This window comes from Candidatus Sodalis endolongispinus (assembly GCF_018777395.1).
In the GTDB taxonomy this organism is placed as follows: domain Bacteria; phylum Pseudomonadota; class Gammaproteobacteria; order Enterobacterales; family Enterobacteriaceae; genus Sodalis_B; species Sodalis_B endolongispinus.
This window is the reverse complement of sequence record NZ_JAFJYC010000001.1, coordinates 2,362,441-2,593,126: the sequence shown is the minus strand read 5'-3', so window position 1 is coordinate 2,593,126 and position 230,686 is coordinate 2,362,441. Positions and strand designations below refer to the sequence as shown.

At 56.1% G+C, this 230,686-nt stretch carries 191 protein-coding genes, 1 tRNA gene, 51 pseudogenes and 2 riboswitches (1 of these 245 cut by a window edge); of the genes and pseudogenes, 102 read left to right on the top strand and 141 right to left on the bottom strand.

The genetic code is table 11. The features are described 5' to 3' along the window. Window positions 1-210 carry the end of a LysR family transcriptional regulator gene (locus tag JZM24_RS12595; RefSeq protein WP_215669868.1) on the top strand. It extends 681 nt beyond the left edge of the window, so 210 of the gene's 891 nt are visible here — the last part of the coding sequence; its start codon lies off the left edge, out of view; the stop codon is at window positions 208-210. A gap of 31 nt (window positions 211-241) precedes the next feature. On the opposite strand, the gene JZM24_RS12590 is transcribed toward JZM24_RS12595, so the two are convergent. Then, window positions 242-1,252, bottom strand: a complete 1,011-nt coding sequence (locus JZM24_RS12590) for a glutathione S-transferase family protein (protein WP_215669867.1) — start codon at window positions 1,250-1,252, stop codon at window positions 242-244. A gap of 122 nt (window positions 1,253-1,374) precedes the next feature. Beyond that, a complete protein-coding gene (locus tag JZM24_RS12585; protein WP_215669866.1) occupies window positions 1,375-1,812 on the bottom strand; it encodes a DoxX family protein in 438 nt (145 codons plus the stop codon). 286 nt (window positions 1,813-2,098) lie between these two features. On the opposite strand from JZM24_RS12585, the gene JZM24_RS12580 reads away from it, so the two are divergent. Further along, entirely contained in the window at window positions 2,099-2,704 is a 606-nt protein-coding gene (locus JZM24_RS12580) for a TetR/AcrR family transcriptional regulator (RefSeq protein WP_215669865.1), read from the top strand. 102 nt (window positions 2,705-2,806) lie between these two features. Then, window positions 2,807-3,499 (top strand): type 1 glutamine amidotransferase domain-containing protein, encoded by a 693-nt coding sequence (locus JZM24_RS12575; protein WP_215669864.1) that lies wholly within the window; start codon window positions 2,807-2,809, stop codon window positions 3,497-3,499. A gap of 235 nt (window positions 3,500-3,734) precedes the next feature. Here JZM24_RS12575 and JZM24_RS12570 read toward each other — a convergent pair whose 3' ends face one another. The 11 genes and pseudogenes from JZM24_RS12570 to JZM24_RS12520 form a co-directional block, all read right to left on the bottom strand. Further along, the gene (locus JZM24_RS12570; RefSeq protein ID WP_215669863.1) at window positions 3,735-4,022 is read right to left on the bottom strand and encodes a YqjK-like family protein; all 288 of its coding nucleotides are present in this window, start codon (window positions 4,020-4,022) and stop codon (window positions 3,735-3,737) included. After that, window positions 4,019-4,498 carry a phage holin family protein gene (locus tag JZM24_RS12565; RefSeq protein ID WP_215669862.1) on the bottom strand — a complete coding sequence of 160 codons (480 nt, stop codon included), beginning with the start codon at window positions 4,496-4,498 and terminating at the stop codon, window positions 4,019-4,021. Before JZM24_RS12565 ends, JZM24_RS12570 begins: the two co-directional genes overlap by 4 nt. 2 nt (window positions 4,499-4,500) lie before the next feature. Then, the gene (locus JZM24_RS12560) at window positions 4,501-4,806 is read right to left on the bottom strand and encodes an ElaB/YgaM/YqjD family protein (protein ID WP_215669861.1); all 306 of its coding nucleotides are present in this window, start codon (window positions 4,804-4,806) and stop codon (window positions 4,501-4,503) included. Window positions 4,807-5,239: 433 nt separating this feature from the next. Continuing rightward, window positions 5,240-5,626, bottom strand: coding sequence for an EnvZ/OmpR regulon moderator MzrA (gene mzrA / locus JZM24_RS12555; protein ID WP_215669860.1), 387 nt, complete (start codon window positions 5,624-5,626; stop codon window positions 5,240-5,242). After that, window positions 5,626-6,297 (bottom strand): DedA family protein, encoded by a 672-nt coding sequence (locus tag JZM24_RS12550; protein WP_215669859.1) that lies wholly within the window; start codon window positions 6,295-6,297, stop codon window positions 5,626-5,628. The genes mzrA and JZM24_RS12550 overlap by 1 nt, the downstream gene beginning before the upstream one ends. Before the next feature lie 328 nt (window positions 6,298-6,625). Further along, window positions 6,626-7,681, bottom strand: a pseudogene (locus tag JZM24_RS12545) (IS3 family transposase); the annotation flags it as partial. A 93-nt stretch (window positions 7,682-7,774) separates the two neighbouring features. Next, window positions 7,775-9,041: pseudogene (locus tag JZM24_RS12540) on the bottom strand (DHA2 family efflux MFS transporter permease subunit); the annotation flags it as partial. Window positions 9,042-9,053: 12 nt separating this feature from the next. Then, entirely contained in the window at window positions 9,054-10,193 is a 1,140-nt protein-coding gene (locus tag JZM24_RS12535; RefSeq protein WP_246580048.1) for an HlyD family secretion protein, read from the bottom strand. 117 nt (window positions 10,194-10,310) lie between these two features. After that, window positions 10,311-11,759 carry an efflux transporter outer membrane subunit gene (locus tag JZM24_RS12530; protein ID WP_215669857.1) on the bottom strand — a complete coding sequence of 483 codons (1,449 nt, stop codon included), beginning with the start codon at window positions 11,757-11,759 and terminating at the stop codon, window positions 10,311-10,313. 15 nt (window positions 11,760-11,774) lie between these two features. Beyond that, window positions 11,775-12,221 (bottom strand): MarR family winged helix-turn-helix transcriptional regulator, encoded by a 447-nt coding sequence (locus JZM24_RS12525; protein ID WP_215669856.1) that lies wholly within the window; start codon window positions 12,219-12,221, stop codon window positions 11,775-11,777. Between the two features lie 605 nt (window positions 12,222-12,826). Further along, window positions 12,827-13,285, bottom strand: a complete 459-nt coding sequence (locus JZM24_RS12520) for a hypothetical protein (RefSeq protein ID WP_215669855.1) — start codon at window positions 13,283-13,285, stop codon at window positions 12,827-12,829. Window positions 13,286-13,367: 82 nt separating this feature from the next. Here JZM24_RS12520 and JZM24_RS12515 point away from each other — a divergent pair, with 82 nt between their 5' ends. From JZM24_RS12515 to JZM24_RS12500, 5 genes are read left to right on the top strand one after another with little or no spacing between them, the layout of a single operon-like run. After that, on the top strand, window positions 13,368-14,393 hold the full coding sequence (locus tag JZM24_RS12515; RefSeq protein ID WP_215669854.1) for a putative B6 ABC transporter substrate-binding protein: 1,026 nt from the start codon (window positions 13,368-13,370) through the stop codon (window positions 14,391-14,393). A gap of 52 nt (window positions 14,394-14,445) precedes the next feature. Next, window positions 14,446-14,724, top strand: a complete 279-nt coding sequence (locus tag JZM24_RS18715) for an ATP-binding cassette domain-containing protein (protein WP_246579951.1) — start codon at window positions 14,446-14,448, stop codon at window positions 14,722-14,724. Next, window positions 14,678-16,162: an ATP-binding cassette domain-containing protein gene (locus JZM24_RS12510; RefSeq protein WP_376775550.1), complete on the top strand. Its 1,485-nt coding sequence runs from the start codon at window positions 14,678-14,680 to the stop codon at window positions 16,160-16,162. The genes JZM24_RS18715 and JZM24_RS12510 overlap by 47 nt, the downstream gene beginning before the upstream one ends. Beyond that, window positions 16,159-17,262 (top strand): putative B6 ABC transporter permease subunit 2, encoded by a 1,104-nt coding sequence (locus JZM24_RS12505; protein ID WP_215669852.1) that lies wholly within the window; start codon window positions 16,159-16,161, stop codon window positions 17,260-17,262. Before JZM24_RS12510 ends, JZM24_RS12505 begins: the two co-directional genes overlap by 4 nt. Before the next feature lie 19 nt (window positions 17,263-17,281). Continuing rightward, complete coding sequence (locus JZM24_RS12500) at window positions 17,282-18,205, top strand: ABC transporter permease (protein ID WP_215669851.1); 924 nt, start codon at window positions 17,282-17,284, stop codon at window positions 18,203-18,205. A gap of 161 nt (window positions 18,206-18,366) precedes the next feature. Here JZM24_RS12500 and JZM24_RS12495 read toward each other — a convergent pair whose 3' ends face one another. Further along, a complete protein-coding gene (locus tag JZM24_RS12495) occupies window positions 18,367-18,588 on the bottom strand; it encodes a DUF3820 family protein (protein ID WP_215669850.1) in 222 nt (73 codons plus the stop codon). A gap of 22 nt (window positions 18,589-18,610) precedes the next feature. Then, window positions 18,611-20,635 (bottom strand): NAD-dependent DNA ligase LigA, encoded by a 2,025-nt coding sequence (ligA, locus tag JZM24_RS12490; RefSeq protein ID WP_215669849.1) that lies wholly within the window; start codon window positions 20,633-20,635, stop codon window positions 18,611-18,613. Between ligA and JZM24_RS12485 the strand changes: the two genes are divergently transcribed. Further along, a complete protein-coding gene (locus tag JZM24_RS12485) occupies window positions 20,634-20,972 on the top strand; it encodes a hypothetical protein (RefSeq protein ID WP_215669848.1) in 339 nt (112 codons plus the stop codon). The genes ligA and JZM24_RS12485 overlap by 2 nt on opposite strands. 74 nt (window positions 20,973-21,046) lie before the next feature. Here the strand turns inward: JZM24_RS12485 and zipA are convergent, their stop codons facing one another. Together zipA and JZM24_RS12475 are read right to left on the bottom strand one after the other, a co-directional pair. Continuing rightward, entirely contained in the window at window positions 21,047-22,045 is a 999-nt protein-coding gene (zipA, locus tag JZM24_RS12480; RefSeq protein ID WP_215669847.1) for a cell division protein ZipA, read from the bottom strand. Window positions 22,046-22,183: 138 nt separating this feature from the next. Next, window positions 22,184-23,244: pseudogene (locus tag JZM24_RS12475) on the bottom strand (IS3 family transposase); the annotation flags it as partial. 280 nt (window positions 23,245-23,524) lie between these two features. Here JZM24_RS12475 and cysZ point away from each other — a divergent pair. The 5 genes and pseudogenes from cysZ to crr all read left to right on the top strand — a co-directional run bounded on the left by cysZ (window position 23,525) and on the right by crr (window position 28,343). Continuing rightward, window positions 23,525-24,269: pseudogene (cysZ, locus tag JZM24_RS12470) on the top strand (sulfate transporter CysZ). Between the two features lie 115 nt (window positions 24,270-24,384). Beyond that, window positions 24,385-25,352, top strand: a pseudogene (gene cysK, locus JZM24_RS12465) (cysteine synthase A). Window positions 25,353-25,756: 404 nt separating this feature from the next. Beyond that, window positions 25,757-26,014 carry a phosphocarrier protein Hpr gene (ptsH, locus tag JZM24_RS12460; protein ID WP_011411525.1) on the top strand — a complete coding sequence of 86 codons (258 nt, stop codon included), beginning with the start codon at window positions 25,757-25,759 and terminating at the stop codon, window positions 26,012-26,014. 50 nt (window positions 26,015-26,064) lie between these two features. Continuing rightward, entirely contained in the window at window positions 26,065-27,792 is a 1,728-nt protein-coding gene (gene ptsI / locus JZM24_RS12455; protein WP_215669846.1) for a phosphoenolpyruvate-protein phosphotransferase PtsI, read from the top strand. Between the two features lie 41 nt (window positions 27,793-27,833). After that, entirely contained in the window at window positions 27,834-28,343 is a 510-nt protein-coding gene (crr, locus tag JZM24_RS12450) for a PTS glucose transporter subunit IIA (RefSeq protein WP_215669845.1), read from the top strand. 381 nt (window positions 28,344-28,724) lie between these two features. Here crr and JZM24_RS12445 read toward each other — a convergent pair whose 3' ends face one another. From JZM24_RS12445 to JZM24_RS12405, 9 genes and pseudogenes are all read right to left on the bottom strand, one after another. Continuing rightward, window positions 28,725-30,008 carry an ATP-binding protein gene (locus tag JZM24_RS12445; RefSeq protein ID WP_376775549.1) on the bottom strand — a complete coding sequence of 428 codons (1,284 nt, stop codon included), beginning with the start codon at window positions 30,006-30,008 and terminating at the stop codon, window positions 28,725-28,727. A 155-nt stretch (window positions 30,009-30,163) separates the two neighbouring features. Further along, window positions 30,164-30,839, bottom strand: a pseudogene (locus tag JZM24_RS12440) (response regulator transcription factor). 148 nt (window positions 30,840-30,987) lie between these two features. Further along, a complete protein-coding gene (gene cysM / locus JZM24_RS12435; protein WP_215669843.1) occupies window positions 30,988-31,872 on the bottom strand; it encodes a cysteine synthase CysM in 885 nt (294 codons plus the stop codon). A 212-nt stretch (window positions 31,873-32,084) separates the two neighbouring features. Next, a complete protein-coding gene (locus JZM24_RS12430) occupies window positions 32,085-33,155 on the bottom strand; it encodes an alkene reductase (protein ID WP_215669842.1) in 1,071 nt (356 codons plus the stop codon). Window positions 33,156-33,395: 240 nt separating this feature from the next. After that, window positions 33,396-34,480 (bottom strand): annotated as a pseudogene (gene cysA, locus JZM24_RS12425) (sulfate/thiosulfate ABC transporter ATP-binding protein CysA). Next, window positions 34,477-35,328, bottom strand: a pseudogene (gene cysW, locus JZM24_RS12420) (sulfate/thiosulfate ABC transporter permease CysW). Before cysW ends, cysA begins: the two co-directional pseudogenes overlap by 4 nt. Continuing rightward, window positions 35,328-36,154, bottom strand: a pseudogene (gene cysT / locus JZM24_RS12415) (sulfate/thiosulfate ABC transporter permease CysT). Before cysT ends, cysW begins: the two co-directional pseudogenes overlap by 1 nt. Beyond that, a complete protein-coding gene (cysP, locus tag JZM24_RS12410) occupies window positions 36,154-37,179 on the bottom strand; it encodes a thiosulfate ABC transporter substrate-binding protein CysP (RefSeq protein ID WP_215669841.1) in 1,026 nt (341 codons plus the stop codon). Before cysP ends, cysT begins: the two are co-directional and overlap by 1 nt. A gap of 442 nt (window positions 37,180-37,621) precedes the next feature. Then, complete coding sequence (locus JZM24_RS12405) at window positions 37,622-38,215, bottom strand: RpoE-regulated lipoprotein (protein WP_312884982.1); 594 nt, start codon at window positions 38,213-38,215, stop codon at window positions 37,622-37,624. A 150-nt stretch (window positions 38,216-38,365) separates the two neighbouring features. Between JZM24_RS12405 and JZM24_RS12400 the strand changes: the two genes are divergently transcribed. Further along, window positions 38,366-38,761: a YgiW/YdeI family stress tolerance OB fold protein gene (locus JZM24_RS12400; protein ID WP_215669840.1), complete on the top strand. Its 396-nt coding sequence runs from the start codon at window positions 38,366-38,368 to the stop codon at window positions 38,759-38,761. 42 nt (window positions 38,762-38,803) lie between these two features. On the opposite strand, the gene JZM24_RS12395 is transcribed toward JZM24_RS12400, so the two are convergent. Continuing rightward, window positions 38,804-39,229, bottom strand: a complete 426-nt coding sequence (locus JZM24_RS12395) for a GNAT family acetyltransferase (RefSeq protein WP_215669839.1) — start codon at window positions 39,227-39,229, stop codon at window positions 38,804-38,806. 253 nt (window positions 39,230-39,482) lie between these two features. Here JZM24_RS12395 and hemF point away from each other — a divergent pair, with 253 nt between their 5' ends. From hemF to tkt, 4 genes are all read left to right on the top strand, one after another. Further along, window positions 39,483-40,397 carry an oxygen-dependent coproporphyrinogen oxidase gene (hemF, locus tag JZM24_RS12390; RefSeq protein WP_215669838.1) on the top strand — a complete coding sequence of 305 codons (915 nt, stop codon included), beginning with the start codon at window positions 39,483-39,485 and terminating at the stop codon, window positions 40,395-40,397. Between the two features lie 4 nt (window positions 40,398-40,401). After that, window positions 40,402-40,857, top strand: coding sequence for a YaiI/YqxD family protein (locus JZM24_RS12385; RefSeq protein ID WP_215669837.1), 456 nt, complete (start codon window positions 40,402-40,404; stop codon window positions 40,855-40,857). 224 nt (window positions 40,858-41,081) lie between these two features. Next, window positions 41,082-42,032 carry a transaldolase gene (tal, locus tag JZM24_RS12380; protein ID WP_215669836.1) on the top strand — a complete coding sequence of 317 codons (951 nt, stop codon included), beginning with the start codon at window positions 41,082-41,084 and terminating at the stop codon, window positions 42,030-42,032. Between the two features lie 15 nt (window positions 42,033-42,047). Further along, window positions 42,048-44,042: a transketolase gene (gene tkt / locus JZM24_RS12375; RefSeq protein ID WP_215669835.1), complete on the top strand. Its 1,995-nt coding sequence runs from the start codon at window positions 42,048-42,050 to the stop codon at window positions 44,040-44,042. A gap of 252 nt (window positions 44,043-44,294) precedes the next feature. Here tkt and JZM24_RS12370 read toward each other — a convergent pair whose 3' ends face one another. Then, on the bottom strand, window positions 44,295-45,602 hold the full coding sequence (locus JZM24_RS12370; RefSeq protein ID WP_215669834.1) for an ankyrin repeat domain-containing protein: 1,308 nt from the start codon (window positions 45,600-45,602) through the stop codon (window positions 44,295-44,297). 2,246 nt (window positions 45,603-47,848) lie between these two features. Between JZM24_RS12370 and JZM24_RS12365 the strand changes: the two genes are divergently transcribed. From JZM24_RS12365 to JZM24_RS12330, 8 genes are all read left to right on the top strand, one after another. Further along, window positions 47,849-48,799 carry a hypothetical protein gene (locus tag JZM24_RS12365; RefSeq protein WP_215669833.1) on the top strand — a complete coding sequence of 317 codons (951 nt, stop codon included), beginning with the start codon at window positions 47,849-47,851 and terminating at the stop codon, window positions 48,797-48,799. A 6-nt stretch (window positions 48,800-48,805) separates the two neighbouring features. After that, window positions 48,806-49,042, top strand: a complete 237-nt coding sequence (locus JZM24_RS12360; RefSeq protein ID WP_215669832.1) for a hypothetical protein — start codon at window positions 48,806-48,808, stop codon at window positions 49,040-49,042. Window positions 49,043-49,120: 78 nt separating this feature from the next. Next, complete coding sequence (locus JZM24_RS12355; protein WP_215669831.1) at window positions 49,121-49,558, top strand: hypothetical protein; 438 nt, start codon at window positions 49,121-49,123, stop codon at window positions 49,556-49,558. Window positions 49,559-49,610: 52 nt separating this feature from the next. Next, window positions 49,611-50,201, top strand: coding sequence for a hypothetical protein (locus JZM24_RS12350; protein ID WP_215669830.1), 591 nt, complete (start codon window positions 49,611-49,613; stop codon window positions 50,199-50,201). Next, window positions 50,161-50,595 (top strand): F-box protein, encoded by a 435-nt coding sequence (locus tag JZM24_RS12345; RefSeq protein ID WP_215669829.1) that lies wholly within the window; start codon window positions 50,161-50,163, stop codon window positions 50,593-50,595. The genes JZM24_RS12350 and JZM24_RS12345 overlap by 41 nt, the downstream gene beginning before the upstream one ends. Beyond that, on the top strand, window positions 50,507-51,793 hold the full coding sequence (locus tag JZM24_RS12340; protein ID WP_215669828.1) for an ankyrin repeat domain-containing protein: 1,287 nt from the start codon (window positions 50,507-50,509) through the stop codon (window positions 51,791-51,793). Before JZM24_RS12345 ends, JZM24_RS12340 begins: the two co-directional genes overlap by 89 nt. Then, on the top strand, window positions 51,769-52,911 hold the full coding sequence (locus JZM24_RS12335) for an ankyrin repeat domain-containing protein (RefSeq protein WP_312885008.1): 1,143 nt from the start codon (window positions 51,769-51,771) through the stop codon (window positions 52,909-52,911). The genes JZM24_RS12340 and JZM24_RS12335 overlap by 25 nt, the downstream gene beginning before the upstream one ends. Window positions 52,912-54,204: 1,293 nt before the next feature. After that, window positions 54,205-55,176 carry an ankyrin repeat domain-containing protein gene (locus tag JZM24_RS12330; RefSeq protein WP_215669826.1) on the top strand — a complete coding sequence of 324 codons (972 nt, stop codon included), beginning with the start codon at window positions 54,205-54,207 and terminating at the stop codon, window positions 55,174-55,176. A 445-nt stretch (window positions 55,177-55,621) separates the two neighbouring features. Here JZM24_RS12330 and nudK read toward each other — a convergent pair whose 3' ends face one another. Further along, window positions 55,622-56,206: a GDP-mannose pyrophosphatase NudK gene (gene nudK, locus JZM24_RS12325; protein WP_215669825.1), complete on the bottom strand. Its 585-nt coding sequence runs from the start codon at window positions 56,204-56,206 to the stop codon at window positions 55,622-55,624. A 215-nt stretch (window positions 56,207-56,421) separates the two neighbouring features. On the opposite strand from nudK, the pseudogene acrD reads away from it, so the two are divergent. From acrD to JZM24_RS12300, 5 genes and pseudogenes are all read left to right on the top strand, one after another. Then, window positions 56,422-59,576 (top strand): annotated as a pseudogene (gene acrD, locus JZM24_RS12320) (multidrug efflux RND transporter permease AcrD). 1,645 nt (window positions 59,577-61,221) lie between these two features. Then, complete coding sequence (locus JZM24_RS12315) at window positions 61,222-61,605, top strand: ArsC family reductase (protein ID WP_215669824.1); 384 nt, start codon at window positions 61,222-61,224, stop codon at window positions 61,603-61,605. Between the two features lies 1 nt (window position 61,606). After that, complete coding sequence (gene dapE, locus JZM24_RS12310) at window positions 61,607-62,734, top strand: succinyl-diaminopimelate desuccinylase (RefSeq protein WP_215669823.1); 1,128 nt, start codon at window positions 61,607-61,609, stop codon at window positions 62,732-62,734. After that, a pseudogene (locus JZM24_RS12305) lies at window positions 62,731-63,339 on the top strand (M15 family metallopeptidase); the annotation flags it as partial. The gene dapE and the pseudogene JZM24_RS12305, both read left to right, overlap by 4 nt. A 60-nt stretch (window positions 63,340-63,399) precedes the next feature. Beyond that, window positions 63,400-63,585, top strand: coding sequence for a YpfN family protein (locus JZM24_RS12300; RefSeq protein WP_011411544.1), 186 nt, complete (start codon window positions 63,400-63,402; stop codon window positions 63,583-63,585). 97 nt (window positions 63,586-63,682) lie between these two features. On the opposite strand, the gene JZM24_RS12295 is transcribed toward JZM24_RS12300, so the two are convergent. The 7 genes and pseudogenes from JZM24_RS12295 to dapA form a co-directional block, all read right to left on the bottom strand. After that, window positions 63,683-64,990 carry a GNAT family N-acetyltransferase gene (locus JZM24_RS12295; RefSeq protein ID WP_246580040.1) on the bottom strand — a complete coding sequence of 436 codons (1,308 nt, stop codon included), beginning with the start codon at window positions 64,988-64,990 and terminating at the stop codon, window positions 63,683-63,685. Further along, window positions 64,926-65,597, bottom strand: a pseudogene (locus JZM24_RS12290) (tRNA(Met) cytidine acetyltransferase TmcA domain-containing protein). Before JZM24_RS12290 ends, JZM24_RS12295 begins: the two are co-directional and overlap by 65 nt. A 1-nt stretch (window position 65,598) precedes the next feature. Continuing rightward, complete coding sequence (locus JZM24_RS12285; protein ID WP_215669820.1) at window positions 65,599-66,051, bottom strand: DUF441 domain-containing protein; 453 nt, start codon at window positions 66,049-66,051, stop codon at window positions 65,599-65,601. 21 nt (window positions 66,052-66,072) lie between these two features. Then, the gene (ypfJ, locus tag JZM24_RS12280) at window positions 66,073-66,930 is read right to left on the bottom strand and encodes a KPN_02809 family neutral zinc metallopeptidase (RefSeq protein ID WP_215669819.1); all 858 of its coding nucleotides are present in this window, start codon (window positions 66,928-66,930) and stop codon (window positions 66,073-66,075) included. 97 nt (window positions 66,931-67,027) lie between these two features. After that, window positions 67,028-67,741, bottom strand: a pseudogene (gene purC / locus JZM24_RS12275) (phosphoribosylaminoimidazolesuccinocarboxamide synthase). 69 nt (window positions 67,742-67,810) lie between these two features. Then, window positions 67,811-68,853, bottom strand: a pseudogene (bamC, locus tag JZM24_RS12270) (outer membrane protein assembly factor BamC). A gap of 16 nt (window positions 68,854-68,869) precedes the next feature. After that, window positions 68,870-69,748, bottom strand: coding sequence for a 4-hydroxy-tetrahydrodipicolinate synthase (gene dapA, locus JZM24_RS12265; RefSeq protein ID WP_215670158.1), 879 nt, complete (start codon window positions 69,746-69,748; stop codon window positions 68,870-68,872). A 145-nt stretch (window positions 69,749-69,893) separates the two neighbouring features. Here dapA and JZM24_RS12260 point away from each other — a divergent pair, with 145 nt between their 5' ends. From JZM24_RS12260 to bepA, 3 genes are all read left to right on the top strand, one after another. Then, on the top strand, window positions 69,894-70,469 hold the full coding sequence (locus JZM24_RS12260; protein WP_215669818.1) for a glycine cleavage system transcriptional repressor: 576 nt from the start codon (window positions 69,894-69,896) through the stop codon (window positions 70,467-70,469). Continuing rightward, window positions 70,466-70,933: a thioredoxin-dependent thiol peroxidase gene (gene bcp / locus JZM24_RS12255; RefSeq protein ID WP_215669817.1), complete on the top strand. Its 468-nt coding sequence runs from the start codon at window positions 70,466-70,468 to the stop codon at window positions 70,931-70,933. Before JZM24_RS12260 ends, bcp begins: the two co-directional genes overlap by 4 nt. A gap of 93 nt (window positions 70,934-71,026) precedes the next feature. Then, window positions 71,027-72,505, top strand: coding sequence for a beta-barrel assembly-enhancing protease (gene bepA / locus JZM24_RS12250; protein WP_215669816.1), 1,479 nt, complete (start codon window positions 71,027-71,029; stop codon window positions 72,503-72,505). A 374-nt stretch (window positions 72,506-72,879) separates the two neighbouring features. On the opposite strand, the gene hda is transcribed toward bepA, so the two are convergent. The 3 genes from hda to upp are packed head-to-tail and all read right to left on the bottom strand — an operon-like array spanning window position 72,880 to window position 75,630. Then, a complete protein-coding gene (gene hda, locus JZM24_RS12245; RefSeq protein ID WP_312885007.1) occupies window positions 72,880-73,608 on the bottom strand; it encodes a DnaA inactivator Hda in 729 nt (242 codons plus the stop codon). A 54-nt stretch (window positions 73,609-73,662) separates the two neighbouring features. Next, window positions 73,663-74,946 carry a uracil permease gene (gene uraA, locus JZM24_RS12240; RefSeq protein WP_215669815.1) on the bottom strand — a complete coding sequence of 428 codons (1,284 nt, stop codon included), beginning with the start codon at window positions 74,944-74,946 and terminating at the stop codon, window positions 73,663-73,665. Between the two features lie 57 nt (window positions 74,947-75,003). Next, the gene (gene upp / locus JZM24_RS12235) at window positions 75,004-75,630 is read right to left on the bottom strand and encodes a uracil phosphoribosyltransferase (protein WP_215669814.1); all 627 of its coding nucleotides are present in this window, start codon (window positions 75,628-75,630) and stop codon (window positions 75,004-75,006) included. A gap of 231 nt (window positions 75,631-75,861) precedes the next feature. Between upp and purM the strand changes: the two genes are divergently transcribed. The 3 genes from purM to JZM24_RS12220 all read left to right on the top strand — a co-directional run bounded on the left by purM (window position 75,862) and on the right by JZM24_RS12220 (window position 78,563). Beyond that, window positions 75,862-76,899 (top strand): phosphoribosylformylglycinamidine cyclo-ligase, encoded by a 1,038-nt coding sequence (purM, locus tag JZM24_RS12230; RefSeq protein ID WP_215669813.1) that lies wholly within the window; start codon window positions 75,862-75,864, stop codon window positions 76,897-76,899. Then, window positions 76,899-77,537, top strand: a complete 639-nt coding sequence (gene purN / locus JZM24_RS12225; RefSeq protein WP_215669812.1) for a phosphoribosylglycinamide formyltransferase — start codon at window positions 76,899-76,901, stop codon at window positions 77,535-77,537. The genes purM and purN overlap by 1 nt, the downstream gene beginning before the upstream one ends. 513 nt (window positions 77,538-78,050) lie before the next feature. After that, complete coding sequence (locus JZM24_RS12220; RefSeq protein WP_215669811.1) at window positions 78,051-78,563, top strand: hypothetical protein; 513 nt, start codon at window positions 78,051-78,053, stop codon at window positions 78,561-78,563. 721 nt (window positions 78,564-79,284) lie between these two features. Here JZM24_RS12220 and pstB read toward each other — a convergent pair. The 5 genes and pseudogenes from pstB to JZM24_RS12200 all read right to left on the bottom strand — a co-directional run bounded on the left by pstB (window position 79,285) and on the right by JZM24_RS12200 (window position 84,112). Further along, window positions 79,285-80,103: a phosphate ABC transporter ATP-binding protein PstB gene (gene pstB, locus JZM24_RS12215; RefSeq protein WP_215669810.1), complete on the bottom strand. Its 819-nt coding sequence runs from the start codon at window positions 80,101-80,103 to the stop codon at window positions 79,285-79,287. Between the two features lie 16 nt (window positions 80,104-80,119). Continuing rightward, a pseudogene (pstA, locus tag JZM24_RS12210) lies at window positions 80,120-81,704 on the bottom strand (phosphate ABC transporter permease PstA). Continuing rightward, window positions 81,701-81,898 (bottom strand): hypothetical protein, encoded by a 198-nt coding sequence (locus JZM24_RS18710; RefSeq protein WP_376775529.1) that lies wholly within the window; start codon window positions 81,896-81,898, stop codon window positions 81,701-81,703. Before JZM24_RS18710 ends, pstA begins: the two are co-directional and overlap by 4 nt. Continuing rightward, window positions 81,849-83,207: an ABC transporter permease family protein gene (locus tag JZM24_RS19750; protein WP_376775528.1), complete on the bottom strand. Its 1,359-nt coding sequence runs from the start codon at window positions 83,205-83,207 to the stop codon at window positions 81,849-81,851. The genes JZM24_RS18710 and JZM24_RS19750 overlap by 50 nt, the downstream gene beginning before the upstream one ends. Window positions 83,208-83,236: 29 nt before the next feature. Then, a complete protein-coding gene (locus tag JZM24_RS12200; protein WP_215669809.1) occupies window positions 83,237-84,112 on the bottom strand; it encodes a hypothetical protein in 876 nt (291 codons plus the stop codon). A gap of 223 nt (window positions 84,113-84,335) precedes the next feature. Between JZM24_RS12200 and ppk1 the strand changes: the two genes are divergently transcribed. The 6 genes and pseudogenes from ppk1 (at window position 84,336) to yegD (ending at window position 92,168) form a co-directional block, all read left to right on the top strand. Beyond that, window positions 84,336-86,417, top strand: coding sequence for a polyphosphate kinase 1 (gene ppk1 / locus JZM24_RS12195; RefSeq protein WP_215669808.1), 2,082 nt, complete (start codon window positions 84,336-84,338; stop codon window positions 86,415-86,417). Then, window positions 86,408-87,956: pseudogene (locus tag JZM24_RS12190) on the top strand (exopolyphosphatase). Before ppk1 ends, JZM24_RS12190 begins: the two are co-directional and overlap by 10 nt. 227 nt (window positions 87,957-88,183) lie before the next feature. Next, window positions 88,184-88,360 (top strand): YfgG family protein, encoded by a 177-nt coding sequence (locus JZM24_RS12185; protein WP_215669807.1) that lies wholly within the window; start codon window positions 88,184-88,186, stop codon window positions 88,358-88,360. A 117-nt stretch (window positions 88,361-88,477) separates the two neighbouring features. Next, window positions 88,478-89,913, top strand: a pseudogene (locus JZM24_RS12180) (magnesium transporter). 80 nt (window positions 89,914-89,993) lie between these two features. After that, complete coding sequence (locus tag JZM24_RS12175) at window positions 89,994-90,740, top strand: SDR family oxidoreductase (protein ID WP_215669806.1); 747 nt, start codon at window positions 89,994-89,996, stop codon at window positions 90,738-90,740. 65 nt (window positions 90,741-90,805) lie between these two features. Next, window positions 90,806-92,168: pseudogene (gene yegD, locus JZM24_RS12170) on the top strand (molecular chaperone). A gap of 394 nt (window positions 92,169-92,562) precedes the next feature. Here the strand turns inward: yegD and ureG are convergent. The 7 genes and pseudogenes from ureG to JZM24_RS12135 all read right to left on the bottom strand — a co-directional run bounded on the left by ureG (window position 92,563) and on the right by JZM24_RS12135 (window position 97,609). Beyond that, the gene (ureG, locus tag JZM24_RS12165) at window positions 92,563-93,174 is read right to left on the bottom strand and encodes an urease accessory protein UreG (RefSeq protein ID WP_215669805.1); all 612 of its coding nucleotides are present in this window, start codon (window positions 93,172-93,174) and stop codon (window positions 92,563-92,565) included. A 70-nt stretch (window positions 93,175-93,244) separates the two neighbouring features. Further along, the gene (locus JZM24_RS12160) at window positions 93,245-93,946 is read right to left on the bottom strand and encodes an urease accessory protein UreF (protein WP_215669804.1); all 702 of its coding nucleotides are present in this window, start codon (window positions 93,944-93,946) and stop codon (window positions 93,245-93,247) included. Beyond that, window positions 93,924-94,388: pseudogene (ureE, locus tag JZM24_RS12155) on the bottom strand (urease accessory protein UreE). Before ureE ends, JZM24_RS12160 begins: the two are co-directional and overlap by 23 nt. Window positions 94,389-94,405: 17 nt before the next feature. Continuing rightward, a complete protein-coding gene (ureC, locus tag JZM24_RS12150) occupies window positions 94,406-96,109 on the bottom strand; it encodes an urease subunit alpha (RefSeq protein ID WP_215669803.1) in 1,704 nt (567 codons plus the stop codon). After that, window positions 96,106-96,423: an urease subunit beta gene (locus tag JZM24_RS12145; RefSeq protein ID WP_215669802.1), complete on the bottom strand. Its 318-nt coding sequence runs from the start codon at window positions 96,421-96,423 to the stop codon at window positions 96,106-96,108. Before JZM24_RS12145 ends, ureC begins: the two co-directional genes overlap by 4 nt. A 15-nt stretch (window positions 96,424-96,438) precedes the next feature. Further along, window positions 96,439-96,741, bottom strand: a complete 303-nt coding sequence (locus JZM24_RS12140) for an urease subunit gamma (protein ID WP_025421390.1) — start codon at window positions 96,739-96,741, stop codon at window positions 96,439-96,441. A gap of 10 nt (window positions 96,742-96,751) precedes the next feature. Next, entirely contained in the window at window positions 96,752-97,609 is an 858-nt protein-coding gene (locus JZM24_RS12135) for an urease accessory protein UreD (protein ID WP_215669801.1), read from the bottom strand. 376 nt (window positions 97,610-97,985) lie between these two features. Here JZM24_RS12135 and JZM24_RS12130 point away from each other — a divergent pair, with 376 nt between their 5' ends. Beyond that, window positions 97,986-98,165 carry a hypothetical protein gene (locus tag JZM24_RS12130; RefSeq protein ID WP_215669800.1) on the top strand — a complete coding sequence of 60 codons (180 nt, stop codon included), beginning with the start codon at window positions 97,986-97,988 and terminating at the stop codon, window positions 98,163-98,165. Here the strand turns inward: JZM24_RS12130 and JZM24_RS12125 are convergent. Next, window positions 98,162-98,986 (bottom strand): aldo/keto reductase, encoded by an 825-nt coding sequence (locus JZM24_RS12125; RefSeq protein ID WP_215669799.1) that lies wholly within the window; start codon window positions 98,984-98,986, stop codon window positions 98,162-98,164. The genes JZM24_RS12130 and JZM24_RS12125 overlap by 4 nt on opposite strands. A gap of 769 nt (window positions 98,987-99,755) precedes the next feature. On the opposite strand from JZM24_RS12125, the gene mdtD reads away from it, so the two are divergent. The 7 genes and pseudogenes from mdtD (at window position 99,756) to JZM24_RS12090 (ending at window position 107,427) form a co-directional block, all read left to right on the top strand. Continuing rightward, window positions 99,756-101,111: a multidrug transporter subunit MdtD gene (gene mdtD / locus JZM24_RS12120; protein WP_246579949.1), complete on the top strand. Its 1,356-nt coding sequence runs from the start codon at window positions 99,756-99,758 to the stop codon at window positions 101,109-101,111. Further along, a pseudogene (baeS, locus tag JZM24_RS12115) lies at window positions 101,111-102,493 on the top strand (envelope stress sensor histidine kinase BaeS). Before mdtD ends, baeS begins: the two are co-directional and overlap by 1 nt. Next, window positions 102,486-103,189 (top strand): annotated as a pseudogene (baeR, locus tag JZM24_RS12110) (envelope stress response regulator BaeR). Before baeS ends, baeR begins: the two co-directional pseudogenes overlap by 8 nt. Window positions 103,190-103,271: 82 nt before the next feature. After that, on the top strand, window positions 103,272-103,604 hold the full coding sequence (locus tag JZM24_RS12105; RefSeq protein ID WP_215669797.1) for a YegP family protein: 333 nt from the start codon (window positions 103,272-103,274) through the stop codon (window positions 103,602-103,604). A gap of 190 nt (window positions 103,605-103,794) precedes the next feature. After that, window positions 103,795-105,168, top strand: coding sequence for a prephenate-dependent tRNA uridine(34) hydroxylase TrhP (trhP, locus tag JZM24_RS12100; protein ID WP_215669796.1), 1,374 nt, complete (start codon window positions 103,795-103,797; stop codon window positions 105,166-105,168). Window positions 105,169-105,469: 301 nt separating this feature from the next. Then, on the top strand, window positions 105,470-106,375 hold the full coding sequence (yegS, locus tag JZM24_RS12095; RefSeq protein ID WP_215669795.1) for a lipid kinase YegS: 906 nt from the start codon (window positions 105,470-105,472) through the stop codon (window positions 106,373-106,375). Between the two features lie 137 nt (window positions 106,376-106,512). Beyond that, window positions 106,513-107,427, top strand: coding sequence for a hypothetical protein (locus JZM24_RS12090; protein ID WP_215669794.1), 915 nt, complete (start codon window positions 106,513-106,515; stop codon window positions 107,425-107,427). Here JZM24_RS12090 and thiD read toward each other — a convergent pair. The 3 genes and pseudogenes from thiD to JZM24_RS12075 form a co-directional block, all read right to left on the bottom strand. After that, a pseudogene (thiD, locus tag JZM24_RS12085) lies at window positions 107,374-108,177 on the bottom strand (bifunctional hydroxymethylpyrimidine kinase/phosphomethylpyrimidine kinase). The gene JZM24_RS12090 and the pseudogene thiD sit on opposite strands and share 54 nt — an antisense overlap. Then, window positions 108,174-108,962: pseudogene (gene thiM / locus JZM24_RS12080) on the bottom strand (hydroxyethylthiazole kinase). The pseudogenes thiD and thiM overlap by 4 nt, the downstream one beginning before the upstream one ends. A gap of 45 nt (window positions 108,963-109,007) precedes the next feature. Further along, window positions 109,008-109,108, bottom strand: a riboswitch (TPP riboswitch). Between the two features lie 476 nt (window positions 109,109-109,584). Beyond that, window positions 109,585-110,307 (bottom strand): helix-turn-helix transcriptional regulator, encoded by a 723-nt coding sequence (locus JZM24_RS12075; protein ID WP_215669793.1) that lies wholly within the window; start codon window positions 110,305-110,307, stop codon window positions 109,585-109,587. A 273-nt stretch (window positions 110,308-110,580) separates the two neighbouring features. Between JZM24_RS12075 and JZM24_RS12070 the strand changes: the two genes are divergently transcribed. Beyond that, window positions 110,581-111,066 (top strand): GNAT family N-acetyltransferase, encoded by a 486-nt coding sequence (locus tag JZM24_RS12070; RefSeq protein WP_220098846.1) that lies wholly within the window; start codon window positions 110,581-110,583, stop codon window positions 111,064-111,066. A 21-nt stretch (window positions 111,067-111,087) separates the two neighbouring features. Here the strand turns inward: JZM24_RS12070 and JZM24_RS12065 are convergent. From JZM24_RS12065 to JZM24_RS12055, 3 pseudogenes are all read right to left on the bottom strand, one after another. Next, a pseudogene (locus tag JZM24_RS12065) lies at window positions 111,088-111,312 on the bottom strand (sulfurtransferase TusA family protein). Between the two features lie 21 nt (window positions 111,313-111,333). After that, window positions 111,334-112,200, bottom strand: a pseudogene (locus JZM24_RS12060) (YeeE/YedE thiosulfate transporter family protein); the annotation flags it as partial. 33 nt (window positions 112,201-112,233) lie between these two features. Next, window positions 112,234-113,076: pseudogene (locus JZM24_RS12055) on the bottom strand (integrase core domain-containing protein). A gap of 260 nt (window positions 113,077-113,336) precedes the next feature. Here JZM24_RS12055 and JZM24_RS12050 point away from each other — a divergent pair. Then, window positions 113,337-113,723: a PAS domain-containing protein gene (locus JZM24_RS12050; protein ID WP_215669792.1), complete on the top strand. Its 387-nt coding sequence runs from the start codon at window positions 113,337-113,339 to the stop codon at window positions 113,721-113,723. Between the two features lie 41 nt (window positions 113,724-113,764). Beyond that, window positions 113,765-114,049 (top strand): helix-turn-helix transcriptional regulator, encoded by a 285-nt coding sequence (locus JZM24_RS12045; protein WP_215669791.1) that lies wholly within the window; start codon window positions 113,765-113,767, stop codon window positions 114,047-114,049. Window positions 114,050-114,449: 400 nt separating this feature from the next. Here the strand turns inward: JZM24_RS12045 and dppF are convergent. The 7 genes and pseudogenes from dppF to JZM24_RS12010 form a co-directional block, all read right to left on the bottom strand. After that, window positions 114,450-115,457, bottom strand: a pseudogene (gene dppF, locus JZM24_RS12040) (dipeptide ABC transporter ATP-binding subunit DppF). Next, a complete protein-coding gene (dppD, locus tag JZM24_RS12035) occupies window positions 115,454-116,434 on the bottom strand; it encodes a dipeptide ABC transporter ATP-binding protein (RefSeq protein ID WP_215669790.1) in 981 nt (326 codons plus the stop codon). Before dppD ends, dppF begins: the two are co-directional and overlap by 4 nt. A gap of 10 nt (window positions 116,435-116,444) precedes the next feature. Continuing rightward, window positions 116,445-117,350, bottom strand: a complete 906-nt coding sequence (gene dppC / locus JZM24_RS12030; RefSeq protein ID WP_215669789.1) for a dipeptide ABC transporter permease DppC — start codon at window positions 117,348-117,350, stop codon at window positions 116,445-116,447. An 11-nt stretch (window positions 117,351-117,361) separates the two neighbouring features. Continuing rightward, a complete protein-coding gene (dppB, locus tag JZM24_RS12025; protein WP_215669788.1) occupies window positions 117,362-118,381 on the bottom strand; it encodes a dipeptide ABC transporter permease DppB in 1,020 nt (339 codons plus the stop codon). A gap of 200 nt (window positions 118,382-118,581) precedes the next feature. Further along, window positions 118,582-120,190, bottom strand: a pseudogene (dppA, locus tag JZM24_RS12020) (dipeptide ABC transporter periplasmic-binding protein DppA). A 590-nt stretch (window positions 120,191-120,780) separates the two neighbouring features. Continuing rightward, the gene (locus JZM24_RS12015; RefSeq protein WP_215670150.1) at window positions 120,781-121,506 is read right to left on the bottom strand and encodes an RNA polymerase sigma factor FliA; all 726 of its coding nucleotides are present in this window, start codon (window positions 121,504-121,506) and stop codon (window positions 120,781-120,783) included. 154 nt (window positions 121,507-121,660) lie between these two features. Next, a complete protein-coding gene (locus JZM24_RS12010; protein WP_215669787.1) occupies window positions 121,661-122,926 on the bottom strand; it encodes a FliC/FljB family flagellin in 1,266 nt (421 codons plus the stop codon). A gap of 360 nt (window positions 122,927-123,286) precedes the next feature. Here JZM24_RS12010 and JZM24_RS12005 point away from each other — a divergent pair, with 360 nt between their 5' ends. The 6 genes from JZM24_RS12005 to JZM24_RS20075 all read left to right on the top strand — a co-directional run bounded on the left by JZM24_RS12005 (window position 123,287) and on the right by JZM24_RS20075 (window position 125,891). Next, complete coding sequence (locus tag JZM24_RS12005; RefSeq protein WP_215669786.1) at window positions 123,287-123,454, top strand: hypothetical protein; 168 nt, start codon at window positions 123,287-123,289, stop codon at window positions 123,452-123,454. Between the two features lie 192 nt (window positions 123,455-123,646). Next, on the top strand, window positions 123,647-124,276 hold the full coding sequence (locus JZM24_RS12000) for a flagellar cap protein FliD N-terminal domain-containing protein (protein ID WP_215669785.1): 630 nt from the start codon (window positions 123,647-123,649) through the stop codon (window positions 124,274-124,276). A gap of 30 nt (window positions 124,277-124,306) precedes the next feature. After that, window positions 124,307-125,101 (top strand): flagellar filament capping protein FliD, encoded by a 795-nt coding sequence (gene fliD, locus JZM24_RS11995; RefSeq protein ID WP_215669784.1) that lies wholly within the window; start codon window positions 124,307-124,309, stop codon window positions 125,099-125,101. An 87-nt stretch (window positions 125,102-125,188) separates the two neighbouring features. Further along, complete coding sequence (gene fliS / locus JZM24_RS11990) at window positions 125,189-125,578, top strand: flagellar export chaperone FliS (protein WP_215669783.1); 390 nt, start codon at window positions 125,189-125,191, stop codon at window positions 125,576-125,578. 13 nt (window positions 125,579-125,591) lie between these two features. After that, on the top strand, window positions 125,592-125,729 hold the full coding sequence (locus JZM24_RS11985; RefSeq protein ID WP_215669782.1) for a hypothetical protein: 138 nt from the start codon (window positions 125,592-125,594) through the stop codon (window positions 125,727-125,729). 3 nt (window positions 125,730-125,732) lie between these two features. Continuing rightward, a complete protein-coding gene (locus JZM24_RS20075; RefSeq protein WP_512699072.1) occupies window positions 125,733-125,891 on the top strand; it encodes a hypothetical protein in 159 nt (52 codons plus the stop codon). Window positions 125,892-126,000: 109 nt separating this feature from the next. On the opposite strand, the gene fliE is transcribed toward JZM24_RS20075, so the two are convergent. Then, window positions 126,001-126,324, bottom strand: coding sequence for a flagellar hook-basal body complex protein FliE (fliE, locus tag JZM24_RS11980; RefSeq protein ID WP_215669781.1), 324 nt, complete (start codon window positions 126,322-126,324; stop codon window positions 126,001-126,003). Between the two features lie 242 nt (window positions 126,325-126,566). Between fliE and fliF the strand changes: the two are divergent. Further along, window positions 126,567-128,257, top strand: a pseudogene (gene fliF, locus JZM24_RS11975) (flagellar basal-body MS-ring/collar protein FliF). Further along, entirely contained in the window at window positions 128,254-129,243 is a 990-nt protein-coding gene (fliG, locus tag JZM24_RS11970; RefSeq protein ID WP_215670148.1) for a flagellar motor switch protein FliG, read from the top strand. The pseudogene fliF and the gene fliG overlap by 4 nt, the downstream one beginning before the upstream one ends. Before the next feature lie 127 nt (window positions 129,244-129,370). Here the strand turns inward: fliG and JZM24_RS11965 are convergent, their stop codons facing one another. Next, window positions 129,371-129,601 (bottom strand): hypothetical protein, encoded by a 231-nt coding sequence (locus tag JZM24_RS11965; protein WP_215669780.1) that lies wholly within the window; start codon window positions 129,599-129,601, stop codon window positions 129,371-129,373. Between the two features lie 29 nt (window positions 129,602-129,630). Here JZM24_RS11965 and JZM24_RS11960 point away from each other — a divergent pair, with 29 nt between their 5' ends. From JZM24_RS11960 to JZM24_RS11940, 5 genes and pseudogenes are all read left to right on the top strand, one after another. Then, window positions 129,631-129,951, top strand: a complete 321-nt coding sequence (locus tag JZM24_RS11960; RefSeq protein WP_215670146.1) for a FliH/SctL family protein — start codon at window positions 129,631-129,633, stop codon at window positions 129,949-129,951. Continuing rightward, window positions 129,923-131,299: pseudogene (gene fliI, locus JZM24_RS11955) on the top strand (flagellar protein export ATPase FliI). The gene JZM24_RS11960 and the pseudogene fliI overlap by 29 nt, the downstream one beginning before the upstream one ends. 10 nt (window positions 131,300-131,309) lie before the next feature. Beyond that, on the top strand, window positions 131,310-131,759 hold the full coding sequence (fliJ, locus tag JZM24_RS11950; RefSeq protein ID WP_215669779.1) for a flagellar export protein FliJ: 450 nt from the start codon (window positions 131,310-131,312) through the stop codon (window positions 131,757-131,759). Beyond that, window positions 131,756-132,391: a hypothetical protein gene (locus tag JZM24_RS11945; protein ID WP_215669778.1), complete on the top strand. Its 636-nt coding sequence runs from the start codon at window positions 131,756-131,758 to the stop codon at window positions 132,389-132,391. The genes fliJ and JZM24_RS11945 overlap by 4 nt, the downstream gene beginning before the upstream one ends. A 64-nt stretch (window positions 132,392-132,455) precedes the next feature. Further along, the gene (locus JZM24_RS11940) at window positions 132,456-132,746 is read left to right on the top strand and encodes a flagellar hook-length control protein FliK (RefSeq protein ID WP_215669777.1); all 291 of its coding nucleotides are present in this window, start codon (window positions 132,456-132,458) and stop codon (window positions 132,744-132,746) included. Window positions 132,747-132,770: 24 nt separating this feature from the next. Here JZM24_RS11940 and JZM24_RS11935 read toward each other — a convergent pair whose 3' ends face one another. Beyond that, window positions 132,771-133,049: a hypothetical protein gene (locus tag JZM24_RS11935; RefSeq protein ID WP_215669776.1), complete on the bottom strand. Its 279-nt coding sequence runs from the start codon at window positions 133,047-133,049 to the stop codon at window positions 132,771-132,773. Between the two features lie 65 nt (window positions 133,050-133,114). On the opposite strand from JZM24_RS11935, the gene JZM24_RS11930 reads away from it, so the two are divergent. The 7 genes and pseudogenes from JZM24_RS11930 (at window position 133,115) to fliR (ending at window position 137,284) form a co-directional block, all read left to right on the top strand. Then, window positions 133,115-133,603, top strand: coding sequence for a flagellar basal body-associated FliL family protein (locus tag JZM24_RS11930; protein WP_215669775.1), 489 nt, complete (start codon window positions 133,115-133,117; stop codon window positions 133,601-133,603). A 5-nt stretch (window positions 133,604-133,608) separates the two neighbouring features. Further along, entirely contained in the window at window positions 133,609-134,622 is a 1,014-nt protein-coding gene (gene fliM / locus JZM24_RS11925; protein ID WP_215669774.1) for a flagellar motor switch protein FliM, read from the top strand. Beyond that, a pseudogene (gene fliN, locus JZM24_RS11920) lies at window positions 134,615-135,023 on the top strand (flagellar motor switch protein FliN). Before fliM ends, fliN begins: the two are co-directional and overlap by 8 nt. Continuing rightward, entirely contained in the window at window positions 135,024-135,398 is a 375-nt protein-coding gene (gene fliO, locus JZM24_RS11915) for a flagellar biosynthetic protein FliO (protein ID WP_215669773.1), read from the top strand. It begins immediately after the preceding pseudogene. 87 nt (window positions 135,399-135,485) lie between these two features. After that, window positions 135,486-136,200 (top strand): annotated as a pseudogene (gene fliP, locus JZM24_RS11910) (flagellar type III secretion system pore protein FliP). A gap of 18 nt (window positions 136,201-136,218) precedes the next feature. Beyond that, entirely contained in the window at window positions 136,219-136,488 is a 270-nt protein-coding gene (gene fliQ / locus JZM24_RS11905; protein WP_215669772.1) for a flagellar biosynthesis protein FliQ, read from the top strand. A 7-nt stretch (window positions 136,489-136,495) separates the two neighbouring features. Beyond that, on the top strand, window positions 136,496-137,284 hold the full coding sequence (fliR, locus tag JZM24_RS11900; RefSeq protein WP_215669771.1) for a flagellar biosynthetic protein FliR: 789 nt from the start codon (window positions 136,496-136,498) through the stop codon (window positions 137,282-137,284). A 50-nt stretch (window positions 137,285-137,334) separates the two neighbouring features. Here the strand turns inward: fliR and JZM24_RS11895 are convergent, their stop codons facing one another. The 13 genes and pseudogenes from JZM24_RS11895 to flgB form a co-directional block, all read right to left on the bottom strand. Beyond that, window positions 137,335-138,288 (bottom strand): flagellin N-terminal helical domain-containing protein, encoded by a 954-nt coding sequence (locus JZM24_RS11895; protein WP_215669770.1) that lies wholly within the window; start codon window positions 138,286-138,288, stop codon window positions 137,335-137,337. Between the two features lie 53 nt (window positions 138,289-138,341). Further along, window positions 138,342-138,818, bottom strand: coding sequence for a flagellar basal body rod C-terminal domain-containing protein (locus JZM24_RS11890; protein ID WP_215669769.1), 477 nt, complete (start codon window positions 138,816-138,818; stop codon window positions 138,342-138,344). A gap of 18 nt (window positions 138,819-138,836) precedes the next feature. Continuing rightward, window positions 138,837-140,003 carry a flagellar hook-associated protein FlgK gene (gene flgK / locus JZM24_RS11885; protein WP_215669768.1) on the bottom strand — a complete coding sequence of 389 codons (1,167 nt, stop codon included), beginning with the start codon at window positions 140,001-140,003 and terminating at the stop codon, window positions 138,837-138,839. A 108-nt stretch (window positions 140,004-140,111) separates the two neighbouring features. After that, complete coding sequence (flgJ, locus tag JZM24_RS11880) at window positions 140,112-140,819, bottom strand: flagellar assembly peptidoglycan hydrolase FlgJ (protein WP_246579947.1); 708 nt, start codon at window positions 140,817-140,819, stop codon at window positions 140,112-140,114. After that, window positions 140,816-141,058, bottom strand: a complete 243-nt coding sequence (locus JZM24_RS18705) for a rod-binding protein (RefSeq protein WP_246579946.1) — start codon at window positions 141,056-141,058, stop codon at window positions 140,816-140,818. Before JZM24_RS18705 ends, flgJ begins: the two co-directional genes overlap by 4 nt. Next, on the bottom strand, window positions 141,058-142,155 hold the full coding sequence (locus tag JZM24_RS11875) for a flagellar basal body P-ring protein FlgI (protein ID WP_215670145.1): 1,098 nt from the start codon (window positions 142,153-142,155) through the stop codon (window positions 141,058-141,060). The genes JZM24_RS18705 and JZM24_RS11875 overlap by 1 nt, the downstream gene beginning before the upstream one ends. Window positions 142,156-142,185: 30 nt before the next feature. Next, window positions 142,186-142,948 (bottom strand): annotated as a pseudogene (locus JZM24_RS11870) (flagellar basal body L-ring protein FlgH). A 64-nt stretch (window positions 142,949-143,012) separates the two neighbouring features. Next, window positions 143,013-143,796: pseudogene (gene flgG / locus JZM24_RS11865) on the bottom strand (flagellar basal-body rod protein FlgG). Window positions 143,797-143,816: 20 nt separating this feature from the next. Further along, window positions 143,817-144,575 (bottom strand): flagellar basal-body rod protein FlgF, encoded by a 759-nt coding sequence (gene flgF, locus JZM24_RS11860; RefSeq protein ID WP_215669767.1) that lies wholly within the window; start codon window positions 144,573-144,575, stop codon window positions 143,817-143,819. Window positions 144,576-144,590: 15 nt separating this feature from the next. Further along, a pseudogene (locus JZM24_RS20070) lies at window positions 144,591-145,761 on the bottom strand (flagellar hook-basal body complex protein); the annotation flags it as partial. Window positions 145,762-145,866: 105 nt separating this feature from the next. Next, window positions 145,867-146,499, bottom strand: a complete 633-nt coding sequence (locus tag JZM24_RS11850) for a flagellar hook assembly protein FlgD (RefSeq protein ID WP_215669766.1) — start codon at window positions 146,497-146,499, stop codon at window positions 145,867-145,869. Between the two features lie 228 nt (window positions 146,500-146,727). Then, complete coding sequence (gene flgC / locus JZM24_RS11845; RefSeq protein ID WP_215669765.1) at window positions 146,728-147,132, bottom strand: flagellar basal body rod protein FlgC; 405 nt, start codon at window positions 147,130-147,132, stop codon at window positions 146,728-146,730. A gap of 6 nt (window positions 147,133-147,138) precedes the next feature. After that, window positions 147,139-147,552, bottom strand: coding sequence for a flagellar basal body rod protein FlgB (gene flgB, locus JZM24_RS11840; RefSeq protein ID WP_215669764.1), 414 nt, complete (start codon window positions 147,550-147,552; stop codon window positions 147,139-147,141). A gap of 279 nt (window positions 147,553-147,831) precedes the next feature. Here flgB and flgA point away from each other — a divergent pair, with 279 nt between their 5' ends. Genes flgA through JZM24_RS19190 form a run of 4 tightly spaced genes read left to right on the top strand, consistent with a single transcriptional unit; the run spans window position 147,832 to window position 149,200 of the window. Further along, window positions 147,832-148,398: a flagellar basal body P-ring formation chaperone FlgA gene (flgA, locus tag JZM24_RS11835; protein WP_215669763.1), complete on the top strand. Its 567-nt coding sequence runs from the start codon at window positions 147,832-147,834 to the stop codon at window positions 148,396-148,398. 45 nt (window positions 148,399-148,443) lie between these two features. Further along, window positions 148,444-148,716, top strand: a complete 273-nt coding sequence (locus JZM24_RS11830; protein WP_215669762.1) for a flagellar biosynthesis anti-sigma factor FlgM — start codon at window positions 148,444-148,446, stop codon at window positions 148,714-148,716. 36 nt (window positions 148,717-148,752) lie between these two features. After that, on the top strand, window positions 148,753-149,100 hold the full coding sequence (gene flgN / locus JZM24_RS11825; RefSeq protein ID WP_215669761.1) for a flagellar export chaperone FlgN: 348 nt from the start codon (window positions 148,753-148,755) through the stop codon (window positions 149,098-149,100). Continuing rightward, complete coding sequence (locus JZM24_RS19190) at window positions 149,078-149,200, top strand: hypothetical protein (RefSeq protein WP_281418192.1); 123 nt, start codon at window positions 149,078-149,080, stop codon at window positions 149,198-149,200. Before flgN ends, JZM24_RS19190 begins: the two co-directional genes overlap by 23 nt. A 104-nt stretch (window positions 149,201-149,304) precedes the next feature. Here the strand turns inward: JZM24_RS19190 and JZM24_RS11820 are convergent, their stop codons facing one another. From JZM24_RS11820 to eptB, 10 genes and pseudogenes are all read right to left on the bottom strand, one after another. Beyond that, complete coding sequence (locus tag JZM24_RS11820) at window positions 149,305-149,700, bottom strand: flagellar protein FlhE (RefSeq protein ID WP_215669760.1); 396 nt, start codon at window positions 149,698-149,700, stop codon at window positions 149,305-149,307. A gap of 257 nt (window positions 149,701-149,957) precedes the next feature. Then, window positions 149,958-152,051, bottom strand: a complete 2,094-nt coding sequence (flhA, locus tag JZM24_RS11815; protein WP_215669759.1) for a flagellar biosynthesis protein FlhA — start codon at window positions 152,049-152,051, stop codon at window positions 149,958-149,960. Then, window positions 152,032-153,183 (bottom strand): annotated as a pseudogene (locus tag JZM24_RS11810) (EscU/YscU/HrcU family type III secretion system export apparatus switch protein). The gene flhA and the pseudogene JZM24_RS11810 overlap by 20 nt, the downstream one beginning before the upstream one ends. A 260-nt stretch (window positions 153,184-153,443) precedes the next feature. Further along, a complete protein-coding gene (locus JZM24_RS18700; protein WP_246579945.1) occupies window positions 153,444-153,881 on the bottom strand; it encodes a flagellar motor protein MotB in 438 nt (145 codons plus the stop codon). Window positions 153,882-153,896: 15 nt separating this feature from the next. After that, a complete protein-coding gene (gene motB, locus JZM24_RS18695) occupies window positions 153,897-154,550 on the bottom strand; it encodes a flagellar motor protein MotB (protein ID WP_246579944.1) in 654 nt (217 codons plus the stop codon). Window positions 154,551-154,578: 28 nt separating this feature from the next. Beyond that, complete coding sequence (gene motA / locus JZM24_RS11800; RefSeq protein WP_215669758.1) at window positions 154,579-155,442, bottom strand: flagellar motor stator protein MotA; 864 nt, start codon at window positions 155,440-155,442, stop codon at window positions 154,579-154,581. Window positions 155,443-155,541: 99 nt separating this feature from the next. After that, a pseudogene (gene flhC / locus JZM24_RS11795) lies at window positions 155,542-156,132 on the bottom strand (flagellar transcriptional regulator FlhC). A 4-nt stretch (window positions 156,133-156,136) separates the two neighbouring features. After that, entirely contained in the window at window positions 156,137-156,481 is a 345-nt protein-coding gene (gene flhD / locus JZM24_RS11790) for a flagellar transcriptional regulator FlhD (protein ID WP_215669757.1), read from the bottom strand. A 1,022-nt stretch (window positions 156,482-157,503) separates the two neighbouring features. Then, window positions 157,504-157,580: transfer RNA gene (locus JZM24_RS11785), tRNA-Pro, on the bottom strand. Between the two features lie 81 nt (window positions 157,581-157,661). Continuing rightward, window positions 157,662-158,543, bottom strand: coding sequence for a kdo(2)-lipid A phosphoethanolamine 7''-transferase (gene eptB, locus JZM24_RS11780; protein ID WP_246579943.1), 882 nt, complete (start codon window positions 158,541-158,543; stop codon window positions 157,662-157,664). 268 nt (window positions 158,544-158,811) lie between these two features. On the opposite strand from eptB, the pseudogene JZM24_RS11775 reads away from it, so the two are divergent. Beyond that, window positions 158,812-160,008 (top strand): annotated as a pseudogene (locus tag JZM24_RS11775) (IS3 family transposase). 441 nt (window positions 160,009-160,449) lie between these two features. Here the strand turns inward: JZM24_RS11775 and JZM24_RS11770 are convergent. After that, window positions 160,450-160,741: pseudogene (locus JZM24_RS11770) on the bottom strand (Cox family DNA-binding protein). Window positions 160,742-160,907: 166 nt separating this feature from the next. Between JZM24_RS11770 and JZM24_RS11765 the strand changes: the two are divergent. Further along, window positions 160,908-161,294, top strand: coding sequence for a helix-turn-helix domain-containing protein (locus tag JZM24_RS11765; protein ID WP_246579942.1), 387 nt, complete (start codon window positions 160,908-160,910; stop codon window positions 161,292-161,294). A 171-nt stretch (window positions 161,295-161,465) separates the two neighbouring features. Here the strand turns inward: JZM24_RS11765 and JZM24_RS11760 are convergent. Then, window positions 161,466-162,347: pseudogene (locus JZM24_RS11760) on the bottom strand (Rpn family recombination-promoting nuclease/putative transposase); the annotation flags it as partial. 232 nt (window positions 162,348-162,579) lie between these two features. Here JZM24_RS11760 and JZM24_RS11755 point away from each other — a divergent pair. Beyond that, a complete protein-coding gene (locus tag JZM24_RS11755) occupies window positions 162,580-163,152 on the top strand; it encodes a metal-dependent hydrolase (protein WP_215669755.1) in 573 nt (190 codons plus the stop codon). Window positions 163,153-163,235: 83 nt separating this feature from the next. On the opposite strand, the gene JZM24_RS18690 is transcribed toward JZM24_RS11755, so the two are convergent. The 3 genes and pseudogenes from JZM24_RS18690 to JZM24_RS11745 form a co-directional block, all read right to left on the bottom strand. Continuing rightward, on the bottom strand, window positions 163,236-163,733 hold the full coding sequence (locus JZM24_RS18690; RefSeq protein WP_246579941.1) for an MFS transporter: 498 nt from the start codon (window positions 163,731-163,733) through the stop codon (window positions 163,236-163,238). 57 nt (window positions 163,734-163,790) lie between these two features. Continuing rightward, window positions 163,791-164,542: pseudogene (locus JZM24_RS18685) on the bottom strand (MFS transporter). Between the two features lie 71 nt (window positions 164,543-164,613). Further along, window positions 164,614-165,846, bottom strand: coding sequence for a tyrosine-type recombinase/integrase (locus JZM24_RS11745; RefSeq protein WP_246579940.1), 1,233 nt, complete (start codon window positions 165,844-165,846; stop codon window positions 164,614-164,616). A 1,427-nt stretch (window positions 165,847-167,273) separates the two neighbouring features. Here JZM24_RS11745 and JZM24_RS11740 point away from each other — a divergent pair. From JZM24_RS11740 to JZM24_RS11725, 4 genes are all read left to right on the top strand, one after another. Beyond that, window positions 167,274-167,714, top strand: coding sequence for a hypothetical protein (locus tag JZM24_RS11740; RefSeq protein ID WP_215669754.1), 441 nt, complete (start codon window positions 167,274-167,276; stop codon window positions 167,712-167,714). A gap of 295 nt (window positions 167,715-168,009) precedes the next feature. Then, the gene (locus JZM24_RS11735) at window positions 168,010-168,621 is read left to right on the top strand and encodes a lytic polysaccharide monooxygenase (protein WP_215669753.1); all 612 of its coding nucleotides are present in this window, start codon (window positions 168,010-168,012) and stop codon (window positions 168,619-168,621) included. Window positions 168,622-168,938: 317 nt separating this feature from the next. Further along, window positions 168,939-169,202 carry a hypothetical protein gene (locus JZM24_RS11730; RefSeq protein ID WP_215669752.1) on the top strand — a complete coding sequence of 88 codons (264 nt, stop codon included), beginning with the start codon at window positions 168,939-168,941 and terminating at the stop codon, window positions 169,200-169,202. A 447-nt stretch (window positions 169,203-169,649) separates the two neighbouring features. Further along, entirely contained in the window at window positions 169,650-170,117 is a 468-nt protein-coding gene (locus tag JZM24_RS11725) for a glycoside hydrolase family protein (protein WP_215669751.1), read from the top strand. A gap of 144 nt (window positions 170,118-170,261) precedes the next feature. On the opposite strand, the gene JZM24_RS11720 is transcribed toward JZM24_RS11725, so the two are convergent. The 10 genes and pseudogenes from JZM24_RS11720 to JZM24_RS19745 all read right to left on the bottom strand — a co-directional run bounded on the left by JZM24_RS11720 (window position 170,262) and on the right by JZM24_RS19745 (window position 180,889). Further along, window positions 170,262-171,329 (bottom strand): hydroxyacid dehydrogenase, encoded by a 1,068-nt coding sequence (locus JZM24_RS11720; RefSeq protein WP_215669750.1) that lies wholly within the window; start codon window positions 171,327-171,329, stop codon window positions 170,262-170,264. After that, window positions 171,329-172,225, bottom strand: a pseudogene (locus JZM24_RS11715) (PTS system mannose/fructose/sorbose family transporter subunit IID). The gene JZM24_RS11720 and the pseudogene JZM24_RS11715 overlap by 1 nt, the downstream one beginning before the upstream one ends. Further along, a pseudogene (locus JZM24_RS11710) lies at window positions 172,218-173,020 on the bottom strand (PTS mannose/fructose/sorbose/N-acetylgalactosamine transporter subunit IIC). The pseudogenes JZM24_RS11715 and JZM24_RS11710 overlap by 8 nt, the downstream one beginning before the upstream one ends. Window positions 173,021-173,039: 19 nt before the next feature. After that, window positions 173,040-173,531 (bottom strand): PTS sugar transporter subunit IIB, encoded by a 492-nt coding sequence (locus JZM24_RS11705; RefSeq protein ID WP_215669749.1) that lies wholly within the window; start codon window positions 173,529-173,531, stop codon window positions 173,040-173,042. Window positions 173,532-173,553: 22 nt separating this feature from the next. Then, window positions 173,554-174,732, bottom strand: a complete 1,179-nt coding sequence (locus JZM24_RS11700; RefSeq protein WP_215669748.1) for a glycoside hydrolase family 88 protein — start codon at window positions 174,730-174,732, stop codon at window positions 173,554-173,556. Continuing rightward, entirely contained in the window at window positions 174,729-175,211 is a 483-nt protein-coding gene (locus tag JZM24_RS11695) for a PTS sugar transporter subunit IIA (RefSeq protein ID WP_215669747.1), read from the bottom strand. The genes JZM24_RS11700 and JZM24_RS11695 overlap by 4 nt, the downstream gene beginning before the upstream one ends. A 274-nt stretch (window positions 175,212-175,485) precedes the next feature. Beyond that, the gene (locus JZM24_RS11690) at window positions 175,486-177,330 is read right to left on the bottom strand and encodes a PTS sugar transporter subunit IIA domain-containing protein (RefSeq protein WP_312885011.1); all 1,845 of its coding nucleotides are present in this window, start codon (window positions 177,328-177,330) and stop codon (window positions 175,486-175,488) included. Further along, window positions 177,242-178,090: pseudogene (locus JZM24_RS19455) on the bottom strand (sigma 54-interacting transcriptional regulator). Before JZM24_RS19455 ends, JZM24_RS11690 begins: the two are co-directional and overlap by 89 nt. Window positions 178,091-178,803: 713 nt before the next feature. Next, window positions 178,804-179,996, bottom strand: a pseudogene (locus tag JZM24_RS11685) (IS3 family transposase). Between the two features lie 83 nt (window positions 179,997-180,079). Next, window positions 180,080-180,889, bottom strand: a pseudogene (locus JZM24_RS19745) (acyltransferase). Window positions 180,890-182,208: 1,319 nt separating this feature from the next. On the opposite strand from JZM24_RS19745, the gene JZM24_RS11670 reads away from it, so the two are divergent. The 3 genes from JZM24_RS11670 (at window position 182,209) to JZM24_RS11660 (ending at window position 185,099) form a co-directional block, all read left to right on the top strand. Next, window positions 182,209-182,538 carry a hypothetical protein gene (locus tag JZM24_RS11670; RefSeq protein WP_215669744.1) on the top strand — a complete coding sequence of 110 codons (330 nt, stop codon included), beginning with the start codon at window positions 182,209-182,211 and terminating at the stop codon, window positions 182,536-182,538. Between the two features lie 691 nt (window positions 182,539-183,229). Then, window positions 183,230-184,063: an AraC family transcriptional regulator gene (locus JZM24_RS11665; protein WP_215669743.1), complete on the top strand. Its 834-nt coding sequence runs from the start codon at window positions 183,230-183,232 to the stop codon at window positions 184,061-184,063. 76 nt (window positions 184,064-184,139) lie between these two features. Next, window positions 184,140-185,099, top strand: a complete 960-nt coding sequence (locus tag JZM24_RS11660; RefSeq protein ID WP_215669742.1) for a DMT family transporter — start codon at window positions 184,140-184,142, stop codon at window positions 185,097-185,099. Window positions 185,100-185,349: 250 nt separating this feature from the next. Here JZM24_RS11660 and JZM24_RS11655 read toward each other — a convergent pair. Continuing rightward, window positions 185,350-185,598 (bottom strand): annotated as a pseudogene (locus tag JZM24_RS11655) (helix-turn-helix domain-containing protein); the annotation flags it as partial. A gap of 100 nt (window positions 185,599-185,698) precedes the next feature. Between JZM24_RS11655 and JZM24_RS11650 the strand changes: the two are divergent. Next, the gene (locus JZM24_RS11650) at window positions 185,699-186,025 is read left to right on the top strand and encodes a helix-turn-helix domain-containing protein (RefSeq protein ID WP_215669741.1); all 327 of its coding nucleotides are present in this window, start codon (window positions 185,699-185,701) and stop codon (window positions 186,023-186,025) included. Between the two features lie 101 nt (window positions 186,026-186,126). On the opposite strand, the gene azuC is transcribed toward JZM24_RS11650, so the two are convergent. Next, on the bottom strand, window positions 186,127-186,210 hold the full coding sequence (gene azuC / locus JZM24_RS19740; RefSeq protein WP_215670137.1) for a stress response protein AzuC: 84 nt from the start codon (window positions 186,208-186,210) through the stop codon (window positions 186,127-186,129). Window positions 186,211-186,540: 330 nt separating this feature from the next. On the opposite strand from azuC, the gene JZM24_RS20065 reads away from it, so the two are divergent. Next, window positions 186,541-187,101, top strand: a complete 561-nt coding sequence (locus tag JZM24_RS20065) for a DUF2644 domain-containing protein (RefSeq protein ID WP_291830169.1) — start codon at window positions 186,541-186,543, stop codon at window positions 187,099-187,101. Continuing rightward, on the top strand, window positions 187,016-187,219 hold the full coding sequence (locus JZM24_RS11635; protein WP_215670185.1) for a hypothetical protein: 204 nt from the start codon (window positions 187,016-187,018) through the stop codon (window positions 187,217-187,219). Before JZM24_RS20065 ends, JZM24_RS11635 begins: the two co-directional genes overlap by 86 nt. Window positions 187,220-187,425: 206 nt before the next feature. On the opposite strand, the gene JZM24_RS11630 is transcribed toward JZM24_RS11635, so the two are convergent. Genes JZM24_RS11630 through JZM24_RS11600 form a run of 7 tightly spaced genes read right to left on the bottom strand, consistent with a single transcriptional unit; the run spans window position 187,426 to window position 194,079 of the window. Next, complete coding sequence (locus tag JZM24_RS11630) at window positions 187,426-187,659, bottom strand: hypothetical protein (RefSeq protein WP_215669739.1); 234 nt, start codon at window positions 187,657-187,659, stop codon at window positions 187,426-187,428. A gap of 4 nt (window positions 187,660-187,663) precedes the next feature. Further along, window positions 187,664-188,467: an RHS repeat-associated core domain-containing protein gene (locus JZM24_RS11625; protein WP_215669738.1), complete on the bottom strand. Its 804-nt coding sequence runs from the start codon at window positions 188,465-188,467 to the stop codon at window positions 187,664-187,666. 32 nt (window positions 188,468-188,499) lie between these two features. Next, window positions 188,500-189,816, bottom strand: coding sequence for an RHS repeat domain-containing protein (locus JZM24_RS11620; RefSeq protein ID WP_215669737.1), 1,317 nt, complete (start codon window positions 189,814-189,816; stop codon window positions 188,500-188,502). Next, on the bottom strand, window positions 189,719-190,846 hold the full coding sequence (locus JZM24_RS11615) for an RHS repeat domain-containing protein (RefSeq protein ID WP_215669736.1): 1,128 nt from the start codon (window positions 190,844-190,846) through the stop codon (window positions 189,719-189,721). The genes JZM24_RS11620 and JZM24_RS11615 overlap by 98 nt, the downstream gene beginning before the upstream one ends. Then, window positions 190,830-191,801 (bottom strand): hypothetical protein, encoded by a 972-nt coding sequence (locus JZM24_RS11610; RefSeq protein ID WP_215669735.1) that lies wholly within the window; start codon window positions 191,799-191,801, stop codon window positions 190,830-190,832. Before JZM24_RS11610 ends, JZM24_RS11615 begins: the two co-directional genes overlap by 17 nt. After that, window positions 191,746-192,648 carry a hypothetical protein gene (locus JZM24_RS11605; protein ID WP_215669734.1) on the bottom strand — a complete coding sequence of 301 codons (903 nt, stop codon included), beginning with the start codon at window positions 192,646-192,648 and terminating at the stop codon, window positions 191,746-191,748. Before JZM24_RS11605 ends, JZM24_RS11610 begins: the two co-directional genes overlap by 56 nt. A gap of 18 nt (window positions 192,649-192,666) precedes the next feature. Then, on the bottom strand, window positions 192,667-194,079 hold the full coding sequence (locus JZM24_RS11600; protein WP_215669733.1) for a hypothetical protein: 1,413 nt from the start codon (window positions 194,077-194,079) through the stop codon (window positions 192,667-192,669). On the opposite strand from JZM24_RS11600, the gene JZM24_RS11595 reads away from it, so the two are divergent. Beyond that, window positions 194,071-194,283, top strand: a complete 213-nt coding sequence (locus tag JZM24_RS11595; RefSeq protein WP_215669732.1) for a hypothetical protein — start codon at window positions 194,071-194,073, stop codon at window positions 194,281-194,283. The two genes, JZM24_RS11600 and JZM24_RS11595, sit on opposite strands and share 9 nt — an antisense overlap. Here the strand turns inward: JZM24_RS11595 and JZM24_RS11590 are convergent. Beyond that, window positions 194,264-196,660: an RHS repeat domain-containing protein gene (locus tag JZM24_RS11590; RefSeq protein WP_215669731.1), complete on the bottom strand. Its 2,397-nt coding sequence runs from the start codon at window positions 196,658-196,660 to the stop codon at window positions 194,264-194,266. The genes JZM24_RS11595 and JZM24_RS11590 overlap by 20 nt on opposite strands. Window positions 196,661-196,787: 127 nt before the next feature. After that, the gene (locus JZM24_RS11585) at window positions 196,788-198,320 is read right to left on the bottom strand and encodes a hypothetical protein (RefSeq protein ID WP_215669730.1); all 1,533 of its coding nucleotides are present in this window, start codon (window positions 198,318-198,320) and stop codon (window positions 196,788-196,790) included. A 354-nt stretch (window positions 198,321-198,674) separates the two neighbouring features. Between JZM24_RS11585 and JZM24_RS11580 the strand changes: the two genes are divergently transcribed. From JZM24_RS11580 to cspE, 7 genes are all read left to right on the top strand, one after another. After that, complete coding sequence (locus JZM24_RS11580) at window positions 198,675-198,962, top strand: hypothetical protein (RefSeq protein ID WP_215669729.1); 288 nt, start codon at window positions 198,675-198,677, stop codon at window positions 198,960-198,962. A gap of 347 nt (window positions 198,963-199,309) precedes the next feature. Next, window positions 199,310-200,167: an N-acetylmuramoyl-L-alanine amidase gene (locus JZM24_RS11575; protein ID WP_215669728.1), complete on the top strand. Its 858-nt coding sequence runs from the start codon at window positions 199,310-199,312 to the stop codon at window positions 200,165-200,167. Window positions 200,168-200,460: 293 nt separating this feature from the next. Next, the gene (locus tag JZM24_RS18090; protein WP_312884977.1) at window positions 200,461-200,715 is read left to right on the top strand and encodes a hypothetical protein; all 255 of its coding nucleotides are present in this window, start codon (window positions 200,461-200,463) and stop codon (window positions 200,713-200,715) included. A 302-nt stretch (window positions 200,716-201,017) separates the two neighbouring features. Next, a complete protein-coding gene (gene yedD / locus JZM24_RS11565; RefSeq protein WP_215669727.1) occupies window positions 201,018-201,497 on the top strand; it encodes a lipoprotein YedD in 480 nt (159 codons plus the stop codon). 502 nt (window positions 201,498-201,999) lie between these two features. Beyond that, window positions 202,000-202,923, top strand: coding sequence for a kdo(2)-lipid IV(A) palmitoleoyltransferase (gene lpxP / locus JZM24_RS11560; RefSeq protein WP_215669726.1), 924 nt, complete (start codon window positions 202,000-202,002; stop codon window positions 202,921-202,923). Between the two features lie 343 nt (window positions 202,924-203,266). Further along, window positions 203,267-204,034 (top strand): DUF481 domain-containing protein, encoded by a 768-nt coding sequence (locus JZM24_RS11555; RefSeq protein WP_215669725.1) that lies wholly within the window; start codon window positions 203,267-203,269, stop codon window positions 204,032-204,034. Window positions 204,035-204,390: 356 nt separating this feature from the next. Beyond that, window positions 204,391-204,600: a transcription antiterminator/RNA stability regulator CspE gene (gene cspE / locus JZM24_RS11550; RefSeq protein WP_215669724.1), complete on the top strand. Its 210-nt coding sequence runs from the start codon at window positions 204,391-204,393 to the stop codon at window positions 204,598-204,600. Window positions 204,601-204,864: 264 nt separating this feature from the next. Here cspE and crcB read toward each other — a convergent pair. Beyond that, window positions 204,865-205,248, bottom strand: a pseudogene (gene crcB / locus JZM24_RS11545) (fluoride efflux transporter CrcB). A 74-nt stretch (window positions 205,249-205,322) separates the two neighbouring features. Continuing rightward, window positions 205,323-205,386: riboswitch (Fluoride riboswitch) on the bottom strand. Between the two features lie 169 nt (window positions 205,387-205,555). Between crcB and tatE the strand changes: the two are divergent. Beyond that, window positions 205,556-205,756, top strand: a complete 201-nt coding sequence (tatE, locus tag JZM24_RS11540) for a twin-arginine translocase subunit TatE (RefSeq protein WP_025422990.1) — start codon at window positions 205,556-205,558, stop codon at window positions 205,754-205,756. A 65-nt stretch (window positions 205,757-205,821) separates the two neighbouring features. On the opposite strand, the gene lipA is transcribed toward tatE, so the two are convergent. From lipA to leuS, 13 genes and pseudogenes are all read right to left on the bottom strand, one after another. Then, complete coding sequence (gene lipA, locus JZM24_RS11535; protein ID WP_215669723.1) at window positions 205,822-206,787, bottom strand: lipoyl synthase; 966 nt, start codon at window positions 206,785-206,787, stop codon at window positions 205,822-205,824. 176 nt (window positions 206,788-206,963) lie between these two features. Then, a complete protein-coding gene (gene lipB / locus JZM24_RS11530) occupies window positions 206,964-207,623 on the bottom strand; it encodes a lipoyl(octanoyl) transferase LipB (protein WP_376775526.1) in 660 nt (219 codons plus the stop codon). Between the two features lie 14 nt (window positions 207,624-207,637). After that, window positions 207,638-207,901, bottom strand: a complete 264-nt coding sequence (ybeD, locus tag JZM24_RS11525) for a DUF493 family protein YbeD (protein WP_074011984.1) — start codon at window positions 207,899-207,901, stop codon at window positions 207,638-207,640. 131 nt (window positions 207,902-208,032) lie between these two features. Continuing rightward, window positions 208,033-209,244, bottom strand: a complete 1,212-nt coding sequence (gene dacA, locus JZM24_RS11520) for a D-alanyl-D-alanine carboxypeptidase DacA (RefSeq protein ID WP_215669722.1) — start codon at window positions 209,242-209,244, stop codon at window positions 208,033-208,035. Between the two features lie 202 nt (window positions 209,245-209,446). Further along, window positions 209,447-210,616 carry an endolytic peptidoglycan transglycosylase RlpA gene (rlpA, locus tag JZM24_RS11515; RefSeq protein WP_215669721.1) on the bottom strand — a complete coding sequence of 390 codons (1,170 nt, stop codon included), beginning with the start codon at window positions 210,614-210,616 and terminating at the stop codon, window positions 209,447-209,449. Window positions 210,617-210,625: 9 nt separating this feature from the next. Then, window positions 210,626-211,738, bottom strand: a complete 1,113-nt coding sequence (mrdB, locus tag JZM24_RS11510; protein WP_215669720.1) for a peptidoglycan glycosyltransferase MrdB — start codon at window positions 211,736-211,738, stop codon at window positions 210,626-210,628. A gap of 6 nt (window positions 211,739-211,744) precedes the next feature. Next, a complete protein-coding gene (gene mrdA, locus JZM24_RS11505) occupies window positions 211,745-213,649 on the bottom strand; it encodes a peptidoglycan DD-transpeptidase MrdA (RefSeq protein ID WP_215669719.1) in 1,905 nt (634 codons plus the stop codon). A gap of 37 nt (window positions 213,650-213,686) precedes the next feature. Continuing rightward, window positions 213,687-214,157, bottom strand: coding sequence for a 23S rRNA (pseudouridine(1915)-N(3))-methyltransferase RlmH (rlmH, locus tag JZM24_RS11500; protein ID WP_215669718.1), 471 nt, complete (start codon window positions 214,155-214,157; stop codon window positions 213,687-213,689). Between the two features lie 3 nt (window positions 214,158-214,160). Further along, window positions 214,161-214,455 (bottom strand): annotated as a pseudogene (rsfS, locus tag JZM24_RS11495) (ribosome silencing factor). 173 nt (window positions 214,456-214,628) lie between these two features. After that, window positions 214,629-215,282 carry a nicotinate-nucleotide adenylyltransferase gene (gene nadD, locus JZM24_RS11490; protein WP_215669717.1) on the bottom strand — a complete coding sequence of 218 codons (654 nt, stop codon included), beginning with the start codon at window positions 215,280-215,282 and terminating at the stop codon, window positions 214,629-214,631. Further along, on the bottom strand, window positions 215,275-216,306 hold the full coding sequence (gene holA / locus JZM24_RS11485; protein ID WP_215669716.1) for a DNA polymerase III subunit delta: 1,032 nt from the start codon (window positions 216,304-216,306) through the stop codon (window positions 215,275-215,277). Before holA ends, nadD begins: the two co-directional genes overlap by 8 nt. Before the next feature lie 34 nt (window positions 216,307-216,340). Beyond that, complete coding sequence (lptE, locus tag JZM24_RS11480) at window positions 216,341-216,901, bottom strand: LPS assembly lipoprotein LptE (RefSeq protein WP_215669715.1); 561 nt, start codon at window positions 216,899-216,901, stop codon at window positions 216,341-216,343. A gap of 14 nt (window positions 216,902-216,915) precedes the next feature. Continuing rightward, window positions 216,916-219,498 carry a leucine--tRNA ligase gene (gene leuS, locus JZM24_RS11475; RefSeq protein WP_215669714.1) on the bottom strand — a complete coding sequence of 861 codons (2,583 nt, stop codon included), beginning with the start codon at window positions 219,496-219,498 and terminating at the stop codon, window positions 216,916-216,918. Between the two features lie 268 nt (window positions 219,499-219,766). Between leuS and JZM24_RS11470 the strand changes: the two are divergent. Continuing rightward, window positions 219,767-220,224 (top strand): annotated as a pseudogene (locus JZM24_RS11470) (zinc ribbon-containing protein). Between the two features lie 162 nt (window positions 220,225-220,386). On the opposite strand, the gene JZM24_RS11465 reads toward JZM24_RS11470, so the two are convergent. The 10 genes and pseudogenes from JZM24_RS11465 to miaB form a co-directional block, all read right to left on the bottom strand. Beyond that, window positions 220,387-221,112, bottom strand: coding sequence for an amino acid ABC transporter ATP-binding protein (locus JZM24_RS11465; protein WP_215669713.1), 726 nt, complete (start codon window positions 221,110-221,112; stop codon window positions 220,387-220,389). Continuing rightward, complete coding sequence (gltK, locus tag JZM24_RS11460; RefSeq protein WP_215669712.1) at window positions 221,109-221,786, bottom strand: glutamate/aspartate ABC transporter permease GltK; 678 nt, start codon at window positions 221,784-221,786, stop codon at window positions 221,109-221,111. The genes JZM24_RS11465 and gltK overlap by 4 nt, the downstream gene beginning before the upstream one ends. Continuing rightward, entirely contained in the window at window positions 221,786-222,526 is a 741-nt protein-coding gene (locus JZM24_RS11455; protein ID WP_215669711.1) for an amino acid ABC transporter permease, read from the bottom strand. The genes gltK and JZM24_RS11455 overlap by 1 nt, the downstream gene beginning before the upstream one ends. Before the next feature lie 157 nt (window positions 222,527-222,683). After that, window positions 222,684-223,580 (bottom strand): amino acid ABC transporter substrate-binding protein, encoded by an 897-nt coding sequence (locus JZM24_RS11450; protein WP_215669710.1) that lies wholly within the window; start codon window positions 223,578-223,580, stop codon window positions 222,684-222,686. Between the two features lie 715 nt (window positions 223,581-224,295). Continuing rightward, window positions 224,296-224,877 (bottom strand): MSMEG_1061 family FMN-dependent PPOX-type flavoprotein, encoded by a 582-nt coding sequence (locus JZM24_RS11445; RefSeq protein WP_215669709.1) that lies wholly within the window; start codon window positions 224,875-224,877, stop codon window positions 224,296-224,298. A 9-nt stretch (window positions 224,878-224,886) separates the two neighbouring features. Continuing rightward, window positions 224,887-226,416 (bottom strand): apolipoprotein N-acyltransferase, encoded by a 1,530-nt coding sequence (lnt, locus tag JZM24_RS11440; RefSeq protein ID WP_215669708.1) that lies wholly within the window; start codon window positions 226,414-226,416, stop codon window positions 224,887-224,889. Between the two features lie 7 nt (window positions 226,417-226,423). Beyond that, the gene (gene corC / locus JZM24_RS11435) at window positions 226,424-227,302 is read right to left on the bottom strand and encodes a CNNM family magnesium/cobalt transport protein CorC (RefSeq protein ID WP_215669707.1); all 879 of its coding nucleotides are present in this window, start codon (window positions 227,300-227,302) and stop codon (window positions 226,424-226,426) included. A gap of 51 nt (window positions 227,303-227,353) precedes the next feature. Continuing rightward, window positions 227,354-227,812, bottom strand: coding sequence for an rRNA maturation RNase YbeY (gene ybeY, locus JZM24_RS11430; protein WP_215669706.1), 459 nt, complete (start codon window positions 227,810-227,812; stop codon window positions 227,354-227,356). Continuing rightward, window positions 227,809-228,909 (bottom strand): annotated as a pseudogene (locus JZM24_RS11425) (PhoH family protein). Before JZM24_RS11425 ends, ybeY begins: the two are co-directional and overlap by 4 nt. Window positions 228,910-229,133: 224 nt before the next feature. Next, window positions 229,134-230,558 carry a tRNA (N6-isopentenyl adenosine(37)-C2)-methylthiotransferase MiaB gene (gene miaB / locus JZM24_RS11420; protein WP_215669705.1) on the bottom strand — a complete coding sequence of 475 codons (1,425 nt, stop codon included), beginning with the start codon at window positions 230,556-230,558 and terminating at the stop codon, window positions 229,134-229,136. Window positions 230,559-230,686 lie beyond the last annotated feature (128 nt).

The window sequence follows — 230,686 nt, the reverse complement described above, 5'->3', positions numbered from 1 at the left end:
ATGGCGGATAAACACAAGGCGCTGCTCGCCGGGCTGGGGGTGGCGACCATGCCTTATCCGCTGGTGGAGGCGGATATCGCCGCCGGGCGTTTAAGGGTCGTTAGCCCGGAGTACAGCGCCGGGAGCGATATTATTATGGCCTGGCGCCGCGACAGCATGGGTGAAGACAAATCCTGGTTTCTGCGTGAAATTCCCAAATTGTTTAACTAAACCCCCCACGACCGTCCTCGGCGGCAGGGGATCACTCCTCGTCGACGCCGAAACGCTGCGCGCGGCCGTGGGGTTCGTCAAGGCTCTGCTGTGGTCCGATGGAAATAATGCCGTGGGGATTGAGGGTCGGGTGGCTGCGAAAGTAGTGGTGGCGAATATGGGCAAAATCCACCGTTTCGGCCACGCCCGGCAGCTGATAAATGTCGCGTAGAAACCCTGATAGATTTAAATAGTCGCTTAGGCGCTGATTATCGCATTTGAAATGGGTGTGATAAACCGCATCGAAACGGATAAGCGTGGTCCACAGGCGTAAATCCGCTTCGGTCAGGCGGGGACCGGTCAGGTGGCGATGCCGGCCGAGGAGCGTCTCCAACCGTGCTAGTGCCGCGAAAACGCCCTCTACCGCCTCATCATAGGCCTCCTGACGGGTGGCAAAGCCGGCTTGGTAGACGCCATTATTTACCTGCGGATACACACAGTCGTTAATCACATCAGTGACGGGGCGCAGATTGGCGGGGTAATAGTCGCCGGCCAAGGCGCCCGCGCCGTCGAACGCGCTGTTGAACGCGCTGTTGAACATGCGCAGGATATCCGCCGATTCGTTGCTGACAATGGTGTGTTGTTGCTTATCCCACAGCACCGGTACCGTAACGCGGCCACTGTAGCCGGGGTCCGCCTGCAGGTAGAGTTGATACAAAAACGCGTGATCAAACAGGGCATCGCCGGTGGCGCCGGGGAAATCGCGGCTGAAGGTCCAGCCGTTCTCGAGCATGAGCGGATGGACCACCGAGACCGGGATCAAACGGTCCAAGCCCTTCAGCTGGCGCATCAATAGGGTTCGGTGCGCCCAGGGGCAGGCCAGCGATACGTAAAGGTGGTAGCGATTGGCTTCAGCACGAAAGCCGCCGCGTCCTTCCGGCCCGGCGCTCCCGGCGGCGGTGACCCAATTGCGGAACTGGGACGCCGAGCGTTGAAAACGTCCGCCGCTGGCGGCGGTATCGTACCACTTGTCCTGCCACTGCCCCTCTACCAGTAATCCCATCTTTTCACTCCTTTCCACGTCATGCCGTTCGACGGCGTAGACAGAGGGCTTATTCAGTGCCGGCCCGTTGCGCCGATGAATTGCCTCGACCGGCGCTGCGCCGCCTTACCGAACAAGCTCTCTTATCGCATCACGGAACCGGCGGAAGGCGCCGTTGCCCGGGGTGATCTTTTTTTCTTCAGCAGATAATCCAGGCTGAAAGCGCCGGGGCCGCTCACCGCCAACAGCAAATAGCCACCGGCGATGGTCAGGTTTTTCATAAAGTTGATCTGGTTGCCTGCCTGAGTAAAATCCGCATGGAAAATAAACGCCGTCAGCAGCGTAAATACCACGGTGACAAGCGCTACGCTGCGGGTGAGCAAACCGAACAGAACCGCCAGACCGCCGCCGACTTCCAGCAGAATGGTCAGCGGCAATAAAAAGCCCGGTACGCCCATCGTCGCCATGTATTGCTGGGTGCCGGCATAACCGGCGCCCAATTTGCCATAACCGGCCACAATAAACAGTATAGGCATCAATACACGTGCCACCAGCAGGGCAGTATCATCTAATTTTTTCATGGTTCTCTCTTGGGTCAGCTCAGCCGGCGCGACGCCCGGACAGGGTTGGGACAGGATGCTTTCCGGCCAATGGTTCGGCGGAAGGTCATCGAATGCAGGCAGTGTAAAGCGCGGCTATGGCCGGTGATAGCGAGTAAAACTGTCAGGTTTTATCAGAAAATTTGAATAACATCGATAAGAGACTTTTGCTCTCAAGACCAGAGTGAGACGACAACAGGGACAGGCAAGAACCAGCAGTGGATAAGCCTCACTAGACGACCGGTCCAATTGATGCTACTGTCATTGGATGAATAGCACGACAACCATCGAAACCAACCCTGTGCGGGATAGCATTCTGGCTCACGGCATGCGTATCATGGCCGGGAAGGGCTTTTCCGCCGTAGGGCTTAACGAGATTCTGACCGCCGCGGGCGTGCCGAAGGGGTCGTTTTACCATTATTTCGGTTCGAAAGAGGCCTTCGGCGAGGCGCTGCTTGAGCATTATTTTGCCGATTATCTGGCGGAGCTGGACGCCACGCTCTGCGCTCCCGGCCTGACCATGGCGCAGCGCCTGATGAATTATTGGCAGAATTGGCAGGACACCCAGTCTTTTCAACACTGCCAGGGTAAATGTCTTGCGGTCAAGCTGGGCGCCGAGGTTGCCGACCTGTCTGAAGCCATGCGCCATGCGCTCCAGCGCGGGACCTCAGGTATCACCGCTCGTCTGGCTCGAGCCATTGAGGGCGGTGGGGCGGAAGGGTCGTTATCCGTTAACGGTTCGCCCGTTGAGGTTGCACAAATCCTTTACCAGTTGTGGCTGGGCGCCAGCGTGATGGTTAAGATCGTCCGTCATACCCAGCCCTTTGCCACGGCTATGATAACCACGCGTCAAATGTTGCATCTTTGCCCATGACCTGGGGTAAAGGATAACCGCACTTCCGTCGAAGTGTTTTTTTATCTTTTGCTTCAAGACGACCGGTCTAATATAAGCGTATCTACACCCTGGAGAAGCACAATGAAAGTATTAATGGTCCTGACTTCGCATGACAGGCTGGGCGATACCGGCCGCAAAACCGGCTTCTGGTTGGAAGAATTAGCCGCACCCTATTATGTTTTTCAAGATGCCGGCGCCGAGATCGTGCTGGCCTCGCCCAAAGGCGGCCAGCCGCCGCTTGATCCCAAAAGCAATGAGACGGCTTTCCAAACCGATCTTACCCGCCGTTTCGAGGCCGACGCCCGGGCGACGGCGCAGTTGGCCGCCACCGTGCGTCTGGTCAGCGTCGCAGAGGCCGACTTCGACACGGTGTTTTATCCGGGCGGCCACGTTCCATTGTGGTACCTGCCTGTAGACACACACTCGCGCGCGCTTATCACGTCTTTCCTTGCCGCCGGCAAGCCAGTTGGGTTGGTTTGCCACGCGCCGGGCGTGCTGCGTCACGTCCAGACCCCGGTAGGGCGGCCGCTGGTCGAAGGCAAAAACGTCACGGGTTTTAGCAACACCGAGGAAGAAGGCGTCGGGCTGACTCACGTCGTGCCGTTCCTGGTGGAGAATGAGCTTAAGGCCCTGGGCGGTCTTTATAGTAAAGGGGAGGACTGGGCGCCTTATGTGGTGAGTGATGGCCTACTGATAACCGGCCAGAACCCTGCGTCATCCGCCTCGACGGCGGCCTTGTTGCTTGCGCAACTTAACGGGGGCAAACCCGGCTGAAGCCGGGACGTTAGTCATGCGTGTTACCCTGTGGCGCCCATCACTACGACGCACAATGCCGGTCGGCGGCGCGCGCAGGCGAAAAACCGGACCTGGTGGAAGGGGCCGGACTGGATTTAGCCATGCTTGCGAGACGCGCTGACTTTATCGACAGCCTGCGCTGCGGGGCAGGCCAGCGGCGGCACAATAAAAAAAGCGGCCGCGGGCCGCTTTTGACGATATTCTTCGCCCGAGGTCAGCGGCTTTCGAGCGATTTGCGCACCATTTTGACCGCGCCTAAAATGCCGATACCGCGTTTGGCCCAGCGCACCAGACGGCTGGGGTGGCGTCCGTTATACAATGCCAGTAGGCTGGTGCCGGCAATCAGGTAACGGCGAAGGCTTAACACACGTATCCAGCGTCGATCCCAGGGCGCGGTCGCGAGCAGCCACTGGCGACTTTGCGCACCCAGCGCCTGCCGCTGCTGCTGGATTTGACGTAACAGCAGCAGCTTCTTGGCGTGTTTCGAGTTGCCTTCGCTCATTTCGCCTCCGCAATCCTGTCACGCTGCTTACTTTTTACCTTTTCATCGTGCTTGCGTTCGGCTTCTTCGTTCTTGATTTCATCCTGCAGCTTTTCGAGGATATTGCGATCCACCTGCAGCTCCTCGCGCGTGGAGCCGAGCAACGAGGATTTTCGCGCTTTGGCCAAGGTCACCACCGCACCGACGATCGCCAACAATAGCAGGATGCCGGTGGTGGTGGCGATCGCCGTAAGGCGGTATTGCGGATCGATGACCAGGATCACCAATACCAGCAGGCTCATCAGACCGAATGCGGCAAACAGCAGGGTGATACCGGTCATCATCAGCATCTGAATGATATTGGATTTCTCTTCCTCCAGCTCCACGACGGCCAGGCGCAGGCGGGTCTCTACCATACCGACGACAATAGTAACGATTCGCTGGGCGATATTGAATAAGCCATTACCGGGGCCCTGGTTTTGCTGTTCGATCATCATGATTAACGCCGTGTGATAAGTGCACCGAGGATAAAGCCGACCACGGCGCCGACGCCAATGCCCGCCCAGGGATTTTCATGTACGTAGTCATCTGCTTTGGTCGCGACCACGCGGGTTTGCTCCGCCAAACGCTCGCCGCTATCGCCGAGACGGCTGCGGGTATCCTTCAGCGCGCTTTCCGCCTTGGTACGCAATTTTTCAAACTCTGCTTTGGGCTTTTGGGCCGAACCACGCAGTACCTCTTCTAAGGTGTCCGACAGTGATTTCAATTCCGCACGTAAATGTTCTGAAGTGGCATCTTTGACCATTTTTAAACTCCTTCGACGTTTTGGCATCGGGGGTTGGTGTAAAACTCCCTTGTCCCACCTTACCAATCATTAATTATTTTTAACCCTGCTACATCTGGCGCCGTCTTGCCCGAGGACGCTGCTAGCGCCGTTAGCGCCTCCCGGCGACAGGGTCTGGGCATGAAGCGCGGCCTACAGCGGCGTAGCGCGGGTTGATAGGTCACTGCACTGTGTGCGATAAGCCGGTCGTCATGCTAAAAGCCAGAAGGGCTTCTGATGTTTAGCGCTTAAGGTAAGCGTAGCCCCGGATCCGCCAAAGGGCAAAAAAGTGGTAACAATTTCTTAGGGTTAATTCGGTTAGGGACGCGGTCGCCGGGCAGGGCCGCCGCACCGGGGATAGAGCAGAGGCCCCCCGCCGCAGGGCGTGATGCCGAGGCAGGATAACGTGGGGTGCTCACCCCAGACGCTCCTCGTCGGTGGACGGGCGGTAAAGCCACTGCCAGCCGCTGTAGCGGAGGCTTTTGAGTATCGCATAACCTTCCGGCAGATGATGCTGCAACACCAGCTGCGCCGCCTGTGCTTGTTCCGGGGTATCCAAATGAATAATCATACTGTCTTTGGCGGGGGTAATGCTTTTCACCCGGATGCCGCGATCCTCAAGGAGCTGATAAAGAAAAAAGCCGTCCGGTAGCGAACCGCGTTCACGGGCAACGGTGATTTGTAGCGTGCTGTCGTTGTGGCACAGGGCCGGCAATAATAGCGTCAGCGACACCAGCACGGCGACGACCAGCAGACCGAGGCGGAAGCGCTTTATAAAGCCGATACAACCTGACTTTTTCATTATTCCTTATCCGAACCGGTAAGCCGTTTGCGGCGCCAGATGACCACCAGCGAACTCACCAATCCAATCGTCAGAAGCGCCAGCGGCAGCAACATCAAACATAGCATCAGCTCCTCTTCATAGCGCTGGAAGACGAGGGTTTTCCCGAGGATGAACCCCACCAGCGTCAAGATAAATACCCACAGAAAGGCGCTAATCCAATTGAAGAAATGGAAACGTGAACTGCCCAGACCGGACAAGCCGGCAATGGTCGGCAGCAGCGTGCGCACAAAAGCGATAAAGCGACCGATAAGCAAAGCAGACAGCCCGTGGCGGTGGAACATCCGGTGCGCCCGCTGGTGGTAATGCGCCGGCAGATGGGCCAACCAGCTTTTCACTACCCGATTATTTTCCAGCCATTTCCCCTGTAAATAGCTTATCCAACTGCCCAGGCTGGCGGCGACGGTGAGAAGCAACAGCACCAGGGGAAAATTCAGCGTCCCCTTGGCAATCAGCACACCGATCAAGATCAGTAAACTATCGCCGGGTAAAAAGGCAGCGGGCAGTAGCCCGTTTTCCAAAAAAAGGATGACAAACACCAGCACATAAATGGTCCAAACCAGACTCTGGTCGGAAAGTGTTTCAAAATCCTGTTGCCAGAGGGCGTGCAACAGTTCCTTAAAGATATCCATTGTGTATTCTCAACCAATGACGGCATGTCATGCTGCTGCCCGCCGCCAAGTCGAAAAAGAAGAAGCGGGCGTATGTGCGTTGGCGCTTCGGCGTTGCCGCTTATCAGCCGTGAACCTTGGGTTAACGCTTCTCTGCGCGCCGGCAAAACCCGTCCCTGCGTTTAAAACGAGGGCAAAACCGGCCGCGATGGGGCGGCTGGCGAACCGGCAAAAGTGTAAATAAATCATCCATACTGTAACAAAAGCATCTCCATTGATCTTGCCCCGCCATCTCCGTACAGCTTTTGTATCTTAAGTTAACGAAGCCGCTGCCGCCGGTATTCTCTCGGAGAGTGATATAGTCTTCCTTCATCGTCTTCACGAACCGTTCGGCCATTTCTCTGCGGGCTGCTCACCGCTGTTGTGCAGGGCTCCAGATCCAGTTCTCTGGCGAACCTCTGCGTTTCATGCGCGGTATACGCTGAACCGTTGTCCGTCAACCACTGCACCGCTGTATCGGGTAACCTGTCGCCGAAGCGCTTTTCTACCGACATCAGCATCACATCCTGCACGGTCGAACTGTCGTAGCCTACAGTGCTCGCAGCCCAGTCTATGGCCTCTCTGTCGCAGCAGTCCAGTGCGAACGTGACCCGCAGTTTTTCACCGTTGTCGCAGCCGAACTCGAAGCCATCTGAACACCAGCGCATATCGCTTTCTGCCACCGCGATCCTGCCCTTATGCTCACGCCTCGGCCGCTCTGGTTTTCAATGTAATAACAGCAGGTTATGCTCACACATGATCCTGTAAAGTCGTTTCGCATTTACCGGCGTCAGTCCCTCTGCGCGACGTTGTTTACGCAGGATGCCCCACACCCGCCGATAGCCGTAGCTGGGCATATCGCTGATGATGTCGAGGATGTCCGACAGTATTTCAGCGTCTGCTTCGTCATTACGCCGGTTACAGCGCCTGTCCTGCCAGTCGGCAGAACGCTTAATCCGCAGTGACAGCGGCGCACGCGACACGCTCATGGCGCGGCTGACCTGTGCTATTCCCCGGCCTTTGGCAACAAGGGCGCGTGCGCTATCCATTTTCGTGACTGGCCGTACTCCACGGCTTCTTTTAGGATCTCAACCTCCATCGTCTTCTTACCCAGAAGGCGCTGGAGCTCCCGGACCTGCTTCAATGCAGCTGCAAGCTCAGAGGCAGGAACAACGTCCTCCCCGGCGGTGAGGCTGCCTTCCTGATATTGCTTTTTCCACTTAAACAGCAGGCTGGGCTGGATACCGTGCAGTCGTGCGAGATGGGAGACATTCATGCCGGGCTCCATCCTCTGCTGAATAATGGCCATTTTTTCCTGAGGAGTTTTACGTTTACGGACTTCTTGACCTAACAGGATCCCGGTCATATCAAAATTGGCGTTAGTGTTAGACATATATTCAAGCCTATCTCTTATCTGGAGATACAGCTACTGTCTGGTGTTTCAGGGGGCTAAATCAGGGAAAAGCTCGCTCCGGTGCCAGATCCAGGTGGTCAACGAGGAGGCGAAACTGCCGCCCAGTACCCGCAAAAAAGTCGCCAGACCAGAACCTTCGGCGATATCCTTCGGCGGCAGGCTGGAAAGCAGAATACTGGTGGTGGGCATGAAAAACAACGCCACCCCAATCCCCATAAAACCCTGAATCATAGCGATATGATAGTAATCCACCTCGGTGGTGAAACTCGAACGCATAAAGCAGGAGATGCCTATCACCAAAAACGATCCCCCCGCCAGCAGCCTGAGATCGAATTTATGCGCGTAACGCCCGACCAACGGAGACAGAAACACCGGCAAAATACCGATAGGCGCCGCCGCCAGCCCAGCCCAGCGTATAGCCAAGCTGAGTCTGCAACCATTGCGGCAACAGCAGGTTAATGCCGAAGAAACCGGAATAGCCCAGCACCAGCGTGCCGAATGAAAAGTTACGGTACCTGAACAGCCGCAAATCGATAATGGGGTGCTTATCGGTCAATTCCCAAATCACCAACGCCACCAGCGAAATGACGGAAATCAGCGTGCCGACGATAATAAACACCGACTAGAACCAATCGAGATCGTTTCCCTTATCCAGCACCACCTGTAATAAGCCCACCCCCAGCACCAGCAGCGACAGTCCGACATAATCGATAGGCTGGCTTACCGTCGTTTCCGGCCGGTCCTTAAGCTGGGCCAAAACCAGCATAGCCGCGAAGACGCCGATGGGCACATTGATAAAAAATATCCACGGCCAGGTATAGTTGTCGGTTATCCAGCCGCCGGCCAGCGGCGGCCCGACGATGGGCGCCACCACGGTCACCATCGCCAGCAGCGAAAGCGCCATCCCCCGCTTGGCGGCGGGGTAAATGGACAACAGCAACGTCTGCGCCATGGGGTAAAGCGGCCCGGCAAAGAACCCTTGCAGCGCGCGGAAAATCACCAGCTGCGTCATATTTTGCGCGATGCCGCACAAAAATGAGGTAATGATAAATAGCAGCACCGAGGCCAAAAACAGCTTCGTTTGCCCGAAGCGCCGCGACATCCAGCCGGTCAGCGGCAGCGCGATGGCGTTGGAAACCGCGAACGAGGTGATAACCCAGGTCCCCTGCTCGGAACTGACCACCAGGTTGCCGGAAATAGTGGGCAACGCGACGTTGGCAATGGTGGTATCCAACACCTGCATAAAGGTCGCCAGCGACAGGCCGACGGTGGCCAGCACCAGGCTGGGCGGACGAAAGCCTTGCTCACTCATGGCAACCCCGCATCACTGTTGACCCTTGCCGGCATCCCGTGCCTGAACGCCATTTTGATGAATAATGCGCGCCACCAGGCTATCCGCTTCCCGTAGCTGATGTTCATAGACGTCAGTATTGTAGCGGGGCTTGTCCAGCGGTTGCGGCGCCAGCACCGGTCCGTCCAGGTTATGCATATCGACCGTTACATTGGTGGACAAACCGACCCGCAGCGGATGGCGATCCAAATTATCGGGATCCAGGCGGATACGCACCGGCAGGCGCTGTACGATTTTGATCCAGTTACCGCTGGCGTTTTGCGCCGGCAGCAGCGATAAGGCGCTGCCGGTACCGACGCCCAGACTTTCCACTTTGCCGCGATAGGTGATGTCGTCGCCGTACAGATCGGCATTAATTTCCACCGGCTGACCAATGCGCATCGACAGCAATTGCGTTTCTTTGAAGTTAGCGTCGATCCAGACATCGTCCAGCGGCACCACGGCCATCAAGGCGGCACCCGGTTGAACCCGGCTGCCCACCTGTACCGAGCGTTTGGCGACAAAGCCGCTGACCGGCGCCACCAAGGTACTGCGGACATGGTTGAGATAGGCGCTGCGCAGCGTGGCCGCGGCGTCTTTGACATCCGGGTGCGATGCGATGGTGGTATCGTCCACCAGCGCGAAGGTGGTATTCAACTGTTGCTGCGCCGACGTCAACGAGGTCTCCGCCGAGGTCAGAGCATCGCGCGCATGGGACAATTCCTCTTGCGAGATGGCACCGTCGCGCGCCAGATTGGCGCGCCGCTGATAATCGGCACGGGCGCCTTGAAGTTCCACCTTACGCGAGGCGACCATCGCTTTGTAATTGTCCACGTTGCTGTACATCCCGCGTACTTGCCGCACCACCCGGGCCAGATTGGCTTCGGCGCTCTCCTGCGCCACGATGGTATCGCTGGGATCAAGACGTACCAGCAGCTGCCACTGTTTCACGTAGTCGCCATCATCGTCGGCAATGGTGGTTACGGTGCCCGCCACCTGCGGGGTAATTTGCACCAGGTTGCCGGTGACATAAGCATCATAGGTGCTTTCGTAAAACCGGCCATGTAGCCAGTAATACAAGCCAAAAGCGATAAGACAGACGACAACGACCGCCAGCAGCAACAGCAGCATCATTTTGCGTTTGCCTTTGTTGCGCGCCGGCGCAGCGCCAGCGTTATCGGGCCTGGTGTTAGCCGCATTTTGTTGCGGTGTAGATTGCGATTCAGCCATAAAATGAGTTCTCAGTCTGTTTTAATTATTCTGCGCCACGACAGGCGCGGCCGGGAGAGACGCGGGCGTCTGGAAACCGCCGCCCAGGGCCTGCATGAGCACAATGGCCGTATCGGTGCGCTGGGCGTTGATACTGGCCAGATCGCGTTCGGCCTGGATCAGCTGTTGTTCCACGCTCAGCGCATCGAGATAGTTACCGATGCCGGCGCTGTAGCGCTGCATGGCGTTATCCCAGGACTCACGAGCAATATCCCGCGCGCGCGTTTGCTGCTGCACCTGGATCTCCAGCGACGACAGGCGGGTTATGGCATCGCCGATATCGCTGACCAGCGACTGGTTATATTGCGCCACCGCCAGATCGTAATCGGCATTGCTGCTCGCCAGGTCCGCACGCAGGCGGCCGCCGTCAAAGGTAGGCAGTGACAGCTCCGGGCCGATAGAGAAATAGCGGCTGGGGGCGCCGAAAAACGCGTCGCCCAGAATCGATTTGGTGCCGGCCGCGGCAGTGAGATTCAGGTTGGGATAAAATGCGGTGCGGCTGACCTTGATATCCTTGGTGGCGGCTTCAACCCGCCAGCGGGCGGCGATCAAGTCCGGGCGGCGGCCGAGCAGTTCCGCCGGCAACGTCGAAGGCAGGCTTACCGCGGTCTGCGCTATCAGTTGCGGCCGGGGTAACGCGCGGGCGGCGTCGTGGCCCTGTCCCAGCAGCACCGCCAGACGGATGCCGGCGGCGGTCACGTCTTGGCGCGCGGCGGTCAGCGTCGCCTGCGCCGCCGCTTCCAGACTTTCGGTCTGTTGATATTGAAACTTGCTGTCAAGACCGGCGGTAAACCGGCGCTGCGCCAAACCCAGCATGGTGTGGGTTCGTTTCAGATCCTGCTGTGCCAGATCGTACATCGCCTGGGCTTCGCCATAATCGTTATAGGCGCGCGCCACATTGGCCGCCAGCGTCAGCCGGGCCGCCTGCCGGTCCACTTCGCTGGCGTTGGCGCGGCCAATCGCCGCTTCCCAGGCTGCCCGCTGGCCGCCCCATAAATCGAAGGTGTAGTTGAAATTGGCGGACAAAGTTCTGACGGTACCATATTGTTTACCTTGGCCGTTATAGTCATCTACGCGGGCGTTGCGGGCGCTCGTGATGCCGGCGCTGGCGTCCAGCGTCGGCATGCGGTCAGCCTCCGCCGCCATCACCGATGCGCTGGCCTGACGCGCGCGGGCGTCGGCGACCCGCAGATCGGGGCTGTCCTTCAGCGCCCGGCGGATCAGGGCATCGAGATTACGGTCCCCCAAACTGTTCCACCTATCGGCCGCCGGCCAGCTGGCGCTGGATAGCCGGGCAGACGAGAGGGTATCGTGTCCAGCGAGGGTATTGGCGTCAAGCGCCCGGACTTCGGTATGTAAACCGTAAGGCAAGGCGCAGCCCGCCAGCATCATCGCGCTTAACAGCGGTAATAAACGAATGCGCAACGGCATAGTGTTAGTAACTCCTTAAAAACCGGCAGGACCCACCAGCTTGTTGAGCAGACGGGTAAATTCTTTCATCTCGGCGGGGGTAAGCGGCGCCATAAGATCGTTTAGGGTGTGGGTAATAATCGACGGCAATTGCCGACAAAAAGCGCGCCCGGTATCGGTCAAAGAAAGCCGCATCTGACGGCGATCGTCGGTGCAGCGCACGCGCGCAAGCATATTTTTATTTTCCAGACGATCCAGCATGCGCGAGGTGGCGCCGCTGTCCAGATTCATCCGGCGGCACAGATCTGCCGACGTTGCAATGCCTTCATGGCACATCAGCAGCATGACTTTGCACTGCGCCGCGGTAATGTCGTGGGGCAACAACCAGGTTTCCAATAGCCTATCTTTGTCGCTATTGAGCCGGTGTATGTTGCGGCCCAATTGGAAAACGGCTTCCAACTGTTCCGGCGCGAAGTGTTTCATCTTTATCTATGCCTAGGCAGCTATTCCGCGGGCGACTATAGCCTTATTAACTAAACGATACAATAGTGAGTTTTGTAACGAGATATTTACGAAAATACACAAAACTATGCATAACCTCCCTCATTTGGACTTTGGCGGCGCCTATTTATTCCTAAAAAAAGTGTCGATGTCCGGCGAGATCGGCTAAAGGATTGTCGGTGACCCGCACATCCCATGAGCGATTATTGGCTATCGGCGCGCCGCATGAGGGTTTAACGGCAACCGGTGCGGCTACAGCCTGACATCACCACGTCTGTACAGGCGCCGTGTTGAGCGTCGGAAAGCACGCCGGAGGCGATAATCTCTCCCGTCGAAGGTGAGCACAAAAAGGAAAGGGAAAGGTGCGTTAACGCTGGCGCCATTACAAAGGCTACAAAGGAAATGGATTTCCCTTGGTATCCCCTTCAGCATGATTCGTCTGAATACACCCGCAGTTTAAGTAAAAATACGGCCAGTAGTTGGTTCATTGACATTCAGCGTCAATCCCCCGCGTAGGGTTTCGCCGTGATCCAGAGCCGCCGGCCATAGGTTTGCCGTGCGCCGATACTTTAATGTTGACTACGCAATCAGGGGTGAGGATCGCGGGTATGCGGGGCATCGGCGGCGCGACAATCTATCTTGTCGACGCCGGCAACGCACCGCAACAGGATAGACGCCACACCCGGGCCGCGCCGTGTGGGTAGCGCGACGTCGGCGCGTGTGCGCCAGGCGTCGCCCGCAATGCCGCACCATACGCGCTGTAGCGGCAAGCGGTCCTGATGTTGGTTGAGAATAAAAACTTCGCCGGTGGCTGGATTTTTCCACAAGCGGGTGGACAATGTAGCGTCGGGTGCAAGAGTACCTAATTCCACCGAATACCAATGGGCGGTGGTCGCCTGGCACGCCAGAGTAAGGAGGCCCTGATTGTTAACGGTTACAGAAAAAGCCTTCAGCCCGGCGGTGCCGCGGTGGTATTTTACCGTAACGCCCGCGCTGGCGATGTGGGTTAACAACAAACCGGACAGCAGTAATCCCCGCGCGTTCATCGACATCTCCGTCATGTAATGACGATTGGCGCCGGCAATGCAGTTTATTAGGGCATTATCATACGCCTTTTGAGGACGAACAATGAAGTTTACCGGTTGGAGAACCGGCGTAAGCGCCCTGGCGCTGGCGTCGCTGCTGTGTCAGGCGTGTTACGCCGCCGAAATCAATACCATTGCCATTTTGACACCGGAGCCAGGCACCGATTACGGCTGGAACCAGCAGGGGATCACGGCTGCGCGCGCAGCGGGGAAAAGCGAAAGCGTCAGGGTGCTGGTGGCCGACAATCTCGGCTATGGCGATGTGCGCCCCACCCTGCGGGATCTCGCCGACGACGGCGCGCAGCTGTTTATTGCCCACGCCAGCGGCTATAACCAGGCGGCGCCGGAAATCGGCGCCCAGACCGGCATACCGGTAGCGATTACCGACAGCCCGTCGTCGTTGAAGGCCGGCCGCGTCGCCGATTATACCGTCAGCGGCCAGGAAGGCGCTTGGCTAGCGGGTACCCTGGCGGCCAAAATGTCGCGCAGCGGTACGCTCGGGATCGTGGTGTCAGGCGAACCGCCGGCCTGGAACGCGCAGGCCGCGGCCTTCGTGCTCGGCGCCCGGGCGGCGCGACCTTCGATTCAGATCCGCTACGCGGTCATCGGCCCCGCCGCCTACAGCGATGCGGCGGGCGGCAAACGCGTCACCGCCTCGGTGATCGCCGCCGGCGCCGACGTTATTTTCGGCGAGGGTAACGGTTCGAGCTTCGGCATGCTGCAAGCGGTGGAAACCACCCTCGCCCAGGATGGCGGCAAAGTCTGGTTTATCGATGTCATCGGCGATAAATCCCCTATCGACAAAGGACATCTGCTGAGTTCGGTGCTGTGGAATCTGACCCCGGTGTATACCGCTATGATCAGAGACCTTAAAAATAATCACTTTGGCAGCCACAACTACCAGACGTCACTGGCCAACGGCGCCATTAGTTTATTAAAAACACCCCATATTCCTAATGACGTCTGGGCGCAGGTCCAGGCGGTGCGCGATCGCATTATCAGCGGTGAAATCCACGTGCCGGCGGATTATGACGCCAGCACGCTGCACGCGCTGCTGGCCGGAAAATAGCGCCGTGTAGGTTGCTCTTCCCGCCGGTACGCCTCTGGTGCGGCTACACGCCGTGACCAAGACGTTTCCCGGCATCGTCGCTAACGCGGCTATCCATCTTGCGCTGTGGGCCGGCGAAGTGCATGTGCTGCTGGGGGAAAACGGCGCCGGCAAATCGACGCTGGTGGCGCTGCTGTCCGGCGTGCTGCAGCCTGACCGTGGTCACATCGAGGTGGCTGGCGCAGCGTATCGGCTCGCCGCGCCAGGCGCTGGCGCTGGGCATCGGCACGGTGTTTCAGCACCCGATGCTGGTGCCGACCTTAACGCTGGCGGAGAATCTGGCGTTGGGTGACCCCTGGTGGCGCCGCCCCGCCCGGCGGCATTATGCGGCGGAGGTCGCGCGCCTGGGCGCAAGACTCGGCGTGACGGTGGACGCAACCGTTGAGGTCAGTGCGTTATCGTTGGGAGAACGGCAGCAGGCGGAAATCCTGCGTGCGTTGCTGCGCGGCAGTCGGGTGCTACTCCTCGACGAGCCGACCGCACTGCTTACGCCACACGACGCTGAACGGCTTGGCCTGTTGATGCGTCGTCTGGTCGCGCAGGGGCTGGCGGTGGTGTTTATCACCCATAAGCTGAACGAAGCGTTAGCCTGGGGCGACCGCATCAGCGTGTTACGCCTCGGCCGCAAGGTGGGCGAAATCCCCCCGGCTCGCCTGCGGGCGCTTTCTCCGGCCGCGGCCAGACGGGATGTATTGGACTGGATGTTTCACCGTGCCGGCGAAGGGGAATCGCGTGCCGCGCAGGCGACAACCCTTTCAGACATCGGCACGCCACCGTCCGCGCAGGGAACGTCAGCGCCGAGCCCTGATAAGGATGGTTCACCGTCCACGCCGGCATCGCCAGAGTGGAACGCTGATAATGACCGTCCACCGTCCGGCCCGGGGGCACCAGCTCGGAGCCCTGATAATGACGGTTCATCGTCAGCGCCAGGGGCACCAGCTCGGAGCCCTGATAATGACCGTCCATCGCCAGGACGGTTCGGTTCAACTCCGTTGTTGGTGGCGCAACGGCTATCGGTGGCGGATGCGCGCGTTGCGTTGCGCGATATTGATTTTAGCGTCGCCGGCGGCGAAATCTTGGGCATCGCCGGTATCGACGGCAACGGTCAAACGCAGCTGGATGAAGCGCAGGCAGGACAGCGCAGGCTGAGCGCCGGGTGCATCTGGCTGGCCGGACAGGCATTGCAAAATTACAGCTTGCGCGAGCGACGCCGGCGCGGGTTGAGCTACGTCACCGACGACCGGCTTGGCGAAGGTACCGTTGCCACACTGACGGTAGCGGAAAATCTGTTGCTCAAGCAAATTGGCGCTCCGCCCTTCTGGCGCGGCGGGATACGCCGCCCGGTGCGCATCGACGCCTTTGCCCGCCGGCGTATTCGCGCGTTCGATATCCGCCCTCCCGAGGCGCAGACCCCTGTCGGTACCTTGTCAGGGGGGAATGTCCAGAAAATCCTGCTGGCACGCGAACTTAATCACCGCGCCCGCGCGGTGATTTTTGCCAAGCCCACCTATAGCCTCGATCTGCACAACAGCCTGGCCATTCGCGAACGCATTCGCCAGTCCGCGGCGCAGGGCGTGGCGGTGGTGCTTATTTCCACCGACCTTGACGAACTGTTGGCATTGTCTCATCGCGTGGCGGTACTGCGTCGAGGGCAAATAGCGGGCATGGTGGTCAACGATGCTCACGCCCGCCGGCGCATCGGCGCACTGATAAGCGGAGAAACGCCATGACAGGCCGGTCTAGGTGCCGTAACGTCGGCGCGAGGGTCAGACGCCTGTGCCTGGAAACGGGATTCACTCTGCTGGCTATCGGGCTGGCGCTTTTTATTGCCGGCCTGCTGCTGTGGCTTTCGGGTGTCGACCCCCTGGCCTACTATGGCTTTATCGTGCGTAAGGGGCTATTGGCGCCCGCCGGTTGGCAAGCATCGCTGACGCGCATGGGTCCGCTACTGCTGATCGCCGCCAGCCTGATGGTAGCGTTCAGCGCCGGTTTGTGGAACCTCGGCGGCGACGGGCAGTTTATGCCGGGTGCGGTAATGGCCTCTGCCATCGCGCCAGCGCTGTTATCCCGCGGCGTTCCCCTGTGGATCAAGTTGGCTCTGGCGCTGCTGGCCGGGGCGATCGGCGGAATGCTGTGGGGCCTGCTGCCGGCGATATTGAAGATCTGGCGTAATATCAACGAAATCATTACCAGCCTGATGATGTCTTTTCTTGGCGTATCGCTGGCCAATGTGTTGGTCAAGCTGCTATTGGCCGATCCGGCGACCACCGTGCCGCAAACTCGTAATCTGCCTTGGGAGCAACGATTGCCGATGCTGTTCGGCGGTCAGGTTTCCAGCGGGCTGTTGCTCGGTCTGCTGGCGGTGTTGCTGGTACATGGAATGATAAACCATACGGCGTTGGGCTTGCGTATGCGGGTGCTGGGTGCCAATCCGCGCGCGGCACGGCATGCAGGGCTGCCGGTCGGCGCCCTGACGCTTGCGGTATTTGCCCTTTCCGCCGCATTGGCGGGGTTGGCGGGCGCGGTTGAGATCATCGCTATACAAGGCAATGTTCGCGCCGATTGGAACCCGGCCTACAGTTTGGTTATTGTGCCGTTGGTGTTTCTGGCGCAGTTCAACGGGTTTGGCAGTCTCGCCCTCGTTTTCGTGTTTTCGGTGCTCTCCATCGGCAGCGAAAGCGCGGCGCGGCGGATAGGCGTCCCCAACCATTTCACCTTGCTGACCGTCGCGCTGCTATTAATTGTGCCGGGCTTGACCCGTCTGGCCGTTGCCCGACTACGGCAAGCTCTGCGTCAGCGGACTGTTAGCAACACGACGACGGTGGCTTAGCGCCGGCAATGGAGACACAATGGAATGGTTAACCAGCGGTTTCATCACCTCCCTCCTCATGGTGGCCATCGTCGCCGGCATACCGCTGCTGTTGGCGGGCCTGGGCGAACAACTGTCCGAAAAAGCCGGCGTGCTGAATATCGGGCTGGAAGGGATGATGCTGGCCGGTGCCTGGTTGGGCTTCCTGATGGCCTGGCGCCACGATTCCATGGCGCTGGGCTTATGGGCCGGGGCCGCTGGCGGAATGCTGGTGGCGGCGCTCATTGTGGCACTGTGGCTGCGGCTCAATCAGATAGTCATCGGTATCGCCCTGACCCTGGGCGCTGAAGGCGCCACCGCGCTGCTGCAGATGGCCTTTAGCCAGATTTATCCCCGCCTGGGCAGCATCGACAGCATCAGCCTGCCCTGGCTTGCTGAACTGCCGGTGGTGGGCAGAGCCCTGTTCGTGCAGCCGCTGGTGGTGTATTTGGCCGTCGCCTGCGTCCCGCTGCTGGCCTGGCTTTATCGCGCCAGCAATGCGGGTCTGGCGCTGCAGGCGGCCGGCGATCGACCCGCCGCGCTGGATGCGGCCGGTGTGAGCGTGCAAGGGACACGCACGCTGGCGGTGCTGGCTACCGGTGCGTTGGCGGGATTGGGCGGCGCTTATATGGCGCAGGTCGGCGCCGGGATTTTTGTGCCGTTTATGACGCAGGGCAATGGTTTTATCGCCATTGTGCTGGCGATGCTGGCGCGCGGGCGACCGCTGTGGGTTTTGGCGGGGGCGTTTTTGTTCGGCGCGTGCCTGTCGCTGACCACCGCGCTGCAGGTGCTGGGGATAAACTTGCCGACCGATGTGATCCAGATGCTGCCCTTCACCACCGTGATGCTGGTGCTCATTCTTTTCGGGCGCCGGGCTGCTCTGCCAGCCACGCTGGGCGCCCTGTGGCCGCGGGGCGCGCGATAACGGCACCCTCCAGCATCAGCGCGGGAGAATTATTGGCGCCGCACATCGGATCGGGAGCATAGACGCAGTGCCGCGCCGCTCGATGGTTAAGCGTTCACAGCAGACACAGAGCAGCACAAAACCATGGACGCGGCGCGGCGCATCAGCGCCCGGCGTGCACGTTAATGGCAACGCGCCTTCAGCGGCGTAATGAGGCCTTTCAGCCCTTCTATCTTTATCGCCAGCGCGAGGCTCATGAGCTGGCCCAGCCGCCCTTCCGGGAACTCGCCTTTACGGGCAAACCAGAGCAGGTAAGGTTCGGGCAGATCAATAAGCATCCGCCCCTGATATTTGCCAAACGGCATCGCGGTATTGGCAATGGCCACCAGATCCTCTTTTTCCATTTTTGCTCCCTTATGCGCCGGGTTAGTCATCCAGCAGACGCATCATCTCCGCCTCATCTATCACTGGAATATTCAACTGCTGTGCCTTAGACAGTTTGGATCCCGCCGCTTCCCCGGCGATAAGCAGGTCGGTTTTAGCGGAAACGCTGCCGCTGACCCGAGCGCCGAGCGCGACCAGCCGATCTTTGGCTTCATCCCGCGACAGTGTGCTGAGCGATCCGGTCAGGACAATAGTTTTCCCGGCGAAGGGATTATCGCTCGCCGCACTGGCCGCCGCCACGGGCTCAGGCCAACCAATACCGATGGTCGGGCTCAACAGCTCCTGGATCACTTCACGATTATGCGTTTCCTCAAAAAAGTGGCGCACATGGGTCGCGACAATGTTGCCAATATCCTGCACACCGGTAAGCGAATCGATATCGGCGGGAATCAGCGCGTCGAGCGTGCCGTAGGCGGCAGCCAGATTGGCGGCCGTGGCTTCGCCCACCTCGCGGATCCCAAGCGCGTACAAAAAGCGCGCGAAGGTAGTCTGCCGGGCTTTTTCCAGCGCCTCCAGCAAATTTTGCGCCGATTTCGTCCCCATCCGATCCAATCGTGACAGACTTTCTTTATTCAGCCGGAACAGATCGGCCGGGGTTTTCACCAGCTCACGTTCCACCAGCTGATCGATGATCTTATCGCCCATACCGTCGATGTCCATCGCCCGGCGGGAAACGAAATGCTTCAGCGCTTCCTTACGCTGTGCGGCGCAAACTAACCCCGCAGTGCAGCGCAACACCGCCTCGCCTTCCACCCGTTCGACGTCGGAGCCGCAAACCGGGCATTGTGGCGGAAACGCTACCGGCCGCGCATCCGCCGGACGTTCGGACGTGACGACCCCGACGATCTGCGGGATGACATCACCGGCGCGACGGACAATGACCGTATCGCCAATCATCAACCCCAGCCGATCCACCTCGTCGGCGTTGTGCAGGGTGGCGTTACTGACCATGGCGCCGGACACCAGTACCGGCTCAAGACGCGCGACCGGCGTGATTGCGCCGGTCCGTCCCACCTGAAACTCTACGTCGCGTACCCGGGTCAACCGCTCCTGAGCCGGAAATTTATAGGCGATAGCCCAGCGCGGCGCGCGGGCGACAAAGCCCAGACGTTGCTGTAGCGCCAGCGAGTCCACTTTAATCACCACGCCGTCAATATCGAACCCGAGCGATGACCGCGCCTCGTGCACCTGCCGATAGAAATCCAGCACCGCCGCGCTACCGGTGCAGCGGCGAACACGGTCACTGACCGGTACCCCCCAGGCTTTTAACTGCTGTAACCGCTCCCAATGACTCTCGGGCAATTCACCGTCTTCCAGCAGGCCGACGCCATAGCAATAAAACGTCAGCGGCCGCCTGGCGGTAATCGCGGGATCCAACTGGCGCAAAGAGCCGGCCGCGGCATTGCGCGGATTAGCGAATACCTTGCCCCCTTCCCGTTTGGCCGTCTCATTGAGCCGCAGAAAGCCCGCCTCCGACATAAACACTTCGCCGCGTATCTCCAGCAGGCGCGGCAGGTTGCCATTGTCTTGCAAACGCAGCGGAATGGTGCGGATGGTGCGCACGTTGGCGGTGATATCCTCACCGGTAGCGCCGTCGCCGCGGGTGGCGGCCCGTACCAACTCACCGTTTTCATACTGCAGGCTGACCGCCAGACCGTCCAGCTTCAGCTCGCAACAATAGGTCATGTCGTCGTCGCGCTTAAGCCTGTCGCGCCCACTCTTGTCAAACGCCAGAAAACCCGGCTCTTCAAAAACGTTATCCAGCGACAGCATCGGCACTTCATGGCGCACCTGGCCAAAACTGCTTTGCGCTTGTCCGCCGACGCGCTGACTGGGGGAATCGGCGGTGAGCAGGTCTGGCCGTTCGGTCTCCAGCGTGCACAGTTCCTCCATCACCCGGTCATATTCACTGTCGGGGACGTCAGGGGCGGCTTCCACGTAATAGAGGTATTCCCAGTGTCGCAGTTGCTTACGCAGCCGCAGGATATGTTGTTCAATCTGTTCCATGATGCACCATCAGCAGCAAAAACCCCCGCAAGAGGGGGCTGAGGATAAACGCTATTTTAGCAGCAACCGGTCGGTTCAGGTTAGCGTTGACCGGCAAGATAAGTATAACCGCCGCCGGTGGGATCCGGTAAACTCTCGTAAGCTGGGTAAGTTGGCCGCCACCGGCCACAGCGAAACAAATCGCCAGCGGCCGGGTCAATTTACCGCTACTGGCGAGAGTGAAAACCGTCGCTGGCAGGAGAGGTTAACCGCCACCGGCCACAGCGAAAAAAACCGCCGTCGGTCGGGTCAATTTACCGCTACCGCTCACATTGAAAAACCGTCGTTGGCTGGGTAAGTTTAATCGCGGCGGGTACGGTCAGACGCTAATAGGTGCCGATTAACCGCCGCCGGGGGTTTTACTCGCGCGAGTCAGGCACCGGCATTGGCATCCAGCACCTGGCGAATGCGCGCTTTGTAGCCATCCAGTTTCTGCGGGGTCATCATTCGCCGCTCATCGTCAAGCACCACGCCGCCGCAATCATCGGCGATACGCTGGGCGGACTGCAGCATGAGCTTAAAGTTCTGATGGGCATCGCCGTAAGAGGGCACCATCATGAACATAGAAATACCCGGCGTGGTGAAATCAGCCATATCGTCAGGATTGAACGAGCCGGGCTTGACCATATTGGCCAGACTAAACAGCACCGGCCCGCTGCCGGCGGGGTTGAGGTGACGATGGAAAATATTCATTTCGCCGAACTGAAAACCGGCCTGCAGCACGCTTTGCAGCAACTCTTCGCCGCCTAGCACCGTCCCGTTATGGGCGGCGACATGCAGCACCAGCACCGTTTCTTTTTCCTGCACCTGTGCCGAACCCTCTTGTGCCGGGGCGGAAGCCCCGCCGTCGGCGGCAGGCGTCGCAGACCGATAATCGTTTTGGGGCGCAGCAGCACGGCTGGCGGCAGGCAACAGCGGTTCAGCTTCATCGCGCGACGCATCGCCGGGAGCCACTTGCTCACGCGCGGGCATGGCAGGCTCGGCAGTGCGGATTTGCGGCGGCTCGCGGTAGGCGGCTGGCTGGCCGACACCCTCATCGAAAAGGGGATCGACCGCAGCATCGGCCTCATCCCGCTCGCCTTCGCTTGCGCGAGTGGCGGGGCGGGAGAATGGCGCGTCGTCATCGATACGGCCGATGTCTGCGTCGTGGTGGTGGCGCACGCGCGTGACGCGGACTTCCCCCACGCCCTCATCCCGCTCATATAGCGGCGGTTCGTACTGATCCTGACGTTGTTGTTTCAGTCGTTTGACCGGGCGGTCACGAAAAACCGCAGAGCGCTCTTTACGACTGGTCCAAAGACCATGTAACAGTAACGCTATAATCGCGATCGCACACACGACGATTAATATCAGACGCAAATCCTGCATCATTGCCATCTCAGCTGTTCTAATTCATTGCACATTGCCATAGCGGCAAACATTTACTCTCTTAACTGATCTTGCCCTGCCATCTCCGGACAGCTTTTGTATCTTAAGTTAACGAAGCCCGCTGCCGCCGGTATTCTCTCGGAGAGTGATATAGTCTTCCTTCATCGTCTTCACGAACCGTTCGGCCATGCCATTGCTCTGCGGGGTGCTCACCGCTGTTGTGCAGGGCTCCAGATCCAGTTCTCTGGCGAACCTCTGCGTTTCATGCGCGGTATACGCTGAACCGTTGTCCGTCAACCACTGCACCGCTGTATCGGGTAACCTGTCGCCGAAGCGCTTTTCTACCGACCTCAGCATCACATCCTGCACGGTCGAACTGTCGTAGCCTACAGTGCTCGCAGCCCAGTCTATGGCCTCTCTGTCGCAGCAGTCCAGTGCGAACGTGACCCGCAGTTTTTCACCGTTGTCGCAGCCGAACTCGAAGCCATCTGAACACCAGCGCATATCGCTTTCTGCCACCGCGATCCTGCCCTTATGCTCACGCCTCGGCCGCTCTGGTTTTCAATGTAATAACAGCAGGTTATGCTCACACATGATCCTGTAAAGTCGTTTCGCATTTACCGGCGGCAGTCCCTCTGCGCGACGTTGTTTACGCAGGATGCCCCACACCCGCCGATAGCCGTAGCTGGGCATATCGCTGATGATGTCGAGGATGTCCGACAGTATTTCAGCGTCTGCTTCGTCATTACGCCGGTTACAGCGCCTGTCCTGCCAGTCGGCAGAACGCTTAATCCGCAGTGACAGCGGCGCACGCGACCCGCTCATGGCGCGGCTGACCTGTGCTATTCCCCGGCCTTTGGCAACAAGGGCGCGTGCGCTATCCATTTTCGTGACTGGCCGTACTCCACGGCTTCTTTTAGGATCTCAACCTCCATCGTCTTCTTACCCAGAAGGCGCTGGAGCTCCCGGACCTGCTTCAATGCAGCTGCAAGCTCAGAGGCAGGAACAACGTCCTCCCCGGCGGTGAGGCTGCCTTCCTGATATTGCTTTTTCCACTTAAACAGCAGGCTGGGCTGGATACCGTGCAGTCGTGCGAGATGGGAGACATTCATGCCGGGCTCCATCGTCTGCTGAATAATGGCCATTTTTTCCTGAGGAGTTTTACGTTTACGGACTTCTTGACCTAACAGGATCCCGGTCATATCAAAATTGGCGTTAGTGTTAGACATATATTCAAGCCTATCTCTTATCTGGAGATACAGCTACTGTCTGGTGTTTCAGGGGGATAAATCACATTTACTCTCTTAACTGTATTTGCCTGCGTAGACAAGTGCAAGTCTACAGGGTACTTTCTGGCAAAAAGAGTTTGGCAAGTTATTTTTTTTGCTGCTTTTTCAGACAAAATGAACCAAACGGCGTTAATAAACGCCGAAAACTGTGATCACACCCTTATCTGTCAGGACCAAAATGGCGCAAAACGACATGCAAAAAGAGATAACTTCCCGCAGTGGCATACATTATTTTTTCGCCGGCTGGCGTTTAATCATGCTACCCGGCATTAAACGCTATGTCCTGCTGCCGCTATTGGTGAATATTGCGCTATTAGGCAGCGCTTTTTGGTGGCTGTATCGCCAGCTGAGCCAGTGGATCCCGCAATTAATGAGCTACGTTCCCGATTGGTTACACTGGTTGAATTATCTCCTCTGGCCATTGTGCGTGCTGGCGGTGTTGCTGGTATTCGGCTATTTCTTTAGTACCGTAGCCAATGTGATTGTCGCCCCCTTTAGCGGCCTGCTGGCCGAACGTCTGGAAACGCGCTTGACAGGCCATGCCGCGCCTGACAGCGGGCTGGTGTATCTGGTGCGTGATACACCGCGAATGGGTGAAGCTGTGTTACTACCTGCCACGGGCACTGATTTTACTGGCCCTGCATTTTATCCCGGCCATTGGCCAGACGCTGGTGCCGGTGCTGTGGTTTTTGTTCAGCGCCTGGATGCTGGCGATTCAATATTGCGATTATCCCTTTGATAACCATAAAATCCCGTTCTCAGCCATGCGCGCCACCCTCAGGCGTCATAAAGTGGCGAATATGCGGTTCGGTGCATTGGTAATCTTGTTTACCTTGATACCGATTGTGAATCTGGTGATCCTGCCGGTGGCGGTCTGCGGCGCCACGGCAATGTGGGTGGATAAATACCGCGCCGGCCATACGGTATCCGGTTCTTAAAAACTTATGTCTTAATAACATAACGATATACGATTCTGTCACTTCCACCCCTATGCTGAAAGGGTATGCTTGGCTGAAAACCCCTTCCTTTCGCACCTGAACTATAGGACTGGTCATGAGCAAAATTTATGAAGACAATTCACTGACTATCGGCCATACCCCGCTGGTCCGTTTAAACCGTATCGGCAATGGTCGCATCCTGGCGAAGGTGGAATCCCGCAATCCCAGCTTCAGCGTCAAATGCCGCATCGGCGCGAATATGATTTGGGATGCGGAAAAACGGGGCGTGCTTAAACCCGGCGTGGAACTGGTGGAGTCCACCAGCGGCAATACTGGTATCGCCTTGGCTTATGTGGCGGCGGGGCCCGCGGCTACAAACCGACGCTGACCATGCCGGAAACCATGAGCAGTGAGCGCCGTAAGCTGCTGAAAGCTTTGGGCGCCAATCTGGTGCTGACCGACGGCCCGAAAGGCATGAAAGGCGCCATCGCCAAGTCGGAGGAGATTGTTGCAACCGATCCCGCGCGTTTTTTGATGCTGCAGCAATTCAGTAACCCGGCCAACCCCGCCATTCACGAGCAGACCACCGGCCCGGAAATTTGGCATGATACCGACGGCGAGGTGGACGTGTTTATCGCGGGCGTGGGCACCGGCGGAACGATTACCGGCGTCAGTCGTTATCTGAAAAACACCCAGGGCAAGAATGTGTTTACCGTTGCGGTGGATCCGACCGACTCCCCCGTCATCACACAGGCGCTGGCCGGCGACGAAATCAAGCCCGGCCCGCATAAAATCCAGGGGATTGGCGCCGGTTTCATTCCCGATAATCTGGACCTGAAACTCATCGATCGGGTAGAAAAAATCACTAACGATGAAGCTATCAGCACCGCACGCCGTCTGATGGAAGAGGAAGGCATTCTGGCCGGCATCTCTTCCGGCGCCGCCGTAGCGGCAGCGCTGAAACTGCAGCAAGAAGGGGACTTCGCCAACAAGAACATCGTGGTTGTCCTGCCCTCATCCGGCGAGCGCTACCTTAGCACCGCTCTGTTTGCCGATCTGTTTACTTCACCTGAATTACAATAACGCCCGCTATAGCCGGTTTGTTTAAAAAAGCACCCGCCATGGTGCTTTTTTGTGGACTGGATCATACTTTCGACCCACCGCGAATTGATTTTGTTGGTCCTGTCTTGTATTTAAGCGGACAATTATTTCGGAGTATGAAATTAATCAGGCTATTTATTATACAGTCAACAGAAACGCTCGTCGGCCTATAGATTTTCGACGAAAAGCGGCATAATGATTAATGTCAAAAGCATTCATGCCTCCGATGGCGTGATTAAGCAATTAATGCTGTGACGCCCTGTCAGGACGATTATCGCCTACTATTGCGCCACAGACTCCACGACAACCATATAGGCTAAAGTGAACCTTTAGGCTAAACTTTAGCCCCATAACACTGATATCATCTAATAAGTTGGGGAAATAAAATGTACCAGCAAGAAGTTACGATTACTGCTCCTAATGGTCTGCATACCCGTCCCGCCGCCCAGTTTGTCAAGGAAGCTAAAGGCTTTAGTTCCGAAATCACCGTGACCTCCAATGGCAAAAGCGCGAGCGCGAAAAGCCTGTTCAAACTGCAAACCCTGGGCCTGACGCAGGGTACCGTCGTCACTATCGCCGCGGAAGGCGAAGACGAACAGAAGGCGGTAGAACATTTGGTTAAACTGATGGCAGAGCTTGAATAACATACGGCCCGGTCTTTTTAGTTAACATGTGTCATGAGTAAGGTAGGGTTATGATTTCAGGCATTTTAGCATCACCGGGCATCGTCTTTGGTAAAGCGCTGCTACTGAAGGAAGATGAGATTGTCATCAACCGGAAAAAGATCACCGCGGACCAGGTTGAGCAGGAAGTAGAACGTTTTCTTGCCGGACGTGCCAAAGCTTCCGCGCAATTGGAAGCGATCAAAACCAAAGCGGGTGAAACCTTCGGTGAAGAAAAGGAAGCCATCTTCGAAGGCCATATCATGTTATTGGAAGACGAAGAGCTTGAGCAGGACATCATAGCCCTTATCAAAGAAGACCTCGCCAGCGCGGACGCCGCGGTTTATTCCGTGATTGAGACGCAGGCGAAAGCGTTGGAAGAACTCGACGACGAATACCTTAAAGAACGCGCCACCGACGTGCGCGACATTGGTAAACGGTTACTGCGCAACATCCTCTCGATGCCGATTATCGACTTAAGCGCTATCAGCGAGGAAGCCGTGCTGGTGGCGGTGGATCTGACGCCCTCGGAAACCGCGCAGTTGAATCTGGATAAAGTGCTGGGTTTTGTCACCGATATCGGCGGCAGAACTTCCCATACGTCAATTATGGCACGCTCGCTGGAGCTGCCGGCTATCGTGGGCACCGGCAATATTACCAAGCAGGTCGCCAACGGCGATTATCTGATTCTGGACGCGATCAACAACCAAGTTTATATCAATCCCGAACCGGCGGTGATCGAAGAGCTGAAAGCGCTGCAAAGCCAGGACGCCGCCGAGAAGAGCGAGCTGGCCAAACTTAAAGATCTGCCCGCCGTTACGCTTGACGGCCACCAAGTGGAAGTCTGCGCCAATATCGGTACCGTGCGTGACGTCGTGGGTGCCGAACGTAATGGTGCGGAAGGGGTTGGTCTGTATCGCACCGAGTTTCTGTTTATGGACCGCGATTCCCTGCCCAGCGAAGACGAGCAATTCCAGGCTTACAAAGCGGTGGCGGAGTCCATGCCCACCGGTTCCATCATCGTACGCACTATGGATATCGGCGGCGATAAAGATTTGCCCTATATGAATTTGCCGAAAGAGGACAACCCGTTCCTTGGCTGGCGCGCCATCCGCATCGGGCTGGATCGTAAAGAGATGCTGCACGCTCAGCTGCGCGCCATTCTGCGCGCTTCAGCGTTCGGCAAACTGCGCATTATGTATCCGATGATTATTTCGGTGGAAGAAGTGCGCACCCTAAAGCAGGAGCTCTCGTTGTTGAAAGGGCAGCTGCGTGAAGAGGGAAAGGCCTTCGACGAGGATATCGCAGTCGGCGTGATGGTGGAAACGTCCGCCGCCGCGGTTATCGCGCGCCATCTGGCGCATGAAGTCGATTTCTTTAGTATTGGGACAAACGACCTTACCCAGTATACTCTTGCCGTGGATCGCGGTAATGAGCTGATTTCTCATCTGTATAATCCTATGTCTCCGGCAGTACTGACATTAATCAAGCAAGTCATTGACGCGTCTCACGCTGCGGGCAAATGGACCGGTATGTGCGGCGAGCTGGCGGGAGATGAACGTGCTACACTACTGTTATTAGGGATGGGACTGGATGAATTCAGCATGAGTGCTATCTCTATCCCGCGCATCAAGAAAATTATTCGCAATACCAATTTTGGCGATGCAAAGGCATTAGCAGAGGAAGCATTAGCTCAGCCAACAGCGGAAGAGTTGATGAATCTGGTCAACAAATTTATTGAAGAAAAAACGCTCTGCTGATTTCACGACGCTGACCCGATATAAATGCTTAGGAGAAGATTATGGGTTTGTTCGATAAACTGAAATCTCTGGTTTCCGATGACAAGAAAGACACGGGAAGCATTGAAATAGTTGCACCTCTTTCCGGGGAAATTGTAAACATTGAAGATGTTCCTGACGTGGTTTTCGCTGAAAAGATCGTGGGCGATGGGATCGCCATCAAGCCCAGCGGCAATAAAATGGTTGCCCCGGTAGATGGCACCATTGGCAAAATTTTCGAGACTAATCACGCTTTCTCCATCGAATCCGACAGCGGCATTGATCTGTTCGTCCATTTCGGTATCGACACCGTTGAGCTGAAAGGCGAAGGATTCCGCCGTATCGCTGAAGAAGGTCAACGCGTGAAAAAAGGTGACGTTGTGATCGAGTTCGATCTGCCGTTGCTGGAAGAAAAAGCGAAATCGACCCTGACACCGGTAGTTATTTCCAATATGGACGAAATCAAAGAACTGGTGAAATTGTCCGGCAGCGTCGTGGTCGGTGAAACCCCGATCATTCGTATCCGCAAGTAGCCCCTCGCTTTTCCGCCAACCGCATCGGCGGGCATGACAATAACGGCGCTCAATGAGCGCCGTTATTTTTTGGCAGCGTCGTCAGGGAACAGCGTGGTTGACGGCAAGGATGCTGGCCTAAGTCGCTTAGCCCCGCCAGACATTGACATGGCGCGGGCACCTGGCCTAAGCCAAAACACGAGGAGGGGATGGCCACGGCAGGGTCATCTTGCCCGCGCAGCAAGGTTATCGCATTAACCCCCGGCATGGTCCACTTGCCAATGAAGCAAGGTTATCGCCTCACGCCCCGGCGAGGTCCTCTTGCCCGCGCAGCAATCTGGTCGCGTCGCGGTCCAGGTGCCGAGCGCCACCCCTTCGGTACAGCGGCCAACTTGAAAGCGGTTACTGCCAGTGCGGTAGCCGCAACTGGATTTGCAGCCCGCCATCGCGGCCATTATGCGCGTCGACTGACCCGCCGTGGGCCAACAGCACCTTGCGGGTAATCGCCAGACCCAGGCCGTAGCCTTTACCGCTTTGCGGAGAGTTCACCAGCACGAAGGGATCGAAAATGCTGGAGAGTTTTTCACTAGGAATACCCGGCCCCTGATCCGTCACGCTGATCGTAAGCAGGCGATCTTCCGCCGCCATCGACACGGCGATTTCTTGCCCCGGCAAGGAGAAACGCAGCGCGTTACGTACAATATTCTCCACCGCACGTCGCATCATTTCTGCGTTGCCTTTGACGGTATAGTCCGCCGGCTGGCGGGCGGTCAGCGCGATAGTGACCTTGGTGAGCTGCGCCTCATAGCGAGCATCATTGACCACCGATTCCACCAGCCCCAGCAAGTCGAAGTATTCCTCCGCCAGCATGCCCTGGTGCTCCGCGCGCGAAAGCGCCAGCAGTTCCCCCACCATGCGGTCAAGGCGCTCGGCTTCCTGCTCAATACGCGCCAGATAGGTATCCACATTGGCCGGGTTCTGATGCGCCAGTCCGATTGCCAGCTGCAAACGGGCCAGCGGTGTGCGCAGTTCGTGAGAAATGTCATGCAACAGCGCCTCGCGCGCCGCGACCAGTACCTGCAGCCGCTCGGCCATGGCATCGAAGTCCTTCGCCACTTCGGTTATCTCATCGTGGCGTCGGCGCATAACGGGGAGCAAACGCACCGTTAAATCGCCCAGCGACACGCGCTCAAAGGCGCTGCGCAGTTGGCGCATCGGGCGGGTCAGGTTCCAGGCCAGAAGAAAACTGAACAACAGACCACCCGTCAAGCCCAGCCAGAACAGCGGGCTCGGCATATTGAGAATGTTGCTCCTGTGGCCGTTGTGATACAGCCTGCGTAAGTTTTCAACGTCATAATGCAGCAGATATTGCTGCCCATCGGCCGCCGTAACCTGCCGGTTAGCGATGAATTCCAGCCGCGCCAGCGCCGGGGATCCCGGCGGCCGACGCCTGGTCGCGCCGGGCGTGGCGCCGTGATCGATATCCCCTGCCCCGGTCCCCGCAAGCGGACTGGTGCCGTTGCCGGCCAAGGAAGAATTGTCCCCTGTTACCGGCCCGGGTTCATCGGCGGCAGCGCTTGGTGCCCTGACAGTCAGCAGGGCCTGTTCCCCGTCCGGCCAACTGGCCATCAACGCATGCAAGGCGGGCAGAACGCCCGCTTTCAGCGCCGACTCGGCCGATGTCATCTGCAAATTGATAAAACGCCGGGCGATTGATTCTTCCGGCGGTTCGTGGCGGTTGCCGTACAGGATGAAACCAACCCACAGTCCTTGGGTAATTAGCAGAAAAATCAACCATAATCCGAGCAAAATCTTCCAGAACAAACGCCCGCGTAATCTCATCAGCGGATCCGGTAACCAATACTGCGCACCGTTTCAATGCCCAGGCTGCTGCCGGGCAGCAACGTCAGTTTTTGCCGGATATTGCTGATATGCGCGTCGACGCTGCGATCATAGGCCTCGCGGCGCCGGCCCAGCCCCTTTTCCGACAGGTCGTCTTTGGATACCACCCGGTCGGGCGCGCGAATAAGCAATTCCAGCAGGTTAAATTCCGATGCGGTGAGATCAAACGGTTTCCCTTGCCAAAGACTGGTGCGGGTCGCGGGGTTCAGCAGCAAATCGCCAAAGCTCGCCACGCCCGCCTGTTCTGGACGTTCGTCGAAACAGCGCAGCACCGCGCGCAGTCGCGCGACCAGTTCGCGGGGATAACAGGGCTTGGGCATATAATCATTCGCGCCCATTTCCAGGCCGATGACGCGATCGATATTATCGCCTTTCGCGGTCAGCATAATAATCGGCATACGGATGCTCTTGCGCACCTGGCGCAAAACATCGGTGCCGCTCATATCCGGCAGCATGATATCCAGAATCATGGCGGTATAGTCGCCGGAAAGCGCGCCGTCCCCCCCTTCCTGACCGGTCAGTACCAAGGTGGTATCGAAGCCATCCCTCCGCAGTCAGGTATTCGCTCAGCATTTTGCCCAGTTCGCGATCGTCATCAACCAGCAAAATTTTCATTTTCTCTCTCCACATACCTTGCCATCGCTCTCCTGCGTTATCGCCAGACAGCCGTCCATAATTCACCAGGCCAGAGACCTGCCACTATTTGGCCCGCAAGAGGCGAAAAGGTGCTGCCGGATTGCCCCATTTAGGCAAAAGGGCTGACTCAGCTTTTGCCTAAATGGAAAACGCCGGTGGACAGGTAACGATCGCCGCAGACGGCGACCACCAGACTGACCGGCGCATCGGCGGCCACGCGCAATGCGCCGGCTACCGCGCCGCCGGAGCTGACGCCGCAGAAAATGCCTTCTTCTTTTGCCAACCGGCGCAGGGTATTTTCCGCTTCCTGCTGGTCGATATCCAGGGTCAAGTCCACCAGCGCAGGGTCAAAAATAGCCGGCAGGTATGCGGCCGGCCAGCGGCGGATGCCGGGAATATTGCTGCCCGGCGCCGGCTGTAGCCCAACGATGGTCACGTCCGGCCGCCGGGATTTAAGAAATCGGCCGACGCCCATGATGGTGCCGGTGGTGCCCATGCTGGAGACAAAATGACTGATACGCCCGTCGGTTTGAAGCCAGATTTCCGGGCCTGTGGTGGTAAAATGCGCCAGCGGATTATCGGGGTTATTAAATTGATCCATGACTTTCGCGCCCGTCGCCTGCGCAATGGCGCGTGCCCGATCGCGCGCGCCCTCCATGCCCAAGGCTTTTTCCACCAAAATCAATTCTGCCCCGTAGGCGCGCATCGCCGCCTGCCGCTCGCTACTCATATTGTCCGGCATCAGCAGCGTCAGGCGATAGCCTTTCAACGCGGCAATCATCGCCAGGGCGATGCCGGTATTGCCGCTGGTCGCCTCAATCAACCGATCACCAGGCGCAATCTCGCCGCGCCGTTCCGCCTGCTGGATCATGGATAACGCTGCGCGATCTTTGACAGATCCCGCCGGATTATTGCCTTCCATCTTCAGCCAGATCTCGCCGCCGCCTGCGGGAACCATACGCTGAAGCTTTATGAGCGGGGTATTGCCGATGCAATGTTCAAGCGTGGTCACGGTCTGGGGTTCCCAATAAAAAACAGGCAGCCGTGCGGCCGCCCTGTTGGTCAAAATCGTGCAGTGAGGTGACACGCCGCTGGCGCAGAGTCCCCTTCATCTTCACCAAATAGTATCAGATTCCCGCCATAAGAAAAGCGGGCGCGCCCGGCTCGCGCCTCGCGAGTTCCACACGCCGCCCGCTGCGAGCTTCTTTCCCGCCGGCTGCACCGCTAGCCGGTGATTTGATCCTCAATGGCCGGATGATCGGTATACCCCTCGGCACCGCGGGCATAGAGCGTCTGCGGATTGACTTCGTTCAGCGGCGCCTTATCACGCAGACGCGCCACCAAATCCGGGTTGGCGATGTACAGTCTGCCGAATGCCACCGCGTCAGTCGCACCCGCAGCTACTGCGGCGGCAGCGCTGGCGCCGGTAAAGCCTTCATTGACTATCAAGGCGCCATGGAAATGCTCCCGCAGCGTCGGCGCCAGCAGGTTGGGGAAATCCAGCGCTTCGCGTGCGAAAATAAAGGCCAGCCCGCGCGCATTCAGCTCCCGCGCCACATAGCTGAACATCGCTTTGGGATCGGAATCGCGCATGCTGTGGGTATCTGACATCAGGTTGAGATGCACTCCCAGGCGATCGGCGGGCCACACGGTTAAAAGCGCATCCACCGCCTCCAGTAAAAAGCGGGCGCGGTTGGCTATCGAACCGCCGTAGCGATCGGTGCGTTTATTGGATCCGTCATGCAGGAACTGGTCGAACAGATACCCATTGGCGGCATGCAGCTCGACGCCGTCAAAGCCGCTGCGCTTGGCATTCTCCGCCGCCCGCCGGTAATCCTCGACAATCCCGGCGATTTCATCAGTGGCCAGCGCCCGCGGCGTGACGTAGTTTTTTTGCGGACGGATCACCGAGACAAAGCCCTCCGGCGCAATCGCGCTGGGAGCGACCGGCAATTCCCCGTCAAGGTAAACCGGATCGGATATCCGCCCCACATGCCAAAGTTGGCAGACGATTTTGCCGCCGACCCGGTGCACCGCCGCCGTGACCTGTGTCCACCCTTCCGTCTGTTCGGGCGACCAAATCCCCGGGGTATTGGGGTAGCCGACCCCCTGAGGCGACACCGAGGTCGCCTCGGTGACGATAAGTCCCGCGCTGGCGCGCTGGGCATAATATTCCTGCGCCAGCGCCCCGGGCACGCGCTGGTCGTCGGTGCGCATCCGGGTCAGCGTGGCCATCACGATACGGTTAGCCAGCTCAATAGCGCCAATTTTCACCGGTTCAAACAGTTCAGCCATTACTCACCTCGATAGGATATTCAATTTCCAACCACAAATTCCACGGCCTTCGGCCAGCGTCCGCGATAGGTCAGCCCTTACAATTATTGTTTACCCTACTATTAAGCCGCAAATGCCGCTGATGACTTTAACTGCACGGGCTTTTTCTTCGGGCGCAACACGGGACGCGGTTCGTGGCCGGCAATGGGAGGCAACGACGGGCAGACCCGCGCATCAGGCGGGTCATGCAGTAAGAGGCGCTCAGGCGCTTGCGGCGAAGGCCACCGGCTGCAGGGCTTTATCCCCGGCATAAAGGCGGGCGTTCTGGCCACCCAGGTAGCGGCGTTCGCCGCGGACAGGGGTACCGGCCGTCTCCGTGGACGCCACCACCGTCAGCGGTTGCTGATGCCAGCCCAGCGGCTGTACTACCAGCTGCCAATAATGGCCGCGCGGACTGACATCGATGATTTGTACCGGCAGCGGGCGGTGGGCTCTGCGCTTAGCGCCATCTCCCACGGCCGTAAGAACAGTTCCACCGGCCCCTGATGAATCGGCGCATAATTCAGCGGCCAGTGGTACGGCCCGACAAACAGCTGGGCACCGCGAATGTCGCCGTCCAACCGGTTGACCTCGCCCAGAAACTCCAATACAAAGCGGCTGGCCGGTTCGCGCCAAACCTCCTGCGGCGTTCCCACCTGTTCGATATTGCCGTGGCTCATCACCACTACCCTGTCCGCGACTTCCATCGCCTCTTCCTGATCGTGGGTGACGAACACGCTGGTAAATTTGAGCTCTTCGTGCAGTTGGCGCAGCCAGCGGCGCAGCTCTTTGCGCACCTGCGCATCCAGAGCGCCAAACGGCTCGTCGAGCAATAGGATTTCCTGCTCCACCGCCAGGGCGCGCGCCAACGCCACACGCTGTTTCTGACCGCCGGAAAGCTGGGAAGGATAGCGCGCGGCCAGATGGCCTAATTGCACCATGTCCAGAAGACTGGCGACTTTTTGCTTGATGGCGGCACGACCGGGACGCTCGCGCCGTGGCAGGACCGTTAAGCCAAAAGCGATATTCTCGGCGACGGTCATATGGCGAAACAGGGCGTAGTGCTGGAACACAAATCCCACGTGACGATCGCGGGCGTGCACCCGGCTAACGTCTTTGCCGCCGAAGCGGAGATGGCCGCTGTTATGGTGCTCCAGCCCCGCGATGATGCGCAAAAGCGTCGTCTTGCCGGAACCGGACGGCCCCAGCAACGCGACCATTTCCCCGGAGGCGATATCCAGCGAAATATCATTCAATACTTTGCTGTTAGCAAAAAATTTGCTGACCTTATCGACTGCTATACTCATTGTGTGTCCCCCGGTTGAAGCTCAGCCTGATGACGCGCCAGGCGCCACTTCAGCCCGCTCTTCAAGCATAATGTCACAATCGCCATCAGGGTCAGCAGCGCAGCGGCGGTAAACGCGCCGACGGTGTTGTAATCCTGATGCAGTAATTCCACCTGCAGCGGCAGGGTATAGGTTTCGCCGCGGATAGACCCCGACACCACGCCGAACTCGCCGATGGCGCGGGCGTTGGTCAGGATAACGCCATACAGCAGCGCCCAGCGGATATTGGGCAGCGTGACGCGGCGAAACATCTGCCAGCCGGATGCGCCCAGCAATATCGCGGCCTCGTCCTCCTGGCTGCCATGACTGAGCATCACCGGCACCAGCTCGCGCACCACAAACGGACAGGTAACGAATATCGTCACCAGCGCCATCCCCGGCCATGAGAACATCAACTGCATATCATGTTCGTCCAGTCAGCCTCCGAGGGGGCCGTTCGTCCCGTAAAACAGCAGGTATAGCAGGCCAGCCACCACGGGCGATACCGCGAAAGGCACATCCATTAGGGTAAGCAACAGCTGGCGGCCGCGAAAATTGAAGCGCGTCACCAGCCAGGCCATTAAGGTGCCGAACACCACATTCACCGGTACGGTTATCAGCGCGATAAGCACCGTCAGCCAAATGGCGTGCAGCATGTCGCTATCGTTAAGATTGCGCCCTACCGCCGCCAGTCCTTCCGCCAGCGCGGTGGCGAAAATTGAAATCAGCGGCACCACCAGCAATACCACGGCGCCCAGGCCTATCAAAAGCCCTTTTCCCCACGGAAAAGGTGCGCGCGCGGCGCCGTTGAACACGGAGAGTTCGGTCATCATTGCCCTCCCAACCGACGGCCGAAGCGGTATTGCAGCACGTTAATGGCGAACAGCAGCAGCAACGACGCCGCCAGGATCACCGAGGCGATAGCGCTGGCCGCCGGGTAACCAAACTCCTGCAGGCGGATAAAAATCATTAAAGAGGTGACCTCGGTTTTCCAGGCGATATTGCCGGCGATAAAGATCACCGCGCCGAATTCGCCCAGGCTGCGGGTGAACGACAGCGCGGTCCCTGCCAGCAGCGCCGGGGCGACTTCCGGCAGGATAACGCGGAAAAACGTCTGCCAGTGCCCAGCGCCGAGGGTTTGCGCCGCTTCTTCGTATTCCGGCCCCAGCTCTTCCAGCACCGGCTGCACGGTACGCACGGGATGCTGGTGAAGGCTATCGCCACGGCGATGCCGAGCCAGGTGTAGGAGACTTTAATGCCAAACTGGGCCAGCCAGCCGCCGTACCAGCCGGTGGTGGAAAACAGCGTGGCCAGCGTCAAACCCGCCACCGCGGTAGGCAGGGCGAACGGCAAATCCATCAGGCCGTCCAGCAGCGCACGGCCGGGAAAGCGATAGCGTGTGAGGATCCAGGCCATCAGCATGCCGAATACCGCATTGAACAACGACGCCACCCCGGCACAGATCAGCGTGATTTTATAGGCCGCCAGCAGCTCCGGGCCGGTGATGACCTCCCAGTACTGTGACCAGCTCATCTGCGCTAACTGCATGACCAGCGCGCTTAACGGCAGCAGCAGGATTAGGCAGACGAACAGCACACTGCCGCCGAGGCTTAGGCCAAAACCGGGCAGGCCCAGTTTGGTGGTCAAGGCCAGCATCAGCGATGCCCCGCCGCCAATAATTGATCCAGCTCGCCGCCGCGCTCGAAATGTGTCGCCATAGCCGGCTGCCAGCCGCCGAATCTGTACTCAACCAGAAACAGCCGGGTCGGTGGAAATTTGCTTTTGTTTGCGTTCATCATTTGTGTATCGTTTACCAGATAGTAAAACCCGGCGATAATGGGCTGCGCCGCCGGGCTGTAGAGATAGTTGAGATAGGATTTCGCCGCCTGCGCGGTTCCGTTCTTTTCCACGTTTTTATCAACCCAGGCTACCGGAAACTCCGCCAGAATATCCGTGGCCGGCACGATGACCTGATAGTCGCCGGCGCCGGCCTGATCACGCAGCGTATTGACCTCTGATTCAAAACTTATCAGCACATCCCCCTGACCGCGCTCAATGAAGGTCGTCGTTGCGCCGCGCCCGCCGGTATTGAACACCTCGACGTTGGCCAAAAATTTCTGCATCCAGGCGCGGGTACGTGAGCGGTCGCCGTCAAACGCCTGCTCCATCGCGCCCCAGGCGGCTAAATAGGTATAGCGACCGTTTCCCGAGGTTTTCGGGTTGGGAAACACTAATTGCACGCCGTCACGGGCCAGATCGCGCCAGTCATGGATCCCTTTTGGATTTCCTTTGCGCACCAGAAACGCCATGGTTGAGTAGTAAGGCGGCGAACTCTGATTGGGTAAGCGATCACGCCAATCGGCGGCAATCAATCGGCCGCGATCGTGGAGAATCTGTACATCGGTGACCTGATTATAGGTCACCACATCCGCCGGAAATCCCTGCAGTATGGCCAGCGCCTGCCGGGAAGAGCCGGCGTGCGACTGGCGCAGGGTTAGCGTGTCGCCCGGATGTTCCTGCTGCCACTGTGCGATAAAACCGGGATTAAGGGCCGCGAAAAGTTCACGAGACACGTCATAGGAGCTGTTGAGCAATGTGGTGGCCTGTGCCTGTCCGCATGCCAGCATCGCCACTACGGCGCAAATGTGTCTTGCCCGGCCGGGAAAAAGCGTAAAGGTCATGTTGTGTCCTGATGGTGATGGACAAAAAGGCCGCCCCGAGAGTCTTATAGTTTATTTATAACGGAGGGATAACCCGTAACGCTTTTATATATCGATTTGTGATTTGCAAGTCACAAAAGGCATAAGGCTAAGGCTTGCGCGACAGCTAAGCGGCCAGCCAGACTGGCGGACCTAGGGAGGGTTACAGAGAGTCGCGCTGTGGGGCCAACGGAAGGAACATCAGCCGAAGGTCTAAGCTTGAGCATCCCGACGCCGATGAACAAGGGGCACTTTCAGCCGCGGCCAACGCTTGCCAACTCCGCCACGCGGTTAACAGGAGGAATTTTCAGCCGCGGCCGACGTTTGAAAACCCCGCTGCCCGGCATGAGGAGCATCAGCCTACGGCCGACGCTGGCGGGCGCCCAAGGCCGGACACATTCCGGGAAAACGGCTGCGCGGGCGCTTAGCGCGCGGCGGATGCACGCCAGATAATTTTGCTCACCTGCCAGGTCCGCAGTTGGTCATCGGCCGGCATCAGCGATTCGGGTCCGTGCCAGATACACTTAAATACGTAACTGACATGAGCGCTTTGCGGAGCTTGGCATACCACCGCGTCGCGATCTTCGCCGCTGCCCTTGCTGCAGGCGCCATAAGCTTTCTGGTCGAGCGCGCTGAACGGTGTGCCAATCTTGACACCCCAGGCGCTTTCGATGGCCTCATCGGTCACCACTACCTCGGCAACCCGGCCGGACGATGGCCCGTAAGCGGTAAGTTTGACCTGATCCTTGGCAAGCGCCTGGTAAACGCTGACAATCTCGCCGTTGCGGGTTTCCATACCGCCGCGCAAACGGTAATCGCCGTCCAGCGCCTTCTCCAGGGCGGGTTGCGTCATCGGCGTGGCGGCGGTGATAGAGCCAACGCCCTGATCGCTCACCTTGCGGCTTTCGGCGAACCAATGGAAAGGGGAAAAGCTTGACCAGGAAAGGCCGGATAGCGTCGAGCACCCGGCCAGCACAAGAGGCAGGCCAATGATTAATGGACGGAACAAATTCATCATTTCTCCTTGAATAACGCTACCGCGCCGGCTCGCAAATCGGCGGCGCTGTGCCATGCTTAAGGGGTATCGACATGGCCTCAATCTGGTGATGTTACTATCCCTGGCCGGCCACAGCCAGACAAATCAGGTTGATAGAAAAGGAGAGTTCGGATGAAGAAAAGTACTTTCACGCTGCTGATAGCATTGTTCAGCCCCTGCGTTTTGGCCGCCCCCGACGGCGGTTTCCACCCCGACAAAGCCCCGCCGCCGCCGCAAAAACAAGACAGCGGTATTCGCGGCGTGGAAGACCTGCGCCCTACCGCGATAAAGCAGGTAAAAACCCTGCGCGATGGCGCATGGGTGACCCTGATCGGCAATATTCACCGACAGTTGGGTAAGGACAGTTTTGAATTGCATGATAAAACCGGCTCGCTGGCGCTGCACATCGCCCCGGACGGCTGGCGCGGGGCTGATATCTCCCCCGACGATCTCATCATCGTAAGCGGTACGCTGCATAAAGACCCGCACGGGGAAACGGTCGACGTTCAGCAATTGCAAAAACAGTAAGCGTACCAGGCGACACCGCAGCCCCGCCGGCGTCGCCCCGCCTCAATACTCTTGATCTTCAATCAGCCGTTTGCCCAGCAGCACGCTGTCTTGCATTTCATATTCGAGTTTTTCGTACATGCTGATGACCGCATCATTATCGCCGCGGACCATCAGATTAATTTTGGGGCAACCGCGGGCTATCAGTTTCTTCTCCAGGCGGCTTATCAACGCATTGGCGATGCCGCGCCCGCGATAATCCGGGTGCACTCCCAGATAATAAGCGGCGCCGCGGTGGCCGTCATAGCCGCCCATGATCGACCCCACCACTTCTCCGGCCACTTCCGCCACCAGAAAAAGATCGGGATCATGGTTCAGCTTACGCTCGATATCCATTTCGGGATCGTTCCACGGCCGCAGCAAATCGCAGCGTTCCCATAGCGTAATCACCTCTTCAAAATCGTCGTGACGAAATACCCGAATTTCCATAATAGCCGCCGCCGGTGCAGAGTAATGAATGATTAAGCTGATTATCACGTTATTTACGATGAAGGCAAATAACTACGGGGCAGTTTATGACTCTTTCGCCCGAAATCTCATTGAGACAGCCGTGGTTCATCCCACCGGAGGCGTCCTCCCCGTTCAGGCGCCGTTTTGGCCCGCACGGTTAGTGTTACGGCCCCGCCGGCGTTATACTGGCGTAGCCTCACCTTTTCGCCGCTTACACACAGGGATTTTAGCGATGGAACAACCGGATATCGAACATATTAACGCCTTTTTTCTGACGCTGCAGGAGACCCTTTGCGCGGCGTTAACAGCCGCCGACGGCGGCGCCGTTTTCCATGAAGATCTCTGGCAGCGCGACGAAGGCGGCGGCGGACGGACGCGGGTGTTGCGCCTGGGCCGAGTCTTCGAGCAGGCCGGCGTCAATTTTTCACGGGTGTATGGCGGCGCCCTGCCGGCCTCCGCTACCGCTCATCGGCCAGAATTGGCCGGGCGTTCCTATCAGGCAATGGGCGTGTCGTTGGTGGTGCATCCAGAGAACCCTTACATTCCAACCAGCCATGCCAATGTGCGTTTTTTTATCGCCGAAAAACCGGGGGCGGAACCGATATGGTGGTTTGGCGGCGGGTTCGATCTCACGCCGTTTTACGGTTTTCACGAGGACGCAGTCCACTGGCACCGCACGGCGCAGGCCCTGTGCCAGCCGTTTGGCGACACGGTCTACCCTCGCTACAAGCGCTGGTGTGACGATTATTTTTTTCTCAAGCATCGCAACGAGGCACGCGGCATCGGCGGGCTGTTTTTCGATGACTTATCCACCCCGGACTTCAGCCAAGCTTTCGCCTTCAGCCGCGCCGTGGGTCAGGGCTATCTGGATGCGTATCTGCCCATCGTCGAGCGGCGCAAGTCCCATCCCTGGGGCGAGCGCGAGCGGCAGTTTCAGCTCTACCGCCGCGGCAGATATGTCGAATTCAATCTGGTCTGGGACCGCGGCACCTTATTCGGTCTGCAATCGGGTGGCCGAACCGAATCAGTCCTGATGTCGATGCCGCCGCTGGTCCGCTGGCAATATCACTACGATCCGGCACCCGACAGCCCAGAGTCCGCGTTGTACCGCGACTTTTTGCCGGCCCGCGATTGGCTTAAGGAGTAACAGCATGGAAATCTGGGTGGATGCCGATGCCTGTCCGCGGGTCATCAAAGAGATTTTGTTTCGCGCCGCAGTACGGCATGAAATACAGACCACGCTGGTCGCCAATCAATCGCTGCCGGCGCCGCCATCTCGCTTTATCCGCACGCTGCGCGTGGCCGCCGGTTTCGACGTGGCGGACAACGAAATCGTCAAACGCGCCGCCGCAGGCGATCTGGTGATTACCGCCGACATTCCGCTGGCGGCGGAAGTGCTGGCAAAAGGGGCGCTGGCGCTTAACCCGCGCGGCGAACTTTACCAGCAGGCCACGATTCGCGAGAAACTCACCCTGCGCGATTTTATGGATACCCTGCGCGGCAGCGGCATCCAAACAGGGGGTCCACCGCCGCTCGGGCAGCGCGAGCGCCAGGAATTTGCGCGCCAGCTGGATAAATGGCTGCACCAGGTTCAGGCGCGGCGTTAATATATAGCACTCTTTCACAATTATTTATGAGAAGATAAAGTAGATTGTTGACCTTACGCGACAGCGCCGACTTATCCGGTCGCTGCCTTCTGCGCGGCCATCGATTAGAGTCATCATAATAATCAGAAAAAGCGTATTTCATTCTACGTCTTGTTGATGCAGTGTTATCCTAAAGTTAACCGTCACTTATGCGGGTGATAGTATTCAATTCATGGAGTAGAGAAATGAACCAGTTGGAAGGTCTGAAACAATTTACCACCGTCGTGGCCGACAGCGGAGACATCGAGTCCATCCGCCATTATACGCCGCAAGATGCCACCACCAATCCGTCCCTGATCCTGAAAGCCGCCAGCCTCACCGCCTATCAACCGCTGTTTGACGATGCGCTGGCCTATGCCCGCAAACAGGGCGGCATCCGCGAAACCCAGATTATCAACGCCTCTGACAAATTGGCGGTCAATATCGGCGTGGAGATTCTCAAAAGCGTACCAGGACGTGTCTCTACCGAAGTGGATGCGCGCCTCTCCTTCGATCGCGGCATGTGTGTGGCCAAGGCCCGCAAACTGGTTGCCCTGTATCAGGAACAGGGGATCGATAAATCCCGTATTCTTATCAAGCTGGCCTCCACCTGGGAAGGGATCAAGGCCGCTGAAGAGCTGGAAAAAGAAGGGATTAACTGTAACTTGACGCTGCTATTCTCCTTCGCCCAGGCGCGCGCCTGCGCCGAAGCCGGCGTGTATCTGATTTCGCCGTTCGTCGGCCGCATTTATGACTGGTACAACCAACGTAAACCGCTCGATCCGTACGTGGTTGACGAGGATCCGGGTGTGGTCTCGGTGCGCAAAATATACGATTATTATAAACAGCACCGTTATCAAACCGTCATCATGGGCGCCAGCTTCCGTAAAGTGGAACAGATTCTGGCGCTGGCCGGCTGCGATCGCCTGACCATCTCCCCCGCCCTGCTGGAAGAGTTGCATAAAGCCGACGCGCGCGTTGAGCGTAAACTGTCCCCCTCCACCGAAGGTTTTCATCAGCCGGCGCCGCTGTCTGAACCGGAATTCCGTTGGGAACATAACCAGGATGCGATGGCCGTGGACAAACTGGCCGAAGGTATCCGCCAGTTCGCGGTTGACAAACAGAGCCTGGAAGATCTTCTGTCGGCAAAACTGTAACCTTTGGAGCATCTAATGACATCAAGAAAAGCGCTTGCCAACGCTATCCGTGCGTTAAGCATGGATGCCGTGCAAAAAGCCAATTCCGGCCACCCCGGCGCGCCGATGGGCATGGCGGATATCGCCGAAGTCCTGTGGCGCGATTACATGAACCACAATCCGTCCAACCCGAAATGGGCCGATCGCGACCGTTTTATTCTGTCCAACGGCCACGGCTCAATGCTGCTCTACAGCCTGTTGCATCTCACCGGTTACAATCTGCCGATGGAAGAATTGAAAAACTTCCGGCAGCTGCATTCCAAAACCCCGGGGCACCCTGAATACGGTTATACCGATGGCGTGGAAACCACCACCGGGCCGCTGGGCCAGGGGATTGCCAACGCCGTCGGTCTGGCGATCGGCGAGCGCACGCTGGCGGCGCAGTTTAACCGTCCCGGCCATGAGATTGTCGATCACCATACCTATGTTTTCCTCGGCGACGGCTGCATGATGGAAGGCATTTCCCATGAAGTCTGCTCGCTGGCCGGTACCATGAAGTTGGGCAAACTGCTGGCGTTTTACGACGATAACGGCATCTCTATCGACGGCGACGTTGAAGGCTGGTTCAACGATGACACCGCGGCCCGTTTTGAAGCCTATAGCTGGCATGTGGTACGCGGCGTGGACGGCCACGACAGCGATTCCGTCAAGGCGGCCATCGAAAACGCCCGCGCCGTCACCGATAAACCATCGCTGCTGATGTGTAAAAACGTCATCGCCTTCGGCGCGCCGACCAAAGCCGGCACCCACGGTGCCCACGGCGCACCTTTAGGAGACGACGAAATCGCCGCTACGCGCAAAGTGCTGGGCTGGAACGAGCCGCCTTTTGTCATCCCGGCGGAAATTTACCAAGGCTGGGACGCGAAAGAGGCGGGCAAGCAGAGAGAAGCGGCTTGGAATGATAAATTCGCCGCCTATGAAAAAGCGTTCCCCGAACTGGCGCGCGAGTTCAAACGCCGTATGAACGGTGAGCTGCCGGCGAATTGGCAGGCGGAAAGCCAGAAAATCATTGAACAGCTGCAGGCCAAGCCGGCGAAGATTGCCAGCCGTAAAGCCTCACAAAACGCACTGGAAGCCTTTGGCCCCATGCTGCCGGAATTCCTGGGCGGCTCGGCGGATCTGGCGCCCAGTAATTTGACCATCTGGTCGCAATCCGCCTCGATTGCCGACGATCCTGCCGGTAATTATATCCACTACGGCGTGCGCGAATTCGGCATGACGGCTATCGGTAACGGTATCGCCCACCACGGTGGTTTTGTGCCCTATACCGCCACCTTCCTGATGTTTGTCGAATACGCTCGTAATGCGGTGCGCATGGCGGCGCTTATGAAAGCGCGCCACATCATGGTTTATACCCATGATTCTATCGGCCTGGGTGAAGACGGCCCGACCCATCAGCCGGTCGAGCAGTTGGCCAGCCTGCGCATGACGCCGAACATGAGCAATTGGCGTCCCTGTGATCAGGTGGAAACGGCGGTTGCCTGGAAGAAAGCCATCGAGCGCCACGACGGTCCTACCGCGCTTATTTTGTCGCGTCAGAATCTCGCGCAGCAGGATCGCACGACGCAGCAGCTGACGGATATCGCCCGCGGCGGCTATGTGTTGAAAGATTGCGAAGGACAGCCGGAACTGATCTTCATCGCGACCGGTTCGGAAGTGGAGCTGGCGGTGGCCGCTTATCAGCAGTTGAAGGATGAAGGGCGCAAGGTGCGCGTGGTATCGCTCCCCTCCACCGACGTCTTCGATTTGCAGGACGAGGCCTATCGCGAGTCGGTATTGCCGAAAGCGGTTACGGCGCGTGTCGCTATAGAGGCCGGTATCGCCGACTATTGGTACAAGTATGTTGGTCTGAACGGGCAGATTGTCGGCATGACCACCTTCGGTGAATCGGCACCGGCAGAGGAATTGTTCAAGGTGTTCGGCTTCACCAAAGAGAACGTACTGAATAAAGCGCGTTCGCTGCTGAAATAAGTCCTCGCCACATCTTACGCCGGCGACCCTCGGGTTCCGGCGTTTTGTGTCTTATCCCCTTATTTAGTTGCGTCAAGTATCCACTACACCGTTACGCCTGCATTGCTAAGGTTCCGATTAAAAAGGCTTTCTCGCGCAGCCAAAACCGCATTCACTGGACAGGGTTTCCTTGGTTCGCGTCATTTGCCGGCACAACAGCACATCAGGGGCCGCTCTCGGTATGGCGCAGGTTGCCGGCACATGGCGGGCGCCTTACGTCAATGGCGCCGGGGTCGCCCCACGCCAATCTATGGCGATCTCATCGCCGGCCTCCCCGTCGTCGATGGAGCTGATATTATGTTTAATCATATAGTTGTCTATCACCAAAGTTGTGTTGATATGACCTCGAGAAACGGCGCAACGTTGGGCATCTTCCCCGTCACGGTTTTTAAGCGTGACGTTGATACCCTCTGCCGTAAGCAATTGCTCGACGATGGCCTGGTAGCCAGCACAGGCCGCCATATGCAGCGGGGTGTTGTCCTCATAATCCGTCGCGTTAATCTCGTCAGTGCTTTTGGCCATGAGTTTCTGAACGTAGCTTAAATTGCCCGATTTCACCGCCATATGCAGCGCCGTTTCGCCAGACCACCCCGGGAGGCTGGTGTCTTGCCCGTCAGCCGCAAGTAATGAATCAAACATCCGGGGCTTGTTCTTTTCAATCGCCAGCATTAGCGCAGTCTTGTGTTGATTATCTTGCCGGTTAATATTTATCCTTGTGTTGTTAAGAAGTTGGTTTAGGCGGTAATTTGTACCATTTCTGACCACCTCCATCAGCGGAGTATTGTCATAGATATCGGCAAGATTAACGTCAACCTCCTGGCATTGAAGCAGCCGATCAAAGACCTTTTTGCTGCCATGGGCGGTTGCTAACCACAGGGCGCTTTGATGATAAGTATTGGTGAGGTTGACATTGATTCCCTTCACCTCAAGCAGGGTTGAGCACAGTGTGGGGTCGGGCCACTGCGTGGCAATCATCAATGGGGTCCAACCACAGCTATCCTTCTGATTGATATAGTCCTTGGCAACATCGGCCAGCCGTGTCAACACCTCGGGGCACCCGGCGTGTGCGGCCAAATGCAGCACGGTGGCGTTCCTGTCCGCCGTGACAACCGAAAGGCTGGCGTTATGGTTCAGTAAGCGCTCCACCACGGCGAGGTGGCCATTTTTTATGGCCAACTGCAGCGGCGTATAATTATTTTCATCAGGTTGGTCGACGGCGCTACCCGCGCGTAAGCAGTCATCAACGCAATCGACATCCCCCTCCTTGGCGGCTTGCGCGCGCGAGAAAGGTAACCTCGCGGGGGAGGCCACTGCCGCGCCCAGGGGCCGGGGCCGACAACGCGACGCGGTGACGGGCCTGCATTGCGACGCGGGTAGGGTTAGATTTAGGCGTTCTGATAGAGGTTTACAACCAGGAAAATAGACCGACTCAGGGTGTTTTGATGAAAGGCGTTTTTTACGTGCAGCGGCGCGTGCCGGCGGCGCTTGCGCTTCGTCCGGGCGTGGGAGAATGGTAAGCACGTTATCTCCGTCTGACTGGCGGGGAAATACGGGTTGCCATGGCGTGCGTCCCGCGCCCGGGGCGTGAGCCGCCGGCGCGAAACTTTCGCTCGGGGGAGGTGCTGTGCATGTCTGTCTGACGGTGCGCAACGCGCCAGCACCGCGTGATGGCGTGCCATGCGGCCCCCGCGAAACGCCTAGAGGTACTGCAAGCGCTTGGGTTATTTGGCTGGTGAGTAGCAAGCCTGTTATAAATAGCGGCATATACCGCGATGGCACAGTGCGGGCATTATTTTGGTCATTTCTCGACAAGGGAGCGCGATACGCATTGTCCGGTTGTAATTGGCGGTTATGGTGGCTGCCAATCTGGCGACGGTAGGACGATAATTCTGCAATCATCACATCTCTTCTTTAATTTAAGGGTTCATCATAATCTTTAAACTATCGAATGGGCTAACAGTCAGGGACTATATCCCAAATATCTCTCATCGCAATGCATTAACATTTTTCCAAGAGAACCCCTGGTCGAAATCCGAGAAATAACGCAACACAAGAGACAATATACTGCGGTAATAATAGCGAGTAATTGAGGGCGAATTATAAAACACGGCGAGCAATAAAAGACATTAAAAGTTGAATACTGGCCCACTTTGATTTAACAAACTCATTGGCTTTAACATTTTAATCATTCCATCATGCTAAATTAGAAAAAACTTCTACAGCCTTCGTAACAGATCGACACCCGTATTGACAGCCATGGCAGGGCAGAGAGAAATAAACCCACAGAAAATGATATTTTCATTCTCAGCGGCTGGCGATAAGTCATACACAGCCTAAGTCCGCGGCGAGGCAACTTATGCGGCTGTAAATTATTTTGATGCAGCATTCGCCGTTCGATTTTGTCGGGGAGTGGCAGAGTCAGAACATCCTCCGTCAAGATATCGGTAACAGCCTGGCGGGCCGGGCGGGCGTCATGACCCAGAGACCACGGACGGCTTCTGCGCAATACGCATTGCCCTCTAGTCCAGCGCTACCTCTGCCTAGCCTTGCGCCCGCGTTTTAACTGAGCTTTAATAATGATCGCCTTTTTTATTCGCCCGCAGTTGCCACAGACTTAATGCTAAACGAATCGATTAATGCCATAAAAATTCGATTTATTATTGACAAAGCTCGTTATAACCACATTAATGTCAAAGGTATTTCGTTAATTTCGCTAATGCGTTTCAGGACGAAAAACCGTGTAAAAACATCCCTGCTGCACTTAATAACAAATCATTGTTAGCAACAATCAAAATAACCGATCAGGCGGCCCCTTGTCTTACCACACACTACCGCACGTTACGTTCGACAGCGTCTACACACCGGCACCATGCCACCGACAACGACAGTTGTTAGCAATGTACACAACACGTTTTTGGTCACCTTAAACGCGCACCGAGGCGTAATTAATGAATTTAACCGTTCCAGTTATAATGCTTAACGTTTTTTCTCCATAACAGTTAATATTCTGGAGATCGTATATGCCGACCGGTATTTACCGTCATCGTAAATGTATTGGACGATATTATAATGATTTGCAAACAAGTCCGTTGCCGAAAAACGTCAAACGCCAGCGCGGGCCACCATGGTCAACGGCAGGCAAAGCGGCTAACTACGATAAACACAGTGGCTATCATCAAGCCATGGCGAATATTTTTATTCTAGCGCTTCTCTCTGTGCAGCTACAACCGGTACCAGCTCTCGGTCGCCGCCCCGTGCCGCTGAAGGCGCCCAGACGGGATCCGCCGGCGAACACCGCAACCTTTAGCAAGGGGACGGTGCTTAACAGGGGATCGTCCCTCTGGCGGGTGAGATCGCTGACACCTGGCCCGCCCGGCGTAGCGCAGTTTCATCGCCCAGAAGCGACGACATCCACGACACGAGACATAGACACGCCTGTCACGAGACCACACGCGTTAGCCCATCCAGCCGGACCGCCTTCTCGTACGGCGTCGCCTTCCAGCGCTGCGTCTCCCTTAAGCCTAACGTCGCCTTCCGGCGCTGCGTCTCACTCAAGCGTAACGTCGCCTCCCGGCGCTGCGTCTCCCTCAAGCGTAACGTCGTCTTCCAGCGCTGCGTCTCCCTTAAGCGCGACGCTGCCCAATAGCGATGAATTCGCCTTATTGCCCCTATCGCCGGCGGCGCCTGAAAGGACGCCGTCCCAAGTCAGGCAAGCGGAGCCTCAGCCCCTGGCGGCGCCAAGAAACGGCGCGCAGGCGCTGTCGCTGGTGGTGGGCCCGCGCGATGAAGGTTCACTCACCGTCTTGCCGCCACTGGACAATATCGGTTCTGCGCCATCGCCCACCCCCCCGGCGCAAATCGGCTTTGCAGCGCAGTCCTTCGCTGGCCGTGGCCGGACGCCCGCCACCGTGGTCTCGCCATCCGCGACCGGCACGCTTGCATTGACTTCCACGCTGCGTGAGGCGCAAACACGTGCCATCTTCACCCTACTGCTGCAGCATCGCCGGCTTGAACCGCAGGACGAAGACGTGTTATCGCTTCGTCAACGGATTAATCATGTAGTAAAATTTGCCCGCCGACCGGCGCACCTGACGCAACTGGTGCAAGAGCTATTGCGCCCGGCTGGCCTCTACGGCGCCAATCCCGAGGAATGTCTCAGCCCCGAGACGCAACGACAGCTGTTCGACGGCTGGTTGACGGACGTACTTTTCAATCAGACCTTCGAGGCACTGCTGGCAGACCAGGTGGCGGACGCTGGACGCCGACCATCGCCGCACGCCATTCTGGTCTGGCAGTTGCGTCACCGGCTACATCAGTTGTTGCACCAACACGACACCCAGGGCGGCACGTTGAATTACCCGACGCGTAAATACTTGCTGGAGGGGGTAGCGGGCACGCTGGCGCCAGCGTTGGTAAGTTGGCCACGAGATCGCCGCTGGAGCGCTCTCTCCGTTCTGAATCTGCGTTGGGGCTATGCCCATGCGGGGTTACGCCTGGCAGCAGTGGCCGGTGTTACTCAAGGAGAGCACGTCCCCCTCCCCGCCCTGTCGGTAGATGAAGCCATCGATCTCGGTTTCTCGCTGGCGCTGGCGCTATCGACCCGCGCGCTATTGCCGGAATATCTTGAACTGTTTCAGCTTCCCGCACTGTTGCGTTATCGCTATCACTCTCCCGAGGCCGCTTACCCGGAAGAGGAACTGCGCTCGCGCGCCTTATAACGCTTTATGCTTGATGTGGATGCCGACATGCTGGCTAACGATCCCGTGCGTCAGTTCGGTCTGGCGTTGGACGCCTGGCGCAGCCGCCTCCGGCTGGCGCAAGAGGCGCTTATCGAGCGTTGCCCCGAGCTGGCTGGCGCCGACGCGGCGGCAGCGTTACAGGCCGACACCGAAAACTACCTCAACGCCCATGGCTCCTGGTCCGGTGCCTGTCTGTCGAGCGAGCGGCAAGATTTAGCCTAGCTGCCCGACATCGATGAGCGGTTTGAACGACAAAACGCCGCATTGGCTCGACAATACGCTACCGTTGAAATGCTCATATTGAGCGACACTTTCGCCCGAATGGACGAGGTTGAGCGCGATTTTATCCGCCAGGCGCAGGTCATTTTCGCGCGAGCGGAGCGCTCGCCGGTGGCCGCGTTTTCTGCCTTCGAGCTAAGCGGTCTGCATTTCAGCGGGCAATCGGTGCTGGACCTGGTGCTGGAGCTTCTTCCCGGGGTGGAATTGCTGGTCGCGCGCCAGCAGCAAGACGAGCGCATTTATGCGCTCCAGCTTCAGCAAGGCAAATATCTTTTGGCGCGAGTGGATCGCGACAACAGCCGTTACCAATCCCTGTTTCCCGCGCCACGGCATTACCCCGATAAGCGCTACGATTTGAAACTACATCTGCAGGAAGTGACTCTGAAGCACCCCGGCGCGCCGCTGGCAGCGTTGGCGATGTCCCTGGCCAGCCACCATCAGGCGCAGTTTCGCACTTAACTGTAGTCAGCAAGGTTATGACGTCACCTTTCGCGATAAGGCGCTGGACTTTTTGCTCTCGCTGGTACCCTTCTACGACTGCATACGCCTGCTGCGCCGCGGCGAGTCGGCTAACGCGCTGCAGCCCTGCGCCTTTGACGCCCTATCGTTAATCCCGGTCATCGGCGATAATCCTGCGTTTCGGCGCCGCGCTGGGCCGGGGAGGCTTGTTCGCCGTGCGGTCAAGGTCATGGCCTGCGAACAACTGCTTACGGCGGCGCTGAAACAGGGCGGCGCGGTATTCGTGCGCCACGGCATGTTGCCCGCGGCGCGGCAATTAACGCCGCGAGCGTTTGCTGCTCTAGGCATCGCGTCCCTGCGCAGCCTTGATCCCGGCTTTGAATTGGCCGGCTATATTGGTCGAGCCGGCGCAGCGCGGCTCATCGACTTCGCACGTTTCCTGCAGCCGGCTCTGCCATCGATTGGCAATGTGATACGCCGTTTTGACGCGCGGCTTTTGACGGCGATGCCGCCCGTCGCACCGGTCTACCGTACCGGACGGCTACCCGGGCTAGACCGCGAAGTTCCCCTGGTCACGCTGGGAGGGAACACCTACCATTTTTGTGCGCCTCAATCCCTACAGCGGCGATGTCAGCGGTATTAAATATACCCTCAGTCCCGAAGGCGTACTGCAAGAAGTCCCAAAAAAACTGGTCGTTCACCTGCGCAATATTCGTACCCAAGGGCTGGGGGGGAAAGGCTCCAAGGTGGCGGCACGCAAGTGGGCTGCAAATGCGGCAACGCAGACGCAATCCCTTGATGGTTTACCAGACGAGGTGGTCGAGAATATTCTTCGTCAGCTGGAATTGACCAGCCTGGCTGCCATCGCGCAGCTCAGCGATCGCTACCGGCAGGAAGCGGTGCGCATTTTGAAGCAATTCAGCGCCCAACGCCCAGGCGGCGCAACTGGTGGTGGCCGCCCGCGCCGGCAACGTCCCGGCCGTGCAATTTTTCAGCACCCATGCCGGCTCTATCGCCGGCTTCGAGGAAGCCGTTAGCCTGCCGCTGTTCGCGGTACAAGCCGGGCGTGCCGATCTGCTTGGCGCTCTGCTGACGGTCACCGGGGTCGATACCGGCGCGGTAGATTTCCACGGCAATACCGCCACGCTTATCGCTGCGGGACACCGCGACAGCGCTCTGCTCAGTGCGCGGGTGACGCAGCCCGGCATAAACGTTAATGCCCTTAATCATGAGGGGTGTTTCGCTTTGCTTAATGCGGTACAGCACGGCTTACCTGACCATGTCCGTCAGCTGCTGACGGTGCCGGATATCGACATCAATGCCGACGATCATCATGGGGTCTCAGCCTTACTCTTGGCCGTTAGCCAGGATCGGAGCGATATTGCCTCACTTCTGCTGCACTCCACCGGTATTGACGTCAACATCCGCGATCTGCGCGATGCCACTCCGCTTATCATGGCGGCGCAGACTGGCAATATGCCTATCGCCCGCGCCCTATTGGCCTTCGCCAATCTTGACATCAACGCCGCGGATAATTGCGGTATGACCGCGCTGATGCACGCAATAAACCATGAATACAGCGAGCTGGTCACCCTGCTGCTGGCCAAACCGGGCATTGATATCAACCTCAGAGATACCGAGGAAGCCAGCGCGCTGATCTGGGCCGCCGGCAAGGGGAATGTGGGCATTCTTCGAGCGTTAAATGCCATACCGAATCGCGAGATCAATACCGTCGACGAACATGGCGTGACACCATTAATTCAGGCCAGCATGCAAGGTCATCAACAGGCGGTACGCCTGCTGGTGAAGTTGAACGACGTCAATCTTAATGCCGCCGACGATCAAGGTCAAACAGCGCTGATGTATGCGCTGGAACTCAATCATGGCGAAATAACCCATGCTCTGCTGCGCCAGTCGCGGCTCGATGTCAATCTGCGCGATCTCTCCGGCAATACGGCCTTGGCGATTGCCGTTCGTAAAGGACGTACCGGCATGCTTCCCGGCCTGCTGCGTGCCCAGGGCATTGAGATAAATAGCGGCAATAATGAAGGGCTGACCCCGTTAATAATGGCGGTTATTCGCCATGATCACGAAGCGGTGCGGCTATTATTGGCTGCACGAAAAATTGATGTCAATCGGAGGGATTACAACGGCGCCAGTGCCCTGCTGTTGGCCACCAACGAGGATCACCCCGCGATTTTGCAAAGGGCATCAAAGTCAATCTCGCCGACCTGAACCTGCATACGCCGCTGATTCAGGCCGCACAGTACGGCCGCAGCGGGATGGTACGTCTGTTGCTGGCGCAGCCGCGCATCGCTATTAATGCTGCCGATCAACAAGGTATGTCAGCACTGATGATAGCCGCCGAGAACGGCGAGGCCAGTATCGTGCGCGCCATCGCTTCCGCACCTGGCTGCAATGTCAACGCACCCCGTCACAACGGTGACAGCGCGCTGCTATTGGCGGTACGCAATAATCATCGCCGCTGCGTAGAAGTTTTGCTGAAGATTCCCGGCATTGACTATAACCAGCGCAACCATGTGGGATTCAATGCCCTGTCGCTGGCGCTGTCGTGCGAACGGCGCGACCTCGCCTTACGCTTGTTGAAATTGCCGAATATTAACGTTAATGATGCCGAACTCACCGGCTTTACGCCGCTAATGCGAGCGGTAGATATCAACGATGCCGAATTGGTGGATCAGTTGCTTAAAAATCCGCTTTTGGACGTCAATGCTTCGCGCGACGGCGGCCAGAGTGCGCTTAGCCTGGCTGTCAGCCAGGACCGGTTGCTGTGTCTGCTACGGTTATTGAATGCGCCGGGCATTGCGCTGGATAACGCCGACGCGTTTGGCGAAACCACCTTAATGCGGGCGGTCGAAAGCGATATTCCCTTGAATGTGATCAGCCTGCTGCGTGTGCCGGGGGTTAACGTGAATCGCCGTGATCGGCGCGGCGCTACCGCCTTGGCCTACGCCGCGAAACGCGGCAATGCGATCATCGTGCAGATATTGCTGGGCCAGGGGGGAATAGAAATCAACAGCGCGGACCAGTTGGGCTTCACACCGTTAATGCGAGCGGCGCAGGGTAACCATCACTTGGCAATCGCCGAACTATTGACGCACCCCGCCACCGCGCTGAATCTGCGCAACATCAGCGGTATGAGCGCCCTGTCGCTGGCGGTGGAAAGAGGCCATACCGAGGCGGTGCAACAGCTGCTGTCGGTGCCGGGCGTCAACATCCAACAGAAGGACAACGCCGGCCGTACAGCCTTTACCCTGGCGCAGCAGGGGCAACATCCCACTATTGCAGTGCTGCTCGATCGCTACATCGCCGGCGCGGCATCGATGCGCTGACCTCTAACACTCTTCAGGCCAGGAACAGCGGTACGCCGCCGTGTTCCACTAAGGGGGGCTCGCGGATCAGTCACGTCAAGCACGTCAGTTACGTTGACTACGTCAACAGTAGAACAGCTATTCTGCCGCTAGCCAGCATATCGTTTCCGGCCGTTTTTTCTCAACAAAAACATCTCAGCCAGCCGAGGGAAATTTTCTGTTACGCTTACATTACCTTCAGACATTATTAAATGTAACTCTGTTGAAAAATAGAAATATAATAAGACTTCGTCTTATGCCTGCTTATTTTCACCGGAAAATCAGAAACTGCAGAGATATTTATCCACTGCCATCTAAAATTTTTATTGGCGATAATATTTTTAAAATGAGGCTTATTGCCGGCGTGGCTAGGGTTGCCCTCGCGGCGATGGCGGCCTACCCTGGCTAGAACAGGCCTGGCGCAGCAGGATGCGGGGTGCGGGTAATATAATTGTCTCCAGGTCGCAACCGAGCAGCGCCAATATAATGCATTAACTTTAATGGCAAGCGTTATTATCCTCCCCCCGCCAAGTACCAGGTCGCCATAAGAAAGAAGTTAATTCATCTGGTGGCATTAAAACTGGGATATAGTGCTCTGACTTTCACCGCCCCCCAATACGCACAACGCGAATAACATGGAATGTTAATAGGAGAATATATGTTAAATGGATTGTCTTCCTATCGCCGCCATATTGGAATACATCAGCTCCGTCCACCGCCCCCCGCTAAAAAAAACGTCGTCAAACGTTATTCCCTTATGAGTCACGGCGGGCAAATGCCCTCCCTTCGCTGCCGATACCCATAGTATTAATGAGTCTGCTTTTGCTGAACCAACTTTGCGCCGTGGCTGCCGCCCCCGACATCCGCGTGATGACCCAAACGGGCTATCCGCGGGGCTTGGGTGCCGTACGCGGCATGCGTACCGCGCCGGCGTCGTCTTCGTCGCCCACCCCTTCGGCGCTCGGGCCACTCTCCAGCAGAGCGCCGTGGGGCACCCTGCCGTCGTCGCCCCGGCAGCCGGCCTGCCTCAGTATGGGAGTACCGCTTTTGCAAGTGACCCCCCGGTCGGCCCCCGTTGAACAACAACTCCGGCGGACAGCAACGCACACCAAACGAACACTGCCCATGCGCCGGGATGAGGCATTATTGCGCCATCCACCGGTCACTCTCCCCCTGCACGAGGTATCACGCTGCCGCCAAGGGTACGCCGGCGTGCGGCATACCCCGCCGGCGCCTCTTCCGATTTCCCTGCCGGAAGCGGCGTAACGAGGGGACATGACCTGCGTTAACGCTTGGCTGCGCTATAACCAGGAGATCGACGCGCCAGATGCCAACGGCTTCACGGCGTTGCAGCATGCCGTGCGCAACGGGCGCGCTGAAATAGTTGATATTTTGCTCAGCCATAACGCCAATCTCTCGGTGGTCACGCCAAACCGGGAAACGCTGCTGCACCTTGCCGCCATGTCGGGCGATCTTGCCGTGCTGGAAACGATAGCCGCCTGCTGCAACAAGGCGGTCAATCAACCGGATAACGGTGGCTGGACGCCGCTGATGTATGCGGTACACCATATCGACGCCAGGCTATGCCAGACGCTGATGGGTGTGACGGGAATCGATGTCAACCGCAGCAATAATCAGAATCGGACCGCGCTGTGGCTGGCCGCCGATACCGGCCGGACGACTACGATGGCCGCACTGCTCTGCCGGGAGGATATCGAGGTTAATCGCGCCGATATCTACGGCGTCACTCCGCTGATGAGCACAACCGCTAACGGTAAGGTGGATCGGCAGGCGCTGCTGCTCAACGACTTGCGTAACGACGTGAATCGCCAAGATCAGAACGGTATGACGGCGCTGATGTTGGCAATAAAAAAGAAAAATCCGGCGCTGCATCTGAATATTCTGGCCCACCCGGCCGTCAACGCCGCGTTACAAGACGATCAGGGCAACACGGCGCTGCACCTGGCGGTACAGCATCGACGCTTGTCCTGCGTCAGGAGTCTGGTGGCACAAAGCGGTACGGCGGTAAACACGATGAATCAGGCGGGAAACACCGCCCTGCATGTGGCGGCCTGCAACGGCAGGACGGCGATGGCGCGGCGATTATTGCAGGCGGCGGATATCGATGTGGATGAGACAAATCATGCCGGCTTGACGCCTGCGATGTGCGCCTTATCGCAAGGGTATGATCAAATCGTTCGTTTGATCCTTGAGCACCGCGATCGGCGCTATCAGAAAATCCATTAAAACGCGGGCGGATCAGCAACGGGGGAGATACACAGAACGACCGTGCGCCTACCCCGGCGAGGGAAACGGCCGCTGGCGCGCCCTGTGGCGAAGCAGCCACCATGATGCTCCATCGCCGCGCCCCGCGACGCCCCGGCAGGCTGCCGCAAGCCCGGCACGAAACGGCATCTCCCGCGCGTTGGCTGTCGTTTTCCTCACGCCGCTGGTCGTCTCCCGCGCGGGATTTCGTTTTCCTCGCGCCGGTGGTCGTTAGTCCCGCCTAAGATGGCCCTTCCCACACACCCGACGACACCATACGCGCGCCGGGCGCGGATGCACTGCGTCAGGCGTCCTTGTCGTACGCCAGGCGCCGCTTGTGCCACGGCCGTGAGACCACTGCCCCGTTGGCACATTAGCCTATTAGCCCATTGACCCATCAGCCATCAGACATCAGCACATTAATCCATTAGTCTGCCGGCGACAACCAGCCGCGAAGCTGCGCCTGTTGCAGCAACATGATGGTTTTACCGTCGCAAATGCGGCCATCGCGCACCATCGTCAGTGCTTCCGGGAAAGATATTTCCAAGACGTCGATAACTTCGTACTCGACCCCACCGCCGGCGCCGCGGCGCGAAGTATCGTCATATTCGGCGGCGAAGAAATGAACCAGCTCGGTGACGCCGCCGGGGGACATATAAGCCGCAAAGAGTTTTTCCACTTTTCCGACTGCGAATCCGGTTTCTTCCATCGCTTCGCGCCTGATACAGTCTTCGGGAGAATCCTCATCCAGCAGCCCGGCACAGGTTTCTATCAGCATACCGTCGGCATTACCGTTGATGTAAGTCGGCATGCGGAACTGGCGGATTAACACCACACTGTTTTTCCCGCGGTGATAAAGCAATATTGTCGCACCGTTACCGCAGTCGTACACTTCTCGCATCTGACGCTGGCTGCCGCCATTTTTGTTTATCATATCGTAAACAATCTTACGCAGAACAAACCAGTGCTGCGATAACAACGTATTTTCAATGATCTTAATCTTAAAAGACATAATCTTTCCGATGGTTGTTTCAGGAGAATAGCGTAAAAATGATCATAACCTAATACGCCTCGCGGCGTCAGGCCAGTCTGAGGGATCAGTTTTTTACAATATCTCCTTTATTTCTCCACGTTTTATCCGTGGCAGACGGGTAAAGTACAGGGCACCGGCGCGACAGGGTTACGCAGCGTCGACCACATAAGCTATTGCCTTGAGGTTATGACTGGATGGCTAATTTTTTTGTTGATCGCCCGATTTTTGCCTGGGTACTGGCAATTATTGTCTGCCTGACTGGCGTGATGGCCATCATATCGCTGCCGATAGAGCAATATCCCCGTCTGGCGCCGCCGACGATTCGTATTTCCTCTAATTATCCCGGTGCCTCTGCACAAACGCTGGAAAACACCGTTACCCAAATTATCGAACAGAACATGACCGGCCTCGATAATCTTTTGTATATGGCGTCACAAAGCACCAACACCGGCCGAGCCACCACCACGCTGACTTTTCTCGCCGGGACCGATCCCAACGAAGCAATGCAGCAGGTGCAAAATCAACTGCAGGCCGCGCCGCGCCGCCTGCCGCAGGCGGTGCAAAGCCAGGGGGTGACCGTAAGCAAAACCGGCGACACCAATTTGATGATGGTGGCTTTTGTCTCTACCGACGGGTCCATGGATAAACAGGATATCGCCGACTATGTAGTCAGCCAAGTACAGTATCCGGTAAGCCGGGTAAGCGGCGTCGGCAGTATTGATGCCTATGGCTCACAGTATGCGATGCGCATCTGGCTCAACCCCGATCAAATGAATAACTACAGCCTGACGACCGATGACGTGGTTTCAGCCATTGAGGCGCAAAATAGCCAGGTGGCGGTGGGCCAGTTGGGCGGAACCCCTGCGGTGGATAATCAAGCCCTTAACGCCACTATCAATGCGTAGGCGCAGCTTGAAACGCCGGATCAATTCCGCGCCATTACACTGCGCGTCAATCCGGACGGTTCCTATATCACCCTCGGCGATGTCGCCACGGTGGAGCTGGGGTCGGAAAACTATGACTATTTGACGCGCTATAACGGCATGGCCGCATCAGGCATGGGTATTAAATTGGCCTCCGGCGCCAATGAATTGGAAACCAATCTGGCGGTGAAAAAGAAAATAGCGGAACTGGCGCCGTTCTTTCCCCACGGTCTGGAGGCGAAAATCGCCTACGAAACCGCCCCGTTCGTCAGCGCTTCGATCCGCGATGTGGTGAAAACCCTCTGCGAAGCGATCGTGCTGGTGTTTCTGGTAATGTACCTCTTTTTACAGAACTTCCGCGCCACGCTTATTTCCACTATCGCCGTGCCGGTGGTTCTATTGGGTACCTTCGCGGTGCTTTATTTAATTTCAGTATTAACACCCTCACTATGTTCGCGATGGTGCTGGCCATCGGTCTGCTGGTGGACGACGCCATCGTGGTGGTTGAAAACGTCGAACGGGTGATGAGTGAGGAAGGGCTTTCTCCGCGTGAGGCCACGCGCAAATCCATGGGCCAGATCCAAGGCGCATTGGTCGGCATCGCAATGGTGTTATCCGCGGTATTCGTGCCGATGGCGTTTTTCGGCGGCACCACCGGTGCGATATATCGCCAGTTTTCCGTAACAATCGTGGCGGCGATGGTGTTATCGGTATTAGTGGCGATGATACTGACCCCCGCGCTGTGCGCCACGCTGCTTAAACCCGTTCCCGCCGGACAACATCACGGCCGGCGCGGTTTTTTCGGCTGGTTTAACCGCTGTTTTAATCAAAGCGCGCTGCGCTACAAGCGCGGCGTCGCCGGCGTAATACAGCGCGCCAGCCGCTGGCTGTTGTTATATGCCTTGTTCGTCGGCGTGATGGCCTGGATGTTTATCCATCTACCGACTTCGTTCTTGCCCGATGAGGATCGCGGCGTGTTTGTTTATGGCGCAGGTGCAATTGCCGGTCGGATCCACGCAGCAACAGACGCTGAAAGTGGTAGAGAAGGTCGAGAAATACTTCATGACCCAAGAAAAAGATAATGTGCTGTCGGTGTTCTCCACGGTGGGTGCCGGTCCCGGCGGCAATGGTCAGAACGTCGCACGCCTGTTCATTCGGCTAAAAAATTGGGAAGATCGCACGAGCGCCGACCGCTCATCGTTTGCCATTATCGAACGCGCCACAAAAGCTTTCAACAAGATCCCCGAGGCGAAGGTGCTCGCCAATAACCCGGCGGCCATTTCGGGGCTGGGCAATGCCGCCGGATTCGATTTGATGCTGGAGGATCATAGCGGCATCGGTCACGATGCGCTCATGGCGGCGCGGGATCAGCTGTTATCCGCCGCGACGGATTCACCGTTGCTGACCCGCGTGCGGCATAACGGCCTTGATGACAGCCCGCAACTGCAGATCGATATCGATCAGCGCAAAGCCCAGGCGCTTGGGGTGTCAGTGGCTGATATTAACAGCACGCTGCAAACCGCCTGGGGTTCCAGCTACGTCAATGACTTCCTCGATCGCGGACGGGTTAAGCGTGTGTATGTCCAGGCAGCGGCCAAATACCGCATGCTGCCGCAGGATATCTATCATTGGTATGTCCGTAACAGCAGCGGCAGCATGGTTCCTTTTTCGGCCTTTTCCAGCTCGCGCTGGGAATATGGCGCACCGATATTGGAACGCTATAACGGCTATGCCTCGCTTGAGATTGTCGGCGAAGCGGCACCCGGCGTCAGTAGCGGCGCCGCGATGGACGAAATGGAAAAGCTGGTGCGCCAATTGCCGGGCGTGCGCGGGCTGGAATGGACCGCCATGTCTTATCAGGAGAGGCTGTCAGGCGCCCAGGCGCCGGCGCTCTATGCCATTTCGCTGCTGGTGGTGTTCCTTTGTCTGGCGGCGCTGTACGAGAGCTGGTCGATTCCTTTCTCAGTCATGCTGGTGGTTCCGCTTGGGGTGCTGGGGGCGCTGGGCGCTACCTGGTCCCGCGGTCTGGATAATGATGTTTATTTCCAGGTGGGGTTGTTAACGGTCATTGGCCTGTCGGCCAAAAATGCAATCCTTATCGTTGAATTCGCCAATGAGCTGCATCTGCGCGGCCTGGCGCTGATGGAGGCGACGCTTGAGGCGGCGCGAATGCGTTTACGGCCGATAGTGATGACATCGCTGGCGTTCGTCTTCGGCGTACTGCCGATGGCCAGCAGTCAAGGCGCCGGCTCTGCCAGCCAGCATGCGGTAGGCACCGGCGTCATCGGCGGGATGCTTAGCGCTACCCTTCCTGGCGATTTTTTTCATTCCGCTGTATCAGGCGACGTTTCCCGCTGACGCCCGGGACGCCGCCGGCGGTGCCGACTACCGACAGCGACGCGCATAAGGAAGAGCCCGAGGCGTGATGCCCGGGTCCGCGCCGGGGGCGTTTGCCGGCGCAAAACATCTCTTTGCATAGAGTGCCCATGCCGATAGCACGCCAACCGATGACGACGCGCGTGTCGCTTATTCAAGCCCGATCCCTGTCGGGTAAACAATAACGTTTCTCTGCCGATGCCACTCTCGCGACTGTCGATCTTCGGGGCTTCGGGCTTTGAGGCTGCCGGAACTTAAAGGGCTGTCTGGAACTCCTGAACTTAAAGAACCTAGGGAACTTAGAGGATAGACGTGGGAAGGACAATCAGGTAGCGGCAACGCCATGGCGTGATCGCAGCAGGGAATATGACGCAAAAAACGACCGTGCAACGCAGTATATCAGGGACAGCAAAACCGGGCAGAGCACCCGAAAAAAATGACCGGCGGCGCGATCGCTGTGCTTTATTCTGTCACGCGCAATTAAATCTCACCGTGGATCTTTATGCGTTTACCGTTACTGGTTGTTGCTGGTTGCGCAGCATGGCTTCAATGAAAGCTTTCTAATTGCCTAATTCTTTATCTAACATAACCACCTCATCTTAATCTTGATGGTATTATACCCAGCGCCCAATACCAATAATACCCTTGAGCGCACAAAATAGGACTCGTAATGAAGAAAACGAACTCATTAGGCACCGAAACCGGGCACCCAAGTCATTTATTCAGTAAAAATAAAATAGATTGCATATAATTTATAAGATATCTTTTAATTGAATTAACAATTATTACCCCGCCGCATTAACCTTTTACCTCCGCCGCTATCTGCAACGACGTGCGCTGTATTTCTCCCCTGCTTGCGCAGCTGGCAGCATAGCGTCCACATCGTCAATCCCCGTGCGATGCGCGCATCACCGGTGGGAAAGTGACGGTAAAGCGCCCCGCTCTCCTCTGCCTAACCCGCGATTTGCTCCAGGCTTATCCCTGCGCAGCACTCGTCAAAAAGGGATTTGGCTGCCTCAAGCAGCCTAGGACACCGGAGAACAGGGCCTACCCGATCCCGGCGTGGATAATAGTCGGCCCCTACGCGATGGCGGTTATTCATAAGCCAACCTCACCATTGTGCTTTTTCGTGAGACGTCTTTTGGCGACGCATTAGCCAATACCCTTGGCGCCGCCGCCGCCGCGTGCTCAAAATAATATCATTATATATTATAATGCATTAATAGTTCTCAAGGATAAACAATACTGGCGGCAGCCCTGGCAAGCCCAGTCACACTTTCCCGGCCCTGTATTATCGGCTGCAGGGTTTCTGGTCGTCTCCGGTATTATCGGCAGCGTGGGTCCAGGTGGTCCACGTATTATCGGCAATAGGGGGCCGGGTGGTCCACGTTTTATCGGCAGCGTGGGTCCCGGTCGTCTTTCGCATTTTGGCAACGGGGGGCCTGGCCTTAACCCGTATTATCGGCAACCGCACTCGCGCCATGCGAAGTTGAGACTACACTGTGCCACCGTGCCAACCTTCATTCCCCGCAGCCCAAAGGGCGCATCCACCGCTGCCCTTTGCGTCGCACAAGCTTGCCAAGGCGCTGGATCCCGCCGTCTTTTTCCCTCATCATGGAAGTGCGTCCACTTGGTCGGCCGGAAAACAGAGCCGGCAGGCGCTTTTCTTTCCGCTTAATTAAGGTAGCTTTTGGTATGTCCAACGATTTGCAGCACCCCATAGCCACACTCTACGGCATCAAAAATTGTGATACGGTCAAAAAGGCCCGCCGCTGGCTCGACGAGCAGCAGGTGCCTTACCGGTTTCATGATTACCGCAGCGATGGCCTCGACGCCGATCTTTTGCAGCGCTTTATCGACCGGATGGGGTGGCAGCCGCTGCTCAACACCCGTGGCACCACCTGGCGCAAACTCAGCGAATCCCAGCGCGCAAAAGCCGACAGCGCCGCCGGTGCGACGGCACTGATGCTCATCCAGCCGGCGATGATTAAGCGTCCCCTGCTTGAGGCCGCGGATGGCCGTCTGCTGCTGGGGTTTTCGCCGCAAGAGTATCAGCGGTTTACCGCCAGCGAGGTGTAAGATGTCTTGTCCCGTATTGGAACTTGCGCAACAGTTGATCAAACGGCCCTCCCTCAGCCCTGACGACGGCGGCTGCCAGGCCATCATTGCTGCTCGCCTGCAGGCGCTGGGTTTTACCATTGAACCGATGCCGTTCGGCGCTACGCTCAATTTTTGGGCCTGGCGTGGACAGGGCCGCACGCTGGCCTTTGCCGGCCATACCGATGTGGTGCCGGCCGGCGATGTGCAGCATTGGCATAACCCGCCGTTCGAGCCGACGTTGCGCGACGGCATGCTGTTTGGCCGCGGCGCGGCGGATATGAAAGGCTCGCTGGCCGCCATGGTGGTCGCCGCCGAACGCTTTGTCGCCCAGCATCCGCAGCATCATGGCCGGCTGGCGTTCCTGATTACCTCCGATGAGGAAGCCGACGCTCAGGACGGCACCGTCAAAGTGGTAGACGCGCTGATGGCGCGTCAGGAACGGCTGGATTATTGCCTGGTGGGCGAGCCGTCCAGCAGCCGTCAGGTTGGGGATATCGTTAAAAACGGTCGACGCGGCTCGCTGACCGCCAATCTGGTCGTACAGGGCGTACAGGGCCACGTCGCCTATCCGCATTTGGCGGACAACCCTGTCCATCGCGCGATGGCCGCCTTGAAAGAATTGGTAGAAACCCAATGGGATGAGGGCAAAGCCTTTTTTCCGCCCACTACGATGCAAATTGCCAATATCCATGCCGGGACCGGCAGCAACAATGTCATTCCCGGCGAGCTGCTGGTGCAATTTAATTTCCGTTTCAGCACCGATCTGACCGACGCCATTATCCGTCAGCGGGTAGAAGCGCTGTTGCAGCATCACGGGCTGCGCTGCCGCATTGATTGGTCGCTTTCCGGCCAGCCCTTCCTGACGGCGCGCGGTGAGCTGGTAGACGCAGCGGTGCGGGCGGTGGAGCATTATCAGGAACTAACGCCGCGACTGGCAACCACCGGCGGCACTTCCGATGGACGCTTTATCGCCCGTCTGGGCGCGCAGGTGGTGGAACTCGGCCCGGTGAACGCCACCATTCATAAAGTTAACGAATGCGTCAGCGCCGCCGATTTGCAACTGCTGAGCCGGATGTACCAGCGCATCATGGAACAGTTGATTCTATGATGGATGCCCTGACGGTTACCGGCCGCACCGACAGGCATGTTATTCCCCTGGAGCCGGGTCATCGGCTACAGCCGGAAGCGGCGGCGGCCTTTGGGCAACTCCAGCACGCGGCGGCCCTGGCGGGGTTTTCCCTGCGCCCTGCCAACAGTTTTCGTGATTTTGAGCGCCAAATGGGCATCTGGAATGGCAAATTTCACGGTCAGCGACCATTATTGGATCGACAAAGCCGGCCGCTTGATGCGCTTACTTTGGCGACAGGTGCACGCTGTGAGGCAATCCTGCACTGGTCGGCGCTGCCTGGCGCCAGCCGCCACCATTGGGGTACCGATCTGGATATTTACGATCCCGATTTGCTGCCTCCCGGCGCACGGTTGCAGTTGACGCCCGAAGAGTATTTGCCCGGCGGTTATTTCGCCCCTCTCACCCGCTGGCTGGATCGGCATTTGGGGGACTACAGCTTTTTTCGGCCTTACGCTTGCTATCGCGGCGGTGTGGCGGTGGAGCCCTGGCACATCAGCTATCGACCGCTGGCGGATCGCGCCGCGCAGGCGCTGAACCCCGTGGTGCTGCTGCAAGCCTGGCGCGGCCAGGAGGTGGCGGGTAGCGCGCGCAGTTGGCGTATCTCTTCCGGCGCTATATTGACAATATCGATAAGGAGTAGGTCTATGGGATGGTTAGCGGATTATTGGTGGGTGGTGCTGCTGGTTCTGGCGGGCATGCTGATTGGCGGTGTGAAAGCACTGCGCCGGGTGGATGCGACAAGCTATCTGAAAAATCGCCCCGAGTTGCCGCCGCATCGGGACAATAACGCGCAGTGGGATGAGGAAGACGACTGGCCGAAAAAGCCATAACGCCCTCGGTTTTAGCGCGCCTGCCGCTGACAGATCCGTTGCCAGCGCCGCCAGAGCGCTTTTTTCCCGCTGAGCGCCAACCGTGCCGCCAGGGTGGCTACGGCATCGGCTGCGTCAACCACAGGCGCAGTGCCGGTAGCGGCAGCGTGCTGCGGTGAATAAGCCGGATCAGCGCGCTGCGGCAGGCTTCCGGTGGCCGCTGAGCAAACGCAAAACCCGCCAGGCAGCGCCAGTCCTCCATCCTAAGATCCTGTTGCTCGCCGGCCGCCAGCCGGCAATCGCGCTCAAAACCGTCCGCCGCCCGCAGCGTCAGTCTACGCCCCGCGTCGCTCAGTGGCAGCAGCGCCATGGCGCTGTACAGGCCTCTGCTGGCCTCGATGTGTGTCCCCATTCGCACCAGTTGGAAGCCCGCCCGCTGCCAAAAACGCCACAGCGCGGCAGTATAACCAAAACTGACCGACAGAAAATCGCGCCCCTCACCGGCAGCCTGCTCTGCCGCCTTGGCAATCATCGCCAGCCCGATACCGCGACGACGCGCTGTAGGCACCACGGCGATACGGCTGATTCGCCGGGAGCGCAGCCGCGGCGCCCGCCAGGCGCTCCCGTGCGCCGCCAACGATTGCGCGACCAGACTGCCCGGCGGCCGGCGGTAGCCAGACCAGACGTCGTGGGCGAGGCGCGACGTCACCCCCCCTTCTTCTACCAGCCACAGGCCCGCCATAAGTTGGCGGTGATAGTGCGCGGTCGCGGTAAAGAATGACATACTGGGTGCATCCAGCAACCGGCGCAGATCGATAGGGGAAGTACGGTAATGAGCACGGGTCAATAATTGATAAAAAGCCTGCCGCGCCGCGGGCTGGCGCCGCCACGTCCGGGCGCCGACTTTTCCGATACGCCATCGCCCTGCGCCTGCGGCGCCCGCAGCCGTATTTTGCGGCGCGCCTGTGCCGGCAAGGGCCAGTACATCGGCGTCCTCCAGCAGGAGCGTCTCGGTCAGCCAGCGCTCCAGCGGATCATTCGCCGCCCAGCGCAACGGCTCATCCAGCCTGAGCGGGTGCCAACACGGTAGCGTTTCGCAAAACTTCAGCAGGAATCCGCGTCCGGTGCCCTCATACCCCGCGACGGTAGTGGTCAGCAGCACATGGGGAAAATACCCCATCAGTTGACGCAGCAGCGGTAAGGGCAGCGCGGCGGCTTCATCCACCAGCAGCCAGCGGTCGCTCATCCCCTCCCGGCAGCGGTCCAATAGCGCATCGGGGGCAAAAAAGGGCGCACCCGGGCCCGCGTAGCGGCGCAAGATGTCCACGGCGGTTTTGGCGGGCGCGGTAATACAGCAGGCATTATCGAGCGTCCGGGCGAACATGCCGGCCAGCGCCGATTTGCCGCGGCCGCGCGGCGCAATCATCACATAGATGCCGGGATTTGCCTGCGCCAACCGGCGCAACAGCCGGCCCTGATCGGCGGTGGGTCGGCCGGGGACGGGGGGATGCCACGGCTGGGGGGACGCCAGAGGCGTTATTTTGCGGCGCGCTGCCCTGGCGCAGCAGCGCCACCGCCGAGTCCGCCGACAGCGCAGCACGAAAATAGCGTGTGAAATGCGGCGTCGCGATCGGTTGTGGCTGTTCACTCCAGCGTAGCGAATCGCCATCCGGCAACTGCGGCCAACGCGACCAGGGCGGCACCAGCAGCACTAACCAGCTGCCCGCCACCAGCGTACCGGCCAGCGCCGCCAACGTATCCACCGCCAGCGATTGACGGGCATCTAACACCGCATGCAGGAACTCACGACCGAGCAGGGTTTTCAGCGCCGCCGGGCGGCTGCCGGTACCGCGTTCGCTTAGCTCTCACACCCATAGCCAGTCGCCGTCAAGGGCGTCGCCAAGCGCTGCCGCCTGTTGGCCGCACCAGTCAGACGCGCCGCTAATCACCAGTAAACGCCGTACGCCGGCTCGTTTCATTGCCGCCGTTTCTGCACGCAGGCAGGCCAGCCAGGGCGGCGGCAGGGAAGTCACCTCAGGTCTTGCCCACAAGCAGCGACAGCAGACCTGCGGCAATGAGCGGCCCCACCGGCACGCCGCGGAACAATGCCACCCCGAGCACCGTGCCTACCAACAGTCCGGCGACCACCGAGGTCTGTCTGGACATCAACGAAACGCCGCGGCCGCCCAGCCAGGAAACTGCCACGCCAATCACTATCGCCAGCAGCGATTTCCAGTGCAAAAAGGAGTGGAGGACGGTAGACGCCGACAGCGTACCGCTGGAGATGGGCGCCATCACGCCGATGGTCAGGATGATGATGCCAATGGTTAATCCCTGTTTTTCCACCCAGGGGAAGTACTGCTCCATCGGCGTAAGGCGAAGAATCAATAACACTAGGATCGCCACGGTCACGGTATTGTTGTGGCTAATAATACCGAGCGCCGCCATACCCAGCAGGATCAGCAGCGTCGGATCGGAAAAATTCATACACTGTCCCTGAAAAAAAGCTTAACCACCGGCAAAAGTATCACACTGATGAATATCACCACTGTCAAATCCGCGTTTAAACCAATGATAGCGCTGCTCTGAAGTGCTATGGGTAAAACTGTCCGGCACCACCCTGCCCTGTCCCCGCTGCTGTAACCGATCGTCGCCGATGGCCCGTGCGGCATTCAGCGCTTCCTGCGGATCCTGCTCGTCGAGGATTTGCTGCTGCTGCATGCTGTGGCCCCACACACCGGCGAAACAGTCCGCCTGCAGTTCCAGCTTCACCGACAGTGCGTTAGCCGTTTTTTCCGGCGCGCCCTGCTGCTGGCGAACCCGGCTTTCAATCCCGAGCAGTTTTTGCACGTGATGACCGACCTCGTGAGCGACCACATAGCCCTGGGCGAAATCGCCGCCTGCGCCGAGCTGATCTTTCATGTCGTCATAAAAAGATAAATCGATATAGACCGTACTGTCCGCAGGGCAATAAAACGGCCCCATGACCGATTGACCGGTACCGCAACCGGTTTGCGTCGCACCGCGATACATGACCAGCTTTGGCGGCTGATAGGTTTTGCCCATCTGCTGGAAAATCTGCTGCCAGGTATCTTCGGTATAACCGAGGATCACCGCGGTAAACTTGGCCGCCTCGTCGTCGTTGGGGCTGATGCGGGTTTGCTGGCTCACCTGCGAACCCGACTGGCCGCCGGTAAGCAGCGGCGTGAGATCGACGCCATAATAGCCCGCCACCACCACCACGATGAGCAGCACGATGCCGCCTTTACCGCGAATCGGCAGCCGGAAACCACCGCCCCCCGGCCCGGATGACTGTCCGCGCCTGTCTTCCACATTATTACTTTCGCGACCGCCTTGCCAACGCATCGTCATCCCCAGTTAAACGTTAATCATTTAATGATGAGGATAGCATATAACATCGGACAGACGGCAGGCGCCGCCGCCCAGGTAAACGATTGCGCGTTTAATCCAACGCGACGCCGATACGCTTGGCGACTTCTTCATAGGCTTCAATAACGCCACCGAGGCTCTGGCGGAACCGGTCTTTATCCATCTTATCGAGGGTGGTTTTATCCCACAGTCGGCTGCCATCCGGGGAGAATTCATCCCCCAGCACAATCTCGCCGTTAAACAGACCAAATTCCAGCTTGAAGTCCACCAGAATCAGCCAGGCATCGTCGAAAATCTTGCTGAGCACGTCATTAGTCTGATAGGTCAACTGCTTCATCCGCGCCAGATGGGGTTCACTGACCCAGCCGAAGGTGGTGCAGTAGGATTCGTTGATCATCGGATCGTGCATGGCGTCGTTTTTCAAAAACAGATCGAACAGGGGCGGATCCAGGACCAGGCCTTCCTCTACGCCTAGACGCTTTACCAGCGAGCCGGCCGCGCGGTTGCGCACCACGCATTACACGGGCACCATCGCCAGTTTTTTCACCAGCACTTCGTTATCGGAAAGCAGGAGCACGATCTGGGTTGGAATGCCGGCTTCGGCTAACTTGGTCATGATAAAGTAGTTAAACTTATTGTTAATCATGCCCTTGCGCTCGAACTGCTCGATACGCTGACCGTCCAGTGCTGACGTATCGTTGCGGAATGTCAGGATCAGCAAATCCGGATCCTCGGTGGCGTAGACCGTTTTTGCTTTTCCGCGATACAACTCAGCTAACTTTTGCATCTTTACATACTCCAGTGGCAAATAACGCTTTGATACAGGTAAAAAAGGGGGCCGAAGCCCCCTGTTGATTTAACGGGATGTTGACCGGCTGAATGCCGCCTGGAATACCGCCACCAGCGCGTCATTTTGCGATTGGGTCAAGGTATGCCCTTTCGGATCGGTGAACTGCAGCGTGCTGCGGTTGCCAAGATCGCCGACCTGCAGTTTATAGTCGCCATTGCGCAAATCAGGGTCTTTGGCGCCCAAATCGTCCCAGGTACCGCTGCCCGGCGCGTCATAGGTGACCGAAACGGTACCCAGCGGACGGCTGCTATCCTTCACCTTCATGCCGATGCGCGACAGCGCCGACGGCAGATGCGTCCATACGGCATTGTAAGACGAGCGCACCACCAGCAGCGGCAGTCCGCTTTCGTCAGCGCCGCTTTGTACGCTTAGATCGGCGGTTTCGCCCTGGGCGATACGGTTGGCGCGATCGTCGTTAAGCTGCTGCAGCCCGCTCGCGACACTGTTAAGCATCTCAACGGTGTAGCGCTGCACCAGCGCAGGATTGGTCACCGGTTTACCCTGCTGCTGCAGACCAAGGGACGTAACCTGGAGCGAGGTTTGATAGCCTTGGGTCGCCAGGCTTATCTGATAGCGGCCGCTGTACTGTTCATCTTCATCAGCACGGGTCCAGGCGATCCAATCCGTGTTCAGGCTCTGCTGCGCGTCCTGGCGTGAGGCAATCGGATAGCCTTTGCTTTGCACCACCGCTGCGACCACAGATCTCTACCCTGGGCGCTGTTTTCCAGCTGAATAACCGCGCTATTGCCGGAATATTGTGAACGGGAACCGTTCAGCAGCGCCAGCGGCTGCGCAGGGGGCAGAATGTCCAGCCCTTTGCCCACGGCGCCGTTGCGCGGGACAGTGGGGATCTCATAATCGCCGTTCTGCAGGGGCAAAATCATACCGGAAGGACTGCTAAGCGCGCGCAGCGGAGGCGCTTTCAGGTACTCTTCGTTTCCGTTTACCTGACGTTTATAGCGCTGATCGCTAGTACAGGCCGCGAGCAGCATGATAAGCGAGACGCCGACCACTTTCGCTACCTGCGACTTTTGCATTGAATAAGCCATTAAATCTCCCTAAGAGTTACAGCAAACCCGCATCCGTTAACGCCTGTCTTACCACGCGGCTACCCGCCTCGGTCAGGGGCGTCATCGGCAGGCGCAGGGTGTCGGTCGCCATTAATCCCAATGCTTTACAAGCCCATTTAACCGGTATGGGGCTGGGTTCAAAAAAGAGTTTCTGATGCAGCGGCATCAGGCGCTGATTAAGACGGCGCGCATCGGCATAATTGCCGCCGGCCGCCAGGGCGCAAAGCTGCGCCATCTCCTTTGCGGCAACGTTCGCCGTCACGGAAATTACCCCTTTGCCGCCTAGTTGCATGAAGTCCAATGCGCTGGCGTCATCGCCGCTCAGCAGCAGGAAATCGTCATTGACTAGCTCTTGGATCTGGCTGACACGGCTTAAGTTCCCCGTGGCTTCCTTAATACCGATAATGTTTTTGATTTCCGCCAGGCGGGCAACGGTCGGCGGCAGCATATCGCAGCCGGTGCGCGCCGGCACATTGTACAGGATCTGCGGCAAATCGCTGCTTTCGGCGATGGCCTTGAAATGCTGGAACAACCCTTCCTGACTCGGCCGGTTGTAATACGGCGTCACGCTGAGACACCCTACCACGCCGCTGTCGTTAAAGCGGCGGGTCAGTGACACGGCTTCGGAGGTGGAGTTGGCACCGGTGCCCGCGATAACGGGAACGCGCCCGTCGCTGAGCTCAAGGGTACACATCACCACATCGCCATGCTCTTCGTGGCTCAGGGTAGACGTTTCGCCGGTCGTTCCCACGGCCACGATCGCTGCGGTACCGCTGGCGACATGATAATCGATTAATTTTTTCAGACTGACCCGGTCGATGGCGCCCTTTTCGTCCATCGGAGTCACCAGTGCAACTATGCTTCCCGTAAACATTGACCATCCCTCCACAAACAGGTTATTCATGGTACTTTTGTCACCTATCCAAAAGCAAGCAAACATCGGCTCGGTAAGCCCTTGGCAGCAGGTTTTTTTTAGGGTTACCATGTAAATCACAACCCGCCGGACAGGAAGCGCCATTTTGCCACCGTTACAGCAACATTATCTGGTTATCACCGCGCTGGGCGCAAACCGGCCTGGTATTGTCAATACCATTACCCGTCACGTCAGCAGCTGCGACTGCAATATTGAAGATAGCCGCCTCGCCATGCTGGGCAAGGAATTTACCTTTATCATGCTGCTGTCCGGCGGCTGGAACGCTATCGCGCAAATAGAATCCACCCTGCCGCTGCAAGGCGCCGAACTGGATTTATTGATTGTGATGAAGCGCACCACGGCCCAGGAGCAGCCGGCCACCCCGACGACGGTGTGGGTGACGGTGGAGGTGGATGATTCCCCCCATCTTATCGAACGCTATACCGATTTGTTTGATAGCCATCAGATGACTTTGGCAGAGCTGGCGTCGAAAACGCAGCCGGCGGACGCGCAATCCCCGCCCCGGCTGACGCTTTCGATGACCGCGCACGGTCCGGCCGGGGGGGAGGTTCTGCTGATTGAACAGAGGTTCTATCAACTCTGTACAGAACTGCATGCGCAAGGCAGTATTAGAGTTATCAATCATCCACAGCATCAGGAAAGAGACGGAGTATTGCAATGACACCACTGAAAGCCGGTGATATAGCACCACAATTTAGCCTGCCCGATCAGGACGGTGAACTCATCAGCCTTACCGACTTCCAGGGACAAAGAGTATTGGTCTACTTTTATCCCAAAGCGATGATGCCAGGCTGTACCGTCCAAGCGTGCGGGTTGCGCGATAATATGGACGACCTGAATAAGGCCTGGGTGGAGGTGCTGGGCATCAGTACCGACAAACCCGAGAAGCTGTCCCGCTTCGACGAAAAGGAACTGTTGAATTTTACCTTGCTCTCCGACGAGGACCATCAGGTTGCCGGCCAGTTCGGCGTCTGGGGCGAGAAAAGTTTTATGGGCAAAACTTACGATGGCATTCACCGCATCAGTTTCCTGGTGGGTGTTGACGGCGCCATTGAGAAAGTGTTCGACGATTTCAAAATCAGCAATCACCACGATATCGTGCTGGCTTATCTGAAAAACGTCTGAACGCAGCCCGTGGCGCAGATTGACGTGCCTTCACGGCGGTGCGGGCGGCGACGCGGGATGACGGCCGGCCGCCGCCGGCAAAATGGGTCATCTATGGTTACTCGCTTGAAAAAAAGCCTTATCGCGCTGCTGCTGACCGCGTTGGCCGGCACGTTCCCGGCGCATGCCGACGAGATTCAGGACAATCTGCCGGATATGGGCACCACCGCCGGCAGTACTTTGAGCATTGGCGAAGAGATGCAAATGGGGGATTACTTCGTGCGCCAGCTGCGCGGCGGTGCCCCGATTATCAATGATCCACTGCTTGACCAATACATCAACCATCTGGGCGGCACGCTGGTGGCCCATGCCAACTCGGTGCGTACCCCCTTTCATTTTTTCCTGTTGCGCAGCGACGAGCTCAATGCGTTTGCCTTTTTCGGCGGCAACGTGGTGCTGCATTCGGCGCTGTTTAACTATACCGACAATGAAAGCGAGCTGGCGTCGGTCATGGCCCATGAACTGTCCCATGTCACCCAGCGTCATCTGGCGCGCGCCATGGAGGAAAAGCGTCGCAGCGCCCCGCTGACCTGGGTCGGCGCGCTGGGCTCTATTCTGCTCACCATGGCCAATCCGCAGCTGGGCATGGCCGCGCTGTCCGGCACCATCGCCGGCTCCGCGCAGGGCAACATCAGTTTCACCCAGGCCAACGAGCAAGAGGCGGATCGCATTGGTTTGCAGGTACTACAGCGGTCCGGTTTTGATCCGCAGGCGATGCCTAACTTCTTGCAGAAACTGGCGGATCAGAACCGATATTCCACCGCGCCGCCGGGAATGCTGCAAACCCACCCCTTGCCGCTAAGCCGGCTGGCGGATACCCGCAATCGCGCCAACCAGATGAAGCATATCGTTATCGACTCATCACAGGACTTTTATCTGGCGAAGGCGCGCATCTTGGGAATGTTCGGATCCAGCGACAATTTGCTGCGTAATGATGTGCTAGACGCCTGGAAAAAAGGCAACGTCCGCCGGCAGCTGGCCGCGCAGTACGGTCAGGCGATTTTGTTTTATCAGGCGAAAAAATACGACGACGCCAAACGTACGCTGCAGCCGTTGCTTAGTCGGCAACCGTCCAACATCTGGCTGGTGGATTTGATGACCGATGTCGATCTGGCGCTGCAACAGGCGCCGCAGGCCATCAGCCGCCTGGAGGCGCTGGTACGCGGCAATGAGCGCGATGCCAACCCGGTGCTGCTGCTCAACCTCGCCAACGCCTACGTTGAGGGGCACCGCTATAGCGATGCCGTGCGGATCCTTAACCGCTATACCTTTTCCCATCCCGACGATACCAATGGCTGGGATTTACTGGCCCAGGCGTGCGCCGGTCAGGGTCTGGGCGATCAAGAGCTGGCGGCGCGCGCCGAGCGGCTGGCGCTGACGGGACAGTTGGATCAGGCGGTGCGGGCGCTAACCGAAGCCAGTAGCCGGGTAAAACTGGGCAGTCTGCAGCAGGCGCGCTATGACGCCCGTATCGATCAGCTCAGGCAGTTGCAGTTGCGCTTCGCGCAGTATGACAAAGGCGCGCGCCGGTAGCCGCGCCATAGGCAGCCTGATAGAGTGACGCATTTTCGCGCGGCGCGGTATTTCGTGCCAAGCACTCAGACCGGCGCGGGAAAACGGACAGACATGCCGGCGCCAGACGCTACGGTGGTTCCCGCCTTCGGGGTAGGCTCGGACAACGTCATTGACACGCCATGCAGGATGCATGATGTGGAACGCAGAACATAGCATGCGGAACGCAGAACACGGAGCGCATGACCTAGAATGCGGAATGCATAACGCAGGTTGTGGAACGCAGAACAAGGAACGCAACCTGCATTAAGCGATTAGCGTCAACACCTTCACCAAAGAGATCAATAAAGCCGCGCGCAGGCTCATCCTGCCGATGCAGGGTAAAAACGCACGCCTTACAGATTTAAAATCGCTTTCACAAAAGGAATGGTCAGTTTGCGCTGGGCGCGGATAGAGGCATGGTCCAACTGATCAAGCGTCGCCGACAAGGTGCGCATATCCCTTTCCAATCTTTTCAGCAAGAAACGGATGACGTCCTCCGGAAATTCAAAGCCGCGCAGTTTCGCCCGCATTTGCAAGGCATAGCCCTTTTCCTCATCGGAAAGCGGCTGCAGGCGATAAATTTGCCCCCAATCCAGACGCGAGGCCAAATCCGGCAAGCTGAGATTCAATTGGCGGGGCGGGCAATTGCCGCTGATGATAAGCCGGGTGCGCCCGGTTTCCTGAATGCGGTTATAGAGGTTGAAAATAGCCATTTCCCACGGCGGGTCGCCGACGATACATTCAATATTATCGATCGTCACCAACGCCAGTTGCTCCATGCCCTCCAGCACCTCCGGTACAAACCAGGTGCGCTTATCCAGCGGCACATAACCTACGGCCTTTGCCCGCGCCGATAGCGCCGCGCAGGCGGCATGCAGCAAATGGCTGCGGCCACCGCCCTTACGCGACCAGAAATAAAGGTAGCTGCCGTGTTCGCGGTCCAGCATCACCTGCAACGCCGCCAGCAACGCGGCATTTTCGCCGGGATAAAAGCTGGCGAAAGTTTCGTCATCGGGTAAGTAGAGCGGTAAAGAAAGCTGCGCAGACGTGTTCAGAAGTACCTCTTGCGTTCTGGCAAAGATCCTTTCCAGTTTACCATAACTTTGCCGCGCCGCGAGGACGGCGCGGTGCGGCCCTCAGGAGGGCGTGCCTTCATCAGGTTCCAGAATTTTCTCTTCGCCGCGCAGCAACGTGATAACGCGGAATATCAGGCTCAGCGCGATACCCACTATGGTCGCCAGCGCCATGCCATTCAGTTCGACGGCGCCGAGATGAATTTTCGCGCCGCTGACGCCGATAATCAGAATCACCGAGGTCAGAATCAGGTTTTGCGCTTTGTTATAATCCACCTTCGACTCGATAAGCACCCGGATGCCGGACGCGGCTATCACGCCGTACAACAGCAGCGACACGCCGCCCATGACCGGTACCGGCACCGCTTGAATTGCCGCCGCGAGTTTGCCGACGCAGGACAGCTCAATCGCCAGGATCGCCGCGCCGCCGATAACCCAGGTGCTGTAAACGCGGGTTATCGCCATGACGCCGATATTTTCCCCGTAGGTGGTGTTCGGCGTCGAGCCGAAAAAACCGGATAACAGAGTTGATGCGCCGTTGGCGAACATCGAGCGGTGTAGGCCCGGATCGCGCAATAAATCCCGCTGCACGATATTGGCGGTCACCACCAGATGCCCGACATGCTCGGCTATCACCACCAGCGCCGCCGGCAGGATAGTCAGGATGGCCATCCACTCAAAGCGCGGATGGTAAAACGTCGGCAGGGCAAACCAGGGCGCGGCGGCTACCTGCGCGAAATCCACGATACCGAGCACGGCGGACAGCGCATAGCCCGCCAACACCCCGATAAGGATGGGGATGATGGCCAGGAAACCGCGAAACAGCACCGAGCCCAGCACCGTTACGCCGAGGGTAGCCATGGAAATGGCCACGGTGGTGCCGTCCACCGGCGCATCGGCGCTTGGCAGCAGGCCCGCCATATTCGCCGCGACGCCGGCCAGCTCCAGACCGATAACCGCCACAATAGCCCCCATGGCGGCGGGAGGAAAGATGACGTTGATCCAACCGATCCCGGCCTTCTTCACGATAAGCCCCACCACGCAGAACAGCGCACCGCAGGCGATGAATCCCCCCAGCGCCAGCTCATAGCCCAGCGGCAACAGCAGCAATACCGGAGAGATAAAAGCGAAGCTGGAACCGAGATAGGCGGGAATTTTGCCTTTGCAGATAAAAAGATACAGCAAGGTGCCGATGCCGTTAAACAGCAGGACGGTGCCGGGATTGATGTTAAATAAAATCGGCACCAGCACCGTGGCGCCAAACATGGCGAACAGGTGCTGCAGACTCAGCGGGATGGTTTTCAGCAGCGGCGGGCGTTCCGACACCCCGATGGCGCGACGGGTCATGGTAACTTTCCTCAGAATTCAGGGTCAAAAAAAACCGACTCAATGGCCGGTTCAGTGTTATTTGGTACCAAAGATTTTGTCACCCGCGTCACCCAGGCCCGGCATGATATAACCTTTCTCGTTAAGTCCCTTATCGATAGCCGCAGTATAGAGTTCCACGTCGGGATGCGCCTTTTCCAGCGCCGCGATGCCTTCAGGCGCCGCCACCAGCACCAATACCTTGATACAGGGGCAGCCGGCCTTTTTCAATAAATCGATAGTGGCGATCATCGAGCCGCCGGTCGCCAGCATCGGATCCACCACCAGCGCCATACGCTCATCGATGCTCGACACCAGCTTATGAAAATAAGGTACCGGCGTCAGGGTGTTTTCATCACGGTAAACGCCGACCACGCTGATACGCGCGCTGGGCAGATTTTCCAATACGCCGTCCATCATGCCAAGCCCGGCGCGCAGAATCGGGACAACGGTAATTTTTTTCCCTTTAATTTGATCAATTTTAACTGGCCCGCACCAACCTTCGATAGTGACCTTTTCGGTTTCCATATCGGCGGTCGCGACATAGGTCAACAAGCTACCCACTTCCGATGCCAGTTCGCGAAAGCGTTTGGTACTGATATCGTGAGCGCGCATCAACCCCAGCTTGTGTTTCACCAGCGGGTGTTTAACCTCAACGATCTTCATGTTATCTCTCCCCTAGGGCACTGAACGGTCAAAAAAAATCGCGAGATTATAACTCCTTTTCCCCGCAGCGCAATACGAATTTGCCTGATCCTGATCAAGGCTTTAATGGAATTACTATAGTCAACAAAAAGGCCGGCGCGAATGCAACACCTCTCGCAAACGATTGCTTACGCTGTTAGAATTGGCGGCGCCCCATTTCAAGCAACAGGTTATCTCCGTGGAGATCTTGCAGTGACCGACAAAACCTCTCTCAGTTACAAAGACGCAGGTGTGGATATCGATGCCGGCAACGCATTGGTAGACCGTATCAAAGGTGTTGTGAAACAGACCAAACGCCCGGAATTCATGGGCGGGCTGGGCGGTTTCGGCGCCCTGTGCGCGCTGCCGCAGAAGTATCGCGAGCCGATTCTGGTTTCAGGCACAGACGGCGTCGTGACCAAACTGCGTCTGGCCATGGATTTGAAACGCCACGATACTATCGGCATCGATTTGGTGGCAATGTGCGTAAACGACCTGGTGGTTCAGGGCGCCGAACCGCTATTTTTCCTCGACTATTATGCCACCGGGAAACTTGACGTCGATACCGCAGCCGCAGTGATAACCGGCATCGCCGAGGGCTGTAAGCAATCCGGCTGCGCGCTGGTCGGCGGCGAAACGGCGGAAATGCCCGGCATGTACCATGGCGAGGACTACGACGTCGCCGGCTTCTGCGTCGGCGTAGTGGAAAAAGCGGACATCATCGACGGCAGCAAGGTGCAGGCCGGCGATACCCTACTGGCGCTGGCCGCAAGCGGCCCTCATTCCAACGGTTACTCGCTGGTACGCAAGATTTTGTCCTTCAGCCAGACCGACCCCGAACAGACGCAGGTAGAAGGCAGATTGCTGACGGACCATCTACTGGCGCCGACGCGCATCTACGTCAAGGCGCTGCTGTCCCTTATCGCGCAGACCGAGGTACATGCTATTGCGCATTTGACCGGCGGCGGCTTCTGGGAAAACATCCCGCGCGTTCTGCCGGCGGGTACCCAGGCGGTGATTGAAGAAAGCAGTTGGCAATGGCCGGCGGTTTTCCGCTGGCTACAGCAGGCCGGCAATGTGAGTCGCCATGAAATGTACCGCACCTTCAACTGCGGCGTCGGCATGGTCATAGCCGTGCCCGCAGCCAGCGCCGGTAAAGCGCTGGCTATTCTAGCCGACTTAGGCGAAACCGCCTGGGCGCTCGGTCAAATTCAGCCCGCCGACGGCGAGCATCAGGTGATTATCCGCTGATGAAACACCTGGTGGTGCTGATTTCAGGAGAAGGCAGCAACCTGCAGGCGCTGATTGATGCCTGCCAGCAGGGCAAGATCGCGGCGCGGATCGCCGCAGTCATCAGTCATCGCGCCGACGCCTACGGGCTTACGCGCGCCGCAACCGCCGGGATCGAAACCAAGACGCTTAACCCGGTGGGTTTCGCCAGCCGTGAGGACTACGATCGGGCACTCGCCGCCCTTATCGACCGCTACCCACTGTCGGTTATCGTCCTCGCCGGCTTTATGCGCATTCTGACCTCGGCCTTTGTCGAGCGCTATGCCGGCCGCATGCTCAACGTACACCCCTCGCTGTTGCCGCGCTATCCCGGACTGCATACCCATCGTCAGGCGCTCGCCAACGGCGATGCCGAGCACGGCACCTCGGTGCATTTCGTCACCGACGAGCTGGATGGCGGCCCGGTGATTTTACAGGCGCGGGTGCCCATTTTTGCGCAAGATGATGAGCAGATACTGGCGCAACGGGTGAAAACCCAGGAACACGCCATTTATCCGCTGGTCATCAACTGGCTGCTAACGGGCCGGCTGTCGTTGCGTGATAACGTCGCCTGGCTGGACGGCGCGCCCCTGCCTGCCGCCGGCTACGCCGCCGATTAACTCTACTGAGCCCGTCTGCGGCGGAGCTGAGGCGCTGTTAATCTCATGGCATGATTAACAGCGCCTTAGTATCATTCACCCTAAGCCCACACCTCGCACCACAATACGCCCTTCCAGAGAGATGATGGCTGAAACAATCCTTTATCCAGGCACGTCCAGGGTGTATTGGAATGAACGAAACAGGCCAGTAAGCGGAAGGCCGCCCTTGAGTTCAACCCTAATGAGTTCAGAAAATACTGTCTTTCATCATCTAATAATTATAAATACTATTTAAATTACAATATTGTATAAGTAAAATAATCCGCGCCTAGGGATTTAACAATATCGCGCATTGAACCAAAATGTAATTAATGCCGGAAGTGCACGGTATAGACTGAGGACAATTACATTATTTCCTTTGAAAGTAAATAATGAAATTAGATAATATAAGCGTTAATTTCTCCCCGGTTCCGTTTTATTTTTTTAGCAAAAAAGCCGATATATTTTCATCTCCACATTAACCCAGAGGTGAGAATGAAAATATTAAACCATGCCTTCCATCATGTAAAAGCCCATTGTTTCAAAAGTACTAACTCAGCGGTAAAGTTAGCCCATAACATGTCTAAGGGAAAACTACGAGAAAAGGATATCACCTACGCCAAAAACCTGTTAAGCGTGAAACAAAGCTCATTGAAGCCTAATTCCCTTAAAAGTGAAAAAAGAAAGCTAAAGTACAACGCTTTAGCTGGCAGCCTTCCCATCAATCAACAAACGTGCGATTCTATTAAAAACCTATCGCATCTAAAATTTAAGATTGCTGCTGTAACAAACTCTAAGCCAAATAAAAAGCCCTTGCTGTCTGATGCTTTGAGAACAGCCTTAAAGGACTTTAAAGCAAATCCTGAAGAAGCCTATAAAAAACATTTAGGAAAATATTATCATTCTGAAAAACCAGAAAATGATCCTTCAATTGTTAAGTTCTTTACCATATACGGAAAAAGCAAAGGAGGTTCAATTAAATTCCATAATAGGGCAACCCTCTCTTAAGCGGTTTCCTTACCGCTTTAGGTGAAATTTACCTCGAATGGCTTAGCATTGTAAATAAACACTCTATACTTGAGCACTCCGATTAAGCTTATTTGCCAAAGCCAATACGAGATGAGTTTCACTCTTCACCTCAACCTACTGCATAAGAGAATAGTATTTTTATGCTGAGAAAATTCAATCCAGGGTAGATGCCTCTTGAGTCATAATACTCAACATGATCTCACCTGTAAGCAAAATGGTTATTTTGGCATAACCCGATCTTGCAAGCTCATTGCTGGTTTAGTCGCAGAGTATGACAGACAGACGCGCCATTGACGCAAGCAATGTGAGTTTAGCGGTGAGACTATTTTACCGACGACTCGTTGTCACTTGAAAATAGTAGTCAAGATCACTGTATCAGGAGCTATATTCGCTTGCAGGTTCGTCAATCCTGACTAAATCATATTGCCGTAAACAAAAAAGGTAAAGGTGAAATGGTGCTCCCCTCATCCATTGCGCTAAACCACCGCATCGACTGCGTGCAGCCACAGGTAGCGCTGGCGAGGGCGCAGGCACGGCGTTCGGTGATTTAGTCTCGCCGCCCATTGCCCCTGACGCTGGCCTTGGGTTCGCCATGGGCCACGTTACGCTTTATCCAGTCTTCCGCCACGATCGCCGCCTGGATAGGCGTCCTTTGCCCATACCGATAATGCAGCAATAAAACCCGACCGGCGGATAACCGTTAGCGCAGCCGGCCGGTAATATATTCCTCGGTTTTGCGCTGCGCCGTGGCGGTAAATAGCCGGTCGGTGACGGCATATTCCACCAGCTTGCCCTGATGCAAAAAGGCGGTATAGTCGGAAACCCGCGCCGCCTGCTGCATGTTATGCGTCACCAGAACCAGGGTGAAATGCGCTTTCAGCGAGATCATCAGCTCTTCGATGGTCAAGGTGGAAATGGGATCCAGCGCAGAGGTCGGCTCATCAAGCAGTAACACTTCCGGCTCGATGGCGATAGCGCGGGCGATCACCAGCCGCTGCTGCTGGCCGGTGGACAGTTTTAACGCATTTTCACGCAGGCGATCTTTAACTTCATGCCATAACGCCGCCGCGCGCAGCGCCCGCTCCGCGGCGTCGTCCAGCAGCCTGCGTTCGCTGATACCCAAAAGCCGCAGGCCGTAGACGACGTTGTCGTAAATGGATTTGGGAAACGGGTTGGACCGCTGGAAAACCATTCCCACCCGCCGGCGCAGCGCCACTACTTCCTGTCCGGCAGCATAGATGTCCTGTCCTTGCAAACGCACCGCGCCGCTAATCTGGCAATCGTCGCTCAGGTCATTCATACGGTTAAAGCAGCGAAGCAGCGTCGATTTACCGCACCCGGAAGGGCCGATAAGGGCGGTAATTTGCCCTTTGGCAATGGGCAGAGAGATGTCGTCAAGTACCAGACGACTGCCGTAACGCACCCGCAGGTGTTCGGTTTCCAGCGCCAGCGCCGATGGCGACACCCCGGCAGGCGCGGCGGTCGCACCGTTCGAGCTCAAAGGGGGGACTAGCGACATAGCAACCTGTTCTCCATCATAACGTTAACGCACGGTATTTCTCACGTAGCCGGTGGCGCAAACCCATTGCGGCCAGATTCAGCCCCACAACAATGACAATCAACAACAGCGCGGTGGCGAACGCCAGCGGCTGGACCGCATCACCGTCCTGGCTTTGAAACGCTAAATCGTAGATCTGATAACCGAGATGCATAAATTGCCTTTCGGGGTGCAGAAAAGGAAACTCGCCGTCCAGCGGCAGCTTGGGCGCCGATTTGATGACCCCCACCAACATCAGCGGTGCGGTTTCCCCCGCCGCACGCGCCAACGCCAGAATAAGGCCGGTCATGACAGCCGGCGCCGCGCCCGGCAACACCACCTGCCACAACGTTTCCGCCTGGGTTGCGCCGAGCGCCAGCGATCCCTGGCGCAGGGAAGGCGGAATACGCGCCAGCCCTTCTTTCAGTGGCGATAATCACCACCGGCAGGGTCAGTAGCGCCAGCGTCAGCGCGGCCCACAATAAGCCCGGCGTGCCGAAGGTCGGGGCCGGCAAAGCCTCGGCATAAAACAGTTTATCAAGCGAGCCGCCGAGCACATAGACGAAAAATCCCAGGCCGAAAATACCGTAAACAATCGACGGCACGCCGGCGAGGTTGCCCACCGCGATACGAATAAGCCGCGTTAACCCGTTTTGTCCAGCATATTCATTCAGATAAATGGCCGCCATCACCCCGAGCGGCATGACCAGCACCGACATCAGTATCACTAGCAACAGCGTGCCGACAATCGCCGGAAAAACGCCATTGCCCTCCCCTGTGGGGTCATCGAGGCTGATGAAACGCCAGGTTTGCGCCGCCAGATGGCGCAGTTTTTGCCCCAGGCTCATCGCGTTGGGATACCATAGACTGTCGATATCGCTTAGCGCAATGATCTGGCGCTGGCCTTGCGCATCAGCGAGGATCAACTGCACCCGGCCCCGCTCACGCTCAATACCGGCCAGTTGTTCGCTCAAATCGTCATAGGTTGCCTGCAGTTCGTTTAGCGCCGCACGCTGGGCGGCCTGTTGCTGCTCGGTTTGCCCCGCCGGATGACGCAGCATGCGTTGTTGCGCCTGCTGCAGCTGCTGCGCCCGTTTTACCCGTACCGCATTTCGCTGCCCTTCCACCTGCGCCGCCATACGGCGCTGCGTGGCGGTTAGCCGCAGCCGCTGATCCAGCGCAGCGGGCATCACGTCAGCGGTTAACGGCTGTCCGTCCTCGCGCATCCCGGCAAGATAGCCATAAAGCTGTGCGCCGCTACGGCGCTGCACCACCAGCGCATCGGCCGGTAATCGGTTGGCACGGACCTCCGCTGCCGGTACCCGATAACGATCCTGCGGCCGATTACCGGTATTGATAAACCACCATTCACCCGCCGGCGTTCTCTGTACTCCTACACGCTCTCCCAGCAGTACCGCGGGGGGATTTTGGAGTTCAAAGCGGTAAATCTGCTGCGGCCAGAGCAGTTGCAGCGACTGACTCAACAGTAGCGCCAGAAGCGCCACCATCGCCAGGAGACTTAGGCTTACCGCGCCGGCGGTCAACAATACCCACGGCCGGCCCGAGCGCCACCAGGCTTTCATAAGACACCTCCGTCGGGCTGGCGATAGCGGCATCGTAGACGCAAACGTAACAATTCCGCTACGCTATTGATGATGAAGGTAAAGACCAACAACAGCAGCGCACTGAGAAACAGTACCCGGTAATGCTCCGAACCGCGCAACGCTTCAGGGATCTCGATGGCGATATTGGCCGCCAGCGCGCGTAGCCCTTGCAACACGCTGCCATCGACGCGCGGCAGGTTGCCGCTGGCCATCAGCACGATCATCGTCTCGCCCATGGCCCGTCCGAGGGTCAGCATAAAGGCTGACACCAAACCAGCGCTGGCCGCCGGCAGCGTTACCCCTACCAGAGTCTGCCAGGGGGGGCGCGCCCAGCGCCAGCGACCCCTGGATAAGGCGCGTCGGTACGCCGAACAGGGCTTCTTCGGCGAGGGTGAACAACAGCGGGATCAGCGCGAAGCCCATCGCGATACCTACCACCAGCGCATTGAGCGGATTATAGTGCTCGCCCAAAGCCTGCGCGAGCGGCATACCGAACAGCAGACGCTCGAGCGGCGGCATGAGGGTAAAACAGCCCCACAAGACGAGCGCAATCAGCGGCAACAAGCACAGACATTCCAGCCCGGCAGGCCAACGGCGTCGCCAGCGCGGCGGTAAGCTGCCGGCCAGATAGGCCACGGCAAGAATGAACAGCGGCAGCAGCACCGGCAGCAGCACTAAGCCGCCGAGCGCAGTGGCCAAATGCGGCACGAGCCACAGGCCGGCTATCACACCGACGACCACGCTCGGAACCGCGCCCATTATCTCCATCGCCGGCTTAACCCAACGGCGCAGACCAGCGGACATGAACCAGGCGCTGTACATGGCGGCGGCCAACGCCAGAGGTGTGGCGAATAGCATGGCGCAGGCGGCGGCTTTCAGGGTGCCGACCGCCAGCGGCACCAGGCTGTATTTGCCTGCCGCAAAACTATCGCCGGCGGGCGTGGACTGCCACACCCACGCCGGTGCCGGATAGCCGGGATACCAGATCCGCTGGGTCAAGGTGCGCCAAATGAGCTCTGGCGAGCCGGGCGACAAGGCCCAGACGCGCCACACGTCAGAGCCGACGCTCACCAGTGCGTCCCCCTGTGGCGATAAGGCCGCCATCGGCGCCGAGGCGGCAGCCGGATTAGGCAAAATGCCGCCAGTAGCGGCCGGCGATGTCCCGCCGTTGGGGGTTAGGGCGCCGGCAAGCACACCGCCGCGTCCGTCGGCCTGCGATTGCTTGGCAAACGCCCCGGTGTCAGGCTGCGCAAACCACGGCAGCGTCAGGTGGCCGCGAGGATGCCCATCGCGCGTGCTTAACCAGGTTAATCTTCCCTCAGCGTCGAGTACGGCAAAACCCCCTCGGCGTGCCGGCGCCAGCAGCCGCGCGCCGGCATCCAGGGTGACGGCATAAGTGAGAATCGGGGTCAGTCGCAGTCCGGTGTCGCCGGTGGCGTCAAACCACAGCGACAAATGGCCGGCGCCGTCGCGCACAAGCAAAGCCCCTTCCACCGGCAGCATAAATAGCGCTAGCGGACCGGCCGCCAGAGACTGAGCTGGCTGCCGGAAAGCAGATAGAGCAGACGGCCGTCGGGGGACAATAGCAGGCGGTCTACCTCTTGGCCGGCTGAGGTCAGCGGCTGACGCTGGACCGTTTCGGTGCCGGCGGCCGTGCTGTAATGCAGCACCACAACCTGCCCATCAGCAAGCTGTGCCGCCGCTACCGCCCGCTCTGCGTATGGATAGGCCATCGCAGTGCGGCGCAGCGGGCGTCGTGCAGGATCAATGACCTGCACACCGCCAAACGGCCGCACCCAGAGCGGCGCGCCATCGGCCGCGCTATCGACACGCGCCAGTATCCCCTGCCCTGAAGCGTTGGTTAGCCAATACAGCGGTTGTCCGCCGCTGGCTCTGGCGACGTGCGTTGGTTGCGCCAGCAACGCTACCTGGTCGGCGGCATCAGCACCGTTCAGCGGACGGGCAAGCCCCCGGCCGGCGCAGTCAATCGCCCAGGTCCAGCCGGAAGTCGCATCAACGGCGAGAGTGAATAAGGCTCCGTTTGCCTGCAATTCATCATCCTGCGACGCCGGCGGGATGGAAGACCATGGCGGCACGACGCAAGACGATGCCGGCGTCGCTGCAGGCGATACCGACACGCTGGAAGACGATGTCGGCCCCGCTAGAGGCGATACCGATACGTTTGCAGCCGGTGCCGACATGTTAGAAGAGGATGCCGGCGGCGCTTGATAGCTTGCCAACGTCGTGGCGCCGCCGACGGCGGGGGCGCGAAATAACGGTAGCACCGCCCACAGCAGATAACAGAAAATCAGCAATAGGGCGAATAGCACCAGCAAACCGCCGCCGCTCACCACCACGCGCGTCAGCCTATCTGTTGCACGACGCAACGGGGCGGTGCGGAGGTGAGAAATCCGTTTTGGGCTCATAGTCCTCGGTTAGCCAGCGACCAGATGGATGGTCCAAACAATGGGAAAAGCCCATGTTGCCTGTAATAAAATAAGATAACAATGTTCGGCCGGCGTTTGTGGGTTATGTTGGACTTTGCCGTCCGGGAGACGATAATAGCTTAACGCAGGATTTTCCCTTCCTGAACAGATCAATGGAGTGGAAATGGTTCAGAAAAAGCTCTATATAGAGAAAGAATTAAGCTGGTTGTCTTTCAATGAACGGGTTTTGCAGGAAGCCGCCGACAAAAGCAACCCGCTCATTGAACGCATGCGATTTCTGGGCATTTATTCCAATAATCTGGATGAATTTTATAAGGTCCGTTTTGCCGAGCTGAAACGGCGTATTTTGATAAGCGAAGAACAGGGTACCCGAGGCGCCTCACGCCATCTGCTTAATCGTATCCAGGCCAAAGTGCTCAACGCCGAGCAGGAATTCGATAATCTTTACAACGACCTGTTGCTTGAGATGGCGCGCAACCAGATTTTCCTCATCAACGAACGGCAACTGTCTCCGCGCCAGCAGGATTGGCTGCGTCAATACTTTAAACAACAGCTGCGCCAGCATATTACCCCGATTCTGATACAGCACGATACCAATCTGGTGCGGTTCTTAAAAGATGATTACACCTATCTGGCGGTGGAAATTATCCAAGGGCAGACGCTGCGCTATGCCCTTCTGGAAATTCCTTCTGATAAGGTGCCGCGCTTTATCAATCTGCCGGCGGAATCCCCCCGCCGCCGTCGGCCAATGATTCTGCTGGACAACATCCTGCGCTATTGCCTGGATGATATTTTCACCGGTTTCTTCGATTATGACGTGCTCAACACCTATTCGATGAAAATGACGCGCGATGCAGAGTACGATCTGGTCACCGAAATGGAATCCAGTCTGCTGGAGCTGATGTCTTCCAGCCTGAAGCAGCGGCTGACCGCAGAGCCGGTCCGTTTCGTTTATCAGCGGGATATGCCTAATGCGATGGTGGAGCCGCTTAAAACTAAGCTCGGCATTTCATCCTATGATTCGGTTATCCCCGGCGGGCGCTATCATAATTTCAAGAACTTTATCAGCTTCCCCAATGTCGGCAAAGCCAATATGGTCAATCGCCCGCTGCCGCGATTACGCCATGTGTGGTTCGATAAATTCCGCAATGCGTTCGACGCTATTCGCCATCATGATGTTCTGCTCTACTTTCCTTACCACACTTTCAGCCACGTGCTGGAACTGCTGCGACAGGCGTCATTCGATCCCAATGTGCTGTCGGTCAAGATCAATATTTACCGCGTCGCCAAGGACTCGCATATTATCGACGCGATGATCCACGCGGCGCATAACGGAAAAAAAGTGACCGTGGTGGTGGAGCTGCAGGCCCGCTTTGACGAAGAGGCCAATATTCATTGGGCCAAGCGGCTTACCGAGGCCGGCGTTCACGTTATTTTCTCGGCGCCGGGGCTGAAAATACACGCCAAGCTGTTTCTGATTTCCCGCCGCGAGGGCGACGATATCGTGCGCTACGCGCATATCGGCACCGGCAACTTCAACGAGAAAACCGCCCGCCTGTATACCGATTATTCCTTGTTGACGTCCGATGCACGCATCACCAATGAAGTGCGGCGGGTGTTTAATTTTATTGAAAACCCATACCGCCCGGTCAGGTTCGATTACCTGATGGTGTCGCCGCAAAACTCGCGGCATATGCTGTATCAAATGATCGATCAGGAGATTGCGAATGCGCAGGCGTGCAAAACGGCAGAAATTACCCTCAAGGTGAACAATCTGGTGGATCAATGGTTAATTGATCGTCTCTATGCCGCTTCCGGCGTGGGGGTGAATATCCGCATCCTGGTGCGCGGTATGTGTTCGTTAACCCCGGATTTGCCGGGCATCAGCAATAATATCCAAGTGATCAGCATCGTCGACCGTTTCCTGGAGCAAGATCGGGTCTATGTGTTTGAGAACGGCGGTGATAAAAAGGTGTTTCTCTCTTCCGCCGACTGGATGACCCGCAACATTGATTACCGTATCGAGGTAGGGGTAGCGCTGCTGGATCCACGCTTAAAACAGCAGGTGATGGATATTCTGGCGCTGCTGTTCATCGATACCGTTAAAGCCCGATATATCGATGCCGACCTGAACAACTATTATGTCCCACGCGACAACCGCCGCAAAGTGCGCGCACAAATAGCCATTTATGATTACATTAAGCAACTGGAAAACGCCGGAGAGCAGGACTCATTATGCCCATAACATCGACGACCACTGCCAGGCCGGAAGAATTCGCCGCCATCGACCTTGGCTCTAACAGTTTCCATATGGTGGTTGCGCGCGTGGTCAACGGCGCCATGCAGGTACTGAGCCGCCTGAAGCAACGTGTACATCTGGCCGACGGCCTTGATGCAGATCACCGCCTGAGCGACGAGGCCATGGAACGCGGCCTGAGCTGCCTTGCCCTTTTCGCCGAGCGCCTGCAGGGCTTTTCGCCGCTGCGGGTGATGATCGTTGGCACCCATGCTCTACGGGAAGCGGTTAACGCGCAGACCTTTCTCGATCGGGCGGCGACGGTGATCCCCTACCCGATTGAAATTATTTCCGGTCATGAAGAGGCGCGCCTGATTTTTATGGGCGTCGAACACACCCAGGCAGAAAAGGGCCGCAAGCTGGTTATCGATATCGGCGGCGGCTCTACTGGGCTGGTTATCGGCGAAAACTTCGAGCCGCTGCTGGTGGAAAGCCGTCGTATGGGCTGCATCAGCTTTGGCCATTTGTTTTTCCCCGACGGTGAGATAAGTCCGGCCAATTTACGCCGGGCGCGGCTGGCGGCGGCGCAGAAACTTGAAACGCTGGCCTGGCAATACCGCATTATGGGCTGGCAGGTGGCGCTCGGCGCTTCCGGCACCTTTAAAGCGGCCTGCGAAGTCTTGACCAAAATGGGCGACAAAGACGGTTTAATCACGCCCGAGCGGCTGGATACGCTGCGTAAACAGGTGCTTCAATTCACTCACTTTACCGCCCTTAGCCTGCCGGGCTTGTCCGAGGAGCGCAAAGCGGTATTTGTGCGGCGTGATGGACGCACTGGCCATCAAGGAGCTTAAGCTTTCGGACTGCGCCCTGCGCGAAGGCGTGCTGTATGAAATGGAAGGCCGGTTTCGCCATCAGGATATCCGCATGCGCACCGCGAAAAGCCTGGAGGAGCACTATAACATCGACCGCGATCAGGCCCGGCGGGTATGGGACACCACCGGCGCCCTGTATCAGCAATGGCAGGCGCAAAACGCCGATCTCGAGCAGCCACAACTCGCGGAGATGCTGAAATGGGCCGCTCAGTTGCACGAGGTGGGACTGGGCATTAACCACAGCGGTATGCAGCGCCATTCGGCCTATATTTTGCAGCAGACCAATATGCCCGGTTTCAATCAAGAGCAGCAATTACTGCTGGCGACGCTGGTGCGCTATCATCGCAAAGCCATAAAAATAGACGATCTTCCCCGCTTTAACCTGTTCAGGAAAAAGCATTTCTTGCCTTGTTTGCAATTGCTGCGCCTGGGCGTGCTGCTTAATAATCAGCGTCAGGCGACGTCCCCGGTAGCGGTGCAGCTTACCACCGACGTCAATCACTGGACGTTGACGTTTCCCACCGGCTTTTTTGCGCAAAATAACCTGGTGCAGCTGGATTTGGAGCGCGAGCAGGCCTACTGGGCGGATATTCCCGGCTGGTGTTTACGGGTGCAAGAGGCCGAGCAAGAGGCCGAGCCCGCCGCCGTCGCTAACGCGGTTTCACCGTCGTGAGTCGGCGGACACAAAGGCGTGGGCGTTCCGGCAGGCCTTAACGTTTGCGCGTGGCTCGGCGCAACCGTCGTGGCAGGGGCCGGGCGTAGGCTCGTTACGCTGGCCCGATGGGGGTCGCCACGCGGTGGCGTCCTTGAAACGGCGCCGGCTTATGCTCTACAATCGGCCCATCGACCCGTTCCTGCCTCCGTCCGTTAGAGGCCCACCTTTTAAAAGCGGCATTGCGCATGCGAAGACGACCCACCACCGGGAGGATGACCCGCTGGATATTGCTTATCAGTTTTATCATTCTCTTGGGCCGTCTGCTCTATGCCACGGTGGGCGCCTGGCACCATCACCAAAATAAACGCGTCACACCGACGGAACAGACGGTCAAAACCACGCCGCCGCCTGATAAGCCCTGACTGCTCTGTAAGGGGTCAACCACGCCAAATTCACCGTCTTTTGACAGGCTTACGCTATCTTTAATCAGTGTGCGTCCATTTTTATCGTCCGGGTAGCCGGAAGGGAACAGTGAAATCATGCCAGCCGTAAAACATCAGGCCCCGCAACTCGCCGAACTGCGGCGCCAAACGTTAAGCGTTTTACTGGCTAACCGGCCGCTCATCGACAGTATCCTCAACCGTCCCACGCGCGATCCGGTCGGCGATAACCGTCCTCTACTAGATCAAACCGCCGAACTGGTGGCGATTGTGCGCCAGCTTCACGCCGCGGATCTTGCGGACTTGTTGGAAAGCCTGCCCCACGACGAGCGCCTGGCGCTGTGGCGGCTGGTAGACAACAATAAGCGCGGCAAAACTCTGGTGGAGGTGTCGGAGAACGTCTGGGAAAGCCTTATCGCCGAGATGTCCAACCGCGATATTCTTCACGCCATCAGCCCGCTGGATGTGGACGAACAGGCCTATCTGGCCCGTTACTTGCCGCGGGATCTGGTCGGACGGATGCTGACCGCTCTCGAACCGCAACGCCGCGCCCAGGTGCGTGAAATGATGCATTTCGATCGCGAAAGCGTCGGTCACCACATGGATTTCGAGTTGGCGACGGTGCGGCCCGACGTTACATTGACCACGGTTCAGCGCTGGCTGCGATGGCGCAAAAAGCTGCCTGAGAACAGCGATAAGCTCTTCGTTGTCGACCGTCATAACACGCTGGTCGGTGAATTGACGCTGTCCGCGCTGCTGCTTAATCCGCTGCACCGGCGGGTAAGTGAGGTGATGGACGCCCATCCGACCACGTTCCATCCTGATGATCGGGCGGAAGAAGCCGCCGGTGCCTTTGAACGCTACGATATGATAACCGCGCCGGTTATCGACAGCAAAGGCAAGCTGATGGGCCGGTTAAGCATTGAACACATGGTTGACGTCTATTTTGAAGAGAGCGATAGCAACCTGCGCGGTCTGGGGGGATAAGTCCGCAGGAGGACATTTTCGCGCCGGTACGTAAAGCGGTGCGCACCCGCTGGACCTGGCTGGCGTTAAATCTTTGCACCGCATTCATCGCCTCGCGCGTCATCGGCCTGTTTGACGGCACCATCGCCCAACTGGTGTCGCTGGCGGCGCTGATGCCCATCGTCGCCGGCATCGGCGGCAATACCGGTAATCAGACCATCACCATGATTGTCCGCGCGGCGGCACTGCATCAGTTGGAAAAGGGTAACGCCGGCTTTCTCATTCTGCGCGAGCTGTGGGTAGCGGTCATTAATGGCCTGGTCTGGGGCGGTATTATGGGCGTCGTCACCTGGCTTTTATATGGCGAAGCCGGCCTCGGCGGCGTGATGATGCTGGCGATGCTGCTAAATTTGCTGCTGGCGGCGCTGATGGGCGTCTTAATCCCGCTGTTGATGATCCGTATCGGCCGCGATCCGGCGGTAGGTTCGAGCGTCATGATTACCGCCATTACCGATACCGGCGGCTTCTTTATTTTTCTCGGTTTGGCAACGCTATTTCTGGTGCATTAAACCGCCGAGGCGCGCCGTGCTGGCCATAGAGACCATCCGCCGGCCGTAACCGTGGTCAGTCCCATTGAAAGGAATGTGGTATGGAAAAAGTGACGCTGATTACCGGCGGGTCGCGCGGCATCGGTCGCGCCACCGCCCTACAGCTGGCCGCCGAAGGCCATTGGGTTTGCCTGAGCTATTTGTCGCGCCGGGAGCAAGCCGAGCGGGTGGTGGAGGAAATCCAGCTGCAGGGCGGCAAGGCGCTGGCGCTACAGGTGGATATCGCCAATGAGTCAAGCGTGCAGGCGCTTTTCGCCGAGCTGGATAGCCGTCTGCCACCGATAAGCGGTTTGGTGAACAATGCCGGCATATTATTGCCGCAATCGGCTATCGAACAGATGGATGCCGCCCGGGTCAACCATATTCTCACGATCAATGTCACCGGTACGCTGCTGTGCGCGCGTGAAGCGGTGAAACGAATGGCGCGGCGCCACGGCGGTAACGGCGGTGCTATTGTCAATGTCTCCTCGGCCGCGGCGCGTCTTGGCGCCTCTCATGAATACATCGACTATGCCGCCTCTAAAGGTGCGGTGGATACGCTAACCGTGAGGCTGTCCCGTGAGGTGGCGAGTCAAGGGATCCGCGTGAAAGGCGTCCGCCCGGGGTTTATCGACACCGATATGCATGCCGCCGGCGGGGCGCCTGGGCGGATCGCCCGCGTGCAAGCGACGGTGCCACTGCGCCGCGGCGGAGAGCCGCGGGAGGTCGCCGAAGCCATCGCCTGGCTGCTATCGGAACGGGCCTCTTACGTGACCGGTAGTTTTATCGATTTAGCCGGCGGCATTTAGGCCGGGATTGTGGCGCCGGTCGCTTTGCGCTAAAGTCTCCCGCCTCATCGGCATGGGAGGCAGCAATGTTTATTGGCTTTGACTACGGCACCGCCAACTGTTCGGTAGCGGTCATGACGGAAGACACCCCGCGGCTGTTGCCGCTGGAGGGCGACTCGCCCTTTATGGCATCAATGCTTAGCGCCCCCCCGCGCGAAGCCGTCAGCGAATATCTGCATCGTTTCTGGCACCTCCCTACCGGCAGCGATGAGAACCAGTTGCTGCTTACGCGGGCGATACGCCACAACCGCGAAGAGGGTATCCCGCAGCAAGACGACAGCCTGCAGTTCGGCAGGCAGGCGCTGGCCAGCTATATCGCCGATCCCGAAGACAGCTATTTCGTTAAATCGCCAAAATCATTTCTCGGCGCCAATGGTCTCAAACCGCAGCAAATCGCCCTGTTCGAGGATTTGGTCTGCGCCATGATGTGCCATATCAAGCGCCAGGCGGAAGCGCAGATGCAGGTCACGATCACTCATGCGATGATCGGCCGGCCGATTAACTTCCAAGGCAGCGGGCCTGGAGGAAGCCAATCGCCAGGCGCAGGGCATCTTGCAGCGCGCGGCGCAGCGGGCCGGCTTTCAGGAGGTGGCCTTTCAATATGATGAGCCGGTCGCAGCAGTGCTGGATTTTGAAGCCGGCCTGACTGCGGAAAGCCGGGTGCTGGTGGTGGATATCGGCGGCGGCACCACCGACTGCTCACTGTTGCTGATGGGCCCGCGCTGGCGTGAACTGCGCGACCGGCAGCACAGCCTGCTGGGACACAGCGGGAGCCGGGTGGGCGGCAACGATCTGGATATTATGCTGGCGTTTAAGCAGTTGATGCCGCTGCTGGGGATGGGCGGCACCACGGAAAAAGGGCTGGCGCTCCCTGCCCTGCCGTTTTGGCAAGCGGTGGCCATTAACGATATTCCGGCGCAGAGCGAATTTTACAGCAGCGCCAATGGCGTGCTGCTGCGGGAATTGTTGCGCGATGCGGCCGAGCCATAGGTGTTCAGCGCGCTGCTGAAAGTCTACCATCAGCGCTTAAGATACCGGCTAGTAAAAAGCGCGGAGGAGAGCAAGATTGCGCTTTCCGCCGCGCCACAGGTCCGGGCGCCGTTGGATTTTATCCGCCAAGGGCTTAGCGCCGCTCTCAACCCGACGCAGTTGGCCCAGGCCATCGAGCAGCCCGTGCAGCGGATCCTGGATCAGGTCAGCGAAGTGCTGGCGCAAGACAGCTCTTCGCGGCCCGATGTGGTGTACTTGAGCGGCGGCAGCGCCCGTTCGCCGTTGCTGCGCCAGGCGATGGCGGATAGCCTGCCGGGGATCCCGCTTGTCGGCGACGACGATTTCGGCTTTGTCACCGCTGGTTTGGCGCGCTGGGCGCAGCGGCAGTTTCACCCATGAGGCCCACTGCCGCCGACCGTCGGCGGCGGGTTGAAGTTGCGGTCTGCCCATGGTAACCGGCATTGCGCGCCGTGCCCGCCGAGGGTGACCCGCTCGGCCCCGCAGGCGCGACAAAGGGTCATTGGCCGCCAAACGGCCCTGCGGCGCACAGACATCATGCTAGCGGCCGTAGCGCCAAGATCTCGGCCGCCAAACGGCCCGCGGCGCGCAGACATCATATCAGCGGCCGTAGCGCCAAGATCTCGGCCGCCAAACGGCCTGCGGCGCACAGACATCATACCAGCGGCCGTAGCGCCAAGATCTCGGCCGCCAAACGGCCTGCGGCGCACAGACATCATGCCCACAGGCGCGGCGAAAAGCACTTGGCCGTAGCATGGCCAGCGGCCTGCGGACGTTATACCGCCAACAACCCGTGTTTGACGATAAACCCGATTATCGCCTCCAGCACTTCGCCGGTTTTCAAATTGGTAAACGCCCAGGGGCGCTGGGGACGCATACGATCGGTGTCACTCGCCATCACCGCCAGCGAGGCGCCCACATAGGGCGCCAGGTCGATTTTATTGATCACCAGAAAATCGGAACGGGTGATGCCCGGCCCGCCTTTGCGCGGTATTTTCTCCCCCTCCGCCACATCGATAACATAAATAGTCAGGTCTGCCAGTTCGGGACTGAAGGTGGCGCTGAGATTGTCGCCGCCGCTTTCCACAAAGATAATATCCAGATTGCCGAACCGGCGCGCCAAAGAGTCCACCGCCGCCAGATTCATCGAGGCATCTTCGCGGATCGCGGTATGGGGACAGCCGCCGATTTCGACGCCGATAATACGCTCCGCCTCCAGCGCGCCGGCTTCGGTTAAAATACGCTGATCTTCTTTGGTATAAATATCGTTGGTCACCACCGCCAACTGATAGCGATCGCGCATTCCCTTACATAAAGCTTCCAATAACGCGGTTTTACCCGAGCCGACTGGACCGCCGACGCGCAGCGGTTGTTTGTAGTTCGTCATGATGACTCCCTGCTTCGAGTTAATCTGCCGTTCCTGTCTCGCGCCACTGCCGGCTTGTCGGCGTGGGCAGTCAGGAACGGAATAGGCGTGAGTATTGCGTTTCATGGCAGGCGGAGGAGATGGCCTGTAGCGGAAAACTGCCGCCCAGCTCCTCATCGTCCAGCGCCGTAGCGTGTTGCCAGGCCGCCGGCAGCGTTGCGGCAAGGGTCGCCAGCAGCCCCTGCGCCGTCTGTTGGCCGAAGGTCACCAGCTTCAGCCCCGCCATCACGCTACCTTCCAGCGTGCTATAACCATAGCCGAGCGCCAGCGGTTGCAGAGGGATCCGCCATTGCCACCCCAGCCAGGCCAGCGCCGCCAGCCCGCTTTGCTCCAGCGCCGGCCGTCGCTCCGCCGTCAGCGGCAGCGACGGCCACTGCGCCATCAACCTGACCAGCGCTTGCCCGCGCTGTTGCTCTTCCAGGCGCAGCTCGCGCGTCTCCCGACAGCTTACCGCCATCGCCGACCAGCGGGCAAAACCGGCGTCATCCTGCTGCCGCGCGCAAAGATATAACCGTTGCAAAAGCGGCAAGTCCAGGCAACTGAGCTGACAGTCGATAAGCTGCTGCTGCCAGCGGGCGAAAGCGTCGGGGGTAGCCACCCAGCCGCATTCCACCGCCCACTCCAGCCCCTGTGAATAGGTGACGCCTCCCACCGGTAAACTGGGGCTTATCAACTGCATCAGGCGCAGACGCGCGCCGGGATCGGCGAATTCAGTGGTGATGGGCGTGTCCATGTCCGTGGCCGTGTGGCGCACTCTGATAGGCGCCGGATTCCGGCTCAAACGGCGCTTGTTAGACGCTCACCTCTGCCCCTAAGCCACGCACCATGTCATCCAGCACATGATCGTGCTGATAGCGCGCCCAGCCGGGGGCTATCTGCAACGGCACATGGCGATTGCCGAGATGATAACAAACGCGCGCCAACAGCAGGCCATCGCAGGTCATCACGGTGGAAACGGTTTCGGGGGCGGCGATGATGCGCACGACTTCGCTGGCGTCATCGTTGGCGAGCAGGTCTCCCCCGCGCAGCAAATGGCCACGGGGCAGCAGTAGTCCCGCCTCCCGTCCGTCATCCAGACGGAATGGCCCACGGCTTTTTAACCGCGAGTCCAGTTCCAGTGTCGCGCTGGCGGTAACGGCGTGGGCATGGTCAAGGCGTTGGGTTAATACAATCATCCGTAGTTCCTATCGGCTTAAAAAAGAAAATAACGCTGCGCCATCGGCAGCAGCGCGGCCGGTTCACAGGTCAATAGTAGACCGTTGGCGCGCACCTGATAGGTTTGCGCATCCACATCGATAGTAGGCTGCCAATGGTTATTGATCACATCCTGCTTACGCACCGTCCGGCACTGGCGTACCTCGCCTATCAGGCTGGCAAGCCCGAGCCGCGCAGGTAAGCCGTCTGCGCGCGCCGCCGCCGACAAAAATGTCATCCGCGTCGCCGGTAGGGCACCTCCCAGCGCGCCGAACATCGGCCGATAATGCACCGGCTGCGGCGTGGGAATGGAGGCGTTAGGATCGCCCATCGGCGCCGTGGCAATCATGCCGCCTTTGATAACCAGAGCGGGCTTGACGCCAAAAAATGCCGGTGACCACACCACAAGATCCGCCAGTTTGCCCGGCGCGATAGAACCCACTTCATGGGCAATACCGTGGGTGATCGCCGGATTGATGGTGTATTTGGCGATATAACGTTTAACGCGAAAATTATCGTTATCGCCACGCTCCTCCGGCAGTGCACCGCGCTGCTGTTTCATTTTGTGCGCCGCCTGCCAGGTACGCAATATGACTTCACCGACCCGTCCCATCGCCTGGGAGTCGGAAGACAGCATCGAAAAGGCGCCCAAATCGTGCAGGATATCCTCGGCGGCGATGGTTTCACGACGAATACGCGATTCGGCAAACGCTACGTCCTCGGCGATGCCGGCATCTAAATGGTGGCAGACCATCAGCATGTCCAGATGCTCGTCGACAGTATTGACCGTATAAGGCATGGTGGGGTTGGTGGACGAAGGAAGGATATTGCTCGCGCCGCAGACGCGAATAATATCCGGCGCGTGGCCGCCGCCTGCCCCCTCCGTATGGTAGGTGTGGATCGTACGATCGCCTATCGCCGCCATCGTATCCTCGACAAAACCGGCTTCGTTTAGCGTATCGGTGTGGATAGCGACCTGCACATCATAGCGCTCCGCCACGCCAAGGCAGCAATCAATCGCCGCCGGGGTGGTCCCCCAGTCCTCATGCAGTTTCAGACCGATAGCGCCCGCCAATACCTGCTCTTCCAGCGCCGCCGGCAGCGACGCATTGCCTTTGCCGGTAAAACCGACGTTGATCGGCAGCGCTTCCGCCGCCTGCAGCATACGGGCCAGGTACCAGGGTCCTGGAGTACAGGTAGTGGCGTTGGTGCCGGCAGCGGGGCCGGTTCCGCCGCCGATGAGGGTCGTCACGCCGGAGCACAGCGCCTCTTGCGCCTGCTGCGGGCAGATAAAGTGGATATGGGCATCGATACCGCCGGCGGTGACGATTTTCCCCTCCGCCGCCACGACCTCGGTCACGGGGCCGATGGGCACCGTAACCCCCGGCTGGACATCCGGGTTACCGGCTTTGCCGATGCACAGGATACGGCCGTCCTTTACGCCGATATCCGCCTTCACAATCCCCCAATGATCGATAATCAGCGCGTTGGTGAGGACCAGATCGACGCAGTGCGCGGCGGTCATTTGCCCCTGCCCCATCCCGTCGCGGATCACCTTACCGCCGCCGAATTTGACCTCTTCGCCGTAACAGGTGAAATCTTGCTCGACTTCAACCCACAAATCGGTATCTGCCAGCCGTACGGCGTCACCGGTGGTGGGACCGAACATGTCCGCATAAGCACGCCGGGAAAGATGGCTCATGACTCTGCCTCCAGTTTGCCCATGATTTGCCCGCGAAAACCATACACCTCCCGTTTACCATCGTAGGCCACCAGCTGCACATCCCGCGACTGGCCTGGCTCAAAACGCACCGCGGTACCGGCGGCGATATCCAGCCGGAAACCCCGGGCCGCGGCGCGGTCAAATTTCAGCGCCGGGTTGACCTCGTAAAAATGGAAATGGGAGCCGACCTGGACCGGACGGTCACCGTGGTTGGCGACGGTGACCGTGACCCGCGGACGGCCGGCATTCAGTTCGATATCGCCCTGGGCGATACGCATTTCACCTGAGATCATTGCGCTGTTCTCATATCAGATTATCGGGTCATGTACCGTCACCAGTTTGGTGCCGTCAGGAAACGTCGCCTCTACCTGCACATCCGGGATCATGTCGGCGACGCCTTCCATCACCTCCTCGCGGGTCAATACCTCCCGACCCAGACTCATCAACTCGGCGACGGTGCGGCCATCGCGCGCGCCTTCAAGTATCGCGGCGCTAATAAGCGCCACCGCCTCGGGATAATTCAGCTTCAGACCGCGCGCGCGCCGGCGCTCCGCCAATAACGCGGCGGTAAATAGCAATAGCTTGTCTTTTTCTCGGGGTGTCAATTGCATGCCAAATTCCTCACGTCGACCAGATACGCGGCGCCACGGCGTCGCGTCCCATAATGCCGGGGCGTAATGCCGACCATATCCGGTGCAGCATTCCCTGTAACCGCTGATTGTCCTCCTCAAGCGCGCGCACCACAAGTAACTCATCCAGTAGCGTAGCCCCCGCCGCTGCCACTTCCGCCGCCGCAATGTGTGCCTGCGTTAGCGCCAGCATCGCCTCATTCGCCGGGGCGGCGAACAATGTCGCGCTCAAAGAGTAACCGCCAAGCTTATCAAGGACAGGCCCCGTCACGCGCAGCCGCTCGATAAGCCCCGCGGAAGCAGGCAAGCCAATGCGCAGTTGCGCATCGAGCTCACCCTCGCTAAAGCGCTCAGCCATGACCGGCCGGCCAAAACATAAGGTTTCAAAGCCGATAAGCCGTGCCCCCGGGGCCAGGTAAAAATCGGTTTGCATCTTCACCATGGCGCCGGGGAAGAAAATATTACCCTGCGGCAACCACTCCAGCGCGCTGTCGGCCCCCAGGGTAAAATGCTGGTTGAGCGGCGCCTGCGCCCCGGCGCTACGGTAAAACTTGGTGGCGCCGGGCATGGTGAGCAGCGCCCGGCTGCCGGCGCCCAAGGTGACATTTAATTGCAGCCTATCGCCCCCCACCACGCCACCCGGTGGATGCAGTAGATAGACATGGGGCAAATCGTCCTCGGGGTAAAACGGCCGTTGCACGGTAAACGGCCCGCGATGCCTGCGGCCGCTGAGCAGCGTGCGCCCGTCGCGCAGAGTGAAATCCAACGACAGCTCGCCCACCCAGCCTGCGGGTTCCGGCTCAGACAGGCTGGCGGTAAGCGACGCGGCGGCAGGTGACGTGGTGTACATGCGGTTTAACATCCTGAAAATGCGCTAATGACATGGCGATATGCAAATTCTGCGCCAGCAAAGCAAGAAGGGCGGCCCGGTCCGGGGTAAGCTCCGATGCACCAAGAAGTGGCGCCTGCCGTACGTAAAGCGAGCGCATTAGAAAATGACGCACCATAATAGTGAAACAAAGGAATATCGGATGGCCGGCAGAAGGGGCTTCCCGTGGCGTCATCAGCTTTAACGATTGAATCTATTCGTGTAAGCCATCCCATGCCGCCGCCGCTGCGTTATGATAGAGCCGTTTTCCTCTGCGGGTGATTATCCTGCCGCGGCCCGCCCGCGGCGATTGTGAGCGCCCGGTCCGTTTCTACCCAAATGTCGACAGGTGCGCGTTATGTATAGTTTTTCCCGTTATCAGGCAAAAGAATTGGCGCTGGCGTATATGGCCGGCCGTGGGGAACGGTTATCGCCGGCGGAATTCCTGCAGGCGCTTGTCAGAGCGGAAAAAGCGTTCGATCATTTGCTAAAGCATGGACGCGAACCCCCTGTCGACCTGGCGGTGCAATTGTTTTAGCCCGCGCTGGCTTCATCGATGAGTTGATAGTCCTCGTCGTTGAGCGTTACGCGGGTGGCCGGCGTCACCCGGTAGGCTTCGCTGATGGCGTCCAGCGCCTGCAGAATTTGCAGCCAGCGCGCCGTGAGATAGCGTTCGATAACCGTGGCACCGCGCGCACTTTTGCCGGCATCCTCCGGCGCGCGATATTTTCCGCTCAAGAAACCGCTGGCGAGCGCATAATAGTTGATGACCCCAATGCCATGAGCGCTCACCACCGGTTGTAGATCCTGTTCAAACCTGCGCCGATCGTAGAGGTTAAATTCCGGCTGCAGAGATTCATAGCTGGCGAGACCGTTTTGCTCACTGATCCGCAATGCCTCGGCCAGACGCACACCGCTGTAGTTGGAGGCGCCAATCACCCGTACCTTCCCTTCTCTTATCAGCGCATCGAAAGCGTTTAGCGTTTCCTCAAGACACACGGAAGCGTCATCCGTGTGCGCTTGGTAAAGATCGATATAATCGGTTCGCAACCGTCTAAGCGAATCGGTGACCGCCTGGCGAATGTAGGCCGCTGATAACCCCTTTTTACCCTCGCCCATCGGCATGCCGACCTTGGTAGCAAGGATGATCCGATCGCGCTTGCCGCTCTGTTTCAACCAATCACCAATCAGCGTTTCCGATTCACCGCCCCTATTGCCCGCCGCCCAGTGGGAGTATTCATCGGCTGTATCGATAAAATTCAGTCCATGATCCAACAGCGCATCAAGCATACTGAATGACGTAGGCCGATCAACGGGCCAGCCAAAGACATTTCCGCCGAAAGTCAGCTTATGTTCCATCGCAATCTCCTTATTGAGCGTTGACACCTACCTGGCGCGAACGGGTCGTCCGGCAAGCCCACTTTCGCCCCACTCAGGGCTTCGACCAGGCCCGGCGTGAGCATGTACTGCGCCCGAATGACGGATGAGGCCACGTGCTCTCCGGCCGGGGGTTAACTTATAATAGCCAATCACGGCGTCGGCGGCGGGCGGGAAACAACCTGTTAATAGCCAATAACCGCATCGGCTGAGAGCGTGAAACAACCTATGACCACCCCAGCCGCACGCAGCGCAAAAGTGCAATGCCGAGCGGAAAAGGCCAATCCCGCTATCGTGTCTGTTCGTGTGGCATCGCCGGCCAGGTCACCTGTGAGGCGGATAGGCGCGATGCTTGACGCTCCTGGAAAGACCTCCATATTTCCTCCATTTTTTCCCTATCGTCATTAGCTACACTTAACATCATTTTACAGCGCAATTAACCTGAACCGCGCAAACGGCCAGGTCTGCGACCCGGCATGAGGCCACCGGCACGGCGCGATGTTCTGATGCCGGCGCAATATGGCCTACGACACCAACGCGAGCGCGCTGGGCGGCACCCCTGCCGCCAAAGGCTATTTTTTTGATACACTCTGTGCGCAGCAGCGTCGCCGGCGTCCCGTCGCCCACGTCCTAAGAGGGGTAATCGCGTTTTATGTTCAGGCTTTTGTTTCGTCCCCGCACAGAACACTCCTCGCCCGTTCAATCCGCCACGGTGCGCTGGCAGCTTTGGACCGTGGCCTTTGGCTTTTTTATGCAAACGCTGGATACGACTATCGTCAATACCGCCCTGCCCTCCATGGCGCATAGCCTCAACGAAAGTCCGTTGCGCATGCATTCCGTCATCGTAAGCTATGTCCTGACGGTGGCGGTGATGTTACCCGCCAGCGGCTGGCTGGCCGACCGTTTCGGCGTGAAGAAAGTGTTTTTCAGCGCCATTGTGCTGTTCACCCTGGGCTCGCTGCTGTGCGCGCGCGCCACCAGCCTGCAAGAGCTGGTGATGTCCCGCGTCATGCAATGGGTCGGCGGCGCGATGATGGTGCCGGTCGGGCGACTAACGGTGATGAAGATCGTGCCGCGGGCGCAATATATGGCGGCGATGGCTTTTGTCACCCTGCCCGGCCAGATTGGCCCGCTGGTGGGACCGGCGCTGGGAGGATTTTTGGTGGAATACGCCAGCTGGCACTGGATATTCCTCATCAATCTGCCGGTGGGGATCATCGGCGCCATGGTTACCTGGTGGCTGATGCCGAATTACACCATGCAAACCCGCCGTCTCGATTTTGGCGGCTTCTTGCTGCTGGCGCTGGGAATGGCGACCATGACGCTGGCCATTGACGGGCATAAGAGCTTGGATCTCGCACTAGGTAACGTGACGGCACTAGTGGTGGTCGGCGTATTGGCGCTGCTGTGCTACTACCTGCATGCGCGCGGCAACGATAATGCGCTCTTTACCTTGCGCCTGTTCGATACGCCCACCTTTTCCCTCGGCCTGACCGGCAGCTTGCTGGGCCGCATCGGCAGCGGTATGCTGCAGTTTATGACACCGCTGTTTTTGCAATTGGGGCTCGGCTTCAGCCCATTTCACGCCGGGCTAATGATGATACCGATGGTCATCGGCAGCATGGGCACTAAACGGCTGATAGTGCAGATTGTTAACCGTTTCGGTTATCGGCATGTGCTCACCGGCGCTACGCTGGGGCTTGCCGTGATCAATCTGATTTTTCCGCTGGTGGCGCTGGCGGGCTGGCTGTACGAGATTCCGGTGGTATTGCTGCTACAGGGCGTGGTCAACGCGATGCGGTTTACCTCGATGAACACGCTGACCTTAAAAGATCTGCCGGACACGCTGGCCAGCGGCGGTAACAGTCTGTTATCGATGGTCATGCAGCTGTCGATGAGCCTCGTGGTCACCATTGCCGGCATCTTGCTCGGCCTGTTTGTACCGGCCCATACCCTGGACGGCAGCAGCAATATGCACGAAGTCTTTATCGCCACTTACCTGTGCATGGCGGTGGTCATCGCGCTGCCGGCGCTGGTTTTCGCCCGCGTGCCGGCGGATAGCGGACAAAACGCGACGCTCGCTGGGCGTAATGGCGAAGGATCATGATGCGCTCAGGTATCACCGCCAAGCTGTTCTTCGCCCTATTCGCGACCTGCATGCTGGTGGTCATCACTATGCAGTGGGGAGTCAGAGTCAGTTTCGAGCACGGTTTCATCCACTATATCAAACGCAGAACGTATCAGCCTGCTCGGCAACGCCCTGGCGGAGCAGTACGCCCTGCACGGCAACTGGGAATTTCTGCACAACAATCAGCGGCTGGTGTATCAATTGCTGCGCTCGTTTGAACAAAGTGCCGAAGAAAGCAGGGATTTACCGCCTCATGGCTGGCGTACCCAAATTTGGGTCCTGGACAGCCGCCAGCGCAAACTGGTCGGTCCCCCTGGCCCCACGCCAGCGGGAGGGGCCGCGCTACGCTATCCGCGCCGATGGCCAAATCGTGGGCTGGCTGGTGTCCACGCCGGTAGAGCGGCTGACCCGCAATGCCGATATCACCTTTGATACACAACAGCGGCGCACCAGCTGGCTTATCGTGGCCCTGGCCGAATTACTGGCGGCGGCGGTGGCCTGGTTCACCGCCCGCGGTCTGTTGGCCCCGGTCAAACGCCTGATTATGGCGACCCACCAGCTGGCCGCCGGCGATTTTTCAGCCCGGGTGCCGGAAAGCTCGCGCGATGAGCTGGGTCGGCCTGGCGCGAGATTCTAATCTATTGGCGATAACGCTCGAAAAAAACCAGGCCACACGCCGGGCGTTTATGGCCGATGTCTCCCATGAGCTGCGCACACCGCTGGCGGTGCTACGCGGCGAACTGGAAGCATTGCAGGACGGCGTGAGACGCGCCGGCCAGGAATCGCTGAACTCGCTTTTGGCTGAGGTGGCGCTGCTCACCAAACTGGTGGCGGATCTGCACCGGCTTTCTTTGTCGGATTCCGGCGCGTTGAGCTACCGCAAAGCCCGGCTGGATCTGGTAGCGCTGCTGGAACGGGCGCTGGAAGGGTTCGCCGACCGTTTCCAGCAAAAATGCATCGCGCTTAGCCAGCAGTTACCGCCGGCGGTGACGGTATTCGGCGACGCTGAACGCTTGAGCCAGCTGTTCCATAATGTGCTGGAAAATAGCCTGCGCTATACCGACCCAGGCGGTCAGTTGCACATTGTCGGCGACGTCGATGAGAACGTGCTTACCCTGCGCTTTTTCGACAGTGCCCCGGGGGTAGAGCCGCAACAGCTGCCGCACATATTTGAACGTTTTTACCGCACCGAGGCGTCGCGCAATCGCGCCAGTGGCGGATCGGGCCTGGGTCTGGCTATCTGCCACAACATCGTTGATGCCCATGGTGGGCGAATCAGCGCCGCAGATTCACCTTTAGGCGGTGTGCAAATCACGCTAGAATTACCGCTCGACTCCAGACCTGTAACTGCCTATGACTGAAGAAACCACCGCCGCGCCCATTATCCTTGTGGTGGAGGATGAGCCCAAACTGGGACAATTGCTGGTGGATTATCTTGAGGCGGCGGACTATCGCACCCGCTGGCTCACCCGGGTCGACGGCGTGATTGACTCTTTGCAAACGCAGCATGCAGATTTGGTGCTGCTGGACCTGATGCTGCCGGGACGCGACGGCTTAATCGTGTGCCGGGATCTGCGTCGCTTCTCCGATGTGCCGGTTATCATGATCACCGCTAAAACCGAGGAGATCGATCGCCTGCTCGGGCTGGAAATCGGCGCGGATGATTATATCTGCAAGCCCTACAGCCCGCGCGAAGTGGTCGCGCGGGTGAAAGCGATTTTACGGCGCAGCGGTAGCCGCCCGCCGGGCAGGCCGCCGCGCTCAACATTGATGAAAGCCGCTTTCAGGCCAGCTACCGCGGCGTGCCGCTGGACTTGACGCCGGCGGAACTGCGGCTACTGAAAATTTTGTCCAGCGCGCCGGGAAAAGTCTTTTCCCGTGAGGCATTGCTTAACCAGCTGTATGACGATTATCGAGTGGTTACCGATCGTACCATCGATAGCCATATCAAAAACTTGCGCCGAAAACTGGAAAACCTGGCTGAAGACGAGGCGTTCATTCGGGCGGTCTACGGCGTGGGTTACCGCTGGGAGGCGGACCCCTGTGAACTAAATTAACCGTTTCAGCCACGGTGAAATTCAGAATCCTCTCCTATACTGCCAAGAGCGCGAAAGCGCCGTACAGAAGAGGAGGGCTTGTATGTCAACCAGTCATTATGAACTACAAAAAGTGCGAAATGGACACTTCCTTTTTCATCTAAAAGGGAATAACGGTGAAACTATTCTCCACAGCGAAACGTTTTACAGCAAAGCCTCCGCCGAGAATGCTATCACCTTTGCCCGGTATATTGCGCCGGATGAAACCAACTATGAGTTAAAGCAAAGCAGCGATGATACTGCCTATTTTGTATTACGAGGGAAAAACCAGCAGGTCATAGGTCACAGCGATCCCTACAGCTCGCTTAAAGCGGCAAAACAGGGTATCAGGGCCGCCATGGCCATTACCTTGGAAATCAAGGATATGACCCACTAACCACACCAGGCCGGCGCCTGACGCCGGTCTGGCTGTGCGCGACAGCGTTTTTTGCCCGGGATCAAGCCATGGGCGAATATACCGCCTTTCGCCGCATTCCTTCCTGATTTTTTTCCCGCCAGGCGCTAAAATCGCCGCCGCTATACTGCCCATGCCGGGCAGCCTGACCTGACATCAGACGAGAAACCCCATGTTGACACCGGAATTACTTTCTCCCGCCGGCTCGCTAAAAAATATGCGCTACGCCTTTGCCTATGGCGCCGACGCGGTTTATGCCGGCCAGCCACGCTACAGCCTGCGGGTGCGCAATAACGAATTCAATCACCAGAATCTGGCGCTGGGCATCGCGCAGGCCCATGAGTTGGGCAAGAAATTCTATGTCGTGGTGAATATCGCCCCGCACAACGCCAAGCTGAAAACCTTTTTACGCGATCTTGAACCGGTCATCGCCATGGCGCCGGATGCCCTGATTATGTCAGACCATGGCCTGATTATGCTGGTGCGCGAAGCGTTTCCGGCCATGCCGATTCATTTGTCGGTACAGGCCAACGCGGTCAACTGGGCAACGGTCAAGTTTTGGCAGCAGGCCGGTCTGAGCCGGGTGATTTTGTCGCGCGAGCTATCGCTTGAGGAAATAGGCGAAATCCGTGCCCAAGTGTCGGAGATGGAAATTGAAGTGTTCGTTCACGGTGCACTTTGTATGGCCTACTCCGGACGCTGCCTGCTGTCGGGCTATATCAACAAGCGGGATCCGAATCAGGGCACCTGCACCAACGCCTGCCGCTGGGAATATCGGGTGCAAGAAGGCCAGCAAGACGAGGTGGGCAATATCGTCCACCGGCACATTCCGGTGACGGAAATTGACGCGCCTCTGGGGGAAGGAGCGCCGACGGATCGCGTGTTCATGCTTGAGGAAAGTCAACGTCCCGGCGAATATATGTCCGCCTTTGAGGATCAGCACGGCACCTATATCATGAACTCACGTGACCTGCGCGCGGTGCAACATGTGGAAAGGCTGGCAGGCATCGGCGTCCACTCGCTGAAAATCGAGGGACGCACCAAGTCGTTCTATTACTGCGCCCGTACTGCCCAGGTCTATCGCCGGGCGATTGACGACGCGGTCGCCGGCAAGCCCTTTGATTCCAGCCTGCTGGCCACGCTGGAAGGGCTGGCGCACCGCGGTTATACCGAAGGTTTCTTGCGTCGCCATACGCATCAGGAATTGCAAAACTATGACTATGGCTACTCGGTATCCGACCGGCAGCAATTCGTCGGCGAGTTCAGCGGCGAACGCCGCGGCAAGCGGGCGGAAGTGCGGGTAAAAAACAAGTTCTCCCGGGGCGACAGCGTTGAACTGATGACCCCGCAGGGCAACATCCGCTTTACCGTGGAAAATATGACCAATAGCCGGGACCAAGCCATTGATGTCGCCCCCGGTGACGGCCATACGGTTTACCTGCCGGTGCCATCGGAGTTCAATCTGCATTATGCGCTACTGTTGCGCAATCTTGACGGTACCACCACCCGTCAGCCACACGGCAGGCCGGACGCCGCTATCGTCTGATTTCACCCAGTAATTAGAATTGTGTCACAATCCCGTCCCCCGCAACGGGGTATAATCCATTTGCTAAAAAAATGGAAAACAACGACCAGTTACTCACCAGGACCACCTCTTTTGCCAGCTCATCCTCCCTTGAGCTGGCACTTTATTTTTCCCTTCCCGTCCCATATCCGGCCAGGTTGCGCATCGTGAAACTCATCTCGCCGGCGCTCGACTTTCCCATCACCCAAGATAGTATCTATGCTTAATAAATGCGGCCTCCGCAGGGGGCAAACCATCCTATTTCAGCAAGGAAACAGCCTCAATGGAAGCACAGGTGCCAAAACAGTCGGCGTCGCTCCTTATCCTCAACGGAAAAAGCGCCGGCAATGAAGAGCTGCGCCAGGCGGTCAAATATTATCGCCAGGAAGGCTACCCGCTCTTCGTGCGCGTTACCTGGGAACACGGCGACGCGCAGCGCTATGTGGCGGAAGCGGTTGAGCGCGGCGTCGCCACCGTCATCGGCGGCGATGGCACTATTAACGAAGTCGCCGGCGCGCTGACGCTACTGCCGGCGGCCCAACGCCCGTGTCTCGGCATTCTGCCGCTGGGTACCGCCAACGATTTTGCCACCGCTTGCACGATCCCGCTGGAGCTGGATAAAGCGCTGCTGCTGGCGATAGTCGGCAAACCGGTGCCGATCGATATCGCCCAGGTCAATAACGACCGTTTTTTTATCAACATGGCCACCGGCGGCTTTGGCACCCGCATCACCACCGAAACCCCGGAAAAACTGAAGTCGGCGTTGGGCGGCGCCTCCTATTTCATCCATGGCCTGCTGCGCATGGATACCCTTAAGGCCGACAGCTGCGAGATTCGCGGACCGGATTTCCACTGGCAGGGCGATGCGCTGGTCATCGGTATCGGTAACGGTCGCCTGGCGGGTGGTGGCCAGGCCCTTTGTCCAGGCGCGCTTATCAATGACGGTCGGCTGCAATTGCGCATTATCGCCTCGGAAGAGTGGCTACCGACGCTTATCAATAGCCTGGCCAACGGCGATGACCACCCGCAATCCCTCAGCGCCTCTTCGCCCTGGCTGCAGGTGGATGCGCCGAACGAGATCATCTTCAACCTAGACGGGGAACCATTACGCGGCCGCCAGTTCCACATCACCGTGATCCCCGCCGCGCTGACCTGCCGATTACCGCCACAATGCCCTCTACTGGCTTGAACTGCGTGCTAAAAAGCGCCCGCGCGGCGCTGATTTGATCTTACGCACAATAATCACAGTTTTCGGCGGTTCAAAGGGGAATCTGTATAACAACCTGAGTTAAGCTATATGCTATATTTTCAGTTCAGGATGCTATTATGCCGCTCTTTACGCCTGACTCCGTTTTGCCGCCGTCGCTCTATTACAGCGCGGCCGAGGCCCACCCCCTGGCGACGCTTAACGTCGAAACCATTGACCATATCGTTAGCGACCTGCGTATCAATGCCAGTGAACGGGAGCATTATGTCACCGGCTGGATGGGCGCCCACAGCGTGGTGATTATCCACCGTTATCAGGACAAACGCGGCACAGCGAGTGGTCTGGTGCTGACCAAAGAGGGCGAGTTGCGCCTGAGCGTGCAGTCGATTACTTTCCGTATCCCCAAATTTATCTTGTGGCTGTCGCTGCGCCGCAGGCCACGTACTATGGCCCTAATTACCTATGGTCTTTTGGGCGAGCGGCAAAGCCCGCTGGTGCAATTTTCCCAACTGACCGATAAAGCGCTGAAACAGCGGCTGGAGCTGGAATGGCAAGCGCTGAATGATTATGTCGGTATGGCGTGTTACCAGATGGAAAACGACACGCCGCTGTGGCGGACGCTGGCGGACGGCATCAGCGCCGACGCCATCGCGCACTGGGTCGCCTCCCCCCGTTTCGACGACAAACGACCGCAGCAAGACGGGGAATTCACCGGCTTCTGGGCGGGCAATGTTTTCATCAGCCGCCGGCAGGGCGAGGCGCCAGCGTTGCAGCTGCTCTGGCGCGATACGCAAAACCAGATCCAGCCGGGATACATTTACACCCTGGCCGCCAATACCGCCCGCGCGGAGCGTCGCCCCGCGCTGCTCCTCCGGCCGCAGCGCGCCGAGACCAGCTTCGTGCTCAACGCTTTCGATGCTCGCCATCTCCAGTTAGCGCACGACCTGCTGACCTACGCCATCGGCATTCTTGAGGGCGTGTCACCACCACTCATGGAAATGATGGACCGGCCCGATACCTTGCCCCACGCTTAGATCATCGGCATGCAGCAGCGCATGCTGCAACCAGGCTTTAGCCGCGCGCAGTGTTTGCGGCCAGTCATCATGGCGCGGACGCAGCGCGGCTAAGGCGGCTTACAGCGTGCAGCCGGTGCCGTGGGTGTGCCGGGTCGCAACCCGCGCGCCCTCAAACCGTAACTCATAGTCCGGGCATATCAGCCAGTCTGGACTTGCATCGCCGGCCAAATGGCCGCCTTTCATGACCACCGCCTGACAGCCCAGCGCCAACAGCGCGCGACCTTGCTGGCGCATTTGCTGCTCATTGACCGCAGGCGCGCAGCCGAGCAGAACCGCCGCCTCGGGCAGGTTGGGGGTGATAATGGACGCCAGGGGCAACAGGATATCCCGCAGGCTGGTCACCGCATCCTCATCCAACAGCGCATCGCCGCTCTTGGCGACCATGACCGTATCCAGCACCAGCCAGGGTATAGCGTGCTCCTTGAGCTTGGCCGCCACCGTGCGGATAACCGCAGCCTGGCCAAGCATACCAATTTTGGCGCTATCGATGCGCACGTCGCTAAGCACGGACTCCATTTGCGCCGCAACGAAATCGGCGTCGATAGGATAAACCGACTGTACGCCGCAGGTGTTCTGCGCCACTAGCGAGGTCACCACCGTGGTGCCATAAACGCCAAGCGCCGAAAAGGTTTTCAAATCGGCCTGAATGCCTGCCCCACCGCTGGGATCGGTGCCGGCGATGGATAACGTATGATAAATCTGACTCATTGCACATCCTCCGCGCACAGACGATACAACTCATCTAGCATGCCGCTGGAAGAGCTGCCCGGCCCTGCCGCCCACGCGGCGGTCAGACGACCGGCGCGCGCCATCAGCCGGCAGGCGCCGGCAACGTTATCCAGGCGCTCGCCAGGCAAGACGCAACACGCCGCCACCACCGCCGACAGGGCGCAACCGGTACCGGTCACGCGCGTCGTCAGCGGATGACCATAGTCGACCTGCCAGGGTGCGGTTGCCGTCGGTAATCAGATCCAGCGTGCCGGTTACCGCCATATTGCACCGCACTCTTTCGCCAAAGCTCGAGCGGCGGGCAGCGCCTGCAGGGAATCATCGCCGATATCAACGCCGCGGCCGGCAGGAGCAATACCGGCCAGCGCTAGGATTTCCGAGGCGTTGCCGCGCACCGCCGCGGGCTGCAGGGTCAGCAGACGCCGGGCGAAATCGGTACGGTAATGCAGCGCGCCGACGCCGACGGGATCCAGCACCCAGGGGGTGCCTACCGCGCGGGCGGCCGCGATTGCCGCCAGCATCGCGGCCGCCCGCTGCTGGCATAACGTACCAATATTGACCAATATCGCATCGGCGATGGCGCTGAATTGCGCGGCCTCTTCCGGCTCCACGACCATCGCGGGTGAGGCGCCCAATGCCAGCAAGGTATTGGCGGTGAGGGTTTGCACTACGTCGTTGGTGAGACAGTGGACCAGCGGCGCCTGCTGGCGCAGCTGCTGTAGGGTATGGGCGGCAATCGCGCCCGGCAGTTCGGAGGGTTGCATGGCTCTCATTCTCCCACCGGCGATCAAGAAGGCGGTTCCGAGGGTGAATGGATACCGTGACTTCCCTACGCTGGTATGATCCAGTTCAGGTAATACGGGTATTTCTCAGCCTTCACCTGGCGGTCATGGCACCCCGAGTCATTGATAAATCAGTCGTTTTATTGCTTGGCGTCTGTTTATTCCTCTGGGCATGATAGCGTAATGCCCAAACAAAATACAATCGGTTTACCCTTATGAGTCTGACAAAAATGTTCAGCAATGGAACTGCGGTGCTCCCGCCAAAAGCCGCGCGCCACCGTCTCGGTACACGGCCGCCTCAGGCGGCAGGCCGTGGTGCTGTGTGGCCGTTGGGCATAGACATAGACAGCCAACGATGCGCCAAGGCCGGCCGGCGCGTTAATCTATTTATGATAGTTTTCGCGAAACCGGGACAGTAAGATTATTTTCCCGGTGCCATCAAGGGTGCCCGACCGCCCATAGAGCAAAGTTCATCACTATTGTGGGAACTAATGGAATATGCACCTCACTCAGCAGCCTATTTTTCGCTGATTAAATAAATACAATGGATTAATTATCAGGACGCCAATGGCGCCGATGATTTGAGATGGAAATTTCTTGCCGGCTAACTTAACAATTTCAGTTCCATTGCCCTACTGATAGCATGTTTCGCGTTCGCCACGCCAAGTTTATTGATAATATTGCGAATATGAAATTTAACTGTTCCTTCGCGGATTGACAGGATCATGGAGATTTCATTATAGGTTTTACCTACGCTTGCCCAGAACAACACCTCTTTTTCCCGCGGCGAAAGCCGACAGGTCTCTTGATCGGGCTCGCCAACCTGTTGCTTGCGGGCGTCGAAAAAGCGGATAACCTTTTCATGGGTCGTAATGAGCAGCATCTGAAACTTATCTGTCTCTCTTTCTATTATATCATATAATTCATCATGTTGCTTCATCTGGCTTATCGTCAGCGTGGCCAGATTGTTGTCAGGATCGTGCAGAGTGAAAGTATAACCATTGTCAAGCGCGTAATCACTCGACATCTTATAAAAGTTTTGATCTGGCATATTGGGATTATTTTGCCAGCTAAAAGGCGAAAACTTACGGCAGGCGATCAGCATTACCGGGTCAATTTTTTGATAACCATAATTACGATATTGATTTAGCCAGCCCGCCGGGTAATCGGATATCATAAAGGCAGGGTGTCCTTCATCTTTATTCATCATGAAGTAGGCAAAAGAGAAAACATCGGAGTCGTTAAATATATGTGAAAGATAAAGTTTTATATTTTTCTTCATCTGGTTGATGAATAGCATATAATCCTTATCGCTTGGGTCACCCATTATCTCTACCTGTTATATTTATTTGAATGAACGGAATAATCGCACCGGTGATGGAAATCCGGCGCTGCAGTTATTTTACTTTATGATTATTGGATAGTATAAGAAGGCCACAATGGAAGCAACCACTAACAGAGTTGTTTATAATTATCCATCGTAGTATCGCGACGCATAATACCCTTCGCCGCGGCGCTTTGATTAGCCTAAACAATAAATAACATGTACTATAGTTAACCCTGAATCCCCTCTATTGCCACCCGGCCAGCAGGACATGCAATGAACAGGAACAGCGGCGAAATTACCGTCAGACAGTATCAGGAAGCCGATCGCCCTTTCTTGCGCACTCTGTTTCTGGCCTCCCGCAAAGCGAATTGGTTGTGGCTGGACGATCGCCATTGGCAGTTGGAATATTTTGACGCGGTCACGTTAGGGGAAAAAATTCTGGTGGCGGAAATCGACCAAACTATCGCCGGCTTTGCTTCGCTTTCGGTGCAGGATCGCTTTTTGCACAATCTGTTTATAGCGCCACAATGGCAGCGGCAAAAGGTCGGCACCGCCTTGCTAGACGTCTGCTATCCCTTATGCCGGGGCACGATGGCGCTGAAATGCTTGATACTAAATCAGCGCGCGTTGCGCTTTTATCTGAACAACGGCTGGCGGGTCATTACCACCGGCCTGGCGGAAAATGGTGAATACTATCTCATGCATCACCGCCAGCCATCCGCTTCTTCGCGGCGGCAGACCGCTTCTGGACGCCCTTGATGCGGCGTCAGTAACGCTTTCCTACGCTTTTTTGAGCGTGATGCTCCATTGTGCGGCACCGACCTGCTGATAGTCCGTCACGGTATGTCCCTGCTACGCTGCCCGGTGCGGCAGACTTTCCGTCGCCTGTGTGCAGTCGAAGTCTATAACCAGTTCATCGCCGGTCCGCAATGCCGCCATAGCGGACTGTGCTTCGATAAGCGGGAAAGGACAAACCTGACTGATGACATCCAGTTTTTTAATCATTTTGTTTCCTCATTACCGTTATCAGACTGATGCGGCGCCTAATGTCTTCTGACGCCGCGGGCGGACGAACAGATACCATGACGCTGTCCATACGCCGAGAATCATAAAGGCTAACCCCACCCACACTTGCCAGGTCAGCATGGCGGTCATTACCAGACCATTACCAATGGAGCAACCGCCGGCGGTCGTGGCGCCGAAACCCATCAGGATGCCGCCGGCGAAGCTGCGGACAGAGGTGACGTCATCGGCGGCGCGCAGACGGAATTCTCCGCTGCCCTTGGCGGCGATAAACGCGCCAAAGAAGATTCCCAGCACCAAAAACACGCCCCAATTGATGAATTTGTCATCCCCCATGACCAGATACTGCACAATATTGGCGCTCGGCGCGGTAATGCCCAGGCCGAAGTGGCGCCCGGAGGCGATGCTTAACGGCCAGGCGAGCGTGGCGATAAGGCCTATCAAAACGGCGGTGGCAAACGGATGCCAGCGTTTTTCAAACAGCAAATGGGCCAGGCCGGTTTTTTTCGCCGGTAAAGCGGCGACCGTCAACTTGGTTTTTTTCAGTTCCCTATGCGCCAGCCAAAGGGTCACCAGCACCAACAGTGCGACAAACGGCCAGGGAGACAGGCCAAAAGTGGCATCTATCGCATTGTGCGGAGTACTGTAAGTCGTCATCTGCTGGTTGAACGCGGCCAGATGCGGGGAGCGCATCACGGCGCTGGTTAACATGTAGGCGGCCAGGGCAATCCAGCTACCGATCAATCCTTCGCCGGCGCGATACCAGGTGACCGTCGCGCAGCCGCCGGCCATGACGATCCCTATGCCAAAGACATAACCGCCGACGATAGTGCCCAACCAGGGGAAAGCGCCGGCGTCGTAGCTGATGATCTTGCCCCGCCATCTCCGTACAGCTTTTGTATCTTAAGTTAACGAAGCCCGCTGCCGCCGGTATTCTCTCGGAGAGTGATATCCCAGCGCGCTGTGCGGATGGTTTTCATTGTAATGCGTGAACGCTGCTGCAAGGTTTCGCAGGGCTGTTCTCGCATCCGGTTTTGGCATGAACGCGATATAGTCTTCCTTCATCGTCTTCACGAACCGTTCGGCCATGCCATTGCTCTGCGGGCTGCTCACCGCTGTAGCAGGTTATGCTCACACATGATCCTGTAAAGTCGTTTCGCATTTACCGGCGGCAGTCCCTCTGCGCGACGTTGTTTACGCAGGATTCCCCACACCCGCCGATAGCCGTAGCTGGGCATATCGCTGATGATGTCGAGGATGTCCGACAGTATTTCAGCGTCTGCTTCGTCATTACGCCGGTTACAGCGCCTGTCCTGCCAGTCGGCAGAACGCTTAATCCGCAGTGACAGCGGCGCACGCGACACGCTCATGGCGCGGCTGACCTGTGCTATTCCCCGGCCTTTGGCAACAAGGGCGCGTGCGCTATCCATTTTCGTGACTGGCCGTACTCCACGGCTTCTTTTAGGATCTCAATCTCCATCGTCTTCTTACCCAGAAGGCGCTGGAGCTCCCGGACCTGCTTCAATGCAGCTGCAAGCTCAGAGGCAGGAACAACGTCCTCCCCGGCAGTGAGGCTGCCTTCCTGATATTGCTTTTCCACTTAAACAGCAGGCTGGGCTGGATACCGTGCAGTCGTGCGAGATGGGAGACATTCATGCCGGGCTCCATCCTCTGCTGAATAATGGCCATTTTTTCCTGAGGAGTTTTACGTTTACGGACTTCTTGACCTAACAGGATCCCGGTCATATCAAAATTGGCGTTAGTGTTAGACATATATTCAAGCCTATCTCTTATCTGGAGATACAGCTACTGTCTGGTGTTTCAGGGGGATAAATCAGATTACAAGCGGTTGCTCAGCCGACCGTATGCCTTGCACGTATATATAGGTACACCACTTGCATCATGCAGATTCAGGGATAATTTATTTTATCACCTTGCCAGATATTTTTTATTAGTGTCACTAATAATACCTTTTCTCTTTTAGTTTACATTAGGAGATAAATATCATGTGTAATCATAAAAATAATTTAAAATCATATCTAAAATCGCCGCAGTCATTGATATCATTCATAAAAAACAGTTCAGATCATTGGTTGATAAAGGATAGCGAGGCACGCTATGTTTTCGTCAATGAATCGGCATCAGATTTCTTTCGCTTTCCGAAAAAATTTAATGCAGAAGGAAAATCAGATAAGGACGTTCCTAATGACATCTGTCAAGAACTTTGGCCTGAATTTATTAAAAGTGATCAAAAAGCTATCAAGGAAAACAAAAAAATAATATCTATAGCAATTCATCACTATGGTATAGGCAACACCAGTATTTTAGTGCCACATTACACCGAAAGAGCGCCGCTTTATGATGATGAAAACAAGCTCAAATCGGCATTGTGAGTCATGGAAGACGTCTTGAAGTGCCGGAATTGTTATACTACATGAATCGACTTAATAGAAAAACGATTCAAATTGATGCAGATAACGATCTGTTCACCAAAAGAGAGCTCGAAGTTATTTTTTGGGTTCAACAGAGACTTAGCGCAAAAGAAATCGCCAAAAGACTCAATATCTCTTATAAAACTGTTGAAATCCATCTCATGAATATCTACAACAAGGACGGTGTTCATAGCTTGATTCAGCTTATTGAGTACTGCAAGCACACGGGGCTTGATAAATATATCCCCTTAGATTTTATACGCAAAGGCGTACAATTAATTGACTAGTAATAGGCTGATGAATTAATCACCCCTATGCTTTAACGTGTTATCTGCATGTCAATATGATATCTGCCGGCCAGCCTGGCTAATACTGCCAGAGGCTTAACAGATAGCGTTCAGTATCGGGAAGGCGGTGACGGTTTCCCCCTCTTCTGGTTGCGATTTGTCCGCATTAATTGGAAACAAAGGTTCGGCTGCGGCTGCGTGCAGTGGTTTTGCCGGCTAGGTAGAGCAAAATCGGTTGATGAAGGGCCACGCTAACTATGTCGTAGCTGTCGAGCTTACCCAGCCACAACAATCCTCCCTCCTCTTGTAACCGGCTGGAGGGCTCGTAACAAAGCAGGGAGCATATAAGGTGCTGGCGAGTACGGATACAGATCAGGGGGTAGCGCCCCCTGAGCCTAGGTTAATGGCCTGACTGCGCTTCATCCTGATCGACAGCAAAGCATACCACCAGCTGTTCGCCGTAGCCTTTCAGCTGCGGCTGTAGCACGGTGCAGGAGCCGAAACGAAGCCGGCAACGCGCATTAAACGCACAGCCCGGCGGCGGGTTTAACGGGCTAGGCAGCTCGCCGGTCAGCTTTATCCACTCGCGGCGCAGATCGGGATTGAGGCGCGGAGTTGCGGACAACAGCGCCTGCGTATAAGGATGACGCGGATTGTTAAAGATTGCCTCTTTACTGCCCTTCTCAACGCAGCGCCCCAAATACATCACCATCACATCGTCGGCAATGTGCTATACCACCGACAGATCGTGCGAGATGAACACACACGACAGGCCCATCTCCTGCTGCAAATCCATCATCAGATTCAAGACCTGCGCACCGAGACATCCAGCGCGGACACCGGTTCGTCGGCGATGACCACATCCGGGTCCAGCATCAGGCAACGGGCAATGGCGATACGCTGCCGCTGCCCGCCGGAAAACATATGGGGATAACGGTCATAGTGTTCGGTTTTCAACCCGACTTTGGCCATCATCGCCAGCGCTTTTTCCCGACGCTCCGCCCGGCTGAGATCGGTATTGATCTGCAGCGGCTCCTCCAGAATCTGGCCCACCTTATTTACGCGGATTCAGCGATCCATAGGGGTTCTGGAACACGATCTGGATCTTCTGACGGCGCAGGTGCTCGGCGGTACGGTCGGGCTTGAGCAGATCCTGCCCGAGGTAATACAGCTCGCCGCCGCTCAGCGTTTCGATCATGGTCAGCAATCGCCCGAGGGTCTATTTACCGCAGCCCGACTCGCCGACCACCGCCAGGGTTTTACCCCGCTCCAAAGTGAAAGAGACGCCATCGAGCGCTTTGACCCACTTCTCTTCGGAGAACAATCCTTTCTTCACCGGATAATATTTTTTCAGATCCACGGCATGCAGCAGCGAAGTGGATCGGTTATCGATAATGATCTCGCTCATCGGGTGGGCCTCCCGGCATCATCCAGCGGATAGTGGCATTTGGACTGGCGGTCCGGCAGCGTGCGCAGCGCCGGCTCCAACTGGCGACAATGGTCGGTGGCATAGGGACAGCGCGGGTTAAGCAGACAGTCCGACGGACGGTCATATTTGCCCGGTACGGTGCCCGGCAGCGACGCCAGACGCGCCTTATCGGCGGCAAACTCCGGCAGGGCGCGCAGCAGCGCCTGAGTGTAGGGATGACGCGGCGCGCGAAATATTTCCGTCGCCTTGCCGGTTTCTACCACCTGGCCGGCATACATCACGATGATATGGTGCGCAGCTTTCGCCACCAGCGCCAAATCGTGGGTAATAAGCACCAATGCCATATTCTCGCGCTGCTGCAGGTCGAGCAACAGCTCGATTATCTGCGCTTGAATGGTCACATCCAGCGCGGTGGTAGGCTCATCGGCAATCAGCAGCTTGGGCCGGCAGGCAATGGCCATGGCTATCATCACGCGCTGGCTCATACCTCCGGATAGCTGATGCGGATACACATCCAACCGGGAGGCCGGATCGGGGATCCCTACCAGCGTCAGCAGATCGATGGCGCGCTGGCGCCGGGTCCTGCGGTTGCCGCCCTGGTGCACCTTTATGGCTTCCATGATTTGGAAACCCACGGTGTAGCAGGGATTCAAACTGGTCATCGGATCCTGGAAAATCATCGCCATATCGGCGCCGATAAGCTGGCGGCGCTCGTTGTCGGAGATTTTCTTTAAATCGCGGCCGTTGAACACCAGATTGTCGGCCATCACTTTGCCGAGATAATCAATTAATCCCATCAGGGCCAGCGAACTGACCGATTTACCTGAGCCGGATTCGCCGACGATGCCTAGCACCTGGCCTTGTTCCACCTGGTAGCTGATTTGGTCTACGGCGCGGAACGGGGTGCCCTCATCGCCGAAATGGACCGAAAGTTTGTCTATGGTTAATAACGCCATTGCATCCTCATTACTGCTTGAGTTTGGGGTCGAGGGCGTCACGCAGGCCGTCCCCCATTAAATTGAACGCCAACACGGTGAGCAGAATGACGAAGCCCGGGAACGCCACTACCCACCAGGCACTCTGGGCGAATTGCAACACGTCCGCCAGCATCGTGCCCCATTCTGGCGTCGGCGGTTGCGCCCCCACGCCCAGGAAGCCGAGCGCCGCCATATCCAGAATGGCATTGGAAAACCCCAACGAGGCCTGCACGATAAGCGGCGCCAGGCAATTAGGCAGAATGTTAACGAACATCTGCCGCAGCGTGCCGGCACCGGCCACCCGCGAAGCGGTGACGTAATCGCGGTTGACTTCTCCCAGCACCGAGGCGCGGGTCAAACGCACATAGTGCGGCAGAGCGACAAAGGTGAGCGCCAGCGAGGCGTTAACGATAGACGGGCCAAAAATCGCCACCAGCACCAGGGCCAGTAGCAGGCTCGGCAGCGCCAGCATGATATCCACGACGCGCATGATGATGGTATCCACTATACCGCCCAGGTAACCAGCAAGCAGGCCAAAGATCACCCCCAGCAGCAGCGACAGCGCGACCACCAGACATCCCACCAGCAGCGACAGGCGGGCGCCGTACATCAGGCGGCTGAGAATATCGCGACCGACATCATCGGTGCCGAGCATAAACTGCCAGCTGCCGCCTTCCATCCAGACCGGGGGCCGCAGCAGCGCATCGCGAAACTGTTCCGCCGGACCGTGTGGTGCCGGTACGCCGGCGCCGGCGGCCACGATAAACATCAGCAAAATATAGGCCAGTCCAATGACCGCGCCTTTGTTGCGTTTGAAATAGTGCCAAAACTCCTGCAGCGGGGTCATCGGCTTCGGCGCGTCGGTCAGCGTCACCGGCTCAGTTACTTGAGTCATTTTCCGTTCCTTTATTTTTTATGCCGGATGCGCGGGTTTACTACCCCGTACAGAAGGTCGACCAGCAGATTGACCAAAATGATCAACGTCGCCACCAGCAATACGCCACCCTGCACCACCGGATAATCGCGGCGCTGCAGCGCCTCAATCAACCAGCGGCCAATGCCCGGCCAGGAAAAAATGGTTTCGGTCAGAATGGCTCCCGCCAGCAGTGTTCCCACCTGCAGGCCGATAACCGTCACAACCGACAGCAGCGCGTTACGCAGCGCATGGACGACAATCACCCGCAGACGGCTCAGCCCTTTGGCGCGCACGGTACGGATATAATCTTCGCTCAGTACCTCCAGCATCGCCGAGCGGGTCATACGCACGATGACCGCCAGCGGAATGGTGCCCAGCACGATGGCCGGCAGGATGATATGCATGACGGCGTCTTTAAAATCGCCCGGCTCGCCCCAAATCAGGGTGTCTATCAGCATGAAACCGGTCAGGGGCTGGCTGTCGTCGAGAAACAGTGTATCCCCCACCCTACCGGACACCGGCGTGAGGTTCAGATGCACCGAAACCAACATGATAAGCATCATGCCCCACCAAAAAATGGGCATGGAGTAGCCGGTTAATGAAATGCCCACCGCGGTATGATCGAAAATCGAGCCGCGCTTCACCGCTGCCAGCACCCCTACGGGAATGCCCACCAGCACCGCGAAAATCATGGCGCAAACACCCAGCTCCAGGGTCGCTTGGAAACGCGGGACAAATTCTTGCCACACGGGAAGACGGCTTTTCAGCGAGGTGCCCAGATCGCCCTGCAGCACTCCGGCGATATAGTGAAAGTATTGCTGAAACAGCGGCTTATCCAACCACATCTGCGCCATCAGCTCCGCGTGACGCTCCGGGGAAATACCGCGCTCGCCGGCCATGATCAGCACCGGATCCCCGGGGATCAGATGCACGAAGGCGAAGGTCAGCAAGGTAATACCAATAAACGTCGGGACAACCAGACCCAAACGTCGGAGTATGAACTGCAACATATTCCGTAATCTCTGTATCTGTAAAAAATTGACCCGGACGCAGTGGATAACGTCCGGGTAATTAACGCTCATGTCTTCAGGATTTCCCCCCATGGCCCCGCTGGCGCGCGGCCGTTCCCCGGTGCGGCACCGGGGAATACTCCCGCTTCCGCCTGGCTGGCGGAAGCTCCCTGCAGGGATAAAGGGGGGTTAGTAGATCATCAGTCTAAAGAAACGTTATCGAAATGGTGTTTGCCAAGCGGGTCAACCACATAGCCCTTCACCTCTTTACGCACCGGCTCATACACCGTCGAGTGGGCGATAATCAGCGCCGGCGCTTCGTCGTGCATCACCACCTGAGCCTGTTTGTACAGATCGATACGCTTGGCGTGATCAGACTCGCTGCGCGCCGGCTGAATCAAATCTTCAAACAGCTTGGAGCACCATTTAGAGTAGTTAGAGCCTTGTTTGGCCGCGTCACAGCTGAACAGCGTCGAGAAGAAGTTGTCCGGGTTCCCCATTGTCGCCGGTCCAGCCCATCATCACGGTCTGGTGTTCGCCGGCTTTGGCGCGTTTGAGGTATTCGCCCCATTCGTAGGTCACGATGTCGGCCTTCACGCCGATTTTGGCCCAATCGGCCTGGATCAGTTCGGCCATACGGCGCGCGTTGGGGTTATAAGGGCGCTGTACCGGCATTGCCCACAAATCGATGGAGAAACCGTCCGCCATACCCGCTTCTTTCAGCAGCTCTTTCGCCTTGGCGGGATCGTAAGGATAATCCTGCACCGCGTCGTTGTAACTCCACATCGTCGGCGGGATCAGATTCTTGGCGGCCTGACCGGCACCCTGATAAACGGCGTCGATGATGGCTTTTTTATTCACCGCCAGGGTTAACGCCTGACGCACTTTGACATTATCCAGCGGTTTCTTCTCGACGTTATAGGCCAGGTAGCCCACGTTCAACCCGGGCTGTTCCATCAAATTGATGGTGCTGTCCTGCTTCATGCGGGCGATATCGGCCGGATTGGGATACGGCATCACCTGACATTCGTTTTTCTGCATTTTGGCATAGCGCACGGAGGCGTCGGGTGTAATCGAGAACACCAACCGATCAATTTTTGGCTTGGTGCCCCAATAGCCGGGGAAGGCTTTATACAGAATGCGAGAATCTTTCTGATACTGCGGCAATTGGAACGGACCGGTGCCGATCTGGTTCAAATCCAGCGTCTCGGGCGTGCCGTCTTTCATCATCTTATCGGCATATTCTGCCGACAGGATGGAGGCGAAGTCCATGGCCAGATCGGCGACAAACGGCGCTTCCTCGCGGGTCAGCGTGAAGCTGACAGTGTAGTCGTCGACCTTCTCGATATTGGCGATCAGATCACCCATACCCATGCCGTCAAAGTACTCGTAGCTTCCGCCGGAGACTTTGTGATAAGGCGCATTGGAGTCTTTTTGGCGGGTAAATGAGAAGATGACATCGTCGGCGTTAAAATCACGGCTTGGTTTGAAATCTTTGCTGTCTTGCCATTTGACGCCGTGGCGCAAATGGAAGGTATAAACTTTGCCGTCGTCGCTCACATCCCATTTCTCCGCCAGGCTGGGAGTGACTTCCGTCGTGCCGAGCTTGAACTCAACCAGGCGGTTGTAAATCGGCACCGAACTGGCATCGAAGGTGGTCCCGGAGGTGAACAGCTGCGGGTTGAACCCTTCCGGTGAACCCTCGGAACAATACACCAAAGTTTTCGCTTGCACACTGGCCGCCACGGCTAACGCCGCCAGGCTGATACCGACTTTGAGGATCCCTGATTTCGTCAAGGAAATTGTCATTATTCTGCTCCAATATGTGATGTTGTGTGTTGCACGGCCAGACGCTGTTTTTTTATGGGACTGCGGTCTGTGCAGTATGCCCTGCGGAATTAATAGGAAATGGGAGGAGACAAACCGGATTGCCGTTGGAAAAGCACTAACCGGCGGGTTGAATGCGTAAAAACATTCAAACAATCCTTTGCCTCCCTGACTTCCGAGGCTCCCAATTTGGCAACAGTTTGCCAAGACGTCAATATAACCCGTGGGGATTTACATGTTTTTCGAGAGGCGGCAAACGAACATAAAAGTGAGGTGCTGGAGCGCAAATTAAGCACAATCGGCAGGCGAGAAAAGACTATAGTGCATCTTTACACTGTATAATAAGATTTTAATGGTAGGTTATACTGTTAAAATTCTAAAAAACTTTCTTTCCGAATGGCGAATATATGAACGGTAATGTGGCATTTTCGCCCGTTGAGCAGGGTAAAATGCTGCCAGACCCTAGGGCGGATAACCGTTCAACGCACGTTAAGCGCTTTTCACCTTACGCTATATGTCATGTAAAGAATAGTGATGCGCCCCGCCGCTGTCCTTATTCAGATTAACCCTAGTCAGGCGTTCTCTTGCAGCCGCGCGCGCAACCGTTTTATCGCCAGACTGTGTAATTGGCTTACCCTTGATTCGCCCACGCCCAAAACTTCACCGATTTCCTTAAGGTTCAGCTCTTGCTGGTAGTAAAGGTTAAGCAACAGCTGTTCGCGTTCTGGGAGGCGGCCTATTTCGTCCTTCACCCGCTTGCGCAGGCCGCCGGCCATCAACAGCTTAAAGGGATCTTGCCCCGTGTCGGCGGGGAGCGCCGGGCCGGTGCCCTGTGCTTCTTGCGCCATAAGTTCATCTAGCGAGAACAACTGGCTGCAGTTGGTTTCATGCAACATGGTCTGATATGCCGTCAAAGACACGCCAAGTTCGTCGGCAATTTGCTGCTCGCTGGCGCTGGCGCCCAGCCGCTGCTCCAGCCGCTGGATGGCCGCCGCAATTTCGCGCGCATTACGCCGCACGCTGCGCGGCACCCAATCCCGTTCGCGCAATTCGTCCAGCATGCCCCAGCGGATGCGCGAGCGGGCGTAAGTGGTGAAGCTGGCGCCCTGCGCGGCATCGAAGCTGTCGATCGCCGCCAGCAAACCTATCATCCCCGCCTGAATGAGATCTTCAAGCTCGACGCTCGCCGGCAGGCGGACCTGCAATCGAAGCGCCTCGTGGCGGATGATGGGCGCGTACTGCTGCCATAGGCCGCGATCGTCGGCCAGACTTCCCTGATGGTTGTATATGACGTCCACAATGTCATCGCGCGGGCCGGTCGGTGAATTGTCATTATCAGGCGCGCGACGGCGGATAAAGGCGGCAAAATAGGGTGAAAATGCGGTTATTTGTCGTGAATAAACGTAAAAAACCACGGCAAGCCGGGGTTGGCATAAACAGAGGATGTGACGATTAGCTTAGCAGCTTCAGGATACCCTGCGGTACCGCATTGGCCTGCGCCAGAACCGCAGTACCCGCCTGCTGCAGGATGTTGGCGCGGTTCATGTTGGAGACTTCGGTGGCGAAGTCCGCATCCTCGGTATTAGAGCGCGACTGGCTCAGGTTGGCCACGGTGGTGCTCAGGCTGTTGATAACCGAACCCAGGCGGTTCTGGGTCGCGCCCAGGGCGCCACGGGCGTTATCGACGATGGCAATGGCTTTGTCAATGGTTTTCAAAGGATCGGCTGTGGCTGGCTTTTCTTCGCCCGTAGATGGAATGAGATCCCCTTTAGTCACTTCGCCAGTTGCAGCAGCTAATGTCGCGTTGTGATAAACGTCTTTACCCTCTTCATCCTGGCTCTTGATTAAGTAAGATGAGTTACCTTTTTCGTCAATATAGTTATATAGCTTCTCACCCTCTTTTAAATTAGTTAACTCAAGAGTAACAGAAACTTTCTCAATCTTCTGTGCACCCTTTACCTCAACTGGGTTTGTAGTTGTATAGACCTTGAATTCAGCCTTATCATCGGATACGCGTGACACTTCATAATATTTTTCTTCATCCTTATCTTTGGTATAAAAATTACCATTAGCTTGATATAGTTTTCCATCAGTTTTGCTATCTTTATCGCCGATTATTGTGGCATCTACATCATTTTTAACGGACGTTATCTCAGCACCTATTTTCCCGGGAATGGCGGCGGCGTCATTAACGTTAAAATCCTTCATACCCAGCTTGTCGATACCCATATCAAACAGATCAATATCAATGGTCTGGCCATCATTGGCACCAACTTGAATAGCCAGTTTCTGATCTTCACTTAATATTCTTATACCGTTGAATTCCGTTTGTTCGGCGATACGGTCAATTTCCTCCAAACGCTTACCGATTTCATCCTGAATGGATTTTTTATCGGCGTCGGAAATTGAAGCGGTGGATTTTACCTGCACCGTCAGGCGGCGAATCGCCTGCAGGTTTTCATTCACTTCGTTGATGGCGCCTTCCGCGGTCTGCGCCACGGCAATACCGTCATTGGCATTACGTGACACCTGGGTTAAGCCGTTAATCAGCGAGGTAAAACGGTTGCTGATAGCCTGACCGGCGGCATCATCCTTGGCGCTGTTAATACGCAGCCCGGACGACAGCCGCTGAATGGCGGTACTTAACGAGTTCTGCGACTTATTAAGATTATTCTGCGCGGTGATGGAAAGGATATTTGTGTTAATGACCTGGGACATAGCAGTTTCCTTTACTTTGTTGTAGCTGTGGATAAGGTTGTGACATTAAAAGCATTAGCATTACTGCTGGCCTAACTGATATCGGCGCCGAAAACCAAAGCTTTAAAATTATCCGACTACTATGTATTAAGGTGCTGAAAAAACACTGACCTAATGAATTTGATTAGCCACAAACACTACTCAAAAAAAATAACAATGATAATTAAGTGCCAGTCTGCACAATCGTTGTACACACAAGATGAGTCTCACCCTTGTCACCTGATATAAGCGCCTGGATGCACGCTGGCATTTCACATGTTTATCATCCTGATGGCACTGGATTAACCTGCCAGTGCCGCTTTACCCGCTTGCGGTAAATGAATGACTGAGAACGTCTATGCCGTTCATCCGTCATTCAACGAAACGGTTGGCGATGACGAAATTGGCTGCATTTTTGTTGACGCTATCAATGCTATAGCCGGACGACAGACGCATAACCGCGATATCCCTGGCAGCGTGGTTGGTCAGGATAGTTTTTCGCGGTCATGAAGAAGGTATTATTGTGATATAGGATAGACTTGTGTCTCCTTATCATTTGCGCGTGCCTCCCTTGTTTCATCGCACGCGTTGCCGAAGGGCTGTTATTTCCCTATCTTCCTCCTCCCGGGTCAATTAAACTTTTCTTCTTCGCGGCCGATAGCAATGCATACAATCCACTGGATGAATAACGGGAGAGTAAGCATGGGTGGTATATCAGTAACAGGCATAAGCGATTCGCTCATGGAGATGCAGGCCAAAAAGAATACTTTGTTGCTGCAACCCTATCAATTACGGCAAAAAAACATCGAAAGTAAAATCAGCGCCTGGGGTAAAATCCGCTCAAGCCTGCAAACCCTGCTGGAGAAAAGCAACGCCCTGAAAAATGACGCCTTTTACGCCATGAAAATGAGCGAGAACAAGGCGTTTAGCGCTAGCGCCAGCAGCGGCGCGCTGGCGGGAGCCCATAATATCCGGGTTAATCAGTTGGCGCAAAATCACACCCTGTCATTAATGACGGGAAAAGGCATCGATACGCCATTGGGCAATAGCGCAGCAACCCGTACCTTGAAAATCAGTCAGAAGGGTGAAAACGGCCAGATAAAGGAAACCGTTATTTCTCTCGCGCAGGAGGAAACCAGTCTGGCCGGCATTGCCAAAGCCATCAACGACAAAAATGCCGGTATCCGCGCTGAAGTGAAAAGTGTGGACAATGAGGGTACGCAGCGTTTGATTTTGCGGGCGCAGGATTCTGGCTCTGCGGGCGAAATGTCCCTCTCCGTCGAAGGCGATACCACCCTGGCCGACATAATGAATTACACCACACCCTCGTAAGAACCGGGTGATTCGACCGACAGCGGGGAAGTGTCTGAGAAAATAAAGCAGGATCTGGCGGCAACCGATGCCATAATCTGGGTGGACGGAAATAAATACACCAGTTCAAGTAACACCATCAATGATATCCTGACCGGCGTCACCCTGACGCTGAAGCAAACATCCAAAGACAATGAATCTGATGCGCTGACCCTAAGTCCAGACGAAAGCGCGGTGCAAAAAGCGGTAGAGGAATTTGTCACTGCGTTCAACGACTTTATTACCCAGTCCGCCACCTTAAGTAAATTTACTACCGCCAACTATTCAAATTTGAAGACCGATACCGTTGCGCTGCCCAACGCGACTAACGGTCCCTTGGCCGGTGAAAGTTTGTTGACCGGCCTGCAGGCCCTATTGCGCCGCGATGCCGGGAGTAACTATGGCAATGACGACGTTTCGTCTATCGCCGATCTGGGCATTAAGGTGGATGCCAAGACCGGCAAGCTCGAACTGGATAGCACCAAGCTGAAGAATAAAATCCATACCAATCCCGAGGAGGTACAACGGCTGTTTCTGGGTACTGAAGAAAGACCCGGCCTGGCGGGCGTCATGTCCGACCATATTAAAGGGTATGTCGGTAGCGACGGCAAAGGCAATATCATCAAAGACGAGACCGAAAAGCTCGAAAAAGATAAGAAAGAAGCCAAAAAGCAGTTGGAACGCACTGAGGCGACCATTGAGGCAAGAATGCGGGCTTTTCAGAAACAATATCAACAGATGGAGGTCGCTATAGCGAAATTACAATCCCTCCAGGGGCCTCTTCTCCGCGATACAGACTTTAAGTAAAAATTAATTCAGTCGCCGGCTCGCCCGTTATCCTGCCGGTGACCCCACCGCCTTATAACCTTATGTCGCCACTCGGGAGAAAAAGCGATGTCTGTGGATCAGGGCATCAACGCCTACCAAAAAATCAGTTTGCAAACCGGTATCGCCGGAGCCACCCCACACCAGCTAATCGTTATGTTGTTTGACGGCGCCCATGGCGCGCTGGCCCGGGCGGGTATCTGGATGGCGCGCGGCAATATTGCCCGGCGCGGCGAGGAAATTTCCCGCGCTATCGCCATCATCGAAGGCGGCTTGCTGGCTTCGCTGGATTACGAGAAGGGCAAAACCCTGACGGAAGATCTGGCAAGTTTATACCGCTATATGATCCGTACCCTGCTGCAGGCTAATTTGCATAATGATCCAGAAGCGATAAAACATGTTGATGCATTGCTGAAAAACATCTCCAGCGCCTGGAAAGAAATTACGCCAGCACGATAGAAAGGATAATATAATGCAAACTATTTCCCAAACAGAGCATCCGTTCTCCCTGCCTTTGCAATTATCTTATCAGATAATTGCAAAGGCACGTCTCAAAGACTGGGACAGCGTGGCTGCACTAAATAATCGCTATGTTAATACTTTGCGGTAGTCAATAGAACATATTCAATCTGCCGGCATGACGACCTATGAAGAAGAAGGGAGAATGAATGACATTGAACAATTGCTTAAAAATGAAAAGGAAATCCGTGCGCTAATCGGCGCACAATCAGTAATCCTAGAACAGGATATGGGCCAATTACGCCGTAATTAACAGGGTAACAACGCTTATCATAGACAGCTTTTGCAATCCTGATTACGGCCTTTCACGGCGCCGCGTCCCGCCCCTGGCGTTAGCGGGACGGGACGTCGAAGGTTAGCAGCTATACCGCCATGTTCATCACTTCCTGATACGCATTAACTAACTTGTTATTGACCTGAATCCCCATATGCAGCGCCAGCGACGCTTTTTGCATGTCGACCATGACATCATTCATAGCGATCCCGGGTACGCCTAATTCAAATTTCTCTGCCTTGCGCCTGGCCTCTATTTGCATGCCGTTAATCTGTTTAATACTGCTATTCAATTCACTCATAAAACCGGCACCGGCGGTGGCCGGCGTGGAGAGCGTCATTGTCGTTCCTGCCGCTTGTTCAGCCGTTATGTTCATCATGGCCAAAACGGAATTGATGGCCTGGGTTGTCATATAACCTCCTCAAATACCTGACTTCAGCACATTAACATGCCGGGGCAGGGCTGAATGGCGAAATTAACAATAAAAGCGCAAGCTTATTTGCCTATCAGGCGGGTCACCCTGTGCCAAGATTGACACCGATTTGGAAATTACGTCGTTGGACGATGGAAAACTATTCCCTTGTGATGAGGACGTTTATTTCCTCACCCTACCACCATGACTCTTTGTTTTTAATTCTGCTTCAGGGATCCTGCATGAATGCCTCGGCCATGGATATCAATGCAAAACCGGCAATAAGCCTGACCAACCTAATAGCGCGTTTTCGCGGCCATCCGAAATATATGCTATTAGCGGCCGGCGCAGCGGGGATCGCGCTGGCTATTGTCTTGCTGCTGTGGGCCAGAACGCCGGATTATCGCATTCTGTACAGCAATATCAGCGATCAGGACGGCGGCGCCGTGGTGGCCGAACTGACCACGATGAATATTCCCTACCGCTTTGCCGGCAACAGCAGCGCGATTATGGTACCTGGCGACCGGGTGCAAGAAACACGGCTGCTGCTGGCGCAAAAGGGGGGGCCGAAAGGTGGAGCACTGGGTTTTGAACTGCTGGATCGCGAAAAATTCGGCATGAGCCAATTCAGTGAACAGATCAACTATCAACGGGCGCTGGAAGGTGAAATCGCCCGCACCATTGAAACGCTTAATCCGGTGAAATCGGCCCGGGTCCATACGCGATGCCGAAACCCTCGCTGTTCGTACGCGAGTACAAGCCGGCCACAGCTTCGGTGACCTTGGCGTTATATCCGGGGCGGGCGCTGGACGCCGGTCAAATTCAAGCCATCACCTGGTTGGTATCGGGGACCGTGCCCGATTTACCCGCCGGCAATATCACCCTGGTGGACAGCCAGGGTCAATTGCTCGCTCAACCCGGCAACAATGAACTCAACCTCAGTACCAGCCAATTGACCTACACCCGTGAGGTGGAAGGCGATTTGCAACGGCGCATCAGCGCGATACTGGCACCGGTGATAGGCGCGGCCAACGTACGCGCGGAAGTGACCGCCCAGTTGGACTTTACCGCGGTGGAACAAACGGCGGAGCAGCATAAGCCCAACGGACGCCCGGAGGAAATGGTGATCCGCAGCCAGCAGCTCAGCGCCAGCGATACGACCGGTGTGCAGGCGCCTGGTGGTGTACCGGGGGCGCTCAGCAATCAGCCCACGCCACCGGCCACGGCACCGATTGAATCCGCCGCCGCCGCCAACAAAAAGCCTCCCGCCAAAGGCAGTGCTCCCGAGCCCGCCCCTGTCGTGGCGCCGCCTCACAGCAGCCAGAGCGACAAAACCATCAATTATGAAGTCGACCGCACCCTGACCCACAGCCGGTTTCGCCCCGGCGTCATCAAACGCTTGTCGGTGGCGGTGGTGGTCAACGACCGTGAGGAAAGCAACGGCAATCGCGTGCATTTGACGCCGCAGGAAATGCAGGACGTGACGGCGTTGGTGCGCGAGGCTGTGGGCTTTTCCAGCGAACACGGCGATACGCTCAACATCGTTAATACCCGCTTCGGCGCCAATCAAGACATTCTGTTGCCGCTCCCGTTCTGGCAGAATCCGACCCTGCAGTCTATCGCATTCAGCCTCTTACGTTATGCGCTGGTGGCACTGCTGTTCTGGCTGGCATGGCGTAAAGGGCTTCGTCCACTCTGGCAGCGGCAACAGGAGATCGAGCGCGAACGTATCCGGGCGCAGTACGAAGCCAGCCAGCCGCGGGATGAACCGCGCCCCATTTCGCGCAGCGAGCTGGAGAAGGAAACACGCGAAAAAGCCCGACAGGCAATGGAGGACAGTATCCGACAGCTGCGTGATGTCGCCGCCGCCCGGCCACAGATGGTGGCAAGGATACTGCGTCAATGGATAACCCGCGAGCAACAACCATCATGAATGCCATCGAAAAAAGCGCCATCGTCATGCTGACGCTGGGGGAGGAGTCCGCCGCCGCCGTATTTAAACATCTGCACAAGCAGGAGGTGGAGGCAATAGGTAAGACGATGGCCTCGCTGGGCATCTACTCCCGGCAGCAATTGACCAGCGTGCTTGATGCCTTTCATAGCGACGCGGAGACGATGATAAGCCCGGAGAAGGACAGCTACGACTATCTGCGCGCGGCCATTATCAGCGCGCTGGGAGAGGACCGCGCTCTGCTGCTGTTGGAAGAATTGCACATCACCGGCGCGGACGATGACCGCGGCATTGACGCATTAAACGCAATGAAACCGCAGGCGGTAGCGGCGCTTATTCAGGCTGAACATCCCCAGGTGATCGCCGCCATTCTGGTGTTGCTCAAGCGTAGTCTGGCCGCCGAAGTTCTCTCCGGTCTGGAAGAAACGCTGCGTAACGACATCTTGGTGCGTATCGCCATGCTGGACGGCCTGCAGCCGGCCGCAGTGCAAGAGCTGACCCTGGCGTTAAATGATTTACTGCGCGGTCAACACAGCCGGCAAAGCAATAAGGGCGGTGTGCGTCCGGCGGCGGAGATCCTCAATTACATGCAAAGCCGGCAGGAAGAGGCGGCGATCGACGCCGTACGCGCCTTTGATGAAAGCCTGGCGGAGAAAATAGTCGATCAGATGTTTATGTTCGATGATTTGCAGGATCTGGACGATCGCAGTCTGCGCCGTATCCTGCAAGAGATCGACACCGATGTGCTCATCATTGCCCTGAAAGGCTGCGCGCCGCCGCTGGTGGAAAGGATCTTGGGCAATATGTCGCAGCGTCAGGCGGAGATTTTGCGTGATGATCTCGCTCTCAGCGCCCCGGTCAAATTGTCGCGGGTGGAAAGCGAGCGCAAGGCGATTCTGGCCGTGGTCCGCCGTCTGGCCGATGCCGATGAGATAGTCATTAATAAGGACGGGGAAAACTATGTCTGAGCACGCCGAACAACCGCGCTGGCAACGCTGGCTGCCGGCGGATTTGGCCTTGGCGTTCACCGACAGCCTTCCGGCACCGCTGGCGACAGCAAATCATGACGACAACGCCTGGCAGACGGAGCTGACGCTACTGCGCAGCCAGGCGGAACAACGCGGGTTTAAGCAAGGTCAGCAGGAAGGCAAGCAGCAGGGCTACCGGCAAGGTTTTGATAAGGGTCGCAGCGCCGGTTTTGACCAGGGGTTGCCGGATGCACAGGCCGAACAAGGGCAGATAACCGCCCAACTGGCGGATTTGCTGCGCGAAATGAAGGCTACCCTCACCGGACTGGATGCGGTGATGCCGGCGCGGCTGATGCAAATCGCGCTGACGGCGGGGCCGGCAAGGTTCTGGGCCAGTCGCCGGTATGCGACACCCGTGTCGTGCTGGAAACCATTCAACAGCTACTGCACGAACGACCGCTGTTCGACGGCTGTCTGCGGCTGTATGTGCACCCCGACGATCTGTCGTCGCTACAGCACCATTTGGGCAGCACGCTGGAAAACCAGGGCTGGCGCCTGCTGGCCGATGGACAGCTGCTGCGCGGCGGTTGCCGCATCATCGCCGAGGACGGCGAAGTGGATGCCACCCTGGAAACCCGCTGGCAGCAGCTATGCCAGATGCTCAAGGAGGGCTTGTCGCATGACCTTGCAGCTGGAACGCTGGCTTAAGGCAATGGCGCGCCAAGAGAGCCTGATAACCGCCGTACCGGATTGCCGCCACTACGGACGCCTGACGCGGGCAACCGGCATGGTGATGGAGGCAATAGGGTTGCAACTCCCTCTCGGCGCCACCTGTCTTATCGAACGCTATGACGTCAAGGCGGTAGGGCAGGTCGAAACCGAAGTCGTCGGGTTCAAAGGCCGGCAGTTGTTTCTGATGCCGCTGGAAAACGTAGAGGGCATCCTGCCTGGCGCCCGCGTCTATGCGCCGGGTTCAGCTAACGGCGAAGCCTCCGCCCGCTTACTTCCCCTGGGTCCGGCGCTGTTGGGCCGCATACTCTGCGGTAGCGGGCATCCCCTGGACAACCTGCCGCCGCCGGAAACCGGTTAGCGCGCCTCACTCTACAGCCCGCCGCTTAACCCTCTCGCGCGCAGTCCCATCACCGATGTACTCGATGTGGGCGTGCGCGCGATAAATGGCCTGCTGACGGTAGGCCGCGGGCAGCGCATGGGCTTGTTTGCCGGCTCCGGCGTGGGCAAGAGTATGCTGCTCGGCATGATGGCGCGCTATACCCAGGCCGATATGATCGTCGTCGGCCTGATAGGCGAGCGCGGGCGCGAGGTGAAGGATTTTATCGAAAATATCCTCGGCGAGGAGGGCATCGCTCGTGCGGTCATTATCGCCGCGCCGGCGGATGTTTCGCCGATGCTGCGTATGCAGGGGGCCGCTTACGCCACGCGTATCGCCGAATATTTTCGCGATCGCGGCCAGCATGTGCTGCTTATCATGGACTCCCTGACGCGCTATGCAATGGCGCAGCGCGAAATCGGCCCGGCCATCGGCGAGCCGCCGGCCACCAAAGGCTATCCGCCATCGGTATTTGCCAAATTGACCGCGCTGGTGGAACGCGCCGGCAACGGCGCGGACGGCGGCGGCTCAGTCACCGCCTTTTATACCGTACTAACGGAAGGGGACGACCAGCAAGATCCCATCACCGATGCCGCCCGGGCCATTCTGGATGGCCATGTGGTGTTGTCACGTCAGCTTGCCAAGTCGGGGCATTACCCCGCCATCGACATCGAGGCGTCCATCAGCCGGGCGATGACCGCGTTGGTGGATACGACCCATTTCCAGCAGGTCCAACAGGTGAAACAGTGGCTCGCCAGCTATCAGCGCAATCGCGATTTGCTGTCGGTAGGCGACTACGCCGCCGGCAGCGACCCGCTGCTCGATCAAGCGATTGCCCATTATCCCCAGTTGGAAAGCTATCTACGTCAGGATGTCTCGCAACCTTGTGATTACGCCCAATCCTGTCAGCAGCTGTCCGATCTTGTCCTCCCCCCTTCAACCGCATAAGGAATGCTTCATGACCAGTACATCGCCTATCGAAACCTTGAGGGAGCATGCTGAACGGGCGTTGGAAGAAGCCCTGATTCAGCTCGGCGCTTGCTGCAGCGCGCACGCCAGCGCCGTGGTGCAGCTAAATCAACTGATGTGGTACGAGCAGGAATATCGCAAACAGCTTAAGGAGAATATGACCGGCACCGGTCTGAATGTTGATAAATGGATTAATTATCAGTCATTTATTGCCTCACTGTATAAAATTGTTGCCCATCACAGTCAGCAAGTGTCGGTGTTTCAATCGCGGGTCGATCTGGCGGTGGCCCACTGGCAACAGAAAAAACAGCGGCTTAACGCATTTGAAATTCTCAAAACGCGTTCCGAGAGCGCGCGTCAACTGCGCGAATGCCGCCTCAATCAAAAACAAATGGATGAGTTCGCGCTGCGGGCGTCCTTAAGGAGAGTGGAATCATGATACCCACTGCGAGCAGGGTTATCGGCGACAGCGGGCAGACTTTCGCCACCGCCGCCGCCGAATTGCCCCAAAGCGAATTTGCCGATGCCTTACAACAGTATCTCGCCGGCACGCGGCGTCAGGACGCGGGCGCCGACAGCACGGTCGCGGACCCGAAGGCCTCCCTGACGCAGCGCTGCAAAGCTCTGGCTGCCCTTATCAACCAGCGTCTGGCAGAGGGAGATAACGCGTTGGACGATGACGAGTTGCAGCATTTGCAGGCGCTGCTGGCGCAGTTGGCATTGCAACAATGGCCCGCCGATGGCGATCCGGTACTGGCGAAATTGGGCATCGCCCCCGGCTCGGGGAGTCATTCGGGCGACGGCGTGGCGCTGGCGTTGAATGATCCCCGCGCCACGGCCGATGACCCGGCGCAACCTCAGCCCGGCGCCGACGGCCGACGCAAAGAAGCGACATATTCCCTCGCGGCAGCCGCGCCGGAAACCGCCGATGCACAGGGCCGGCAGGCGCGGCAGCCATTACTGATCCTGCCGTCGGACGCCAAGCGAAACGCAAAACACGCGGAAAATCCATTACCGCGTGTTGAGTCCGTCAACGGCCAGGCAGACGCCACGCGCGCGCGTTCGCGGTGATGCGCCGTTGCGGACAGCGCCGCAGACTGACCGTCTTGCCGCAACCGCGACGCCTGCGCCCACGGTGACAACATTGGCGGGGCTTGCCGCCGTTACCACCGATCCGGCCTCCCAGCCGGTCCAGACCCCGCCGCCGATGCCCACCGCACACCTGCGCCAGCCATTAGGTTCACCGGCCTGGCAACAGCATCTCGGCGAACAGATCATGCTGTTTAACCGTAACGGCATTTTTCACGCCCAGCTGCATCTCCATCCACAGGAGTTGGGCGCGGTAAAGGTCAATCTGCGCCTGAATCAGGAGCAGTTGCAGCTCCATTTTGCTGCCGACAATCAACAGGTGCGGGCGGTGTTGTAAACCGCCATGACCCAGTTGCGCACCTCACTGGCGGAACACGGCATCGCGGTTGGCGATACCAGCGTCGGCACCGAAGCGTCCGGCCATCAGACCGCCGGACAACAGCAGGGCCACGGTGAAAGGCCGCAGCACGGGCGGACGCCAAGTGAACCGCTGTGGGTGGCGCATCGCAACGGCAGCGTTCCAGTCGGTAGCGGCACGGGGTATCGCGGCGGTATAGATATCTATGCCTGAAGGGGCAAAGTAAAGGCGTTTAAGCCGTTTCTTTTCCCCTTTATTCGGGGTGATTAACGGGATACTCACTACGACGCCTGGCCGCAGGCGCGCGGTGACAAGGCAGAAGATTTTTGGCTACAGGTGCAAAAGACGTGTCAGGCATTAAGGCTTTTTTTATCAAATACCGTGCCGCCGCGGTCATCATTCTGGGAACAATTGCCGTGCTGGTGCTCGGCCTGCTCGTCTATCTGCAGCCAGGTATGAAAGAGGAACTGATTCCCCATGCGCAGACGGTGGACGGACTACCGGCGGAAAGCGCGTTACCGCCGGTATATTCCCCGCTGGACGCCTTTACCGTGAGTTTACAACCGGACGACGGAGATTACGGCGCCATGCTGTATATCGGTTTAACCCTGCGTTTGCAGGACGAGGAGACACGCGCACTAATGGAAATTCAATTACCCGAATTGCGCAATCATCTGATTTTGCTGCTATCACAGCGCTCCCCGGCCTCACTCTCGTCCGCAGCAGACAAACAGGCCTTACTTACGCAGATAAAGCAAGAGCTGAATCAGCAGCGTCCCAACGGTCAGCCGCCCTACGTGACTGACGTATTTTTCAATTCATTTATTGTGCGGTGAACGCTATGTCCGAGAAAGAATCCGCACGCACCGTCCCGCCAACGCGTAAACAGGCTAAAAAGGATTTGCGGCAGGCACAGGCGCGCGCCGCACAGCAGCCCTCGCCGAAAACCGATGCGGGCTCGCCCTTTGATGCGGCACAACGTCGACGCCATGGGGGCGAGCGCCTGAAAGGGCTGGAGATGATAAACCAGGATTTCGCCGGCCGCTTTCGCCGTGCGCTGTTCAGCCTAATGCAGCGCCGCACCGACATCAGTGCGGATGCGATAGTCACCCAACCGTACCGGGAATTCGCCGCTCAGCTGAGTTCTCCCGCCAGCCTGAATCTGGTCGGTCTGAAACCGTTGCGGGGCAACACGCTCTTCGCCTTCACGCCGGGTTTTATCTTTACCGCGCTCGACACGCTTTTCGGCGGCAGCGGGCGACTGCCCGAGGCGCAAGAACGGGAATTTACCCCGGCGGAACAGCGCGTCATAGACCGCTTGCTAGATCTGATGCTGATAGCCTATGGCGACGCCTGGCTGGGGTTGCATCCGCTGGAGACGGAATTGAACACCGCGGAAACGTCCTGCCGTTTTACCGGCTTTAGCGACGGCGAAATGGTGGTGGTATCGCCGTTTCGGGTCGCCATCGGCACCCTGCATGGCGAGTTCGCCATCGTTTTCTCGCAGGCCGCCCTGGAGCCGTTGCACGAGATCTTGAGTAAACCGCTGCCGGAACATCTTCGGCAGGATCAGGGTCACTGGCGCCAAAACCTGGCTAGACAGCTGCAGGGTACCGAACTGGAGCTTATCGCCCGTTTTGCCGATCTGCCTCTCTGCCTGTCGCGGGTGATGGCGCTGCGACGGGGCGATATCCTGCCGATCCCGCGCCCCGATAGGCTTACCGCCTGCGTTGATGGTGTCCCGGTCTTCCTCGGCAGCTACGGCAGCCTGAACGGGCGGTATGCATTGCGGGTAGAAAACGTTATTAATCAAGGTATTGAACAATTAAACACCAAGGACAGTCCTCATGAGTGATACCCACAACACGCCCGGCGACGAGGCGTTCTTGCACGAAACCAACGGGCAAAACCTTGGCGAAACGGCACGCCAGGCACCGACCGGGCCGGAATTCCCCCCTACTTCCGCCGCCGAAGAGGCGTCGCCGCTGGCGGAAGATCTCAGCCTGATCCTGGATATTCCAGTGAAAATGACCGTCGAGTTGGGACGGACCCGCATGACCATCCGCGAACTGCTGCATCTGAGCCAGGCAGGACGCGGTGGTGCCGCTGGAAGGACAGGCGGGCGAACCGCTGGATATTCTCATAAACGGTTACCTGATTGCCCGCGGCGAAGTGGTGGTGATGGGAGAACAATACGGCGTGCGCATTGCCGATATCGTGACGCCCGCCGAACGTATGCGCCGGTTGAGCCGATAAATGAAACAGACCACGTTACAGCCGCCGATTGCGCATGAAAGCGGCCACGGCACCGTGCTTTTCAACGTGGCCGGATCGCTGGGGGCGATATTGCTGCTGATCCTGGTGCTGCTCAAACTGGCGCGGCGCTTTGGCTTTTCTGCACCCCGACAGGGCGGCCAGCCGCTGCTCAAAGTCCGTGCCGGCTGTTCTCTCGGCAACCGCGAACGGGTGGTGGTGGTGGAGGCCGGCGAGCACTGGTTGGTACTCGGCGTCACGCCGGGGCGGATAACACACCTGCATACCATGCCCGCCGGCGATGATGCCTCCGACCCGCCGCCGACGACGTTCTCGGCGCTGCTGGCGCGCGGGCGCCAATCGCGGGAGACAACATGAGCAAACCGACTCAGTGTGCCCCGCGCTGCGTGCGATACAGGCCGGCGCGCGGCGTGTGGCCGTTTGTGTTGCTGGCCGCTGCCGCTTTTGCTAATATTACTGCCTCTTCAGGCCGCTCACGCCGCGCAGCAGGGGCTGATACAGATGCATCCCCTGCCCGACGGCGGCCAGCGCTGGTCGCTGCCGGTACAAACGTTGGTGCTGCTGACGTCGCTCACTTTCTTACCGGCGGCGCTGCTGCTGATGTCGGGATTTACCCGCATCATCATCGTGCTGGGCATCTTGCGCAATGCGCTGGGCACGCCCTCCGCCCCGCCCAACCAGGTTTTGCTCTGGCTGGCGTTATGTTTGACCTTTTTTGTCATGTCGCCGGTGCTGGACATTATTTACCGCGATGCCTACCTGCCGTTTTCCCAGGACCAAATTGATATGGACACGGCAATACAGCGGGCGGCGCAGCCGCTGCGCCAGTTTATGCTGACCCAAACGCGGGAAACGGATTTGTCGCTCTACGCCCGGCTGGGAAAACAGGCGGCGTTCGCCGGTCCTGAGCCAGGTGCCGATGCGCATCCTGCTGCCGGCGTTTGTCACCAGCGAACTCAAAACCGCCTTTCAGATCGGTTTCACGCTGTTTATTCCGTTTTTGATTATCGATTTGGTCATCGCCAGCGTCCTGATGGCGCTGGGCATGATGATGCTGCCCCCCACCACGGTATCGTTGCCGTTCAAACTAATGCTGTTCGTGATGGTGGACGGCTGGCAACTCTTGCTCGGGTCGCTGGCCCAAAGCTTTTTCAGTTAACCGATACGAGGCCGTGCCATGACGCCTGAAGCCGTAATGACGCTGGGTTTTGACGCAATGAAAGTCGGGCTGGCAATCTCCACGCCGCCGCTGCTGGCCGCGATGGTCACCGGACTTCTGGTGAGCCTGCTGCAGGCGTCCACACAAATCAACGAAATGACGCTGTCGTTTATACCCAAAATTCTGGCGGTCATCGCCGCCCTGGTTATCGCCGGCCCGTGGATGCTCAGCCTGCTGCTGGATTATATGCGTACGCTGTTCAGCCAATTGCCATATTCGATAGGGTAAGGGAACCATGCTGGACTTAACCGCCCTGCCGGGGGCCATCGGCCCGCACTTTTGGCCGCTGGCGCGTTTACTGGGGCTTTTCGTTAGCGCGCCGCTGATGAGCGAAAAAATCATCACTAAAAAGGTGAAAATCGGCCTGGCGGTGCTGATTACTCTGCTGATCGCCCCAGGGCTGGAGCCGGTAACCACCCCTTTCATCTCCGTGGAGGGGCTCTGGCTTATCATGGTACAACTGATCATTGGCGTGACGGTGGGGTTGACGCTGCAGCTCGGCTTTAGCGCGGTGCGCTTCGCCGGCGAAGTGATAGGCTTGCAGATGGGACTCTCATTCGCCACCTTTTTCGACCCCTTCAGCGGGCCGAACGCCCCGATAATCGCCCGCCTGTTCAATCTTCTTTTGCTGTTGCTGTTCGTCTCTTTCGACGTGCACCTGGTCATGATTGATGTCCTGGTCGACAGTTTTCGACTGCTCCCCATCACGCCGCGGCCGCTTAACGGCGAAAGTTTTCTGGCGCTGGCGCGCGCCGCCGGCCTGTTGTTTTCCTGCGGTCTAATGCTGGCGCTGCCGGCCGTGACGTTGCTGCTGTTACTCAATATTACACTGGGGGTGCTGAACCGTTTAACACCGCAATTTTCGGTGTTTGTCATCGGTTTTCCGCTGACCCTCGGCGGCGGTCTGTTGGCGCTGATGCTGGTGATGCCGCTAATGGCGACCTTTGCCGATGGATTGTTCAGCACGCTTTTACAACACCTTTCCGCCATCCTTACCGCGATGGCCGACAACCCGCAGGCATAAAAAAACCGGCGCGACAACTCGTCGACGCCGGCGGCTGGGGCAGCGCAGGTTCACTTCATCATGTTAAACAAAGACATATTTTGCATCATTTGAAATACCATCAGCGATGAATCCATCGACACTTTAGATAACTGCAACTCCGTCATCATGGCTATCTGTGAGCCCATATCCTGTCCCAGCCCCTGCTGCAGCCGATCGATAATCCCCTCGCGTTGACTGACGCCGGCGGCATCAAGATTGTCGAGCGTTTGCAGGTTGATACCGGAAGCCACCTGCGCATTACCCACTTGGTCTTCGGTCTTTCTCACTGCGCCGCGCGCCGCCTCCATCACCGATTTCAGCGCTTCACCCGGCCATGTCCCCCACGCTGTTTCGCCAGCCTCCGCTTTCGCGGCATCCTCCACCAGCGCGGTGATCAGTTTATCCAGCTGTGTGAAAACGGTCGTGTCGCCATCAATATTGAAAATATCGCTGCCGACGTGGCCAACTTTCATTTCCCGGCCTTCGGCAACCTGCTTGCCGATGGCGGTGCTGCCGCCCTGATAAATAATATCATCGCTGCCCTCCGCTTTCTTAAAGGGCTGTACACCGGCTTGATAGCCGGAAAATATATAATTGCCGCTGGTATCCCGCACGTTGGCGCTGGCGAGCAGATCGTCTCGCAGGCCCTTCAGTTCCTGAATTAACGGCGCGAGATCACCGGCCGGTTTTTGAAGCGCCATAATTTTGGCGTTGATGGCGGAAAGGGTGTTGGTGACCGTTTGCAGCGTATCCCCCTCTTGCGTCAGGACGGCGCGGGCATAACCGCGCGTGCCGCCGTAATAATCTATTTGCGCCAAAGCGTTACGGTAAGTGACCGCATCCACCGCCGCGGCGGGGTCGTCGGAAGGGCGCAATACCAGGGTATTGGCGCTTAAACGCATGGCAACATCGTTATAGCGCGATGTGGCGCCCATCACGAACTGGCTCTGTTGTTGATACATATAAATGGTGCTGAGATTCATTTCTTACCTCATCAAGGTGACCCGTGGTCGGTACCCGGGTTGATTGGGACTGTTCAGTGAATGCTTAACAGGGTGTCGAGCAGCGAATTCGCGGTTTGCAGCAACTGGGAGCTGGCATTGTAATATTGTCGGTACATTTCCAGCTGAACGTATTCCTGATTAAGATCGACGCCCGTTTTCTGGGTACGCTCCACATAGGCGTCCTGAAAGGCTTTTTCTTGCGAGTTTGCCGTTTCCATCAGGTTGCGGGTGGTGGTACCGACATAGCCAATCAGGCCGGCGTAGCTTTCACTAAGGGTGGCGCCATGGATCAATTTTTCATGCTGGATATTGCCAAGCGCGATGCTGTTACCATTGTTGCCTGTCCCGTTATCCTTACCTTGATCCTGCACCGCGGCGGCAATTTTATCGCCGCCGCTGATACTCACCGCCACACTACCGGCTATGCCGCCGAAGGGATTTAATTGGAAACTGTCGCCCTCTGCCGGCGCGCCGCCTTGCATATCGATAGTCACGCCCTCAAACGTCAATTGGCCATCGACAATTTCTTATGCTACCTCGCTGCCATCAGCGGTGCGCGTCACCCGCCATTGGCCGCCCTCAAAGCGCAGGGTATAATCCTGCGGTTTTGCCACCGTCCCGGCTTCAGCGTCGGTGTTGATGCCCGCCACCGAGAGTTCGGCCTTGCCGGTGTTATTTCTATTGGCGATGGCGCGCGGCAGCCGGTAGCTGAATATGTCGCCGCCCTGATCACTGTTAAGATCATATCCCTGACTATTGACCTCATTAAACCGGTCGCTTAAGTACAGCGCCAGTTCATTTAGCCGGTTACCGATCTCCGGCAGATCCTGATTGCGAAACGCCAGTAGTCCGCCCAGCCTGCCTTTATCGAGCGTGCGGTCATCCAGCGGGATGATAATATTATCGACGTTGCGATAGGCAACCCTCTGGCGCCCCGGGTTACTGTCGTCGGTGGTGACCTCCAGCGCGCTGGCCTGATCGCCGTTCACCAGCATATGACCGTTGCTCAAGGTCACGTCTACCGCCCCGGTGCGGCCATCAATCTGCGTGGCGATGCCGGTTTGCTGGCTCAACGCCTGTAACAGCGCATCACGCCTGTCCAACAGATCGAAGGCGCCACTGCCGTCGACAGACTGCCTATTAAGAATTTCACGGTTTAAATTCGCCAGCTGCCCGGTTAATTGATTGATATTATTTACCGACTCGCGGATGTCCTGGTTATTTTTCTGCTCTTGATGAATTAATTCGTCACTAAGCTTGTTGAAACGGCTGGTGAGTTCTTTAAGCGCCGTAAAAGCACTACTGCGATAGTTCCCATCTGTCGGCTGTTTACTAATGTCTTTCAGGGCGTTGAATAAGCTGTTTAGCTTGGCATCGATACCGTTGTAGGTTCTGCCAAATTCCAAATCAAGCGCGCTCATTTTGGCATAATGCGCCTCGGATGCCCGCAGCAGGGTATCCGTGCCGCGCACGCGCTCATTGGTATATTCATCAAAAGCGCGAACCACGCCCTCGACGCGGACACCGTTGCCGAAATAACCGGAGGACGTCATTCTCCCCCCCGTAGCGCCTAATATGATGTTTTGCCGGCTGTAATTAGGATTGGTGGCATTGGCGAGGTTGTTGCCGGTGACGATTAGCGCCTGCTGCCCGGTTTGCAAACCGCTACTGGCAAGATAATATAAATTTAGCATAAGGGTACCTGCTCCTGGTCAGATTGTGGCCGGCCAGCCAAGGCGTTAACGGCCGGCGAAGGCTTATCTTGCTTATCGGCCGGCGGAATAAAAACTCAAACGCGCCGTTTAAAAAAGCGTGGCAAGATCGTGCTGATAGGCCGCCTGCGCGCGCTGGCCAAATGATTTTAATTGCGCAATGATAGTAATGAGTTTGTCGGCATAATGCGGATCGGTGGCATAGACCGAGGATTTCAGCGAACGGGCCGCCTGTTCCGGCGTACGGGCCTGCATCACCCGCCGATAGCGGGGATTTTCCGTCAGCAACCGCGTATAGTCCCGCAGCGCGTCGCCGTAAGAGGCATAGAGGCGGAATTTGGCCTTTACCTTCTGCATGACCCCATCCATCCACTCCGTTGTGGTGATTTGCGTGCTCTCGCCCTGCCAGCCGGCATCGGCCTTAATGCCGAAAAGATTGTGGCTGGGCGCGCCGTGAGCGGTTTTAATCTCCCGCGCGCCCCAGCCAGATTCAAGCGCCGCCTGCGCCACAATGAGCTGATGGGGAAGCCCGCTATCGCGCGCCGCCTGCTGCGCCGGCGCGGAGATACGGGCAATGAACCCGCCGGTATCGGTGCCCCATTCCCACGGCGCGTCGGCATACGCCTCGGGAGGGAACGTCAGGCCATCGACGGCAAGCTGCCCCGTCGGTGGCCGCAACCGCGGGTCGGCACCTTGGTACACCGACATCGGTACCGGCCGGGCGGCAGGCGCCGGCGTGTCGCCCCCGCCGAGCTGCCCGCGCAGGGCTTGCGCCAGCCCGACCCCGCGCGCGGTCAAATCCTGCGCAGCTGTTGGTCGTAGAGCGAGGTATACAGCTGGGTTTGGGCGCTGGTTAGCAAGCCTTCTTGCGGAAGCGCCGCACGCATGCTCTTTAGAATCATGTCCACAAACAGCCCCTCCACCTGGCGGGCCGCGTCCGCTATCCCTTGGCGGGAGGACCGCGCGGCGCGGATCTTCATGGCTTCCAGCTGGGAGAAATCCAGCGTCGAGCCGAATAACGCGGTGCCGTCACTCATTAGTTGATTTCCAATTTGGCGTTTAAACAACCGGCGCTTTGCATCGACTGCAATATCGCCATCAGATCATTCGGCGTGGCGCCGATGCCGTTCAGGGCACTGACGACATCATTAAGATTCGCTCCGCCGTCGATTTGCTGCAGGGCGCCGCCTTCGTTACGCACGTTGATCGCGGTATCCGGTACCACCACCGTGCGTCCGCCGCCGAAAGGCGTCGTGGGCTGGCTGACCTTGTAGGTGCGGTTGACTTCGACCGTCAGTTCCCCGTGGGCCACGGCGCAGCTACCCAGCACGACGTTCCGGTTCATCACCACCGAGCCGGTGCGGGAGTTGATCACCACCACCGCATCGGTGGGCCCGAGCGTGATGGGGATATTCTGCAAACTAGCCAGGAAACGCACCTTGCCCGGCCCGTCGGGCGGTACGGCGACGTTGATAGTGCGGATATCCAGCGGCAGCGCGCTGCGGCGGCCGAAATGACCATTGATGGCATCGCTTATCTGCTGCGCCAGCGTAAAGTCGTCATTATTCAACTGCAGCATAATGACGTTGCCGCCGGCAAAATCTGCCGGTACGCTGCGCTCGACGATCGCGCCGCCGGTGATGCGTCCGCCGTTTAATTGGTTTACCTGCACCCGGCTGCCGCCGGCCTGGGCGCCGGAGCCAGAAACCAGAATATTGCCCTGCGCCAGCGCATACACCTGGTTATCCACGCCATTTAACGGCGTCATCAGCAAAGTCCCGCCGCGCAGACTTTTGGCGCTGCCCAGCGAAGAGACCACCACATCGATCTTCTGACCAGCGCGGGCGAAGGCGGGTAACTTGGCCGTCACCATGACCGCGGCGACGTTTTTCAACTGCATATTGGTCCCCGTCGGCACGGTAACGCCCAGCTGGGAAAGCATATTGCGCAGACTTTGCGTGGTAAACGGCGTCTGGGTGGTCTGGTCGCCGGTGCCGTCCAGGCCCACGACTAACCCGTACCCGATCAACGCATTCTCCCTCACGCCCAGTACCGTGGTGAGGTCGCGAATGCGTTCTGCCTGGAGTGGCGGCGCCAGCAGCAGCCCGTTCATCGCGCAGAGGATTATCATCATTCTCACAACCGATTTGTTCATTTCTTATCCTTAAAAGGGGAAGTAATTAAGGAAGAAACGCTGTAACCAACCCATCTGCTGCGCTTCAATGATATAGCCGTCGCCGACGTATTCGATACGGGCATCGGAAACCAGCGTCGACAACACCTGATTATTGCCGTCGGTGGTGCGCGGGTTGACGATGCCGGAAAAACGGATGTATTCCGTGCCCTGATTAATAGCTATCTGCTTTTCCCCCACGACGCGTAAATTACCGTTGGTCAGGACATCGCTTACGGTCACGGTAATAGTGCCACTAAAAGCGTTTTTTGCCGCGGCGCACCCTTTGCCGTTGAAACCGTTGCTACTCTCGATATCCGTCGCCAGACGATCGCCCCCCAACAACCCGTTGAGCATGCTGGGCAGGGCGTTAATGCCCAATTCGGTATTACCTTTGCGATCGGCGTTGGGGGAGGAGCTTTTACTGGCGCTGACGTTTTCTTGCATCAGAATCGTCAGCGTGTCGCCGATATTGCGCGGCCGGCGATCCTCAAACAGCGGTTGATAGCCGTAGTTCATCGCCTGTCCGGGCTGGGAACACCGAGCCATTGATGGCGATGGGCATAGGCGGCGCCGGCGTTGCGGTGGTGGCCCCGGCCACCAGCGGCCGGGGTGGCGGCGCGGCACAGCCGCCCAGCAGCAGAGTGGCTAGAGCAATACCGCCTCCCCTGACAAGGGCGCAACGCGTGACTCGCGCGCCGTAACGCCGACGCCCGGCGGGTCTTAGCGATGAGAGCTGATTCATATTTTCCATAAAGGTGAACAACGCAGGTGAGAAGAAAAAGCGGGGCCAAACACCGGCCCCCTGATGGTGCCCCTTAGAGCTGCGCCAGCCGCTGCAGCATCTGATCGGAGGTGGATATTGCTTTGCTGTTCAACTCATAAGCGCGCTAGGCCATAAATCATGGTAATCAGCTCCTGGGCGACGTTAACGTTGGAGTTTTCCAGAAATTGTTGCTTCAGCGCGCCGGCTCCGTTTAAACCGGGGGTATTTTCCATCGGTGCGCCCGAGGACGGCGTTTCGTAGTAGAGGTTTTCCCCCAGGCTCATCAGACCGGCATCGTTGATGAAGATGGCGAGGGTCAATTGCCCCACTTCCTGCGGCTCGGTCTGCCCGGGCAGAGTAACGCTGACCAAACCGTCCTTACTGATGGTCAGGTTGGAGGCCCCGTTAGGCACCGTCACCGCCGGTTGAATGGGATAGCCGCTGGAGGTGACCAGTTGACCGTACTGATCGCGCTGCAACGATCCATCGCGGGTATAGGCATTGGTGCCGTCCGGCATCAACACTTGGAGAAATCCCGACCCCTCGATGGCGACATCGGTGGGATTACCGGTATTGGTTAAGCCGCCCTGCAAATGGATGCGTTTGGTGGCGACAGGCCGTACGCCGGTACCTAACTGGAGACCAGAGGGTAGCGCGGTCTGTTCGGAGGATTTGGCGCCCGGCTGACGCAACGTTTGATACAGCAAGTCCTCAAATACCGCCTGTTGCCGCTTGAACCCCATGGTGGAGACGTTAGCAATATTGTTGGAAATCACGTCCATATTGGTCTGCTGCGCTTCGAGACCGGTTTTGGCAATCATTAAAGATCGCATCATGATCTTTTCTCCTTCCTGGCTTAACCGATAGCTAACAGCTGATTACCGGCACGGGCGTTATCATTGACGTTGCTGATGACCTTCATCTGCATTTCAAAGCTGCTGGCGTTGTCTATCATCGCCACCATGGTCTTTACCGGGCTGACGTTGCTGCCTTCAAAGGCGCCTGGTGTCAGGCGCAGCGCCGGATCCGGGGGCAATACGGCGCCGCGCTGCGCGCGCGCGGCGTCAGTGAGGGTAAACAGGCCGCTATCGTCGTGGCTCAGGCTGTCAGGCTCGGCCCTAACCAGCTTCAGTTGGCCAATCTGGGCGAGGGTTCGCGGCTCATCGCCGGCGCCCAGGACGGAAAGCGTCCCGTCCGGGCCGATGCTGACGGCGGCGCCGGGGGGCACCGTCAGTGGTTGGCCGTCGGCCACCAGCAAGGGATAATCCTGTACCCTGAGCCCTCCCTCGCTGTCAGTCTCGATCCGGCCATTGCGCGTATAGGCTTCGCCGCCGTCCGGCAATTGCACCGCGAGCCAGCCGTGCTGACTCAGCGCCACATCCAGATTGTTGACGCTGTAATTGATAGGACCTGGGGAGAAATCGTTGCCCGGCACTGATGGAACCACCAGCGTACGGGTGGCGAGCGTCGGCCCGTTGACCGGCGCGGCGCGAAAGGCCGCCAGCTGCGCCCGAAAACCGGTGGTTGCCGCATTGGCCAGGTTATTGGCGGCCACGCTCTGCTGAGTCAGCGCGGCGGAAGCCGCGCCCATGGCGGTATATATCGCGCGATCCATGGCATATTATCCTCAGCGCATAGTGACCAGCGTTTGCAGCAGCTGATCCTGGGTTTTGATGGTCTGGGCGTTGGACTGATAATTGCGCTGCTGGGTCATCATTTTGACCAGCTCATTGCTCATATCCACATTCGAGGCTTCCAACATCTTGTCCCTGATGTTGCCGAAACTACCGGTGCCGGAGGTGCCGATAAGCGCGACGCCGGACGCGCCGGTTTCCGTCCAGCAGTTATCGCCGGTGGGCTGCAGACCGCCAGGGTTGGTGAAACTGGCCATCACCACCTGCGCTATCAGTTGGGTCTGCTGATTACTGTACGTTGCGATAATCTGCCCGTTATCGCCGACGGCGTAGCCGTTGAATTTGCCTACCCCATAGCCGTTGGTCTGGGGTAAACTTTTCGTCCATTCGGTACCCTGCTGTTTCAGCCCGAAGAGCGTAATGTCAAACTTTAATTCATTCGCCCCATTGAGTTTTGCGCTTTCAAGAGAGAGCTTTGGCGTTGTTTTTTCATCAAGATTACCGTACGCATCAAAAGTGATGTCTTGGCTAAATATCTTAGGTTTTTCTTTATCATTGGGATCCAACAATACAGGCGCGGTTTCGTCATAGCATTTTACCGTCCACTGACCGGCCTCTTTGCCCTTAAACCTCGTTGTTGTGCGGGTTTCCCAAGCTGTCATAGGACGTAAACTGCGTGGAGTAGTTATAACTTTTATGCTCTTTAATATTGAATTCCGCGACTTCCGGCGGTTCAGCGTTGGAGGGAAGGTTGTCACCCAAACTGCCTTCTGTAGATACCGCTCTTGGCATTGGCGCATCGGGCACGGTGATATTTGTCAAGGGCGCGCCGCCTGTAATCGTTGGCGGCGTGCCGGTAGCTTTATAGCCGGTGAGATGTTTACATTGTTTATTAACAATTTCGCCATTTTCATTACGATCGAATTCACCGTTGCGGCTGTAGTATATTTTCCCCCCATCATCCGCAAGGCGAAAGAGACCACTTCCAGAGATAGCCATGTTGATATTGCCCATCCCCGAAATCAACGTACCATCATTAAAGTTTTGCTCCACCACCGCCAATTGCACTACCAGCCCTATAAGTGATCCCGAAAACATATCGGCAAATGAGGCGGAAGAGGATTTAAATCCTATGGTTTGCGCGTTAGCTATATTATTACCGATCACATCCAGCGCCTGCGCTGCGGCGTTTAGACCGCTGACTCCCTGAGCGAATCACATTTTGATATTCCTGTAATAGTGAAATGACGTGGTAATGAATGTAAAGAGAAGCTATTCAATCAATATGACATCCTTCAGATAAATAGAACCGTCCAACCAGAGTGCCAATTTCGCGCTGCCGCCGCTGAAAAATACATTTTCAACCTTGGCGGTCTTAAGGGCATTTATCGTCGGACGATTTTCATCTTTATTTTTGGCTTCAAAGCTGACTTCATATATCTTGGCTTTCTCTTCGCGGGAGGAAGGATGATCGAGCGGCGTCGTCGTTTGGGCCTTATTGATATCTAACTTATAGGCGCCGGCTTTCACATCCTTGTATTCTTGGGTGTAGGTCTTGCCCTCCTCATCGGTAAAGGTGACCCGTACTTCATCCGCGCCGCTGGGTAACTCAAAACCGTAGGCCGTTTGCCCATCGAACGACACCGACGGTTTGCCGGCGATCAGCACGGTACGGCCAACCCAGCTGGACAAATTGACGGCCTGCACGCTATTGACCATTTGCCCCATACCCAACACGGTGTTATTCAATTTCTCCACCCACATGGCAACGTGCATTTGCGCCATTTGCGAGGCGAGCTGATTATTGTCCATTGGATTGGTGGGATCCTGGTTTTTAATCTGCGCCAGCATCATTTGCAGAAAATTATCCATCAGCTCCTGGGTGCCTTCTGACTGAGCGTCCATGGGCGCCGTTGCGGCACGGCTATTGATGATATCGGCATCGTCGGTCGCGGCTATTATTGGCAGCGGTATCGTTATTGCCGGCTTTCAACGCTCCCCGCGCTTGCACCCTCTCCTGGGTTAAGGCGAAATGATTTCCCGTTGCCGGTTCATTTCGCGACGCAAGAAGAGTGGCAACCCCACCGCTATATTCCTGGGGCGTCAGGCCTGCTAATTCCATCGCATTGTCCTTTACTGGCCCATAGCCAGAGTTTTCATCATCATCGACCGGGCACTGTTGATGACCTCGACATTGGCCTGATAACTGCGTGACGCGGACAGCGTATTCACCATTTCCGCGACTCTGTTGACATTGGGCATTTTGATATAGCCTTTGTCGTCTGCCAGCGGATGACCGGGGTCATATACCAGCCGCCAGGGGGAAGGATCGTCAAGCACTTGACTTACCCGCACGCCGCCCACAGGCTGGCCCGGCGCGGCGTCGAGTTGAAACACCACCTGCTTGGCCCGATAAGGCTCGCCGTTGGGGCCGGTGACGCTGTCAGCGTTGGCCATATTGCTGGCGCTTACATTCAAACGCTGTGATTGCGCCGCCAGCGCCGAACCGGAAATATCAAATATGCTGAATAACGACATACCGATTTATCCTCTGGAAAGAACGGACATCATGCTTTTGATTTGTCCGTTGATGAAGGCCAGACTGGCCTGATATTTCATGCCGTTATCGGCAAAGTTAACCCGCTCACGATCCATATCCACCGTATTACCGTCCGCAGAAGGCTGATCGGGAATACGGTAAAGCAAACCATTATCGGGATGGACAATCCCTTCCGCCGGTATATGCTGTTGTGAGGTCAACGATAGACTTAGATTGGTATTATGCAGTTGTCCCTGTTCCATCGCGCGGCGTAATTCCCGCGTGAAGGGGATATCCCGCGCCTGATAGCCCGGTGTATCGGCGTTAGCGATATTGGCTGCCAATACGTCCTGGCGCCGATTCAATATATTCAGCGCGGCCTGTTGAAATTGAAAGTCTTCACTCAGTTTATCCAACATTATTTTATTACAGCCTGTTATTGAATTATTAATTAACTATGTTAATAGCTGCCCGCGCGGGCAATGTGCGAAATAGCGCCTCATTCGCCGTTTATTTAGCCTTATAATTCTTGCAAGCTGTTTCTATACTTACTCCCCATATTACGGCTGCCATTAACAATGGGACAACCTTAGGGAAAATACGATGAAAGGATTAACGTCTTCTTGGTGGAAACCATTAAGTCAGCTGTGCCTTTTTTATTTCCTTTATCCGCCGCGGCAGAAAGCGGCGACGCGTTAGTGACGCGGCTGGAATCGCTATTACGCCAGCAGCGCCCGGATCGTTCCCTGGTGCAGAAAGTCACGTTCATCACGCCGGCGCGGCTGTTGCCGGACTGCCCGTCGCCGCAACTGCAATTGGACAGCTATGGCCGGCTGAGCGGCAATATGAGCGTTACCGCCCGCTGCGGCGCACGGCGATATTTTTTGCAAATTAAGGTGCGCGCCCGCGGCGATTATTGGGTGTCGGCCCGCGGCATGCCCACGGGGACCGCTCTTGGCAGCAAGGATGTGGCACGGGAAAACGGGGAGCTGGCCGGTCAGTCGCTCGATGTGATCTTCGCGACGCAACCGGTGACCGGCTCGCTCACGACCCGTGCCATTCAAGCCGGTCAGCCGCTGGCGGCCAATATGCTGCGCGCACCCTGGAAAGTCCGCCAGGGCAATCCGGTGGCGGTCGTCACCCGCGGGCCAGGGTTTCGGGTTCGCCATTACGGTAAAGCCATGAGCGATGCCGCCGTCGATAATCAGGGCGTGGTGTTGCAAAATGCACGCCCTTTCTCAAGTTTTACCGCGCCGGGCCGATAAGCAGAACATAGGCCGTCCCCTTCAATCCCAGGCGAGGAGTGAACTATGAGCATAGAACACACATTACCCGCGCATGCCATCATGGCGGTGGTAAATGACCTGCGTCACGGTCAGTCCGAGCTACCGAGACGGCAGGCGGTACCACACCGCGATCGCGGCGCTCAGGCGGTGACGCCTAGCGATCGAATACCTCTGCGCAATCAGGATGTTGACCAGACCCGCGTCACGCAATTACGCCAGGCAGTCAATCACGGCAAATTGGCTATGGATTCCGGCCGCGTGGCGGATGCCCTGCTACTGAATGCCTGGCAAGGCTAACGCGGCTCGCTGCGCCAGGTTGGGAGACTCGATGAAATGGATAATCTGACGCTTGCGTTACGCCAGCTCGACCAGGCGCTTGATAAGCTCGGTCAGATACTGCAGGCGGAGTATCAGTTACTGATGACCCTGACCCTGCAGCCGGTGGCGCTACAGGGCATTACCCATGACAAAAGCCGTCAGCTCAGTACGTTGGCCCATTACGATGCGCTCCGCCAGCAGGCGGAAAACCACTGCGGATTGCGGGTCCCTTATACGGGACATCCTGATCTGGCGGCGCTGTGGTGGCAAATTCAGACCCGGAACCGGGAGGGAGCTGCACGAGCAGAATCGGCAGAACGGCGTGCGGCTCGAAGCGCAAATGGCCCAGGTCCGTACCCTTAGCGCCGCTATCAAGACGCTTATCCCCGAGCAGATGTATTACTGCGCCGACGGCGCTTCACATCACGGTATGCGGTTGCAAAACCTCGATACCAATGCCTGAGCGCATTCGGCCCGCGCGGCATTGGCGCGGGCGCTTTCCCTCCTTGCCGCCACACCGGCGCTGCCGCTCTTTACGAGCGGCGTTTCTTTGTCGCCGCCAGCACATCAGGTAAAATCGACCGTGAGCTGCTGCGAACCCTCGAGCGGCAATGATTTTCCATCCGGCGTATAGCGATAAACAAAATAAAAGGGTCCACGCGCGCGCTCGCCCAACAAGCCAGTACCTTGCCCAACAAGCGTGTGCAGCCGTACGCAGCGTTCCTTACCGCATAGCATCAGGCTAAATCCCGCTGAAGGGGGTACCCGTAATCGTATGTGCCAGCGGTAACTGATTACGCGGCTGCGTTCAGGGACCTCTGCCGGCGCCGTAAACGTCGGCGTCGCTATCGGCAGCGCGCCGGCCTCGACCGTGATGTCGTGTCGCTCGCTGCGCCAAACGCCCGAGTGGGACGCCTGCGCCAGCGGTACGCTCATTAACAACAACAGGAGAAAAAGAGGCATGGGGTTGTCCTACTAACAGGTAAGGAACAGATTTGCCGGCTACCGGACGCAGCTCTGGAACGCCTGCGTCAGTTTGCCGGACGCGAAAACATGGCCGCGGCTTGACTAAACCCGCCACAACAGCAAGACCGAAGACCGTATAAACAAGACCGCAGGCCGTATAAGCAAAGCCGCACACTCACCTCACCGGCCGTGAAAGCAAGGCGCCGCCCTTCTCCCGGAAGGGCGCACACCTGGTTCCGCCGGCAGCGGCGGGACTAGTCAAGCGGCGCACCAATCATCGTGTTGAAACGAACAGGCCGGTTGTCGGCGATTTCGGAACTGGCAAGCACGGTCAGCTGCGGTAGGGTGCGACGTAAAAAGCGTGCAAGCATGGCGCGCAGCACGGGATTGACCAACAGAACCGCAGGGGCCCCCAGGGCCAACTGACGCTGCAGCGCCCGGTCGGCCTGGGCCAGTAGCCTGTCCGCCATGCCCGGCTCTAGCGCGCCGCCGTTTTGCACCGCTTGGATCAGCGCCTGTTCAAAGGCCACCTCCAGGCCAATCACCTGAATATCGCCCGTTCCGGGAAACCAGCTTTGGGTAATGGCGCGAGCCAATTTATGGCGTACCAGACCGGTTAACATGTCCACATCGTTTTGCTGCGGCGCATGTTCCGCCAGACATTCCACGACTGAGCGCATGTCGCGGATCGAAATCTGTTCAGCCAGCAGATTCTGCAAGACTTTATGCAATGTCGTGAGCGAAAGCACATCCGGGATCAAATCTTCCGTGAGCTTAGGTATTTCGCGGCCCAAATGCTCCAGCAGTTGCTGCGTTTCCTGGCGGCCAAACAGATCCTCGGCATGCTGCATAAGCAACTGATTGAAGTGAGTCGCCACCACGGTACTGGCATCCACCACGGTATATCCCAACGTCTTGGCTTCGTCACACAACACTTGATCTATCCAAACAGACGGCAGGCCAAACGCGGGTTCCTGACAGGGGTCGCCGGGCAGCGTATCGCTGGCGCTGCCGGGGTTAATGGCTAACCAGCGCTCGGGATAGGTATCTCCGCAACCGATTTCCACGCCGTGCAACAAAATACGATAGTGGGTGGGGGGAATTTCCAGATTATCGCGGATATGTACCACCGGCGGCAGGTAGACCATTTCACGGGCAAATTTCTTGCGGATCCCCCGTATGCGATTTAACAGTTCAGCGCCCTGTGCGCTATCCACCATCGGAATCAGTCGATAGCCTACCTCCAGCCCGAGGGTGTCCTCGGTCTGCACATCGTCCCAGCTGGCCTCATCATTTTGCCGGTTTTCCTGCGCCGGATTATCCCCGGCCGTGCCAGCCGTCGCCCCCTCCCGCGCCACGTCATGATGTCGCAGCAGCCACGCCATGCCGAGCAGCAATAACGTAAACAACAGAAAGACCACATTAGGCATCCCCGGTACCAGCCCCAGCAACCCAATCACCGCGGCGGAGAGCATCATGACCCGGGGATTATTGAACAACTGGCTGACCATCTGCTCGCCCACGTCCTGATGGGTGGCCACGCGCGTGACAATAACGCCGGCGGCGGTCGAAATGACCAGCGCCGGTATTTGCGCCACCAGCCCATCGCCGATGGTCAACAGCGTATAAGTCTCTCCCGCGCGGCCGAGATCCATGCCGTGCTGCAAGACGCCGACCAACAAACCGCCAATCAAGTTGATGGCCATGATCAATAAACCGGCAATGGCATCACCACGGACGAATTTTCTGGCGCCGTCCATGGAGCCGTAAAAATCTGCTTCTTGCGTCACTTCCGCGCGCCGTTGTTTGGCTTCCTCTTCGCCGATAAGCCCGGCATTCAAATCAGCGTCGATAGCCATCTGTTTGCCCGGCATGCCGTCCAATACAAAGCGTGCGCCCACTTCGGCTATGCGGCCGGCCCCTTTGGTAATTACCATAAAATTGATAATCACCAGAATGGCAAACACCACGATGCCGATGGCGAAGTTGCCGCCCACCAGAAAATGACCGAATGCGTCGATGACCTGCCCGGCCGCCGCTTCCCCCCGGTGTCCGTGTAGCAGGATGACCCGCGCCGACGCCACATTGAGCGCCAGCCGCAACAGGGTGGAGAATAACAGCACGGTCGGAAACGCGGCAAAATCGAGCGTGCGCTGAGTAAACATCGCCACCAACAGGATCATTATCGATAGCACGATATTGAAGGTAAAAAACAGGTCCAGGGCGAAGGGAGGCAAGGGCAGGATCATCATTGATAAAATCATGATGATAACGATCGGGCCCGCAAAGATTTGCCACCTGGTCTGGCTGAAATCGTTTAAATGCAGTTTAGCTACCAGGTTTACCATCAAAAATACTCCCTTTTGCACAATCCATTGCTTTTGGAACGGTGAGTTTGCCCGGTTGGCGGGGTCGCAATCCCCCCTGCTTACGCCAGCGCCGCAAGCCATAGACCCAGGCCAGCACTTCCGCTACGGCGCCATAAAGGGCCACCGGAATGACGCCGCCTATTTCGCAGTGCCGGTGCCCGGGCCAGGGGCGGCGCTACCAGAATAGGGAGCCGATGCTGCTCAGCGCGCTGGCGGATATTCAACGCCACGACGCCGGCCCCTTTCGCCAAAAGCCGCGGCGCGGTCATGCGCATTTGTTCATATTTCAGCACCACCGCATAATGCGTCGGATTGAGGATCACGACATCGGCCTTCGCCACATCCTGCATCATCCGTCGCTGCGCCTGCTGGCGCTTACGAATCAGGCTTTTCAGTTGCGGATCGCCTTCCTGCTCTTTGTATTCTTCGCGAATATCATGGCGCGCCATGCGCAGTTTTTTCATATGACTGAATAACTGATACAGAATGTCGAACCCCACCACAGGGATAAGGGCCAGGATTATCACTAATACGCATTGGCTGATGAGCGACAGGCTTTCGGCCATGCCCCTGGGAGGTGCGCCCTGCGTCAGCCGCGGCCATACACACCACAACGCCGTCCCGCAGGCGCCGCCCACCAGGCAGACCTTGAACAGCGTCTTGATAAGCTCGGCGATCATTTGCATGGAAAACAGACGTTTCAGCCCGCTAAAAGGGTTCAAACGTTTGAGATCCAGGCTAACGGCTTTACTGCTGAACAATACGCCGCCTATTAACATCGGCGCACCGGCGGCGACCAGCGTCACGCCAAGGACTAACGGCGCACACGCCAGCAGAGCCTGACGCACCAGGCCGGAAAATTGGGCCAGCAGCCAGTGTCCGTCGCCATTGATCTGGAAATTGAACGTCAGTCCGCTTTACAGCATCAGCCCCATACCGTGGGCAAGATGTCCCCCCGCCAGCCACAACAAACAGGCTCCAGCCGGACAGCAACATCAGCCACGACAACAGTTCTTTGGAACGAGGCACCTGGCCTTCTTTGCGCGCTTTTTGTAGCCGGTGGGGGGGGGGTGGGCGCCTCGCTTTTTTCCAGATCGCTTTCATCTGCCACGGCAATCTGTCCCCACGTAGTCAGTAAGTCATTTCAGGGCTTTTAGCCTACTCGACGCAAGAGTATCTGATGAGGTGAAAAAACGCCGGATACGCGCGGCTTTTACCGGACGATGTGGCCAAATCACCACTCCCCAATGGCACGGCAGCGGTAAATGATAAGCGCCAGCGGCAAGCGGCCTAGGACCGCGCGCCGGTGTGAATAAGGCAGATGGAGGGTCAGACAGGGTGGACGCGCCGGGGTTGGCGCGACCAGCGACTTCAGGGTGCGTCGTGCGCAGCCTTGGTCGATTCTTCCTCACCGCGGCCATCATCACCCTTGACCGATGCTGCGTCAGCTTGCGCCACGGGTGAGACATCTGCCGCGGTCGGCGCGGTTGGTGTGGCTGGGGTGGTGGGTTTAGCGGATGTCGTCGGTGCCGCGGATGTGGTGGGTTTGGCGGATGTCATCGGAGTGGTGGGTGCAGATTCCTTGCCGGCCGGCGGTGACGCCAGTCGCCACAATTGCGCTGTCGCATCCTTGCCACCGTCAATTTCTTCGCTGGCGCTTTGCATATTCTCCTGGCGGATAGCTGCTTCCTGCTCACGGGTCAGAATGACGATACTAATGCGGCGCTGTGCGGCATTATCATCAACTTTTCCCGGCGGCGCCATCGTATTCGCCATGCCGATGACCCGGAGAATTTTATCACCCGCCAACCCGCCTTCCACCAGTTACCGGCGCGAAGCATTGGCTCGATCGGTCGACAACTCCCAGTTGCCATAACCGCGATCGCCATTGAGATAAGGCTGATTATCCGTGTGTCCAGCCAGGCTTATACGATTGGGCAAATCATTAAGCACCGGCGCAATAATACGCATTATGCTGCGCATATAGGGCGCAATTGCCGTGCCGCCGGTGGCGAACATCGGCCTTTTCTTGCTGTCGATGATTTCAATACGCAAACCCTCATGCACCAGCGTAATGCGCATATTCGGTTGCAATTCACGCAGCCGGGGATCGTTGCGCAACATTTGCTCCAGGCGATGGCGGGTATTCTTCAGCCGCTGGATATCCCGCTGATGTTCCAATTCACGCTGACGCAGACGCGCCGGCCGGGCGGCGTCATTGGTGTCAACCGGCAGCGGAATGTTACCCATGTTGAATTTGCCGTTGCGGGTGATCGCCTCTTTCAACGGCATCTTGAAATAGTCGGCTATCTGTTCGCGCTGCTGCTGCGTCGTTGCCCCCAACATCCACATGACCATAAAAAAAGCCATCATCGCGGTCATGAAATCGGCATAAGCTATCTTCCACGAGACGACATGATGATTGGCATGCTGCGCCCTGCGCCATTTGATCACAACCGGAGGTGAAGGCTTTTTCATGAATTGACCGTCATATCAGCAGATTCTGTCAGACCGGCTTTTTTATTCTGCGCAAGTGAGATTCTAATTCATCGAAGGAGGGGCGTTCGGAGGAGTAAAGAGTCTTACGGCCGAATTCTATCGCGATCGGCGGCGCATAACCGTTTAAACTGGAGAGCAATGTCACCCGGATGCACTGCAACATCTTAATGTGCTCATCACCTTTCTGTTTAAGCAACGCCCACAACGGCATGACGCAACCGTAGGCCAGGAGAATACCGAGCAGCGTTCCCACCATCGCATTAGCAATCAAAGCACCGAGTTCGCCGGCAGGTCGATCAGCAGAGGCCAGAGCATTCACAACACCCATTACCGCCGCAATGATACCGAAGGAGGGCAACGCATCGCCCACCTGCAGCAGACTATTTACCGGGATATCATTTTCCTGTTCATAGGTTTCTATCTCCTCATTCATCAGCGCTTCAATTTCATAAGCATTGAGATTACCGCTAACCATCAGACGCAGGTAATCCACCAGAAAGTCGATGACCGGTTTGTCGGCAAGTAGAGAATGATAGTGAGAAAAAATGACGCTGTTATACGGATCGTCAATTTCTTTCTCCAGTGTAATCAATCCTGATTGGCGGCTTTTGGACAGCAGGCGATACATCAGCGCCATGATATCCATATACATTGATTTATTATAACGTGATGAATGAAACAAGCGCAGAAGTGAATTTAAGGTAGCATATATATCCTTACCATTATTTCCTACAATAAAGGTACCTAATCCCGCACCCACAATAATCATAAACTCCGCAGGCTGAAACAAGGCACCGAGTTGTCCTTCAGCCAACAAAAATCCACCAAAAATTGACATAAACACAATGATATAACCAACGATAACTAGCACGGTGATCCCTTACAAGATGGTGACATCTGGAAAATGAACGTTGTAGCCAGTGATGGAATAATCCGTTTGTGTGAAATGGTATTCAGTGCATCACACTTTTCAGTATGGCTTTACATTGCACATATTCCGTTGTCTTAAGTTATATATGCGGTTATCGGCGGCGGCATGGGAAAGTTTACGCTTTTTAACCGCCCTCGAGGGCGGATGGCAAAAACTACAAACAAAGTTATGAGGTGGGTGAAAGGCATAAGTAATGAATGCTCCACCACATTGCTTGCAGCGCGTTTGACCTAGTAATTGGCTGTCGATAAAACGGAGTAATATCCAGGCGCGGGTCAACCCGAGTACCGGCCCGCCATCCTGGAGCTGTGGGCACAGTTAAAGATACAGCCGGTAAGCTTTTATCATTGCCTCAATGGTCGGGATATTTCCTACGCGAATCAGGCAAAGATAGGCGTTGTAAAAAGCGGAAGAGTGGATATTCTGCTCCCACGACAGAAACCAGTCAGCGGAGAATGGCAACAGTCCTTTAGGTGCCGGCGTCCCTTTGACTTCCTTATACAATCTCAGCAACCGACTGCGGCTCAAGCAGGTTTCATTTTCCAGAATGGGAAGCCGGGCGCCAAGCGCAATCAGCTCCATAGCAAGCTGTATATCCCTGGATTCCTGCATGATACTTTTCCTATACACGGGATCATTCCTTAAGCGAACGGGTAGGATCGGGAGTCGCTGAATTAAGCAACTGCGTAGACAGCACAATCCCTGTATGGACTTGCTGTAACTCATCGACACGGGACTCGCGCGTCAGGCAATTGATGATCTGCTCGTCGTCCAGGCGCAACAGGCAAATAAGCTGATTGATCTCGCCAAGCTTTATCAATTCAGACAGTGATAGTCCTGCCAGTTTATCGAGCGTGTCTTCGCCCACCCCCAGGCGTAATCCCGCTACCTTCTTATCTTTTTTGATAAGCTCCTGGGCCAGTAAGAGATAGGATAGATTTATTTCATGTATATTCCTGAGAAGGTTATCACTACTCATCGTCGATGCATCCTTGTTATTTTAATAGCGAAGGAAGGTTAAGCATTAATGACCGCAAAGCATTAAAGAGAGATATCGGTCACCAGGCACTTATTTAAACTTACACTTAGCATGTTGATAATTAAAGAACTTTGCAATTACTAACCCATAGCTCTATTTATAATGGCCTAACCGAAAGCATTATTATCTTAACCACGCCGCCCATGCAAACATATTTTTGCCATCCATCTCAGTCGACAATTAATGATAAGTAACAGTCATCCTACGCGCTAATTCGGCGTACAATAGCCTAACACTTTATTATTTAGCCACTGATCAAAAAAAGAAATTACATCACTGCCTCATTAGTAAATCCATAATCCGCTGATTTAATGTATCGACGGACATTTATGTTACATGGTCTGTGACGCTTCCGATTGACCACACAATATACATACTAGTTATATTGCAACACAAATAAAAAATCATATTTTTACGCGCTAATCCGTCATTAGTCACACTTGTAACTTACATTAAAAAACACGGCCTTAATCATCGCCTATTTTGCCAATTAAATATCGGTTCAGCCGGTTAAAATCGCCGGTCGTCATTTGCGACGATAATTAGCAACGCTAACCTTTTTACCTTATTTTTCCTCTGACGGACTAAATGAGCTGTCGTAATAACACGAGGACTTCACCGGTGGCGGGATATTAATCCCTGTACCACCGCCGCAATCCAGACCGGTGGCGAGAAGGATGGCGCCGCTGACGCGGCGATTTGCCGAGGTGGCCAATAGTAACGGCGACGACAACGAAGGAGAACGGTATCGTGGCCGGCAATGCCGCTTAGGTTAAGCAAGGGTAATCATTGTCGGCGCCGTGAAGTCCCTCTCTGCATCGCATCGGCAATTTTTACCGCCCGGGGCGTTTTGCCAAAGAGCCCGAGCCGGTCACGACAAGACAAAAAAACAGCGGACCTTTTCAGGTCCGCTGTCGATAGCAATAACGTTCGGCCTGTTGCATCACGCTACGGCTTGAATTTGGTCGGTGAGAGAGGATTCGAACCTCCGACCCATACGTCCCGAACGTATTGCGCTACCAGGCTGCGCCACTCACCGTAATGCGGGCGCATATTACTGCGCCGCGCTACAGGCGTCAATCCCTTTTTCAGTAAATGCCGTCAAATGTTTACAAACCCATCAGCCACGATTAAACGCGACGGCCGGCGGCAACGCAGAGGGTTTCTGACACCAGTTATTTTCCGCTTTGATCCCCCCGTTCGGCGACTGGTATCCCAGGCATCCCAGCAGAGTATCGAACAATTCTTCATGCCGATGAACCACCCCTGCGCGCTGCTGTGCCTGCAGACGTCCGAAGGCCTCATGATTCTCGGGGCTTGCCAGAAAAGCGTTGGATGCCCAAACCATCATCGGCACGCGGAACTGCTCCGGCGGCGCCATGTCGCGCGGCGTACCGTGCAGGTGATAATTCTCATCGATGGACTCGCCATGGTCGGCGGCATAAAACACCAATGCTTTTTTATCGCGGACCTGATCAATGACCTTATCGATAAAACTGTCGGTATACAGTACGCTGTTATCAAACGCATTAATCAGCTGCACTTTGCTGCAGGCCTGATCGACACCAATACACTCCGGCTGATAACGGGCAAAACTGCGCGGATAGCGCTGGGAGTACAGATAGTGCGAGCCTTTGGTGTGCAATATGACTAAATGCTTGCCCTGCGGATGGCGCGCCAACGATTCCTTCAGCTCGTCAACCAACAGCATGTCGTCCACGGATTTACCATCATTGCGCTTTTCGGACGCGGTCATTTCGCGAAAGGCATAATTATTGGCGTCGGTGTTGTTGTAAAACCACACTTCGCTTTGCATGGCGAACAACTCAGAGGTGAAGCCCAATTTTCGCATCACGGCAAACACATTTTGCTCTTTCAGCGTGCGCTGCGGATTATCGAGCGTTCCTCCTTCGCGCACAAACATACAGCGCAGGGAAAGAAAGTTTGGTGGAGGTGTCGCAAGAATGCCCGCGGAACGCCACCAGATTTTCTCGTGGGACAACTTCGGCGTGGTATCGCGCTCATAGCCCAGCAGGCCCTATGATCCCAGCGGGTTGTCTCACCGATAATAAACACCACATAGGTATTATCAATGCCCGCCGGCGGGATATAGGTAAACTGTTTAGCGTGATCGAACAGGCTTTCGTTATCCTGACTTTCATCAAGCCGCGTATAAGCGTGATTTATCCCCCTGAAACACCAGACAGTAGCTGTATCTCCAGATAAGAGATAGGCTTGAATATATGTCTAACACTAACGCCAATTTTGATATGACCGGGATCCCGTTAGGTCAAGAAGTCCGTAAACGTAAAACTCCTCAGGAAAAAATGGCCATTATTCAGCAGAGGATGGAGCCCGGCATGAATGTCTCCCATCTCGCACGACTGCACGGTATCCAGCCCAGCCTGCTGTTTAAGTGGAAAAAGCAATATCAGGAAGGCAGCCTCACTGCGGGGAGGACGTTGTTCCTGCCTCTGAGCTTGCAGCTGCATTGAAGCAGGTCCGGGAGCTCCAGCGCCTTCTGGGTAAGAAGACGATGGAGTTGAGATCCTAAAAGAAGCCGTGGAGTACGGCCAGTCACGAAAATGGATAGCGCACGCGCCCTTGTTGCCAAAGGCCGGGGAATAGCACAGGTCAGCCGCGCCATGAGCGGGTCGCGTGCGCCGCTGTCACTGCGGATTAAGCGTTCTGCCGACTGGCAGGACAGGCGCTGTAACCGGCGTAATGACGAAGCAGACGCTGAAATACTGTCGGACATCCTCGACATCATCAGCGATATGCCCAGCTACGGCTATCGGCGGGTGTGGGGCATCCTGTGTAAACAACGTCGCGCAGAGGGACTGCCGCCGGTAAATGCGAAACGACTTTACAGGATCATGTGTGAGCATAACCTGCTGTTATTACATTGAAAACCAGAGCGGCCGAGGCGTGAGCATAAGGGCAGGATCGCGGTGGCAGAAAGCGATATGCGCTGGTGTTCAGATGGCTTCGAGTTCGGCTGCGACAACGGTGAAAAACTGCGGGTCACGTTCGCACTGGACTGCTGCGACAGAGAGGCCATAGACTGGTCTGCGAGCACTGTAGGCTACGACAGTTCGACCGTGCAGGATGTGATGCTGATGTCGGTAGAAAAGCGCTTCGGCGACAGGTTACCCGATACAGCGGTGCAGTGGTTGACGGACAACGGTTCAGCGTATACCGCGCATGAAACGCAGAGGTTCGCCAGAGAACTGGATCTGGAGCCCTGCACAACAGCGGTGAGCAGCCCGCAGAGCAATGGCATGGCCGAACGGTTCGTGAAGACGATGAAGGAAGACTATATCGAGTTCATGCCAAAACCGGATGCGAGAACAGCCCTGCGAAACCTTGCAGCAGCGTTCACGCATTACAATGAAAACCATCCGCACAGCGCGCTGGGATATCACTCTCCGAGAGAATACCGGCGGCAGCGGGCTTCGTTAACTTAAGATACAAAAGCTGTACGGAGATGGCGGGGCAAGATCATCTCTTCGGTTGAACGTTGCTGTGCGTTAGCCGTACGAATAATATTCAATCTTATCTGTGGTATTCTGCACTGATCTCTATAGCGCATTTGCCGACGTTCACGACAACGTTGACGTGCATTCATTAATTAATTCATATCCTCCTACAAGAAGATTTATGCTAAGTACGAAAGAATACTTACTACAAATCCACCTATTGGTGATTTGTGTACACCTGTATCGGAATACGTCCGACCGGAAAGTCCCGATAAACATCGGCTTGACTCCGCTTCGCATAAACAACCTACGAAGCTATCAGCAAATTACAGGCGCAACTTACCTGCCATCCGTTTCATGGATTTTTTTGCTGATACCGTATTGTTAAAGAGCAGTTCACCGCACTAAACGCTGGCTATGAGCTTTTGTTCAAATTTCTTGCTTGGTTCGCAATCCAAGCCATTTTAAGCCAAGCATCACGTTCTTCTGCGGGACGGTTGTAATAAGCTTCAAGGACTCTGCGATTAAATTCTGAGATGACTACCCAGCGTTCACCAACACGCGCCGTAGCTGCCTCAGGATCGGTTAATTCAACGACAGGCAATTTGTTGTTGATTATCATCTTCCTGATAGCGCTTTCTGGCTTTCCGAGTAGCTCGGAAAACTTTTCAACGCTGACTGCGTCAAGCGGATATTTAACCTCGTAGTCATTCTTAATCATCCGATCCTCAATACTCCAAAGTGCTTCTAGGTACTTCTAAGTCTCCCTAAGTCCTTTAAGTCTCAAAACAGAGCTTGACATCTGTTATGCTTAACACTGAGTGCATTTGCTGCAACTTGCCCAGTTTTGGCTGGATGTGGTGACTTTTGCTTATTTTTAGATGTTTATGCAAACATCTAACAGAGAAGATAATGTTTATATGAACATCTTGTCAATAGATTATGGGAAAAAATTACGAGCTATCAGAAAGAGTGAAGATTTAACTCAGCGTCAATTTGCTGAATTGGCAGGATTATCACTTAACACAGTTAGAGCGTACGAAATCGGTCAACAACCGGCACGATCTGAAGTAATGGTAAGAGTAATACAGGTTAATATTTTTAAAAAATATACGATGTGGCTTATACATGATGAGATAGCTCCCACAGCCGGTCAAATAGCACCGGCTCTCACACATTGTGGAATCGATGGAGAGGAAGCACAAAAGCGGACAAGAAAAACGGTCGAGGATTCGGATGTGAAATCATCCCGCTACGACCAGAAAGCTGGATGACTATCCAAAATGAGTTTGATACTTGGTTAGCTAATCAAGATAGTTTATGGGAGTTCTTGCTGAAATTTATTGGATGCTGAAACGGATAAGAAAAGATGGTATAAAAATATTAGTAAGCTATTGTTTTATATTGAATTTACCTATAAGCTAGAGGCAAGCTAGCTTCTTGCCTCATAGTTTATCTAGTTCAGCATCTGAAAGGCCGGTATAGCGCTTAATATTTCTACGTTCTACACCATCGGCTAAAAGCTGCTTCGCTAGCTCTTTATTCGCATCCTGTCGGCCTAGCTGGTAGCCTTCATGCTTACCTTTTTCGCGGCCTTTAGCCTCAAGTTGTTCTGCAATCGTCATAAAATCCTCCCGGTAAGTCGGTGCTTTTTCCGCAAGGGTTCGGATAAATCCCTCGCCGTCAATCGTATTTCCTGCCTGAGCTATATAATATAATAAACTCCTGCATTGTTCTTTGGAATACTGCCATGTTTCTATTAGATTAGCTAACTCTACAGCAAGTTCCAACATATCGCGTGTTCTGATGTGCTTTTGTACGAGTTGCAGAAGAGCTACTCGGCGGTGCGTCAGGATCTCCTCATCCGGTATCGTGGTAATATCAACCAGCGGAAAGGCTTGCTGATACACTGTGGCCGCCAGTTCAGGGTCGGCAAAACAGTCAAGCCATTGGGTGCTATACGGGTAGGGTGATGTGGTGCCATGATAAAACAGGAGGGGGATTACGACAGGCAACGAGTCATTGCCTTGTTCAAGATGCCGCTGCATGGCTGCCACACTGTACCGTAGAAGCCTGAATGCCATTAGCTTTTCAGAGCGGCTCTGGTGCTCGACTACTGTGTATATATAACCTTTCCCCGAATTCGTCTGCACAGAGTAGAGCATATCTGGACACTGAGTGCGTAAGTCGTCTTCGATAAAGCTGCCGGATTCCATCGTCAAGGTGCTGAAATCGCAACGCTCCCGAAGATGAGGTGGCAAATGCACTTCCAAGAAATCCCTTGCTACAGCAATATCGCCTAGGAACTTTTTGAAGAGTGAATCATGTTGGGATAGTGATTATTTTGTCATGGGTGTAGTATACCGCGTTAAGTGGATAGTCTACCATTGAAATTACTGAACTTTTAATAAGCCGGATAGCTTCTGATGGATATCACTAACAGCTATCCAGCATGGACCGAGTTTTTTAACTTAGTAAACTGTTGATTGTTGAATTATTTTATCCGCATAATGAACATAAACAAATAATTATATCAAAATATAACTATATGTGGTTACTATGACTGCTGGCGGGCATTTCATCTTTGCTTTAGCAAGCACCATTTTTGCAAAGAAATTGGAGTTATCACCACCCTTAGCTCAAGGGAACTGGGGGCATATCATTATTGGTGGAATATTGACCTGCCTGCTACCAGACATTGATCACCCCAAGTCTTTATTAGGCCAGCGATTAAAATGGCTTTCAATACCCATTGCCAAGTTGTTCGGTCATAGAGGCATTACACACAGTTTTCTAGCTATCGCAGGGTGTAGCTTGTTGCTTTCTTCAGGATTATTGTCACGGACTATCATTCCGATAGAGTTTATTCATGCTATGATCGTTGGCTACATCAGTCATGTTGTTGCTGATATGTTAACACCAGCAGGAATACCGTTACTATGGCCATATCGTCGACGTTTTTGTATGCCAATACTGAACCCCAGTAAATATCCTAAATGGGAACGAATATTTTGTGTATTGGTACTTGTATGTGCTGTTCTGTATCCCTTTGACATATTAATAAGTAATAAATTATGGATCACTGATTCTATACAGAATATATGGCAATGGGCACGTAACGTTATGATTTGAAATCGATTTTTATATAAGATATGGCTTCTAAGTGATCAGGTTCATATCTATGAATACTAACGAATCTGAGTTATAGATTGATATCAATTACATAGCATCAAGCTGGATATTACGGGTTTCGCGAGCAAAAAGATAAACAATAGAACCAATAAAAAAATAAACGCAAATATGAGGAAAGGTACGAACACAATATTTTCAGAAAAATTTTTGCCATCGATGAGACCGCCGAGAAAAACAGGACCAATAATTTTAGCTGTAGAACCTACACCATAACCAAGTCCAAGACAGGTCGAGCGTACCTGATTAGAAAACATTTCTCCACCAAATGTATTAATAATTCCAAATGCCCCATCGCCAAACATCATAGCGATAAGAATGCCAAAAAAGAAAATCCAGCCTGAAGATATCATATTCAAATTTAAAAAATGCACGATTGTGCTGATCTGTATAGACAATGCTGCAATCATACATCCAAGCGCACCAATAAGACCGAATAAAAAGAGTGTTCGACGTCTTCCAAGATAATCGGAAAGCCATGCTGAAAATAATCGGCCAACTAAATCCCCTAAAGAAAGTATCATGAATAAATTTGCTACAACATTAATGCTAAAATGGAAAACATGATTCAATAATATCTGTCACCATGACTGAATAGCGAAACTTCCAAGTATAAAAGAGAATGAACCAATAGCGACAATAGTAAGTTGTTTTGGATAGTGTCTTATTATATTGAGATAAGACTTTTTGCTAATCGATATATCTTCAGGTAAATGCCCCACTTTAGTTACAGGGATATTCATCGCCCAGGCGTAAGCTTCACGGGCATCCTGAAAACGTCCTTTAGATACTAAATATCGTGGTGATTCTGGAATGAATTTTATCCATGCCAATAAAATAGCAGGAAGACAACCAATAATTAAAAGTCCTCTCCAACCAAGCGGTTCAGCCAGATAACGAGTGGCGAATGATCCAAGGAATATACACAATGGTACAAATGATGAAGTCAGACCAGTAAATAACCCTCTTTTTTAGATGGCACAAATTCTTGAACATAAGGCACAGAAGTCACATTAAGCCCGCCAACGGCTATACCTACGCAAACTTGCATGATTGACAAAAATAACCAATTATTTTCAGGCGTTAGCGCAGCCAGTCCGGTAAATATTACAAGAAATAAAATACATGAGAAAAATGATTTCTTACGGCCATATTTATCAGCAAGCCACCACCAAAAAATTGCGCCGATGACAGTTCCAAGTCCTGCTCCAGCGAGGATTAAACCTGACTGTATTGCGCTTAATGACCACTGTTGATCTTGCATAAGCAGGGTAATGACAAAACCGACTAGAAATAAATCGAAAAATTCGAGAATATTTCCAATAGTAAGCATACATATAAGGAATTTTTGATTTTTTGTTAAGGGAGATGAATTCAGTTGTTGTATAGCACTGAGACCTACTTTTACTGATTGCATACTTGCTCCTTTTGTATCCGCAAAAGAGTATTCCTCGCGGTATAAGGCCCTATACTTATAAATAGCTGTTCATATCTGATAGCTAATCTATGTAAGATTATATCGATCATAAAGCAAGTAATTTTTTCCCACTGTTCAATTATTTCTCGTTTTTCTCTTAGGTAATCATACCTATCGTAATGTTTCGCTGACACGCCTGGCCTTTTATGATTTTGAAGTCTATCACGCATTTCCGCACTAATGCCCATATCCCCTGCCAGGGTTTTAAAGGTACGGAGAATATCTCTGGTGGTGAATTTATTAAAATCGGTTAATTTACAGAATTTACGGAGTTGTTTACTGTACTCAGCGGACAGCAAATGCCCTTCTTTTGTATTGCCCGGAAAAATAAACATCGCGTCTGGATATTTTTCTCTCTGACGTTTCAGAATCTCAGTGGCCGTTTTATTCAGTGGAATAATGTGTAAATCACTATTTTTTGATATGTTAGGTGGTACTGTAAGGGTTTTATTTTTTTCATCCCATTGATCGCGAGTATTGGTCATTATTTCCCACGGGCGCTGTCCGGCGCTAAAGATACACAGCAGGGTCAATTGAGCGAAGTCTGGATGAATGGGGCAGGCTGATTCCGTTACCGCAAGTAATCGTAATAGCTGGCTGAGTTCGTCCCATGACAAAAAACTATCAAGCGCCTTATCTACCCGTTTTTGCGGTGGAATGACACTGACTGGGTTTCGGTCAAGCCCGTAAATGGTTTTACCGTTAATGTTGGCAGGATCGTTGTCCGCGAATAACCCAAAATTGAATACAGCATGAAGGTTAGCTCTAATCTTATTTGCTCCGGCGTTTGCCCCACGTTCTATAAACTCTGCAAGAACACGCTTAGTCTGAACGGGTGTTATTTCCTTAGCGGGTGTAGCAGGATCAATGTACTTACTGGTTAACACTTGGTTGAGTCTGTTTTTTGTTTTGTCATAAGAGCGATTACCTTGTTTTTTTTGAGTGGTAATGTAATCGTCAAACAATTGTTTTATAATGGCGTATTCAGCAATAGACGTTTCTGGCGCGGTGATATTGGCAGCGGCGGTGATGGCTTTTGCGGTTGCTTCTGCGAGGGTTACCGTGGGATAATCTCCCAGTGAAAGGAATTTTCGAGCACCCTCTTTATGGTACTTGTAAACAAAAATCTTTCTGCCGTAAGGGTAAACTTTCAGACCCAAGCGTCCTGTACCTCTGGTGGCTGATGCCTGCTACACGTAATATGCTTGCTCTTTGGGTTTGATGCCTTTTATCTTGCTGTCAGTGAGTAGTGTTCCGGCCATTACGGATGCTCTTACGGGTGTTGTTATGGTGAAATACTATGTTATAATATGAAATCAGGCAACATATAAAACCCCTTTTATTACAGTAAGTTGAAAGCGAATGAAATCATCTGTTATGACTTAAAATCAGAAGTTATCGCCCTTCTAAGCCGTAGGTCACTGGTTCGAGTCCAGTAGGGCGTACCATTTGAATTCAATGGGCTACAGGATTTCTCAATAGCCAATTATTCACAGTGGCACGGATTTGGGACACGATTGCTAACAACGACATCAATTTGCTGTGCATGCACTTCAAAATGGTTCGGGGCGTGGTGTGCTTGTATCTATACCCTGTTTTTACTTTCCTAGCCTTTCATTTCCTGCAATGCAGACCGGGGCACCCCCTTGCTAGACTGATCTGCTTGCCCATGGTAACGCAGACCATGAAACCGAACCTTTTCAATCCCTGCACGGCTTTCCAGGCCAAATTTCATCCAACACACCTCTTTCGTGCTGATACAGTTGTCGTGCCATGATTTCTTATTACTGCTGTCGCATGGACGAACACCAAATTATGATGATGTCCTATTTGCCGTCTTAGCACTGTACTGGCCAGATCATTCAACACAACTCACCTCGCTCGACCTGAATTACTATCTACCGGATGCACCAAAGGTCTCTACGCTGTGTCTTTATCTGCTGCCTATTTAGCTTAACAATGAAAAACTGGGTCGATCAGTGGATAGTGTGAAAACTACAATAGTTTTTAGAGGTCCGGGACATGCTTTTCAGCTTATGTAGGTTCGAGCCACCCTAGCCGCTTATTTCTCTCATGATGTCTCTGCAACCCGGTGATTTTTCGACTAACTTTCATTCACGCTCATCAGCTTGCATGATTGATTTCATCAATCTAAGGTGTTTGGCTTTTCATGAAGTAGAAACTGGCTCTGGCGTATAGTCACCGAAGTCACTCCCTTTATTACTCATCGCTGCCGCTATTTGAAGCCGGCGTGCCTCAGATTACCTGTCAAACATCTTAACTTACCACTGCGTTTATTTTCGCTTACGTCATGGGTTTGAGCAAAACGTGGAGAGGATCTTTTTTTGTGACAATGGTGCAAGAGAATTCCGTGGAATACTTATTACCCGCACATGAAGTTATGTGCCAAATGTGATATTTCATATTTTAATGCCGTTCATCATAAAGAAGATGGCACCTCTCTGAAAGCGGAATAATATGATTTATAGTTATCACGCTAATTAGCTGGGCTCGACAAGTCAGTACATTATTTATATAATAAGCTCATGATGGTGGGGCGGCGGAATAATATATTCATGATTGGTCTATGCGCTATGGCACAACGCCATTCACTACAAAAAAATTTGAAATGATTAATAATGAATTCTCTTTTAACCAACAGAGGAAATACCATGAAAAGGAATTCACTTTAGCGCTAAGACTTGTTGATAAGTTCTTTGATGAAGACGGCGCATTTACTCTTACCTTCAACACTTCGGCATTGGGTAATAAGAAAGAACAGTCTGTACAGGAACAAAACAAGACTTACTTTAAATTCGACCCATCTGAATACAGTCAGATTATCACCTGTGGTGTTTATGTCCGCGATAAAGCCACCTTTGAATATGTCATTAATGGATCAATGCACATTCAATATGATAGAAGGAGTGAAGAGGTCAAAATCGTCTCGCAAAACTTGCCAGAAGGCAAGAATAAATTAGAAGTCGTGCGCGTAGATAAAACCACGTTCGACTTAGTTCTGTCGTAAAATCTAATTTAGCCAGATGAGAAGGCACGTTTGGGCATTTTTATCTTAATTCTCCATACCCAGTTAGCCTCGGGTACTGGGGTAAAGATGAACGATGAACAAACGTGCCTTAACAGAGTTCACGTTACTAATGACGCTTTCTGAAAGTGGAGAACTTAACATAATTAACCCGACGCAAGTATTGTCAATACGCCTGGATTGAAACTTATCAGATATTTTCATTCTGTAATGTTAAGGTTGCCGGTACTTTACCCGGTAAATAAAATCAATTTTATAAATAATCAATCGAAAAACTATGAAAAAATTAATGATAGCATCATTACTGATGATTCCAAGTATCGCTGTAATGGCAGAAGATAACATTGTCACACCAAAACATGGCTATGTTTCCATTCCCGCCAGTAGAGCGTCCTTATGTCAACAAGGCATCAATACTGATTGCGGACCGGTGCAGTATGAACCTCAATCGGTAGAAGGTCCTAAGGGTTTCCCGGAAAAATGGCCGAAGGATATGCAAATAGCAAGTGGCCAAAACGCTAATTTCCAGCAATTAAATCAACAAACTTTAGACCGCTGGAAAAAAGTTGATGTGCATACGGGTGAGAACACGTTCACCTGGACTTTGACTGCGGCACATAAAACGACCTCATGGAAGTTTTTTATCACGAAACCGGATTGGAATGCCAATAAACCCTTGGTCAGGGCTGACTTTGATTTAACACCGTTTTGTGAGAGATATGATGATGGCGCAACGCCCAAAAATCAGGTTGAAATTGATTGTAATGTTCCTTCGCGTACTGGATATCACCTGATTCTAGGCACGTGGGATATCTTTAATACCGGTAATGCTTTCTACCAAGTGATTGACGCCAATATCATAGATGAAGCGGGATTGAAAAAGCAGTGATTGTGAATGTTCTCAATCTTGCCATAAGTATATATGACAGATATCGATGAGATTTGAACTGCCCCCATGGGAGTGTCATAAATTCTGTGTCATTCCGGCAATATACTCAGAAAAATGAATGACACCTGTCCCAATCCTTCGATGCCGGGCACCGCACTAATAGCACGCCAATTTGGTCAAATGCTATGCGGTGAAGACGGAAGTTTAACGCCACAAGATACAAATAACTAAAGGGCATTACCCGCCCACCTCAGTTTTCTCCTTGCATAGGAAACTGACGCTAGTCGGCACAATGGCACCCCCCCAAGAAAGCCTCAGTGCCCCGGTTGCTGATGTGGAGCTTGCGACGACTCGTGATTGCAATAGTAATTCGATCCGCAACGGGCTATAAATTCTTCAGCAAAGCGGGCCAGGCCGCTAAAACTGCTCACGATGATAAGATATCTTTGCCAAATGATTGGTGGGACTATTTCTTTGCAACCCGCCCAAGGCCTGCAGCAAATATTTCTGAGTTATTGCTTCTTATCCCCCACGGCAAACATGAATTTTCCATTGTGGCCAGCAATGGAATATCACAGTGAGAGGAAATAACGAAATATCCGTTGTCCATAATGTCAAGCTATGTCATCAGTTAATTGATAATTTCACATGGATGGGCAAGCGTCATTATCAAATTACTCTGGAAGCTTCAGGTGAAATTGTCGTTGCGAAATGCCAATGATGGATCCCGAGTATTACTGTTTACAATAGCAGATTGATAATGGCTAGATAATCGTATCGACTTGAGTGAAGCAGTGATAACTATTTTACGTTTTTCAAAAACAATCTATTTTAAGTTAGCGCTCGATATTGCCAGCGTCAGACATTAATCGAGCTTGAGTGCGTGTTTTTGTCAGCCCATGGCGAGCACAACGGATTGCTGTATGGGATTAAACGATTGATGGGGTAAAAATTAAACTTGCTAAGTTGCCTGAAATACGGTGAGCAAGCCCGATTAATCGTTGAACCATTAATGCAGGAGAACGAACGTGAGCCAGATAATCCCATTGCTTAATTATGAAGAGGGGTACCGAGAGGCGCCTTACTACGATAGTCTCGGTTTTCCAACGGCCGGGACAGGTATTCTCTTGGGACCAAAAGGCGCTCCTATTTCCCATTATACTTTCACCGTTCCTAAAGAGTTTTCAGACGTTTGGTTGCAAAACATAGTGAACAAGAAAATTGAGCAGATGCGCGACATGCCTGAGATCTGGGCGGCGATGACGGTATGCAACGGCCCCCGCCAAGACATCCTTATCAGTATGGCTTATCAAATGGGAGTGAAAGGACTGGCGAAATTCGTTAATACGTTGGCGCTTATCGCTGCGGGTAATTTTACCGGTGCGGCGGCGGGGATGTTAACAAGCACTTGGGCGCAGCAAACGCCTGCTCGAGCCAAACGGCACGCCGAGGTCATGCGCACGGGAACATTTACAGCTTATCAGGGAGCATTATGAGTTTGAGAGGTGCCAGTATGAACAACCGTCGGCGTTTTTTAACCGGCTGCTTGGCAAATAATAGGCATAGGGGCGTCAATGTAGGATGCTCGAGTGCTATGACAATCGCCAGGCTTGAAGGTTAGCGGCACAGAAGTAAAGGCATCAATCACCCTGCGTTAACAGCATATTTTCGGTGATTTGATACCTTAAGGGCTGACCGCTCAGCCACCGGTGAAAGTCCTCAATGACGTAATCTGCCAGCCGACGTGTTTCATCATTCATTGCGCCGGCAATATGGCTGCTAAGCCGAACATTGGCAAGGGTATAGAGCGGCGAGTTCGCCAACGGAGGCTCGGGCGAGGTGACATCAAGCAATGCGGTCAAATCCGGGCGAGCCCTGAGCACCTCTATCATTTCGGCCTCATTGATCTGTGCTCCCCGGCCGGTATTGATAAACACCGCGCCATTACGCATGCGCGCAAAATACTCTCCGCCAATAAGCCCGATGTTGTCGCGACGGTTAGGCAGATGATTACTGATAAAAAAAGCCCGTTCAAAGGCTGATTCCAGCGAAACGGCACGCCGTTCCGACCGGGAGGGAATGTTCAGCACTTGCAAACTGAATGCGCTCAGCAATGCCGTTAATTTCCCGGCAATCGCGCCGGCGCCTAAAAGCGCCACGGTATCGCCATAGGCGCCGGGTGCAAAGCGGTGTTGACTCAACGGTTTGAATGTTGACGGTGCGGTATAGGCTTGGTTAACGCGGTAATAGCCTTTAAGCGCCAGCAGGATCTGCGCTAAACAAAACTCCGCCACCGGAATAGCATTAGCTTGACAAGCGCTGATGACCACAATATCGCTTCGAAGGTAAGGCCGGCAAAAATTATCGGTGGCGCCGGCGGCGTAAAAAAGGGCGCGCACCTTTGCCATGCGGTCAATAGCCAATTCCAGCAGTGTCGGCATGCCCCAACTGGAGAAAATGACGTCTATATTCGCCAACGCGCCCTGATGGTGACGCCAATTTGCGCTGGAAATCACGGTAGGATAAACGTCGGCCAGCGCGGCTATCCGTTGCCAACGACCTGCGCCATAGACCTGGAGAAGCTTGTGTGGAAGATCGGAAAAAAAGCCGCGCGTAATGTCACGTTCTACCTCGCTTGGCACCGCCTGCGCCGATGTAGCGGCCGCTGGGGTTAACAACGCCTCGCGGGTGGCCGCCGCGATGGCCATTACAGCCGTCGCGGTGGTGCGCCCGCGCCTGATTCCATCAATACACCGTCGCCCTTTTGGATAATCCCTATTGCAGCCGCGGCGGAGCCGAGCACAATCAGCAGTATGAGAACCGTATTTGGGCTGATTTTTTTCTGCAGCAGATAAAAACATCCCAGCACCAGCAGTAACGGAATAAGTCCGACGCAAATCTTGTCCAAGATATCTTGTAAAATAAACGGCTGGCCGGCGATGGTGGTTTTATAAGTAGCGGCAAATTTGACCATAACGGCGCTCATTGCTCCTACCATCATCAAACCCATTATCGATGCGGCCTTGGTGATGCAGCCCAATAATCCAGATTCTGTCGCTTTGGCAATATATTTCGAGCCAAGGCGATAGCCCATTACGCCGCCGTAATAGCGCACCAGAAGATTCGGGATATTGTAGACCAGCAAATAGAGCAACGGTCATAAGAAATTGCCTTGCGCCGCTAAACCAATCGCAATACTGGTGGCGATAATTCGCAACACGCCATAGAAGAATGAGTCGCCAATCCCGGCCAAAGGCCCCATTAACGCGACTTTGATACCGTTGATGCTAGAAGTATCAAAAGCGGGGTTGGTCGCATTTTCTTTTTCCATCGACAGCGTTAAACCCATGATGAAGGGCGCTAATGCCTGATTGGTATTAAAAAACTGACTATTGCGCTTCAACGCTGCCAGGTACTGATGTGGTTGCGGGTAAATCTTTTTCAGCATCGGCGCCAGCGTCCAGCCATAGCTTAATCCTTCCATGCGGGTATAGTTCATCGAGCCGAGCAATTGAAATTGGCGGAAAAATAGCTGACGAAACAGTTTATGGGTTTCTTTGGTTTCCTGGCCTGAGGTTGCCTGGGCGAGTGTGTGGTCAGTCATTGAAAAATCCCTCTTTATCATCCGCAGTGGCGGGCGCGGTGGTGGCTTTCAGTTTATTAAACATTTTCAGCTGATTAAATTCGGTAAAGCATAAATAAACCGCTACCGCGCCGGCCAGCATCGCTATGCCCATAATGTGCAATTGTAAATAGGCCGCCAGCGCGAAGCCGATAAAGAATAATGCCGCTAGCTGTTTATTACAAAGTGATTTGAGCAAAATGGCAAACCCAGCGCCGGTAAAATCCCGCCGACCGCGGTCATGCCGCGCATCACGGTTGGCGGTATGCTATCTACCAGTGAGCGGATAACGTCAGTACCATATAAAATGCCAAAAAAAGCGATGATGGCGAAAGGGACACCGTAAAACAGCATCATGCCAAAGGTCATGCCTAATGCCGATTTATCGCGACCGGCATCCAGCAGTGCATCATATTTTTCCACCAGACCGGTATAAACGAGCTTTTCGACCTGATAGACAAATACCGCCAGCAGGCTAATAGGCAACGCCAACGCTACCGCCACCGCGGGTTCGGCCTTGGTTAATATAGTGAAAGCCGATGCCAATACTGAGCCCACTGCTAAGTCGGCGGGAACAGAGCCGCCAATGGTAATCGTGCCAAGGAAAATCAGCTCAAGAGAGGCGCCAATAATAATCCCCTGTTGAAAATCCCCAAGTACGGCACCTACCATCGCGCCACAGATCAAGTGGCGCTCCACCAGCGGTTGTCCCAGTCCGTGATCGCAGAATTTGGCGATATATAACACCAGTGCGACGAGTAAGGCTTGTGTGATCATAATCGTTCCCCAAAGATCATTAAGCGGATTTCAGCATCTCGATGAAGTTTTTGGCCGGATGTGACGGCAGTACCTGATATTCCACGCTGACGCCCCGTGCGGCAATCTCTTGAAAGTCAGTAATATCCTCCGGCGTGACGTAAACGGTATCGGAGACACGGAGTTTAGCCGCCAGGTTATCGGTGATACGGCCATAATTGGCGACATTGAGCGTTTTGATGGCGGGGACCTGTTCAATAATCCGCCGGGCATCGGATGGGTGATTGATAATGACAATGATCTTCATATCGACAGCCCGCGGATCATTGAGGACCGCTTTGGCATCGTCAACCGCCATGATGGCGCATTTGGCTGTGTCGGGCGCCGCCATGCGCAGCGACATTTTTTGTACATCATTATTAATGATGTGATCATTGGCCACCAGAATGCGGTTGACCCCCAAATATTTGGTCCATACCACGGCGACTTGACCATGAATGAGACGATCATCAAGTCGAATCAGCGAAATCATAATTGACACTCCTAAAACGTACTTACCAGTACGATGACCAGGGTTGAGATAGGCGGACTAACGCTTCAAAATAGAAATAATCGCCCCACAGATTGGCAACATTGATGCCCATATTGCGGCCATAGTTATAAACCCCTTCACGAAGTAACCCGTCTTCGTGCTGGGTGGTATAGCGCTGTTGCAATTGACGCATTATTGCCGTTACCGCATTGAAATAAGCAGAGCGGTGTTCGTCGGTCAGCGGTAATTGTTTTAGCCACTCAAGTAGGCCACACACGGCAATAGCGGCTGCGGACGTGTCGCGCTGGGCGTGGTCGTGTTCAGTAAAAATCAGATCCCAATAGCAAATGAAATCGTCCGGCAAGCGATTCAGAAAATAATGGGTTAATTTCCGGGTCAATACCGGCAACGCCGGATTAGCGGTGTGATTGAACCCCAGCGCAAAGCCGTATATTCCCCACGCCTGACCGCGCGCCCAGCAGGAATCATCACTAAAGCCCTGATGAGTGTCGCCCCGTAGCGCTTTACCGGTAAACACGTCCAAATAATACGTATGGAAGGTTGAGGAATCTTCACGGACTAAATAGCGCGCCGCCTGGCGTAAATGGGTCGCGGCTGCTGTGCGATAGGCGTTATTGCCGGTTTCGTTAGCTGCCCAAAACAATAGCGGCAGGTTAAGATTACAATCAATGATCATCCTTCCATGGCGGGCGGGATCGCGTAAATCTCCCCACGCCTGAATGACGCCGGCGGTCGCATTATAACGACGGTAAAGATGTTCCGCCGCGGTTAAGGCAATGGCACGCGCACGTGGATTTCCGGTTATTTTCCAGGCATTAACGCAAGAAAGGTGATAGAGAAAACCTAGATCGTGCGTATCTATTTTGATCCCTGCCTCAAGCCGTTGTTCAAAGTTATCCAGAAACCCCTCCGCCACACGGCGGTATTTCTCGTCGCCGGTTACCTGAAAAGCCAGCCACAGTTGCCCGGTCCAGAAACCTTCTGTCCAATCCACCTTGTCCACTGCCGGATAACGACCGTCAACGGCGCTGGCGGTGGGGAATGTCGCGCTAAACCGGGGGAGCTGCGCATCTATTTTCGCCAGCACCCGTTGTAAAGCCTGTTGCACTTCGCTCAGGTTTAGCGGGGGGATGGGGTGGTGAAAACGCGCCGCCAAAGGTTCTAATTTGACCGTGTTCATGAAGACGCCCCGCCAGTAAAGAAATCGTCAGGGTGGTCAGGCGCTCCAGGGGCGGCGGAACGGGCGGCCAGCACAATTTCCGGTAGCCGGTTGACGTAACACATGCCATCAGTGGCCATGGCGATAGCTGCTGTGATGCGCGAAGCCGTCGCCGGTTCTTCCGACAAACAAAATTCCATCAGCATGATAAGGTTTGCCCCGGCGATAACATGGAGCTGTGGGTGGCGCATCATGACCAGAATCGCGGTGTTATTGACGCTACCGCCAAGCATATCGGTAAATAAAAAGACCTCGTTGCCGCGGTGTGCGGCGAGCAATGCCACATTTTCCTGGTACTGCTCCAGTTCAGCGGTATTGCTGATATCGCCACAATACCCGCAAACGGGCGTAACACCGTGATCGTCGCCAATTAGCAAACTGAGGGCGGAAACAATGCCTTTGGCATATTCACCGTGGCTCGCCACATAGATCTCCTGCATAAATATTCTTAATGATTTTTGTCGCATACCAAGATAGAGCAGTTTTCGTGCCAGTTGTTTTTTATGTTTTATAACAGTCGGATATGATTGTTTTTAGACGCTTTCGCATAGTGTCGAAGCGATGTGTCTATACCGTCGTCGGGGCAGACAGCAGGGTAGTAACCTGACGCCATGGCAGGAAAGAAAACACCGGCCAAAAAAGGAATTACTCGTCAGGCGGCCGGGTCGGTGGGCTTTTTTGCTGCTGTTATCTGCCTGATAAGAAGGTTGCTGGTCAGGTGGTCGTGTCGGTGTCAATCCATGGCTTCATAATTTCATACACCATCAACATTTCCGTTAACGGTAGGGTGATGTGATATTTACGTATCAGCGCCTGATAAAAAGTCGGTTGTAACGCAACGAATTCATTCTGCGGCCCGGTGAGGGTAACATCGTTGCGGTTATCCATGCCGGCGTTCACCATCAAGCGTTCTATCATTAACGCAATGTGCATAAACAAATTCATTCGCAGGTAACTTTCAAAATGGCGTTTGTAGAAGTATTCATATTGCTTTATTACCGCTTCCACTTCATTAATAATCACCAACGGATTGAGGAAGTTGAGCCTGCTGGCGACGCCTTCGACGGTAAACAATTTTACCACTTCATCGATCATCGGCTCCAGCGCGGTCGGACTGACAAGCTCGGCAAAATACTTTTGCCGCAACACGGAAGATTTCTCTTTCACCCATTGATGGACGCTTAACGACAGGAGATATCCCGAATCAAGGTCGGTAGTAGTGATGATTAAACGTGTGCCGTTAAGCGCAGGATCGTCGTGGGCGATTTTCCATTTAAGATCATCATATTCCATGGTGATGATCTCGATGTTTTCACTAATTAAATAGCGTTGCACAATATCTTTGAGCTTCTTGGCTATTCCTTCTCCTGAGATACAGGAAATGATAATCTTGTTGCCCGGCAGCACGCCCTGATAATAACGGGTTTCGATCTCATAGGCGCCTTGTACCCCTTCGATAATGGCCTTCATCGGCACACGATGCTGAATTTTACCGGCAATATCCAGCGCAATGGCGGTGCTGACGTTATTGACCACTAGCAACTCACAATGCAGATGCAATTTGATCTCTTGATAGATTTCCTTCAGTGAGCCCATATCCACCAAAATGACAAGCCCACCCTGTGGATTAAAATCTTTTAGATGGGCAATCAAGAGGTCAATGATAGCGCGCGTCGAAACGGAATAAGGCATGTCGAATGCTTTAAGATAAAATCCACCGCTCAGCTTATTGGCGCTGTCGGCGATACTGGAAGCGGTTGCCATGCCGTGCGCGACGATAATTGCCTGAATAAGGTCGTCGTCGCCGACCTGGCTATTGAAAACCGTGCTCAGTAGCGGCGCTAATAAGGTAAGCGGCTGGTTCGATACATGCTGTTGCAGCAGTCTGATGGCTTCTTGCGCCAGCATGCGCGCTTTTTGCGCAACGTAATCGATAAAGTCGTTGAGCTGTCCTATCGCCGTCGCGTCGGCGTGCTGATGCAAAGCGTAATTGAGGCAAAGGTATACGGCCTTGCGCCCCTCCCGGCTGATTTCTTGGCCGCTCAATTCTTCCAGCTCATCCATTGCATGCGTGACCTGTTGCCAAAGGTAACCGGCGTAGCATTGCGGGTGGGGGAGAATGCCGCTGATGTCGGATAAACGTTGTTCCAGTTTGCGAATCAAAAGCACAACATTGCCGCTGTGGCAAAATTCCTGAAAGATAACCTCATCGGTCAGCGCTTTTGGCAATAGGGCCGATACCGACAAGCCGGCGCGCCGTTCGGGCTGCCAATACAAGGTTAACGTGTCGTCGCGCGACGTCTGGCCATACGAGGATGCGGTATTGACTATTAGCGTCTGCCCGGGCGCGCCTTCGCTCCAGGCGGTGGCGCAAAGTACTTTGATCTGATTTTTCAGCTCGCCAATGTTGCCGCGTACAGGAGATGTTACTAACTGATTCATGAGTGCCGTGCCAAGTGAAATATCTTGCTCAAGGCATTGGGCTTCGTGCAGAAAGAAATCCTCCACCAGCGCGACTTTTTCTGTCAATGGGCGGGAGGCGAAGTTGGGAAGTTCCACCTTGATCGGAATGCGACGTCGGAAGGTGTTTAATAATACGTGATCGGTATTTTCGGTGGTGGAGGAGATAAAGCGAATATGGGCCGGATGTTGGACGCGATTCCCCCCCCAAGCGATGGAAATACCCTTTATCCATAAACAAGAACAGTTTTTCCTGGTTCTCGGCAGACAAGCGGTGGACTTCGTCTAAAAAGAGGAAACCTTCGTTGGCTTCATCGAGTAAGCCCGTTTTTTCACGGTCGGCACCAGTAAATGCTCCTTTGATATAGCCAAATAACATGGCGGAAAGAAGCTCTGGATTATTTGCGTAATCCGCGCAGTTTAGCTACATCAGGGGTTTATCGTTTTTTATTACCCCGCGTTGCTGAGCATAGCGATGGATAACGCTTGCGAGAAAACTTTTGCCCACGCCGCTTTCGCCTACCAGTAGCAGCGGCAGTCCGCCGGAAGGGTAGTCCACGGCCGAGCGGCACATCCCCACTTGCTCTCGAAGACTGACTTCGGCCCCAATGAGATCGCTGAAAGCATCCTGACGACGTAAGGGCGGCGGCGCGATAGTGCCGACGGAAGTAACAAAAAAGCGTACCGGACGACCATTGTGTTTGCGCAATTTGCCATCTTCACATAGGCGGTTGAGATAGTGGCTGATGACGCTGCGCTTTATGACCAAAAATTGGGCGCAATCTTTAGCGGTGAAACCGGCGGGATGATGAGCATAACGCGCGACAATGTGATGATAGATATTCTCTTTAGCGGTCATAGCAATGGGTCAATGGGTTAAAATTACCCTTAAGGGCGGCCGATGCGCCGACGGCGTATTGAGCAGCGTCCTCCGCGTGGATTGGACACTATTTTCGACTATCACCGCTGGACACTGTCAGTGTCAGGCCGACACTAGGAAAATGAAACGGTATTTTGATAATTACATGAAACCGGTCACAATCTTATTCTGTTTTCTGGCTTCACGATGACATAACCACAGGATCACCAGGCCACAAGACCCTAAGATCATAAGGGCTCAAGGCCACAGGGGGACTGGGCGAAAGCGCGACAGGTTTATCAGGCTCTGCAACTACCCCCTTCACGAGGCAATGGGGTATTAGCACAATGGGTTTAGCTGACAACAGCGGCAGGAAAGGGAAAACGACTGTTGGCGTGGCGTCTGCAACCCGAGCCTTATAAGCTGATGAGCTTATTTAACCACCGATTCTGGCTTAGCAGGCAGCAGAGCAAATACGAAGCAATAAAGGCGAGCAATGAATAGCAAATAATATAGCCATAAGGTGACAAGAAACTGAAAGTCGGATATAGGGTGTCATGGATCCAACCGCCGTTGATTTCCATAATGAAAATATTATGCACCAAGTAAATGCCAAGGGTCTTGTTACCAACGTGGGAAAGCATTTTTTCCAGTCGCCCGACGCGGCTGCAGAGGATGATCTTGCCCCGCCATCTCCGTACAGCTTTTGTATCTTAAGTTAACGAAGCCCGCTGCCGCCGGTATTCTCTCGGAGAGTGATATCCCAGCGCGCTGTGCGGATGGTTTTCATTGTAATGCGTGAAAGCTGCTGCAAGGTTTCGCAGGGCTGTTCTCGCATCCGGTTTTGGCATGAACTCGATATAGTCTTCCTTCATCGTCTTCACGAACCGTTCGGCCATTCTCTGCGGGCTGCTCACCGCTGTTGTGCAGGGCTCCAGATCCAGTTCTCTGGCGAACCTCTGCGTTTCATGCGCGGTATACGCTGAACCGTTGTCCGTCAACCACTGCACCGCTGTATCGGGTAACCTGTCGCCGAAGCGCTTTTCTACCGACCTCAGCATCACATCCTGCACGGTCGAACTGTCGTAGCCTCCAGTGCTCGCAGCCCAGTCTATGGCCTCTCTGTCGCAGCAGTCCAGTGCGAACGTGACCCGCAGTTTTTCACCGTTGTCGCAGCCGAACTCGAAGCCATCTGAACACCAGCGCATATCGCTTTCTGCCACCGCGATCCTGCCCTTATGCTCACGCCTCGGCCGCTCTGGTTTTCAATGTAATAACAGCAGGTTATGCTCACACATGATCCTGTAAAGTCGTTTCGCATTTACCGGCGTCAGTCCCTCTGCGCGACGTTGTTTACGCAGGATTCCCCACACCCGCCGATAGCCGTAGCTGGGCATATCGCTGATGATGTCGAGGATGTCCGACAGTATTTCAGCGTCTGCTTCGTCATTACGCCGGTTACAGCGCCTGTCCTGCCAGTCGGCAGAACGCTTAATCCGCAGTGACAGCGGCGCACGCGACCCGCTCATGGCGCGGCTGACCTGTGCTATTCCCCGGCCTTTGGCAACAAGGGCGCGTGCGCTATCTATTTTCGTGACTGGCCGTACTCCACGGCTTCTTTTAGGATCTCAACCTCCATCGTCTTCTTACCCAGAAGGCGCTGGAGCTCCCGGACCTGCTTCAATGCAGCTGCAAGCTCAGAGGCAGGAACAACGTCCTCCCCGGCAGTGAGGCTGCCTTCCTGATATTGCTTTTTCCACTTAAACAGCAGGCTGGGCTGGATACCGTGCAGTCGTGCGAGATGGGAGACATTCATGCCGGGCTCCATCCTCTGCTGAATAATGGCCATTTTTTCCTGAGGAGTTTTACGTTTACGGACTTCTTGACCTAACGGGATCCCGGTCATATCAAAATTGGCGTTAGTGTTAGACATATATTCAAGCCTATCTCTTATCTGGAGATACAGCTACTGTCTGGTGTTTCAGGGGGCTAAATCACGCGGCTGCAGAGGAGCAACACAAAAGCGCTGATGGCGGCACTCTGGAGAAAAATATTGTATGTTTTACCGTAGAAGAAATTGATACCCCAGCGCTGGGTTAACCAGACCAGAAGCGTGAAACTTACTATCGCCAATAGGATCATCCAGGCGATCATCTTGTTTGGCAGTGGCCGGGGCTGGAAAAAGAGGCCGAGATAGCCACCCATTAAGAAACTGACCAGTCCCGTTAACTGGCTCGACGTAAAGATGACGGAGTCGATAATGTTGGCCATACCCAATTGAGCGGTAAGCGCGTTTTCTACTAATGATACGTTAGCGATAACAAACAGTGCGACGATGACATTGGTCAGCATTTTACGTTGCGTTTTGACAAAGGCAAATCTCAGTAGCGGTAATAGAAAATAAAGGTTGATGATGGAAAATAAAAACCATAAGTGGCTGGCGTCACTTATTCAGGTGTCAAGGTTGATAAACGCCAGGAAATTATGATGCTCAACCTCGGTAAACGATGCAATAATCATGTTATCATAAAAGTAATAAAATGTTAGCCAGAATATAAGCGCGATACCCACATGCTTGGCTTTATTGTATGCATAACTGAACTGATCGGTTCGCCGGTTGTTCAATAAGAAGTAGCCGCTGGCCATATAAAACATTACCACACCAAACTGTCCAGATTGCCGCGCGGCAAGCACGCCAAAATCCTCAGGCGATTGCAGGAGAAAATAGAGTGAGACGTGAGAGACGATGACCAGATATATCGACAAAATCTTGATAAAATCAATGCTGTAAATACGCAACGCGATAACCTCGGAAAGATAATATACTAAAAAATAGCATGATCATCGGTGAACGATTAAGTAACTATTGGATAATATGTTGTTTTGCATTCCGCCGCGAAAGAAACGTCTTGCGATACCGTAGTGCAACCCGACAGCGTGTCACAGTAATCGCGTAACAGCGCAGTAGCCTGACAGCCCGTCCTCGTATCAGCAGCTAAACATTTCCGCTATCAACCCCTTCATATAATGTCAAACCCTTTTTTTTGCCGCAGGTGCTATCGATGTGCGTCAGGCATGCCGGTTTACAGGATAAAAACTTCAGTAATAAACTAAGCCCTCTTTAAAGCATTTTTCCCTGCTTTGTAAGTGATCCCGCATAACCTCCGTCTTTTGCCCCCCAAATGACTCTCCGTCGTCTGCGCAGGGTCACCCCGTATAGAAAGGATGTTGGGGCTAATAGATTTAACGTAGTTACTCTTTACCGTTGCGGTATTTACGGGGGGGCTGGCTGCGACCGTCGTTTTATCAATACAAATGAAACGGAGTTGAATTTCTTCATTTGTCTAATGGGCCGGTAGTGCGTTTCTAAGTTAACTTAAGGGGAAATGATCCAGCGTGATAAAGGGGAATGATCTGGCGCGATCAATGGTCAGTTGTCTCAGGTTAAGGTCACGCCTTGTTGAATGAATTCGCTAATAAAAAGCGGATTAACAATGTATCAGTAATAGGTAACTGGCATATGTGCATGCAAGGCGTGTGTGAGCCGGCAACGTATAGGCAATTTCTCACTTAGCTGATTTGCCGAGATTTTTCGGCTGGAGACTGTCGGTGTCGCTCCTGTTGCGGCTAGAAAGAAATCACCGCCTTACCGGACGCCTGTCGATCGATCGCTGTCTCGCGGGTCGCCTTGTAGTTCACTAGGGGCCGGTGTTAACGGTTGCAAGGTAAGGCGTCTGAACGAAAAAATGCCCGCACGATGCGGGCGAGCTAAAGGACGTACAGCACTATCTGGTTATATGACGCCTGGGAAGTATGGAGCAGATAAGTGACGGCAGGATGACAGCCGGTGGAAAGGGAACCAGGGAGCAAAATCGGGTGCCAGCCGCATGGACTGCGCTGCCGGGCGATTTAGGTTTTGGCATTGTAAATGCCCTTTACCCCATACCTATCCTATGCCTACCCGCTTATGGAATATTAACAAACACTGTCGAAGCGTCCGCGGATGGCGGCCGGTAAGCGGTCATCACCGCTCCGGCGGGACTGATAATGAGTACCAGAAAAGGCATATCTCCTGTCATGAGGGAAAGATGTTTAAAGTGTGCGGAAGGAGTGTGATATTGATTGGATTGCTGTCGGGTTGTACGACGGTATGGATTAACGGCCGGGTCGACGCTTTGCCGCTCGCCGAGGCGAAGATGCATTGCGAGGGAGTAGCCCATCAGCGGTTTCCGGTGAAAAACGAAGTCGCGCAGCGCAGTGTGGTTTGGGATGAACAGGGGACTACCGTCTCGAGTGAGGGTAACGAACGCAAACATCATCCTTGGCACCTTCGGCGTGAGAAAATGGAAAGTTACATCATGGATGTCAATAAGCCCGACCGGGATGCCGTGTTTGAACAGTGTATGGCTGATGATGGCTGGATAAAGGAGCGCCGCTGGGGCCGTTAACGCTTGCCGTTAGGTGGATAACCGCCGCGCCGCGTTAGTGCTGTAGGGGTTCACTTGCGAAAGAAACGGTCTCCGGATGGCAGACGGTATCAGGATAAAAGCCAATGTGAGCCTCTACCGGCGCTCGGTCTGGTGATAACGCTTTAGGATTATTCCCTATGTAAATAATAACCCAATGTGATAGATTGTTTTTTAGCCACACTAGGGAGTTATAACAACATCTTTTTAGCTAGCTCGCTCTGACGGGCTTTTTTTTGTTTAGAGGCTGGCGAGGCCGGGGGCCGTTCAACGCCATGAGATAGCCTGCCCACGCCGCAAGTACGGTCAGCCGGTCTCAATGCCCACGTCGCAAGCCGAAAGTTTTATCAGCCGGCTTTGAGGCGCATGACGAAAGCCTAAAGTCTATCAGCCGATCTTAATGCACAAACCGACAGCCGAAAGTTCCCTTGGTCGACTTTTATTCCCATGCTGGTATTCCGGTGCCTTTTTTGTCTGCCCTGATAGGGGCATTATGCTTTCACTGGCACCGGTGTCGCTCTGCGCGTTATCTTTTGCGCCGACTGGGTCAGATGGCGATGGTTTTTCTACCGCCAGAATGGGACAAATCGCGGTAAGATATCCGCGCGGGCAACGGCCGTAGTGCGGCTATAAGTCCTTTGCCGCACAGCCAGGATGACCAGGGGAGAGCATGATGTCAGGCGTACCAGCCAACGTTCACTATGAAAAAAACCGTGCGCAGTTTCGCTTGCTGCCAGGTCTGGAGGGGGTGGAGCTCTACCGTGCGCATCTGTTGCACCATGCGTTCGAGCCCCACAGCCATGACGCTTTCGGTTTGGGCATTATCGATGCCGGCGCGGAACGGTTCCGCTATCGCGTGGCGCTGCATCTTGCCCCCCGTCACTCGCTGGTGATGATGAATCCCGACGAACTGCATACCGGCGAGGCGGTGACCGAAGAGGGTTGGCGCTATCGGATGATTTACATTGCGCCGCCCGCGCTATGTGCGCTGAGTGGCGAGATCGGCTGGTGTTTTGGCAATGTGGTGCGCCAGGATCCGGTGCGCGCTGCGGCGCTATCGCGGCTGCTGGAGGCGCTCTGGCAAAGCCAGGAAGCACTGTGCATCGCCGGTTTGGTGCTCGAGATAACCGACTTGCTGCGTCCCCATGCGTACCTGGCCAGACTACCGCGGGCGGAGGCGCCACACCGACTGGATATCGTCCGTAACTATATCGTGGCGTATTACGCCCGGGCCATTACGCTTGAGGAAATGGCGGGTTTAGTCTTTTTGAGTCCATATCATTTTTTGCGCCAGTTCAAAGCACGGTTCCATGCCACGCCCCATCAGGTGTTGATGTCCTGCCTGCTAAGCCAGGCCAAACGGATGCTTGCGCGCGGGATGCCGGCGGCGGATGTGGCCGCTGCCGCAGGGTTGACGGATCAGGCGCATCTTACCCGCGCATTCGCGTTACGTTACGGCACTACACCGGTTCGCTATCAAAAACAGGTGATACCGGCGGCACGCTGATCGCAATCTCGTACAATATTTCGCTGTTTGAATCGGGCACAATCAGGGATGATGCTAACAAACAACAGGAAACATGATGATAACAGGGATATTTTTCGCGCTTGGCTCGGGCTTATTATGGGGTATGATTTTCGTAGGACCCATGCTGGTGCCGGATTACCCCGTCGCTCTGCAGTCGGCGGGGCGCTATGTTGCTTTCGGGCTCATTGCTTTGCCTCTGGCCTGGTATGACCGGCACCGCCTAAAGCGGCTGCAGCGACAGGACTGGTTGGAGGCGGTGAAACTATCGCTGGTCGGCAATCTGATTTATTACACCTGTCTGAGCAGCGCCATACAGCGCACGGGGGCGCCGATTTCCACCATGATCATCGGTACGCTGCCGGTGGTGCTGGCGGTAAGCGCCAATGTCGCTTATGGACGTGACGAGGGTAAGTTGCCGTGTGGGCGTTTATCGCCGGCCTTGTTGTTAATCGCCGCCGGTCTGGTGTGCGTGAATGCGGCCGAATTGAGGCAGGGCGCGCAACCTTTCCATTTGTGGCGCTATTTAAGCGGCATTGTTTTGGCGTTAATCGCCGTGGTGTGCTGGACGTGGTATCCTCTGCGTAACGCGCGCTGGCTGCGGCGCCATGCGTGTCATAAAACTACCACCTGGGCCACGGCGCAGGGGCTTGCTACCCTGCCGCTGGCGGCAGTGGCCTATGGGTTAATTTGCCTGGTAATGGGGTTCACTCATCAGGCGTTTCCTTTGCCCTTCGGTCCGCGGCCAATGGTGTTCGTGCCGTTGATGATTGCCATCGGGCTGCTGTGCTCCTGGCTGGGGGCGTTTTGCTGGAACGAGGCAAGCCAGCGCTTGCCCACGGTGCTGGTGGGGCCGCTTATTGTTTTTGAAACCTTGGCCGGTCTGACCTATACCTTTTTGCTGCGTCAAGCGTGGCCGCCGCTGTTGTCCCTCACCGGTATTGCATGTCTGATTATCTGCGTCGCCTACGCGTTCAGTATCAAACCTGAGCCGGTGGAAAAAATCGTTTCACTCTAGGTGACAGGCGGCCGCCGCTGTCGTCCCTCACCGGAATTGCGTGTTTGATTATCGGCGTCGCCTATGCGGTCATTATCAGACCGAAGCCGGTGGAAAAAATCGTTTCACTTAGGTGACAGATGGCCGCCGCTGTTGTCCCTCACCGGTATTGCGTGTTTGATTATCGGCGTCGCCTATGCGGTCAATATCAGACCGCAGCCGGTGGAAAAATCGTTTCAGTCTAGGTGGCAGGTGGCTGCGGCCGCCGCACTCAGGCACCGGCGCCCTTGGCTTTTTCTTTTCTCGGCCGTAGCGCGCCGGTGTGATCATAATAGCGGCTAGGCCAAATCTCTGCCGACGGAACGCCAATAACTTCGGCAATCACAATCTCCCCCTTAGGCCACGGACGATGCAACGTGTTGGACAGCGTCGTGGAGCTTAAGCCAAAGGCGCGGGATAGGGCGGCCAGGGAAGTACCGCGTTTACGTAATGCAGCTATGATATCAGCCTTGTGCCAGTCTTACTTCATGCACACTTCTCCTGTGGGTTTTGAATCTCCTGCTACAATACTACGTTATTCGTAGTTCTAATGACAAGCCGAAACTACGATTATCGTAGCTATGATCACACGACCTTCTTATCTCGATGTCTTTTGCCGACGGTTAAAACAAGCGCGGCAGGCTAAGGGGCTTTCTCAGAAGCAATTGGGTATTGCGACGGGTATCGATGAGTTCGTTGCCAGTACGCGTATCAATCGTTATGAGAAAGGCGTCCATGAGGCCAATATTCAAATTGCCCAGCATTTGGCAACGGTGCTCGACGTGCCGCTTGCTTATCTGTATACCGAAGACGATGAGTCAGCGGAGTTGATGCTTATTTTTCTGGCGCTGGCGAAACCACGGCGTGGGGAAGTGATGAAATGTGCGCGCCGCGAGCGGGCTAAGTAAGGGGTGGTTGCAACGCGTGCGCGTCAGGCGAGTCTTTTATGACGGTCGAGAGACAAAAAAAGCTGCCGCGGCAGCTTTTTTTATTCGTCGCAACGACGGATTCACATCATGGCGCCGGGCGGTACATCTTTGACGGTGTTCAGGTAAGACGCCAGAATTTTCTTGATAAAGTTACGGAATTTCATCTTGTTCCTCGACCAGTTCAGTGTGTTGCCAATGTTTATTTCTGATGCACCTATAATGTGACCTTAGTCACAGTAATGCAAGTTTTTATGATTTACGTCACATAAAATTGACCTACTTCTCTCTTCTACGACACCGTTTCGATCCCCTTTAGCGCCCACACGCAACGTCATGACAACCTGCGCACGGTCATCTGCAGCACCCCTGAATCTTTGCGTTAAGGTTTGCTCTACGACTCCTACATTGAACGCTATTCCCCCGCCCAGCGGGGAAGGAGACCAAATGACTCACGATGAAACAGACATGCCGTCAGACGGCAGGGAAGGGGAGTAATGGGGATTGCAGGTATGCTCAAAAGCGTCGGTCATGGCCGCCATTCACTCAGTAAATGGACCCAGGCCATCGCCTTTTTAACCTGTACCGGCGTGATTTGCTGGTACTCATACCATTTGCGCCTTAGCGAATGGATGTTTGGCCTGTATTTCGGGGTGGCGGTCGGGGCTAACATGCTCAATAAAAAATCGCCATGGATAAGGCGCTGGGCGATAAACGCGTCGATGCCGCTGCCACCGATACCTGCCAGCCAGCGGGAGAAAATCAATGATGGCACTGTTTTCACACCCCGGCCTCATCGCCACGCTAGTGGGGGGGATAATGGGTTTGCTGATGGCGGTTGTGGCCGGGCGCGCGGGCGCGCCGCGGCGCAAAAACAGGCTACCGCGCAGCGCGAGGCGGCGCGGCAGCAAGCGGTGGCGCATATCGTCCAACGGCAACGTGAGGTGGCCAGAACGTCTGGGGAGATCAAGGATGAAATTAATCGTTTGTCTACTGGCGATGTCGATAAGCGGCTGCGGGAAAAGTGGCGCTATCCCGATGCTGCCAACGATCGTTGATACCGGCTGCAGTTGGGTGACACCGCTGTATCTTACCGACAAGGATATCGACCTGCTGGACGCGCGCACCAAGAAAGCGCTGCTGATGCATAATGAAACCGTACAGAAAAACTGCTAGTCGTCGAAGGCCGGAAATCTGCCCATCCCGCCGGGGGGGGAGGGGCGCGAATCGCGCTACCGCATCCCCGGATACGAGAACCTGGTCGATGCTAAACAAGGGGATGCCTATTGAACCCGCAGACGGAGGCCTGTAAACCCTACGCGGGGAAAACACAGCGAGGCTGGCGCTGTAGCCACGGGTTCGGTTGATACGGAGACATGCCATTAACCCGGCCCATAATAATGACGCTCGAAGTTACTGATGGCTGACTGTATCCCCTGCTGCATGGCGTCAAAACCGTCCGGGTAGACCATTTGGTAGCTGGCGGCTTGGAACATTGGCTGACCGCGAATGTGCAGCCACAAACGCCGTAGAGGGTTATGGGTCACCTGATAGCGCGGCATGACATCGCTGCCCATCCAGCCCTCGGCAAACATCGCCTTTACGGCGTACAGCACGTTATCATAGGCCGGGCCGGCCTAGCACATTGGCCACCTCGCGTGCAGCACCGCTGCGCGAGCCATAGCAGGCCAGGAGCAATAACGGCTCATTGGGAGAAAACACCTGCTGTTCGATTTCCATGGCAATATTCAGTAACGGCTGAATGTACTCGCGCGCGATGGTCGCGGCGGAAACCAGTTGACCGCCGGGATCCTGCAATAGCGCGCCTGCGGGCGCACCATGGGTTTGGAATGCCAGGATGTGCCGGTTAGCATAGTTAGTATATAACCCCATATCTGAGGCGTTGAGGTGATAAATAGGCAGGGAGGCAAAGCCCGCCCTTTCTACCGCCAACGCCTCAGAGGCCGCGGCCACTTCGCCGATACCGCTGGCGGCCAACGCAATGCCTAATGAACACAGCGACAACACGCCGGCCACGTGGGGATGCTGGCGGTCCAGCATCCCGGCGGCGATAGCGAAGAGGCCGCTGGTCAACTCGGTGGCGGATAAGGCGAGGGCGGTCGCGAAACCCGCCGGCCAGGCGGCCATAAATACCGCCTGGGCCAGCAGTGTGGCGCCAGCGCCATAGGCGTAATTCGCCCATGCGTTCCAGCTCAAGCGGCCATCGGGATCGTAACGGTTGATAGGGTCGCCGCGACCGTAGAGATAACGGTTAATGCCCGTCATACCGCCCGTTTGTAGCGTATCCAGGGTTGTAAAGCCCTGGAGACTGGGACGGTAAAGCCGATAGCCGTTACCGAGGAAATGACCGCCGCTTGACGCATCATACACCTCGCCCTGCCACTGCGGCAGATAAGCCGGCAAAGGGGTTATACTAGCCTCATCAGCCGGTGCCGTTACCGCACGGCCCCCCAGGCAAGGTAATGAAGGGGAGGCCGGCTGTCGTATTGAAGAAGACTACCGAGCAGGTCTGTAGCGGTAAGCGCCACCGTCAGCGTGGCAGCCGAACGGGTTTTTACCGCCGCCAGACCGGCGGCATGGACATAGCTGACACGGTCAATCCCCTCTTGGGGTTTGCCGGGGCCGGAGAAAAGCATATGCGCCAATCGGTGGCCATGATAAAAGCGCAGGGAGGTGGGTCCTTCGCCGCTTTGCCCCTGTAGCCGGTTAAGCGCATCGTAGCGATAAATCGTCTCGGGATGGCCGTCAGCCTTCACCGAGTGCAAGCGTCCCAGCGGATCGTACTTATAGTGCAGCCGATGACCGTCGAAGATAAGGCGACCATCCGGGTCATAGACCAACTCTACGCAGCGGGCGTCGGCGCCGCCGTACTGGATGCGGGTGCGGAGAGTAGGGTAGTCAGGATTATCGTAGTCATAGCGAATGGTTTGCTCGCTGGGATAACCGCTCAGTGTCGGTTGCGCATAACTTACGGTGGCTTCGGTGAGATTATTTAGTCCATCCCATGCGAACGTTTCGGCGATCACGTGCTCAAATCGGCCATCGACCGTGGCTAATAAGGGCTGATCGCCGGCGTAGCGGCAGGCGGTCAGGCAGCCGCGCGCGTTATAGACATAAGACTCGTTGCGGCGCAAGGTGCGTCCGTCCCTGCGATGTCGTAGCGTCCGTTTGACTATCTGATCGAGACTGTTGAACTGCTGGCTGATAATGAGTTCCATCGGCGCCTGCGCGACCCCTTGGCGGGTGATAATGAGATTGACTGGCCGGTTAAAACCATCATACAACCACTGGGTAGACAGATTTTCCTGGCCGGGAAGTCTCACCTGCCGACGCGCCAGTCGGTCGAAATGATCGTAGTCGAAGCGGATCTCCATATGATTATCCCGTACGTAGTCAAGGCGGACGGCGGCGTTATAGCGGTAGCGGAGATGCGCATCCTCGCTATCGCGTACGCTGAGCAACCGTCCGGCGATGCTATAGTGAAAATTGACTTCATACAGCTTCTTGTCCTGCGGGCCGAAAATCGACTCCTGCAGCCGCTGGCCCTGTGGATTGTAGCGAAGAGCGACACGGCTGACGGCGGTGCCCTTGCCGGCGTCAGGCCGCGTGCCGTCGGTACGGAATTCGACGCACTCCTGCAGATACCCGGTGGCGTTATCGTACTGACATACGCGATAGCCACCTTCCCAGCTTTGCCGGGTCCAACTGTGGCGGGTGGGATGAAAAAAATTGCGTAATATCGCCGTCGGCATCCTGATAATGGTTGGGCAGCGGGCTAAGAGAGGGATAACCAATGCTGACGGCCGCGGGGGATCCGCCCTCTCGCACCGCGGTCCGGCGACCCCAGTGATCGGTGTCGTAGCGATACAGCTTTTGTAGGGGCGCCGTTGACGCCGCGCTAAAATCGATAGACGTCGGTCCGTCGCCCGGCGACGGGTAACCATAATGGAGCAGGCTTCCGTCCTGCAGGGTCTGTTGTTCCACCCGATCGTCTTCATTGTAGCGCCAACGGATGGCCTGCCCGATTTGCCGTTCTTGTACCGCGTTCAGGCGGTATTGATGGTCATATTCCAAACGCAATTCGCTGATAATGAGTGCTTTGTCGTCCTCTGGCTGCGGCAGCAAGCGCAATTGCCGCCGCGGTTTGCCGCACCGGTAACGCTCGTACAGAATACCCGAGTAGTGGGGCACCGTGTTGGCACGCTGGCTGCGGTGGCGATAACTGCGCGATTGACGACGACTTTTTTGCTTGATGATATCCAGATGATGGTAATGGCAAACGCCTTGTTCACCGTCGTGGTCAACGCTTGCGTAGTGGCGCCCCCATTGATCCCAGGCGACATCGTGATAGCGCGTGGCCAGCGGGCGAAAGGCACCCTCTTCATCGGCATGATCATGGGTGATAAGGCGGGAAAGACGTCCTAGCGAGTCATACTTCCGCTGCTCGATGGGTAGTGAGAACAATGGGTGCTGTTGGCACTGATAGTCGCGGCGGTGCAGCCGGCCGAAACCGTCAACCTGGCTGATGATACGGTTACCTTGAATATCGGTAAGGGTTAGGGTTATCAATCGGTTTTGGCAAAAATCATCCTCCAGCCGCCGATGGCTGATCGTGGCGTCAGGCGTATCGGCATGGTATTGCGTCTTTTCGAGATAGCCTTCGGGCGCATAGTGATAGCGGGTAATGTTGCCGTAGGCATCGATATACGACAGCAAAGCGTAGTCGGCGTGACGCCATACCCGCGTAGTGGTAAGCGTTGTCGTCTCATCCAAATGACGCAACTGCGTTTCCCGCTGTAACAGCGCATCGGCCGCGGTGCAACCTGCGGGTATGATTTTGCGCCAGCGGTAAGTTTCGATAAAGGTGTTGGGGCGCTCCGCCAGATAGTGGGTGTAGGTTTTTTATTAACCGGCCGTTTTCATTATGGGCACCGTCGGGCGCCAGGTAGTAATCGAAGCGCTGCAGCAATTGGCGCGGTACCTCTAGCGCGACGCAGAGGATCATTGGCCGTCCCGCCAGTGGCGAGTCGGTACGGCCGGGAAAACCCCGGTAACGGTACATCAGAGTGCGTCCCGGCGTCGGGGCGCCCGCCTGGCAATAGGTTATTTTTTTGATGAAACGTATAAATCCTTGCGGCTCGGCAGGGCAGTGTTCTTCACCCGCCGGGGAGTAGTAGTCGATATTTTCGCTATTGCCGTCGGGCCAAACATGCCTGATAAAGTTGCCCGCGATATCATACTCATAGCGCGACACATCGCAGCGATAATGGGGGAGATAACGAGGCGCCGGCCCGTTTTCATCCCAGGTTATCCGCTTTTCCCGCGGCAACGCATAACGCGCAGGCTGATCGGCCAGCACCCGGGCGTCGTCACAGTCATAAGTCCATTGGGTGCTTATCCTTACTCGGCGCCGTTTACCGCACACCAGTGTCTCGCGGATCTCTTCTTTGGCCACCAACAAATGCAAACAATTAAAACGGTGGATAATCGTCTGCACTTCCGGTCCGCCGCCGGGGGGCTGCAGGACATTTTCCGCCGACATATCGAGCGTACGTGAGATAAGCGACTGGTAAGGGACCGCGGCTTTGGCGGCGTCGACAGGGTAATGGCTAGCGGCAGGGTCATGAGACTCCGCACCGCTGCGGCTGATACTGAAAGTGTTGGTCACGCTGTAGAGGATTTTATCGCCGTTGCTGACAGTGGTGGTATGGGATTGGATAAGGGGGGGATACCGCACCCGCCGCATAGCTGAACGATTCGCTTACGCCGCCGGACAAGTTAACCCGTTGTATCACCCCCAGACTCGGGTGATAGACGATACGGCACAAAATCCGCTTCCCGTCGGGCCCGCATGACAGTTGAACCAGTTTGCCACCGGCGAGAGTCAACACCGTGGTGACGGCGGCCTTTGATGCGGGAAAACAGGTGTACGACAGCTGTGCATTGCTATCGGCATCGTTAGGGATTTCCGCCTCTGACGTCCTGTAGCTAGGGACGCTTGTCTGCACTGCACACCTTGTCAGGGCATTAACCCCCATCCCTGAATTCTTCACCTCGGGTGGCGTTAAGCGCAGCGACGCGTGCATCAGTTCGCCGTCGTTATCGGCGACGGATGTCAACAGCGCCAGATTTTGCCGCCATTTCCAACGGAGAAACAGGGCGTTCCCGCCGGCAGACAGCCGGGTTTGCAGTCGCCATAGCGGATCGTCAGCGGGCTGTTGCGGCGAGCGTGCCATGATTTCCACTACGCCACTGCGATAATACAACCACAAACTGTCCTCGCGCGGCGCCAATTGGATGTTTAGCGGTGACGGTGGCAGAAAGACCCATTCCCCCTCTCGCTGATTTAGTCCGAAGTGCTCACCGTCGGCGGTTTGCAACTGCCGGGACTCGGGGTTGAAGTAGGAGAGCGTGTCGTTAAAACCCTGACCGTACAGACTGCGCTGGGTCTGGGGAGGGCAATAATGCAGCATAAGGCTGAGCGCCGGGCCCCTATGATCGTTACCGACCAGGTACAACAGCGGTAATTGAAACTGAATAAAGCCGGTGCGCGGATCAATGCGCGGTGAGGTAAAGGTAGTCATACATCCTCTGTCTTGAAGTCAAAACGCGCTGGGAAACGGGGGGATGAAGGCGGCCCCGGCGTCCGCTAACGGACGACCGCCAGCGAAATGGCTGTCGGGATGAAGCAGCATCTCGCCAGCAATGGTCACGGGCCGATGACCGATAAAAAAGTAATAGGTGTGCGCCGCACAGCCGTTCACTGCGGAAGAAGCAAACCCATAGCCTGTCATCAGCGGCGAGATAGTGCCGGTGGTGTCACCGTCTGAGGGGCGCAAAGCCATAGTGAATGGCGCCATTGGCCGGCTGATCAGGCAGGCGAGCTGCCGGGCGGATTGGGTACCGGCGGCATAATTGATGAGCATTAACAGCGGATGATCGACGCTGCCTGATTGTCCGTCCGCCGCCTGCCTGTGCAGAAGAGTTGGCTCGGCGCAGGCCGCGGGACATTGACTTGCGGGTAGCATAATACCGTGATGGCCTGGCTGAAGTCTCGTCTGCGAAGGGAGAGTGGATGCTCGCACCAGATCGTTTTGGAACCGATAGTCGCTAAAATAATTGACCTGGTTATTGCCATACTTTAGCGAAGCGGGGGATTGAGACTGAAAAGCGTCCAGCGGCGATGGCCGGCCGCGGCTTTCCCCGAGAACCGGTTCGCCGCAGCCGGCGGCCAGCGCCAGCGTTTTTGATGACCACAGCATGGCGCAACTCGCCAAAGGATCTTTGGACTCCAACGCCCCCGACGCAATGGTGCATGCCGCCCAGGTGAAGTCCGTCGCGGTTAACAGAATATAGAGCGGGTGCGTCGCGCTCAATAGGGTATCAAAGCGGGGTTGCGTCAGCGGCGCAGCCGCCTTGCCTAACGTTGGCGGCAGCCGCCCTGCAATCCAGTCTCGCGCGCCGTAAAACGCCTGATTTATGGGATCGTTCATCATAAAGGCGTGATGATCAAACCCTCCCACGCCTGGAAAATGACGGGTGGCGGGGGAGAGGAATCGACGACACCCGGGTTGATACCACCGTTGGTTCAGGCCCATGAAATAGCCGTTCACTGCGGTATCGAGCAGATAGCCGCGGTAACGGGGGATGTGTTCGTGGGGCGTTACGGCCGCGCCTGCATTGTCTGTCTGATGCGTCACGGCCTGTCCCCAAGGATAATAATCAATGCGGGCATTGACGCCGGACAGAACCGTGTTTCCTTGCTGATCGGCGGCCAGCAGCACCACAGACGGCCAACCCGATTGACGATCGGAGCGCGAAATAAGCGCATGGGTATTGCCGTAATGAAACAGCGTCGAGCGCGTTGAGCCGCTCTTTTTGATATCCAGGTCGATATTCGCCGTCAGCCCGTTAATGATGCCGGACACGGCAGGCATGTCGTCCTTGCTGATGGCCTCAAGGAGCACCTGCGGTGGAAATGGCGTGTCGCGCGCAGAGTGTTTGACATGGGTCAACTGATTCTGGCTGTACAGGTACACCGTTACGCCTTGCTCATCCTCGCTGGCGAGCAGGCGGCCGGTGGGATCATAGTGGTAGAGTTTATAGTCATGACCCGGGCGGGCGAGCAGAATCAGATTGCCAAAGTGATTGTAATAATAGCGATAGCCTTGCTGATCTTTGGTTATTCTGCCGATGTTGTCATAGAGGATGATGTTTGACGTCGTCGGTTCGCCGGGAAGCGTGATGCCGCCTCAGCCGGGTAGGCACCTCGCTGTCCTGATAAAGATAATTGACGGTGAATTCGGTTTCGTCGGCGGCATTAGCGGCCGCGGCACCGACAGGTTGGGTCCGGGTGATGACCTGGGTGATATTGGCAATATCGTCCCGCTTGAAAGTCAGGCAAAGCACTTGTCGGTCCGTTTGACCATCGCTGACCAGCAGCGGCAAATCTCCTTTAAATCTGCAGTCTGTCAGACAACCGCGGTGGTCATAGTCAAATGCTTCGTGCCGTGAACGGCTCATATTCGCGACGGTTTCGGTTATCGTTCTGCCGGTGATTCTGTCCGATTCGTTATACTGCAGCGATATCAGTATCGCCCTGGCATTGGGCATTTGTGGCCCGCAAGGCGTAATCGCTATCTGGGTTACCCGATTAAAAAAGCCATAGCGCAATTCGCGCCGCAGGCCTTTGCCCGTGCTGCGCTCGGTCACGGTATAGTGCGCCAGCCGGCCGAGCGCATCATAGCCCACGTGAAGCTCGGCTTCGCTTGCGGTAAGTGCCCTCAGCCGTCCGGCGCGGTTATAGCTGTAAAGCCGAGTCTGACCAAGGCTATCGCGGGATTGCAGCACGCGGCCGGACAGGCTGTAATCGTACTCGGTCCAAAAGCCCTCCTCATCGCGCGGTCCGTACACCGTTTCGCGGGCTAATTGCCCTGCGCTATTGTACTCATAGCGCAGACAAGGGCCTGGTGTATCGGGGAGGAAATGATCCTGAATTGAAATTAACCTCCCGACGCCATCATACGTGAAACGCCGTAGGCTAGTGTCATGCTTGATTTCAACTAACGCATGCTTGAAATGGTCATAGTAACGGTATTGGACGCTGTGATGACAGGCATCGGTATAGCCGGCCGGACGAGGATGTGCGCCCTGGTAACGCCAGACGTTGGCGCGTTGCCCGCCATGATTTTCGCTCAATATCCGCCCCCAGCGATCAAGGCTGCACTCGTAGAGCACATACTGGTCTATGGCGGGCTTTGACGAGGGTTGTTGCGTCCGAAACGGGGGAATAAAACGGACCCGGGTCGGCGGACCATCATGATGGTCATAGCTATAGCGGATATCGCCAGTGCCGCCAATATTCACCAGGCTTAAGCGGTCGTGGTAGCCGTAATGATAATTCACATACTGATTGGATAACGTCTCGGTGATTTTGACTATCCGCTGCATATCGTCGCGGTGTAACTCTACGGCGCTGATAAGTTTGCCGATGTAATTGAATTCGCACGCCTGTTCGCCGGTTGGCTGGAGTGAGTCAGGAGACTGCGTCGCCTCGTCCGGGCGTTCCGGGCTTTCAAAGTAGGATTGCAACCCGGCTAACGTCAAAGCGCTGCGCGCTTCACGCAGTAATTTTGCCGGTCTGCCGAAGAGGTCGTAATGCTCTTCAACGACACCCGATGCGCACGAGCGCAAATCGACCGAACGTGATGCGACATCATAGGGAAACTGCTCACGGGTTTGACTGTGGTTGGGAATGTCATTCTGGATCAGGTGATATTGCCCCTGCTCGCCGTCATGGTGCAAGATGACGCCAACTTGGCCCCATTCATCGTAGTAGTAGTCACAGAGATTTCGCGTGATTTGCGTGGGGGCGGGAGCCGTCATCTGCCAGTCATTTAGCGCAATCGACGTCAATCTACCGGCACCGTCATAGCGCCGTTCCTCAAGCGTTACCGGATTACCCGCCAGAGGGGCGTGAGTATAGGTCTTGTTGTGCAAGCGGCCGAAACCATCGTGATAACGATGCACCGTATTGCCCAGGCAGTCGGTTTCAGTGATGTGTCCCAGGGTGTTTTGCTGTAGATTATAGCGGATAGCGCGGTGCTGTTCGGCGGCGCATGGCATCTTTGCATAGCGTGTGACGGAAAAATACAGGCCGTTATTTTGATAGCGATAATCGGTCCGGTTCCCTTGCGCATCGATACAGGTGGTTGGATGATAATCGGGCAGGGACCAGCAGGTAGTGGTGGTAAGCCTTTGCTGCGCGTCGCCGTCACTCTGCGCGGACGTGGAACCTGCCGCGTCGAAGGTCTCATCGGGTGGTGTCCGCTTCGGGCGCTGCTGCTGTGCCCCTGCGTCTGTCGCCGGGTGAGTTTTGGCAAGCGTCTCGCCGGCGTTGAAATGGCAAGTGCACACCAGCTCATAGCCGGCGGAGATCTTATCCCTTACGGTGCGCTTTTCCCAAAGATAGTCTTTGCTAACCACCGTCTTCTCCTGCTCGGTGGTGTAAGTAATACACTGGGATTTCAGCCGGCCATGGCGCGAACCGAACGTGGCTTCCGGTTCGTTGTAATAGCTTATATCAAGCGTTTTCACGTCTACACGGTTCGGTACCTTTAGCGTATCCCTTCCAGCGGTGCCTTGTGTGGGTGTCTCGGCGGTGGTGAGCGACCGTGAGAAGTTAAAAATGGTATAGCTTGCCTGGCGGCAAAGCACCACTGTGTCATGCGGCAGCACCGTCGGGCGGTGACAGGGAAGTGCGCCATATTGATAGTATATCCGGCGAATCTGCGTCGTCCGGGTATCGCTGGGGGGGAATTTCAAAACTGACCTCGGCGGCAAAACGGCAAAAACCCAGCGGGTCAGCAGGGCACTCGGGGAGGTTGCCACCGGCGCTGAAATAAGTAAGCGTAAACAGGCTACCATCGGGGTAAATGCATAGGGTCAAATTGCCGTCGATGTCATAATTATAATTAGTGACCTCTCCTCTTTCCGGTTGCGGATCAGCGTGTTGCATGCTGCCGTCGAAAAAGGGACTGCGCCAGAGTTCCTCTTTTTTGGATGGCAAACAGTAAGTACGGGGTAATTGCGCCAGCGGCATGGTCGTCACGTCATTTACGGGATGTGGGTAGGTGAGCAAGATGCGGTGTTCACTACGTTTACGCTGATTGTTTAGCGTGATATCCGTAAGATGCTCCTCACTGACCAGTCGGTGATAGCTGTCATAGTGGCGCGTGACGTTTTCGCTGCCGGGGCTCGGCGCCTCATGCGTCAACGGGCTGCGGTGTTCGCGGATGATATGGATGTGCGATGAATAGCTTTGACCCGGGGAGAGCATGCCCGGCCGGCTGAGAGGATCGTCAGTGTTAAGAAAATCGATATCGGTAAAGTGAAACGTCTGCGTCTGCTGGTATAACGTTGTATGGTTATCCATGACACGGGTGGAATGGCTTTCAATGCAGGGCTGCGACCGCACAGCGCCGTCCGCACAATAGGTAAAACTTTCGTTGATACCGCCGGGCAAGCTCAGAGAGACCAGACGATCCTGGTGGTCGTAGCCTAGCTGGCAAACTGCGCCGGCACCACAGCGCGTGGTGTCGAAATTATCATACTTGCTCATCTGTGTAAGCTTGCTCTGCTCTTTTAGCAAAAACACACTATGATTTTGGGGCAGACCAGGCCAGACGACGAGCTGTATTTGATGCGAAGAAGGCGTCTGGCTGTCGACAGGGGATAAGGCCGTCCAATTTATTTCAACCAGACTTTGCTGCGCGTCTTTTATTTGTGCGAGACGCAGCCGGCCGTTCAGGGCGACATAGGTAAAAATTATTTCATAGCCGGTGGGGGAAAATACCCGATTGAGCAGATAATGCTTTTGTGCGACGCCTTTAGCCTGGGGAATAATAAGCTGCTCGACGACGCCGCTTTTGTAATAAACCCAGAGTGCTTCGTTAAATTTTTTGAGCCGGAGATGGAGCGGGGCAGGCGGGCTAAAGGCCGGATCGGACTCGTTGCCGTCGAGGCGATATTGCTCACCGTTGGAAAGCGTTAATAAGCGACTGACGGGATCGTAGCGGCTAAGATTAGCGCTAAAGCCTTTACCGTAGCTAACATCCTCAAGGTCCAACAGGGAATAATTCAACGATAGCGCAAATTCTGGCCCCAAATGGTCATTGCCGATAATGGTGACCAGAGGAAGGTGAAACTGTAGTAGGCCGGTCCGGGGGTCGACCTGTGCTGCAAAAGGGTGGTGCATAGCGATATCCTTATCGTGGGTACTAGGCATCACGGCAAAAGCGTTGGCTTTGCCTGAGCACATTGGGTTTCAAGGCCGTGCGCAAGCGTTATGGCTTACGGGCTGATGACGGCGGCGTATCAATGGGTCAAGTACGTGCGGAGCAGGATGCTGCGCGGCCCGGCCGGCGTTGGCCGGTGGTAACGGGCGCTGTAAACGGGCAGTACGCAACGCCGCCGGCCGGTCCGGCGACGGCTTTATTCTTCACAGTCGGGCTGTCAATTTTTATAGCATGGTCGGGTGGTGGGCACCACCCGACCCCTGCGGCGCGAGGTCGGCTAACAAGAGCGGAGCAAACCGACCGAATACGGCCGAGTGGTCGTCGGTTTCAAACAGGGCGTACGGCGGGTAAGCGGCGGCGGCCAGCGCGCCGGGGCGAAGTTAAACCAGGGTGGTCATGCCGTTTCCGCCACCGGCTGCCATCGTTTCGCAACCCTGTCCGACAGAGCGAATGGCTTACAGGGTGCGGCGTCATTATTTGGGCGGCGGGCGGACGATTGCCAATGTCAGAGCGTGGGCGGTCTGCACGGTGGTATCATTTGCCACCCCGGCCAAATCGACTATGACGGCGTCGCGTGCATCCGCGCGTGGTGGGAACGGTAATCATGCGAGCAGGACACAAAGGCACGTTTAGACGTGAGCGCATGTGATGCGGGACGACCGGTGGGCGGAAAAATGCTCACCGTCTCATTTCCGCCATGGCAGTAGAATCGCCAGCGGCTGATTACGCCCTCAGCGTCGGAACGTTTAGGGTTTTATTGGCCCGAGAGTGGAAAAATGATTTAATATAAATTAATTTCTACATGTAATAAATACCCAGAATAAAAATGAGCGCGGGCTGTTATATTCATCATAAAAGTCATGGAAATTATTATCTGCCGTGCATCTGTTGACCTTTTGTTATTTTTGTCGTTGCTAGGATGTTTCTCTTTACGCCAGGAAAAGTTCATATGAAAAGGATATTATTGCTTTTGAGCTTGCTGGGACTATCGGGGTGCGTTGGGCATCGCGTTGCCGAAAAACCGGTCACTAACGTGATTGATCATGGCGACTATGCGGTCTATACCTATTATTATCCCTCCCAAGAGCAGGATGAACGCGTCAGGTTTCTCATATTTCATTATACCGCCGCCGATGATAAAGAGTCGCTGCGGCTGCTTACGCACGGTAGCGTGAGCGCCCATTATCTGATCCCCTCTCTCCCCAAACAGATTAACGGCAAGCCGGTGGTATTACAGCTGGTGCCGGAAAATAAACGGGCATGGCACGCGGGCGTAAGCGGCTGGGCCGGTCGCAATAATATTAACGATACGTCTATTGGCATTGAAATTGTGAATGACGGTTTTCATGACAGCGCCGCCGGTAGACAGTGGATCCCTTATCATAAAGAACAGACGGTATTAGCGGCACGCCTGGCCCGGGATATCATCGCCCGCTACCAGATTAAGCCGCAAAACGTGTTGGCGCACAGCGATATCGCGCCGCTGCGAAAAACCGATCCCGGTCCGCAATTTCCGTGGCAGGAAATGGCACCGCAGGGCATAGGCGCATGGCCGGATGCGGCAACGGTGGCCAAATATTTGCACGGTTTGCATCGCTGGTCCGCCGGGAATGTCGCGACTATCCAGCAAGCGCTGGCCACTTACGGTTACACCATCCCGCAAACGGGCAAGATGGACCCAGAGACGTTGCGCGTCATTAGTACTTTTCAAATGCATTTTCGACCGAACAATATTACCGGTGTAGCGGACATGGAAACCGAGGCGATTGCCCTCGCGCTGGTGGAAAAATACTGCAGCCCGACCTGATATCGCATTGTGACGAAACGTCCGGTTACATATCATTCGGCATAAAATGCATCCATACCGGCGCGGCGATGGTGGCCGTCGTCGCGCCGTATGGTAGGGGTTACAAGGTTTTTTTTCGTCATTTCTTTGCACTGGACCCGGGTTTTTGGCTGTAATTTGCACAATTGTTCAGACGTCAGACGCACAATTTGATTAAAGTTGAGGTTCGTTACAGGCAAAAGAGAGAGACTAATGGAGGTTTTCCTGTCATGAACCCCGGTGCCACATCCCCTTCCGAAAACGCTGAACAGTCGGTGACAACGTTGTCAGGCGTGATAACCAAATCACCCAGCCGTATCAAAAATACCGCTGGCCGGACGATAGTGAAAGCGACCATTCTGGCGGAGAGCAAAAAACGCAGCGCTTACCCACTGACCTTAGTGGGTTTCGATATTATGGCGCTAGAGCTGATGGCGCATCTGCGTGGCGAACGTTTGATGGTGACCGGCCGTATGGAGTGGAATGGCGGCTACTCCCTGATAGCCGATCACATTGTCAGCATGTCATGACGTGCCCCTGGCGCGGTATGTTGGTCGTTGCTAACGCATTCCCCCGTCCCTAAACCTACTACTACCGTTGTTCCGGCGCGAAAGTGATTGCAGGTGATAGCCTGATCCGGGAGGGATGCTTCCGCTTCCCGGCGTCGGCTTAGCGCCTCTCGCCGGCAGAGCGTGTCGGGTTGCCTTAGCCCCACTCGCCGGCAGAGCGTAGGGTTGCCTTTGCGCCTCTCGCCGGCAGGGCAGCCAAAAGGGGCTAAACCTGCAACGCTATTAGTGATAACATTTCGGTTCTTTTTCACAAGGATCTGTTTATGAAGCGAACTCCCGTGATGATATTGCTGGCGGCGACCCTGTGCGGATGCGCCGGCGCCACGGAATATGCCAAGGTGGTGGCGGCCCCGGCCCCGCAAGGCTATGCCGGCATCTGGACCAGCACCACGCCGCAGAACGCGCTTGTAAGCCCTGATGCGGTGGCTAGATTGATAATCAGTCGTTCGGGGACCACGCTGGATTGCAGGAGTTGGCAACGAACGATCACCCGGTCGGGTAAACTGACCTCGCGCGATGCACGCCTGTATAATATCAACGAGAAAAACGAAGTCAGTGCGCTGCGCTTGGATCGTGGTGTTCTGCATTATGGCAATCTCACCTTGCAACGCAGTGCGTTACCCACCGCACAGTGCCAGCCGTTTATCTCCGGGCAAGGGGATAATTGGGTGTTTGGCGCCGCAGCGCCAGCGGCAAAGGCTCCCGGCACCGGAGCGCGTAAAAAGGCCGGGGTGGTCCGATAGCTGACAGGATGCCGGTGCCGCTCGCTGGCGTCGTTGACGCGCACGCAGGCCCGCGCAATCGCCTTGTCTTTTTTAGAGTAACAGGGTGGGGTCGGCAACGACACGGTAGGCAGCGGCAGGCTGCGCGCTCGTTGCTTTTGCCACGCGGGTGTTAAAAGATTAGTAAAAAAATTTACCTGTCTTTACGGGTATCCGCACCCGCATTCTGTTATGCTCCCTCGGTGCTTAGAGCTTTAGTTTCTCCCTTTTCCCGTCTCTCGCTGTCACCGCCTATCATGGCCTTGCGCGCCCTGTGATACGTGCATCGTGAAATCACGATCCTGAGGCTGGCGCTAGGCACAGAAGCCGTGTTTGATTCGTTATCTCGTGTAAAGAAATGAAAGATTACAACTTTTCGTCGAATATTGACCGACGGAGGGTGTCTGAGTTGTTACCTGTACCGCACTTAATAGTTTTTCCAATTGATGCGTTACGCATTGCAGCTCGTCACTAGGAAAAATTGATGCCGCAACCTCAGAAGTTTTCGCTTGCCTTGCTACATCCACGCTACTGGCTCACCTGGTTCGGTTTGGGGGTGCTTTGGCTGCTGGTGCAATTACCCTATCCATTATTGCGTCGCCTTGGCGGGCTCCTTGGCCGTATGTCGAAGCCATTTTTAAAACGGCGAGCGAGCATTGCCCGCCGCAATCTAGAGCTTTGCTTCCCGGGTATGGACAGGACGCGTCTGGAAGATACGGTCAACAGCAATTTCACCTCGTTGGGCATGGGACTCATGGAGACGGGCATGGCCTGGTTCTGGTCCGATGTGCGCGTCAAACGCTGGTTTGACGTTTCCGGCCTCCAGCATTTACAACAGGCCAACCGCCACGACAGAGGCGTTATGGTCATTGGTATCCATTTTATGTCGCTGGAACTGGGCGGCAGGGCGATGGGGCTATGCCAACCGATGATGGCCATGTACCGTCCCCATAACAATAAAGTGATGGAACTTATCCAGACTTGGGGGCGTATGCGTTCCAATAAAGCCATGCTGGATAGAAAAGATCTGCGCGGTATGGTGCATGCTTTGAAGCAGGGTGAAACAGTATGGTTCGCGCCGGACCAGGATTATGGCCCGCGGGGCAGCATTTTCGCGCCGTTTTTCGCCGTTCCCCAGGCAGCCACTACCCGCGGCACCTATACGCTGGTCCGTCTGGCGCAGCCGCAACTGGTGCCGGTGGTGCTGATTCGCAAGCAAGACGGTCGCGGCTACCAGCTGCTGATTCAGCCGGCGCTCAGCGACTATCCCCAGGACGACGAGATGGCGGCAACCTGTTACATGAATCGCATTGTGGAGCAGGAAATCTTGCGCGCGCCGGATCAATATCTTTGGCTGCATCGCCGTTTTAAAACCCGCCCCCTGGGGGAGCTCTCGCTGTACGTGTGATATTCTGCCGCCATCGCGCCGCGCGCGTCCCGGGCAGCCTGCCGAGGCGCAGGTAACTCAGCCGAAGGCGCTTCCAGAATTATCTGAAGGCCGGTGGGCTGTGGATAACTACTGCGGCGAGATAGGATGTGTATTTCGCTAAAGTATTAATTATTATAGAATTCCCTGATGCCTTGCTGTTGCGTTACCTGCCAAAACTATACCTTCTTCAACTTTTCGCCTTTTTTCTCAAATTTTGTTACCAATATTACAAAAAATTACCAGTACAGCGGCGCCGTCGTTTGGCTACACTGATGAACTTTAAATGCGCATCACCCTTTTCCGCCAATTTGACAGGTATCTTATGTTAAGCAATAAGCGCTTCCGGGCACTCTCTTTGTTGACCACCCTTGGCATGCCGCTGGCCAGTTTTAACACTTTCGCCGACACCGATATTTTTACCGCGCTGGATGATCCCTCCACCGCCAAGAAAAGTTTTGATGGCAATGCTCAGGCGAGTTACAACGCCCAGAGCGGTAATACCCGCAATTCCAATCTGGCCGCCAGCAGCACCATGACCTGGTTCCAGCAGTCAAATGCCTATAGTCTCTGGGGGGAAGCCGCTAACAATTCGTCCGACAATCAGCGCAGTTCAGAGAAATATCAGGTCGGCGCCCGTGCCCGACACAACCTGAGCGCGCAAAACTTTCTGTTTGCTCAGGGGAGTTGGTTAAGCGATCGCTATAACGGCTATCGCTCGCGCGATACGCTGGTGGCCGGTTACGGCCGTCAGGTTCTGACCGGGCCTATCCATACTCTACGTGTTGAAGCGGGTCCCGGCGTTCGTCACGATGAATATCAGGGCGGCGGCACGGCCACCAAAGCGCTGGGTTACGCAGCGGCCTCTTACAGCTATCAGTTGACCGACAATACCAAATTTATTCAGGGGTTATCGCTGCTCGCCAATGGTGACACCACGGTAAACTCCGAAACCGGGCTGAGTGTCGATATCAACGACCATTTCTCGCTGAAAGTCGCTTATAACGTTACCTGGAATCAGGATCCGCCGGATAGCGCGCCGAAGCATACCGATACCCGCACGTCGGTATCGTTGGTTTATAAACTGCAATAACCTCACGTCGGTAAGACGAGGGATATTCGCCCTCGGCCGTACGCAGTCATATCAAGGCGCCTTGGCGCCTTTTTGGTGCGATAACCGCCGCGGCCGGCGGCCTGTTTTCGCCGGCTGGCCACGTGGCGAGTGGCGCGCGTTGTGTGGTGTGCGCCGCTCTGGTTGGTCGTTATGGCGAGAAATCGGCAGCGCGTAGCGGCCTAAATGTATCCTCCCCGCGTGATCCGGGGGTTAAAAAGTTTTTTAGCAATATTTATCACGGATTACTGATCTAATGCTGGACAAAAAGCTTGCCAATTGCTGTACTACTCGGCGACACAGAGTTTGCGTCTATCATTTATTTAAAGGTAAGTTTGATGTCTAAGATTAAAGGTAACGTTAAGTGGTTTAATGAGTCCAAAGGATTCGGTTTCATTACTCCTGAAGATGGCAGCAAAGACGTGTTCGTACACTTCTCCGTCATCCAGAGCAATGGTTTCAAAACCCTGGCTGAAGGTCAGCGCGTAGAGTTTGAAATCACTAATGGCGCCAAAGGCCCTTCTGCTGCTGACGTTACTGCTATTTAATTAGCCAGTTTCCTGAAAAACCCGCCCTAAGGCGGGTTTTTTTTGCCTGCGCGATAAGACAAGCCAGGGCATGTTTAATAGTGAAGCCCGAGCAGGCGGTGGCGATGGGCGTGCGATGAGCGCTGGCGCGCGGACGGAAATCGCGCAACCCTGCGCGCCGCACAAGGGCAGGAGCCCAACGTCATCTGAAGACGGGCCGGGCCCGATTCTGCCTAGCCGTCTCAGGGGCGGGGGCGACATCGGCCGCAGCTAGAGTCCTCGAGGCTATAGGGGTAAGGGATGCGCCAGCCAGTTCACCAGGACAATCGCCACCGCCGTCATCAGCAGCGAACCCAAAAGATTCAGCAGGATATTACCTGCGGCCCAGAAGAACTCACCGCTGGCCATCAGGGCCACGGCTTCAGCGGAAAAGGTGGTCAAACCGCCGCAAAAGCCGGTGGTGAGCAGTAGCTTCCAGGCGGGATCCAGCTGCGGCATGCGGGGGAAAAGCGCAAGCGCCAAGCCGATGATAAACGCCCCGACCAGATTGACAAGCAGCGTGCCGGCAGGGAAGGGCAGAACCTAATGGGTTAATTTGACGCTGACATACCAGCGCAGAACACTACCAAAACCGCCACCGATAAAGACGGCCGTAAATAAGCCAAGCATAGTAACCTTTCACAATCAGAGTGGGTGAAACCCCGGAAAGGAAAACGTGACGCCACGTTCCCCAATACCTGCGGGTGAACGTAGACATCATCAGCCATAACGGCGGTTATAAGGAGGAATGTCATCTCCGAAAAGAAGTATAACGGATTTTCCGCCGCGGGATAGTGAATAGGAAAGAAGGCAACAGGCGTAACGGGTGGCAAACTGTTACACATATCGCTTGTATTGCGGCCGCAATAGCGGTAAAAAGCAGGTAACATTCATTTACCGCTGTAGTGAACAGTCAGCATTAACCCGGAAGGTGGTTATGGAAGGTTTAAGCATTACCAAATTGTTAGTCGTCGGCGCTCTGATTGTGCTGTTGTTCGGCACCAAAAAGCTGCGCTCGCTGGGCGGCGACCTGGGTGCGGCCATCAAAGGCTTCAAAAAGGCCATGAACGACGATTCGGCGCCGGCGCAGCAGACTCAGGCTGATGACGCGGCGCGTATTGCCGATCGCAAAGAATAACGCTTTGCGGCAAAAAAAGGGCGGCGCTTGGGCGTCAGCCTTTTTTTTGCCCGCCCGCCGGCGGATTATTTGACTTCTATCCCCTTGGCCTGCAAATCCGCATGGTAGGACGAGCGTACGAAAGGCCCGCAGGCGGCATGGGTGAAGCCCATCGCCAACGCCTCTTGTTTCATCTCATCAAATTCCTGCGGACTAACATAGCGCTTCACGGGCAGGTGATGACGGCTGGGCTGCAAATACTGGCCCAGCGTCAGCATAGTGACGCCATGACGGCGGAGATCGTGCATTACCTCAACGATTTCCGCATTGGTTTCGCCCAGTCCCACCATCAGACCGGATTTGGTCGGCAGCTGCGGGTTGGCGGCTTTAAAGTTTTCCAGCAGCTTAAGCGACCAATGATAGTCGGCGCCGGGGCGCACCTGGCGATACAGACGCGGCACGTTTTCCAGATTGTGGTTAAAGACGTCGGGCGGCGCGGCATTGATGATATCCAGCGCGCGATCCATACGGCCGCGGAAGTCGGGTACCAGCGTCTCAATGCGGATGGTGGGATTTTTGGCGCGGATGACGCTGATACAATCGGCAAAATGCTGGGCGCCGCCGTCGCGCAGATCGTCGCGATCGACAGAAGTGACCACGACGTAGCGCAGCCCCATGTCGGCGATGGTTTGCGCCAGTTTTTCCGTCTCGTTGGCATCTGGGGTGACGGGGCGGCCGTGCACGACATCGCAGAACGGGCAACGCCGGGTGCAGATGGCGCCCAGGATCATGAAGGTAGCGGTGCCATGGTTAAAACATTCCGCCAGATTCGGGCAGGATGCTTCCTCGCATACCGAGTGCAGGCCGTTTTTACGCATCGCCGCCTTGATGCCATGGATTCGGGTCAAATCGGCGGGCAATTTGATTTTCATCCAGGAGGGCTTGCGCAAGATTTCCTGACGTTCCACCGCGACGGTTTTGATGGGAATTAACGCCATTTTATACGCGTCACGGTATTTAACGCCGCGTTCCATCTGTATCGGTTTACTCATAAGGGCGCAGGTCCAGTCCCGAAGTCGACAGCCTGAAGAGCATCTAAATCAGTCTGTTACGTGAATAGTAAGCGAACATCAAAAAATTTTAAAAATTATAACATGTTGTTCACAGCGGGTGAATGCAAAACGTGGCTTGAGGGCCAAGGCACCCGTTGAGCGTTGTTTACTGCGGCTCAGAGGCCATAATGCGCGTCATCCCAGCCCGCGATCTCGCCGCTGGGGGCGTCCAGCAGCCGCAGGCATTCGGCGATGAGTACCGGCGCGACGTCGTCGATACCGGTGCCGGGGGCCAACTCGCTGACCTGCGTCATGCGCAGGCATGCATAACCGCAGGGGTTGATGCGCAAAAAGGGCGACAGATCCATTGCGACGTTTAGCGCCAGACCGTGGAATGAGCAGCCTTGGCGGATGCGTAAGCCGAGTGAACAAATTTTATCGGCGCCGACGTAAACGCCCGGCGCGTTGGCGCGGGCGTGGGCGCTAATTGAAAAGCGCGCCAGCGTGGCGATGACGGTTTGCTCCAGCAGGGTGACCAGATTGCGCACGCCCAGCCTGCGGCGGCGCAGGTCCAGCAGGACATACATCACCTGCTGGCCCGGACCGTGGAAGGTCACCTGACCGCCGCGATCGCTTTGCACCACCGGGATAGCGCCCGGCTGCAGCAGATGCTCCGCCTTGCCGGCCTGCCCCTGGGTAAAGACCTGCGGGTGCTGCACCAGCCAGATTTCATCGGCGCTGGCGGCGCTTCGCGCACCGGTGAAGCGATGCATCGCCAATGAGACGCGCTCATAGGGCTGCAGGCCCAGCTGGCGAATAACCAGGCTCTGTGACACGATTATCTCCCGACTTACAGCACCATACGCACGATGTCGATTTTACCCAGCTCTTCGTAAAGCGTTTCTACCTGCTCGATGTGGGTAGCGGTAATGGTTATGGAAACGGAATGGTAGTTTCCTTTGCTGCTGGGTTTGACCTGCGGCGAATAATCGCCCGGGGCATGGCGCTGCACCACCTCCACCACCTGATCGACCAGTTCCGGCTGGGCGGTGCCCATCACTTTGTAGGTAAACGGGCAGGGGAATTCAAGTAATTCATTGAGTTTGGTTTTCATAGCGACTCCCGGTGACCGGCGTTTATCTGCCGCAACAACGACAGATGGCCGGCGCTCCCGCCGCGGCGGAAGTAGATTGAATAGGGGCTATTATAGGGGCGCGGATTCGCCCATGACAAGGGATGAAGGGATTAACCGAACCAATGGTGGAACATCAGCTTGACATGATCGACCATGCGGCTGAAAAAGTTGCCTTCTTTCACTTCACTTAGCACCACCAGCGGGCGCTGTTCGATGGTTTTGCCGTCAAGCTGGAAATTGATGGTGCCGACCTGCTGATTTTTCGCCAGCGGCGCATGCAATTCCTGATTATTCAGCACATAGCTGGCCTTCAAATCCTTCATCCGGCCGCGCGGGATGGTCAGATAGGCATCGTTGTCTACGCCAAGCTTAACGCTGTCGGTATCGCCAAACCACACCGGATCGGCGGCAAACTCTTTGCCGGCTTTCAGCGGCGCCACGGTTTCAAAAAAGCGAAAGCCCCAGGTCAGCAACTTGCGGCTTTCGTTTTCCCGGCCTTTCATTGAGTGTCCGCCGAGCACCGCGGAAATCAGACGCATCTGGCCTTCGGTAGCCGAGGCCACCAGATTATAGCCTGCGGACTCGGTATGGCCGGTTTTGATGCCGTCGACGTTCAGATTGCTATCCCATAACAGGCCGTTACGGTTCATCTGACGAATGTTATTAAAGGTAAATTCTTTTTCTTTGTAGGTGGCGTACTCGTCCGGTACGTCGCGGATAAGCGCTTTACCGATCATCGCCATGTCGCGGGCGGAGCTGAATTGTCCGGAGGCATCCAGGCCGTGCACGGTTTCAAAGTGGGTGTTTTGCAGCCCCAGCGCGCTGACATAATTATTCATCAACCCCACAAAGGCGTCTTGACTGCCGGCGACGTAGTCCGCCATTGTCACGCAGGCGTCATTGCCCGACTGGAGGATGATGCCGCGGTTCAGCTGTGAAACCGGTACCCGGTCGCCGGGCTTTAAAAACATCAGCGAGGAGCCTTTGAATACCGGATTGCCGGTGGCCCAGGCATCTTTGTTGACCGTAACCATATCATTCGGGGTGATTTTGCCGGCTTTGATCGCCTGGCCGATGACGTAACTGGTCATCATTTTGGTCAGACTGGCGGGGTCGCGGCGCGCGTCGGCGTTCATTTCCGCCAGCACTTTACCGGAATTGTAATCGATGAGGATGTAGGATTCGGCGTCGATTTGCGGCACGCCCGGAATCATGGTCTTCAGATTGACATCATCGGCAAAGCTTGCGGAAACAACGCCCATCACCAAAACGGTACTTAAGGCTAACCGACTGAATAAGAGAGGTGTAGTTACGTTCTTCATGTCAGGATAAAGGCATCCGTGGGGGTAAGTTAAAATCGTGCCACACTATACCAGATGTCAAAAAAGGCGGCATCAGGTAAAACGGCACCGCGTGCGGCTCAGGCAAATAATTTTGTTTCAGGGGTTTACACCGGGCAGCGGCATATTGACAAACCGCCGGCGTCGCCAGGACGGCGCACCGGTCAATAAATCGTTGCGGCGGCTATTGCGCGGCGATAAAGGCGGACTGTTGCGCTTCGCTCTGCAACCGCTGCACCAAGGCTTGCGCCTGTTGGCGACTCTGGAACGGGCCTAACTGCATGCGGTACAAATTGCCGTTGGCCGCTACTCTACCCGGTACGCTGAAGCGCTGGCTGAGGCTTTGCTGCCAGCTGGCGGCGCGCTGGGCATCGCCGATGGCGCCCACCTGTACCATGAAGCGACCGCTGGCGGCAGCGGGCACGGCCGCGGCGGGTGCGGCAACCGCGGGCGAAGGGGCCGGCACGGCAGGCTCGGTTTCCACCACCCACGCCGGTAGCGCCGACGGCGCGCCTAGGAACCCGCGGTGCTGACCGGGGCTTATGAGCGGCGTTGCATCTTGTGGCGTGCCGGTCACCGCGCTATTGGCTGCGCCCGCCTGGGCCGCCGCAGTTGCGCCAGTGCCGGACGTGAGCAGCGCGCCGGCATTGCCGCTATTGCCGCCTTTTGCGGAGAGCACCGTGGCGTTATTGCCGGCCGAAACCGCGTCGTTGCCGGAGGTGAGCGCGGCGACGCTTTCGCCCGCGCCGCCTCCGCCTCTGAGATCCGGCCGCGGCGGCAGGGCATAATTCTGTTTCGCCACCACGGTGCCAACGGTGCCCGGCCCGGTTAGCGTCCCGTCCGGCGCGACCTGAATCACGTCGACCTTTACCTTAGTATTATTGGAAATATTTAGCCGGTCGGCGGCGGCGCGGGTCAGATCGATAATCCGTCCCGGCGTGTAAGGGCCACGGTCATTCACGCGGACTACCAACTGACGGCCGTTGCTCAGGTTTGTCACCCGCACATAACTGGGCAAGGGTAGCGTAGGGTGCGCGGCGGCCAGCGCGTTGGCGTCGAAGGGCTCGCCGCTGGCGGTGTTATTGCCGCCGCTTTCGCTGTCGTACCAGGCGGCGAGGCCCGTTTGACTGAAGTTTTGCGGGTTCTGCACAATGCTATAGCGTTTGCCGTTGACCGTGTAATACTGCATGTTGCCCGGATTATAGGGCTCATAGCGGGGTTCCACACCGCTGATTTCCACCACCGGCCCGGTATAAACCTGCTGGGCCGACGTCGACGGCTGCGTCTCTTGCTGGGTGGAACAGGCGCCAAGTAGCAACCCCATCATGCCGATAACGCATTTAAGCTTCCGCATTGCTCACCTCTATAAACTTTTGGACAACATTTTCCGATGAGTATGTATCGACATGACGATACCAAACCCCGCCATTAACACGATGAGCGCCGAACCGCCGTAGCTTACCAACGGCAGCGGCACGCCAACCACCGGTAAGATACCACTAACCATACCGATATTCACGAATACGTAAACGAACAAAATCAGCATCAAACCGCCCGCCATTACCCGACCGAAGGTGTTTTGCGCCCGCGTTGCGATCACCAGGCCGCGGATGATTACGCCAAGATAAAGCGCCAGCAGCACCGCAGCGCCAATCAGCCCCAGCTCCTCTCCCAGCACGGCAAAAATAAAGTCGGTATGGCGTTCCGGTAAGAATTCCAACTGCGATTGGGTGCCGTGCAGCCAGCCTTTGCCCGACAGGCCGCCGGAGCCGATGGCGATTTTTGACTGAATAATGTGATAGCCGGCGCCGAGAGGGTCGGTTTCAGGATCGAGCAGCATCATCACCCGATCGCGCTGATAATCGTGCATTAAAAAGAACCACAACACGGGGATAAACGCCGCCACCAGCAGCGCGGCGACGGCGATCAGTTTCCAGCTCATTCCCGACAGTAACAGCACGAACAGGCCGGAGGCGGCGATAAGGATAGCGGTGCCCAGATCGGGCTGCGCCGACACCAGCAGCGTGGGCACAAAAATTAGCACCAGCGCAATAGCGGTATTTTTCAGCGACGGCGGGCAACTGTCGCGGTTGATAAAGCGCGCGACCATTAGCGGCACGGCGATTTTGGCGATTTCCGACGGCTGGAAGCGGATAATGCCCAGATCCAGCCAGCGTTGCGCGCCTTTACTTATCTGACCAAACGCGTCCACCAGCACCAGCAGAAACACGCAGAAGATATACAGATACGGCGCCCAGGCCTCATAGACGCGGGGCGGCACCTGCGCCATTACCAGCATCACCAGCAGACCCATCACTATCTGGGCAACCTTACGCTCCATCATGCCGACATCCTGGCCGCTGGCGCTCCACACCACCAGGGCGCTGTACACCAGCAGCAGCGTAACGAACAACAGCAGCATCACGTCGATGTGCAGCTTGTTCCACAGGGAAGTTTGTTGCGGATTATCAGTCATGGTGGGTTAATCACTCTCGCTGCCGGGCGTGGCGGGCGGCTCCGCGGGTAAGTCCGTGGTGTTATCGCCCAGAAGGATATGATCCAGGATCTGGCGGGTAATTGTTCCGACCGCCGGGCCAATGCCGCCATTTTCCAGAATGACTACCACCCCGACCGTCGGTTTATCATAGGGGGCAAAAGCGGTCATCAGTTTATGGTCACGCAAGCGCTCGGCAATTTTGTGGGCGTTATAAGTTTCGTTGGCCTTCAGGCCATACACCTGAGCGGTACCGGATTTGGCCGCCGCTTTGTAAGGTGCGTCGGCGAAACTTTTGCGCGCCGTACCGTTGGGCCGATTGGCCACACCGTACATGCCGTCTTTGGCGAGCTCCCAGTAGCCGGAATGGGGATCGCCGATTTGCACATGCTCCGGCTGACGATAGGAAACCTGGCGGCCGTTTTCCCGCGTGCCGGAGAGCAGATGCGGCTTACGCACCGCGCCGTCGTTAATCAGCGTCATCAGCGCCTTGGACATTTGCAGCGGCGTAGCGGTCCAGTAGCCCTGGCCTATGCCGACGGGAATGGTATCCCCCTGGTACCAGGGTTTTTTAAAGCGCGCGACTTTCCATTCGCGGGTCGGCATCACGCCGGCGCGCTCCTCGGACAGATCGATACCGGTGTACTGGCCGTAACCAAATTTGCTCATCCATTCGGAAAGCCGGTCGATGCCCATGTCATACGCCACTTGATAGAAAAAGGTATCCGCCGACTCCTCCAGCGCCCGAGTGACGTTCAACCGGCCGTGTCCCCAGCGTTTCCAGTCGCGGTAACGTTTCTCCGATCCGGGCAATTGCCACCAGCCCGTATCGAATAACGTGAAGTTTTTATTAATGACGCCAAGGGTGAGCGCCGACACCGAAATATAGGGTTTCACGGTGGAGGCGGGTGGGTAGACGCCTTGGGTGGCGCGATTGATAAGCGGGCGGTTTTCATCTTCCAGCAGCGCATGGTATTCCTTGCTGGAAATACCGTCGACAAACAGGTTGGGATCGTAACTCGGGTTGGATACCAGCGCGCGGATGCCGCCGTCGCGGGGATCCACCACGACCACCGCGGCGCGGCTGCCGGCCAGCAGTTTCTCGATATATTGCTGCAGGCTTAAATCCAACGTCAGGGTAATATCTTTTCCCGCCTGGGGCGGCTGCTCATGTAGCTGACGAATAACCCGGCCGCGGTTGTTGACTTCCACTTCTTCGTAGCCGGTTTTACCGTGCAGGGTATTTTCATAGTAACGTTCGATACCCAATTTGCCGATATCGTGGGTCGCGGCATAGTTCGGCAGAATTCCTTCTTTATCCAGACGTTCCACGTCGCGGTCGTTGATTTTTGACACATAACCAATCACGTGGGTGAGTGCCGAGCCGTAGGGATAATAGCGGCGCTGGTAGCCATTAACTTCGACGCCAGGAAAGCGGTACTGGTTAACGGCGAAGCGTGCCTGCTGCACGTCGGTTAAGCCGACTTTGAGCGGAAGCGAAGTGAAACGGCGGGAGCGTTTACGCTCTTTTTCAAAATTGGCGATATCGTCATCGGACAAATCGACAATCGGGCGCAGGTCGGCAATCGTCTGCGCTAAATTGTCCACCTTTTCCGGTACCAGTTCCAACTGATAAATGGTGCGGTTTAGCGCCAGGGGGGTGCCGTTGCGATCGTAGATAATGCCGCGGCTCGGCGTGATGGGCACCAGCTTGATGCGGTTTTCATTGGAACGGGTGCGGTAATCCTCGAAGCGGGTAATTTGCAAATGGTACAGATTGACGATGAGGACGCCACTCAGCAGCAAGATGCCGGCGAACGCCACCAGTGCGCGGCGCACAAATAGCGCCGACTCGGCTGAATAGTCGCGAAAGGGGTTACGTTCTATTTTCATTCAGCGGAATTAATTCACATTAATCATTGTCACCGCGTTACTCACGGTGATAAGGGTGATTGGTAGTAATGCTCCACGCACGATACAGGATCTCCGCGACCAGCACCCGGACCAGCGGGTGCGGTAAAGTTAACGGGGACAGCGACCAGCTTTGCTCGGCGGCTGCCTTGCAGGCGGGGGCCGGCCCCTCTGGCCCGCCGACAAGGAAACTGACATCGCGCCCGTCCTGCTTCCAGCGCTCAAGCTGCTGCGCCAGTTGCGGTGTTTCCCAGCGCGCGCCGGGGATGTCCAGCGTCACAATGCGGTTCCCTTTTGCTACCGCTGCCAGCATCTGCTCGCCTTCCTTGTCCAGGATACGTGCGATATCCGCGTTCTTGCCGCGCTTACCGGCCGCAATTTCTATCAGGTCGAAGGGCATATCTTTGGGAAAGCGCTTGAGATAGTCGCTAAACCCGCTCTGCACCCAGTCCGGCATTTTGGTGCCGATGGCGATAAGCTGCAGTCTCACCCCTCAGCTCCAGAGCTTTTCCAGCTCATACAGACGGCGGCTTTCTTCCTGCATTACATGCACAATCACATCACCCAGGTCGACCACGATCCAGTCGGCGGCGTTTTCGCCTTCCACGCCCAGCGGCATCAGCCCGGCGGCACGCGACGCCTGTACCACATGGTCGGCAATCGACATTGGAGGTGCCGGTGCAGATCACCATACAATCCGTAATGCTCGACTTGCCGCGCACGTCGAGGGTAATAATGTCCTGCCCTTTTAAATCGTCTATCTTGTCTACAACAAAATCTTTGAGCATGGTATCAAGCAAAGGTTCCCCCTCCGGTATGCTTCGCGCGCGCCACGCTCAAACAGGGTGACGCTAGTCAATGGGATAGCTGTCAGGCGCCGGTTGACCGCGGAATGAGCAGAGATTAACAGCGCCGGCCAGGCCGGCGAAGATAAGGCGCCTAGCATAGCATGGCGCGCACACTAACGGTATAAGCCCTGTACGTCAATATAACCTTGCACCGAGGGCGGCAGCAGGCCGTCGCAGGCGCGGCCTTCCCGATAGCGCGCGCGGATGTCGCTGGCGGAAATGGCCAGCTTCGGCGTGGCCGCGCAATAGATAAGCCCCGCCGGTTGCCGGTGCAGCGCCTGCGGATCGCGGGTCAGCCGGCGGGTGAGCCAGCGATTGTCGTGCGCCTCGGCCATCCCGTGGTCATAACCGTTACGGGCGCACACCAGCAGGTGGCATAACCCCGGCAATTCCAGGCCGCTATGCCATTGCGGCAGGGTAAGCAGCGAATCCTGGCCGATAATAAAGGCCAGCGGTGCGTCCGGTCCATACTCGCGGCGTAGCGTTTCAAACGTCTCTACCGTATAGGAATGCGTTGGACGTTGGAGTTCGCGCTCATCAAGGGTGAACGGGGGATTGGGCAATTCTGCAATCGCCAGCCGCGCCATCGCCAGCCGCTGCTGCGCAGACGCCACTGGCTGTGACCGGTGCGGCGGGACATTGTTCGGCAGCAGGACCACCCGCTGCAGGTTGACCAGGCGCGCCAGCGCGATAACCGGCCGCAGGTGGCCGTAGTGAATGGGGTCGAACGTGCCGCCGTAAAAGGCGGTGAGGGCGCGTTCAGACATCAAGCATGGCCGCGGGCAGCGTTTTGCCGCACAACAATATCGCCAAAGCGTTCAGATCTGACCATACCGGGTAGCCATAATCCTGCTTGAGCGCCAGTTCGATTTTGGTCATCAATGCCACCGTGTCGCGTAACTGCGCCAGAGTAAGCCGCCCTAACGCCTGCGTCAGCAGCGGCCGGCGGTTCTGCCACACCTTATGGCGGTCGAACAGGGTACGCAGCGGCGCGGCGGCCGTTTGCCGTTTAAGCGTCAATAGCAGCAGCACCTCGCGCTGAATGCTGCGCAGCAGGATGACCGGCTCCGTGGCTTCCAACCGCAGCTGACGCAGAATATGCGCAGCGCGTTTGCTTTTGCCCGCCAGCGCGGTGTCGACCCAGTGAAACGGCGTAAAGTGCGCGGCATCGTTCACTGCCGCTTCGACCCGCGGCAGCGTCAGGCTGCCGTCGGGATAAAGCAGCGACAATCGCTCCAGCGCCTGGGCCAGCGCCAACAGGTTGCCCTCGTAGCAATAGCACAGTAGCTGGCAGGCGGCATTATCCAGCATCAGCTTCATGCTCCCGGCACGCCTAGCCACCCAGCGCGGCAGCTGTGCCTGCTCCGGCGTGGTGCAGCTCACCAGCACCGCGCTTTGACTCAGCGCCTTGAACCAGGCGCCGTTCTCCAAGGCGCGGGTCAGCTTGCTGCCGCGCAGTATCAACAGCAAGTCGTCATGCAGCAGCGACACCAATTGAAGCAATCTTTCCGCCATGGCGGCGTTGATGCCGCCGTCAGGGAGGACAAGCAGCAGCGTTTGCCGGCTGGCGAACAAACTGCGCGCCTGGCACAGACTGAATACTGCGTCCCAGTCGGTTGTGGCGTCCAGCGTGACGCTGAAATGCTCGTCGAAGTGCTGCGCCTGTGCCCGTTCGCGTATGCGATCCTGGCTTTCCTGCAGCAGCAGCGGATCGTTGCCGAACAGCAAATAACATGGGCGCAATGCGTCCTGCCATTGCGCACCCAGTTGCTCGGCATACAGCCGGATCATGGCGCTGACCGCCGCTTCACCTGGGGCCGGTTCATCAGGCCGCCGGCCGCTGCTGTTTCAATTTCGCGTCCAGCGCGTTATCCGCCGCTTCGGCGGCATGCACCGTCAGCAGTTTGCGTACCAGCTGCTGCGCCGCCTGCTGGCGCATCTCCTGGCGAATGATATCCCCTTCGGCATCCTTCGCCAGCGCCGTCAACGGGTTATCGAAGAACGAGCGATAAACCTTCACGTCGATAGGATAGTAATCTTTGCCGGGCATCAGCACCTGGGAGTGAACGCTCAGCGTCATCTGATATTCGGCGGTTTTACCGTCCTGGAATACCGAGGCGGTGACCTGGTTTTCCGACGAATTGACAATACGCAGCGACGGCAGCGTATTGTTTTTGTCCTCGTCGTCGTCAACTAGCGTCACATCGTTCAGACGCATTTCCGCGCGCACGGCGCGAGTCAGCGGCCCGTAAGGATCATAACTGTTCAGGGTCATGGTTTTCATTTCGGTCGGCACCTGGGCTGTGGTGCCGCGCAGGTGATAACCACAGCCGGCGGTGATGGTCACCGCCAGGCCCAGTACCAGTGCTAAAGTACGATATCGCACAACGCCTCCTTCTGTTAACCCACGACCAGGTTAAGTAGTTTACCCGGTACATAAATCACCTTGCGCACCGTGGTCCCTTCAAGATGTTTCGCCACCAGATGTTCCTGGGAGGCGCGTTCACGCACCAGGGCTTCTTCCGCATCCGCGGGCACGGTAATTCTGCCGCGCAGCTTGCCGTTGACCTGGATGACCACCAGCTTGGCGTCTTCCACCATGGCGGCCTCGTCCGCGACCGGCCACGGCGCGTTATCAATGTCCCCTTCGCCGCCCAGCGCCTGCCAGAGCGTGAAACAGGCATGCGGGGTGAAAGGATAAAGCATCCGCACGACCGCCACCAGGGCTTCCTGCAGCAGGGCGCGATCTGTCCCGGACTGCTGCGGCGCGCGCGCCAGCTTGTTCATCAGTTCCATAATGGCGGCGATGGCGGTGTTGAACGTCTGGCGGCGGCCGATATCGTCGGTGACTTTGGCGATGGTTTTATGCAGCTCGCGGCGCAGCGCCTTTTGTTCGTCGTTCAGGGCAGCGATTTCCAGTGCGCCCACCGGGCCCTGCTGGGTATGCTCATAGGCCAGTTTCCAGACGCGTTTCAGGAACCGGTTGGCCCCTTCCACGCCGGATTCCTGCCATTCGAGGGTCATTTCCGCCGGTGAGGCAAACATCATAAACAGGCGCACGGTGTCGGCGCCGTATTTCTCTACCATCTCCTGCGGGTCGATGCCGTTATTTTTCGATTTCGACATTTTACTCATGCCGGCGTACACCAGCTCGCGACCCGTGGCATCGGCCGCTTTCACAATGCGGCCTTTTTCATCGCGTTCCACGCTGACATCCACCGGCGATACCCATATGCGCTCGCCGCTGGCGGTCAGATAGTAGAAGGCGTCGGCCAGCACCATCCCCTGACACAGCAAACGCTTGGCCGGCTCGTCGGAGGTGACCAGGCCGGCGTCGCGCAGCAGCTTATGATAGAAACGGAAATACAGCAGATGCATGATGGCGTGTTCAATGCCACCAATATACTGATCCACCGGCAGCCAATAGTTGGCGGCGGCCGGATCGAGCGTGCCGCGGTCATAATCCGGGCAAGTGTAGCGGTGAGGATACCAAGAGGATTCCATAAAGGTATCGAAGGTATCGGTTTCACGCAGCGCTGGCTGGCCATTGTAGGTGGTTTTTGCCCAGCTCGGATCGGTTCTCAGCGGGCTGGAAATACCGTCCATCACCACGTCTTCCGGCAGAATAACCGGCAACTGATCTTCCGGTGTCGGCACGACGGTACCGTCTTCAAGCGTCATCATTGGGATCGGCGCCCCCCAGTAGCGCTGGCGGGAAACCCCCCAGTCACGCAGGCGATAATTGACCTTGCGCTCACCGACGCCGCGCGCTACCAGCGCATCGGCAATGGCGTTGAAGCCCGCCTGATAGTCCAGACCATCAAATTCACCGGAATTGAACAGGACGCCTTTTTCGGTCATCGCCTGAACGCTAAGATCCGGCTCGCTGCCGTCGGCATTGCGAATAACCGGTTTCACCAGCAAGTCATATTTGCGGGCGAACTCAAAATCGCGCTGGTCGTGCCCCGGAACCGCCATGACCGCACCCGTGCCGTATTCCATTAACACAAAGTTGGCAACCCAAACCGGCAGCATCTCACCGGTCAGCGGATGCACCGCGTGCAGGCCGGTAGCCATGCCCTTTTTCTCCATCGTGGCCATGTCCGCTTCCGCCACTTTGGTGGTGCGGCACTCATGGATAAAGTCGGCCAGGGCTGGATTGGATGCCGCCGCCTGCAGCGAAAGCGGATGACCCGCTGCCACCGCGACGTAGGTCGCGCCCATAAAAGTGTCCGGGCGCGTGGTGTAGACCGTTAGCGTCTCTTCGCTGTCTGCGACCTGGAACGTGATTTCCACCCCTTCCGAGCGGCCGATCCAGTTGCGCTGCATGGTTTTTACCTGCTCGGGCCAACTCTCCAGCTTGTCCAAATCGTACAAAAGCTGGTCGGCGTAGGCGGTAATCTTTACGAACCACTGCGGTATTTCCTTGCGCTCGACCTTGGTGTCACAGCGCCAGCAGCAGCCGTCAATCACCTGTTCGTTGGCCAGCACCGTCTGATCCTGCGGGCACCAGTTGACCGCGGAGGTTTTTTTATACACCATCCCCTTTTCATACAGGCGGGTGAAAAACCACTGCTCCCAGCGGTAATAGTCCGGGCGGCAGGTGGTGACCTCACGGCTCCAGTCATAGCCGAAGCCCAGCAGTTTCAGCTGGTTCTTCATGTAATCGATATTGGCATAGGTCCAGGGCGCCGGCGCGGTGTTGTTTTTCACCGCGGCCCCTTCGGCGGGCAGGCCGAACGCATCCCAGCCGATAGGCTGCAGGACGTTTTTGCCCAGCATGCGCTGATAGCGGGCTATAACATCACCGATGGTGTAGTTGCGTACATGCCCCATATGCAGGCAGCCGGAAGGATAGGGCAGCATGGAGAGGCAGTAGTATTTTTCCTTGCCAGGATCTTCAGTAACCCTGAACGTCTCATTTTCATGCCAGTGTTGCTGGACGGTGGATTCTATCTCTTCCGGGCGATAAAGCTCTTGCATGGCAGCCAGTGGTCCTTAAGTGAAATACGGCGACGCTCGCGCAGGGAGCGTATGAAGCATAATGTTAGGATCCGACTAGCATAGCTGATAAGCGATAGTGGCAACAACACCCAGCGCCCGGCTGGGCCGTTTTTCTGCCGATATTCGCGGCGAGTGTGGCAAATCCGCCTCGCGCCAGGGGGCAACGCCGGGCGCGCCCACCGTTTTGAACTAAAATAATCAAGACGATGACAACACGCCGGCAGCGCCGCCGGTCAAGGAGAAAATAATGGACAAGGTCGCGCATCATTACCATCAATTGCTTACTTCGCTGACCCAGCGGCTGGAACAAGGGGAACGGGATATCGATGCGCTTGAGGCGGATGCCCGCCATCGCCTGCTGGCCAGCGGTGATCTTACCCCCTGGAAGTGGAAAACGTGACCCGCGCGGTGCGCCGGGATCTGGAGGAATTTGCCCGCAGTTACGACGAAAGCGTGTTTTTACGGATGATCAAGGAGAGATTATGGCAACGGCTGGCGGATATTACCGATCGGACGCAGTTGGAATGGAAAGAGGTGTTCAAGGACGTCAGCCACCACGGCGTCTACCACAGCGGAGAAGTGTTCGGTCTGGGTAATCTGGCGTGCGAACGCTGTCATCATACGCTGGCGTTCTATACCCCGGAAACCTTGCCGCTTTGCCCGTATTGCGGCTTCGATGAGTTTCATCGTCAGCCGTTCCACTGAGGACGCCGGCAATAGGTCAGAAACGACAAAAGGCGTGTGGCCGGCGTACGGTAGCGTTTTACACAGCATGTCATCACGGCTCGACCTTGCGGCGCCCGGGGAGGCGTAAGGAAGGCGCCGTAAGGCAGGGAAAGCGTGGCCCCCTGCCGGACGGTGGCGCGATTAATGCAAGATTTTCGCTAGAAAATCGCGGGCGCGATCCGATTGGGGATGGGCAAAAAACGCCTCCTTCGGCGTGTCTTCGATAATGCGACCCTCATCCATGAAAATAACCCGGTTGGCCACTTTGCGCGCAAAACCCATTTCATGGGTGACCACCATCATTGTCATCCCCTCCTGGGCCAGTTCCACCATGACATCCAGCACTTCGTTTATCATTTCCGGGTCCAGCGCGGAGGTAGGTTCATCGAACAACATCGCCACCGGATCCATGCACAGCGCCCGGGCTATCGCCACGCGCTGCTGCTGGCCGCCGGACAGCTGCCCCGGGAATTTGCTGGCGTGCGCCGCCAGACCCACCCGTTCCAGCAGGGCTTGTCCTTTGATGCGCGCCGCCCCTCTGTCGCGTTTTAATACCTTCACCTGCGCCAGCGTCAAGTTGTCGATAATCGACAGGTGGGGAAACAGCTCAAAGTGCTGGAACACCATGCCCACCTTGCTGCGCAGCTGCGCCAGATTAGTACGTTTGTCGCTAACGCTGATGCCGTTGACAAGGATTTCTCCTTCCTGAATCGGTTCCAGGCCGTTAACGGTTTTGATAAGCGTCGATTTACCGGAGCCGGAAGGGCCGCACACTACGACCACTTCGCCTTTATTGACCTCGGTAGAGCAGTCGGTCAGCACCTGAAAGTGACCATACCACTTGGAAATATTTTTCAGGGAAATCATCTAACCGTCCTTTTTTTCAAATAGTTCACCAGCGTCGACGCGCTCAAGCTGATGACAAAATAGACCAAACCGGCAAACAGCACCATTTCCACCTGCGTACCGTCACGCTCGCCGATAGAGGAAGCGGTACGGAAGAAGTCGGCCAGACTCAACACATACACCAGCGAGGTATCCTGAAACAGCACAATACCCTGCGTCAGCAGCAGCGGCACCATGGCGCGAAACGCCTGCGGCAGAATCACCAATTGCATGGATTGCCAGTGCGTCATGCCCAGCGCCAGCGCGGCGGAGGATTGTCCGCGAGCGATACTGACGATGCCGGCGCGGATGATTTCCGAATAATAGGCCGCCTCGAACAGCGAAAACGCAATCATGGCGGAAATGAGCCGGATATCGGTTTGCGGCGACAACCCCAGCCCCTTTCGCAGCAGGCCCGGCACCACCAGATAGAACCATAACAGCACCATCAAAAGCGGCACCGAACGGAAAAGATTGACGTATATTTTGGCAAAGGCGCTTACAGCTTTGATCGGAGACAGGCGCATGACGGCCAGCATGGTGCCCCAGAGGATGCCGACGACGACCGCGGTGAAGGTGATTTTCAGCGTTACGGCCATCCATTGCAGCATGTAAGGCAGGCCTGGCACAATGGAACTCCAGTCGAATTCGTACATTATTTGCTCCCCAGATTGCCCGGCAGGCGCACTTTTCGTTCGACAAAATGCATTACCAGCATAATCACGGCGTTGATGAGCAGATAGCCCAGGGTAATCGCGGTAAAAGACTCGTAGGCGTGGGCAGAATAATCCAGCAGTTTGCTGGCCTGCGCGGCCATTTCCACCAGGCCGATCGTCGAGGCGACCGACGAGTTTTTCACCAGGTTAAGCATTTCCGAGGTCATCGGCGGCACGATGATTCGATAAGCATTGGGCAGCAGGACATAGCGGTAAGCCTGCCCCAGCGTGAGCCCCATCGCCAGCGCGGCGTTCAACTGGCCTCTGGACAACGATTGAATGCCGGAACGCACCTGCTCGCAAAGGCGCGCGGCGGTAAACAACCCCAGGCACAGCATAGAGGATACGAAAAACTGAATAGTGGGATCCAGCTCGGCTTTGAACCAGGTGCCGATGGATTCCGGCAGCAATTCCGGCACCACCAGATACCAGATAAACAGCTGCACTATCAAAGAAATATTACGGAACGGCTCAACATAACACGTCCCGATCCCGGCCAGAAACCGGTTAGGCAGCGTGCGCAGAATACCGAACAGCGAACCTACAACGAAGGCAATAATCCAGGCACAGAACGACACGGCGATGGTGACTTGAAAGCCTGACCATAGCCAGCCTAAATAGGTGGTGTTGCCGAACGGTGCCGCTTCAAAAAAGATCCCCAAGTTCCAATTTGTTGACATAAAAAACTCCGGTAAAAAAGGGTAGCGAGCGCTACCATGAAGATTGATGAATGGCCCCTTATTCCCGCGCTTTGGGGAACGGCCTTGGCGCGTCTGTCTTGTCCGGGCCTATGGTCAGCAATCAAGAGGGCGGGCAATCCCGCCCTTATTATCGTTATTAGTTTACGGTTTTATCGTTAGGGGATTTGAACAGTGCTTGCATATCGTCCGAAAGGCTAAAGTTCATGTTCAGATCCTTAGGCGGGATCGGTTGTTTAAACCACTTGTCGTACCATTTCTCCGCTTCGCCGGAGGTCTGGATATGGGCGATAGTGTCATCCATCAGCGTCTTAAACGGGGCGTCGTCTTTGCGCAGCATGCAGCCGTAGGCTTCTTTCGACTGCGGCGTGCCGACGATATACCACTGATCAGGCTTGCGCGATTTGGCGCGTTCGCCGGCCAGCAGCGCATCATCCATCATGAAGGCCACCGCGCGGCCGCTTTCTAGAGTACGGAAAGAGTCGCCGTGATCTTTAGTGCTGATGATGCGCATTTTCATCTGTTTCTCATCATTGAGCTTATTGAGCAACACCTCCGACGTGGTTCCGGCGGTAACGACGACGGTCTTACCGGCCAAGTCGCTAAAGTCCTTGATTGGTCCGCCTTTTTTCACCGCCAGGCGGGTGCCGATAATGAACAGCGTATCGGAGAAATCCACCTGTTTCTGACGTTCCAGGTTGTTGGTGGTGGAGCCGCACTCAAAATCATAGGTGCCGTTTTGCAGCAGCGGGATGCGATTGGAGGACGTAATGGGCAGATATTTCACCTGCAGATTCGGCGCGTCAATTTTCTTTTTGACGGCTTCCACAATGGCGTTAGAGTAATCTTGCGAATAGCCCACGACTTTCTGCTGGTTGTCATAGTAGGAGAAAGGAACGGACGATTCGCGGTGACCCACCACGATGACGCCGTTGTCTTTGATTTTTTTCAGCGTACCCGTTAACTCTTCGGCATGAGCCTGACTGGCGGCAATGCCGATCATCACTAACGATAACGCCAATTTGCGCATGTGCATCTTCCTGCTCCTTTGCTGTGATTACGGTATCAGACCTATCAGCGTCCGGCGGCCCTGTGGCGGCAAGCCGGCCTGAAGTCAGACCCGCTTTTGGGACGGATTCGTCAAGAGAATTACCGTTAAAATGGCGTAATGTAAATAAACTGACACCAAAATGTTGAAGTTTTGAGAACCGCTGCGCACTAAAATGCGGCAGGTTACGGTGCTATGCTCGTTACTGGTGCATGACCTGCACCGCGACGACGCCATGGTCCGCCCCCCTGTCTCGTGACGCCGGCTTGGTATGTTCAACGAAATAATTGGCAGCAATATTCATGCAAGATGAAACTATTGCCCCGCTATGGAGCAGCACGCCGGCCATTCGATAGCACTATCCCGCAGGCGGCGCAGCGGCGCATAACGGTTCCCTTATCGGGCGTTAGGCTCATGAGCCAACGAACGATTGAATTAACTAAGGACTAAAGTACAGAAGGACAAAAGGGTCCTCTAACTGTCGGACTGAAACTCCGTCGGACTGACGGCCTTTCGGCTTGCTGTTTGAGGAAGATTCACGCGCCGGCGGCAGACAAGACAACACGTATCGTCTGAGGCGAAAGCGACGTAGCGGGGAGCAGCTAACGGGCGGACAGGGGGTTGGCGCAGCCGCAAGGCGAGTGGCGAGTCAGGGGGGCGGCGCAAGAACGCGGGCCGGTGCCGCGCGTCCTGGTGGGACTCGCTAAAGTGCCGCCTTGTGCAGGGCGACATGCGCTTTGAAAACATCCAGCGCCTTCGGCAACTGCGCCACATCCTGCTGTTGTCTGCTTTCCCACAGACCGGCGAAACCGATCGCGCGGCCGCAGTGAATAAACGCTTCATCGACCCGAATAACCAGCACACTCTTCGCGGAGGCGCCATTTTGGGCAAAGCGCGCGCACAGCGCCGGATCGACGGAAATCTGCGCCCGGCCGTTCACTCTGAAACATTCTGACCAGCCGGGGATCAAAAATAACAGCCCGACGGCGGGGTTATGCAGCAAATTGGTCAATCCGTCCAGGCGATTATTACCGCCGCGATCCGGCAGCAGCAGCATCTTGGCGTTCTCTACCTGCACAAAGCCAGGTTCGCCGCCCTTCGGCGAACAATCAAACCCGCGGGGCCCCTGCGTGCCAAGCACGATAAACGGCGACAGAGCAATAAGCCGGCGCGCATAATCATCCACATGGTCGATTTGTTTATGCAGCACGCCGGGATGCGGGGCGGCGTAGTAGTCGCGCAATTGCGCGCTGTCCTTTAGCACATAGCGTTCATCAAGCAGCATGCCATTTCCTCAGGCGCCTCGGCGGCGATCAAAAACCAGCGCGGTAAATCCGGCCAGCAGCGTAACAATCCATAGCGGCCAGGCGCCGAAACGGGCGTAGGGGGTCAGCCCCTGCGTCGGGGTCACGCGGACGTTAAGCACGTCACGGGTAAATTGCGGCAATTGCGCTTGCGGCGTCCCGTCGGCGTTGATAACCGCGCTGATACCGTTATTGGTGCTACGCAGCAGCGGCCGCCCCAACTCGAGCGAGCGCATGCGCGCCATCTGGAAATGCTGCCACGGGCCAATGGAATGCCCGAACCAGGCATCGTTTGACACTGTCAGCAGGAAGTCGGTATCGGGGCGGAAATTATCCCGCACCTGCGCGCCCAGGATAATTTCGTAGCAGACGGTAGCGGTGAGCTTCATGCCGGCCACCAGCAGCTGCGGCTGCAAATAACGTCCCTGACTGAGGGATGACATCGGCAGATTGAACAACGGCGCCAGCGGCCGCAGCAGACTCGCCAACGGCACGGTTTCGCCGAAGGGCACCAGATGATGCTTGTTGTAGCGATCCGTCGACGGATACCGGTAGGGTGTGGATTCGCCCAACACGATAATGCTGTTGTAGTAATGGTAGCCGTGCGGGGTAGGCCGCGCATCGATGATGCCGGTGATTAACCGGGTGTGCCCCTGGCGTAACTGTTCATCAAGCCGGGTCAGGAAAGCGTTTTGGGCAATCTCGTCGTCGGGTATAGCCGATTCAGGCCAGATAACCATCTGCGCCTTACCGAGGGCCGGCAGGGTACGCCGCAGATAAATTTCCAGCGTCGGCGCCACCTGGCTTGCCTCCCATTTCATCGACTGGGCAATATTGCCCTGCACCAGCGCCACGTTAATGGCTCGTTCCGGCTGAGGTTGGTACCAGTGCAACGAGCGCAGAGGCCAGGGCAGCAGCAGCGCCAGTGCGGCAACAGCCGGCAGCAGTCGCCGCTGCGCCAGCGCATAGGCCGCCAGCCCGCTTATCATCACCAGCATGAAGGTGATCGCCTGCACGCCCAACAGCGGCGCAATGCCTTTTAACGGGCCGTCTATCTGGCTGTAGCCGAACTCCAGCCAGGGAAAGCCGGTCAGTACCCAACCACGTAAAAATTCGGTGACCGACCACAGCACCGGTGCGCAGAGCACCAGCCGCCACAGACTGGTGCGCGGCCACAGCCGCGCCAGCAGGGCGGCAAACAGCATGGGATAAAGCGCCAGATAGGCGGCCAGCACTACCACCAACGCCACGTTGACCGGGCCCGGTAGGCCGCCGAACTGCGCGATGCTGACATAGACCCAGTTAACACCGGTGCCGAATAGACCGAATCCCCAGACAAAGGCCAGCCAGCCGGCTTGCCGGCCGCTGCGGTTGAGCGTAACCGCCAGCAGGCCGCCCAGCGAGACCACCGCCGCAGGCCAGAGATCGTAGGGGGAAAATGCCAGGGTGCCGCAGGCGCCGGTAACGAGCGCCAGCAGCGCGCGGAACCGCTGGCGTGCAAACAGTGGGGCGATGGCCATTGGGGACTTAATCTTCCATGGTGGGTTGCGGTGAGTTTTCAGGGATCTTGACGTGCACCTGAATAATGCGCCGGCTGTTGGCCAGCGCCACTTTAAAATTGTAGCCGTCGATATCGATGGCCTCGCCGCGCGCCGGCAAATGGCCAAAGGCCTGCATCACCAGGCCGCCGATGGTATCCACTTCCTCATCGCTGAAGTGCGTGTTAAACACCTCGTTGAAATCTTCAATCGGCGTCAGGGCGCGAATGGTGAAGGTGTGGCGGTTCAACTGACGAATATCCCGATCCTCTTCATCATCATATTCGTCTTCAATTTCGCCGACGATAAGCTCCAGGATATCTTCGATGGTCACCAGACCGGACACGCCGCCGAATTCGTCTATGACGATGGCCATATGATAACGCTGGGAGCGGAACTCTTTGAGCATGCGGTCCACCCGCTTGCTTTCCGGTACCACGACCGCCGGGCGCAGGATCTTATCGATACTAAAAGGTTCATCGTGTCTGAGCATGTACGGCAGCAAATCCTTGGCCAGCAGGATCCCTTCCACATGATCCTTATCTTCGCTGATGACCGGGAAGCGGGAATGGGCTGAGTCGACGATGACATCGAGGCACTCCTGCAGCGATTGGTTTTTCTTCAGCGTAATAATCTGCGAGCGTGGGATCATGATATCCCGTACCCGCTGTTCGGCGATGTCCATGACGCCTTCCAGCATATCGAGGGTATCGGGGTCGATAAGCTCGTTTTGTTCGGAATCCCTGATAAGTTCGAGAAGATCGTCACGGTTTTTCGGTTCGCCGTGAAACAGCTGATTTAGCATCAGGGTAAAAAAGCCCTTCTTAGGACTGGGGCTATCATTGCTCTGCGAATGGTCGTCGCTCATAGCGTTTAGTCAATTCACTCTTTAATAATTAGCGGGGCATTACGCCTCTTTTTACGCCAGATGCGGATCCGGGTAACCGAGTTTTTGCATGATCTCCGTTTCCAGCGATTCCATCTCCAGGGTTTCCTCATCCAGGATATGATCATACCCTAACAGATGCAGCGAACCGTGAACAACCATATGCGCCCAATGTGCTTCCATCGCCTTTTCCTGTTGCTGCGCTTCACGCTCTACCACTTGACGGCAGATAACCAGATCACCCAGCAGCGGCAGTTCCACTTCCGGCGGCGCCTCAAAGGGAAAGGAAAGCACGTTGGTGGGCTTATCTTTGCCGCGGTAGGTCATGTTGAGCTCATGGCTTTCCGCTTCGTCCACCAGGCGAACGGTAACTTCCGCACCGTCGCGAAACAGCGGCAGCACGCCCTGTAGCCAGCGCAGGAAATCCGCCTCGGCGGGCAGACCCTTCGCTTCGTCGCAGGCCAGCTGCAGGTCAAGTATCACATCGCTCATGCCTTAGGCTCCCCGGAGGAGGACGAACCGTGCCCCGCTGGGGCGGCGCCATTGTTCTGCGCCAAGGCCTCGCGCTTGCGCTCGGCGGCCTGTTGCTCCTGGCGTTTTTGATCGGCGGTTTCCCAGGCTTCATAGGCATTGACAATCCGCGCCACTACCGGGTGGCGCACCACGTCTTCGCTATGGAAGAAATTGAAACTGATTTCTTCCACTTCCGCCAGCACTTCCACCGCGTGGCGCAAGCCTGATTTCTGATGACGCGGCAGGTCAATCTGGGTGACATCGCCGGTAATGACCGCTTTGGAATTGAAACCGATGCGGGTCAGGAACATCTTCATCTGTTCGATGGTGGTGTTCTAGCTTTCGTCCAAAATAATGAACGCGTCGTTCAGGGTACGTCCGCGCATATAGGCCAGCGGCGCGACCTCAATGACATTGCGCTCAATCAGTTTATCCACCCGCTCGAAGCCGAAGCCCAACATTTCAAAGAGCGCGTCGTAGAGCGGGCGCAGGTAGGGGTCGACCTTCTGGCTGAGATCGCCGGGCAAAAAACCCAGTTTCTCACCGGCTTCCACCGCCGGGCGGGTCAGAAGAATACGGCGAATTTCCTGGCGCTCCAGTGCATCTACCTCGGCAGCCACCGCCAGATAGGTTTTCCCGGTTCCGGCCGGGCCGACGCCGAAGGTGATGTCATGATCGAGAATGTGGGCGATGTATTGCGACTGATTAGGAGTGCGCGGTTTAATGATGCCGCGCTTGGTTTGTATATTCACCGCGCGGCCATAGTCGGGCACGCTTTCCGCCGTTTGCTCCAGCACCCGGTTTTGTTTAATGGCCAGATGAATTTGTTCCGGCTCGATATCGGCGATAACGCAGCGCAGCGGCGCCGTGTCGACGTACAGCGCGGTGAGGATCGTCGCGGCGGCATCAACGCACAGCGGTTTACCAACCAGTTTAAAGGTATTATCACGCCGATTGATCTTAATGCCCAACCGGCGCTCAAGTTGCTTGATGTTGTCATCAAACGGCCCACAGAGGCTCAACAGACGGTTGTTGTCTGCGGGTTCCTGCATGATTTCTTTAGTTTCGACGTTCAAATCTGTCCTCTCGGCATATAAAACCCTGATAGGGTGAACCTCAGACCATGCACCGGCAGAGCCGGCAGCGATCGCCTATGGCTAATAATAAATGAAGCATCACCGCCCACGCGTCAAGGGCAAAGACGATTATAGGTATATTGGGGCACAATTAATGCAATGCAAGCAGGTGAGCCGCATGGCGGCGGAGCGGCTCGTCGCTCCGGGATGCTGGCGGGCAGGGGTCACGGCTGATACATGCCCACGCCCAGTTCGTTCTCTTTACGGGTGCGGGCAATGACCGACGCCGGGCTTTCATGGCTACGCAATGCCATTTGATCTTCGGTGCGCAACAGGACGCCGCGCAGGGAATTGGGATACACGTCGACGATCTCAACATCGACGAATTTGCCTATCATAGACGGCGCGCCTTCAAAATTGACTACCCGATTGTTTTCGGTGCGGCCGGACAGCTCCATCACGTTTTTGCGTGAGGTGCCTTCCACCAGAATACGCTGCACCGTGCCCTGCATGCGGCGGCTGTACTGCATGGCCTGTTGGGTGATCCGTTCCTGCAAAATATGGAGCCGCTGCTTTTTCTCTTCTTCACTGACATCGTCCACCATATCGGCGGCGGGCGTGCCGGGACGCGCGGAGTAAATGAAGCTGAAGCTCATGTCGAAATTCACGTCGGCAATCAGTTGCATCGTCTGCTCTAAGTCTTGCTGAGTCTCGCCTGGAAAGCCAATGATGAAGTCGGAGCTGATTTGAATATCCGGCCGCGCCTTGCGCAGCCGGCGGATGATGGATTTATATTCCAGCGCGGTGTGGGCGCGTTTCATCATGGTCAGGATGCGATCGGAGCCGCTTTGCACCGGCAAATGCACGAAGCTGACCAGTTCTGGCGTGTCGCGGTAAACATCGATGATATCGTCGGTGAATTCGATAGGATGGCTGGTGATATAGCGGACACGGTCGATACCGTCTATGGCCGCCACCAGCCGCAGCAGTTCGGCAAAAGTGCAGATGCCGCCGTCATAGCTGGCGCCGCGATAGGCGTTGACGTTCTGCCCCAGCAGGTTGACTTCACGCACGCCCTGATCCGCCAGTTGGGCTATCTCGAACAGGATATCGTCGCACGGGCGGCTGACTTCTTCGCCGCGGGTGTAGGGCACGACGCAAAAACTGCAGTATTTGTTGCAGCCTTCTATGATAGAGACAAAGGCGGTCGGCCCTTCCGCGCGCGGTTCCGGCAGGCGATCGAATTTTTCGATTTCCGGGAAGCTGATATCCACTACCGGACTGCGGGTGCCATGGACATGATTAATCATTTCCGGCAGGCGATGCAGCGTCTGTGGCCCGAAAATGATGTCCACGTAATTGGCCCGCTCACGGATATGGGCGCCTTCCTGAGATGCCACGCAGCCGCCGACGCCGATGATCAAGTCCGGTCGGGCTTCCTTCAGCATGCGCCAGCGCCCCAACTGATGGAACACCTTCTCCTGTGCTTTTTCCCGGATAGAGCAGGTATTTAGCAACAGGACATCCGCCTCTTCGGGGTTGTCCGTCAACTGATAGCCGTGGGTGCTATCCAGTAAGTCGGCCATCTTGGATGAATCATACTCATTCATCTGACAGCCCCAGGTTTTGATATGGAGTTTTTTGGTCATCAGCTTGCTATTACTCAATGCAGTATTAAAAAGCCCGCAGGCTTGCGCAGGGCGCGTATTGTAATCCTTTGCCGGTGTTGTGACCAGTCTAGCGCGCGCGGCGAGTCTTTGAACGACCAATTTTGCGG

Excerpts from the sequence above, each read along its gene's own strand:
- JZM24_RS12590 (WP_215669867.1), bottom strand. The coding sequence starts at position 1,252 with ATGGGATTACTGGTAGAGGGGCAGTGGCAGGACAAGTGGTACGATACC.
- JZM24_RS12585 (WP_215669866.1), bottom strand. The coding sequence starts at position 1,812 with ATGAAAAAATTAGATGATACTGCCCTGCTGGTGGCACGTGTATTGATG.
- JZM24_RS12580 (WP_215669865.1), top strand. The coding sequence starts at position 2,099 with ATGAATAGCACGACAACCATCGAAACCAACCCTGTGCGGGATAGCATT.
- JZM24_RS12575 (WP_215669864.1), top strand. The coding sequence starts at position 2,807 with ATGAAAGTATTAATGGTCCTGACTTCGCATGACAGGCTGGGCGATACC.
- JZM24_RS12570 (WP_215669863.1), bottom strand. The coding sequence starts at position 4,022 with ATGAGCGAAGGCAACTCGAAACACGCCAAGAAGCTGCTGCTGTTACGT.
- JZM24_RS12565 (WP_215669862.1), bottom strand. The coding sequence starts at position 4,498 with ATGATGATCGAACAGCAAAACCAGGGCCCCGGTAATGGCTTATTCAAT.
- JZM24_RS12560 (WP_215669861.1), bottom strand. The coding sequence starts at position 4,806 with ATGGTCAAAGATGCCACTTCAGAACATTTACGTGCGGAATTGAAATCA.
- mzrA (WP_215669860.1), bottom strand. The coding sequence starts at position 5,626 with ATGAAAAAGTCAGGTTGTATCGGCTTTATAAAGCGCTTCCGCCTCGGT.
- JZM24_RS12550 (WP_215669859.1), bottom strand. The coding sequence starts at position 6,297 with ATGGATATCTTTAAGGAACTGTTGCACGCCCTCTGGCAACAGGATTTT.
- JZM24_RS12535 (WP_246580048.1), bottom strand. The coding sequence starts at position 10,193 with ATGATGCTGCTGTTGCTGCTGGCGGTCGTTGTCGTCTGTCTTATCGCT.
- JZM24_RS12530 (WP_215669857.1), bottom strand. The coding sequence starts at position 11,759 with ATGCCGTTGCGCATTCGTTTATTACCGCTGTTAAGCGCGATGATGCTG.
- JZM24_RS12525 (WP_215669856.1), bottom strand. The coding sequence starts at position 12,221 with ATGAAACACTTCGCGCCGGAACAGTTGGAAGCCGTTTTCCAATTGGGC.
- JZM24_RS12520 (WP_215669855.1), bottom strand. The coding sequence starts at position 13,285 with ATGAACGCGCGGGGATTACTGCTGTCCGGTTTGTTGTTAACCCACATC.
- JZM24_RS12515 (WP_215669854.1), top strand. The coding sequence starts at position 13,368 with ATGAAGTTTACCGGTTGGAGAACCGGCGTAAGCGCCCTGGCGCTGGCG.
- JZM24_RS12510 (WP_376775550.1), top strand. The coding sequence starts at position 14,678 with ATGCTGGTGCCGACCTTAACGCTGGCGGAGAATCTGGCGTTGGGTGAC.
- JZM24_RS12505 (WP_215669852.1), top strand. The coding sequence starts at position 16,159 with ATGACAGGCCGGTCTAGGTGCCGTAACGTCGGCGCGAGGGTCAGACGC.
- JZM24_RS12500 (WP_215669851.1), top strand. The coding sequence starts at position 17,282 with ATGGAATGGTTAACCAGCGGTTTCATCACCTCCCTCCTCATGGTGGCC.
- JZM24_RS12495 (WP_215669850.1), bottom strand. The coding sequence starts at position 18,588 with ATGGAAAAAGAGGATCTGGTGGCCATTGCCAATACCGCGATGCCGTTT.
- JZM24_RS12485 (WP_215669848.1), top strand. The coding sequence starts at position 20,634 with ATGATGCACCATCAGCAGCAAAAACCCCCGCAAGAGGGGGCTGAGGAT.
- ligA (WP_215669849.1), bottom strand. The coding sequence starts at position 20,635 with ATGGAACAGATTGAACAACATATCCTGCGGCTGCGTAAGCAACTGCGA.
- zipA (WP_215669847.1), bottom strand. The coding sequence starts at position 22,045 with ATGATGCAGGATTTGCGTCTGATATTAATCGTCGTGTGTGCGATCGCG.
- ptsH (WP_011411525.1), top strand. The coding sequence starts at position 25,757 with ATGTACCAGCAAGAAGTTACGATTACTGCTCCTAATGGTCTGCATACC.
- ptsI (WP_215669846.1), top strand. The coding sequence starts at position 26,065 with ATGATTTCAGGCATTTTAGCATCACCGGGCATCGTCTTTGGTAAAGCG.
- crr (WP_215669845.1), top strand. The coding sequence starts at position 27,834 with ATGGGTTTGTTCGATAAACTGAAATCTCTGGTTTCCGATGACAAGAAA.
- JZM24_RS12445 (WP_376775549.1), bottom strand. The coding sequence starts at position 30,008 with ATGACATCGGCCGAGTCGGCGCTGAAAGCGGGCGTTCTGCCCGCCTTG.
- JZM24_RS12430 (WP_215669842.1), bottom strand. The coding sequence starts at position 33,155 with ATGGCTGAACTGTTTGAACCGGTGAAAATTGGCGCTATTGAGCTGGCT.
- cysP (WP_215669841.1), bottom strand. The coding sequence starts at position 37,179 with ATGACCTTTACGCTTTTTCCCGGCCGGGCAAGACACATTTGCGCCGTA.
- JZM24_RS12405 (WP_312884982.1), bottom strand. The coding sequence starts at position 38,215 with ATGATGAATTTGTTCCGTCCATTAATCATTGGCCTGCCTCTTGTGCTG.
- JZM24_RS12400 (WP_215669840.1), top strand. The coding sequence starts at position 38,366 with ATGAAGAAAAGTACTTTCACGCTGCTGATAGCATTGTTCAGCCCCTGC.
- JZM24_RS12395 (WP_215669839.1), bottom strand. The coding sequence starts at position 39,229 with ATGGAAATTCGGGTATTTCGTCACGACGATTTTGAAGAGGTGATTACG.
- hemF (WP_215669838.1), top strand. The coding sequence starts at position 39,483 with ATGGAACAACCGGATATCGAACATATTAACGCCTTTTTTCTGACGCTG.
- JZM24_RS12385 (WP_215669837.1), top strand. The coding sequence starts at position 40,402 with ATGGAAATCTGGGTGGATGCCGATGCCTGTCCGCGGGTCATCAAAGAG.
- tal (WP_215669836.1), top strand. The coding sequence starts at position 41,082 with ATGAACCAGTTGGAAGGTCTGAAACAATTTACCACCGTCGTGGCCGAC.
- tkt (WP_215669835.1), top strand. The coding sequence starts at position 42,048 with ATGACATCAAGAAAAGCGCTTGCCAACGCTATCCGTGCGTTAAGCATG.
- JZM24_RS12360 (WP_215669832.1), top strand. The coding sequence starts at position 48,806 with ATGCTTGATGTGGATGCCGACATGCTGGCTAACGATCCCGTGCGTCAG.
- JZM24_RS12330 (WP_215669826.1), top strand. The coding sequence starts at position 54,205 with ATGACCTGCGTTAACGCTTGGCTGCGCTATAACCAGGAGATCGACGCG.
- nudK (WP_215669825.1), bottom strand. The coding sequence starts at position 56,206 with ATGTCTTTTAAGATTAAGATCATTGAAAATACGTTGTTATCGCAGCAC.
- JZM24_RS12315 (WP_215669824.1), top strand. The coding sequence starts at position 61,222 with ATGTCCAACGATTTGCAGCACCCCATAGCCACACTCTACGGCATCAAA.
- dapE (WP_215669823.1), top strand. The coding sequence starts at position 61,607 with ATGTCTTGTCCCGTATTGGAACTTGCGCAACAGTTGATCAAACGGCCC.
- JZM24_RS12300 (WP_011411544.1), top strand. The coding sequence starts at position 63,400 with ATGGGATGGTTAGCGGATTATTGGTGGGTGGTGCTGCTGGTTCTGGCG.
- JZM24_RS12295 (WP_246580040.1), bottom strand. The coding sequence starts at position 64,990 with ATGATTGCGCCGCGCGGCCGCGGCAAATCGGCGCTGGCCGGCATGTTC.
- JZM24_RS12285 (WP_215669820.1), bottom strand. The coding sequence starts at position 66,051 with ATGAATTTTTCCGATCCGACGCTGCTGATCCTGCTGGGTATGGCGGCG.
- ypfJ (WP_215669819.1), bottom strand. The coding sequence starts at position 66,930 with ATGCGTTGGCAAGGCGGTCGCGAAAGTAATAATGTGGAAGACAGGCGC.
- dapA (WP_215670158.1), bottom strand. The coding sequence starts at position 69,748 with ATGTTTACGGGAAGCATAGTTGCACTGGTGACTCCGATGGACGAAAAG.
- bcp (WP_215669817.1), top strand. The coding sequence starts at position 70,466 with ATGACACCACTGAAAGCCGGTGATATAGCACCACAATTTAGCCTGCCC.
- bepA (WP_215669816.1), top strand. The coding sequence starts at position 71,027 with ATGGTTACTCGCTTGAAAAAAAGCCTTATCGCGCTGCTGCTGACCGCG.
- uraA (WP_215669815.1), bottom strand. The coding sequence starts at position 74,946 with ATGACCCGTCGCGCCATCGGGGTGTCGGAACGCCCGCCGCTGCTGAAA.
- upp (WP_215669814.1), bottom strand. The coding sequence starts at position 75,630 with ATGAAGATCGTTGAGGTTAAACACCCGCTGGTGAAACACAAGCTGGGG.
- purN (WP_215669812.1), top strand. The coding sequence starts at position 76,899 with ATGAAACACCTGGTGGTGCTGATTTCAGGAGAAGGCAGCAACCTGCAG.
- JZM24_RS12220 (WP_215669811.1), top strand. The coding sequence starts at position 78,051 with ATGAAAATATTAAACCATGCCTTCCATCATGTAAAAGCCCATTGTTTC.
- pstB (WP_215669810.1), bottom strand. The coding sequence starts at position 80,103 with ATGTCGCTAGTCCCCCCTTTGAGCTCGAACGGTGCGACCGCCGCGCCT.
- ppk1 (WP_215669808.1), top strand. The coding sequence starts at position 84,336 with ATGGTTCAGAAAAAGCTCTATATAGAGAAAGAATTAAGCTGGTTGTCT.
- JZM24_RS12185 (WP_215669807.1), top strand. The coding sequence starts at position 88,184 with ATGCGAAGACGACCCACCACCGGGAGGATGACCCGCTGGATATTGCTT.
- JZM24_RS12175 (WP_215669806.1), top strand. The coding sequence starts at position 89,994 with ATGGAAAAAGTGACGCTGATTACCGGCGGGTCGCGCGGCATCGGTCGC.
- ureG (WP_215669805.1), bottom strand. The coding sequence starts at position 93,174 with ATGACGAACTACAAACAACCGCTGCGCGTCGGCGGTCCAGTCGGCTCG.
- JZM24_RS12160 (WP_215669804.1), bottom strand. The coding sequence starts at position 93,946 with ATGGACACGCCCATCACCACTGAATTCGCCGATCCCGGCGCGCGTCTG.
- ureC (WP_215669803.1), bottom strand. The coding sequence starts at position 96,109 with ATGAGCCATCTTTCCCGGCGTGCTTATGCGGACATGTTCGGTCCCACC.
- JZM24_RS12145 (WP_215669802.1), bottom strand. The coding sequence starts at position 96,423 with ATGATCTCAGGTGAAATGCGTATCGCCCAGGGCGATATCGAACTGAAT.
- JZM24_RS12140 (WP_025421390.1), bottom strand. The coding sequence starts at position 96,741 with ATGCAATTGACACCCCGAGAAAAAGACAAGCTATTGCTATTTACCGCC.
- JZM24_RS12135 (WP_215669801.1), bottom strand. The coding sequence starts at position 97,609 with ATGTACACCACGTCACCTGCCGCCGCGTCGCTTACCGCCAGCCTGTCT.
- JZM24_RS12130 (WP_215669800.1), top strand. The coding sequence starts at position 97,986 with ATGTATAGTTTTTCCCGTTATCAGGCAAAAGAATTGGCGCTGGCGTAT.
- JZM24_RS12125 (WP_215669799.1), bottom strand. The coding sequence starts at position 98,986 with ATGGAACATAAGCTGACTTTCGGCGGAAATGTCTTTGGCTGGCCCGTT.
- mdtD (WP_246579949.1), top strand. The coding sequence starts at position 99,756 with ATGCAAACGCTGGATACGACTATCGTCAATACCGCCCTGCCCTCCATG.
- JZM24_RS12105 (WP_215669797.1), top strand. The coding sequence starts at position 103,272 with ATGTCAACCAGTCATTATGAACTACAAAAAGTGCGAAATGGACACTTC.
- trhP (WP_215669796.1), top strand. The coding sequence starts at position 103,795 with ATGTTGACACCGGAATTACTTTCTCCCGCCGGCTCGCTAAAAAATATG.
- yegS (WP_215669795.1), top strand. The coding sequence starts at position 105,470 with ATGGAAGCACAGGTGCCAAAACAGTCGGCGTCGCTCCTTATCCTCAAC.
- JZM24_RS12090 (WP_215669794.1), top strand. The coding sequence starts at position 106,513 with ATGCCGCTCTTTACGCCTGACTCCGTTTTGCCGCCGTCGCTCTATTAC.
- JZM24_RS12075 (WP_215669793.1), bottom strand. The coding sequence starts at position 110,307 with ATGGGTGACCCAAGCGATAAGGATTATATGCTATTCATCAACCAGATG.
- JZM24_RS12070 (WP_220098846.1), top strand. The coding sequence starts at position 110,581 with ATGAACAGGAACAGCGGCGAAATTACCGTCAGACAGTATCAGGAAGCC.
- JZM24_RS12050 (WP_215669792.1), top strand. The coding sequence starts at position 113,337 with ATGTGTAATCATAAAAATAATTTAAAATCATATCTAAAATCGCCGCAG.
- JZM24_RS12045 (WP_215669791.1), top strand. The coding sequence starts at position 113,765 with ATGAATCGACTTAATAGAAAAACGATTCAAATTGATGCAGATAACGAT.
- dppD (WP_215669790.1), bottom strand. The coding sequence starts at position 116,434 with ATGGCGTTATTAACCATAGACAAACTTTCGGTCCATTTCGGCGATGAG.
- dppC (WP_215669789.1), bottom strand. The coding sequence starts at position 117,350 with ATGACTCAAGTAACTGAGCCGGTGACGCTGACCGACGCGCCGAAGCCG.
- dppB (WP_215669788.1), bottom strand. The coding sequence starts at position 118,381 with ATGTTGCAGTTCATACTCCGACGTTTGGGTCTGGTTGTCCCGACGTTT.
- JZM24_RS12010 (WP_215669787.1), bottom strand. The coding sequence starts at position 122,926 with ATGTCCCAGGTCATTAACACAAATATCCTTTCCATCACCGCGCAGAAT.
- JZM24_RS12005 (WP_215669786.1), top strand. The coding sequence starts at position 123,287 with ATGACTGAGAACGTCTATGCCGTTCATCCGTCATTCAACGAAACGGTT.
- JZM24_RS12000 (WP_215669785.1), top strand. The coding sequence starts at position 123,647 with ATGGGTGGTATATCAGTAACAGGCATAAGCGATTCGCTCATGGAGATG.
- fliS (WP_215669783.1), top strand. The coding sequence starts at position 125,189 with ATGTCTGTGGATCAGGGCATCAACGCCTACCAAAAAATCAGTTTGCAA.
- JZM24_RS11985 (WP_215669782.1), top strand. The coding sequence starts at position 125,592 with ATGCAAACTATTTCCCAAACAGAGCATCCGTTCTCCCTGCCTTTGCAA.
- fliE (WP_215669781.1), bottom strand. The coding sequence starts at position 126,324 with ATGACAACCCAGGCCATCAATTCCGTTTTGGCCATGATGAACATAACG.
- fliG (WP_215670148.1), top strand. The coding sequence starts at position 128,254 with ATGAATGCCATCGAAAAAAGCGCCATCGTCATGCTGACGCTGGGGGAG.
- fliJ (WP_215669779.1), top strand. The coding sequence starts at position 131,310 with ATGACCAGTACATCGCCTATCGAAACCTTGAGGGAGCATGCTGAACGG.
- JZM24_RS11945 (WP_215669778.1), top strand. The coding sequence starts at position 131,756 with ATGATACCCACTGCGAGCAGGGTTATCGGCGACAGCGGGCAGACTTTC.
- fliM (WP_215669774.1), top strand. The coding sequence starts at position 133,609 with ATGTCCGAGAAAGAATCCGCACGCACCGTCCCGCCAACGCGTAAACAG.
- fliO (WP_215669773.1), top strand. The coding sequence starts at position 135,024 with ATGAAACAGACCACGTTACAGCCGCCGATTGCGCATGAAAGCGGCCAC.
- fliQ (WP_215669772.1), top strand. The coding sequence starts at position 136,219 with ATGACGCCTGAAGCCGTAATGACGCTGGGTTTTGACGCAATGAAAGTC.
- fliR (WP_215669771.1), top strand. The coding sequence starts at position 136,496 with ATGCTGGACTTAACCGCCCTGCCGGGGGCCATCGGCCCGCACTTTTGG.
- JZM24_RS11895 (WP_215669770.1), bottom strand. The coding sequence starts at position 138,288 with ATGAATCTCAGCACCATTTATATGTATCAACAACAGAGCCAGTTCGTG.
- flgK (WP_215669768.1), bottom strand. The coding sequence starts at position 140,003 with ATGCTAAATTTATATTATCTTGCCAGTAGCGGTTTGCAAACCGGGCAG.
- JZM24_RS18705 (WP_246579946.1), bottom strand. The coding sequence starts at position 141,058 with ATGAGTGACGGCACCGCGTTATTCGGCTCGACGCTGGATTTCTCCCAG.
- JZM24_RS11875 (WP_215670145.1), bottom strand. The coding sequence starts at position 142,155 with ATGATGATAATCCTCTGCGCGATGAACGGGCTGCTGCTGGCGCCGCCA.
- flgF (WP_215669767.1), bottom strand. The coding sequence starts at position 144,575 with ATGGATCGCGCGATATATACCGCCATGGGCGCGGCTTCCGCCGCGCTG.
- JZM24_RS11850 (WP_215669766.1), bottom strand. The coding sequence starts at position 146,499 with ATGGACGCTCAGTCAGAAGGCACCCAGGAGCTGATGGATAATTTTCTG.
- flgC (WP_215669765.1), bottom strand. The coding sequence starts at position 147,132 with ATGTCGTTATTCAGCATATTTGATATTTCCGGTTCGGCGCTGGCGGCG.
- flgB (WP_215669764.1), bottom strand. The coding sequence starts at position 147,552 with ATGTTGGATAAACTGAGTGAAGACTTTCAATTTCAACAGGCCGCGCTG.
- JZM24_RS11830 (WP_215669762.1), top strand. The coding sequence starts at position 148,444 with ATGAGCATAGAACACACATTACCCGCGCATGCCATCATGGCGGTGGTA.
- flgN (WP_215669761.1), top strand. The coding sequence starts at position 148,753 with ATGGATAATCTGACGCTTGCGTTACGCCAGCTCGACCAGGCGCTTGAT.
- JZM24_RS19190 (WP_281418192.1), top strand. The coding sequence starts at position 149,078 with ATGGCCCAGGTCCGTACCCTTAGCGCCGCTATCAAGACGCTTATCCCC.
- JZM24_RS11820 (WP_215669760.1), bottom strand. The coding sequence starts at position 149,700 with ATGCCTCTTTTTCTCCTGTTGTTGTTAATGAGCGTACCGCTGGCGCAG.
- flhA (WP_215669759.1), bottom strand. The coding sequence starts at position 152,051 with ATGGTAAACCTGGTAGCTAAACTGCATTTAAACGATTTCAGCCAGACC.
- motB (WP_246579944.1), bottom strand. The coding sequence starts at position 154,550 with ATGAAAAAGCCTTCACCTCCGGTTGTGATCAAATGGCGCAGGGCGCAG.
- flhD (WP_215669757.1), bottom strand. The coding sequence starts at position 156,481 with ATGAGTAGTGATAACCTTCTCAGGAATATACATGAAATAAATCTATCC.
- JZM24_RS11765 (WP_246579942.1), top strand. The coding sequence starts at position 160,908 with ATGCAAACATCTAACAGAGAAGATAATGTTTATATGAACATCTTGTCA.
- JZM24_RS11755 (WP_215669755.1), top strand. The coding sequence starts at position 162,580 with ATGACTGCTGGCGGGCATTTCATCTTTGCTTTAGCAAGCACCATTTTT.
- JZM24_RS18690 (WP_246579941.1), bottom strand. The coding sequence starts at position 163,733 with ATGATACTTTCTTTAGGGGATTTAGTTGGCCGATTATTTTCAGCATGG.
- JZM24_RS11740 (WP_215669754.1), top strand. The coding sequence starts at position 167,274 with ATGCGCTATGGCACAACGCCATTCACTACAAAAAAATTTGAAATGATT.
- JZM24_RS11735 (WP_215669753.1), top strand. The coding sequence starts at position 168,010 with ATGAAAAAATTAATGATAGCATCATTACTGATGATTCCAAGTATCGCT.
- JZM24_RS11720 (WP_215669750.1), bottom strand. The coding sequence starts at position 171,329 with ATGGCCATCGCGGCGGCCACCCGCGAGGCGTTGTTAACCCCAGCGGCC.
- JZM24_RS11705 (WP_215669749.1), bottom strand. The coding sequence starts at position 173,531 with ATGATTTCGCTGATTCGACTTGATGATCGTCTCATTCATGGTCAAGTC.
- JZM24_RS11700 (WP_215669748.1), bottom strand. The coding sequence starts at position 174,732 with ATGAACACGGTCAAATTAGAACCTTTGGCGGCGCGTTTTCACCACCCC.
- JZM24_RS11695 (WP_215669747.1), bottom strand. The coding sequence starts at position 175,211 with ATGCAGGAGATCTATGTGGCGAGCCACGGTGAATATGCCAAAGGCATT.
- JZM24_RS11665 (WP_215669743.1), top strand. The coding sequence starts at position 183,230 with ATGTCAGGCGTACCAGCCAACGTTCACTATGAAAAAAACCGTGCGCAG.
- JZM24_RS11660 (WP_215669742.1), top strand. The coding sequence starts at position 184,140 with ATGATAACAGGGATATTTTTCGCGCTTGGCTCGGGCTTATTATGGGGT.
- JZM24_RS11650 (WP_215669741.1), top strand. The coding sequence starts at position 185,699 with ATGATCACACGACCTTCTTATCTCGATGTCTTTTGCCGACGGTTAAAA.
- azuC (WP_215670137.1), bottom strand. The coding sequence starts at position 186,210 with ATGAAATTCCGTAACTTTATCAAGAAAATTCTGGCGTCTTACCTGAAC.
- JZM24_RS20065 (WP_291830169.1), top strand. The coding sequence starts at position 186,541 with ATGGGGATTGCAGGTATGCTCAAAAGCGTCGGTCATGGCCGCCATTCA.
- JZM24_RS11635 (WP_215670185.1), top strand. The coding sequence starts at position 187,016 with ATGAAATTAATCGTTTGTCTACTGGCGATGTCGATAAGCGGCTGCGGG.
- JZM24_RS11620 (WP_215669737.1), bottom strand. The coding sequence starts at position 189,816 with ATGCCGACGGCGATATTACGCAATTTTTTTCATCCCACCCGCCACAGT.
- JZM24_RS11605 (WP_215669734.1), bottom strand. The coding sequence starts at position 192,648 with ATGACTACCTTTACCTCACCGCGCATTGATCCGCGCACCGGCTTTATT.
- JZM24_RS11595 (WP_215669732.1), top strand. The coding sequence starts at position 194,071 with ATGGGTCAACTGATTCTGGCTGTACAGGTACACCGTTACGCCTTGCTC.
- JZM24_RS11585 (WP_215669730.1), bottom strand. The coding sequence starts at position 198,320 with ATGCACCACCCTTTTGCAGCACAGGTCGACCCCCGGACCGGCCTACTA.
- JZM24_RS11575 (WP_215669728.1), top strand. The coding sequence starts at position 199,310 with ATGAAAAGGATATTATTGCTTTTGAGCTTGCTGGGACTATCGGGGTGC.
- yedD (WP_215669727.1), top strand. The coding sequence starts at position 201,018 with ATGAAGCGAACTCCCGTGATGATATTGCTGGCGGCGACCCTGTGCGGA.
- lpxP (WP_215669726.1), top strand. The coding sequence starts at position 202,000 with ATGCCGCAACCTCAGAAGTTTTCGCTTGCCTTGCTACATCCACGCTAC.
- JZM24_RS11555 (WP_215669725.1), top strand. The coding sequence starts at position 203,267 with ATGTTAAGCAATAAGCGCTTCCGGGCACTCTCTTTGTTGACCACCCTT.
- cspE (WP_215669724.1), top strand. The coding sequence starts at position 204,391 with ATGTCTAAGATTAAAGGTAACGTTAAGTGGTTTAATGAGTCCAAAGGA.
- tatE (WP_025422990.1), top strand. The coding sequence starts at position 205,556 with ATGGAAGGTTTAAGCATTACCAAATTGTTAGTCGTCGGCGCTCTGATT.
- lipA (WP_215669723.1), bottom strand. The coding sequence starts at position 206,787 with ATGAGTAAACCGATACAGATGGAACGCGGCGTTAAATACCGTGACGCG.
- ybeD (WP_074011984.1), bottom strand. The coding sequence starts at position 207,901 with ATGAAAACCAAACTCAATGAATTACTTGAATTCCCCTGCCCGTTTACC.
- dacA (WP_215669722.1), bottom strand. The coding sequence starts at position 209,244 with ATGAAGAACGTAACTACACCTCTCTTATTCAGTCGGTTAGCCTTAAGT.
- rlpA (WP_215669721.1), bottom strand. The coding sequence starts at position 210,616 with ATGCGGAAGCTTAAATGCGTTATCGGCATGATGGGGTTGCTACTTGGC.
- mrdB (WP_215669720.1), bottom strand. The coding sequence starts at position 211,738 with ATGACTGATAATCCGCAACAAACTTCCCTGTGGAACAAGCTGCACATC.
- mrdA (WP_215669719.1), bottom strand. The coding sequence starts at position 213,649 with ATGAAAATAGAACGTAACCCCTTTCGCGACTATTCAGCCGAGTCGGCG.
- nadD (WP_215669717.1), bottom strand. The coding sequence starts at position 215,282 with ATGTCTGAACGCGCCCTCACCGCCTTTTACGGCGGCACGTTCGACCCC.
- holA (WP_215669716.1), bottom strand. The coding sequence starts at position 216,306 with ATGATCCGGCTGTATGCCGAGCAACTGGGTGCGCAATGGCAGGACGCA.
- leuS (WP_215669714.1), bottom strand. The coding sequence starts at position 219,498 with ATGCAAGAGCTTTATCGCCCGGAAGAGATAGAATCCACCGTCCAGCAA.
- JZM24_RS11465 (WP_215669713.1), bottom strand. The coding sequence starts at position 221,112 with ATGATTTCCCTGAAAAATATTTCCAAGTGGTATGGTCACTTTCAGGTG.
- gltK (WP_215669712.1), bottom strand. The coding sequence starts at position 221,786 with ATGTACGAATTCGACTGGAGTTCCATTGTGCCAGGCCTGCCTTACATG.
- JZM24_RS11455 (WP_215669711.1), bottom strand. The coding sequence starts at position 222,526 with ATGTCAACAAATTGGAACTTGGGGATCTTTTTTGAAGCGGCACCGTTC.
- JZM24_RS11450 (WP_215669710.1), bottom strand. The coding sequence starts at position 223,580 with ATGCACATGCGCAAATTGGCGTTATCGTTAGTGATGATCGGCATTGCC.
- JZM24_RS11445 (WP_215669709.1), bottom strand. The coding sequence starts at position 224,877 with ATGCTGCTTGATGAACGCTATGTGCTAAAGGACAGCGCGCAATTGCGC.
- lnt (WP_215669708.1), bottom strand. The coding sequence starts at position 226,416 with ATGGCCATCGCCCCACTGTTTGCACGCCAGCGGTTCCGCGCGCTGCTG.
- corC (WP_215669707.1), bottom strand. The coding sequence starts at position 227,302 with ATGAGCGACGACCATTCGCAGAGCAATGATAGCCCCAGTCCTAAGAAG.
- ybeY (WP_215669706.1), bottom strand. The coding sequence starts at position 227,812 with ATGAGCGATGTGATACTTGACCTGCAGCTGGCCTGCGACGAAGCGAAG.
- miaB (WP_215669705.1), bottom strand. The coding sequence starts at position 230,558 with ATGACCAAAAAACTCCATATCAAAACCTGGGGCTGTCAGATGAATGAG.